The organism is Roseibium sp. ROS1 (assembly GCF_054658215.1).
Genome location: NZ_BAAGIG010000005.1, coordinates 1 through 226,127 on the forward strand (window position 1 = coordinate 1; position 226,127 = coordinate 226,127).

Below are 226,127 nucleotides of genomic sequence, written 5' to 3' on the forward strand. Positions count from 1 at the left end.
CTCGAAGACACCGCCGCGGGTATGGACGTAACCTTCGTCTTCCGCACCCGGCCATTCAACGATGGGCAGGAAGTTCAACGAGAGATCGCCGCCGATCGTCGGAGCATCGTTGCTACCGGTAACCGTGACCTTGAATTCGGCCTTGTCGCCACCGACAACCTGATAAACGAAGGTATCGACACCCTCCTGGCCATCGGCGAGGCGGTTCGCTTCTTCGGAATAGACGTAGCTGGCTTCGCCCGTTTCGACGTTCAGCAACAAGGTGCCGTATTTGCCCTCGACCTCCAGCATGCCATCTGAATCAGCGACGGCATCAACGTTGACAATCGAGCCGCCAGCCGTTTTGAAAGCCAGCTGGGTGATGACCTGGCCGCCGGTTTCGCCGATTTCGTCGTCGTTGCCGAGAACGTTGAATGTCGCTGCAACTTCCGCTTCGTCGTCGCCGGTGGTTTCGGTGACGTCGATCGCATCGTTATGAGCGACGAGTGCGCCATCCGTGACACTGAAGAGATGGATGTCACCGACTTCACTGCCTTCGCCGAACTGAACCAGTTCGATGTTGTAAAGGGTGGTCGTGCCGGTGCCGTTGGTGATGCTGACGGAACCGTCTTCGTTGGTCTTGATGTCGTAATCTTCAGCCTTGCCTGCAAACTGGGCAACGTCCTTGGAGCCGCCACGGCCGTCAATGATATCGCTGCCGCCGTTGCCGAAGAAGATGTTGTTCAGGCCGTTGCCGAGCATGACATCGTCATTGACCGTGCCGATGGCATTTTCGATGGACGACAGCAGATCGATATCGCCGCCCTTGCTCACGGCGATACCGCTGCGAAGGTCGATGAAGATGCCGTTTTCTGTGCTGTTCAGGTAAGAATAATCAATTGTATCAACGTCGTCGCTGCCGAGCAGGATGTCGATGCTGCCGTAACCGACAAGCATGTCGTTTCCGCTTCTGGCAAGCACGAGATCAAGACCAGATGTTCCTTCGAGCGGTACATCGGCACCGGTCGTCCCATTCACGAAATTGATGCTGGAGACGTCCGGGGTCGGATCGCTGCCGTCTTCTTCGATGTAAGTACCGACAACGTCAACGTCGCTGATCGTGGAAGTGCTGTTCTTGATGTCCGCCAGAGTGGCGCGGATGGAGTCGAAAAATTCCGACAGATTGATGTTATTAGGCATTAATCCATTCCTGACTAGCTCCACCGGCTGCCCGAGAGGGACAACCGGTGATTAAAGAATGGGTGTAAAAATCACCCTTGCTGAAATGCACGAGCAGACTTGGCAGACTGTTTCAATTTGAGCCATTCCCCAAATGGGGGCTGCGTTAACCAAGAAGTTTGTTAACCTTGCCTTCAGACGAAGCCGCAGAAAATACGCAGCGTAAACAACACTTCGGAGAAAGCTTTAGAGTTTCAATGCGTTGAGGGGTGTTAAAATGACGTATGGTCAACATTTGCACCCTAATTAACCATTTGTTAATTTTTTTGGCACGCGAGAAAAATAATTCCTCACGGAATACGTTATTGCCTCCCCTTAGAGTTGTGTATACGATTGCATAGTTTTTGTCGTGCCATTCTTCATATTTTTTTACTGTCAGAATGTTGTGTTTTAGCAATGTCCGAGCAACTTGAGAAGCTTATCGCAGAGTTATATGAGAGCGTAGAAACGGAGAGGTTGTTTTCAGAAACTCTTTCAAAAATAGTTACTTACCTTGGTGCGGCTCAATCTCATTTATGTCTTCTTGGGAAGGATAACTCTTCGATTGGACTTAATTTCACCGCCAATATGGATCCGAGTTTTCTCGATGAATATCACCAGCACTATGTCAACATCGATTACCGCTTAAAACTCATAACGAAATCACCTGTGGGGGCTGTCATGACGGACGATCAGTTCAATACACAAGAAGGTTTACGCTCCAGTCCGATCCATCACGATCTGTTTCCGCGATACGATGTGAACAGGATCATGGGCAGTAACATCACCGTTGACGGTCGCCTTGGCTGGTTCGGTGTTACAAGCATGCGCAAAGACGGGACCTTCTCCAAAGAGGTAATGGAGGATTTTTCGAGGCTCGTTGTCCATGCCAGGAAGGCGCTTCAACTTCGGCAGCTGCGCATGGAAACCGGTGAACGGGAACTCGTTCACAGGTCGTCCAACGATGCGCAAACCCATGGCGTCATCATGCTTGCCAATGGCGAGACCGAATACGTCAACCAAATCGCGCAGGATATCCTCGACCTGGGTTTCGTGAGAATACAAAATGGCAGGCTGGTCTGCCGCAATCCAAGAGAACAAAAGAAGCTGGACGCGGTTCACCGGCGCGTTCGAAACGGGGAAGCGCCACTGGTGCGTCTTCTCGATAGCAAAACCAACACGACCTACGCCGTACAGGTGTTCAACCCGCTCCCCCGGTTCGTTGACGGACGACTGGAACCGGCACGCTGGGTGACCTACAAGATCGTGGTGCTCAATCCGCAGGACATTCTCTCTCCGCGTACGCTCGACCGTATCAGCCAGTTTTTTGGACTGAGTGGAAGCGAGAGCGCCGCCATTGCCGCTGTCATAGCGCTGCAGCCGCTGTCAGAATACTCCCGAGTCAAGGGTGTCCAGCAGGATACAGTTCGAAAACAGCTGAAGTCTGCGATGACAAAGATGGCAGTCAACTCACAAAAACAGCTGTTCCAGGTCTACGAGCGGTTCAAGGTCTTCGAATGACAGCCCGGGCTTCCAGGGCACAGGTGAAGATCAACCCTCCACCTGCTCCATGGCAGTGCACTCTCGTACAAGCAAAAGAGCATTGCCGTCAGAGTAGTGCAGGCTTGGATGCGGTACGATGGCGCGACGATCCATCTCGCGAAAGCCCAGTGACGCATAGAGACGAAGTGCCGGCACATTCCTGTCGAAGCATATGAGCGAAACTCGCGTGAGACCTTGCGCGGCTGCAAGACGGTCGGCGAGGATCATCAGCTTTCGCGCGTACCCGCGACGGCGAAATTCCGGACGGACAGCCACGCCGGAAACATACAACGAGCCTGGATCTTCCAACTCGGAGTAGGGCTTGAGCACTGGATCGGTCTCGGGTATCTCGTCACTCTGCATCTTGAAGGCATGCAGCATGGCCGCCCCCTGGCCGCCAATCTCAACCATGTGGCAATTCTGATAGGAAAACGCCGTGTTTTCCCGCGAATACCGCGATGCCCCAACCTCCAGGAGGTCCGCGCCGGGAGCCCCGACGCGAGACCAGATGTAAGAAGCAAGTCCATCTGAGGACATCAGGAAAAGCGAGGCGATATCATATGCGTCTGCCTTCGTGGCCGGACGGATCTGTTCGCTCCGTGTTTCGCCTTTCGATTGGACCGACATTTTCACTTCACTTCTCCCGCGTTGACCTCATTGCACATGCCATCCCCCTTCGCCTCATCGAGCATGACAGCTGGAGCGGGCCTCAGGTGATGCAGCGCCCGGGTGTCACCGTTACGGATCACATGGCGCACGCTGTCACGGTTCAATCCGATGTCGCGCAGTTCATGGTCCGACATTCTCTCCAGTGTCTGGATCAGGATGCGGTTTTTCCTGGCTCTGCGCCAACGTTCCAGAATCCCGATCGCGTTCCTGCGACAGGCAATCCTGCCAACCATGGTCGAAACGGTCATTCTGATACTCCCCGTTACTTACGCCCTGAGGGGCTGGTGGAGGCAGGTCTGCCCGATTGCGTCGACATGCCGGTGGTCGGTACCACAGCAGCCACCGAAGACCCGCAGGTTCGGCAGGACCGCCAGGAGGTTGGCATAGTCCCTGCCAAGTTCCTGCGGATTGCCGTCATCCAGCTCTTCAGCTTCATCCAGCTCGGCGTGGCTCAACCGCGAAGCATTCGCGCGCAGACCCCGAATTCGCCTGGTCCAGTCCGCTCCTTCGTCCAGAACATGCCGGAAGTGATCCGGGTGGGCGCAATTGATCATGTAGTAGGCGGGCGGGCAGTCGGCATCGAGCTCGGCGATCGCGTCCTTCAGGGGCTGGCCTGTCGGCAGGTGCCCATCGGTCTCAACGGTGAAGGCAAGAGCCAACGGCACGTCCCGTTTCGCACAGGCCCGCGCTATGCCCATGGCTTCGCCGGCATGGGTCATGGTGATCGCGCTGATCATATCGACCCCTGCCGCATCCAGTGTGGCGACCTGAATAGCGTGATAGTCCTCGGACTCGGCAGAGGACATCATGGTTTCGGGTGCGTAGCCATCTCCCCGAGGACCCACATTGCCGCTGATGACAAAAGGATGTTCACCTTCGAACTCGGCACGCAGTTCGAAAAGCATTGCAACCGCGTCCTGGTTTGCATGTTTCAATTCTTCGGCCGAATAGCCAAGACGGTCACCCCAGTCACGGCTGGCGCGCCATGTCGCGCTGTCGAGAATGAAGCCCGAGCCCTGCGCATTCGCAATATGGGCGTAGCGTTCGTAGTAACGGCGAAGGGCAGCGCGGCCTTCTGTTTCTTTCAAGGCATGAAAGGAAGCAAACAGTGGCAGGTCGATGCCATCATGAAAAATCAGAGTTGTTTCGAGGCCACCATCGGTGAGCAGGCAGGCGTCACCAATCTGCGGCAGTTTATTACGGTACTTGTAAAGTTCCATCTTCGGTATTCTCTTGGCTCAAATGATTTGCGTACTGCGTTGCGTTTTTCCTTCCGCCGCAGAGCAACATTTATTTTGTTGATTTCAGTAATTTTGCCGCGCGATGCTTGGCTACCCAATCAAACGACGACCTGACCTTAGATAGCTGGCCAAGGAACTTTCACGTATGACGGCCGTCACACCGAATGAGGTGGACGTTCATCTTCGAGAAACTGACCATTTGCGAAGGGGAATTGCCGCGAGGGGACAATGGCCAAGAGAAGGCATTGAACCGATCAACGCATCTAACGCGTGACTTTCGGGGTATCGGCCAAAGACACAAGCATCCGGCAAGGGGTGCTGGCCGAAACTTGCGGAGCCTCGTTTAGAGCCGGCGCGGTCCCAAGAGACCAAGCCGGCTTGACCTTGTCCGCAGTCAGGCGGGTTTGACTGACTGCGGCGTTGATTATCGAACCGAACGGAGCCCGTTAGAGGGCCCGGTTCATGACAGGGCAGTCCGGCCGGACAAATGCGGCGTCGTGCGCAGCTCAATATCAAGCTCCGAGGCAAGGTCGAAGAAACGCCGGCGCACGCCCGAAGCGTAGGGGTTCAGCCCCTCGATCGCATCGAAAAGCTCCGGCGGATCGTGGCGAACCATTTCGATAGCCTCGTTGAGAAGGTCGAAGCTTCGGGTGGTGGTCATCCGGGGAAGCGGCCCCATCTTCACCAGCACCTTGGCAATCAAGTGGGTAAGGCCCTGGGACAGCGCGGCATCGCGATCATGCGCATCCGGTGTTGTTTCGAACACATCCAGCCCAAGAGCCACCTTGAGAAAGGCGACAACACGTTTGTAGCTTCGGCCTTTCAGAGGGCACAGCGCGATTTTCAGGCCCTGCAATCCGTTGCGAGCGCTTTGCGGCCCGAAAAGCGGATGGGTCGCAAGGATTTCGACATGTGGTGGCAGCAACTCCAGCATCAGACGAGCGGGCTCGACCTTTACCGAACCGACATCCAGCACCAGCGTATTCGGCCTCAGGTGCGGCGCGATCGCACGCAGTGTTTCTTCCATGCAAGCCACCGGAACTGCGACCACCACGATCCGGCAGGCGGCGACCTCGGCAAGGTCCGCACTGCCATCATAACGCGGATCATGGATCAGCAGTTCGACATGAGAAGAAAGATGCTCGGCGATCAATCGCCCGAACGCCCCGTAACCGATAAGGCCCAGGGTGAGAGAGCGATGTGGTTTACATATTGCAGCTTGGAAAACAGTCATGACTTAACCCGGTGAATTGGCTGCAAGGCCAAGAGCTGTATACCGAGTCACAACCGCTGGCGATGCAGCGGTAAACAGACAGCAAAGTCCCTCCGCTAACTTGGCGGATAATAATAGTTCGCAGTGTTGTGCAGGACGTTGCTCATGCTCTTGAGCTAGCAAGCCCGGTGGGACAAGTCAATGCGGCGCGATCATCTCAAAATGGCAACTTGTGTTGACCGTAAAGGTAAGTGGCCGATAACACGGCAATTCAAACGACCGTTTCCAGCGCGCCACCCAATGCAGCCGGCCCAGCGAAGATGAATTCAGCGACCCTTAGTCGAAGTAGTTTACCCAACCGATAACCTTGCCGCTGCCGTCCTTGATTTCGTCATTGAAACGTATGCCATGGAGGGATCCAACGTTTGGCGACACGGATCGAGGAAACCTGTTCTCAACGACATTTTTCACCTGGGCGCCAAACGAATGCCAGGCCAAGTCACCAAAATTTTTCGGTTTTGCCATCTTGGCACCACTCGCCCCACCTACGACCGATTGCATAAGCTCGTACGTTTGTTTGGCTTCTTCAGCCAGAGCCCTTTTCGCAGCACTGCGCGCCAGCGAGAGGCACACGCCGTTCTTTAATGTTTTTTCGAAAATGATGACGTTCAGGCCGAAATTCATCAACGCAATACCTTTAACGCCGGCGTCGTTCCCCAGGTATGTGATCCAATTGACCTCAAGCTTGTGGTCTTGCCTGATCGTATTGTAATCGAGCGGCTGTTCGGTCCAGTAGTGGATCGAACCGTTTTCGGACACATTGTGGAATTTACAGTGGCTCCTCGGATCATTTGTTTTCCAGACGATAAAAAGCCGTGCCCGGTCACCATCCATCTTGTTACTGACAAAAGCCGCCACCTCACGTTTGTGTTTCGGTGGTCGTGACGCCCAGGCCTTGATGTCGGAACTGATGAAACCGATGCCATCGATGTTCGATTTTTCGTAAGGTCGCCACGAAGTCCTGTCGGAATTGTCACCGGATTTCGGGGCGACGGGACCATATTCCCTAGCAAACAGGTCATAATAGCTCAGCCATTCCTTTGACAGTTCATCGTAGTTGTTCATGCCTTTTCTGATCCCCGAACCGCGCAACTCGGGATGGTGCCAGTAGAAAACCAGGTCAGCGAGATTGGAAGGATCTTTGATCCCTTTTGAAATCGCTTGTGAGATGGTGGCAATTATCGCACTGGGAAAGTCGAATAGATTCATTGTCTTTCCTGTTCAATTATCTCTTTATTTATACCATTTAGAACTTTTCTATACTTGCATTTATGAAAATGTAGATATTTTATACTTATTCATATGAAGCATAGTTGAGCTAATAGTTCTTACGACGGCCCACGCGCTGCGTTGTAGCCATCGATCAGCGCCTTCCTCAGTCCCACGCCTTCATTTGCCGGGCGGGAGTTCGCGATTGCTGCCGCGACAAAGCCATTCGGAAAGACAACCACCTCAGCAGTCGCCTGTCCGCCCCAACGGCTTCCGTTGTGGGATACGGCCCGTCCATCGTTGGTTCCTGGACGGCTTGCAAAAACGAGCCGGTCATCATCTGCGGAAAACATCAGCTCGTGATTGTCGTTGACGACTTCGCGCGTCGAAACGATGCGATGAACGACCTTCGAGAGGGCTCTCGTTGACAGAAACCAGCCTCCGATAGCACACGGCTTGCCGACTTCGGTGCGATCCGTACCGGCCTCATCCATCGGTCCGTCGTAATAGAGGGCGCCTCGCGCCGGATCGGAGAACGTATTGCAGCCGCCCGTCACACCAACCGGCTCGAACAGGGTCTTTTCAACGATATCCCGGTACCGATTGTACGCATGAACCTGAAGATAACTGTCATATGTTATCTCGCCGGGGGCAAACCCGTCCTCGATCTGCGCCCATTTTGCCGGCACAAGGGAAGCGGCACTGACATTCCAGAGCGCAAAGGACGTGTTCGCGTAACAACGTTTCGTCACGGGTTCAGGCACGCAGGCACTCGCGCCTGTTGCGATGTTCTGCGCTCTGACGATGTAGGTTTCAGCGCCAAGCTGATAGCGTTCCTGCAACGTGAACGCATGATCCCAGATTGTTTTTCCGGACTTGGCGAACCCAGCGCGATGCTGCAGGAGATTCCGAAGCGTAACGGGTTGCAGGGAGGTGTCTAGCTCGCCCTGCCAGCGTCTGGGAAGGTAATCCTGAAACCGGTCGTCTAGCGAAACGCTTTGGAGTGTCTCGGCTCGGTTAATAACCGTTGCCGCCGTCAGAACTTTCGAGACAGAGCCAATCGCGGCCTCGGTGCGGCCGTTGAAGCGCTGCTCGCCACCACTCTCGCAAGGCGTGCGGGCGTAGCCGTGGTTGACCTGGGCAATAATGCGACCGTTTTCGCCGCGCAACGTGACCGCGTACCCCATGTACCGGTCTCCAATCGCTTGAGCGACCAACGCTGCGAACGTTGCGGTATCAAAGTCCGGTTTTTCCTGAACATTGGTAAAAGAGGGTCTCTCCGCCGGAAGATCACAAGCACTTGCGGCAATCGGGAGGCCCATCGCGATAAGGGATACTAAAAAAGGTTTGAACATGACACGAAATCCGTTTCCTGAGACGCGTTAGCTCACGGAAACAGTAAGGCCTATGGCCAAACTGATCATGGGTGGGTGCACCTAATTTTCGTGCGACGAATACTCAATTTCCACGTCGACATCGTCTTCCGCCAGAACGATCCAGGGTTCGCTCTGTGAACGCAAAAGGACCTCCACCCTGTCCTTTGCCTGCAGCTTGGAGAGGATCGACGAAACATGGTTTTCAATGGTTCTGCGAGACCGGCTCAGCGTTTCGGCAATTGCCGCATTGCTGTTTCCCTCGACAAGAAGTCGGAGCACTGTCTGCTCCTTTGCGGTGAGACCGTAGGGGTGGTTGCGCGAACTCTTGTAAGGTCCACGTTGCAGCGGCGGAAGGCCGGATACCCCTTCACGAGAGCGCAACCAGCGACGGGCCGCCATCGCCCCCATGGACCGGAACAATTCATCGGCCTCCTGAAGCCGTTCAGCCTTCCCGGTGGCGGCAAACGACCAGGCTGCCAGATAATCCGAACTTTCCATCCGGAACGCCAATCCGGCTTCTTCGGCCTTCCCTTCGAGAAGCAGGCAAACAGGCTCCGGCAGGCCAGGGGTAGACGTGGACTTCAGCGGCAATTCCGCAGTCCGGGCCCAGAACATCGCTTCGCCCAGCTTTCGCGGGCTAAGAAGCCTGGGATCGAGACTGCAGAGCCATTCCCAGGCCTGCGCTGCGGCCTCTGAAGTCCCAGCCAGCACGGACTGCTCGATTTCTGCGATCTTCAAAACCGTCAGATACTGGGGTTCGCCGATCTTTTCCGCTGAAACGAGAGCCTGCTGCAAAGCCTCTCCGGCGGCTGCATCACCGAGGCGCAGAAGGGAGCGGGCGAGAACGATCTGCGCGGGCATCCGCATGAGCAGGGTCTGGTTTTCCTGTCCCAGAACCCCGCGTGCAATCGTGACTGCCTCGTCAAAACGACCCTGTTCCAGCCGAAGCTGTGCCTTTCGGCCAATCAGGTAATAGGTCCAGGCATCAAGATCGTGAGCGCTGTCAAAACGGATCCCGGCATCGATCAGATCTTCAGCCCGGTCGAGGGCACGCATTTCTATGAGGCATTCGGAGAGATTTGTATAAACCCGCGCGGCCTGCTCATCGAACCCGTTTTCCAGCGAGATCCGCAGGCTCTCACGCAACAGCGTCTCCCCTTCCGGATCTCCTCGGAACAGCATGGCAGAACCGACCGTGTTAAGCGCATGCGTGCAGGTTTCAACGTCTTCGACAGCCTGTGCAAAAGACAAGGCCCGACGCCCCCACGTCACCGCCTCACCCATCTCGTCTTGAAGCATATGATACTGGGCGCGAAGGGCGTATGCCTTCGCCTTCGCCCATTCGGTGGCCGAGGCGTTGTTTTCCAGGACTTCGATTGCTTCCTCGATGTACCTCTTGGCTTCCTCGGCTTCTCCCCTGTACCAGTGGAGCCTGGACAGCCATCTCAGATTTTCTCCGACCCGGTTTTCATTTCCGGCCTTGCGCCAGAGCTCCACCGCCTTGCGGCGGCTGGATATGACGTCTGCGTCGATGCCAAGCGACAGGCCTGCCTCATAGGCCCAACGTTCGCAGATTTCGGCGGCCTGCTGGAGGTCCAGGCTGTCCGCCAGCGGCAAGACATGTTCAAGAAAACGGGCGGCCTCGCGATGGGCTCCGAGACTTGCCGCATTGTCTGCGGCAAGCGGTGCATAACGCAGCAATAGCTGCTCATGTTCGGCTCCTCGGGCGTGATGCACGATCATGTCGAGAGGCTGCACTCCGTCTTCCCGGTTGCAAAGATGATCCAGGAAGCACCTGTGCGCTTCGACCCGCCTTGGATGACTGAGCCGATCGTAGATGGCAATCCGCGCAATCTCGTGACGAAAGGAGAGCTTTCCGCCGCTTTCAATCAGCAGGCCTTTCTCGATAGCCTGCGTCAGGGTGCCGTAGCTGTCGGGCAGTGGCAAAGCCAGGAGAATGCCTGACGGAATTGCACCAGGCCAGCAAGACACATATTCCAGTAGCCGCACGACGTCCTGCGGCAATCCTGCAAGACGCGCATCGACCGCATCCCCGATGGTCTGGGGAACCTTGCTGCCGTCTGCTGACTGAGCCAACAATTCGGTCAGGAAGAAGGGATTACCGCCCGTGATGTCCAGAAGGCGTTCAGGAACCAGGCGGGTTGACCCAACAAGCATCTGCACCGCGTCCAGAGACAAAGGAGCGAGATTTATCTGCTTCTTCCGGGCCGGAACGATTTCGCCCATGGCTGAGCGAAGCGGATGGTAACCCTCCAACTGGTCATCACGATAACTGCAAACCACCAGCAACGGCAGCATCGCGATCCTGCGGCCGATGAACTTCAACCAGTCCAGCGTGCGGTCATCCGCCCAGTGCAGGTCCTCGATGACCAATACCACCGGTTCTCGCAAAGACGACAAATGCTCCACCAGGCCGCCAAAAAGCATGGCTTCCTCATCGCGGGTCTGTGACGATCCGGAAAGACCTGCTGCAATATCTCGTATCGGTCCGAGCGGGCGCGGCGTGATCAAAGGATCGCAAAGACCGATGACCTTCCTGGTTTCGGGCCCGAGGCTGCTCAGGAAATCCGCAATCAGAGACGACTTTCCTATCCCGGCTTCCCCGGCAACGAATACGATCCGTCCACCCGACCTGGAAATGGAAAGGCGAACCTCATCCAATATTTGCAATTGCTCTTCGCGTTCAAGTAGCAACAAACCAACCAAAAAAGACGGTTTCGGACCTGGAAACAAATCTATGGAAGAGTGGACGCTACGGCAATTCTCAATAACTGGTTGTAACGTTCTTTCTTGATTTACCGATCGAAACGCACTCGAAAGGAGCGATTTGCACAGCGCTTCACCAATGCGGCCTTCGCAGGAAAATGTTTTCAATCGGAAGAAGCGAGGTTTGCGACATCCGGCAAATGGTTCAGGCAGCGCGCGTCAAAGCCTTCATCGTCGTGCTGGTAAAACCGGACGGTCAACCGGTCACCTGCCAGACGGCAGGCCTCGTTCAATGCCTGAAGAGTCGCAACCTTGCAGGCGTCCGGATTGCTGAACTGGACCACAAGTCCGTCAGTCCCCTCGACAGCCCGAACGAGGTCGGCCGCAACAAGCACGACGGGGTCGGTTATCCAGCCGCCATCAACCTGGAGCATTCTGAAGCCCTGTGGAATTCTGTCCGGTTTTCGAACAGATTCTGATGGTTGCGATTACTAACCGAAGAGACAGCCAAGTTGTAGCCACCGGCCGTGGTTTTGCGTTTCAGACGTCATCGATCAGAAATCCGACACGAATAGCCCTCCGCATATCCTGCCGATGGCCTTCCCATCGTCACCTGCGCACAAAACGCGCAGCTCGCAACAAGCGTTTTCAGCCTGAAATGCATTCGTATGCAAATTTGCTTGCAATGGATGCTCGGCGGCAGTATTGCAAACGTATGCAGTTGGCAGAGAGACGCGCACCGGCACCGTTGTTCGATCCACGATCGACAAGAGGAATTCCACGGTCACGATGCGCCGCCTCTCATTACCGAGACGCGCTCGCAGCGCTCTACCGGACCGGCTGCCGGGAAACACCGATCACGCTCCCGATCCGGATGTTTCCTGTGATGTTTCAGCTTTCGGCCACGATCTGCGTGGTGTGGCCGGCCTATTGCGCCGCAGGGACCTGAGAGAGACAAATGACGAGACTACCCATCCCGGACACCATCCGTTTTGTGAAATCCCCGGCACGCGATGCGGTTGCCGACAATGCCAGCGTCGAAACACTGGTCGCAGAAGTGCTCAAGCGGGTTGCCGCAGAAGGTGATGCTGCCGTCCGTGACTATTCTGAGAAATTCGACAAGGCGGCGCTCGACCGGTTCGAGGTCACTGCTGAAGAACGTGAGGCAGCAGTCGAGAGGCTGGACCCGCAGACACGCGAAGACACCGAGTTCGCAATCTCCAACGTGCGCATGTTCGCCAGGGCCCAGTTCGGAACCCTGCAGGATCTGGAAGTCGAGATCCGGCCAGGTGTTCACCTCGGGCACCGCAACATTCCGCTCGACCGGGTCGGTTGCTACGTCCCTGGTGGCCGCTACCCGCTCCTGTCCGCGCCGATCATGTCGATCGTCCCGGCGAAGGTGGCCGGTGTCGGCGAAATCATCGCCTGCCTTCCGCCGAACGCCCATGAAGCGATGATTGCGGGCTGCCACCTTTCCGGCGCCGACCGGATTTTCCGGATCGGTGGGGCGCAGGCAATCGCTGCGATGGCACTCGGCACGCAGTCCGTTCCACCTGTCGACAAGATTGTCGGCCCAGGCAACGCCTTCGTCAATGAAGCCAAGCGTCAGGTCTTCGGCCCTGTCGGGATCGACCAGCTCGCCGGTCCATCGGAGATCTTCATACTCGCCGATCACACCGGCGACGCTGAGATGATCGCCACCGATCTTCTGGCACAGGCCGAGCACGACACCAGAACCCGCGTGGGCCTCATCACGACAAACGCGGACCTTGCGGAAGCGGTCCTGAGAGAAGTGGACGTTCAGCTGAAGAGCCTGTCGACGGCGGCCACCGCCGGCCAGGCCTGGAAAGACTACGGCGAGATTTCCGTCTGCCCGGACGAGGCAACAATGATCGCCTATTCAGACATCGTCGCCGCCGAACACCTGCAGGTGCACACCGAGGATGCCAAGACCTTCGCCAGGAGGCTGAAGCACTACGGTTCGCTCTTCATCGGCCCCAACGCCAGCGTCGTCTATTCCGACAAGTGCTGCGGCACCAACCACACGCTGCCGACCATGGGCGCTGGACGTTACACCGGCGGGCTTTGGGTAGGGTCGTACATCAAGACCGTAACCCATCAGTGGATGGACGAGGACGGCATCCGCGAGGTCGCGCCGCCGGCAGTCCGCCAGTCCGCCTCGGAAGGGCTTGAAGGCCACCGCCGCGCGGCGCAGCTGCGCCTCGACCGACTTCAGGGATAATCCAGCGATACCGGCTCGGCCCCGATCGCGGGCCGGGCCGAATGGTTGCTGGATTGTTCGAGCTGGTAAGCGAGCCGGCAGAGCAACGCTTCCTGCCCGAACCCGCCGACAAGCTGGCAGCCGAGCGGCAAGCCGTTCGCGCCGAACCCGCAGAGAAGCGAAATCGCCGGATGCCCTGACATGTTGAACGGCATGGTGCGCATTGCCGTCCAGACCGCGCCGTCGGCAAAGGCGGTGAACTTCGGTGCGGTGCCGAGCGTGGTCGGCATGAGAAGTGCGCTGTGCTGTGCCAGCAATACGTCGACCTCCTGCCTGAAACGATGCGCAACACCACGGGCATGCACGACGTCCTGTGCGTCCAGAACAGCTCCTGTCAGAAGGTTCCGGCGCGCGTCCTTACCATAGGCATCGAACCGGTTGCGCAGACCCACCAAATGGTTCTGAAGAGCCTCCGCCTGCAGGATGACAGTGGCCGCATCCTCGAGCCTTTGATAGGGCGGCAGCGTCACCAGCTCTATTCTGGCACCGAGCAAGGAAAGGAGCGCGGCGGTGTCGTCCATGGCTCGGACAAGGTCAGGATCCGCCGCAGGATCATCAACGAACCAGTCGCGGGCGTAGGCGATGCGAAGTCCCGTGAGCTCCTGTCCGATGTCAGCTGCAGCACGGCTCGCAGGGGCGAGCGCCTCCAGAATGACGGCAGCGTCTTCGACGCAGGCGGCGAGGGGACCAATGACATCGAGGCTCTGCGACAACGGAAAACACCCGGATGCTGAAACCAGGCCCGTGGTCGGCTTCAACCCAACCACACCGCAATAGGCCGCAGGTGCACGGATCGACCCGCCGGTGTCCGTCCCGAGCGCAACGCGCATAAGCCCGGCCGAAACGGCCGCGGCGGAGCCCGACGAGGAGCCGCCGGTGATCGCGCTGGTGTCCCAGGGATTGCAGGCCGGCGGGTTGGGCTGGTCGAAGGCGGGGCCAGTCAGCGCATATTCATAGGTTGCGAGCTTGGCCAGCGGCACCATGCCGGCCTGCCTGAGCGCCGCGACGCTGGCAGCATCAATGTGCCCGGCCTGACCGGGAGCGTGCGGATGGGCATGCGACCCGCAGCGTGTCGGCTGGCCATGCACATCAATGATGTCCTTCACGCCGAAGCAGAGCCCGGCCAACGGCGGCCGGTCGTCCGGCAGAACATTGTCCCAGCGAGACGCCTCGGCAACAGCATCCGGCGACAGATGCACAACTGAACGAATGGCACCGTCCCGCCGTTCGATGCGGGCAACCAGAGCCGACGCGATCTCGCGCGCCGACACCTGGCCGGTCACGATCAACTCCTGTTGACGGCGCAAGGGGCTGTCCAGAACATCATCCATCGTCGCGGTCATCCTTCAGGGCACGTGCCTGTTCGGCCAGGCGCTGCGCCTGTGCAACGGACGCTTTCAGATCCGCCTCGGGAACAGCCAGCCCCAGATCCGCGAGGCGCTTCTTGTATTCGGCCAGGGTCATCGGCCGCTCTCCTGTCGTCGTCTTCCGGTCGTTCCGGTGCGGCAAGCGCACGTCCTCCGGGAGTGATTTTCAACCATGATAATTTCATTTTGCATAGGTATGCAGATTTTTATTGATCGGACTGAACATGTTTGGCAATATCAAAATGCAAGCGTATGCAAAATTCTGCAAGATGCGCGAAACAGCTTCGCTAAAAGGTACGATGAAATGGGAACGCAGGAAGTCTCCACCCCAAAGGCAAAGGACGTGAAATCCGCTCCACGCGTGAACGACGCGCCGCACAACGGCAATGTCATGCAAGTCGAGCGCGCCGATTTCACCGACCTGGTCCCGGAGGGGCGCGCCCCGGTTCAGGGCATGGAGGGTTTCGATCCCTGTTATTCCGATATCGTCGACTATATTGTCCGCTGCACGCACAAGATCTGGGATGAGCGCGACGTAGGCCTCATCTATTCGCACTACACGCATAATATCGTCCTCTACCTGCCGATGGGCACGATCTACAATCGTGAGGACGTGGTGCGCGACACCATCCAGAGGCTCGTCTCCCTGCCCGAACGCCGCGGCATGGCAACCCATGTCATCTGGAACGGCGACGACAAGGACGGCTATTACACTTCTCACCTGGTAACCGGCTCTGGGCGCTATACGCAGAACGGCCATTACGGTCCGGCCAACGGCCGCTCCTTCGTGTCCCGCACGGTCGCCGACTGCATGATCCATCGCAACAAGATCTACCGCGAATGGGTGGTTTCCGACCAGATGGCGGTCGTTCGCCAACTCGGCCTCGACGTTGACGCTTATGCGGGCAAGATCGCTGAAACGAAACTGAGCCAGGGCCTCACGCAGCTCGACATCGGCGAGGTCGGCCTCCTTCAGGGTCAGTATCCGCCGGCGGAAAAGGCCGACCTGGACATCGCCAACACAGATCTGGAACGCGAAACGCTTCAGTTCCTGCATGACATCTTCAATCGCAAGATGTTCGGCCGCATCCGCGAAGTCTATGCACCGACCGCCATGTACCATGGGCCGCTGATGAAAGAGCTCTACGGCACCGCATCGGTCTCTCATCAGACGCTCGGCCTCGTGGGCAGCATGCCGGATGCGGTCTACGCTCCGCAGCACATCTGTTCCACGCCCTGCGTCGAAGGCGGCACGAAAGTCGCCGTTCGCTGGATACTCGAGGGTCATCACCTCGGCTACGGCATTCTGGAAAGCCTTGGAGCGCCCACCGGCAAGCATCTGCGTCTGATGGGCATGTCGCACTATCACTACAAGGACGGCAAGATCGTCGACGAATGGACGGTCTATGACGAACTGTCCCTGCTGGTTCAGATCAAGCTGGCGCAGCTTGCTGACAAGGCTTCCGCGGTGGAGGCCGCCGAAGCCTGAAAGAACGTCAAGAACAAAGAGAAATAGCCCGGGGCAATCGGGCATTCTTCCAATGGAGAATGAGATGAGCAAATTGAAGCTAGCCGTGAGTGCGCTTGCACTCGTTCTCGGGGCCGGCACGGCACACGCCGGGTGCGGCATCGAGGGTGGCAACGTCAAGATCCTTGCAAACGACTTCGATGCCCTCGGAACCGTTATCAAGGAAGCGGAAGCCTGCGCGGGAGACGGCGTCACCGTGGAAGCCAACATGACGACCGAGCACAAGGCACTTCAGGTGCCCGCGCTCACGGTCAACCCGGCGCAGTACACGGTCGCGATGGTTGCCAACAATTCCATCGTTCCGCTCATGAACGACGACCTCATCCGTCCGCTGGACGAGCTGGTCGAGAAATACGGCCAGCAGCTTCAGCCGACGCAGCTCATCAAGGTCGACGGAAAGGTCATGGCAATCGCCTTCATGGCCAACGGCCAGAACCTCTACATTCGCGGCGACATCCTGAAGGAAGCCGGCCTCGAACAGCCGACGTCGCTTGAAGAGGTCATCGAGGCTGCCAAGGTGATCCGGGAGAAGGGCATTCTGGAATACCCGCTGGCGGCGGCAGACCAGGCCGGATGGTATCTCGGCAACGAGTTCGTCAACACCTACCTGGGCCTTGGCGGCACCTTCTTCGAACCAGGAAGCGCAGAGCCGGCCATAAGCGGCGAGGAGGGTCTGAAGACCCTGGCGCTGATGAAGGAACTTTCCGAATACATGGAACCCGAGTTCCTGACCTTCACGTCCGATGAAATCAAGGCGATGTACCTTTCAGGTGAAGTCGCGATCATCAACCAGTGGGCCTCCATGGTGAACGGTCACATCGACCCCAACGGCCCGGCACCGGAAATCGGGGAAGCCACCATTCTCGCGCCCGCACCGACCGTCGGTGGCGGCACCACGCCGGCCGCTGCGCTCTGGTGGGACGGCTTCACCATCGCCAAGAACATCTCCGACGAAGATGCAGCAGCCTCCTTCCAGGCGATGATGCACGGTATCCGGCCGCAGGTTGCCCAGGACAATCCGTCCGCAGCTGCCTGGCTGATTGCGGATTTCTCTCCTCCCGCCTCGGCAAAAGCGATCCTTGAAAACGCGAAGCTCGGGGCGAAAGCCTACCCGATGTCACCCTACATGGGGCTTCTGCATACAGCACTCGGTGCAGAACTCTCCGATTTCCTTCAGAGGCGCGAAAGTGCCGAACAGGCGTTGAACGACGTGGAAGCAGCCTACCGCGCCGCAGCCAAGGAAGCCGGCTTCCTCAACTGATACTGCCCTTTGCCACACCCCTGTCATGTCGATGACAGGGGTGTATCCTTTTCGGGGGAGACTTTATGCGCCACCGTGATTTTGCAGCGTTCATATGGCCATCGGCACTCGCCATGCTCTTGTTCATTGCGTTGCCGATCGTGTCCGTTTTCGTGCAGTCCATGTTCGTCGAGCATGAACAGGTTCTCGTGACCGTGGAAAACTGCGGCCCGTTCGGCTGCACCGACGAAACCAAGGTCGACACAGAGGCAACCCGGGTCCTGCGCGAAGAAGAGCCACTTGGACGCTTCAACGCCTTTGGCACCTATCTCAATCGGTCCCACCTGGCCGTTGAAGAGATCGCCGAGATACTTGAAAGCGGCAACGGTTTTGTCGATGTCGTTACCAGGATCTACAATCTGCCCTTTTACAAGGCGCTGTCCTTCACCCTGGTCTACACTTTCCTGGTGACACCGCTTGCCATGATTGCCGGCTTTGCCGTCGCTCTCGGCGTCAACAGTGTGCCCAGGCTGTTTCGCGGGCCGATCATCTTCCTTTCGCTGCTGCCCTACATCGTGACGCCTCTTCTGGGCTCCCTCATCCTGTTCTGGATGATCAACTCCGACGGCATCATCGGGGCGACACTACAGTGGCTGTTCAACGATCCGGAACTGTCGCTGAAGGCCAGCCCCGTGCTGTCGTGGCTCACGCTCATCACCTACGGAACGTGGCATATGGCGCCCTTCGCCTTCGTGGTCTTCTATGCCGGTCTGCAGACCCTGCCGATGGACACGCTGGAATCTGCCATGATCGACGGTGCCAACCGCTGGGAACGCATCCGATACGTGGTGATGCCTCACCTGACGCCGCTGGCGACCTTCGTCGGTCTTGTTCTGCTGATGGATAATTTCCGCGTGTTCGAACCGATCATCGGCTTCTCGTCGGAGGCCAACGCAACCTCGCTCTCCTGGCTGATCTACAACGACCTGACAGGACAGGTGAACCAGCTTTTCGGATCGGCCGCAGCCACCTCGATCCTGACCATGATCGGCGTGATCATCCTGCTCAGCCCGGTGCTCGTGCGGACCTGGCGCGACTTCAAGAGAAAGGCCCGGTGATGACCAGATCCATCGGCTATTCCCGCCCGCTCGCCATCTTTACCGGGGTCATCCTGGTTGTGTGGCTGATCGTTGCGGCCTTCCCCTTCATCTGGACCGTGTGGGGCTCGTTCAAGGTCCAGGCTGACTTCTTCAGCCGGGTCTCCTTCTGGAACGCCATCACGGGGCCTGCGACCGTGCGCCAGACAGGCGAGGCGCTGACACTCGACGGCTATCGTGGCGCCTGGATCGAGCGAGAGTTCTACCACTCCGTCTGGAACACCACGATCGTCACCATCTGCGTGACCTCCATCTCGCTCTTGTTCGGAACACTCGGCGGCTATGCGCTTTCCCGCTCGAGCCGCAACTACACCTTCTGGATCCTGATCGCCGCGCTGGTCTTCCGGGCCATGCCGCACATCACGCTGGTTTCCGGCTTCCTGCTGCCGTTCTTCCAGCTCAACATCTGGGGCTATCTGCCGACAGCGATCATCGTCCTCGTGGCCATCAACCAGCCCTTCACGATCTGGATGCTGCACAGCTTCTTCAAGTCGATCCCGAAAGATCTGGATGAAAGCGCCATGGTTGACGGTTGCACCCGCTTCCAGGCGTTCCGGCTGGCGATCATGCCGGTGATGTGGCCGGGCGTGATCACCACAGGCCTGTTCAGTTTCCTTCTGGCCTACAACGATTTCTCGGTGACCGCACTGCTGCTGTCCCAGGAAAACCAGACCATGGTTCCGAAGATCAATTCGTTCCTTGGAACCATCCAGACCGAAGGCACCATCATGTATGCGGTTGCCGCAACCGTGAGCGCCACCGTACCGCTTTTCATCCTCGTGATGTTCTTCCAACGCCAGATTGTCAGCGGGCTGACCGCAGGCGCCGTCAAGGGATAGTCCATGGCCGAGATCCAACTGAAAAATGTCACCAAGCGCTGGGGCAATGTCTACGGCGTCAACAACTTCAACCTGCATATCGCCGACCGCGAATTCCTGGTTCTGCTGGGGCCGTCCGGCTGCGGCAAGTCCACCACCATGCGCATGATCGCCGGTCTGGAAGACATCTCCGAAGGCGAGATCATCATCGGCGACCGGGTCGTGAACACTCTGGAACCCAAGGATCGCGACATCGCCATGGTGTTCCAGAGCTATGGCCTTTATCCCAACCTGACGGTCTACGAGAACATCCGCTTCCCGCTGAAGGTTCGCAAGGTGCCAAAGGACCAGCATGATGCCCGGGTAATGAAGGCAGCGGAAATGGTCGATCTGACCGACCTGCTCGACCGACGACCCGCGGAGCTATCCGGTGGCCAGAGGCAGCGCGTCGCTCTGGCACGTGCAATCGTCCGCGAGCCGACGGTGTTTCTCATGGACGAACCCCTGTCCAACCTGGACGCGAAGCTGCGCGTGTCGACCCGCGCCGAAATCAAGAACCTCCAGCACCGGCTGAAGACGACCACGATCTACGTTACCCACGACCAGATCGAGGCGATGACCCTTGCCGACCGGGTGGTGGTGATGAGCGGTGGCGTCATTCAGCAGGTAGCGACACCGACGGAGATCTATGACAACCCGGCCAACACTTTCGTGGCTTCCTTCATCGGCTCTCCGGCGATGAACCTGGTCAAGGGAGAGATTACCGCCGGCGTATTTACGGCTCAGAACATCCGCTTGGAAGGTCTGCGCGGTGACATCTCCGGGCCGGTGACCCTGGGTTTTCGGGCCGAGGATGTGACCCTTGTGGATGGGGAAGGCGAGCTGTCGTCGACCGTTTTCGCCCTGGAGCTTCTCGGCGACGCCTCCATGGTGGCCGTCGAGGCGGGTGGGGAACTGGTCAACCTGAAGGCCGCCAAGGATTTCCGCTCCGAAATCGGCGCACCGATCAGCGCACGGATCCCGATCGAATGCTGTCATCTGTTTGATGCACAGGACGGCCGGCGGCTCACCGTGAAGGGGTGACAAGTTCGCGAAGCACGAGTACTCAGAACATGATAAAATCACGGAGGCCCGCTTGAACAGCAAACCGGTTACATCTGTAGACGTTGCGCGCAAGGCCGGCGTGAGCCAGTCCGCAGTCTCCAGATATTTTACCCCGGGCGCCTCCGTTTCCAAGAAGATGGCCGAGAAGATCCGCATCGCCGCGGACGAACTCGATTACCGGCCAAATGTTCTGGCAAGGGCGATGATCACCGGGAAAAGCCGGATCATCGGCCTGATCGTCTACTACTTCGAGAACCAGTTCTATCCCGAAGCGGTTGAAAAGCTTTCGATCGCGCTTCAGGAAAACGGCTACCATGTCCTCCTGTTCATGGCATCGAACACCATCAATGATGTCGAGCCCGTCATCCAGGAAATCATGGGTTACAGGGTCGACGGCATCATCATGGTGTCCGTGTCCGTTTCCTCGACGCTGGCGGAGCGGTGCCGGGACCTCGACATCCCGGTGCTTCTGTTCAACCGCGATCAGCCAAAGGACAATCTGCGCGCGGTGACCAGCGACAATCGCCTTGGCGGCGAGCTGGCGGCAAAAGCGCTTCTGCGCGGACAGCCGAAACGCGTTGCCCTGCTTGCCGGCTTCTCCGGAGCCTCGACGCAGATTGATCGCGAAGCCGGGTTCATGGCCGTGCTGCAGGAAGCAGGTGTCGAACTGCACTCCCGAGCGGACGGAAACTATCACTATACGGATGCCGCCGATGCAGCCCGCCAGCTTTTCGACGTGCCCGATCAGCCCGATGCTGTCTTTGTCGCCGACGACCACATGGCGCTCGCAGCCCTGGACGTAATCCGCTTCGAGTTCAAACTGAAAGTTCCCGAGGACGTGGCCGTGGTCGGATTCGACGACATCCCGCAAGCCGCCTGGCCTTCGTTCAATCTCACCACGATCCGGCAACCCATCAACCAGATGGTCTCGGCGGCAGTCGCCATGCTGGTCGACGCGATAGAGGAGGGGAATACGGACGTCCGCAAGGTCCGCATTCCGCCGGTCGAGGTCATCCGCGGCACGACCCGAAGCTAGTATTCCCGAACAGAACGCTTACCAGCTGCGCCGTTGTGCGGCCGACGCCGGCTCGCCAAGGCTTTCGCGTGTCGCTTGTCGGAAGACTCCGCTTGCAAGCGTTTTCACAAATTTTTGCAAAAATTATTTTTATCTGCATAAAATCGCGAATTTTTCGATCAATTTCCAAGAGTTTAGCACGTATTTTGGGACGTTTTTCCGCAATTGAAATTTTGGGAACGTTTGCAAAACTTCTTGCAGACCGCCTCAATCCGGCGTAGGAACCGGGGCAAGGGCCGGGTCGCAGGCATACGGAGGTGCCGCGATCGTGTTCCGGGGAGGAGCTGGTGGGACCGCATTTTGCAAGCGTTCCCAAATGCCGGTTCTCCCGTTTTCAATTTCGCTTCTCGGGAGGGAACAGAATGAAAGTCGCCGTTTGGGCTGCAACAGCCGCACTTGCATTTGTCACACAGGCAGCAGCCGATACGACCATCCGGATCGGCCATGCCACGCCAGAGGTCTCGCCTGTCCACCAGGCTCTGAGCTACTTCGAGGAAGAACTCGAAAAGCGCTCCAATGGCACCATCCAGGTAGAGATCTTTCCGGGCGGCCAGCTCGGCAGCGTCAAGGAAATGACCGACCTGGTCCAGTCCGGCAACATCACAATGACCACGGGTGCGTCGGTTCATCTGAGCTCGACTGTCGATCAGTTGGCCGTGCTCGACCAGTTCCTTCTCTTCAAGGACGAAGAGACCGCGCGCAGCCTTCTGGACGGCGACGCCGGCAAGACCATCTCTGCAGCCATGGAAGACCGTGGGCTCAAGAACATGGGCTTCATGGAACTCGGGTTCCGCAGCTTCACCAACTCCCGTGCACCGCTCGACAGCTACGAAGCCTTCGAAGGCCTGCGCATGCGCTCGGCAGACAACCCGATCGCCATCAAGGCCTGGCGGTCGGTTGGCGCCGTTCCGGTTCCGCTGGCGTGGGGAGAGATCTATTCCTCATTGCAGCAGGGTCTGATCGATGGCCAGGAAAGCGCCCTGAGTTCAATGATCATCGAGCGTTTCTTCGAGGTGCAGAAATACGTTTCCCTCACCGGTCACATCTATTGGCCGGAACTCTGGATGGCCAATCTTGACTGGTACAACGGCCTGGACGAAGCCGACCGCACGCTCATCGACGAAGTTGCAGTGGAAACCGTCAAGAAGCAGCGCGAGCTGACCGCGGCCGCCAATGCCGAAACCCTGGCCAAACTCAAGGAAGCCGGGCTCGAAGTGAACGAGCTGCCGGAGGCCGACAAGAAGCGCCTCGGCGAAACAATGAACGCCGCCATCGAAGGCGACATTCGCGCCAAGGTCGGCGACTCCTTCTACGACACCTTCATGCAGGCCGTCGCGCAGTAAGCGAACCAAGGGGAGGAGAAGGCAAAATGCGGTTTCTCGAAAAATGGTTCGAGCCGGCGGTGATCGTCTCGATGCTGGGCATGATCATCATTCTGGTCTTCGCGGACGTGATTGCGCGGCTTGCCTTCTCCACCTCGATAGCTGTGGCGAACGAACTCGCCCGGTTTTCCTTCGTCTACATGATCTACTTCGGCGTGAGTTACGCAATCCGCGAGCGCCGGCACATGCGTGTCACGGTTCTGATCGATGTCATGCCGAAGGCGCTGCGCCACTGGATGTTCGTGCTCTCCGAGGTGATCTTCCTGATCTATTCCGTCGTCGTCTGCTGGCTCGGTGTCGTGATCACGCAGCAATCCATCGACCGCGGCAAGATCCTGAGCTCCACCGAGTGGCCTCAAGCCGTGCTTTACGCGGCGATCATCTTTTCCGGCGCCCTGAGCAGCCTGCGTCTTTTGCAATCCATCAAGGCTGCCGTCGTTGATGGCGACACGCGCCTCGGCCCCCAGACGGATATCTGAGCCATGACGACAGCCATTCTCTTCGGTAGTTTCCTGCTGCTGTTGCTCATCGGCGTACCGATCGGCATTGCGCTCGGCGCGGCGAGCATGCTCGCAATCCTCTATATTCCGTTCCTCAGCCTCGACATGTATGCCCTCGGGCTGGTCTCGGCCATCGACAGCTTCACGCTCATCGCGGTGGTGCTGTTCACCCTGGCCGGCAGCCTGATGGCCGAGGGAGGCATTTCCAAACGCCTGATCGCCGTTGCGGACCATGCCTTCGGCGGCATGCCAGGCGATCTGGGCACCGTGACGATCATGTCCTGCCTGTTCTTTGCGGCCATCTCCGGAACAGGATCCGCGACGGTGGCGGCCATCGGCCTCGCCATGATCCCGGCTCTGGTCGATCGCGGCTACGACCGGGCCTATGCAGGCGCCATGGTGGCCTCCGCAGGCGGGCTTGGCGTCATGATCCCGCCGTCGGTGGTGATGATCGTCTATGCGGTCTCCTCCGGTGTTTCGGTGACGGCTCTCTTCATGGCCGGCATCGTTCCGGGCTTCGTGATCGCGCTGACCCTGATCGGCTACAACGTGATACAGCGTCGCTCCGGAAACCAGGGTGCGGGCAACCCGATACCGCCAACCCGCACCGGCAGTCTCTGGGCCGCCCTTTGGGACGCGAAGCTCGCCCTCGCCATGCCGCCTGTTGTTCTCGGCAGCATCTATTCCGGCATGGTGACACCGACCGAAAGTTCAGCCGTCGCCGTCGTCTATGCCCTGATCGTGAGCTGCTTCGTCTATCGGGAGCTTCCGCTGTCCGCCGTTCCGAAGATGATGCTGGAAGCAGCGTTGCTGGTCTCCGCCGTGCTCGTCATCATCGGTGCGTCCTACGCCTTCGGCCGCATCATCGCCCTGGAGCGTATCCCGTCCGATCTCGCCCAGCTCGTGCTGTCGCTGACCCAGAGCAAGGTGGTGGTGATGCTGGCCGCGATCGTCCTGCTTCTGATCGTCGGCACCTTCCTGGAAACACTGGCGGCAATCGTCATCCTGACACCTGTCCTTCTGCCGATCATGCTGAAACTCGGCGTGGATCCGGTTCACTTCGGCATCGTCATGGTCGTGGCGCTTGCCATCGGCTTTGTGACACCGCCGCTCGGAGCAAACCTGTTCATGGCCGCCGCTGTCGGCAAGATCCGGTTCGAGGACATCGCCCGCAGGATCTTTCCCTGGGTGGTGACGATGATCTTCGCGCTCCTGCTGATCGCTTTCATTCCCGTCCTGTCCCTTGGACTGCCAGAACTGTTCCTGGGCTACGGGCGCTAAACCTTCGGCGGTCAACCCGCTGAACCACACAACAGCGGCATTTCGGCCGCATTCGAAAGATGACGACGGACGATGCGGTTTCGCCGCGCAGAAAGTCGCCCGGAAAACTGAGGAACCTGAAATGACTGTCGAGTATCTGAAGAAAGGGAAGCCGGAAGCGGACCGTGTCGAGGACGACGCCAAGGTGCGCGCCGTTGTCGAGGCAACCCTGAAGGATATCGAGGAACGCGGCGATGCTGCCGTGCGCGACCTCAGCGAGAAATTCGACAAGTATTCCCCGGCATCCTACCGCTTGTCGCAAGAGGAGATCGACGGCCTGATCGCCCAGCTGACCGAGCAGGAACTGTCCGATATCAAATTCGCCCAGGCGCAAGTGGTCAATTTCGCAAAGGCCCAACGCGACAGCATGCTGGATATCGAGGTCGAGACGCTGCCAGGCGTCATTCTCGGCCACCGCAACCTGCCGGTTCAGTCCGTCGGCTGCTACGTGCCGGGCGGCAAGTTTCCGATGGTGGCCTCCGCACATATGTCCGTCGCAACAGCGAAGGTCGCCGGTGTTCCGCGCATCGTTGCCTGCACTCCGCCGTTCGACGGCAAACCAAATCCCGCCGTGATCGCGGCCATGCACCTTGGCGGCGCGGACGAAATCTACGTGCTGGGCGGCATTCAGGCCGTCGGCGCGATGGCCATCGGCACGGAAACCATCGAGCCGGTGCACATGCTGGTTGGTCCGGGCAACGCCTTTGTTGCGGAAGCCAAGCGTCAGCTCTTCGGCCGCGTCGGCATCGATCTTTTTGCCGGACCGACGGAAACCATGGTGATCGCCGATGAAAGCGCCGCAGACGCGGAACTCTGCGCGACGGATCTGCTCGGCCAGGCCGAACACGGCTACAACAGCCCCTGCGTGCTGCTGACCAACAGCCGCAGGCTGGCGGAAGAAACCATGGCCGAAGTCGAACGGCTTCTCGCCATTCTGCCGACAGCGGGCACCGCCCGCGTGAGCTGGGAAGAATACGGCGAGGTGATCGTCTGCGACACCTACGAGGAAATGCTGAAGGTCGCCGACGACATTGCTTCCGAGCATGTTCAGGTCATGACCGACCGCGACGACTGGTTCCTGGAAAACATGACCTGTTATGGCGCGTTGTTCCTCGGCCCTCGGACAAATGTCTCCAACGGTGACAAGGTCATCGGCACCAACCACACGCTGCCGACCAAGAAGGCCGGCCGCTACACCGGCGGACTTTGGGTCGGCAAGTTCCTGAAAACCCACAGCTATCAGAAGGTCATGACCGACGAAGCAGCGGCCAGTATCGGTGCTTATGGCTCGCGCCTGTGCATGCTGGAAGGCTTCGTCGGCCACGCCGAGCAGTGCAACGTCCGCGTTCGCCGCTATGGCGGTGTCAACGTCCCCTATGGTGAGGCTGCACCGGTTCTGGAGAAGGCCGAATGAGCCTTCCGCGCACCCCGTCCTTTCGTCTTGATGGCCGGCGCGCCCTCGTAACAGGTGCGTCCTCCGGCATCGGCAAGGCGTGCGCTGTCGCGCTTGCGGAAGCCGGGGCGGCAGTAACGCTGGCAGCCCGGCGGGCCGCGCCGCTTCAGGACCTTCAGGCAGAAATGCAGGCCGAAGGCATGCAGGCGGACGTATTGGTCCTCGACATGGCAGATCATGAAGCGCTTGAAAAAGCCCTCGCCGACCTGCCGGCCTTTGACGTTGTCGTGAACTCCGCCGGCATGGCGCGCCATGGTCCTGCGCTGGAAACCCGGCCCGAAGACTTCGATGCAGTCATCGACCTGAATTTCCGGGCAGCCTATTTTCTCGCAGCCGTGGCCGCAGGCCGGCTGATAGCCGAAGGCAAGCCGGGTTCGATCATCAACATTTCGTCCCAGATGGGCCACGTCGGCGGCATCGACCGCGCCGTCTATTCAGCTTCCAAGCACGCAATCGAAGGCATGACCAAATCGATGGCGATCGAGTGGGGCCCGAAGGGGATCCGCATCAATTCCATCTGCCCGACCTTCATTCGCACCCCGCTGACCGAGAAGACCTTCGAGAACCCCGAACGGCGCAAGTGGATTGAGGAGAAGATCAAGCTTGGCAGGGTAGGCGAAGTCGAGGATATCATGGGCGCGGTCGTCTACCTCGCCTCGGACGCATCCTCCCTGGTGACCGGAACGGCATTGCTGGTCGATGGAGGTTGGACGGCGGACTGATGAGCAAGGAAAAGGTCACACTCAGCGAAGTCGCAAAGCTGGCAGGGGTTTCCCAGTCGGCAGTCAGCCGTGCATTCACGCCGGGCTCCAGCGTCTCGCAGAAGACCCGCGACCGCATCGAGGCGGCAGCCGAGGAACTCGGATACCGACCGAACCCGATCGCGCGGGCGATGATTACCGGCAGAAGTCGCATTATCGGCCTCGTCGTGGCCTACCTTGAAAACCAGTTCTATCCGCTCGCAATCGAGCGTCTCAGCCGGGCCTTGCAGGCCAGGGGCTATCACATCCTGATCTTTCTGGCGGAGAACCAGGAGGACGATGTCACCCGCGTGGTCGACGAATTGCTCGATTACCGCGTCGACGGCATCATCACGGCCTCTGTTGCAATTACCAACGACCTGACCACACGCTGCGAGGACGCCGGCATCCCGATCGTCATGTTCAATCGCGGTCAGGACGACAACCGCCTGTCTTCGGTAACCTCCGACAACCTTGCAGGCGGCCGGACCGTCGCCAACTTCCTGGTCGCCTGCGGACATGAACGGATCGCCCATATCGCCGGTTGGCAGGGATCTTCGACCGGGCGCGACCGCGCACGCGGCTTCACTGAGGCGCTTGCCGAACACGGCCGCGAGCCCTGCGCCGTGCTCGACGGCAAATACAGTACCGATGTGGCGCGCCAGCTTGCGCGCGAGCTCTTCGGTTCAGCGGACAGACCGGACGCGGTATTCGTCGGCAACGACCATATGGCACTTCCCGTGATGGACGTTCTGCGTTTCGAACTGGGGCTTTCCGTACCGGGCGACGTCGCTGTGGTCGGCTACGATGATGTGCCCGTCGCAGGCTGGCCGACCTATGACCTGACGACAGTTCGCCAGTCGGTGAACCGGATGGTCGAGGCAACAGTCGAGACATTGCTTGGCCGCGTCGAGGGACACACAGAGCCCACACGCATCCTGATCCCGGGCGATTTGATCCAGCGCGGCTCCACGCGCAAGCTGGACCCGTTCGGCACATGAGGACACCCCTTCAGGCCGAGGAACGGCATCACACCTATCTGCAGAGCTTGAGATCACGGCGGCTGAACAACCACCCGCCGAACCGGCTGCTGGCCGCCCTACACTGACCAGATTTCTCAAGGATATTCGACATGAGTTCGATCAACGATCGCATCGTTCGCTACGGTGAACTGAAGCCGTGCAAGACTGCCTTCATCGACGCCCATACGCCTGGCTCGAACCAGAAGGAAAACTTCACCATCATCGGCGGCGGGGTTTCGGAAAGTCCCGACCAGCACGTCCACATCACCGACAAGGTCGGCTTCAATATCGGTGCCGCGGGACAGCCGCCGCATTGCCGCAACTCGCTTCACAACCACACCACGGCCGAAGTCTTCTTCGTGCTGAAGGGACGCTGGCGTTTCTTCTGGGGCCGCTATGGCACGGCCGGTGAATTCGTTGCCGAGGAAGGCGACATCTTCAACATTCCGACCGGGATTTTTCGCGGGTTCGAGAACATCGGCACCGACTACGGAATGATCATGGCGATCCTTGGCGGCGATGATGCCGGCGGCGGCGTGACCTGGGCACCTCAGGTGATCGAGGACGCGCGGGAACACGGTCTCATCCTTGGGGAGAACGGGGTCCTCTACGACAGCAAGAAGGGCCAGACCCTGCCGCACAACGTGTCGCCGATGCCGCTTCTGACCGACGAAGAGCTGAAGGCTTTCCCGGAAACGCCGGTGGAGGACGTGGTCCGCGACTATGTTGCCCGCTACTGGGACCTGATGGCGCTGGCAGCGAAAAAGCCGGCCAAGGTGATCGGCGAGAACGCTCTCCTGAAAGACAAGCCCGGTTTCGAGGTCGAGTTCCTGACGCGCGGCTCACTCTCCAGCGACACCATTACACCGGAGAAGCCGACAGTGCTGATGCCGATGCGTGGCCACTGGGCGCTAAGCTGGAGCGGCGGTCAAACCGTGCTCAATCCGGGCGACACCGCCCTGATGCTCGCCGGAGAGGCTTACTCGCTTGAGCCGTCGATGACCGGTGAGGCATCGCTCTACCGGGTTGTCGCCACAGATGATCCCGCTGGCCTGACCTGGACCGGGAACTGACACCTGGCAGCCGGCGAGGCTCTCCGGTCTCGCCGGCTGCCTTCTTGAAAAGGAAGTGGCCATGACGCGTCTCCCGCTCGTCCTGATCCCCGGCATGATGTGCGACGCCCAGCTCTACGGGCCGCAGATCGCTGCCTTTTCCAGGTCGCGTGCACTGCATCTTGCTCCGATCTGCAACGAGGACAATGTCGAGGCCCTGGCAGCGGCGATCCTTTCCGGCGCACCGCAACGCTTTGCGCTCGCGGGCCTTTCCATGGGCGGGATCGTCGCCATGGAGGTCGTGAGGCAGGCGCCCGAACGTGTGGAGCGTCTGGCACTTCTCGACACCAATCCACGTGCCGAACTGGACACGGTGAAGGAAAAGCGGGCGCCGCAAATGGCGGCCGTCCGCGCAGGCCGGCTCTCGGACGTCATGCGCCTCGAGGTCATTCCAAATTTCGCACATGACAGGTCGACCGCTGCCGACCTCGAGAGCCTTGCGCTTGACATGGCCGAAAGCCTCGGACCCGAGGTCTTCCTGCGCCAGTCGAAAGCGCTGATTGACCGCCCGTCACAGACCGAAACGCTGCGCGCCTACAAAGGCAAGGCTCTGGTTCTGACCGGCGAGAGCGACAGGCTTTGCCCCCTTGATCGGCATACACAGATGGCCGAACTGCTTCAGAACTCGGTTCTGGAAATCATCGAACAAGCCGGTCACCTGACGACACTGGAACAGCCGGCGGCAACGAATGCCGCACTCGCACGATGGCTTGAGGACTAGGATTAGAATGGATCAGGAACTTCTGGAACTGCTGAAACGCGTGGATACGCCGACGGTCTGCAACGCCATCGAGGTTGTCGAAGGCAAGCGCGGCTTCAACGGCTTCACACGAGGCACCATGCTGTGCAGCGCACCGGAGGGTGGCGCCATGGTGGGCTATGCCTCAACGGCCAAGATCGCCGCACTCGAACCACCAACAGAGCCTGCGGACGTCATCCGCGCCCGCCGCATGGAATACTACCGGCGCATGGCCGAGGCTCCCAAACCCTCGATAGCCGTCATCGAGGACGTGGATTTCCCGCATAGCATCGGGGCCTACTGGGGCGAGGTGAATACTTCGATCCACAAGGCCTTCGGCATGTCCGGTGCCCTCACCAACGGGGTCATGCGCGACCTCGGCGATATGGCAGAAGGATTTCCGGTGGTCGCGGGTTCCATCGGCCCCAGCCACGGGTTCGTGCATGTTCGCGAGTTGGGCACGCCTGTCAGCATCTTTGGGCTGACTGTCCAGGACGGTGACCTGGTCCACGCCGACCGCCATGGCGCCGTGGTCATTCCAGCGGAGGTCATACCGGGTCTTAAAGAAGGTATTGCCAAGCTCTTTGCCTCGGAAAAGATCGTTCTGGAAGCCACAGCAAAAGGACCGATGGACTTTGCCGCCTTCGAGAAGGTCTGGCAGGCTTTCGAAGCTGCCCGCGTCTAAGGACACGGGCACAGCAAAGAGGACACGAAACAGGCTAATTGCTTTAGCTTGAAGTTCATTCTTTGCCTGTTGCCCGGTGGCCCCGGACTGGCTCAGACCGCGCTCGTATTAGCCGTCGAGATCGCGTTCGGACAGAATGCGATCGACCGGTCCAACGCCATCATCAAGGCATGGCCTGATCGTCAGAAACGTTCAGTTGCCGCTGATCGGCTGTAGCTGAAACCGCACGACACTTTCCAGAAACGGCAGTGGCTCATTGCTCAGCCGGAAATAGATCTCTTCGCGTGGCTGCCTTGCCAAGTTCCCGTGCCATATTGACGAAAGCCCGGAAGGCAGCCGAAGGGTTTTTACGCCCGGGATAATAGAGGCACAGCGGCGACGTTGGCGGGGTCCAATCCTGCAGGACCCGTTCAAGTCGCCCGGCAGCGATGTCGTCGCGCACGTTGGCTTCCATGAAAAAACCGATCCCGATCCCGTCGAGAACGGCCATTCGTGCAAGCGAAGCTTCATCAAGTGTAATCGGACCCTCCACGTCGATCAGGAGGGCATTGCCATCCTTCTCGAAATGCCAGCGATAAAGCGCACCGTTTGGCAGTCGGACACGGATGCATTGGTGAGCCAGAAGATCGGGTGGTGCGGCCGGCCTCCCATGTTCTTCAAGGTAGGCGGGGGTGGCGACCACGGCAAAGCTGCGAGGCGCCCCCAGCGACACAGCGATCATGTCACTTGGCACCAGGTCGGCGGTTCGGATTCCCAAATCGAACCCTTCGGCGACGATATCGACGATCCGGCCTTCGGTGACGAGATCGATGTGAACCTGTGGGTAGCGCTGCAGGAACGCCAGAACTAGTGGCGCAAACACTTCCCGGGCAGCTGTTGCGAAAGCATTGATGCGCAATGTCCCCGAAGGCGTGTCCTGTTGCGAGCGCACTGCAGCCATTGCGTCCTGGATGTCACGCAGTGCGGGGGACACCTGTTCGACGAAGGTCCGACCGGCATCCGTCAACGAAACACTTCGCGTGGTGCGATTGAACAGGCGAACGCCGAGTTGCCGTTCTATCTTGCCAATAAGGTTGCTGAGCGCCGTCGTCGACAGCCCGAGTTCGAGCGCCGCCGCACGGAAAGACCCTCGATTGGCGATGGCCAGAACCGCTTCAAGTTCTCCCAGGATCTGACGTGACATTGTTCCGAATTTCGTGATGTTACATCCAGCTTTATCCCAATTATCGCGATTAAGGTCCAGCCATATATTTCGACCATCGACGCCGGAACACACCGCTGATCCGGCTGGACCATCACCAGAAACGGAGATGTCAGATGGATATCCGGTTACCAGGACCGATTGCTGCCTATTTCGAAGCTGACGGAAACAGGAATGCCGATGCCGTCGCTGAATGTTTCAGCGAAGTCGCGGTCGTCAAGGACGAGAAAAACGTGCATGCAGGACGCACCGCGATCCGCCGATGGAAGGCGGAAGCTTCAACAAAGTACTCCTACACGGTCGAGCCTTTCGCAATCGAGGTGGAAGGAGATCGCAAGGTGGTGACGGGTCACGTTGTCGGGAACTTTCCCGGCAGCCCGGTCGACCTGAGGTATTTTTTCCGCCTGACGGGCGAGAAGATTGCCGAACTGGAGATCCTGCCGTGAGCAAGTTCCTCAGTCTTGAAGGCAAACGGGCGCTTGTCACGTCCGGAACGCGAGGCGCAGGAGCTGCGACGGTCAGACTATTCCGGGAACTCGGAGCCGAAGTGCTGACAAGCGCCCGGACCAGACCGGACCCGCTTGAAGATGGCGTCCAGTTCGTCGCGGCAGACCTGACCACGACCGAAGGCTGCAATGACCTTGTCGCCGCTGTCCGGGAAAGGCTGGGAGGCGTGGACATCATTGTTCATATGCTCGGCGGTTCCTCTGCTCCAGGAGGCGGGTATGTCGCCCTGACGGACGCCGAGTGGCATAACGAGCTCTACCTCAATCTCTTTCCTGCCGTTCGTCTGGACCGGCAACTCGTGCCGGACATGGTTGAACGGGGAAGTGGTGTTGTCATCCACGTTTCGTCGATCCAGAGGGAGCTGCCGCTGCCTGAATCGACAACCGCCTATGCGGCGGCGAAGGCAGCGCTGTCCACCTACAGCAAGGCCCTGTCGAAAGAAGTCTCGCCAAGGGGTGTGCGTGTGCTGCGTGTATCGCCCGGGTGGATTGAGACGGAAGCGTCGGTGCGCCTTGCCGACCGTCTCGCCAAGCAGGCCGGCACCGATTACGAGGGCGGCAAGAAGATGATCATGGATGCGCTTGGCGGAATACCGATCGGTCGCCCGACAAAACCGGAAGAGGTCGCGAACCTGATTGCGTTCGTGGCGTCCGACCGCGCAGCCACGATCACCGGCACCGAATACGTCATTGACGGGGGCACCATACCGACAACGTAGACATGACGAACGCGCGGATCAGGCGGGAGTGCCCCACCCGCCGATCTGAGAATAGATCGTGTCGCGAAGATTTCGGATGTTCTTGTTGAGACTCGCGAGGTCTTCGGGGCTTTGCATCGAAGCCGTCAGCAGAGCCTCGCCAAGGCATCCTGCCCTGGACTGAAGCGCACGGCCCTTGTCGGTCAAGGCCACGACAACCTGTCGCTCGTTGTTTGGATTTCGGGTTCTTTGCAGCAGTCCCGCCGTTTCAAGACGCTTGAGAAGCGGCGTGAGTGTACTGGATTCCAACGCCAGGGTCTCGGCGATTGCCCCGACTGTCTTCTGGTCGTCGCGCCAGAGAACATTGAGAACGAGATACTGCGGATAGGTCACCCCGAGCTCGTCAAGAAGGGGTTTGTAGACGCGCTGAATGGCAATCCCTGCCGAATAGATCGCGTAGCAGAGTTGATCGTCCAAAGGCGGTGGACTGTTCTTCCGGTCATTCGTCATGCGCTGCTCCTTTGCCCCCGTATATCAAACCACATCACGAGAAACAATATCGCGATAACATTTCTCTTGACGTGAAAATTCGATCACTATAATAACTCTTATCGCGATAACTATTATCGCTATCTATTTGGAAAAGAGCTATGAAGACCAAGACGAAAATGTTTGTTCTGGCGGCTGCCGCCGCTGCCGTCATCGGACTGAAGTCCGCGAATGCGTCAGACACCATTCCGGCGGATCAGACTGTCAGGAATGTTGTGCTTGTTCACGGCGCTTTTGCGGATGGCTCCGGCTGGCGCGGCGTCTATGACGAACTGACAACGCGTGGATACCGGGTCACCATCGTCCAGAACCCGCTGACATCTCTGGAAGACGATGTTGCGGCCACCAAACGCGCATTGGACCGGCAGAACGGCCCGGCCATTCTTGTCGGGCATTCCTGGGGCGGCACGGTCATTACCGAAGCGGGGATCGACCAGAAGGTTGCCGGGTTGGTCTATGTCTCGGCGCTTTCACCGGATGCCGGCGAAACGACAGCTCAACAATATGATGGATTTCCAGCGGCTTCCGAGTTCGTCATCGACACTTCGGAAGACGATTTCGCCTATGTCGACCGGGAAAAATTCAAATCCGGCTTTGCCCATGACGTCAGCGACGCGGACGCCGCCTTCATGCGGGATTCTCAGGTTCCCCTCAACTTGGCAGCGTTTGGCACGAAGCTGAAGAATGCCGCGTGGCGCTCGAAGCCGAGTTGGGCGGTGATTGCAACCGAAGACAAGGCATTCGACCAGGCCATGCTGATCCACATGGCGGAACGTATCGGCGCAAAGATCACGAAGGTCTCTGCCAGCCACGCTCTCTTCATGACCCAGCCGAAGGTCGTCGCCGACACGATCGACGAAGCCGCACAAACGGTCTCGAGCCAGCATTGAACAACACAAGCATCGATAGAGGTCGATCACATGGACAAGACCATGCAGCTCGAAAAGACAAATGCCGAATTCGATTTCATCGTATGCGGTGCAGGTTCCAGCGGGTCGGTTGTCGCAGCCAGATTGGCCGAAGACGGCAATGCCAGGGTTCTGCTCCTTGAGGCTGGAGGCGACGATCTCGCCGAAAGTGTCATGGAACCGGCTCAATGGCCGTTGAACCTTGGCAGTGACCGTGACTGGGGCTTCGTTGGTGAACCAACACCTGGGCTCGCCGGCCGCCGGCTTCCCTTAAGCATGGGCAAGGGGCTTGGTGGTGGTTCAAGCATCAATGTCATGGTGTGGGCCCGGGGCCACAAGGAAGACTGGAACCATTTCGCCACAGAATCCGGCGACGAAGCCTGGGGATACCAGTCAGTGCTGGGATATTACCGCCGTATTGAAGACTGGCGCGGAACACCGGATCCTTTGCGAAGGGGATCCGGCGGCCCCGTCCACGTCGCGCAACCTGACAGTCCAAAGCCGGTTGCCAGGGCGCTTCTCGACGCTGCGGAGCTGATTGGTGTTCCCGTCTTTGACACGCCCAACGGCGAGATGATGGAAAGCGCTGGCGGTGCATCGATCGCGGAACTGAGGATCCGCAACGGCAAGCGGGAGTCGGTTTTCCGGTCCTACACCCACAAGATGATGGCGCAACCAAACCTGACTGTGTTGACCAATGCGTTGGTCACGCGGCTCCTATTTGAGGGAAAGAAGGTGATTGGCGTCGAAGCTTTGGTCGATGGCGAAGTTCGGCAGTTCCGCGCACGATATGAAACAGTGCTGTCACTCGGCGCTGTTCACACACCCAAGGTTCTGATGCAGTCCGGTATCGGTCCGGAGGATGAACTGCGGGTTCACGGGATCCCCGTTGTCCAGCATCTCCCCGGCGTTGGCCGCAATCATCAGGATCACATCGCGTTTGGGTGTACCTGGGCGTACCGCAAACCTCAGGAGGTCGGCGGAGGCGGCTGTGAAGCGACCCTCTACTGGAAGAGCAATTCCGGTCTTCAGCAACCCAATATTCTTCAGTGCCAGCTTGAGTTTGCCGTGCCCAGCCCTGTTGAAACGGACCTGGAAACGCCTGAGCACGGCTGGACGATGTTTGCCGGGCTTGCACAGCCGAAAAGCCGGGGACGGCTGCGTCTATCCGGGCCGGATGCCCGCGACCCTATGCTGATCGAACCCAACTCCTTGAGTGAGCCGGAAGATCTGACCGCTGCATTGGCGGCAGTGGAACTATGCCGTGAGGCGGGAAACAGTGAAGCGTTCACACCGCTGGTCAAAACCGAGACAGCACCGCGGTCTCGAAACAAGTCAGGCATGATCGACTTCATCCGGAAATCCGCTGTCACCTACTGGCATCAATCCTGTACGGCCAAGATGGGGCGGGACAGCATGTCGGTGGTTGATAATCAGCTCAAGGTGTATGGCATTGAGGGACTGCGGCTCGCCGACGCCTCGATCATGCCGCGCATCACGACCGGCAATACGATGGCTCCATGTGTTGTCATCGGAGAGCGGGCGGCGGATATGATCCGGCTCCAGCACGGGTTGTCTGATGCGCCCGACACCGACCATTGACACGTCCAAGGGACGTTTAATCTCTGATTGAAACATGGTCTGGACGCGGCGGCTGCCTCCACCGCGTCCACCTTTGTTGATCACACAGCCAAACCGAGCCGATCTTCATCTCGGGCAGGGCATGAAGGGACAGGTGTTTCCGAATGTGGATGCAGAAATCCGAACGGAAGAGACCAAACAGGCTTTCAGACGTTTGCTCACAACGGAAACCCCGCCCGCTGACATAGGCAGGGGCGGGGACAAGGCCGGGGACAGGGCCGGGGGACGACGGTGTTGAAATATGCCTGTTTCGCTATCGCAACCGACGAAGCCCGCTGCAAGGATGTCAGGCAGCCACCAGCTGCAAGTCGTCAACCACCTCATTGGCTGCCTTCTTGGCTGCGGCGATGGCCTCTTCCTGGAAAGAGGCACCGAAGGCAAGTTTCTCGGCGCGAATGAAAGTGACGTCCGTGATGCCGATGAAGCCAAGCAAGGTGCGCAGGTGAGGTTCCTGGGCATCCATCAGCTGCGCCGGTCCTTCGCTGTAGAGGCCGCCTCGTGTCAAGACGACGATAGCACGCTTGCCTTTCAGGAGGCCTTCAGGACCTGCGTCGCTATAGGAAAAGGTTACTCCGGCGCGCAGCACGTAGTCGAACCAGGCTTTCAGCGTGGACGGAATGCCGAAGTTGTACATGGGCGCACCGATGACCAGCAGGTCGGCTGCTTTCAACTCGGCAATGAGTTCGTCGGAGAGGGCCTGCGCGTTTGCCTGCACTTCGTTTTCAGCTTCGGGAACACGCAAGGCAATCGTGGAATCCTGCGTCAGGTGCGGCACGGGATTGCTTCCCAGATCGCGGGCAATGACCTTGCTTTTGCCGTTCTTGAGACGCAACTGGTTTACGATGTGGGTGGTTAGCTGGTTGGATACGGAGGCATCGCCCAGAACACTGCTTGTCAGTACGAGAACTTTAGACATTGATTGTACGTCCTGCTTTTCATGAAAGAAATTCAGTCGTCAACTTGGTTCCCGGATGCCTTTTCCGGAACCGTCATTTTCCGCACCAGATTGTTGCTCTGAGAGGAACGCATGATTGATCTGGACGATATGCGATGCTTCATCGAAGTCGTGGAATGCGGCAGCCTGAGCGCGGCTGCGACGCGGCTCGGCATCTCGAAATCCATCGTCAGCCGCAGAATTGCACGGATTGAAGACCTGCTCGGCACCCGTCTTCTGGATCGGACGACCCGCGGCATTGCCCCCACGGAGGCTGGCCAGGAATTCAAATCCAGAAGCGAGGATCTTCTGGCCAACTATGAAGACACGCTCGAAGCCATCTCCGAGCACTCGAACGAAATCGTCGGAGAATTGCGACTGTCGGTCCCTCTTGCCTTCGGGACAAGACATCTTGGCCCGATCCTCGGATCTCTGGCCTGTCGTCACCCGCGATTGAAAGTGGATGCCTCGTTTTCTGACCGTGTTGTCGATCTGATCGGCGAGCGGTTCGATGCTGCGATCCGAATTGGGAAGTTACGCGATTCCAGCTACGTCGCTCGCAAGATCGCACCGATCAACTCGATCGTCGTTGCCAGCCCGACCTATCTGAAGCAAAACGGTACACCCCAAACGCCCGAAGACCTGACCGCCCACGAATGCCTCATTTACACAGCCGCGCTTTCACCGGACTGGATCTTCCACAGTGGCAACGGGAACATCTCGGTACGCCCCTCGGGACGTCTGCGCACTGACAACGGAGACATAACCGTAGCCTGGGCGGTTGCGGGGCTTGGAATTGCTCACGCGCCCCTGTTTCTCGTCAACGATGCGGTTGAGCGTGGTGACCTTGTTCCCCTGCTGCTTGACTATCCGACACCTGAAGTCGGCCTTTTCGTACTCCGCCCCCCTGGCGCGAATACACCCCGGAAGGTCAGGGTCCTGATCGACGCGCTCGTCGAAACCTTTTCCGGCAAGCTGGAATGGAAAGGCTGGACCAGTCCGTCCGAATGAAACGACATGGGCAAGAGCCCCTCAAAAGGCAAAGTTGAATTGGCAGCGGCGGCATTGCCGGGAAGGGTCTGCCGCCGCGGCTTTTGTTATTGCGGCGGACGTGACGCCTGAAGTTCAAGAAGCTTGTTCGCGCAACTCGGCGACATGTTTGCCGCATTGGCCTGAAGGCACTGCAGAAGCCTGCCGCCGCCCGGCTGTATGCCGGAGCACAAGCTGCGCACATCGGCTTCGCAGGCGGTCCTGATTTCCCGCATCTGCTGACGGGTCAGCTCCTGGGCATGAGCCCCGGAGACGCCCAGAAGCAAAAGAGCCGAAATCAAAAATCTCATGAAAATCATCCTATGTCTCGAGGGGGACGACGGGCGCGTGGAACATTGGCGGCCACGCGCCCGTCTTTGCCGATGCGGCGGGAGCACCGGCAATTCTGTCGTATTGAGATGCGGGTTATCTGAGGGTAAGGCGAGGAAACCGGGAGGCCTCAAGCTGTTCTTCCGTTAGCGCTGCGCGCAGGTTCTCGACTGCGGTTTTCAACGCTGCACCCTTTTCGCCATAGACGGAAAGGACGTCCGCCAGAGCTTCAATCCGGCCGAAGGCTTCCGGACCTGCCGGATCTTCGTCAGGCGCTCCTGCAAGGGCGCGCACCGTGCCGGCATCCGGGACCAGAGCGAGCATTGCCGCGGTATAGGCTCGCCATTCGTCCTGTTGGTCGGCCCGGATGCCGATTGCCGTTTCCTGCGAACTCAACGCGCCGGCCAGCCTGAACCTGGCGGCTTTCCCGGTATAGAAATGCCGAAGATGATCGAGGCGCTCCGCAACGTCGTAGATGTCGGGAACGCCCCCGAAGACGATAGGCAATTCGGGTGGATAGGCAGGGCCTTTGATGGCGAAGGGATTGTCCTGCGACACCGCGGCAAAAGGCATGACGGCGGCAAGCGTGACGCCGGCCACAAGCGACAAGGGGATCAGCTTCTTCACGGTACTCTCCAATTCGTTGTCGATGGAGAGATCCTGCAAATTCTGCATATCCGCCGGTTTTCCGGCTGATGGGAAATTGTAGCTTTTTGTTTCCCGCCCGGTTGTCAGCCTGACTTGAAGAGGGGCAGTGTCACCTTCACCCGGCCACCCCGTGGGGTGTTTTCCAGACTGATGGCCCCGTCATGGGCTTCGGTCAGCGACCGGGCTACCGAAAGACCGAGGCCTGCACCGCCAGTTCCCCGGGACCTTGATGGTTCCGCGCGCACAAAGGGCTCGAGCAACAGCGATCTGGCTTCTTCCGAAAAGCCGGGGCCATCATCATCAATCAGGATCGTTATCCGCTCTTTGTCCATGTCGAAGGTTGCCCGCGCGCAGGTGCCATATTTGATGGCGTTGTCGACCACGTTCAAAATGATGCGCCTGAGCGCGACACGATCGCCGACGATCCATGCCTGCTTCCGCGCGAAATCCTCGCTCGCTTCGGCAGGCAGTCCTGCTTCCCTGAACTCGGCAAACTCCGCGCTGACAAGCTCGCAGAGATCAAGCAACTCCTCGTCGAGCACGCCGACGCCGGCCCGGGAAATCAGAAGGGCATTGTCGAGCAGGGAAATCATGTCCGTGATATCGGATGTTGCCCGCTCCCGCTCCGAGGCGTCCGGCAGATTTTCCAGACGCAATCTGAGGCGGGTGGCGAAGCTGCGCACGTCGTGCTGGAGCCCGCCGATCAGCGCCATTCGCGAGCGGGTCATGGTGTGAAGCCGCTTTTGCAGCCTGTCGAATGCCCGGACGAGGGCTGTAATTTCCGGCGTACCTGCTCGGGTGTCCGGCAAGGGAACAGGTTCGGTAGACGGATCGATGCGGTCCACCGCCGCCGCCAGCCTTGCAAGCGGCCGGATCTCACGGTGGAACAGAAGCAGCGCAATAAACGCGAACACCGTACCGAGCAGACCCGCCCCCAGGCCGACAGGCAAGCCCAGAGGCGTGACCGGGAACGGCAGATGAACCCCGATTGCCAGAGCCTTGCCGTCTCCCGCTGTGATCCAGAACTTGAGCGGGCGCATGGGGCCGAAACGCCAGCGGCTGCCGTCCAGTCCGTTCAGCTTGCGAGACTGTGCGGCAAGCAGGCGCTCTCCCAGAATTGCCCTGTAGGGTTCAAGCACACCACTGTCACGCAGTTGGCTGTCGGTGTCGGGAACCTCGGAAACGGCTACCAGTTGAACATCAAGCCCCGGCGAGCGGACAGCTTTCAGAACCGTGTCCTGCTGCCCGGTAGGAGTATCAGCAAAAAGCTCTGCAATCGCAGCAAGCTGCGCAGGTTCGGGGTTGGATGTTGCGCGCGAAAGACTGCCTTCGCGATAGGCGACGCCCAGCACCAGCAGCCACAAGACCAGAAGCAGGCTTGCGCCGATGGCAACAAGTCTTGCGACCAGGCCGAAGCGCATCTCACGCCACCTGCCGGACCGAGGCCGTCAGAAGATAGCCGCCATTGCGAACGGTGTTTATCAAGCTGCTGCCGGGGCTGTAGCTTTCCAGTTTCTTGCGGATGCGTGAAACCAGGATATCGACTGTACGGTCGAAAGGACCGGCACTGCGACCACGGGTCCAGTCCAGGATCTGATCGCGGGAGAGAACCCTGCGCGGGCGGAGAACAAAACACGACAGAAGATCGAATTCGGCACTGGTGACGGACACCAGATCTCCATCGTCGGTCTCGACCTGGCGCGCGTCCAGATCGACAATGAACCGGTCAAAGGCAAACCGTCTCGACATGGGCTGCGAGGGGTTGGAGGCAGCTCTGCGCAACATCGCCCTGACCCGTGCCAGCAGCTCTCGCGGGCCAAAGGGCTTGACGACATAGTCATCGGCGCCGAGTTCCAGCCCGACCACACGGTCGGTTTCATCCCCTTTTGCCGTCAGCATGAGAATGGGCGTATTGCCCTGCGCACGCAGCCTGCGGCAGATGGACAGTCCATCTTCGCCCGGCAACATGAGGTCGAGAATGAAAAGGTCCGGCTGGACGCGTTCAAGCGCCGAATCCATGTCCCGGCCGTCCTGTGCAGACACGACTTCGAAGCCTTCCCGGCTCAGAAACTCACCCACAAGACGGCGGATTTCATGATCGTCGTCGACGATCAATATTGTCTTTGCATCCGGTTCCATGAGTTCAATTGCACATGACGACCCTGCGAAATCAAACGAAAACAGGGAGCGATTACAAAATCATACAAACCGGAAATCTAACGAAATGCCTTGGCTGCCAGAGCGCCGCACGGTGCAGAACCACCGCGGCCACGGCATTTGTCTTCCTGTACGCGCCAGCAGGACCAACGCCGGCCGAACGGTCATGTTTTACAAATTGAAACATAACGCAACGCGCCGGAAAGACCCGGTGCAAGCGACGGGCCGAGGGTCTCCAGAGGCCGCTGCCAAGGCGGCGACGCATATGGAGAACACCATGATGAAACGACTATACCTCGCGCTGGCGATCCTGATCGGCGCACCATCGCTTGCGGCGGCGGCAACGGTTGCCGTCTCCACCGGAAACGTGAACCTGAGAGCTGGCCCGTCGACCGGCTATCCCGTCGTCACTGTTGTTCCGGCCGGAACACGGATCACGACTTACGGCTGCGTTTCCGGCTATTCCTGGTGCGACGTGAGCTTCGGCGCGTATCGCGGCTGGGTGTCGGCCAGCTACATTCAGGTCGTTTACCGCGGCAACCCGGTCATCGTCACGCCAGTGGTCGCACCCGCAGTCGGCCTCACCGTCGTTGCCTATAACCGCGCTTATTGGGACACCTACTACGCCGCGTATCCCTGGTATGGCCGCTGGGGTCATTATTACCGCCCGGCTTATCCGGTCGCGCCGGCGGCACGCGTTACTGCGCATGACAGGGCGGTTACCTGCACAGGAGACAGCTGCACGGCCACGCGGACGACGACGGGTATCTACGGCGGTTCGGCCAGCCAGTCCCGCACCTGTGCCAATGGTGAATGCAATGCCACCCGAAACGTGGTCGGCCCTTACGGCGGCACCGCGTCGCGCACTCGCAATTGCAGCACCAACAGTCAGTCCTGCACCGTCAGCCGGACAGGACCTGCCGGTGGAACAAGAACGCGGGTTTTCCAGCGTTGAAACGATTACCGGTCTGCGGACGGTTCGCTCATTGCGAACCGTCGTCCGGCACCCTACAGCGCCAGCTTGACCTTGCCGCCCTTCACAGACCGCGAGCAGCAGGACATCATGCGCCGGTTTTCCGCGCGTTCGGTGCGCGTCAGTACCACGTCGCGATGATCGATTTCTCCCTCAAGAACTTCAACCTCGCAACTGCCGCACAATCCTTCCCGGCAATCGCAGGCAATGTCGATACCTGACGCAAGCAGTGCGTCGAGCAACGTTACATCTGCTGCGACTTCAAGCGTCAGGCCGGAATCTTTCAGTTCAACCTGGAAGGCGTTTTCCTTCGATGGATCGAGAGCGGTCTCCTGCGCGGAAAAATGCTCGAAATGCAAAGTTCCGGCCGGGTGACTTGCAGTGAGGTCTTCCAGCTGGGAAATCATCCGCTGCGGACCGCAAGCATAGATCTGCCCGCCGTCGCGCAAGCCGGCGACAATGGCAGCCAGGTCCGCGCGTGCGCCTTCGTCCCCGGCATAGATCGCAAGCCTTCCGGGGTGGTCTGCTTGCAACCGGTCCAGAAAGGCCATGCTTTCGCGGGATCGTCCGCAATAGTGGATCGTGTAGTCCCGCCCCAAGGCTTTCAGCCGGTCTGCCATCGCGAGGATTGGGGTGATGCCGATCCCTCCGGCAACCAGGACGTATGAGCTGGCCTGTTCGTCGAGCCGAAAGAGGTTGCTGGGTCCGCGAAGGCGCAGTTCAAGCCCCTCTGCGGCGACCTCGTGAATTCGGCGGGAACCACCCCGTCCATCTTCTTCAAGGAGCACGGCGATATCGTAGTCCCTGCCGTCGGCTCTGCCGCACAGAGAATATTTGCGATCGAAGCCCTCAAGGCACACTTCGATATGTGCCCCGGCACTCCAGCCCGGCAGGGACCGGCCCTTGGCGTCCTCGATCGTCAGCCCGAGGATGCCGTCTGCTTCCCTGCGGACATTCTTAACGCGGATCTTGCGCGCGATATCACGGCGCGCCGGCGCTCCGACCGGGAAATGATGGTTCCCGTTTGCAATCGACGGCGTGGCCCGCTCGGGGTTCTTCACCGGATCCCACTCGACCCAGACATGATCCGGACCTCTGAAGGAGGTATTGGCGAGGTAAGTGAATTCCTGTTCGGCCAGTTGCAGGTGTGGCAGCCGGCGCGTCATTTCTTCCAGGAAGATCCGCATTTCCATACGGGCAATGTTCTTGCCCATGCACTGGTGGCTGCCGTAGCCGAACGTGAGGTGATCGACGGCGTTGTCGCGGTAGATGTCGAACTTGTCGCCATCTTCGAAATGCCGCTCATCCTGGTTGCCAGACGCCTGAACGATAAGCAGCTTCGCCCCTTCCGGGATCTCGACGCCGCCGATGCTGGTCGCCGCCATGGCCTGCCGCCGCCACGCAACAATGGAGCCTGAATAGCGCAAGCATTCTTCCACCGCGTTGGGGATCAGGCTCGGATCCTCGCAGATGTCCTGCCAGGCCTGCCTGTGGGTGAGCAGCGTCTTGAACATTCCTGCCGAGGCAAGCGACGTCGTTTCGTGGGCGGCAACGATGATCGCCATCATCATCGAATGTACGTAGCTGTCCGGCACGACATCCGGCATTTCCGCGTTCTTGCGGATCGTCTCATGCATCCAGCCGGTTCCGTCCGGCTCCTTGCGCATCTTTTCGATGATCTTGCCCGCGTAGTTCCAGAACTGCCCGACGTCATGCGCAATGGCGACCTGTTGCTCGTCGGTGGGCTTGCCCCAGGTATTGACCGAGTGGGCGACCGAGAAGTTCTTGAGGACCGCGATGTCGTCTTCCGGAACACCCAGAAAATGCAGGGCGACATTCAGCGGCACTTCGTAAAGCATGGCATCGACCAGATCGACCCGGCCGCTGTCGATGAAGGCGTCGATCTTTTCGCGCGTCAGCCGGCGTACCATCTCTTGCCGGGCTTCCAGATTATCCGGAAGAAAGTGGTCCATCAGGGCGCGCCGCCGTTCCATGTGTACGGGCTCGTCCTCGTTCACCATGGTCCGGTTCATTGCATAGCCGTAGCCCTTCAGTACCTCCATTGCTTCCGGCGTTGCCGGTGTGATTTTTTCCAGGGCGTTCCGGGGCGAGAAGAGGATGTTGTCACGAAAGACCGCCTTGATGTCATCGTAGCGACTGACCACCCAATAGCCGAGCTTGGGACTGTAGAAGACGGGCAACTGCTCCCGTGACCAGCGCAGTGCTTCTGCGGGGTCCGCCTGATAGGGTCCGGCGAACGCATCGAATTCGGCAGCCTTTTTGGAAAACGGACACTGGGCTTCGGCAGCGGCCGGGTTGTCCGGTCTGCCCCTTGAAGACTTACCGCCCGCCATCGCGTCTGCAGGGCTCGCAGTGCGTTCCATTTTCTCCTCCTCCCAGAAAAGTAGTCGGACCGCATCCCCCTTTGAAAAGGTACGTCTGCGGTCTGTGTCGGCTCCGATGCCAGAGGCTTGCCGGCAGAGGCCAGACCAAATCTGATCCTACATCTGGTTTGGCAGCAAGAGCACTAGTCCCGGCAGTGTCAGCAAGATGATCAGACGAATGATATCGACCATCCAGAACGGCGTAACACCCTTGAAGATCGTGGCCGTCGGCACGTCGCCGACGACCGCCCGCAACACGAAGACATTCAGGCCGACGGGAGGTGTGATCAGGCTGATTTCGGTTACCACCACGACGATGATACCAAACCAGATCGGATCATAGCCAAGCCCTGTGACGACCGGAAAGAAAATCGGCACGGTCAACAGCAGCATCGACAGGCTTTCGAACACGCAGCCGAGCGCAATATAGATCAGCAGGATCAGCCCCATGACCATCCAGGGCGGGAGATTGTAGGCGGTCACCATGTCGCTAAGTGCGGTCGGCAGGCCTGCGATATTGACGAAGTTGGAGAAGATCCAGGCACCGATCAGAACTGCAAACAGGCTGGCTGCGGTCATCGCCGTTTCACGCAGGGCTTCCAGGGCATCTGCGAGCGACAGGCGTCTGCGGGCGAGCGCAATCAGAAAAGCCCCCATGGCGCCCATGCCGGCGGCTTCCGTCGGCGAGAAGCTCAGGTTGATCGGCGGCACATCGAAAACACCATAGAGCCCGCCGATCACCAGAAAGAACAACAACAGGACAGCCCAGACATCCTTCAGGGCGGACAGTCTTCCGCTGAGGTTGATGCGTTCACCTGCCGGACCGGCTTCCGGATCGCGCCAGACCGTGAACTGGACAGCAACCAGATAGAGTACGACACCCAGAAGGCCGGGAATGATGCCGGCGACAAAAAGCTTGCCGATCGAGGTTTCGGTCAGCAGACCGTAAATGACAAGGATCACCGAAGGCGGTATGAGGATGCCGAGCGTCCCGCCGGCGGCAATCGAAGCCGTCGACAGTTTGTCGGCATAGCCGAACCGACGCATTTCCGGCATGGCCACCTTCGACATGGTCGCGGCGGTTGCAAGGGACGATCCGGATATGGCGGCAAACCCACCACAGGCAACGATGGTTGCCATCGCGAGGCCACCGCGAAAATGGCCGAGGAACGCGTTGGAGGCGGCATAGAGTTCCCGGCTGATCCCCGCCTTATTGACGAACAACCCCATGAGGATGAACAGCGGAACGACCGAAAGGCCGTAATCCTGACTGGTATCGATGATCAGACGGGCCGTCATGGAAATCGAGGCGCGGTAGCCCGATTCAATCATGAAGCCGATCATTCCGACAAAGCCCATGGCGAAGGCGATGGGCACTCGCAGCAGGACCAGTACGAGAACCGCTGCAAATCCGAGAAGTCCTTCAAGCATGCCGGGGGCTCATCAATTTCGGTGCGAAAATATGGCCGAGCCCGCGAACAATGAGGACTGCGGCGGTAATTGCCGTGACGATGGAAATGAACCATCCGACATAGTGCAGGGGCAGGCGCAGATATTCCATGACGTCGCCATAGGAACGGCTTCGTTCGGCCAGATCAAATACGCGCATGGCCGGCAGGACCAGTATCAGGCCGCAAAAGAGATCTGTGAATGCATTACGCCAGCGGGTCAGTCCGGCGCGCTTGAACATGCCGTCCGTCAGGTCGACGCAGATGTGGCCATCCTTTGCGGAAACGACCGGCAGAACGGAGAAAACCATGATTGCCATGAGCAGGCGCGTCATGTCGGCGGCAACTTCGATCGGCGCATTGAACACCGATCGGAGCACCACGTCGCAGAACGTCATGACCATGAGGACGAACAAGGCAAACGAGGCAAGCAGCGCCGGCAGACTGGCCGCAAACTTGAGTAGACGGGACACGTCCAGATCCTTCAGCTGCGGGCGGTCCGGACGAACCGGACCGCCCGGACTCGTTTAGTTTCCGGCCATTTCCTGCTTGACCATTTCGTAGGCGGCTTTCGCGTCCACCCCGGCTTCCTGCAGTTCCGCCAGAACCTTGTCCGTGACTTCCTTGCTGATTTCCTCGAACTTGGCGATGTCATCGTCGCTCGCAGGCGTGATCTTCGTGCCTTCTGCGTTTTTGGTCGCTTCATAGGCAATCGTGTCGGACTCGTCCCAGGATGCACCTGCCATCCGGCTCGCGGGCTCACCAAACACTTGCTCGTCCAGGGCCTTCTGGACATCTTCCGGCAGGCTGTCGAATTTTTCCTGGCTCATGATCACGGCAAAGGAGCCGCGATAGAGACCGCCCGGCATGTCATAAAGATACTTGGCCACTTCGTTCAGCTTGAAGCCGACACGCTCGCCGACATTCATCGCAACGGCGTCGGCCGCACCGGATTCCAGTGTTTCATAAACCTTCGGAGCCGGAACGTTGATGCCGATCAGGCCGAGCGCGGACCCCACATCGCCGGCAACACCGCCGCCGATGCGCGTCTTCAGGCCGTTCATGTCGGCAAGACTGCTGACTTCCTTGCTGGAATGGATCTGACCGGGGCCATGGGTGTTGAGCGAAATGACCTTGACGCCGCGATGCTCATTGAGGTCGGCAAGGTATTTTTCATAAACGCGCCAATAGGCGACGGATGCGTCTTCTGCGTTGCCTTCATAACCCGGCAGTTCAATCAGCTTCGTCCCGACGAAACGGCCCGGTTGATACCCGTGGAAGATGATAGCCATGTCTGCGGCACCATCGAGAACCAGATCCATCTGGGCTGGCGGCGGGGCGAGGCCAAAGACCAGCTCACCCGAGACTTCGCCGCCCGTAGCTTCTTCCATCATGGTGATCAGATTGGCAAAAATGCCGGTATTCACGCTATGGGTTGGCGGCAGCCAGCTGGAAATCTTGAGAACGGTTTCCGCCGAAAGCGCCGAAACGCTGAGGCTCAGTGAAACTGCGGCAGCGCCAACAATCTTGAATAGCGACTTCATCTTCCTCTCCCTTGAATGATGCGTCTGTCTGGCTGGGCTCCTCCGCAGGCCCGAGACCGTTTTTGAATACTTCCATTGATGAGCATGCCTTGTCAATAAATATGAAACTGCATGTATTTTTTGCAATCGACAATAGAAAACACCGTCGCTCCGCAATCATTTTCCCGGCGGATCAACGCGTCACGAAACTCCGAATATTCTTCTTGATTTCAGATGTTTATCCAAATTTCTCAACGCACAGCCCGCGTTACGCAGGCAAGGAGTTTACATCCTGGCGAACAATCCACGTGTTGAAGCCCCTCTGCGATATGTGCAAAATCAAATAAATAAAATTGGGCCACCTTTCCATGGTGAGCCAGCCAGTGGCAGGGAGAAACGCATCTTGGACGTTCCATTCAAAACCACCCGCATGCTCAACTTCGGTGATTGCGACATCTCCGGCACAGCCTATTTTCCATCCTATCTGAACATCCTCAACGGTGTGAACGAGGAATTCTGGCTGAAGCTCGGCTATCCATGGCACAAGATTATCTGGGAGGAACGTTGGGGCACTCCGACTGTCCATCTTTCCAGCGACTTCTCAAGCCCTTCCTTTTTCGGGGAAGAGCTGGAGTTCGAAGTAACCGTGAAGCGGGTCGGCCGGTCGTCGGTCACCATGCATCACGAGATCAGCTGCAAGGGCGAAAAACGCTGGTCGAGCACCCAGGTGCTGGCCGCCAGCGATCTCGACAAGCATTGCTCCATCCCCTGGCCGGATGACGTGAAGGCAGCCCTGCTGGCCTGCATGCCGCAAGATCAAGAAGACAGCTGACGGCTCAGAACAAATCGCGTTGGTTTCTAGTCAAACGCGTCTCCCACTAGATCGTCAGCGTTCCGACGCTCGCACCGCCGCAGACATAAAGCGTCTGTCCGGTCACGAAGCTGTTTTCCGGATCGCAGAAGAACAGGAAGGCATTGGTAACGTCCCGGACGTTGCCAATGCGCCCGACCGGGATGCGTTTTGCGAGGGCTTCCTGTTGCGGGCTGTCCTTTTCGACGATACCCCAGAAGTTGTCGGTCAGGATCGGGCCGGGGGCGACCACGTTGACGGTGATGCCATGTGGGGCAAGCTCCAGGGCCCAGGTGCGCGCCATACCGATCATCCCGGCCTTGCTGGCACTGTATGCGGTTCGGGTCGGTGCGCCGAGCGCCGCCCGTGAGGCGTTGAACATGACACGGCCGAACTGGCGCGCCTTCATGTTTGGCAAGGCCGCCTGCAGGAGTGTTAATGCCGATCCCAGGTGCAACTGCGCAAGGCCGGTGATGTCTTCGGGCTTGGCATCCTCGACAAGGTTGGGCCAGATGAGCCCTGCATTATGGATCAGATGAGTGACGTCGAACTCCGCCGCGATTGTGCCGGCGGCAGCGGCCACGGCTTGTGCATCGAGAAGGTCGGCTTCCACCGAGTGCAGGTTCGGGTGAGACTTTTCCGCGGCGGTTCGTGCCACCGACACCACCGTGTAACCCTGACCGAGAAGCCTTTCGACCAGATCGGCACCAATCCCCTTGTTGCCGCCGGTAACGACTGCCGTAAATTCACTCATTCTGTCACCATCGCCAGAACCCGAAGCGGGCTGCCGGTTCCATTCTTGATTTTCAGGGGAGCCGCAATCAGCACGGCACCTGTCGCGGGCAGCTGATCGAGATTGGCCAGGCATTGCAGGCCGTATTTTCCCGCGCCATGCAGAAAGTAGTGAGCGGGGTAGGGCGGCACGTAGTGCGCCCCCTGGCCTGCATCCGTTCCGACGGTCTCGGTACCGAAGCCGCGGATGTTCCGCTCCTCGATCAGAAACCGGATCGCCTCCGGCGTCGGCCCGGGCGAATGCGGTCCGTCGGCGCGCATGTTCAGATAGTCGGCGCCCTTGCGCTTCGACCAGTCGGTGCGCATCAGCACCCAGGCATCTTCCGGGATGCGGCCATGGTCGCTTTCCCAGTTTGCGATCACCTCGGGCGTCAGTTCGAAGTCGTCGTTCTCCGACGTACCTTTTGAGCAATCGATTACCACCACAGGACCGACAAAAGCCTCTGCCGGGATCTCGTCAACCGAGCCATTCGGCACGTCTTTTCCTGAAATCCAGTGCGAGGGCGCATCGAAATGGGTGCCGGTGTGTTCGCTCATGGAAATGTTGTGCCATTTCCATGCCGGACCACGGTGATCGTAGGCGCTGATTTCCTCCATCCGGAAACGCGCGCACTGACCGAACTCGGGCGGAAGCACAATCACGGGAAAGTCCGGATCGAGCGTGTGGGTCAGATCCACAATCCTGACGGCTCCGGTGGCAAGGCCGGAGACCAGCTGGTTCAGACCGCTCATGCGCCTTCTCCCCCTTGCGTGAGTTCACGTTCCAGGACTTTCGGGTCCCGCCGCCAGCGTTCGCGTATCTCCATGGCAACGTCACCGCACCACACGTCTTCAAGCCCCTGCTGCAGCCCCGTGACTACAGACCTTGCCAGAGCCTTTGCATTGACCTTGGGAGGCGGCACCGGCTGGGTCCAGTCGTCTTCGTCCGGTCCGGTGAAGACAGTCATCACACGCAGCCCGGATGCACGGAATTCTCCGCGCAGGGACTGCGACAGCGAATAGGCAGCAGCGTTGGAGGCAGAAAAGCAGCCGAAGTCCGGTGTGTTGGACAGGGCGAAGACTGACAGGATATTCACCCAGGCAACCGCCGAGTTGACGCCATCATTGGTGCGAGCGCACATGCCCGGTCCGAAGGCCTGCGCAAGACGCATCAGACCAAGATAATTGGTCTCCATTTCCTCACGCGCGAAGGCAGTATCGCCTCTTGCCAGAACACCGCCCGGCCGCAGAAACCGGGCATTGTTGACCAGAATATCCGTCTTGCCGCCAATTTCCCCGGCAAGCCGCTCTACCGAAGCGGTGTCTGTGACGTCAAGCGGCAGCATGCTGACCTTTTCAAGCCCGGACAAGAGATCGCGGTTGGCGTGCGGACGCCAGCTTTCGGCCTCGCCGACAAAGATGGTCGAAGCCCCTGCCTCCAGCAGCGACGTCACCAGAGCCGGCGTATTCGGGTTTCGCAGGTCCGTGATCAGGATGCGCCTGTGTTTCGGGTCGGCTGAAAGGGCACGCATTTGCGGATCGTCTTCCATATTGCTTGTCCTGTCCTTGGGCACTGCCAGCAAAACGCCCTGGCCCGACGCGTCCAGGCGGTTCAACAGTGTAACTTCTCCGCCGCGCTCGCAGTCGCCATGCACATGGCACAGGACCACGGGACCGGCATCCAGTTGCACCGAGCCCATGCGCCAGGGTGTTCTCTCCCGGAAGTAGAGATTGATCGACGTGCGGATCCGGGTCTCTGCCAGCAGTGTGCCCGCCGGCGAGATGTCCTGCCATTCCAGCCCGGCTGACAGGCAGCTTCCGCAAACATCCCGGGGCGGATATTGCACCGTGCCGCAGTCGTCACAGACCTGAAGAGCGAAACGGCCCTCCGCCGCAGCCGCGGTCAGGCCGAGAGCCGCGCGGGATCGAGCCTCCGGGGGACGTAGCGGAGACTGCGTGCGCTTTTGCGGATCTTTCTTGAGGGGAGGGGAAAGCGGTGTGCTCATGCCGGGCTCCCTGTTTTCACAATGGCCGCACTCGTGCAGACGCCGCGGTCGTAATTGATCATGCCGAAGCCTGAAACCATCGCGGTCGTCGCATCTGCCACCTGCGTGCCTCCGGCGGTACCCAGCACCTGGCGCAGTGCTTCCACGAGGCCGATGAAACCACCCGCAGCCCCGGCCTGACCGGCAGACAGTTGTCCGCCGGAGGTGTTGTGCGGAAAATCTCCGGAAATTGTCAGGTCGCGGTTCCTGACGAAATCGGGGGCGCCGCCCTTGTCGCAGAAACCGAGATCCTCGATCTGCATCATCGAAATGACGGGATAATCGTCATAGGTCTGCAGGAGATCGATGTCGTCCGGCGAGCACTCCGCCATGGCGTAGAGTTCTTCGACATCGAGCGTCCAGCCGCCACGCAGTTGCACGGGATCCTCGGCATGGGCGTTGTGGCGCTCGATTGTTCCCCCGATCACGGCATAGGGCAGGTTCCGCCGCTCTGCCTCTTCAATGGACATGACGAGAAAACACTCGGACCCGGCGCAAGGCATGACACAGTCGAACAGGGCAATCGGATCTGCGATCGGGCGGGCGTCGAGATATTGCTCAAGCGTCAGCGGCTTCTTCATCAGCGCGTTCGGATTGCGCAGTGCATTGGCACGCTGCGCAACGCAGATCCTGCCGAAATCCTCGCGTGTCGCGCCATATTCCTGCATGTACCGGTCGGTCAGAAGCGCGAAATTGGCATTCGCCCCCCCAAATCCGTAAGGGTAGGAGGCATCCTGGGCAAAGCGGGAAAAGCTCGACAGCAGATTTCTGAAGCTGTCGATGTGGTTGGTGTCGCCGGCAACACAGGCCACGATGTCCGCGTCGCCCGCCTGGACTGCACGTGCGGCCCTCCGCAGGGCAACCACACCACTGGCACCACCCATCGGAATATTGTCCAGCCACCTGGGGCACAGGCCCAGATGCTGCGTCAGCCCGACAGCGGTATCCGGAAACAGGGTGAAGCTTGCAACCGAAAACCCGTCAATATCCGCAGGCCTCAAACCAGCGGCCTGAAGGGATCCGCGCAACGCGCTTGCGATCCACCAATGGGCCGTTTCGATGGAGTAACGCTGGTAGGGAATTGAAACCGGTGCAGTGACCGCAACGCCCTCATAGCTCTGTCGTTTCCCCATCAACTGGCCTGCCGCTTTTTCATGTGACCGGTGACGATTGTATCGGGATCGTCCAGAAGCTGCAGGGCCAATTCCTTCAAGGTGGCCCGCTGGATCTTCTGGGTCGGCGTCAACGGCAGCTTGTCGACAAAGGCGATGTAGCCCGGCGCCTTGTAATAGGCCATCTGCTCCAGGCACCAGCGTGTGATCGCCTCGGCCTTGTCTCGGCTCGGGTTCTTCACTTTCAGGCAGGCAAACACCTCGTCGCCGCGCACCGGGTCGGGCACAGGGGCAATACCGGCCGCCTCGATGTCGGGATGGCGCATCAGGATCGATTCCACCTCCACGGCGGCGATGTTCTCGCCCGACCGCCGGATGACGTTTTTCTTGCGGTCGACAAAAAACAGGTTGCCGTCTTTGCCCTGGCGAACGATGTCGCCAGTATGGAACCAGCCGTCTTTCCAAGCCTCATCCGTCGCGGCAGCGTCCTTGTAGTATTCCGAGAAGAAGCCGTAGCGCGGATCCGGTCCCGCGTGGCGCACCAGCAATTCACCCTGAACCGCCTCCTTGCCACTGTCGTCGACAAGCCGGCATTCGACGCCCGTGCTTGGCTTGCCGATGCTTGCCTGGGCCACCAACCGGTCTTTATCCGAGGCGGCAATCACCGCCCCGGCACCGGTTTCCGTCATCGCCCAGGCTTCGACCAAAGGAAAGCCGAAACGGTCCTCGAAGGCTATCTGCAGCTTCGGGTCGACACCTGCGCCAAAGCCGAAGCGAACCTGATGCGCACGCTCTTCGGGGGAAGGGTCAAACCCCATCAGCATGGACGGCATCACCCCAAGGTAATGCAGACAGGTTGCCCGGGACGCGGCAACATCCTGCCACCACGCACGCGGGTGGAAGCGATCCAGAACGGTAAGACACCCGCCAACCATGACCATCGCCATAAAGGAATAGGCCATTGCGTTCATATGGAAGACGGGCAGGGGCGTGATCATGCGCTCGCCGTCTTCCGTCAACGTTGCCAATCCGCCGACACCGGCATACCAGCGGCCCGCAAGCAGGAAATAGGTATTGGGAAGGACGCAGCCCTTCGGTTTGCCGGTCGTGCCCGAGGTGTAGAGGATAGCCGCCTCGCGGGCTTCGCCTTCCAGCGGCCGGGCGGTGACCGCCTGGTCGCGCGGCCCGGGGACCGGGTCGCCGGGGGCAATCACGGCCGCCTTTATGCCGGCAGCGGCAACGGCGGCCTCAAGTTCCTTGTGGCGGTCTTCGATCGATATGATCAACGCCGGTTCGGAGTGGCCGATGAGATATTCAAGCTCCGCAGCTCTCAGGTCCGGATTGACCGGCACAACGGAGCCGCCGATCCGGTTTACCGCGAGCCAATGCAGGAAGAACGTGGGCCGGTTTTCCAGAAGCAGGGCAACACGCATGCCTGCACCATAGCCAGCCTGCATCAAGTCCCGCGCAAGTGCGTCGACTTCCTGGCGCGCGGCGCCATATGTCAACTCGCCGGGCGGTATGCCGTAGATGTCTGCAGTGCCGGGCAGAACGTTCAGAAACGGCCGGTCCGGATATTTCTCCGCCGTTGCAGCGAAGGCCTCATAAACTGATTCAACTGTCATGGCTGTCATGGCAGCAACTGAATATTGCCGAAGGCGGCGTCGCAATTGAGGATGTCGACCCGCTTGTTGGCGATCCTGATCTCGCCATCGACCACTTTCAGTTCGTGCGTTGCCGTCAGCGCCAGCAGGAACTGCTCGTCCAGGCGCGTTTCGACATAATGCATGGATGTGTTGGTGACGATCCTATCCCCGTCCATCTTGTCGATGAAGGGCCGCTGGATGACATGGTGACAACGGCTCTTGGGCTTCTGGCTGAAGGTTCTGGCCCCGTTCAGCCGCTCCACGCGCAAGCGCAGCATGAACATGTCCTCGTAGAGCAGGGACGTCACCAGATGTGGATCGGTCTGCTTGTAGTCGAGCGGCATCCAGTAGTGGCCGTCTTCCAGCCACAACGACAGCCATTCACTGTAGCGGCCCTCGTCCAGCATTCTTGCTTCGTCATAGATGAAGTCGATGACCTCTTCCCTGGAAACCGCCATCACGCATTCTCCATCGTAGCTGTCATGAATTTCACCCAGGCATCGAACTGGTTGCGCATCTGCCGTTCCGTGGTGCCGTTTTCCACGGCCTCCTCGCTAAAGTCTTCCTCTTCCGTTCTGAGGCGCTGAACGTTGACCCATTCCATGCCGTTGGACATGAGGCCTTCCTGCGCGCGCTCGTACATTTCCAGATCGTCGTGGCCGACCATCGATGTCGGAGCGTTGATCATCCGGTTGTACATGGCGGTGCGCGCCAGAAGTTCGTCCGGCGCCCCGACCAGACGGTAGATGTAGCTTTCGACCAGTGTCTTGTCGGGCCCCAGCGGAATGAAATTGCGCAGCTGCTGGATCGGGCCCTTGATCATGATATTCGGGAAATAGACGGTGTTATGCCGATTCTCGCCGAGAATTTCCTTCGCGCGCTCCTCGCCGTGGGTTTCGCTCAAGGCCTCGAAATAGCCAGGTATCGCGGAATAGTCGGAATGGATCGAGTGATGCACACCCGTATGCCCGTGCCCGTTCGGCCAGGTACGAATGCCCATGTTCTCGAAGAACTCGTAAGGCGACATGAAGGGCGCGATGATCTCCATCGCGGGCGGACGCGGTTCCGGGTTGCCCATCTCCTTCCAGATGTTCACTGCCGTTCCGGCGGAGCTTTCGTGAGCGACCATCGGGTGGCAGGTATCGGTCTGGTTTTCGACCAGCATCTTCCAATTGCACTTGTGCATGTAGCGCAGTGGCGGACCGGCGATCTCAAGCCGTCCTTCCGGCGAGCGGTCGACCATGTTGTCGATGGAACTCAGGCTGTCGCCGAAATAATCCTCGAAGCTGATGCCCTCGGCAGCCAGGCGGGCAAAGACGAAACCGCGATAGTTCCGCACCGCTCCGACAGCCGTCATGCCCTTGGCATTCTCGGTGTTTTCGAAGCCGGTGTTCTCGTACCCCTTCTTCAGCGGGATCGCGAGCAGGCAGCCGTCCGTCTTGAACGACCAGGCGTGATAGGGGCACCGGAAGAACTTGCCCGTGTTGCCTTCCCGGTCGATCGCGATCTTGGTGCCCTTGTGCGGGCAGCGATTGTAAAGAACGTGAATTTCGCCATCGGAGTGACGCACCTGGATGACAGGCTGGTCGCCGATCTGCGTGGTGAAATAGTCACCCTTGTTCGGGGTCTGGCTGTCATGACCGACAAACACCCAGGTGTTTGCGAACAGATGCCGCATTTCCAGCTTGTAGATTTCCGGGCTCGTGTAGACGTCCCGATGCACCTGCGGCCCCGTGAACAGAGCGGCGATTTGGCTGGCCGTTTGCATGCTGGCTCCTCCCTGGAATGCGAAACCCTAAAGATCGAGGACAAGTCGCGCGGATTTCGCGCGGCTGACACAAATCTGCATGACCTTTCCCGATGCCTTTTCGGCATCCGACAGCACGACGTCGCGGTGATCGGGCGTACCGCTGATCACATCCGTCTGGCAGATGCCGCAGTCGCCGCGCTGACAGTCATACATGACATCGAGGCCGGCATCTTCCAGTGCCTGGATGATGGTCTGGTCCGGGGCGACGGTCACAACCTGTCCCGTGCTGTGTACCTCCACCTCGAATGCCGCATCGCCGGACTGCGCCTGGGGGGAGGTGAAGAGTTCAACATGAACGGCCTCTTCCGCCAGTCCGGCTGCGATCGCGGCAGCGCGTGCGGCATCGATCATTCCCTTCGGGCCGCAGATATAAAGATGCGTTCCGGAGGGCTGGGCTTTCATCAGTGCGGCCAGATCGAGCGGGTCCGTGTCGTCAAGGTAAAAACGGGCGCTGTCACCGAAGGCGTTCTTCAGCTTGTCGGCAAAACCCATCCGCACAGCCGAACGGGCAGAATAATGCAGCTCGAAAGACCGGTCCTGCGATTTCAGCCGGGTCGCCATCGAAATGAGCGGCGTGATGCCGATGCCGCCGGCCAGAAGCAGGACGTGCGGAACATCTTCGGCAAGCGGGAAGTCGTTCTTCGGTTCGCTGACGGAGATTGTTTGGCCTGCGCTCAGGGCATGCATGGCCTTTGAGCCCCCCTGGCCGCTCTCTTCCCGCTGAACCGCGACCGTATAGAGGTCATCAGTCTCCGGCCAGTCGATCAGGGAGTACTCCCGTTCGCCCAGAGGGCCGAGATCGAATTTGACATGCGCACCGGGCTCATAGCCCGGCAATGACCCGCCGGCTTCCGCCCGAAACCTGAAAACACGAATCTGATCGGTTTCCGGTTCTACACCTTCAAGAACAAGTTTCACCGCAATGCCTCCTCCTGTAAAAAATATGAAATTTCATATAAAATGAGTCAAGCCTCTTTTTTTCCCGATCTGTCCGGGATAAATGACACTTTGAAAACAGGTGCATAGTTGGAGGGGGTGTTGACCCTGACGCCGGAAAAATTCGTTTCTTCTTACCTGCTGTATCTGCTGGCAGCATCAAGCGAAGCGGCAAGCCACCAGTTTCACCTCCGCGTGCGCGAATTGGGCCTGCGCGTTCCGGAATGGCGGGTTCTTGCCTGCCTTTTCGATCAGGACGGACTGATGATCACGCAGTTGGCGAAATACTCCCTTCTGGAGCAATCCAGAATGACGCGTATCGTCGATCAGATGGAAAAGCGTGGTCTGGTCGTGCGCAAGAGCGACAAGGGCGACGGCCGCCGCGTCCGCGTTCACCTGACTGACGCCGGGCAGAAGCTGAGCTCCGAAGTGGTCGAAGAGGCAAGGGAACACGAAAGAACCCTGCTGTCTGCCTTGAACCAATCGGATGCGGACCGGATCAAGCCGTCCCTGGAACGGCTGCTGGCTTCCCTCAACAGCTGGAACAGCGCCAACGAATAGGCGTCTGGCGCTGGTTGTTCTTGTTGTGACGAACGACGACAAAGCACATCAGGATCGCTGGCAGTCTCGCGGCGCGTCTTCTTCAGCCCCGCCAGCGCCTTGACGCTAATGGCTGCTCAAGCCGTCTTGCCCGGCTGTCATTCTCCCCATTACCCACTTAACCCACCGCAATCGCCTGGCTCTGCGTGCACTGCAGTTCCGGTTGCCGTTTGCTGCTGCGGCACACCAGACCGTTTTATTCTTGAGTTGATGGCCGGCTGAACGCTCGGCCCGAACGACAGATGCCGCGCTTCCGGTTCAATTCCCGACGAACCCTGCACACACCCGGACAATCCCCTGAATGGATCGGCACACCCAGCTCGCTGCAGCTTCTTTACTGTTGGCTCATTACCTGCAGGGCCTGCGATGGCGCCTTCCAGTCATGCACCGGGAAGAACAGAACCCTTGCTTCTAAAAATCATATGTGAATATAGTATTCACATAAGAAGTTGGGAGGAGCCATGGAAACGTCATTCGCACCGACGGTCGGGATCGACAGCACGCTGCCGAAGGATATGCCGGCGGCACATGCGGCCATCCCGGTCTGGAATTCGGAAAACTGGTTTTACGAAGACTGGCAGCCGGGGCATTGCATACGCTCCCTGCGTCGGACGATCGCCGAAGGCGAAAGCCACCTCTTCAACACGCTGGTCGTCGACATTCACCCTTATGTGCAGGACCAGATGTTCGCAGAAACGGAAGGGGTCTTCGGCAAGAGACTGGTTGCCGGAGCGTTCATCTTCTCCGCAGGCCTCGGCCTTGTCGCCACGAACTGCGTCAACGCGTTTTCCTATGGCTACGACAAGCTGCGCTTCATCAAGCCGGTCTTCATTGGCGACACGATCTATACGGTCCGGACAAACCTCGACAAGAAGCCGAAATACGAAGAGATGGGCCTCATTCGGGCGTCCTACGAAGTCTTCAAGGGGGCAGGGGAACTCGTCCTCTACTGCGAGCATCTGCAAACCGTGAAATACCGCAATCCGGCCGCCCATGCGGACCGGACAGAACCTGAAAACCGGGCCTGAACCGACATGAACTCCACTTCAGAACTACCGCTCGCCGGGATCACCGTGCTCGACATGAGCCAGTTTCTCTCCGGTCCCTATGCCACCCTGCGCCTGCAGGATCTTGGCGCGCGCGTTATCAAGATCGAACGGCCGGGCTCCGGAGACTTGTCGCGCAGCCTCTATCTGAGCGACACGGAAATCGGCGGGGATTCGACCATCTTTCACGCCATCAACCGCGGCAAGGAAAGCCTCGCCGTCGACTTGAAGAAGCCGGAGGACATAGACCGTCTCAAGCGCCTGATCGCCAAGGCCGACGTGCTGGTCCAGAATTTCCGGCCCGGCGTGATCGAACGGCTGGGCCTCGACTACGAGACCGTACGGACAATCAATCCGGGTCTGGTCTACGGCTCGATCAGCGGTTACGGGGAAGACGGCCCATGGGTTGCCCGCCCAGGGCAGGATCTGCTTGCCCAGGCACGTTCGGGCCTCATGTGGCTCAGCGGCAACGACGGTGACGGCCCGGTACCGATGGGACTTGCCGTCGGCGACATGTTCGCAGGGGCTGCCCTGGCACAGGGCCTTCTTGCTGGCCTCGTCCGGCGCGGTGTTACCGGCAAGGGCAGCCATGTCCAGACCAGCCTTCTCGAAGCTCTGGTCGACTTCCAGTTCGAGGTTCTGACCACCTATCTCAACGACGGAAGGCGCATGCCGAAACGGTCCGGTTTCCGCAACGCACATGCCTATCTCTCCGCGCCTTACGGCGTGTATGAGGCAAAGGACGGGTACATTGCGGTTGCCATGACGCCGATCCCGAAACTGCGTGACCTGATGGAGCTGGAAGCTCTCGAGCCTTATTGCGGCGATCCGGCGGTCTGGTTTTCCGAACGCGAGACGATCAAGAAGCTGATCGCAGGCGCGATTGCCGAACGAACGGTCGACGACTGGATGTCCGTTTTCGAACCCGCCGACATCTGGTGTGCGCCGGTGCTCGACTGGGACAGCCTACTGGAAAGCGAAGGGTTCAACGGACTGGACCTGCTGCAGCGCGTCGAGCGTGAAGACAATGTCTCGATCCTGACAACCCGCTCCCCGTTGAGAGTGAACGGCGCCCGTCCGAAAATCGCCCGGGCTGCACCGCGCGTCGGCGAACACACGGCCGCGATCGAGAAGGAGTTCGGCCTATGAGCGCCGCTCGCCTGAAAGGCATGACCTGGAGCCACCCGCGCGGCTACGAGCCCATGGTTGCCTGCTCGAAGCTCTGGGAAGAGCAGACGGGTGTCGGGATCGACTGGGACAAACGCTCGCTTCAGGACTTCGAATCCTACCCGGTCGAAGATCTCGCGCGCCAATATGATCTGATCGTCATCGACCATCCGCACGTTGGTGAAATCACCACGCAGAACTGTCTTGCTCCACTCGACAAACAAGGGGATCCGCAAAACCGGCAGGCCGTCGCCAATGGCAGTGTCGGCGGTTCTTATGAAAGCTATTTCTGGGAGGGCCACCAGTGGGCCTATCCGATCGACGCCGCAGCGCAGATCCAGGCCTATCGGGCAGACCTCATCGGCGCGGCACCCACACGCTTCGATGAAGTCCTTGAACTGGCGGAAGCGGGCAAGGTGCTGATCCCGATGCGCCCGCCCCATTCGCTGATGACCTTCTTCACCCTGTCGGCAAACCTTGGAACACCCTGCACGACGACAGGACCGGGCGAGCTTATTTCGGTTGAGAACGGCGCAACGGTCTATGAGCTGATCTCGCGCCTGATGCGACACGTTCCTGACCGGTGCTATGGCATGGACCCGATCGCGGTCTTTGAGGAGATGTGCAAGACGGACAGCCCGATTGCCTGTGTTCCCCTGATCTACGGGTACGTCAACTACGGTATCGAAGGCTTCAGGCCGAAACGCCTGTCCTTTGCCGATATCCCTGCTGCCGGTGACAACGGCCCGACGGGCTCCGCACTTGGTGGCACCGGCATTGCCGTTTCCGCATTTTCGAACCATGTCTCGAACGCTGCAGACTTCGCTCTCTGGATTGCAAGTGGCCCAGTGCAGCGCGGGCCTTTTGCAGCTGCCGGTGGCCAGCCTGGTCATGCGGACGGCTGGTCTGACGAGACCGTCAATGATGTGACAAACGACTTTTACCGCAACACCCGCCGGACCCTGGACAACGCCTGGGTCCGTCCGCGCCACAAGGGCTACATGGCATTTCAGGCAGCAGCTTCAGAACGGCTGAACCTGGGCCTGCAAGGTGGTGAGACAGCGCAATCCGTCATCGGCGACATCAATGCGCTTTTCGCCGGGAGTTTTGAGTAAGCCCTTCCAAGACAATGCGTCTGCGGACAACCATCCAAACGCGCCTCCAATCACATTGGGGGCGCGGTTCAGTTGATCAAAGCTGCCAGATACGTTTTGCGTTTCCAGACAGCAGCTTTGTACGTTCATCCTCGCTGACGCCTTCCAGCAGAGCGTGGGTCGCAGCAACCCATGCCAGCAAGCCGCCACCAAGCGTGCAGACCGGCCAGTCACTGCCCCAGACAACACGGTCCCAGCCGAATGCCTGAATGGTGTGCTCCGCCCAGGGGCGCAGGGTCTCGGCAATCCAGCTTTCAGGATCGGCATAGGCTACGATCCCGGAGATCTTGGCGCAGACATTGGGGCGTTTTGCGAGTTCCGTAACCCGCTCCTGCCAGGGCTGGCGTTCGTCGGCGGCGATATCCGGTACACCGCAATGGTCCAGTATGAAGGTGACGTCGGGAGCCAGATCGACAAGCTCCATTGCCCGCTCAAGCTGGCGGGGCAGGACGCAGAGGTCGAAGGTGAAGCGCGTGCCGCCAAGGCGCTTCAGGTTTTCCCGGAATAAAGGCTGATCGGACAACTCGTCCGGCATGACGTGCAACACACGCCGGAAACCCTTCACAAGCTCATTTGCCTGCTGCCGCTCCAGATAGGCAGCAAAGCTTTCCTCCTCGGGACGGCAAGACGCAATTGCCCCCTTGATGAGGCTGTCCGGCCGGTTTGCCAGAGTGCCGACATATCCTGTCTCAGCTTCGATGAGGGGTTCAGCGACATCGACCTCCATGTGAAGCGTGGTCGAAATGCCTGCGCGCCGCGCATCACGGGCATAGGTCTCATATGTCCAGTCCCGATTGAGCGGTTCGACACCCGCCAGCCACGGATAGTCCAGAGCCGACCGGTCTATGACATGAAGATGGGTGTCGACGATCATGCTGCTCCTCCTCGCAAATAGCCGGACAATCCTTCCACAGGAAAATAGATTATTCAAATAAGAATTTATTCGGCCGATTTGCCGTCCGTTCCGGTCAGTTCCGACAACTGTCGCGCGGTCCTGGTCAGAAGTTCCAACGTCCCGGTGATGTCGGGGGCCTGCGGGGTGTTCACCAGCGTGATGAAAGGAACAGTCAGCGCCGCGATGGCCCGTCCGTCCGGGCTGAGGATCGGAGCGGACAGGTTGTAGACACCGGCAGTCTGGAGGCTCGGCATCATTTCGTAGCCGCGTTCCGAAATCTGGTCGAGCCGGTCGAAGAACTCCTTCTCGACGGTCGGATGTTCGGTGCTGCGGGAATATTCGTTGATCATCATCAGGCGTTCCTCTTGCGGCCTGAAGGCCAGAAGAACGTGACCGGATCCGGTGTCGTAGAGCGAAATATTCGAGCCGACGCGGATTGAGATCCCCCAGTAGCTCGGTGCCTCCTGCTGCGCGACGACGACGACCGATCCACGGTCGAAGACGGAGAGCTGGTTTGCCTGGAGCGTCTTTTCCGCAAGGTCGCGCATGAAGGGCGTTGCAAAGGAAACGAGACGGCGGACCGGCGCATGGGACTGCGCCAGACCGAAGAGCTTGAGCGTCAGCGAGTAGCGGTCACCGTCGATCCTTGTGACGTAACCCCGACGCACCAACCGGTCCAGCATGCGGTAGAATTCGTTGGGGCTGCGGCCGAGATGCTTGGCGATCTCTGCCTGGGTCAATCCGCCGTCAATGCCTGCAAGAAGTTCAAGAATATCGAGCCCCTTGTCGAGGGCGGGCGCCCGGTATCGATCCTCTTCCTGTTCCATACTTTTCTCCATGAAGTGCAATATTCATATACGCACACCCTTCTCGAAAAACAAACAAGAATGCGCCGGAGCAGCTTGACCATAAATGAAGAGCATGTTTGTATATAAATGAACCACTCATTAGTGAGTTGTTTGGGCGGGCACCCGCCTTCTTTGAAAGTCTCGGGAGGAGGCTCATGAAAAATCTATTGGCCGGCGCGTCCGCCGGCGTTATCGCTCTTTTTGCCGTTGGCTCTGCGCTCGCGCAGGATCTGCCGGGCAAGTTTGACGGGGTCACGATCGATGCCAAGCTGATCGGTGGCCAGCAGTACGAAAAGCTCTATGCGCGCATCGGCGAATGGGAGGCGGCGACGGGGGCCAAGGTCAACGTCATCTCCAAGAAGAACCACTTCGACCTCGACAAGGAGATCAAGTCGGACATCGCCGTGGGTGCGTTGAACTGGTGTGTGGGTTCGAACCACTCATCCTTCGCGCCGCAGTATCCGGGCATCTACACCGACCTTGCAGCACTGCTGCCGAAGGAAGAAATCGACGCCTTCGTCGATGCCAACATCTCCGCCTCGACGCTTGACGGCAAGCTGGTGATGCTGCCGCGCGCCCAGTTCGATGTTTCCGCGCTCTACTACCAGAAGAGCCTTTATGCGGACGAAGACAACAAGGCGAAGTTCAAGGAAAAATACGGCTATGACCTGACGCCGCCGGACACCTGGCAGCAGGTGACCGATCAGGCCGAGTTCTTCGCCAATCCGCCGGACTTCTACGGCACGCAATTTGCCGGCAAGGAAGAGGCCATCAACGGCCGTTTCTATGAAATGCTGCGCGCGGAAGGCGGCGAATACCTGGATGCCGATGGCAAGCCTGCGTTCAATTCGGAAGCCGGTGTACGTGCGCTCAACTGGTTCGTGGATCTCTACAAAGCGAAAGCCGTTCCCGCCGGTACAACCAACTACCTGTGGGACGACCTGGGCCAGGGATTTGCCTCCGGCACGGTTGCCATCAACCTGGACTGGCCGGGCTGGGCCGGCTTCTTCAACGACCCGGGTGCTTCCAAGGTGGCCGGAGATGTTGGTGTCGTTGCACCGCCCAAGGGCTCCTCGGGTGCCCGGACCGGATGGTCGGGACATCACGGGTTCTCCGTCACCGAAAACTGCGAGAACAAGGAAGCCGCAGCTTCCCTCGTCTGGTTCCTGACCAACGAGGACAGCCAGAAGCAGGAAGCAGCTGGCGGACCGTTGCCGACGCGCGACGCCGTCTGGGACTGGGTGATCGCGGAAGCCTCCGACGACCCGTTCCGCAAGGAAGTTCTGCAGGCCTTCCAGGAAGCCGCCAAAGGCGCTTACCCGGTTCCTCAGTCTCCGTCCTGGATCGAGATCTCCAACGCGGTCTACCCGCAGCTGCAGGCTGCCATTCTCGGCGACAAGACGCCCCAGCAGGCACTTGACGATGCAGCGGCCGAGGCCACCGAAATCCTGCAGGATGCCGGAGAGCTCTAAGCTCGCTCAAGGACAGGCGCGGCCCTGCCGCGCCTGATCCCGCCGGGTTTCCCGCGCACGACATTCGCGGGTCGGCTAGCTCCTTTCGTAAAACGATATGAGGATAGAATGAGAGGCTGGAAGCCCGCGCCGCATGTGCTTCTGCTGCTGCCGGCGTTTATCGTCCTGGCGGCAGTGGTGGTCGTGCCACTCCTGTTGTCACTGTATTCAAGTTTCACGCCGTTCCGCCTGACCCGGCCGGACACGATCTATACGTTCATCGGCTTCCGCAACTACGTGCGGCTTCTGACGGACATGGATTTCTGGGTCGCCTTCGGCCGCACGGTGCTGCTGCTGACCTTCGCGCTCAACCTGGAAATGCTGCTCGGCCTGGGCCTGGCGCTGCTTGTTGAAAAGGCCACCCGCGGACAGCGGATCCTGCGCACCATCATGATGTTTCCCATGATGTTCTCGCCGGTTCTGGTCGGCTTCCAGTTCAAGTTCATGTTCAACGACAACATCGGCGTCGTGAACAACGCCCTGCAATCGCTCGGGCTCACGGATATCGCCATTCCCTGGCTGATCGACGGACAGCTTGCCTTCATTTCCATCCTGATTGCGGAAATCTGGTCGTCCACCGCGGTCTTCGCGATCTTCATTCTGGCGGGCCTGATGGCCATGCCGCGCGAGCCGCTGGAAGCGGCCAAGGTGGACGGTTGCACCTCGTGGCAGAGCTTCCGCTATGTGACCTGGCCGTTCATCATGCCCTTTGCCTATATCGCCATGACCATCCGCTCGCTCGACATCGCGCGCGCCTATGACATCGTCAAGATCATGACCGATGGCGGCCCTGCCGGGCGTACCGAGATCCTCTGGACGATGATTGCCCGCACCGCCTATTCCGACGCGCGCATGGGGCTGGCCAATGCCATGGCCTACATCGCCATTCTTCTTTCAATCCTGTTCACGGCGCTGTTCTTCCGGCAACTCGCGAAGGCCCGCCAGCAGATCGGCGCGGAGTGGTGATCATGGACGAGAATACCGCACATCGCCTCAAGGGCCGTTTCCTGAAGGCCGGCCACCTTATCGGACTGTTCCTCGCCATGACGATCATCTGTCTGCCGGGGGTCTGGATCGTTCTTTCCTCGCTCCGCCCGACAGTCGAGATCATGGCCAAACCGCCGGTCTGGATCCCGCGCGAGCTGTCGTTCGATGCCTATGTGGCAATGTTCTCCGGCGTTGGCCAAGGCGGCATTCCGGTGCTGGAGTATTTCCGCAATTCACTGATCATCTCGGTCACCTCGACCGTGATCGCCCTGGCGGTCGGCATGGCCGGTGGTTACGCGTTTGCGCGCTACCGCTTCCGCGGCAAGTCGGCCATTTTCCTCGGCTTCATGCTCACGCGGACCGTGCCAGGGATCGCGCTGTCACTGCCGCTGTTCTTCGTCTATGCCAAGATCGGCATCATCGACACCCACTTCGGACTGATCCTTGCCTATGTGGCACTCAACGTGCCCTTCACGGTCTGGCTGATCGATGGTTTCTTCCGCCAGGTCCCCCGGGATCTTGCGGAAGCGGCCCAGATCGACGGCTGCACCCGGTGGCAAGCCTTCTGGCAGGTTGAATTTCCGTTGGCGCGTTCAGGCATCGCCTCCGCCGGTATCTTCGCCTTCCTGATTTCCTGGAACGAATTCGCGCTGGCATCCCAGCTCACCCGGTCGACCAATTCCAAGACGCTACCGGTCGGTCTGCTGGATTACACCGCCGAATTCACCATCGACTGGCGGGGCATGTGCGCGCTGGCCGTGGTCATGATCATTCCGGCACTCACCCTGACATTCATCGTACAAAAACACCTCGTCTCCGGCCTCACCTCCGGCGCAGTGAAGGGATAGACATGGCTACCGTCTCTTTGAAAAACCTGGTCAAGAAATACGGGCAACTGGAGGTGGTTCATTCCATCAACCTTGAGGTCAAGGACCGGGAGTTCATCGCGCTGGTCGGCCCGTCCGGCTGTGGCAAGTCGACCTCGCTCCGCATGATCGCCGGGCTGGAGGACATCTCGGGTGGCGAAATCCACATCGGCGACCGGGTGGTCAATGACCTGCCGCCGCGCCAACGCAACATCTCCATGGTCTTCCAGTCCTATGCGCTCTACCCGCATATGACGGTTGCAGAGAACATGGGATTTTCGCTCAAGATCGCCGGAAAATCTCAGGCAGAGATCGATGCGGCGGTCGCGGAAGCGGCGCGCACGCTCAGCCTCGAGGCCCTTCTGGAACGACGGCCGTCCCAACTTTCCGGCGGCCAGCGCCAGCGTGTTGCCATGGGCCGCGCCATCGTGCGCAATCCGGATGTGTTCCTGTTCGACGAACCGCTTTCCAACCTTGATGCCAAGCTGCGCATGCAGATGCGCACGGAGATCAAGAAACTGCATTCCAAGGTCCAGTCGACGGTCATCTACGTGACCCACGACCAGGTGGAAGCCATGACCCTGTCCGACCGTATCGTGATCATGCGCGACGGCCATATCGAACAGGTCGGCACGCCGGAGGAAGTCTTCCAGCGCCCAAGGACCCGCTTTGTCGCCGGGTTCATCGGTTCGCCGACCATGAACCTGCGCGAAGCGGTCATCGACGATGGCAAGCTCGCCTTCGCAAATGGCGCCAGCCTGCCGCTGCCGATGCAATTCCGGAACGCGGTCAGCGTTGGCCAGAAGGTCGTGTTCGGCCTGAGACCGGACGATTTGTATCCGGCAGGACATGGCCTGCATTCCGGCGAAGCCCATGACGTGCACACGACGCAGGTGCCAGTCTCGATCACCGAACCGCTCGGCAACGAGACCCTGGTCTTTGCGGAGTTCGCTGGTGAGGACTGGATTGCGCGCATGCTCAACCCGAAGGCGCTGCACACCGGTGACAAGATCGATCTCAGTTTCGACCTCAGCCAGGCACATCTCTTCGATGCCGCCACCGAACAGACCTTGAGGAGCTGAACGCATGGCACGGATTGAAAAAGTCGAACTGCGCATGGTCGACCTGGTTCCGAAGGTCAAGCGAACCGATGCGATCCAGAGTTTCGTCAGCCAGGAAACACCGATCGTCACAATCACTGATGCGGACGGTGCGACGGGCACAGGCTACAGCTATACGATCGGCACCGGTGGATCGTCGGTCATGCGGCTTCTTGCGGACCATCTCGCCCCGGTTCTGATCGGCCGTGACGCAGACATGATCGAGGGCATCTGGCACGAACTGGAGTTCTTCACCCACGCCACCACGATCGGCGCCATTTCCTCCATTGCGCTTGCCGCCATCGACACGGCCCTCTGGGACCTGCGTGCGCGCAAGATGGGGCTGCCGCTCTGGAAGCTGGCGGGTGGAGCCAAGGACCGTTGCCCGCTGTATACGACCGAAGGCGGCTGGCTGCACATCGAAACCGAAGCCCTGGTCGAGGATGCTCTTGCGGCCAAGGCAAAGGGCTTTACCGGATCGAAGGTCAAGATCGGCCGCCCGCATGTCTCCGAGGACTACGAGCGGCTTGCCGCCGTGCGTGCCGCCGTCGGTGACGGCTATGAGATCATGACCGACTGCAATCAGGGCTTCACCGTTGATGAAGCCATCCGGCGCGCCGACCGCCTGCGGGACCTGGACCTTGCCTGGTTCGAGGAACCGCTACCCGCCGACGACATCGGTGGCCATGTGCGCCTGTCGCAGAGAACTTCGACGCCGGTCGCTGTCGGCGAGTCGCTCTATTCGATCCGGCATTTCCGGGAATACATGCAGGCCGGAGCATGCTCTGTGGTGCAGGTCGATGCCGGACGGATCGGCGGCATCACCCCCTGGCTGAAGGTTGCCCATGCTGCGGAAGCCTTCGACATGCCGATCTGTCCGCACTTCCTGATGGAGCTGCACGTCAGCCTGACCTGTGCCGTGCAGAACGGCAAATACGTCGAGTACATTCCGCAGCTCGACGAACTGACCAATAGCCGTATGACAATTGAAAACGGTCATGCGCTCGCACCCGTGGAACCGGGCATCGGCATTGATTGGGACTGGGACGCGGTGCGCGGAAAGAGCATTCCCGAGTTCACCAGCACAATCACCCGGCAGGAGGCGTAGGTCATGCAGCGCATGGGCATGGTGATCGGTCTCGAGCCGGGGAAAGTTGCCGAATACAAGCGGTTGCACGCTGCGGTCTGGCCGGAGATCCTCGACATGATCTCCAAATGCAACATCCGGAATTATTCCATCTTCCTGAAGGAGCCGGAAAATCTGCTCTTCGGCTACTGGGAATATCACGGCACGGACTTTGAGGCCGATGCCGCGAAGATGGCCGCCGATCCGAAAACGCAGGAATGGTGGGGTGTCTGCATGCCCTGCCAGAAGCCGCTAGACACCCGAAAGGACGGCGAGTGGTGGGCGATGATGGAAGAGGTCTTCCATCATGACTGAAGCTTTCGATCCGGCCAGCCTTTCCCAGGATTGGCCAAGGCCCGCCAATCCACGCCCCATCGTGACTTTCGGCGCAGGCTCCATCGTCGGTGATGCCCATTTCCCCGCTTACAGGAAAGCCGGCTTTCCGATTGCGGGGCTTTATGACCCGGATGCCGGCAAAGCGCAGGCTCTGGCGGATCAATGGGGCATCAAGGCCTTTGCCAGCGCGGAGGAAGCAGCCAGTGTGCCGGGTGCGGTCTTCGACCTTGCCACTCCGCCACAGGTGCATGCCGATGTCCTCGGCCTGCTACCGGAAGGGGCCCCGGTGCTGATCCAGAAGCCCATGGGCAGCGACCTGAACCAGGCAACGGATATTCTCAGGATCTGCCGCGAGCGCAAACTGATCGCCGCCGTCAACTTCCAGCTCCGCTTCGCACCGATGATGCTCGCCCTCAAGGACGCCATCGCCAAGGGCTGGCTTGGAGAAGTTGTCGATTTCGATACCTGGCTGGCTCTCGCCACGCCCTGGGAGCTCTGGGCCTTCTTGAAAGGACTGCCCCGGATCGAGATCACCATGCATTCGATCCATTATCTCGACCTGATCCGGCAGGTGCTTGGGGACCCGAAAGGCGTGCACGCGAAATCGCTCGGCCATCCGTCCCATGAAATGGCCCAGACCCGCACCAGCGCCATCCTCGACTACGGCGACAAGGTGCGTTGTGCGCTCTCCATCAATCACGATCACAAGTTCGGCCGCCGGCACCAGGCTTGCGAGTTCCGAGTGTGTGGCACGGAAGGCGCTGCCTATCTGCAGCTCGGTGTCAATCTCGACTATCCACACGGCGAACCGGACATCCTGGAGATCCGCCCCAAGGGTGGAGACGAGTGGATCCCCGTCCCCCTGAAAGGGGCCTGGTTCCCGGACGCTTTCGTCGGCCGCATGGCAAATCTCCAGCGCTTTGCGTCCGGCGAGGACGCCGAGCTGGTGAGTTCGGTCGAAGACGCCTGGAACACGATGGCTCTGGTGGAAGCGGCCTATGCCTCCTCCACGTCCCCTGCAACTCCACTCGCACAAAGACCATAAGTCATGGAACAAACGACCTATTTCGAAGAGTATGAGCTCGGCCATGAGCGCATCACCTATGGCCGCACGATTACCGAAACCGACTTCGTGGTCCACGCAGGCCATACCGGAGACTTCTTTCCGCATCACATGGACGCGGAGTTCATGAAGACCCAGCCCTTCGGCCAGCGGATTGCCCACGGCACCATGGTGTTCGCCATCGGCGTCGGCCTGACCGCCAGCATCATCAACCCTGTTGCCTTCTCCTATGGCTACGACCGGATGCGCTTCGTGAAGCCGGTTTTCATCGGAGACACCATCCGTTCGCGCGTGACCATCGTTGCCAAGGACGATGACCCGAAACGCCCGGCATTCGGCCGCGTGGTCGAACGGACGGAAGTTCTCAATCAAAGCGACGAAGTGGTTCTCGTCGCCGATCACATCCACATCGTTGAACGAAAGAACAAGCCCGCCTGAGGGGCAGATGGAGCCGACATGACAGACTGGGTGAAGGACAAGACCGTTCTGGTGACAGCCGCGGGACAGGGGATCGGACGCGCGACGGCGCTCGCCTTTGCCGCCAGGGGCGCGAAGGTTGTGGCAACGGACATCAACGAAACGGCCCTTTCCGAACTCGAAGGATCAGCAGGGATCGAAACCCGTCGCCTCGACGTTTTGAAGGATATGGACGTACAGACCGTCGTTGCCGAAACCGGCCCGGTGGACGTCCTCTTCAACGGGGCGGGTTTCGTTCATGCAGGCTCGATCCTTGACATGAAAGACGAGGACTTCGACTTTGCGGTCGACCTCAACGTGCGCTCAATGATCCGGACCATTCGGGCTGTGCTGCCGGCAATGCTGGAACGGGGAGGCGGCGCCATCATCAACATGGCATCCGTCGCAAGTTCCATGAAAGGCGTGCCGAACCGCTTCGTCTACACTACCACGAAAGCGGCCGTGATCGGCCTGACCAAGGCGGTTGCCGCCGATTTTGTGGCGCAGAACATCCGTTGCAACGCGATCTGCCCGGGCACGGTGGAAAGCCCTTCGCTGCAGGACCGTTTGCGCGCCCAGGGCGACTATGAAGCCGCCCGGGCCGCCTTCATCGCGCGCCAGCCGATCGGCAGGATCGGTACGCCGGAAGAGATCGCTGATCTCGCGGTTCATCTTGCCAACGCGACCTATACCACCGGGCAGGCCTATGCCATCGACGGCGGCTGGACCATCTGACATTTCATTGAGGACGTGAACCCGTGACGACAATCACCGGTCTGAAGACGTACGATCTCCGCTTTCCGACGTCCGAAACCCTGGACGGTTCGGACGCCATGAACCCCGATCCGGACTATTCCGCGGCCTATGTCGTCCTTCAAACCGACGACGACGGCCTTGAAGGCCATGGCCTGACCTTCACCATCGGGCGCGGGAATGACATCTGCGTTGCCGCAATCGAGGCAATGCGCCACCTGGTGACAGGGCTTGATCTTGCCTGGATCTCCGAAAACCCCGGCCGCTTCTGGCGTCACGTGACCTCGGACAGCCAGTTGCGCTGGATCGGACCGGACAAGGGCGCCATGCATCTCGCCACCGGCGCCGTCGTCAATGCCGTCTGGGACCTCTTGGCCAAACAGGCCGGCAAACCGGTCTGGCGTCTTGTCGCGGACATGAGCCCGGAAGAGATCGTTTCCATCATTGATTTCCGCTACCTGACCGATGCGATCACGCCGGAAGAGGCACTTGCCATCCTGAAAGCGGCGGAACCGGGCAAGGCGGAACGGATCGCGCAGCTCGAAGCACATGGCTATCCCTGTTATACCACTTCGGCGGGCTGGCTCGGCTATCCCGACGACAAGCTGCGCCGGCTGTGCCGGGAAGCGGTCGAGGCTGGGTATACCCACGTAAAACTCAAGGTCGGGCGCGATCTCGCCGATGACATCCGCCGGCTGAGGATCGCCCGGGAGGAGCTCGGGCCCGAACGGTTCCTCATGATCGATGCCAACCAGGTGTGGGACGTCGGACAGGCCATCGACTGGGTACAGCAACTCGCGTTTGCCAAACCCTACTTCATCGAAGAACCAACCAGCCCGGATGACATCGCCGGCCATCGTGCGATCCGCGAAGCGGTGGCGCCGGTGAAGGTGGCAACCGGTGAAATGTGCCAGAACCGGATCGTCTTCAAGCAGATGATCGCAGGCGGTGCCATCGACATCGTTCAGATCGACGCCTGCCGGATGGGCGGTCTCAACGAGGTTCTCAGCGTTCTGCTGATGGCAGCCAAATTCGGCACTCCCGTCTGGCCGCATGCCGGCGGCGTCGGTCTTTGCGAGTATGTGCAGCATCTGTCGATGATCGACTTCGTTGCGGTTTCCGGAACCAGGGAAGGACGCGTGATCGAATATGTCGATCATCTCCACGAACATTTCGTCGATCCCTGCACCATCCGAAATGCCGCCTATATGCCGCCGCAGATGCCGGGTTTTTCCGTGGAGATGAAACCGGCCTCGATCGAACATCACATCTTTCGAGACGGTGGCGCAGACGCCGCCTGATGTCACAAGCCACACATCAAAACCAAGGATAACCCCATGAAACTTCTCCGCATTGGAGACGCCGGACGGGAAAAGCCCGCCATTCTGGACAGTGATAACCGGCCGCGGGATCTCTCCGCTCTCGTTTCCGACATTGCCGGCGACACGCTGACGCCGGACGGGCTGGCGAAAATCGCATCCGTCGATCCGGCCACCCTGCCGTTGCTCGAGGAAGGCCGTATCGGTCCCTGCGTGGGTCATGTCGGCAAGTTCATCTGCATCGGCCTCAACTATTCCGACCATGCCGCCGAAACCGGCGCGGAAGTGCCCAAGGAACCGGTGATCTTCCTGAAGGCGACAAGCGCGATCTGCGGCCCCAATGACGACGTGAAGATCCCGCGCGGATCGGTCAAGACCGACTGGGAAGTCGAACTTGGTGTCGTGATCGGCAAGGGTGGCAGCTACATCGAGGAAGCAGAAGCCCTTGACCACGTCGCGGGATATTGCGTCATCAACGATGTTTCCGAACGCGAATTCCAGATCGAACGCGGCGGCACCTGGGACAAGGGCAAGGGCTGCGACACCTTCGGCCCGACAGGGCCCTGGCTGGTGACCCGGGACGAGGTTTCCGATCCGCAGAACCTGAAGATGTGGCTGGAAGTCGACGGCAAGCGCTATCAGGACGGGTCGACGGAGACCATGGTCTTCGGTGTCGCCCACCTGGTCAGCTATGTCAGCCGGTTCATGAGCCTGCAGCCGGGCGACATCATTTCCACCGGCACGCCTCCGGGCGTCGGCATGGGACAGAAACCGCCAATTTATCTGAAGGGCGGAGAGGTGATCGAGCTGGGCATTGAAGGACTTGGCGTCCAGCGGCAAAACGTGGGCAAGGCTTAACGTAGCTTTTGCCGTGATGGCGACACTCTCCAACAAAGGGTGTCGCCTGACAGTCCAGACGCCCGCATCTGATAAGGAAATCATGATGCAAAACGATACCTACCGCCGGCACGTCATCCTGTCCGGATGTTCGGGTGGCGGAAAGTCAACGCTTTTGGCGGAACTGGAACGACGGGGTTTCGAGACCGTGCCGGAACCCGGCAGGAGGATCGTCGCCGAAGAGCAGCAAGCTGAGGGGAGGGCGCTTCCCTGGGTCAATCTCGAAGCCTTCGCCAGAAGAGCGATCGACATGTCATTCCGTGACAGGGAGCGATTGAACAGCTCTGAAGGATGGGTCTTCTTCGACCGGGGGCTGATCGACGCAGCAGTTGCCCTGGAATTCGCGACCGGCGTAGCCGTGTCAGACACCCTCGGCAAAACGAACCGATTTCATTTTCAGGTCTTTCTGACACCGCCCTGGCCGGAGATTTACGCCATAGACGCCGACCGCCAGCACGGCCTGGATGAAGCTGTCGGAGAATACCAGCGATTGCTCGATGCCTACGGTCAACTTGGCTACGAGAAAATCATCTTGCCGAAGACGGATGTCGGGAAGCGTGCGGATTTCGTCCTGGATCGTCTCTCCGGTCACTAGAGACGCAGCACTAGATCGACATCACCACTCTGGTGCGTACTGCGTATCTATTCTTCGCTCGGCTGCTCTCTCTTGCCGGCCAGGATCTCGCGCTTGCCGACGTGGTTGGGCGCGCCGACAAGGCCTTCGTTTTCCATTCTCTCGACCAGGGTAGCCGCGCGGTTGTACCCGATGCCGAGACGGCGCTGGATATACGAGGTTGAGCAGCGCTTGTCGCGCAGGACGATCTTCACCGCCTTGTCGTAGAGATCATCACCGTCTTCGGACGCGATGGCACCCTTGTCGAAGACAGCTTCCTCTTCTTCCAGCTCTTCCTCTTCTTCCGCGGTCACGGTTTCAAGGTACGCGGGCCGGCCCTGGCTTTTCAGGTGGGCGACGACCTGTTCGACTTCCTCGTCCGAGACGAAGGCGCCATGGACACGGTTGATGCGGCCACCACCCGACATATGCAGCATGTCGCCCATGCCGAGCAGCTGTTCCGCACCCTGCTCGCCAAGAATCGTGCGGCTGTCGATCTTCGAGGTGACCTGGAAGGAAATCCGGGTCGGGAAGTTTGCCTTGATCGTGCCGGTGATCACGTCGACCGAGGGACGCTGTGTCGCCATGATGAGATGAATGCCTGCGGCGCGGGCCATCTGCGCCAGACGCTGGATAGCGCCTTCGATCTCCTTGCCGGCGACCATCATCAGATCCGCCATCTCGTCAACGATGATGACGATGTACGGCATCGGAGCGAGGTCCATTTCCTGCTGCTCGTAGACCGGTTCCCCCGTATCGCGGTCGAACCCGGTTTGCACGGACACGATAACCGGTTCACCCTTCTGACTTGCAGCGGCGGCACGCTGGTTGAAACCGTTGATGTTGCGCACGCCAAGCCGTGCCATCTTCCTGTAGCGATCCTCCATTTCGCGCACGGCCCATTTGAGAGCTGTCACGGCCTTTTTCGGATCGGTGACGACAGGCGTCAGCAGGTGCGGAATGTCGTCGTAGATGGACAGTTCCAGCATCTTCGGATCTACCATGATCAAGCGGCACTCTTCCGGCTTCAGGCGGTAGAGCAGCGACAGGATCATCGTGTTGATGGCAACCGACTTGCCCGAGCCGGTCGTTCCGGCGACCAGCAGATGCGGCATCTTCGCAAGATCGGCAACAACCGGCTCCCCGCCAATCGTCTTGCCGAGGCTAAGCGCAAGCTTGCAGCTGGTCGCGCGGAAGTTGGTCGAATCGATCAATTCGCGGAAATAGACGGTTTCACGCTCCGTATTCGGCAGCTCGATCCCGATGACGTTCCGGCCGGGCACGACCGCAACACGGGCGGAGATGGCCGACATGGAACGGGCAATGTCATCGGCGAGGTTGACGATGCGTGAGGACTTGATGCCCGGGGCCGGTTCGAACTCGTAAAGGGTAACCACAGGCCCGGGGCGCACGTGGATGATCTCGCCGCGCACCTTGAAGTCTTCCAGAACGCTTTCCAGAAGCCCCGCATTCCGTTCCAGTTGCTCCTGCGTCATCTGGAAGCCCGGACCATCCTGCGGCAGTTGCAGCAGTTCGCCAGACGGAAACTCGTAGCTGCCGAACAGCGACTTTTGACCCGATCCCGCTCCGATCGGCGGCAGAGCCTGCGTGCTGGAGGACAAGGACCGGGGTGTGGGGCTTGGCATCGAAATCGACACTCGTGACCGACCGGCAGCGTCCTGATTGCTTTCCGGGTTTTGCTGTGCTGCCGGCCTTTGGCCGGTCGGCTGCGGAGACGGGTTTGCTGGCCTTTCGGCAATCGGTCTGGAAGAGGAAGGCGTAGGCGTGGGGGATGCAGAACCGTTGCATTCCACGACCTTGTACAGCGACACGATTCCCTCCGGTGGCCGCGCCACCTGTCCCGCGACAGGCACCTCCTCGTAAGCCGTCCTCACGGCTCGTACCGGCTCCACGACCCTCTGCGCAGGCACTTCTGCAGCCGGCTGAGGAGTGATGGTGTCGTCGGACATGAATTCAAAGAAGGCGTGATCGGACAGGAAACCAAGGTGCGCCGTGGAAGAATGCGCGTCATTGGCAGGCGCCTGCACATTCACAGGCCCACCATCGGCGGGCTGACCAATCACCTGTGCAACTGGCATGGTTGCGGGCATAACAGGGGAGGGGTTTGGCGTGACCAGAGGTTGCTGCGCAACGGGCTCTACCTCGACCGGGGATACAGTTTCACTGGCGCTGACTTCGCTCGCGTTTTCTACCGGTGCAGATCGCTGCTTTGAACCGCGGTCTGGCGTCCGGGTGAAGCGAACGTTGGGTGCAAGGTAGAAATAGCTCTGGCAGGATTCGTCCGAAGGGGTTTCCACCCCCCGGTTTCCATCTCCTGTCTGCTGCTGCGGATTGCCTGCAACATGTGGCAACCGGCGCGTCTCAGGCACCCGTTCACCATCTGTGGCGGCGGGTTGCCCGAGCGGGTTTTCGCCCTGCGCTTTCCGACTGGAATCATCGGCTGAAGCTGGCTGGCCGGCATCGTTCGAATTCGAAAGTGAGAAATTCTTCCGGGAAATACGCATGGACAAAGAAGACTAGTGTTTCGGGTTGAACGCCTTTGAGAGAGATGTAGGAAATTTAGGTTAACAGTCTCTATCCAAACCCTGTCATTCTCCACCTTTGAGCCACCTCCGATCGACCGTCAGACATGCAAAATTCGGCGAAAATGCGCTGAAAACAACACCTTGATACCAATTCACCGATGTCGCGTTTATGTGATGAGCCCTTTTGTCGGGCTCACCCTCCTAGCTGATGCAAAAACGGAAGCTGGCCGCGATGATCTTGCGGTCCATGTCGCTCAGATCGATCGCCCCGCGCACCTCGCCACCGGACGACATTCCAAGAAACAGGCTGAACTCGATCCGCTCGCTAACCGACAGCAGTTCAACAACCTTGTCGTTGATTTCGACCTCGACGCTGCTGTCACCGACGACCCGAAGGAATTCCTTGGTGGCTGTCGCCTTGATGCCACGTCCTTCTGAAAACATGTTGATGCTTGTTGTCGGCAGGTCATCAGGGTTCAGAATACCGCCATCGGTCGTGATCAGGACGTAGGGCTTGTTTTTGCGGCAATAGCTGGAAAACTGGCTCGCGAGATCATAAAGGCGCGTGGCGCTCTTGCGCTTGCTTGCTGCCACCAGACCCTGCTTGTAGGGCTCCAGAAAGAACGCCCCGAACCCTTCCGGCGTGACAAGGGCAAATTCCTCAAGCTGCGCCGCGTCGGGAACGAACATGTCGTCCGGCTTCGCACCCGTGCCGAGAACGAAGATGCGAGCATCGATTCCCATTTCCAGAAGGTAACGTACAATCCTGCTGGACAGTTCCTGCGCGGACATCAGTGCCTGGTCCACCTGGCTGGACGGCACCTGCCCAGCTCTCTCTCCGGACAGGTAGAATTGGTGAAAGCCCAGACGGTTTCCGTCCGGAATACGTCTGACTTCACCTCCCAGGAACGCGTAGGAACAGGCGCTCATGCAGTAGCCGCCGTCCACCGTGTCCCCGAATGTGCCCTCGGACTTCCAGATGCCGATTTCCGTTTCCATTCCCCCGGCACGGATCAGTTCTCCCAGTTCCAGTCCGGCAATCAGACTGCCGCCGGGGCTGTGCAGCAGAACCTTGTTGCCGTCGGAATGCTCATTCTTCAGGTAGCTGGAAAAGAGTGCGGGCGTTTCCGCGGTAATCTGCCCTTCGGCTCGCACATAACAGGACGCCGCGTTGTTGCCCTTGCAGACATTTTCGAACGTCATGCTTTCTGCCCGGGCAGCGCCTGGAGACAATGCTATACAGGCAACAACCGCGAACGCCGCCACCCGCCAATCACGTGCGGCAAAAATCCGTCCCAAAGACTTTTTCATTTCGTTTCCCTGAACCGGTAAGACCTGAACGTCGGTCAAACGAGAAAACAACAAAGCCATTAAAGAGAGCCTGAAAAATCAGGACAAGAGAACGATCGCTCTGGTCCCAGTCTTATCAAGCCCGATGTCTTTATTGCGTTCTGAACCGGCATCAGGGGAAAACGGAATTGCGTATTTCACCAACCCCTATTTGGGGAAGGCGGAAGGGTATTGGCAGCAGCCCGAGGCAGGTGTCATGGGCTGCTGCCGTTTGTCTGAAATCTTACTTCGGCATCATTCCGCCGATGGCATACATGCCGTCGTCGCCTTTCACCAGCATCAGGATCACGCTGTCACCCGGGGTGAGATCATCCGACATCTGTGCGCCTTCCAGAAGTGGCAGATCCATCGTCATGGCTGGCCAGCCGATTTCCGGAATCGGATCGTGGCTGACATTTGCTGTCCCGTCGCCGATGGAGTTGACGACGGCATTGGCGTGGACCGCGCCGTCCATCTGTTCGGCGGTCATGGGCATGTTGGAATGATCCATGCCGCTATGCGACGACTGGGCAAGGACAGCCGGGGTGGCCGCCATGGACAGGAATGCTGCGAGGATGAGGGTCTTCATTTCAGTTGCCTTTCTTGGGGTTTGTTTGTGAGTTGCAAAATCATTCGGCCGGCTGCACCGCACCTTTGATGTCCGGGGCGGCTATGCTCAGCTCACGGTTGACCCGTGAGAGAGCAAGCCGCTTCCAGATCGTGAAAATGGCGGGAATGACGAAGAGGGTCAGAAGGGTGGCGGTTGCCATGCCACCGACCATGGGGGCTGCGATCCGCTGCATGATTTCCGAGCCCGTGCCGTCGCCGTACATGATCGGGATCAGCCCGGCAAAGATCGTCGCAACGGTCATCACCTTTGGCCGCACGCGCAAAAGCGCACCTTCGAAAACCACTTCCTCTACGTCGACAACCGTCAGGGAGCGGGCCTCGGCGGCCGCAAGCTTCTTGCGTTTTTCCCAGGCCAGGTTGAGGTAGAGCAGCATCACGATGGCTGTCTCGACCGCAACGCCGGCAAGGGCGATGAAGCCGACGATCACCGCGACCGACATGTCGAAATCCAGGTACCAGAGGAACCACACACCTCCGGCCAGTGCCACGGGAAGCGCGGCAAGGATGATGCCGACTTCAATGACCCGGTTGAACGCCATGAACAGCATGAGCGTGATGATCAGCAAGGTCGCCGGAGCCACCAGCTTCAGGCGTTCCTGCATGCGTTCGATGTACTCATACTGGCCCGACCAGGCGATCGAATAGCCGGGAGGCAGTTGCACCTTCTCCGCAACCGTCCTGCGCGCTTCATCAACGTAGCCGCCCAGATCCCGGCCGGTGATGTCGATGAAGACGAACCCGGTGCGCCGGGCGTTTTCAGACCGGATCATGCCCGGTCCGTCAACAACGCTGACCTTTGCCAGGGCACCGAGCGGAATATGGGCGCCGGACGGCGTGACCACCGGAAGTTCCCGCAAGCGCTCGGGGCTGTTGCGCCAGTCCTGCGGATAGCGGAGGTTGATGGGAAAGCGCTCCAGGCCTTCGACGGACTCCGATACCTGCATGCCGCCAATCGCGGTCTGCACGACGTCCTGGATGTCCCGCACGCTCATCATGAAGCGGGCAGCCGCCTCCCGGTCGACGTCGATCTCGATGAAGCGTCCCCCGACGGGCCGCTCGGCGTAGGCCGATGCCGTGCCGTCAATTCCTGCGACCGCGTTTTCGACTTCAATGCCGATCTTTTCGATGACGCCAAGATCGGCCCCGGTGATCTTGACCCCGACAGGGGTCTTGATGCCGGTTGCCAGCATGTCGATGCGGTTCTTGATCGGCTGGATCCACACGTTGGTGACGCCCGGTATCTGGACGGCCTGATCCAGCTCATCCCGGATCCAGTCCATCGTCATGCCCTCCCGCCACTCGGCGCGCGGCTTCAGCTGGATGGTCGTCTCGATCATCGTCAGCGGGGCAGGGTCTGTCGCCGTATCGGCACGGCCCAGCTTGCCGTGGACCGTCTTTACTTCCGGTACGGTGGCGATGAGACGGTCGGACTGCTGAAGAACCTCACGCGCCTTGCCGATGGAAACGCCGGGATAAAGCGTCGGCATGTAAAGGAAGTCACCTTCGTTGAGGGCTGGCATGAATTCCGTGCCGATCCTCTGAAGGGGCCACCACATGGAGGCGACCAGGACACCCGCCAGAATGGTCGTTGCCCAGGGCCAGGCAACGGCTGCATCCAGAAAAGGGCGGTAAAGCCAGATCACGATCCGGTTGAGCGGGTTCTTGTTCTCCGCAAGAATTCGCCCGCGGACAAAGTACCCCATCAGCACCGGAACCAGCGTGATGGAGAGTATGGCCGCGGCCGCCATGGCGTAGGTCTTGGTAAAGGCCAACGGCTTGAAGAGCCTGCCTTCCTGGCTTTCCAGAACGAACACCGGCAGGAAGCTGACGGTGATGATCGCCAGGGAGAAGAAGAGGGCAGGGCCCACTTCCGAGGCACATTCCCCCACGATCCGCCAGCGGTTCTCCGCTGTCAGTTTTTCATGTTCCAGCCGACGGTGCATCGCCTCGATCATGACGATCGCCGCATCCACCATCGCGCCGATGGCGATGGCGATGCCGCCAAGCGACATGATGTTCGCATTCACGCCCTGCAGCTTCATGATGATGAAGGCAGCCGCGATGCCGAGAGGCAGGGAAAACAGGATGACGAGCGAGGAACGCAAGTGCAGGAGGAAGGCTGCGCAGACCAGAACGACAACGATGAATTCTTCGGTCAGCTTTGTCTGAAGATTGTCGATCGCACGTTCGATAACGCCGGAGCGGTCGTAGGTTGTGACGATCTCCACTCCTTCGGGCAGGCTGCTGCGCAGTTCGCCGATCCGTGCTTCGACTGCCTTGATGGCTGCCAGTGCATTGCCGCCCCAGCGCAGGATCACAACCCCGCCGACTGCATCGCCTTCGCCGCCGAATTCACCGACACCACGGCGCATTTCCGGCCCGAGGCGAATGTCGGCAACATCTCCGAGGGTCAGCGGCGCACCGCGGTCGTTGACCATCAACGGTGCCTTGGCAAGATCGGCAAGCTCATCGACGTAACCGGTCGAGCGCACCATGAATTCGGCTTCGCCCATCTCGATCACGCTGCCGCCGGTTTCCCGGTTCGCGGCCTGAATGGCGCCTCGGATCTGCGACAGCGTTATGTCGTAGGCCCTGAGTTTGTTGGGGTCCACGACCACCTGGTATTGCTTCACCATGCCGCCGATCGTGGCGACCTCCGACACGCCGTCGACGGTCTGAAGTTCGTATTTCAGGAACCAGTCCTGAAGGGCACGCAGTTGGGCAAGGTCATGGTTGCCGGTGCGGTCTATCAGGGCGTACTGGTAAATCCAGCCGACACCCGTCGCATCCGGGCCAAGCTGTGGTGAAACATCTTCAGGCAGGTTGGCAGCGATCTGACCGAGGTATTCCAGAACACGGGTTCTGGCCCAGTAAAGATCGGTGCCGTCTTCGAAAACGATGTAGACGTAGCTATCGCCAAAGAAAGAAAAACCGCGCACATCACTGGCACCTGGCACGGCAAGCATTGCCGTGGCGATGGGGAATGTGACCTGGTCCTCCACCACCTGAGGCGCCTGGCCGGCGTAGGGCGTGCGCACGATGACCTGAACGTCCGAAAGATCCGGGATTGCATCGACGGGCGTTTCGCGGATTGCCCAGATACCGGCGACGGCGATCATGGCGGCGATTGCCAGCATGATCACGCGGTTGGCGATGGAGGCACGAATGATTGCGGCAATCATCACAAGCCCTCCTCACGCCGGACGCCGACCAATGTCATCGAGAAGTCCGGATTGCGCTGGAGCAAGAGTGTTACCTCCTGATCCAGTGGCAAATCACCAACGGCAACGGCCTGATCAACGGCAAAATCCATGGTCATGCCCGGCATGCCGATCTCTGCCATCGGTCCGTGAGTGATGTTGGCCGTGCCTGCATCCCGATCAAGGGCGTTGATGGTGCCGCGGACTTCCATCGGCGGGGTGATCGGCTCTGCCTTTGCCAGGACCATTGTCATTCCGTCCGGCCTTGAAAAGGTGAGCGTGGTTTCCGTGCCGACTGGCAGGGCATCCAGGTCCAGGGTCTCGTCCACCGCGAATGCCATGGTCATGCCAGGCATGCCGATTTCGGCAATGGGGCCATGGGTGATTGTAGCCTTCGCGTTTTCGATATCGATCGAGTTGATCGTTCCCGACACCACGATGGGTGCGGTTTCGGCTTGCGCGTCGTCGGCAACTTCCTCGGCCTGCTTTGCCGACGGATCCTCGGCAACGCCCGGCTGCCTTACTGCCACGATCGAGAAGAGACCGCCGTCGCCCTTGGCGAGGTCGAATTCGACCGGAACATTCACCGGAACCGACTGCGGATCGAAGCCCGAGACATCCAGGTCCATTTGCATGGCGGGCCAGCCGAGATCCGGGATCGGACCATGTTCCATCGTCAGTTTGCCGTCGCTTGTAACAGCAAGAACGGTTCCCGACCCCGTGGCTGCAATGCCGTCGTCTGACCCGAGCTCAATCAACCCCAGCAGGCCATCAGCGCCGCGCGCTGCCTTGAAGGAAACCTGCTGGCCCTCGCTCAACCGGTCGAGAGGGATGGACGCCGCAACAGGAAAACGTGTTGTCATCGCGGGCCAGTCGAGACTTTCCAGACTGTCGTGGCGGATGGTTGCAAGCCGGGCTTCGCGGTCGAGCGCGACCAGTTCACCGGTTCCGCGCGCAGGAACTTCGTTCGTCGGCGCCATGCGCATCAAGCCCGCATTGAGCGCGCTTTCGCTGTCGATCAGGAACTGGGCCGAAGCAACAACCTCCTCACCGGGCTCAAGCCCCTGAACAACCTCCGTGCGCCCGTTTTCTCCAAAATTGTCACGCAATCCGGTGGTTATCAGCCTTGGCTTGAAAGTGCCTTCGCCGATCTTGATGACAACACGCTCCGCTGTTCCCGTCCGGATGACGGCTTCGGAGGGAATGGTGACGGCAGTGCGGGTCTCGTTTGGAAACAGCCTGACGTTGCCGAACATGTTCGGCCGCAACAGACCTTCGGCGTTGTCGAACAGGAGCCTGACAGGCAGGGTTCGTGTTTTGGGATCGAGTTCCGGGTAAATGTAATCGATCTGGCCTTCGAATGTCCGTCCCGGCAGATGTTCGAAGCGGGCGACCGCACGCATGTCTTCCGTCAAACGCGCGATATCGCGCTCGAAGACATCCACAATCAGCCAAACCTTGTCGAGATCCGTGATGGACATGGCCTGAGCGCCGGGCTGCAGGAACATGCCGTCGGCGGCCGCGAGGGCAATAACGACCCCGTCGCGCGGCGCGACCACCTTGATCCTGCGGGCGACCTTACCGTCTGCCTCGATCTCGGCAATCTGCTCCTCTGAAGCCCCATGGCTGCGCAGCTTGTTGCGGGCAGCCTCCAGGGACAGACCGTTGCCGTTCGAAAGCGAACGCAGGAAATCGAAGCTGGCAATGCCGAATTCGGGCGAAAACAGCTCGAACAGCACTTCGCCCTTTTTCACCCGGTCGCCAACGGCGCGAATGTTCAGCGTCTCGATCCAGCCGTCCACCCGGGTGTGAACATGACTGGTCAGATGTTCGTCGTATCCGACGAAGCCGACGGTTTCGATTTGCCGGGAAATTTCACCGACACGGGCCAAAGCGGTACGTACGCCGATGGCATTGACCTCGGCCGCCGACAGGTTGACTTCAGCCGGATCAGCGGAAGGTTCCTGTCCGGCATAAACCGGTATCAGATCCATTCCCATCGGCGACTTGCCGGGCCCGGGCTGGCGGAAGTTCGGGTCCATGGGGGCGACCCAATAGAGAATTTCTGGTCCCCCCGACGCATTGCCGTCGCCCGGGTTCAGATAAAGGCGCTCAAGAAACACCCCGCCTGCCACACCTGCGGCAAGGGCGATGATGCTGAGCGCGGTATAACGTCCACGCATAGTAACCTCTGAGTTGCCAGCGGCTGTTTGCCGAAGGCATGTCCATCACTTCTGGCTCCGCGAAAATCTGCGGAGGAACGATGTTTTCAGAGGAGGCGGGGAGGTCGTTCGGGAAGTGTGGTGTCCGAGACGTGAAGGGCATCAGGCGGCAACTGCGTGAAGGCGAGGGCCTGGGCAAAACCCAGTGCCATTTCCTGGCTATCGCGAACAGTATCGGCAGCGCATAACGCACCGCCGCAGCACAGGTCGAATTTCACCTGTCCGTCGTCCGGCATTTCATCGCCCATCATTGCCGAGGCATGACCCATCATCGTTTCACACGGCATGCCGGCGTTGGCCGCAACATGTTCTCCAGGAGCCATCATCGCCTGGTGAGCCGGTGCAAACCCAGCAAACAGCAGGGCAATCGCGAACAGGATCGTCGCGGCCAGTCTGCTGATGTGATGCACGGGTCGGGTCATGTTGCGCGATATAATCCAGTCCAGCACAAATACAAGTGCCTGATAGGTGCTGTTGAGCAAGCCTTCGAAGGGCGGTTAATAAACTTCCGGTTCTGCGATAGTTCATCCGATCACGGGACAACCTGAGACCTAAATACGCCTGGCGGGGCCGAAGCAGAAGCGAATATGAGCGCCGACCCTTCAATTTTTCGTTTGCGACAGGGAGATTAAAGCAGATCTGAACAGGGTCGCGTCTATTCAAGCAATTGGATACCGGCGAAAAGGATAATGAGAATTCCGGCAGTCGCATCGAGCGCTCGGGAAACCACGCTGAGGGTCGCGCCGTTCCTGAGAGCGACATCGAGAAACAGGCGTTGGCCGAAAACCGCCAATCCTGCAACCATACAAAGCGTGAAGGCGATGCCGACAAGCATCGATGCCGCGAACATCAGACCCGCCCCCGGTTCGCCTTGCGACAGGGCTGCCACCACGACAAACAATGTCAAAGGACACGGTACGAGACCGGCTGTAAGGGCCACCCAGAAGCCTTCGGCTCGCTTCCTGCCCGGCCTTGAGCGGATTGCCCGGACAAAGAGCCATGCGCCGATACCGATCAGTGTGAGGCGGCTGATCAACTCGAGGGCCGGGGCCCGGCCGCCACCAACAAAGGATCTTTCCACAAGCTGGGATGCAAAGAAGGCGATCAGAACGGCTGTGAGCACATGTGTTGCCGCCAGAAGTGTCGAGACCGAAAATGCACGGGCGAAGCTGCTTCTGGCTCCGGCGACATAGCTAGCCAGGATCGTCTTTCCGTGCCCGGGCGTCAAAGCGTGAATGGCGCCGAACAGCACCCCTGTCCCGATCATGCTCGCAAGAAGCCAGAAATCCCCCGACTGGCTGAATTCCAGCAACGATGCCCGCACACCGCCATAGATCCAGCGTTGCCAGGAGATGAGAAGATCCATCATGGCTGGCGATCCGGCCAGGTGTGGTGAAGGCTGTCGATCACGAACGCATGTGCGTGTCGTTTTCCATGCGCTTTGGCAAGATGCGGGTGGTTTGCCGGCAGGTCGGGGTGCGCATGGTCGAGAATACTATGATCGTCTGCAGGCCAGGACTTGCCGGCCACAACCCAGCCAAGCACAGCCATTCCGGCGAGAACGACCATTGTCACAGACATCGAGGAATTTGCTCCAAGCCAGCCGGCAAGCGGATAGGCAATCAGCCAGCAACCGTGCGAAAGAGCAAATTGTGCCGCAAAAACCAATGGACGGTCCTGGGGATGGGCGGAATTTTTGAGAAGCCGTCCAGAGGGCACGAGCACCGCTGACATGCCCGCCCCCATGGCAAACCAGACCAGCAGCAGCGTTGGCCAAACGAAAGGCACCGGCAGGACCACCAACAGGCCGGCAAATATCAGCAACGAAACGGGAAGCAGTGCCCCGCCGGCGAGCATGACGAACCGTTCGGAAAGGCTTGCAAGAAGCTTTGGCAACGTCAACGCGACAACCATGGAGCCTCCGCCATAGGCCGCCATCGACAAGGCCAGGTCGGTGTCGTTGAGACCGAGGTACGATTTCACGATGACGACACCGTTGACGATCACCATGGCTCCCGAGGCGGCAACCGCGAGATTGAGCGCCAGCAATCCTCTCAAGCGTGGTGTCTTCAGATAGATCTGCAGGCCCTTGACGGTTCTTCGGAACGCGGGCTCTTCCGCGTCGGCCTGCGGCGAGACGAGCCGAATGGTCAGGATCAACCCGGCAGAGAACAGGAAGCCGGCAACGGTACCACCGAACAACCAGTGGAAGCCGACAAGGCCAACCAGTACGGCTGCAATCATCGGGCTGAGAAGGTTTTCAAGATCATACGCCATGCGCGATAGCGACAAGGCATTCGTGTAGTCCTTTTCATCCGGAAGGATATCGGGAATGCTGGCCTGGAAGGCAGGGGTGAAGGCCGCGGACGCGGTTTGCAACAGGGCGATCAGAACGTAGATCTGCCAAATCTCGTCAACGAAGGGCAGGGCCACCGCGGTCAGAGCCCGGACCATATCCAACGTGACGAGAAACATCCGACGCGGAAACCGGCTCGCATAAGCGGCAGCAATCGGGCTGATGCCGACGTAGACAATCATCTTGATCGCAAGGGCTGTTCCCAGAACGGCGCCAGCCTCATCGCCTGCAAGATCGAAGGCCAACAGCGCCAGGCCAACCGTCATCAGACCTGTGCCGAACAACGCGATGACCTGCGCGAAAAAAAGATGGCGGTAGGTTTGATTGGCAAGTACCGAAATCACTTAACTCTCCAGCGGTCCAGCTTCACCGCGCCTTGCGATCGAACCTGTGCCGCAACCGCAATGCTTCATAGCCGTATGGCGAAAACGCATGGCCTTCAAGACGATGGGGCTCCGCCTTGCGCATTGATGAGGTCATGCCTTTCACGAATTTCCTGCGGCCACTGTGCCTTGATCCAGGACAGGACGGCGATGATTTCGGTATCTGTCAGGACTCCTTCGAACGCCGGCATGTTCGAATTGAAATTCTCAAGGCCAACCGCCTTCGCGGTGCCAAGCTTCGTGATACGGAACAGCAGGTCGTCCTGATGATGCCAGGTGTGCCCGGTTTCGTCGTGCGGCGGGGCCTTCAGGGAACCGTCCGGATTGGCGTCCATCCAGTCGCGCTCTCCTTTCAGGTCGTCTCCGTGGCAAGCTGCACAATTCTGCGCGTAAATGTCTGCTCCCAAACGCACAAGCTTGAGGTCGCCCGGCTTCAGCCGGACGACACCTTCGTCAACATCGGGGGGTGCCAGGAGGAAAATGGCACTGGCGACGACAATCACCACTGCCGCAGAAAGTGCGCCGAGCAAGATGCGGCTTCTCATGGTTTCTCTCCTTCACACGGTCAGCCGTCCCTCTCCAGGAGAAAGGTTGCTATTGCTTCCCTGTCCTCTTCGGACAGGAAAGCAGTGCCGTCGCGCACGACCTCGCCCATGGAACCGCCAAAGACATCCCCATCGGGCATGATCCCGGTTTTCAGCGCATACTGCAGAGAACTTATCGTCCAGCCCTGCCTCTTCAGCGCGGCACTCGTGATGGGTGGAGACTTGCCGCCGTCAGGCAGTTCGCTGGCGCCATGCAGAGCCAATTCCGCCTGACGTGCACCAGCGGCATTTCTAGGGGTGTGGCAAGCGCCGCAATGAGCCGGTCCCTCAACAATGAACTTGCCCCTGTTCCAGAGATCAGAGCGCGCAGGATCCGGGTCGAATGTCTCCGGCACGTAAAACAGTCCGCGCCAGAGTTTCAGACCCATTCTGAGATTGAATGGCGGCAACATGTCATGTGGTGTAGATTTTTCACCAACAGGGGGAACCGTCTTGAAGGCTGCCCACAGGTCCGCGATATCCTGGTCGCTAAAGGAACCGTAAAACGGATAGGGAAACGACGGATAGTAGGGCTCTCCTTCCGGCGAGATACCCTGTCGCACCGCCGCTGCAAAATCCTGCAAGTTCCAGTTTCCGATGCCGTGATCCGGATCCGTCGTCAGGTTGGGCGAATAGAACGTGCCGAAGTCTGTCGGCAGCCTGACACCGCCAGCCAGAGGTTTCCCGCCACCTTCCGTATTGGTATGGCAGGCGATACATCCCGACATCCTGGCAAGATAGGCGCCGCGGCCCGGATCGCCGGCAAGGACTTCGATCCGTTCGGGCTTGTCGACAGGCCAGAGGTAAAGCACGGCGAACGCCGCTCCCGCCAACGCGGGAGCAACGATCGCAAAAACGAGCCAGAGGCGCATCGATCAGTTTTTCTCGACCCTGAATTTTGAGTGACAGGCCGAACAGGTCTGCGCGACCATGTTGAAAAGCCCGTCCGCAGGCATCTGGGCCAACATTTCGGGATCGGCCATGTGACCGGCGTTCCCCATCATGCCACCCGACCCCATCATTCCTCCGGAGCCCATCATACCACCCTGGGACATCATGGAATTTCCACCCATCATGGTGTCTTGCCCCATCATGCCCGACTGACCCGTCATACCTGCACCGCCCTTGCCGTGTGCCAGGCCGTTTTCGGCCGCTGCGCCAAGTCCTGCTGCAAAAACGTCCAGCTGTTTTGCGAGCTCAGAGAATTCTTCCCAGTCGGTCCAGATTTCCGGTTTCGCCTCCGATGGGCCTTCGATGCTGTGTTCCGGGAACAGCTTGGTCAGGGCCTCGCCGGAATGGGACTGGATAACCGCAGCGCCCTCACGCACTGCGTCCGCATCATAGTCCTTTTCTCCACGCATGATGGCAGTCAGCGACTTCATCACGTCGCCCATCTCATCCATCGCGTCCATGCGTTCCTTGACGATTCCGGACGCCCCACCATGTGCAAAGGCGCCAGCAACGCCTGCAAGCAACAGCGCGCCAGTCACTGATATAACCGTAAGTTTCATTGATCTTGTCCTGTATCCAGATTGCGTGGCGGATATTCCGCCTCAAGCGATTTCAAACGGATAAAGGAGCCGGTCGCGGGGGAGGCGGATCAATCTTCCACACCCGGGACACATTGGACACCGCGGTGTCACGGACGCTGTCTTCGATGAGGTCAGGGATGCTCAGATGCTCGTCATCCGTCAACGCCAGCAAATAGGCCCCACAATGCACGGTTTCATGATCTGCCACATTGTGATCGGAATGGTTTGAAGCATGATCGTGGGGAATATCGCCGCCGGAGGCGGCAGCGGTTTCATGTGAGTGTTCGTGGGCAGTTCCGGCAAGCGAATGACTGAACGATCCTCCGGCAGCAACGAAAGCCGCCACGAGGAGCATTTTAAAAGTCGTCCAAAAGCAAGACTGCAACCGCATCAGCAATGACCTACTGGATCCTGTTTGCCAGCAACGAACCCGAACCTGTGTCACAATCCGGTGAACCTGCGCCCCGGTCAACCCTTCTCTGGCCGGCATATTGCCGATCCGCACCGTTAAAGCTTGATCGAGGCCGTCTTGTGGGCACTCAGGCCGATGTCCTCAAAGCAGCGTATGATCCTGGTCGGTCGCCCGGACTGGCGCGAAGGTTCTCCAATGTTCATGTCACCCCCTCCTATTCAGCAGGCGCGGCTTCGGCACTTGGCGTGAAAGCGACCCTGGACCTTGCTTCATCCATCACTGGCGCGATCCGGCGGAGTCGCAAGGCATTGGTGAGGACGAACACCGACGACAACGCCATGGCGCCTGCTGCAAGAACGGGTGACAGCAACAGGCCAAAGGCTGGATAAAGCGCTCCGGCGGCCACCGGGATCAGGGCCGTGTTGTAGGCAAATGCCCAGAACAGGTTTTCCTTGATGTTGCGCATGGTGCGGCGCGACACTTCGTAAGCGTTCACGACGCCTCTCAGATCGCCCGACATCAGCACGACATCGGCGGATTCAATCGCCACATCGGTACCTGTGCCGATCGCGATACCGACATCGGCATGGGCGAGGGCAGGGGCATCGTTGATGCCATCTCCAACGAAGGCAATACGGCCCTCGTCGCCCTTGAGTTCGGTCAGGGCGTCAACCTTGCCGTCGGGCAGAACACCCGCGATGACGATGTCGATCCCGGTTTCCGCGGCAATTGCCTCGGCGGTTTCCCGTTTGTCGCCGGTGATCATCGCGACCTTCAACCCCAGCTCATGAAGCGCTGCAATTGCGGCACGGCTCGATGGTTTGACCGGGTCGGCAACTCCGACAACAGCAGCAATTCTGCCGTCAATGGCTGCATAGAGAGCTGTGCGCCCACGGGTCGCCAGCCTGACCTCCTCGTCCACCAGCGCATCGGTCGCAATACCTTCGCGCTTCATCAGCCGGTCAGCGCCGACGAGCACTCGTTGACCGAGCACAATAGCGGAAACACCATGACCGGTGATGGAGTTGAACTCACTGACCGCGAACCTTTCCACGCTCTCCTTGCCCGCTGCCCGCACGATGGCCTCGGCAACAGGATGCTCAGAGCGAGCCTCAACTGCGGCAATGCGAGACAGGACGAAAGAGCGTTCAAAACCGTCCGCCAGGACGAGGTCGGTCAGTTCCGGCCGGCCCTCAGTTACGGTGCCCGTCTTGTCCAGCGCAACAATGTCGACGTCGGCAAGCTGCTGCAGAGCGTCCCCCTTGCGGAACAGGACACCCATCTCGGCTGCCCTGCCGGTGCCCACCATGATCGATGTCGGCGTTGCAAGGCCCATGGCACACGGACACGCGATGATGAGCACCGACACACCGGCCACAAGGGCCAGCGTCAATGCCGGGTCCGGACCGAATGTCAGCCACACCAGGACCGTAGCCACGGCAACGGCCATGACGGCGGGAACGAACCACAGCGTAATGCGGTCCACCAGCCCCTGGATCGGCAGCTTGGCGCCCTGGGCTTCCTCGACCATGCGGATGATCTGCGAAAGGGTCGTATCGGCACCGACACGCGTTGCCTTGAACTGAAGTCCTCCCGTGCCATTAACCGTGCCCCCAGTCACCGCGTTGCCAGCCGATTTCGCGACAGGAACGGGCTCGCCGGTGATCATGCTTTCATCGACGTGGGAGAACCCTTCGACGACTTCACCGTCAACCGCGAGACGCTCTCCAGGGCGCACCACGACGATGTCGCCAATGGCCAGCGTTTCGATAGGCACTTCCACCATCTCTTCGTCCCGCAGCACCCGGGCAGACTTGACCTGAAGGCCGAGGAGGCTCTGGATGGCCGCGCCGGTGCGCCCCTTTGCCCTGGCCTCCAGGAAACGGCCCAGCAGGATCAGAACGACAATCACGGCGGCTGCCTCGAAATAAACGGCGCGAACCTCGGCGGGCACCAGATCCGGCAGGAAGGTGGCAACCACCGAATAGAGATAGGCGGCTCCGGTTCCCACGGCCACCAGGCTGTTCATGTCGGGCGCCCCTTTCAAGAGCGCCGGAAACCCCTTCAGATAGAAAGATCGGCCCGGACCGAAAAGCACCACGCTCGTCAGCACGAACTGCAGGATCCAGCTCATTTGCTGACCAATGGTCACCGCGATCAGGTGGTGAAAAGCGGGGATCAAATGCCCGCCCATTTCGATCAGGAACACGGGCAAGGCAAAGGCTGCGGCGATCGCCATCTTGCGCGCCAGCTCACGGGCTTCTTCCGCCTTGCGTTCACTGCGATCCTGAGACGTTCCTGCGTCTGCCAGACTTGCGGGATAGCCGGCATCCGTGCTGGCCTTCACCAGCTCCTGAACGGTTGTGGCACCTTCTGCAAAGACGATCGTTGCCGTTTCGGCCGCAAGATTGACTCTGGCACTGAGGACCCCGGGCACCGCCAGCAACGCCTTGTCGACACGTCCGACACAAGAGGCACAGGACATGGACTGAATAGTCAGCGTGACCGTCTGCGTTCGCGCCGGATAGCCGAGGTCATCCAGTTTGGCGACCGCTGCGGTGATCTTGTCAGGGGTGGCCGTAAACTGTGCGCTTTCAGTTGCCAGGTTCACACCGACATCTTCAAGCCCTTCGACAGCCGCAAGGCCTCGCTCGACGCGTCCGACACACGATGCGCATGACATTCCCTGAACCGACAAGGAGAATTTGTGTTGCCCAGACATGGGTCCAACTCCGGCATGGATTGTTCGATTTTCCTCAAATGAGGCTTCCAGTCACTGGAGGGTCAAGGATCGTTCAAGATATTTTTCAAACTTTTTTCTTCTTGACCTTCCAGCCGCTGGAACCGGGAAAAACAGAAAATCGATCAACTACGGAGCCAATCATGAAGTTCAGCGTTCCAGATATGAGCTGCGGTCACTGCAAGGCAACCATCGGCAAGTCCATTGAGCAGGCGGACGGATCTGCCCATGTCGAATTCGACTTGGCGAACAGGACCGTGACCGTGACGAGCACCCGGTCCGCACAGGAAATCGCAGGCGTTCTCAAGGAAGCCGGCTACAGCTCCGAACTGTTGCAGCAAACCCCGTAAGAATTTTATCCCTCTTCTCCGGGGACATTGCCTGATGTTTTCATCCATTGTTCGGCTGGGCGGCCCCGGCGACGTAGGTCGCCGGGTGGTCAACCTCTTGAACGAACACACGGATTGCAGGATTTATCTGATCTCAAGGAAAGGCGGCACAGATACCGACCGGGTCCGGCACCTGAAGATGGACCTCGGTGCAAACGAGGCAGAGGACAGGCTCCCGAAAGAAGCCGCGGTCGTGAACCTCACGGAAACGACCTCTCCCGCTCTTGCTGCTGCGGTTGTCCGGAGAGGGGGACTTTTCCTCGATACGTCCCCGTCTCCCGAATATGTTTCGGCTCTTGAACCCAAATCACGACCTGGGTCAGTGATGGGGCGATTGGCCGGACGCCAGTGCGAGATGGTGTTCCTGATGATGCGCGCCCAGTGTCATCACGCCGATAAACCCGAGCCCCGAGAGCTTCTGCAGGTTTGAGGGCTTGCTGACGTAAACCGACAGAATTGCCCCGCCGGGCACTTCTGCCACTTCATAGCGGAAACCATGGGTTCCGTTCATGGTGGCGGCATGGGCCGTCAACATCCGCCTGATCGAGTTGGTGACATCGCCGTCTCCCGTCACGGTGAACCGGTAACCATCCTCGACCGGCAAGGTTTTTACATCTGCCCGCAAGGTGACATTGTCCATGTCGGCAAGATGGTTCCGCAGTGCTTCGATATCGACCCTGGACCAGTCTGTTTCAGGATCTGCTTCAAGGATCGCCACGATTTCCTGAATTGCTGCGAAAGCGGACTGCCCCGGTTCACGCGGAACCGCCTTAGCGGACGATGGTTTGGTGCCATGTGCCGCATGCTGCGCGGCTGAATGGCCATGATGCTGCGTTGTCTGGGGCTGGTTCTCGGTCTCGGCCAGAACCGGAGCGCTGCACACAATGGCGACGATCAGGGCAAGAATGTACCGGCTCATGGTTTCTCCTTTGCTTTGCGTCCCATCTTGCCTGAGGAACTAAAATCAGAACATGATAGCTATCATGTCGATGGATATTCCCGCCTTCTTTGAAACGTCTGGAACCTTTGAGCGCCGGGTGCCGGCGGGAGCGTATCTGTTCCATCAGAACAGCAAGGTGGAGAACCTGTTTCTGGTGACCGCTGGTGAAATTCAGCTTGTCCGCCACCAGACAGGGGGAGCCGCACTCGTTCTACAACGCGCTTTTCCAGGTGCAGTCGTGGCTGAAGCCTCTGCTTTTGCCGCAACTTATCACTGCGACGCGATCGTCCGATCAGATGCCACCGTACGTGGGATCTCGAGGCAGCGCTTCCTCGACATGTTTCGTTCTGACCCGAAACTGGCAGAAGCCTGGGCGGCACGGCTTGCCCGCGAGGTACAGACAACTCGCCTGAGGAGCGAAATTCTGGCCCTCAGAACAGCTACGGAACGTCTGGATGCCTGGCTCGCCTGGCACGGCACATTGCCGCCGAAAGGTGAATGGCACCAGATTGCCCGACAGATTGCTGTCAGTCCGGAAGCCCTCTACCGCGAAGTCGCGCGACGCCGAAGGGCCAAGAACCTATCGTTCGAATGAAAGCCCAATTGATTTGACGGAAAAAGCGCAGATCGCGGGAGCCGATGTCGTCATGCCTTGCTCCTTTTGTGATTGCGCAGACCGGCTTCCGGATCACTTTTGGATCATCAAATCGTCCTGAAATTAATGTGTTCAAGCACCATTCTTTTGAGCTGATCCCGTTTCGAGGTGTCCGCGTACTGGGATGGCTGGCGCAATGCCAGCTTCAGAACGTGACAAGGAGGATCTGATGAAATTCGCCAAGTATCTTGCAATCGGCATCGTAGCTTCCGTGGTGTCTCTTCCGGCGAAAGCCGCCGATATTGTCGACACTGCTGTCGGCGCAGGCTCGTTCGGCACGCTCGTTGCCGCCGTTCAGGCCGCAGGCCTTGTTGAAACCCTGAAAGGGGACGGTCCCTTTACCGTTTTTGCGCCCACCGACGAAGCCTTTGCCGCATTGCCCGCCGGTACCGTTGACGACCTTCTGAAACCCGAAAACAAGGACAAGCTTGTCGCCATCCTGACTTACCATGTGGTTCCAGGCAAAGTTCTCTCGACAGATCTTTCGGATGGAATGGCGGCGAAGACCGTGGAAGGCAGTGAAATCTCGGTAGACCTCGACAACGGCGTGATGATCAACGACGCCAATGTCGTGACAGCAGACGTGGCAGCCGACAACGGCGTCATTCACGTGATCGACAAGGTCATCATGCCGCCGATGTAAACCGGTCGCGGAACGCAGGGTTTGCAGGTGCACAACCAAGCTCCGGCAAACCCTGCTTCCGAAAGCCAAACAATCTCGAACAGCGACAACTTACTTCGAACCGCTGTTGCGGGCCGCAAGGCTTATCCAGGCCTGTCCGAGAACCAGCGGCAGAAAACTCATCGCGCCAGCGACCAGAAGCCCCGTCAGTCCTGGCCATGGCAATGCCAGAAGCGCTGACAGATCCCTATTCAGCAGTGCCATTGCGACAAGTGAGAGGCACAACGAGATAGCACCCCAGACATAACCATTGCGAAGGACATCGCTTTTCCAGAACGGGCCTGTTGCGGCACGCATGTTGAAGACGTTCCAGAGCTGTGACAGTGCCAGCGTCAGAAAGGTAACCGTGATGGCTCTTTCCGTTTCCAGACCAAGCAGAAACAAAGCGATGACAAATGCAGCAAGCGTCGAAAACGTAATCGCGCAACCAAGATAGCCGATCAACATCCAGCGGGCCCCGTCGACGATAGGCTCAACGGGGTCCCGCGGTGGGCGCTGCATTACCCCGTCTTCCCCCTTACCGAGCCCCAGGGCAAAGGCGGGGAAGACATCGGTCACCAGGTTGAGGAACAGGATCTGAAGTGGCAGGAGCGGGACAGGCAGGCCGACACCAACCGCAATGCCCACAATCAACACCTCGCTGACGTTGCAGGACATCAGATAAACGACGAACTTGCGGATATTCGCGAAAATGATCCTGCCCTGGCGCATTGCGGCGATGATCGTCGCGAAGTCGTCGTCCTTCAGGACAATGTCGGACGCTTCACGGGCAACCTGTGTGCCGCGCTTGCCCATGGCAATTCCGATATCCGCTTTCTTGAGAGCAGGAGCGTCGTTGACGCCGTCGCCCGTCATGGCGACCACATGTCCGCCATCCTGAAAGAGTGAAACCAGGTTCAGCTTGGTGTCGGGTGCCACCCTTGCAAAGACATCGGTCGCCATGAGCTGTTCGCGCTGCTCTGCCGTCGCCTGTGCCATGTCGATCCCGTTTAATTCATGGCCGGACAGCACTTTCAGGCCGGACGTTCCGATACCTGCGTCCTGTGCGATCTTCGCCGCGGTCTCGGCATGGTCACCGGTCATCATCACAACCCGGACACCCGCCTGCTGACTGGCCCTGATCGCTCCTGGAACGTCTTCCCGTATCGGATCAAGAAAACAGACCAGTGCGACCAGTGTCAGACCTTCATAGGGATCTTCGGAAGGTGTTGCTGCCGTTTTGAAGGCAAGGGCGAGGAGACGCTGGCCGCATCGGGCGGCCTCTTCCTGACGGCCGCGCCACGCGGCACGGTCCGCATCCGTAAAGGCGCGGGTGCCTTCGGTTCCTAGAACCCCGGATGCCGCGTTCAGGACGGCTTCCGGAGCGCCCTTGACGGCATAAAGAAAGTGCCCGTCACCATGATGGACCGTCGCCATCATCTTGCGCTGCGGAGTGAAGGCATACTGTTCTGCCGGCTTCATTGTCTGCAGCAGGCGAGATCTTGCAAGACCCGCGACAGAAGCAGTGGCCAGCAACGATATCTCCATCGGATCACCGATCCGCACTTCATTCGGACCATCTGAATATTCCGCCGAATTGCACAGCGCACCAATCCTGAGAGCAGCGGCAAGGCCCTCCGTGGAGGCCGGTTCGATGTCCTGGCCTTCTGAACAAAAGCGAATGCCGTTGCCTTCATGCAGAATGTCGATATCCGCGCTGTCGAGAAGATAACGGACGGCCGTCATCCGGTTTTCCGTCAAGGTTCCGGTCTTGTCGGTCAGGATCAGTGTCGTCGCCCCCAACGTCTCTACAGCCGAAAGTTCGGTGACGAGCGCGTTGCGGGCCGCCATGCGCCACATGCCTCTGGCCAGGCACAACGTCGCCACGATTGGCAGACCTTCCGGAATGGCGGCAACCGCAAGCGCAATTCCGGTTTTAAGCATCTCTGACAGAGGATGACCCCAGAGAATGCCTGCCGTGATCGTGAGCGTGGCAAGCGCCAGCGTCAGCCAGACCAACTTCTGCCCCAGCCTGTCCAGTCTCCTTTCGAGGGGAGAGATTTCGGCGTCGGCCTGCTGCGCAAGGGCGCTGATCCGGCCAAGTTCCGTCGACATGCCGGTGGCAACAACGATGCCTTCGCCAAGCCCCTGGGTGACCGCCGTTCCGCTGAAAGCCATGTTGAAGCGTTCGGCAAGCACCGTCTCTTCGGCCATCCTGGAAGTCTGCTTTTCAACCGGGACGCTCTCCCCGGTCAGCAGGGACTCATCGCAATGAAGATCGGAAGCAGCCGTGAGCCGAAGGTCAGCCGTGACGACGTCTCCTGCCTCAAGGATCACGATGTCTCCAGGGACCAGCGCCGTTGCCTCGATCTCAAGCACCTTGCCGTCTCGGCGCACACGGGAGTGCGTCGTGGTGATCCGCAACAGGGCTTCCATCGACCGGGCCGCGCGCAACTCGGTGAAGAACCCGATGGCACCGTTCAGAACCAGGACGATGGATATCGCGATCGCGTCCGCGAAATCGCCCAGAAGCAGAGACATGAAAACGGCGGCTGCAAGAAGCCAGACGATGATGCTCGCAAATTGATGGGCAAGGATTGCGAATGCACTCTTGGTTTTCAGCTCGCGAAACCTGTTGGTGCCGTAACGCCGTCGACGCCTGACAACTTCATCCTCCCCGAGCCCCGCCATGGGGTGAACCGAAAGCTCCTGAGCAACCACTTCAGGGTCGATTGCGAAGGGAGCGTCGATGCTGGTTTGGTGCAAACGGTTCAGGGCTGATGGATCCGTCGAGGCAGCGGCAACTTGGCCGTTCAGGATAAGATGAGAATGCTGAATACACTTGTATCACGGACGAATTCTCGCGGGTGGAACGCGGTACGCCAAGTCGGGACCAATGCTTAGTCCACCCGGAACACCCTGCCGACTGGCTACGTAGTCACCACCAGTTTGCCTCTCAATCGTTTTCCCGGACAATGCAGATGAAGCTCTGTACGGCGCGCGCCCACGCAGGCGAACAGGGGAGGGAGCCGGTACGATGACCTACAAGACCATACTCGCAATAACGGAACTCGATGTCTCCACGGAAACCGTTGGCAAGGCTGTCACGGTAGCGAGGGCTTTTGATGCTCATCTCACAGTTTTGCCGATCGGTGAAGTCCCGCAACTGCCGTTCTACGGATCTGGCGGGCACGGATACATCGAAATCTGGGCAAAGGAATTCGACCAGCGAAAGATCGAGCTGACATCCCTTGCATCCCGAATAGAAGCACAGCTTGCAAGGGAAGATATCTCGTTCGACGTCCGGCCAAGCCTGTCTTCTACCGCTCGCCAGGACAATCTTGTTGCCCGCCATGCCATCTATTGTGATCTGGCTGTTGTCCTGCGCTCCGTGGAGCAAGAGCTCAATTCCGTCGAAAAGAATGCGATCGATGGAGCGCTGTTCGATTCCGGCCGGCCCGTGCTTTATGTTCCCAATTCCTTCAAGGCCGACCGCATTGGCACAAAAGTGGCCATCGCCTGGAATTCACGGCGGGAAGCTGCCCGTGCCGTATCCGAGTCGCTGCCGTTTCTGAAGTCAGCCGAGGAAATCACGCTGCTGCTGGTTGACCCGGTCGTCGGCGACAATGATCACGGGGAAGACCCTGGCAGCGATATCGCAACGGTCCTTGCCCGCCACGGACTCGGCATTTCCGTTCAAAGCGTAGCGTCCGCCGACAGGCCCGTGTCCGAAGCCTTGCTGGACAGTGTACGCGAACTGGGAGCCGACCTTCTGGTAATGGGTGCCTACGGACATTCACGCCTGCGGGAGAACATTCTGGGAGGCACAACACGGGAAATGCTGGAGCAAACCGTCATCCCCCTGTTGCTGTCGCGCTGAACGACGCAGCTTCCGGCCCCTGGATTTGTCAGGGGCCAGAGGCCCGCGAAAGGCTCAATGCTGACCTTTACCGCGCACGCCGTTACGTTCGCCACGAATACACCGTTGGATTTTCGGCTTGTTCCTCGCTGAGTTCTGCACTCTGCTCCTTAGCTCTGATCCATGTATTCATCCTCGTCATCAATGTGACGATTGGCAAAATCGAACCAGTTCATGCCGTTTTGCCGTTGGGTCATTACCGGTTGTGCGCCGGGGAAGCTGGGGCTGGGCGTAATGGGGGGAGGCATGCCGATCGGATCTACCTCGTCCGTTTTCGAATCCAGTGGGTCCGCAATGCGCCAGAACATTTGGTCATCGACGGAGCTGTGGGTGTTGTCGATCTGGTAGCGTTTGAGCAGCGAGTTCGTGTCGTTCAAGGTCAGGTCTACCTGGAATCCCGAGGGGCAAAGCCCGCGGGTGTGCGACAGAGAACCATTGTAATAAAGATGCACGGTCATCTTCACCAGACTGTCGTGCGCTTCTTGCTGCTGCGCGATCTCATGAACCTCGACTTCCATTCGCCGCCATTCGCCGTTCCGTTGGAATTGCGACCATTGCGGACAGATATTGGCTGGGACATCGGGGCCACCCAACTCCAGAGCAATGATGTGTCCCTTGTCCATGTCGACCTTGCCGCTATTGCGTGGGCTGATCAGTTTGGCCTTCTTGGGAATGCGCTTGGTCGCGCCAATCCGAAAGCCCGAAAACGGTTCCGGCGCCGATTTACGGCCCGACGTGGTGTCAAGAGGATAGACATATCCATAGACCGAGGTCTGCCGCTCGTACTGATGATGGGTTCCAGGGGCAATGATTTCAGTTAATACAGTCACCTCACCATATTCGTCGGGACGTTTTTCTTTTCGATCGTACAAAGTGTTGAAGGTGTAGACAGGCATCCGGCAGACCCTTTGATAGCTGATTAAGTGAATGGTTGTGAAAATATGTCAATAAACGCGAATGTTGCAGACAGAGAAGATCCGTTCAAGTAACGGATGGAGTTTGATCGTTTTTAGAAGGATTGAACATCCTGTCTGCATTCTCTGGAACGCAGGTTACTCCGGGCCAGGACACCGACGGCGGAAAGGTCCAGCGTACCGCCATCACGAACGGCGCTTGGAGCTTTGCCGCTGAACATGGCTTCAAGAGCCACAGTCGGTGTCATTTCCAGATAAATCGTCGATCAGTGTCGTCCAGGGATCATCACAATTCGGCAAAGTGACACTTTCGCCTGGCACCAGCGTTCAATCTTGCGGCGCTCATCCAGGATCAAATGACTGTATTTTGATCCCAGGACACAATCATCTTGAGTGATAACCCATTGGCTTCAAAGAGAAGTCGCACGTGGGGATAGCGTGCACCCGCCTGGAAGCGATGTCGAAGCTGAATAGGCGTGTGACATGCGCAGCCCGATAGAAATGCGACAGTCAGACTTTGCCTCTCGCTGAAGCGGTCAGCCCCCGATCCGACCGGCTGGGCCGGGTTGCAAGGGAGGTGAGGGGGCGGGTGGTCGCAACGTTAAGACGGTAGCCCGTATAAGGTCCTGCTATCCTTTGAGGCTAGGTGAGTGCTTTAGCGTTGTATTATTCGAATGTAGATTACTGGCTGTTTGTCGCGAACGAGAGCGATACCTTCATGTCCATGAAGCGGGCCAATTACACGGCTTCGACACAGCCATAAACTGTCGCCATCACGCAGTTCTTCATAAATCGGAGCAAGTCCCCTCATAAGCGTTGTCAAATCACGAATAGGCTCCACAAGATGTTGCGGCAGCGCTCCAAAATGTCGCATTAGCCAATTCGAAAATTGTTGCAGCGTAACTTCTTTGACTAACTCAATATCTGGAGGATCACGTTTTACTGCACTTGGTGAAAACATATCAATCATAGCACCGAGCCTCACTGCTATCGGTATAGAAGACACGCAATAAAAATCTACTTTTAAACGAACGATCAATCACATGCAGCGATTCTCGCCAATGCCTTCTGCCTCTTAGCATTGACCTCGGGATCATTCGTGAAATCCGTCCGTCGACCAGGTTTGCGACCGCGCTTCTGGTAGCCGTTGCTCACCCTGCCATCCGGGATGCCGAACATATGATCCTTTTGCCCTTGGCGGCTCGGACCATGCTGCCTCCGCCGTTGTTGCTCGCGCCCGTCCTGCATCTCAGCCACAATCGAAAGAATATCGTCCAGACGTTTGTTCTCGACCACTGGGCTTCTATGAACTGAGCGCAATGTATCAAAGGCTCGATAGGGAAGAATTGTGCCTTCATGCATGATCTCCAGCCGGCCATCGGGATAGTCGCAGACGATCACCTTCTGGCGGGGCAGGGTCTTGGCGTAGTCCGTCGGATCCAGAATGAAAATCACCTTCTCATAGCGTAGCGTCAGAGCCTGTGACACCGTGCGGACTTCTTTCCGGCACATGGCCCCATCCAGATTCTCATGATCGGCCAGTGGTCGATGCATGTCCTTCGGATTGCGCGGTTCCCTGCCAAAACGACCGTTGAAATCCGCGATGAATTCCGGGGCGAATGCGTTGGCCTCTTCAAGCGTGCAGATACCGCGCAAACGCAATTCCTTCACCAGCCGGTCCTGAAGAGTTCTGTTGGCGCGCTCGACCCGGCCTTTGGCTTGCGGGGTGTTGGCGCCGATGATGTCGATGTTGAGCTCGTAAAGAGCGCGGCCAAATTGCGTTAGCCCGCTGGTCCGGTCCATCTCGGACGCATGTGTGGTCCGGAAAACCCCGTGTTTGTCGCTGTAGAATGCAAGCGGCTTTCCCCATTGTTCCAGATAGGCCTTAGTTGCCAGGAGGTAGTCGAAGGTGTTCTCGGATAACGCAAAACGCAGATGTAGCAGCTTGCCGGTCGCGTCGTCGATGTAGACAAGCAAGGCACATTTGGGGCCGCGGTTCTCGAGCCACCAGTGATGCGAACCATCGATCTGGACGAGTTCACCGAGGCAATCGCGCCGGCCGCGCGGCTGAAAGATCCGCTGCTTGCGTTCGCGCCGCGATGTCCAAATACCAGCTTCCGTCATCCATTGGCGCAAGGTCTCTTTGCCGACGGCAATCTGATGAAGCTCAAGCAGCTTCTCACGGGCCAGGGTTGGACCGAAGTCGTGATAACGCTCGCGCACCAGGTCGAGGACGGCATTGCGAAACTCGTCGCTGTGACGGCGGTTGCTGGGACGGCCACGCTTGCCGGAAACAAGACCAGCGGCACCGTCACGCTCGTAAGCCTGCAAGAGCCGATGGACCTGGCTCCGGCTGAGGCTCAGAAGCCTGGCAGCGTCAACGACACTCAATCTTCGATCGCGGATCTTCTGGATGGCTTCCAGCCGGTTCAGTTCATGTTGCGACATGGTGATCAAAGACATTGCAGCTCCGTCAGCGCTTAGGCGTGCGGAAGCCAGTCTTCCTTCCAACGTTGATATTGACCAGCGTCAGACGGACGGGAAGTGTCGCATCTCTAACTGGCCCAAGTGTCGCATTACTAAATGGCTGCTATAAGCGAGAATCGCGTAATTTGGATTATGGAATATTTTTAGCGCGGGCGACATTTCGGAATGCGGCCCGCGCTTTTCTGGTCGTGATGTCAGTTTGCAGGCGTAACGTTTCTATCCGCTTCGGAATCAATCAGCTCCTCAGGAGCTTTCTCGACCGGCGCATTGTTCAGATCCTGAGCGGTTGCCGGCCTGGTTTCATTCACGCTTTCATCAGCTGGAACAGGCCGATTTGCAGCTTCCTCGAAGGGCTCCAGCGCATCCAGCTTTTCTGCGGTCGTTTCAACCACCAGCACCTCGCTATCGTTGCGATCTTCGAACTTCACAAGGCCGTACTCGATCGCGACGTTTTTCTCGCCCAGGCCAAGAAAGCCTCCGACTCCGATCACGATTGCCTGAATCTGACCGTCAGGACCCACAGTGAAGTCGTTGACGTCGCCAATTGCTTCAGACTCTTCGCTCGTACCATTGTAGACCGTTCGGCCAAGGAGGTCCGTGGCCAGATGTCCTTCTGCCTTTTTCACCATTAGAACGGGCTCAGGGGTGGCAGGAGTTGTTGGCACGGTAGTTGTAGGTACTTCAGTCGAGCTTTGCGCATACGCACCGCCGACCATGAACAGTCCGATTGCGGACGCAGTGACTAGTTCACGTAGCATTGTAACTCTCCCAGATTGAAGTCGCCGGTATCTGATGGGGATGGGGCGACGATATGGGAGTAACGCTCCGGAAATCACCGAGTTCCGGCGCATTTCAAGATTGAAACAGAATGTGAATGTACTGCTCTCATTTGCAGCCATAAATTGAAACTGAGATCGGGAGTACTGAGCTTCCCAAGAACGCGTAGCTGTACCTGCAGGGCATTCTCTGTGAGCCGATCTTCAGTTTTCGAAGATTCTTCAGCGCCGTGAACGTCTTTGAAGACCAACGCAATTCCGGTGGAAAAGGTGCTCGTTAACTTGCCGACAGGCCTGGGTTTGCAGAACAATCAAATGCCTCGAGCCGGATCCACAAAAGATAGCCACGTTGCAAGTCCGCGAGACGCGGTTTTTATCAACCCGGCGGTTATGAAATCAGTGTATTTCCACAGCAAAAGTGGAACTCATTCCATACGTATTTCCATGTTCTCATGATCAGCGGAAGTGATTTCAATCAATCAACTCTGACACTTAGAGATATATATTTCAAAACCTAGGTAACTTTCGCAAGGTATCATTGGGCAATGTTGCATTAACCTTTTCGGAATCAAGTTCACTCAGTTTCATCCCGTCAGACCGACAGCAAGCGACCTCAAGCTCTCGATAATAGAACATGCGCACACCGAGTTACCTACTGGCAGTTTCCGTAATCAAGGGCATAATCACGGGCACTGCGGCAGCGGACTCCGCAACAGTCACGCCTGTTCACGATGAGAATATCAAACCTTACGTCTGGTCTTTTTCAAAGCCATCTGAAAGTTCCTACAACATGACGGTAGGCGCTCAGCTTCCTGTTCCGGGCCGGCCTGCATTCGGATCGGATATCAAGATGCCAGCAGCATTGCCCAGGCATGTGCTCAATGCGCCACGCAGCTACGTACCGAGTGGAACGCTATGGACACGACTGCGTTTCGAAGACGACTACAAATTGGCAGGAATGGACGAAACGGACCTGACCTTGCGCTTTGACCCAGACAGCGACCTTGCATCGACCAGATTCACTGCAGGAAAGAAAATCAAACTCACAAGGCACGCCAACCTGATCTTGCGAGATTCCTATTCTTTCCGGACGCCCGGTTTCGAGACGAATGATATTGACTGGAATACCACCAAGAGCGTGGAAGTGTCTCTGGGCCGGACCGCGACAGTCCTGGCAGCGGAATTCAACAACTCAAAAGACGACGCCGTGTGGCACTCGAGCGTTTCGTTGCAACAACCCTTGACCAAAGCCTTCACACTTCGGGCAAGCATCAGGGAAATACAGACACAAAACCCCAGTTCGGTATTCAAGGCTCGGTATTCCCGCACCTGGTAACTGTGCCCTTTGCCACACCGGGGATTTATTCCAATTCCAGGTGCTCCGCTATCAGTTGCCCGAGCCAGGTTTCACTCAGGACATCATCGCCGCCTTTCAGAAAAGCGCGCGCCTCCACCGGGTCACGCCCGTCGATCTTGACATCGAACGTCAAGCGCCAACGATCCGTACCGACGACAGGTTGAACGAAAAGATTTATCGGCTCGCCCTTGGAAAGCTCCACAACGGCCTCAACCTCGTCCTTCTTCTTCATCCCGTTCAAGGAATTGCCCTGGAATTCGACCACGACTTTCATCTGGTCCTTCGGTCGAGGTTGTCCGGGAATTCCTCCCTGGCCGATACGGGTTGCGAAAACCTGAGCACCTGACTGAGGCAGCGGATGCTGATCACGCCATGTCATCTGGTAGGAAAACGTACGTTCGTCGCCCGCTTTCGGCAGTTCGTCCGGTAAAAAATAAGCGACTATGTTGTCATAGATCTCGTCGTCCGTCGGGATCTCCACCAGTTGAACCACGCCCTTTCCAAACGGTTCGCCAGGTTCGATCCAGACGGACGGCCGACGATCATAAAACACTCCGTCATCCTGAAAGTTCTCAAACTCCCGGTCTCGTTGTGCGAGGCCAAATCCTCTCACATTGTCCGCCCGAAATGTGGACGTGCGAACTTCGGACGGGTTGTTGAGGGGGCGCCATATCATCTCTCCCGACTGGCTAATCATCGCAAGACCATCGGTATCGTGTACTTCCGGGCGCCAATCCCGGCCTTTCAGGCGATTGGACTCAGAGTACCAGTACATGCTTGTGAGTGGCGCTACTCCCAGTCTTTCCACGGACTTTCGGAAGAATAGGTGGCTTGTCACATCCATGACCTGCCCACTGCCCTCCTCATTTTTCATGTGCATTCGATAGGCGCCGGCGACAGATGGGCTATCAAGAAGTGCATAGACAACCAAACCGTCATCTGTCGATGCGGATGGTTCGAACCAGAATTCCGTAAATCTGGGAAATTCCTCCGGCATCGAAAGTCCGGTGTTAAGGGCAAGTCCGCGCGCCGACTGCCCATACTGGCGAGACTGGCCATCTGTCCTGAAATAGGATGCGCCCAGGAAGGAAACCCAGTCGGTTTTCAAATCCTCCCGCATGACGCGGAACCCGGCAAATCCGAGATTTTCGGGCAACTTTCGCGCCGGACTGTCATGCGGCATGTCGAAGTAGTCAGGTGAATAGAGAATTTCTCGGGAAAAGCCATCAGCGACTTCGTTCAGCTTGACCGGTTGCTTGAAGAAGCGGCCCAGGTGAAAAAACTGAATTGGGACGCCTGGTACCAGCTCCAGGGTGGCCGACTTGCGAAAGCTGATCTTCCAATGCGCGTCGTAGTCAATTTCCTCCAGAAGATCTTCAGATCGCACTTTTTGCGCTTCATACGGTCTTGTCCCGAGTTCCCGAGCCTTCGCGATCACCGTCGCAAAACTGAATTCTTCAGGGTCGCCCCGGTGGTTCTTAAGGTCACTGGATTTCGCATAAGCGCTTTGGACAAATGCCATGAAAAAAAGTGCAATGAAAACAGATCTGCTCATGAAGTTTCCAGTCGGTCTTGCTTCGTTGTCGTTGAAAGACGAACGAACGGACAAATTAGTTCATGGTGCAAAACACCGGGCTTCCAGGTTGGGAACAGGATCGCAGGAATGAGGCGTCGTTTTGACAAAAGTCGGCCATGCGTAAGGCAAGTTTATGAAGGCTCGAAACCAGCGCCACCGACGTGCCCTGTTGCGATTATCCGTGTATGTGCAGGATCAGCACTCCCGGGAAGACCGCAAAGTTTCAAGATCCCTTCATTTTGGCGCCCCCTGCCCGGAAGCAGTACTCGCACCAGAGGATCCCGCTCCCCGCCGCGCCCGATCAGCGCGCAGCGAGGCCGAACAGGGATTTTGCCAGCGCAAGTTTGCCTTCGGTCGCCCGTTCACAACATGCCCGGAAGTAACCGCCGGGCGAGCTGATTTTTTCCGGATCCCGCAAGGCCTTTTCGGCCACCATTGCCAGAATTGCCGCCGCAACATGCCGCCCCAGCCTTCCGCAGGCTTCGGTAAAGCCTTTTTCACTTAATCCGATACCGATCCGCAGCACGTCGGTTGCGGCAATGAGGTCCGGCCAGCTTTTGAGAGATAGCCCAAAATCGCCCTGGATCGACGTACATGCGCTTTCCAGCAAAGAGATCGAAACAGCGTCCAGGGTTTCCGATCGGACAAAATCCGCCTTACCGGAGCCTTTCTGCAGTGTATATCCTCTGTTGGAGCCCCCACCTCGCTCCGCTTGCTCCCTTTTAGGAGCTATTTCGGCGCCGTAGGCGACGTCAGTCTTGTTTTTGATTTCATCTGCGTGAGCAGATGTCCGGTTATTTGAACAAGAGTCTGGTGAGTTTGTATTAAATATAGGGGTGACATTGATGTCATCTTCGCATGACGAATCCCCATATTTATGTGCTGTTGACTGTGTATTGGAGGCCTCCTTCAGAGCTTCCATCACCAGGTCGTAAAGGTCCAGCAACGCCTGAGCTTTTGCCTGAACATCAGTCTCCGCGTCCAGAATGCCTGCCATCTGATCCAGAAAGTCTGTCAGGTCGACGTCTTTCGTTGCATCGACGATGTCGACAATCGCCCTGGAGATCCTCATGACCGTCCGTTTGGCTTCCCGGACCGCATTGAGATGAGCCTGCCATTCGTCGGCCAGGCGCTTGATTTCTCGGTATCGCACTCTTGCCGGCGTGAAATCGAGACCATAGGCAAAGGTAATGTCGCCACTGTCGTTGCGGTGCACCCACCTGCGGCCGGTAGAACTGTCCCTGTAGGCGAGAATACGGGCCTCGACCAGCTGCTTGATGGCGCGAATGACCGTTCGTTCACTCTTGCCGACATATGAGGCAAGCTTCTCGTTGGAGATGGCAACGACAGGCCTGTTGTCCCCTTTCCAGTCGTCCGGCTTTGACAGGCCAAGCAGGATGTCCAGGACATGGTAGGCAGTCGACGTGAGACCGATCGGCTGGGCCGCACGTTTCAAGGCAATAGCGACTTCGGATTTTCCAATATCGGGAATGTCGTTCGACATTGCCAGACGCTGGGACGCAAGTATCCCCGGCGTCACCTTCCGGAAGGAAGAGACGTTCGAAACAGCAGGCATGACAACCTCCGTTCACCGACACGAGCCAACGTGCGGCGTTATGCGTTTCAGGAGGTTCAACTTCGGGAAATCGGCAGAAATCCACCGTTCACACAAGATGGATCTTGCGCGTGATTCGGAATTCGCCTAAAACAGGGAAGTGTTGAGGTTCCTGTTTGGACGTTCCAAGTTGAACCGTGATTAAAGAGACTGAACGGTTGCCGCCGTTTCGGTCTCTTTTCATTTGGTCTCTATTTCTCTCGCACCGTCTCCTTCCTCACGGGGCCTGGCCGAAATCCGGCCTCTTGCCGATATGGCCCGGGACGACACCTGAACACCTGCCCCGGATCATTGTGCGCCCGGCATGCCCTTTCGAAGTATGCCGCGACCATCCTCAGCCTTTCGTACGTCCCGTTTCCTGCCGTTGCCGCAGAAAATCGCGATAGACGTCCGGAAGGTTCTCCTCCAGCCAGTGACTGAATTCAGCTTCGGATTTCGGTATCGAGAACACGGTTGCCGCCGATGTTCTCTTCAGTTTTGCCAGTACCGTTCCGTTCGATGTGATTTCTGCTGCAGACTGTGTTGCCGGTGCAGCCTTCTTTGGTTTGCCTCTTGCGGCCTGCGTTACCATGGACATTCTGTCCTGCGCAGCAGCCAGCCTGAAATCCTCACCGTCTATGACGGATCGAACGCGCTGTTCGGCGGCAGGGTCTTCAAACAGCTTTGCCAGTTCCATCCATGCCGGCCGGCCGACATTCCTGGCACGGCCAATCGCGCGAATGATGTCGTGCGGGATGCTGTCGGCGATCTTCCGCATATTGGAAATGACCGTTTGAACCTGGCCGAGCACCGGCTGCATCTCGCGCTGCTTGAGCCCTGCTTCGCGCAGCTGCACAGCCCACAGGACCATCTCTGCGAAGGTCAGGTTTTCGCGGACGCCGTTTTCAAGCGACTGTTCCTTGATCAGCTCGGCATCGCTCAGCTTGCGAACGTACGCCTTGACCTTGAACGTCTCCGGTTTGCCGGCTTCCGCCATCAATGTCTGAATGGCAAACAACCTGCGGTGTCCATAGGCCAGCTGATAGCGGTCCCGTTCCGTGGGGTGCGGCCGCACCAGAACAGGGATCCTCTGCCCCTCATCCTGGATCGAAAGCTTGAGTTCCTCGAGAGCCTCCTGCGCTTCGAGGTCTGTTTCGAAGCGATCGGAAAACGGGCTTGGGTCGATTTTCGACGGATCAAGGGCAACGATGCTGTCCTCGCGCATATGCGACAAGGCGCGCCCCATGGAATTCACGACGGGTGCGGTTACCTTCTGGCCCGCAACCGGTTTGGGCGGCTCCTTCTTGTCGGCAGCTGCAGCCGCCGCGTCGGACATCATTTTGACGATCGACTTTTTCATCGTCAAACCTCCCTGCCCCATACACTCTTGATCAGATCGAGAATTTCGGCGTTGACGCGGTCTGCGCTTTCCAGCGCCCGCTTCAGGGTTTCCCGGCCGACTTCACCGGATTCGATCTCGTAGAGACTTTTCTTGGCAACGCCGGCAGATGCGATGGCGGTCGATTCAATCGCCTCGGCCACAAGGACGTCGGTCCCGAACAAGTCCCGCATGGTGCCGGACATGATCTTCTGCGGCCCGTCGTTGGGGTTGACCCTGGTCAGCAGAAACTTGGTGAAGTCATGTTCGAAAACCGCACCGCCTTCGGACAACGTATGGGTCACATCCGAAATCATCTTCAGGAACTGGGAGCAAGACGAGACGTCGAGCATGGCCGGGTGTACGGTGATGATCAGGCCCGTTGCCGCGTAGAGAGCCGCCATCGTCGTGTAGCCGAGCGAAGGTGGCGTATCGAGGACAACGACGTCATAGTGCTCTTCAACCGACTGGATCACGGCATCGAGGCGCTGGAAGAACAGGCCAAGCTCGTCGGTCGTCCTTTCGGCAAGCGCCGTCGGCGTATCGTATTCGAAATCCATCAGGCGCAGGTTGCCGCAGGCAAGGTGAATGCCCGGGAAGTAGGTCTCGCGTATGACCTCGGAGAACGGCACGCGGTAATTGTCATAGCGCAAAGCGTCGTAGGTCGTGTCGGTCCGTTCGTCATCGTCTTCGCCGGACCGAAGATCACGATCCGGCTGAATGCCGAAGGTCGTGGTCATGGAGGCCTGGGGATCCAGGTCGACACACAGCACCCGGTAGCCCTGGATAGCCAGGTAATGGGCCAGATGAACGGACGTGGTCGTCTTAGAGCTGCCACCCTTGAAGTTCGCAGCAGCAACGACCTGCAGTTTCTCTCCCGGTCGGCGATGAGGCACGAGGCGATGCGCATCGTCAGGCCTGAGTTCCGCGAGGAATGCCCTCAGTTCCCAAACCTGATCGACTGTATAGATCCGGCGGTTGTTTTCGGCGCGATGCGGCTGCGGGCCCTTGCCTTCCAGCGTCAGGGTGCGAAGCGTGCTTTCCGGCACGCCCAGCAGACGAACCAGATCCGTCGTGGAAAACGTCCGGCCGAAAACCTTGCGGGCTTCCGGCGGGTAGGTCATTTCGCGCATCGTCTGCAAACGGTCAGAAAGCTTCTGCGTGAAACTTTCGATTTTTGCGGTCGTATCGCGTCCACCGGAAAATTGTTCGGTAACGGCCATTAATGCCCTCTGACGGTTTCGTGCCCGATATGAGCGGTAACTCCGTCATGGATGCAGGATTCCAGCAGATGGTGCAAGGAAATTTAAGTTAACGAAACCCTAACCCGGCCTGGTTGAACCGGCATTCCAGATGCCTCTACGAAACTTTCCGACCCGACGGGTGTGCCAATCTTTGCCAGTTCCAGAGCATCATTCTAGCTGATTCTATTTTTTCCTTATTTATTTCAAATACTTAAATTCCCATCGAATCCTGCCGCGAGGTCTCCGGTGATGGACCGGCCACATTTTAAGAACACTGGCTGAGTTTAAACCCACGCAAAATCTTCCTTGAAACTTTTCCGGGTGTTTTGCCGGTTAAAGGCAGATTTTCTGATGTTTCAACAGAATCGGTACGGTCAGAACAGGCGATCAGAGCTCGCACAGGACTGGCGCAAGGTTCACCACAGAACTGGCAATCCGGCAAAATGAGAGCAGCTCACCAGAGGCTGCTCCTACTTTTTCAACTCCCCATAGAGCCCAAGCAGAGCTCCAGGAAGCCTGGAAAGGTCCGCGAGCTTTCTGACATTCTTGCCGCCAAAAATTCTGCCGGAATAATCGTTGCGGTTGTCGCCGAGCGAGAAACAGAAAACATCGATGCCGGCCATCGCCAATTCGCGCAAGGCGAAACGGGCGTCTTCCAGGAGATAATCCGGATCATCGACGTCAATATCGGACGGCTCGCCGTCAGTCACCACCAGCAATACTTTTCGATATGCCGTCCTTTCGGCAAGCTCACGCCCACCGTGACGCATAACCGGGCCCAGCCGGGTCGAGAAAGCACTTTCCAGACCGGCCAAGCGTTCATACACGCCTTGGTCGACCGGTTGGCCGAAGTCCTTGATCCGCGCATATCGGACCGTCTCCCGAGTGTCCGAGCAGAACCCTGCTAGTGCGCAATTGTCGCCGGTCGTCTCCATCGCCCCGGCCATTATTGCGGCAGACAGGCGTTCAAGATCGAGAATGCTGGCGCCCCCCTCGCCTGCCGGCTCGCCGGTGGAGTGTGACTGGTCGATCAGCAACAGGATGTCCAGGTCCCGTCCCTTGCAACTCTTCCGGCCGAAGATCCTCGGATCGGGTATCTCCCGGTTGCGGCGACTTGCCTGGGCATCGATGCATGCATCCAGGTCGAGAAAGTCACCGGTTTCCAGCCGGCGCTCCCGCTGGAACGCATTCACATTGGCACCGGAGATCAGAGAGATGAGAGAACTCTGTATCCTGGTTTCTTGCGCGAGGCTCCGCAACAGACCGGTTGCCGCCTTTCGCGGTGCCTCAGTGACATGAACAGTGCACCAGTCCGGGCGCATGCGGCGACTGACATGATCGTATTCGGGATAGGTGATCAGCCGGGTTACCGCGTCCTCATCTCGAAGCCTTAGCTTTTCCGCTGCCGCGGCCTCTTCCTCGCGCTTTTCGTCCTCTTCGGGCTCCTGCCGCTCGGCCTCGTCGCGTTCTTGTTGCTCCAGGCGCACACCTTCCGTTTCAACCGCAACATCCATCTCGATCAGGTCCGGCTCCTCGTCGAAGGTCCAGATACCGAGGTTGTCGTCCCGGTAGGCCGGCTGCACCACATAGGTGCGGGCGTCGAACTGCAGCCGCATCTGCCCCAGATCGTTGGCAAGCAGTCCGCCAATTCTTCGGCAGAAGGTCTGGTCGTTGGGGGTCGCCGCAAAGGCTTCCTCGAACAGGCGTTTTCCTTTCTCCACCCAACCGTTCGCATCGCTGTAATCCGGATCTATCAGCATGCGCGACAACCGAGCCATCAAGGTTGTCGCCAGGTCTGCGGAGCGTGCATCGATGGTGTGGAAGCTGCTCCAGAGAGACCTCAGTCCCGGCATCTTTTGCAGAGCGAGCCGTTCGACCCGCGCATCTTCAAGCAAGGAGATAACGGCGACTTGCAAGGGTTTCAGGGACTTTCGCTCAAACACCTGCCGGGTGAAGGCAATGTGAGCGCCGACATGGGCAAGAGCCGCATGATAAAGCTTCAGGCTGTCCGCGCGGTCGAAACCCGGAAACCCCGACGGCAGACGAATGCCATCCCGCCCGAACCCGGCCCTGCGACGCAATTGCTCCGGAGCTGTGGCCGGGGTTTCGACAATGGGCGGAAGCTGCCCCCACAAGGCGGCATGAAACGTATTCAACCGAAGCTCTTCGTCGTCAAATCGCAAGTCTGACGACTGCCGGTCAAGAAAGTGCCGCGCTTCCGGGTCTTCGCCAGCGAGAAACAACCGCGCCTTTTCACGGTTCGTCAGTCTGAGTGCCAACCCCATGCCGACGAATGTCCTGTAGCCGGACAAGCCGATTTCTGCCAGGGATCTGTCAGACGTCTCAAGCAGTGCTTCAACGGCTTCTGGCAAGTCGCGTCCGGTCCGTTCCAAAAGAGCGCACCACTCCGAAAAAGCAGTGAACGTCTTCAAGTACTGCGCTGCGCGAGCCGCTGTATGCGGCACCCTTGCCGATGCGCGCCGGCCGGAACGAATGGCAATCCAGGAAACCAGGCGTCCGAGATCGGCTGCGGCTTCTTCCGAAACCGCCTCCGCAACCATCGGGCCACAAGTACGATAGGCTTGCGTTACGGTTTCGCCGTAACCGGCCTGGGCAATCCGAGACAGGGCTTTAGTCCAGACGGCAGACAATTGCCGTTCATATTCGCGCGTCTCAACGGTGTTGGTCTTCGCCGTGGCAGTCTCGGTCATCGTCGCCGCCATGTCTTACAGGCAGGCAGAAACAGCGGAGGACATCGCAGCGCGGATCTCCGGCTCATCTACGAGCGGCAGCACGATGGCAATCTGACAGGCCTCTTCCAGCGGCACGCCTTGCGCTGTCAGCTGACCGGCTGCAATCAACATGCGCGTCGATGCACCTTCGCGCAGTCCGTGACCCTTGAGGTTCCGGGATCTTTCCGCAACCCGGACAAGAACCCTTGCTGTTTCAGGCTCGACACCGGCTTCGCGCGCCACGATTTCCGCTTCGATTGCCGCATCAGGATAGTCGAAGGAAATCGCGCAGAACCGCTGCCGGGTGGATTCCTTCAGATCTTTAAGCACACTCTGATAGCCGGGGTTGTAGGAGATCACGAGCTGGAAGTCCGGATGCGCCTGGACCAGTTCATTCTTCTTTTCCAGCGGCAAATGGCGGCGATGGTCAGTCAGGGAATGGATGACGACCGTCGTGTCCTGCCGCGCTTCCACCACTTCGTCGAGATAACAGATCGCACCGTGTCGGACGGCCGCCGTCAGCGGTCCGTCGTGCCAGACGGTACCGTCGGCATCCAGCAGAAACCGTCCGACCAGATCCGACGCGGTCATGTCCTCATGACAGGACACCGTGACGAGAGGACGCTTCAGCCGCCAGGCCATGTGCTCGACAAACCGCGTTTTGCCGCATCCCGTCGGCCCCTTCAGAAGGATCGGCAACCGTGCGGCATAGGCGGCTTCATAATGGCCGACCTCCTGTGCAAAGGGGCGATAAAAGGGTTCGCTGACAATGCGATAGGCGTCAATCGGGTCCTCAACCGGACCAGCTATCGGTGCATTCATTCCTGGACTTCCTGTTGAAGACGCTGCAGCGGGGGAAATCGCTGCAGCGCCAGGAGGATGCGGCGCTGCGAACCGCATCGCTCGGGAGGATCGCCGGATCAGCGCGTGCCGCCAGGTTGCTGGCCTGCGGCAAGAGCTGATCGATTTCGAACCGGGCGAGAGACTTCCCGCCCGGATTGGACCTGAGCCCTAGCGGTGGGTGCTTGCGCCGTTCGGGATGCCTTCCATCGGACATTCCTCGGTGCCGACCGTCGTGCGGGTCATGGCCTCGACCATCTCCCGCGTTCCTTCCGGATCGTTCACCCAGTTGGCGTAGAAATTATAGGGGCAGGCTGCCTGGCCCTTGTCGCCATCACCGGAGTTGATCGTGCCGGTGTAGCCACGGTGCAGCAGTTTGAAGAGGTGGTTCTGCGACTGCATGTTCTTGCGGGCATCGCGGATCCCCGACACCGACATCTGGGCATATTGAATGCCGTTTTCTTCGGTGCCGCATTCCCCCAGCGTCCGGCCGTCGAAACCGATCAGGGCCGAATGGCCGAAATAGGAATAGACGCCATCGAAGCCGGCGGCGTTTGCAACCGCCACATAGCAGTTGTTCGCCCAGGCCATGGATTTGGAAATCTGGATCTGCTGCTCCTTGGCCGGATACATGTAGCCCTGGCAGCGGATGATGAGTTCCGCCCCGCGCATGGCGCAGTCACGCCAGATTTCCGGATAGTTGCCGTCGTCACAGATGATCAGGCTGATCTTCATCCCCTTCGGGCCTTCCGAGACGTAGGTGCAATCGCCCGGATACCAGCCTTCGATCGGCACCCAGGGCATGATCTTGCGGTATTTCTGGACGATCTCGCCCTTGTTGTTCATCAGGATGAGCGTGTTGTAAGGCGCCTTGTTTGGGTGATCCTCGTGTCGCTCGCCTGTCAGGGAGAACACGCCCCAGACGTTCGCCTTCTTGCAGGCTTCTGCGAAGATGGCCGTTTCCTCTCCAGGCACCTGGGAAGCGGTTTCGTACATCTCCTTGGGGTCATACATGATCCCGTGGGTGGAATATTCCGGGAAGATCACCAGGTCCATGCCCGGAAGGCCGACCTTCATTCCCGCGATCATGTCCGCGATGTTGCGGGCATTGGCCAGCACTTCCTCGCGGGTATGCAGACGCGGCATCTTGTAGTTGACCACCGCCACGCCGACGGTGTCGTTGCTGCTGGAAATATCACCGTGATACATCAATTCCTCCTTCTAGGAACAGGTTGCCGCGCCTCAGACCACGAGGTGTTCGTGGACAAGGTCGTCGGACAGTTGGGCAATGCCGGAAGTGACCGCGACGGTGCCGCGGTCGAGGATCGCGAACCGGTTCGAGGCCCGGCGTGCGAAAGTGAGGTTCTGCTCCACCAGAACGATGGTGAGGCCCCTGGTTCGGTTCAGGTCGATCAGGACATCCTCGATCTGCTCGACGATGTTGGGCTGGATGCCTTCCGTCGGCTCATCGAGAAGAAGCACCTTGGGCTGGGAAAGAAGCGCCCGACCGATTGCAAGCTGCTGCTGCTGACCTCCGGAAAGGTTGCCGCCCCGCCTGTTCAGGAACTCCTTCAGGATCGGAAACAGCTCCAGCACCCAGTCGGCGATCTCACCCTGGCCCGACTGGGCGGCGAAGGTGCCGATCATCAGGTTCTCGCGCACGGTGAAGGCCGGCAGGATGCCGCGGCCTTGCGGGACATAGCCGATGCCGGCGAGCGCTCTTGCGTGCGTCGGCAGGCTGTTCAATTCCATTCCGTCCAGTTTGACCGAACCGGACGTGCGGCTCATCAACCCGAGGACACTGCGAAGAAGCGTCGTCTTGCCCACGCCGTTGCGGCCGAGAACGGAGAAAAAATCACCCTCGTCAATGTCCATGGAAACGGACTGGAGCGCACGGCTTCGGCCGTAGAAACCATCGAGACCGTTCAGCTCAAGCATGGCCGGCCTCCTTCGTTCCAAGGTATGCTTCCTTCACCCGCGGGTCGCTGGAGACTTCCTCCAGCGAACCTTCGGCAAGCAGCTTGCCCTGGTGCATGACCGAAATGGTTTCAGCGATGTCGCGCACGAATCCCATGTCGTGCTCGACGACAATCAGCGTGTGCTCGCCCCGTAGCCTGTTGAACAGCTCGGCCGTCTTGCCGGTTTCCTGCGCGGTCATGCCTGCTGTCGGCTCGTCCATCAGGATGAGTGTCGGGTTCTGGGCCAGGATCAACGCGATCTCCAGCCATTGCGTCTGACCGTGAGACAGATGTCCGGCAGCAAGATCGAGATCGTCCTGAAGGCCGACCAGAACCGCAAGACGTTCGATTTCCTCGTCGTCGTGACTTGCACCGAAACGCACGAGGTTGGCCAGTACGCCGGTGTTTCGTGATTGACCGATATTCAGGTTTTCCCGAACGGTCAGTTCGCGGAAGACACTCGGCACCTGGAACTTGCGCCCGATACCGACGCGGGCGATCTGATATTCCTTCAGGGTATGGATCGCCTCGCCCTTGAAGCGGATCTCGCCGGAGGTCACACGGGTCTTGCCGCAGATCAGGTCGAGCGCCGTGGTCTTGCCAGCACCGTTCGGTCCGATCAGGCACCGCAGTTCGCCGCTGTTCACATCCAGCGACAGTCCTGAGATCGCCTGGAAACCGCCGAAGGACACACTGACGTCCCGAAGGCTGAGGTGGTCGGTTGCTGTCTTCATGACGCCGCCTCCGTGGTTTTCATGACATTGCTCGCGGATTTTCTGGCGCTGCCGGCAAAAAAGGGCAGCCGGTCGACGGCCATCGAGACGGCACCTGCAATGCCTTTCGGCAGAAACAGGACAGCGAGGACGAACAGCCCCCCCATGATCAGCATCCAGCTTTCCAGGAAGACTTCGGATTCCGACAGGGCACCCTGGACGCCCGTCACGATCAGGGCTCCGATGGCAGCCCCCAGAAGGCTCTGCCGGCCGCCCACGGCGACCCAGATCACCACGGAAAGACTAAGCGGCACGCTAAGGAATGTCGGCGAGGCGAATTCCATCACGATCGTGTAGAGCATGCCTGCCAGACCGGCGATGCCGGCCGACAGCGAGAAGACGAAGATCTGATAGAGCGCGACGTCGTAGCCGAAGAAGCGGACCCGGTTTTCCTGATCGCGGATCGCTTGCAGGATCATGCCGGTCTTGCTGCGGGTAACCGCGAGCGACAGGAGCAGCACGGCACACAGGCACAGCGCGACCAGGTAATAGGTTGTCGCGGAATAGGCGTCGAAGAAGAAACCGGCCACCTCGAACTGGGCGAGATCCGTGATGCCGTTGAAGCCGCCGGTGTAGCGCTGCTGATCGATGATCAGGAGATTGACCACCACCAGAACGGCCAGCGTGATGATAGACGCATAGACACCGGTGATGCGCCCGCGAAACATGAACCAGCCGAGCAGCGCAGCAAAGGCGGCAGGGATCAGGAGGCCCGCCAGAATGGCGAAGGTCATGGAGTGAAACGGCGCCCAGAACCAGGGCAGTTCGGTGACATTGTTCCAGACCATGAAGTCCGGAAGCCCTTCGCTGCCGGTATGTACCGGCACGGTGCGAAGCTTGAGGCCCATGGCCATGGCATAGGACCCCAGGCCAAAGGTGGCTGCCTGGCCGAGATTGAGAATTCCGGCGTAGCCCCAGGAGAGGCTGAGCGAGACTGCCAGGATGGCGAAGACCAGGTAGCGGGAATATTTGTTCAGGAGAAACGCATCGTCCAGCACGGACGGCACGAGCAAGATGGCTGCACAGAACGCCAGATAGAGCACCAGCCGTGCTGTTGATTTTCCAGTCAGGTTCATTGAATTGCGATCCTTTTTCCGGCCGTGATCACGAGCGCACACGGGTCGAGAACAGGCCTTCGGGCCGAAAGCGGATGAGGATGACGATCGCCAGCAGGACCAGCGCCTTGGCCAGGGTGTCGTTGCTGTGGAAGGCCAGGAAACCCGAAAGTTCACCCAGGATCCCGGAGCTTGCGACAGTGCCGAGCAGGCTCTGGGCACCACCAAGGACAACCACCATGAAGGCGTCGACAACGTAGGTCGTCCCCATTTCCGGAGAGACGCTCTTCAGCGGCGACACGAGCGCACCGGCGAGACCGGCGATGCCGGCGCCATAGGCGAAGGTCGACCGGTAGATGCGGGCGGAATTGATGCCGAAGCTGGAGGCGATCTCCCGGTTCTGGGTAATCGCGCGCAGTTTCAGCCCGAAGCTGGTGCGCCGGTAGATGACCCAGGTGAGCCCGAAGAGGACAAGCGCAAGACCGAGGATGAACAGCCGGTAGGCGGGCTCGCTCGCGCCAAACAGGGACACGCTGCCATTGAGGAACGCCGGGATCTCGACATAACGCAGCTCACCACCGGCAATCAGCCGGATCGCCTGCTGCGCCATCACGCCAATACCCCAGGTCGCCAGGATGGTGTCGAGCGGCCGGTCGTAGAGATGGCGGATGACCAGGGCTTCCACGGCCCAACCGAACACCGCAAGAATGAAAAAGATCGGGATCAGGCTTTCCAGCAATCCCATGCCAAGCTGGGACTGCAGGAACCAGGCGCAATAGGCGCCCAGCATGACGAATTCGCCATGCGCGAGATTGATGACCCCGGTCACGCCGTAGATGACGGCGAGGCCAAGGGCGACCAGCATCAGGATCGAAGCGATACTGAGACCGGTCAGGAGTTGGGAGACGACAAGTTCCATCTGCAAGCCTTCAAGGTCTGGAAAACATCAGGTCACGGAAAAGCCGGGCGGCGTGACGACACACCGCCCGATTGCGCGCGTCAGCTGCTCTTCAGACCGTCAGCGGTGCAGACCTGGCCGTCGTAGGCCTTGTAGGGAATGGGCTCGAGCCAGTCGGCGGATTGTTGCAGGATCTCGAACTGGCCATCCGACTTGCACTGGCCGATCTTCGGTCTCAGCCAGGTATGAAGGTTCTCGCCCTCGATCTTGACCAGTCCCTGCGGCGCGTTGAACTGCTCGCCCTTGACGGCCTCGCGGATGGTGGTGGGATCGATATCGTCCGGCGACAGTTTCTCGACGGCCTGCTTGAACAGATGCACCTGGAAATAGGACGGCTCGGAGACGAAATGCGTGACCTTGTCGCCGCCCCAGCGGGACTTGTAGGCCTCGACGAATTTCTGGTTTTCCGGTGAATCCCAGACCATGAAATATGGTGCGGAGGTGAAATGCCCCGCGGCAGCGGCACCGCCCATCGCCGCCACTTCGTTTTCCGAGGTGGTCAGGCTGGCCATCGGCATCTTTTCCGGGTCGAGACCGGCCGCATGATACTGCCGGTGCAGGGCGACAACGGAATCACCGACCACCGTCGAGAAGATCACGTCCGGCTTTTCCGCCTTCAGCTTGTTGATGACGGATGAGAATTCCGAATGGCCGAGCGGCACATATTCCTCGTGAACCACTTCGGCTCCAAGTTCGGCCAGCAACTTCTTGCAGTAGTTGTTCTCTTCCTTCGGATAGATGTAATTCGACCCGATCAGGTACCAGCGCTTGCCGAAATTCTTCACCAGCCAGGGCACGAACTCGTCCTGCTGCTGATTGGGAACAGCACCTGTGTAAATGACATTCTTCGAGCACTCGCGCCCCTCGTACAGGGTCGGATACCAATAGAGATTGTCCCGCTTTTCGAACACGGGCAGCACGGCCTTCCGGCTGGCCGAGGTATAGGAGCCGAAGACCGAAACGCATTTGTCCTGGAGGACAAGCTTGCGCGCCTTCTCCGCGAAAGTCGCCGGATCAGAAGCCGGGTCCTCGACCACCGGAACGATCTCCATGCCGTTCACACCGCCGGCGGCGTTGATTTCCTCGATCGCCATGATCGTCGCCTTGTTGAGCGACTCTTCGATAATCGCAGTCGTCCCGGTCAGGGAGAACAGAACCCCCACCTTGATCTGGCCGCCGGCGGCGCGCGCCAGCCCGCTGTTCTTGCTCCAGATATGCGGGAAGGTGCCGAGACCGGCTGCCCCGAAAGCGGCCGACCCGAGAAGAAAATTGCGCCTGTTGGTTTTCACGTTGCTGCTCCATAAACAAAAAAAGCCCCGTCCGCCCTGCCTTGCGGCAGCTCGTTCGGGGCATCGTCGCCTCTGATTTTTGTGAACGCGGCTATGGTGCCGCTGAGGGAAATGTCTGAATTTCAGACAACAAAAAACCCCACGTTCCGCCAAGACGAAAACCGTGGGGCTCTTTTACCCGGATGTACGTGGCGCTGTTGCCACGAATAACTCTGAAAGATTAGCTAAGAAGTTCGTGCGAGTCAATTATCGCATTTGCAACTGCGCCAATAGTTACACGCCGTTCCATCGCCTGTCGGCGCAAATAGTTGTAAGCTTCCTCTTCGCTTACATTCTTGACGCGAACCAACAGAGACTTTGCACGCTCAACAAGGCGCATTGTTCTGAGATTTTCATCAAGTTTATCGATCCGGTTTCTTAGTCGACGCTCGTAAAGAAAGTGCTCGCGCGCCAGAGCGACACAAGTCTGGACCGCGCGCTGGACGACCGGATAGTGCAGCACGCCATGGGCGGCGCAATTATGGATCAGCTTGAGATCCAGATTGCTGACACCCCGATCCACCAACACCAGACCGGCTTCCGGCTCTCCCGGCAACCAGGGGATACGTTTGGGCATGTCCTCGACCAGCGTGCAGAACACAAGATCGCAATCGACAGGCAACTGAGGCGGGATCGGCCAGATATGGCGCACCTCGCAACGCAGGCGCTGCAACTCCCGGATCAGGCGTTCGCCATCCGCATCGGGTTCGACGATTACTACGATCCTGAGGTTCTGATGCGGAGTTGTCGCGGTGGCGTTCTTGCGCATGGCAGCCGCTGCCGACGTTCGTTGCGAAAGCGGACGCTTGGTCTTGGCCGCCGCGGTTGTATCCATTTCCAGTGTCTCCCCGGTTGTCTGCTTGTTTGTCCAGGTTCTTCGGGAGGTTTGTGTCAGCTGTATTCGAGGCATCGGCCGTACCCAATCAAGTAAGGATCCGCCTTCACGCTGGAGGGCGATTCAAAAACGATATCGAACTGGCCGCTGCGGTTCGCGCGGCCGATGCGGGTCCACAGGTCGGCATGGCCCCACACGGGGTTGATGGAAACTTCGCCCTGCGGGGCATCGAATTCCGATCCCATGACCGACTGGCGGATCATCGAGGTGTCCATGGAGTTGGTCTCGGCAAGGGTCTTGGCGAAGACATTCACCTGGAAATAAGACGCCTCCAGACACATGTTGGTCGGCTCGTCCTCGCCGTAGCGCTTCTTGTAACGGTCGATGAAGGTCGCATTGCGGTCGTTACCGACACCCTGGAAATAGGAAGCGGCGGTCAGATGGCCGTCGCCGACATCATATCCCATCGCCCGGATCTCGGCCTCAGTGGTCGTCAGGCTGGCGATCGGCATCACCCTCGGGTCGATGCCGAGATCGGCATAGGCCTGGTAGAGATATGTGGTCGTGTTTCCGACCACCGTGGAGAAGATCACGTCCGGCTGCAGCTGCCGGATTTCGCGCATGATCGGTACGAAGGAATTTCTGTCCGCTCCCAGCCGGACATAACTCTCGCCGACGACACTGCCGCCGTTGTTGCGGATCAGCTCCCGCATGATGCGATTGGATTCGCGCGGATAGATGTAGTCCGACCCCACGAAATAGAACCGCGTTCCGTAGAGCTCCATCAGGATCCGGCACAGCTGGACACTGTTCTGGTTGGGTGTTGCTCCCGTGTAGATCACGTTGGAGGAAAACTCGAAGCCTTCGTAAAGCGTCGGATACCACAACAGGCCGTTCAGTCGCTCAACCACGGGCAGAACGGCCTTGCGGCTGGACGAGGTGTAACAGCCGAATATCGTGCTGCAGCCGTCCTCGACCATAAGCTTCTTTGCAAGAAGCCCGTAGTTGCGTGAGTCCGAACCCGGGTCATAGATAATCGGCTCGATGGGCCGTCCGTTGATCCCGCCGCTATCATTGATTTCATCGATCGCCGTCAACGTCCCGCGCAACTGGGTTTCCTCGATCACCGACATGTAGCCGGATTGCGAGAACAGCACACCGACGCGCCACGGTTCGGAAGTTTTGCATGAACTGGTCAACCCAAACTCTCCCCTTTCAGTCCTGCGCCGGCCGCCAAAGCGGCCGGCCGGACTGGCCTTGCCTGTCAGGCACTACCCGCAAGTATTTCCTTCAGCTTCCCGTCCAGAAACGCCACATCAACCGGGCTGGTGCCCGGCCCACCTGCAAAATGTCCCCATATGGATTCAATCGGAATCAACGTCGCATTCGGCATGTTCGCGACTTCGATTTCGCTGTCTTCCGGCGGGAAGTATAGATCCGTTCGGCCGGGCATCACATATGCCTTCGATTGTATTGCCCCCAGCGCCTTCTTGTAATCGCCATGGTAGATGTCGTTGGCGCTGATATCGCCGTTCTGCCAGGTCCAGAGCATGGCCAGCAGGTTGTTGGCGTCCTTGGGAAGGAAAAATCCTTCCCAGAACGCAACCAGGAAATCCTCCAGCGAGGAATATCCAAGCGTCTTCAGGTCCAGCTCTTCCCGGTAGAAGGATTGCGAGAACCCCCAACCGGCATAGACACGCGCCATCGCCCGAAGCCCTCGTTCCGGCTTTTTCTCGTACCAGCCTTCCAGAAAGGCGGCATCGGCTGTCAGGGCCGCTTTCACCCCTTCCAGGAACACGAAGTTGTGCCGGGAGCATTTGGCGGACCCGCAAAACGGCACGATCCTCTCGACCATGTCGGGATACATCGCGCCCCAGTGGAAGGTCTGCAGGGCTCCCATGGACCAGCCCGTGACCATCTTGATGCGCTCGACACCGAACTTCTGTGTCATGAGCTGGTGCTGTGCGCGGACGTTGTCATAGGCAGTCACTTTCGGAAACCGCGCCGCGTTGTAGGGCTCGGGCGTGTTGGACGGCGATGATGACAAGCCGTTGCCGAACATGTTCGGAATCACGATGAAATACTCATCGGGATCCAGCGCCATGCCCTTGCCGACCAACCATTCGTTGTCGACGTGCTGGCCGGAATACCAGGTCGGGTAAACGATGACGTTGTCCTTGGCCGCGTTGAGCTTGCCGAAGGTCTTGTAGGCGAGCTTGCACTCGCGAAGCGTTGCGCCACTCTGAAAGGTGAAGTCACCCAGTTCGTAAATTTCGTAGTCCGCCATGGAAGGCTATCCTCTGGTTTTTGGTATTGTCCGGCGGCCTGAGCCGCCGGAAATGGGTCAGGCACCAGCCCTTGCGGCCTCTGGCATCCGGTTGAACAGGAGGTAGGCAACCCCACCGGCAAGCCCCGCGGAAATTGCCGTCGAAAACTGCGGCGCATAGAACTCGACGATCACCGCAACGATGGAACCTGCCGCACAGGCAGCGAATGCGGTTGGGCGCCAGTCACGGTCGATCGTGGCGTTGCGGCGCTGCAGATACTGGTCAACCAGAATGATCGCGCCGATCGGCGGAACCAGGATGCCGAGCAGGGAAAGCCACTGAATGAAGAACGCCCAGACGTTGCCAGCGGCAATGACGATGCCGATGACACCCAGGACAACCGCCATCAAGCGCATGCGACTGTTGAGAATACGCGACCAGCCGGTTGCGGCATTGTAAAGGCAATGAGCGCAGACAGAGCCGAGATTGCAGTAGAGAAAGAGGAAGGCAAGGACACTGAGAAAGGTCAGCTGCTTGCCGTTCATGTAGCCGAACATGTTGTCCGTGCCGAAGGGATTGGCATCGGGAACCGCAAGGGCTGCCGTCATGATCCCTCCGACCAGCATGGCGCACATGTTGGCGAACGGAAAGGCGCTGAACGTTGCGATGACGGATGCCTTGGTATCCTTTGCCCAACGGTTGAAGTCCGCAGTCACTGTCCCGGCATCGATGAACAGGGCGATGACCACTGTCAGTCCGACACCCATGGACATGGTGGCCGCACCGTTGTTGCCGGGATAAGCCGCGATTTCCGCCCAGCTTGTCGTCGACAGGCTGTCGGCAACCACCCAGCCGCCAAGCAGCACGAACAAGGGCACCGACACCAGCCCGATCAGGTGAAGCCCGTGTACGCCGACGAAGGTGATGCCGATGTAAAGCAGGCCGGCGATCACGGTCATCGCGACATAGTTCAGCTCGTAGGCCGAGCTGATCAAGGATCCCGTGATGCCGGTTTGCACAGCGTACCAGCCGAGCAGCAAGGTCGACAGCAGGCCGGAGGCAAGCATGTATCCCTTCCGTCCGAAGACCACGCTGGCGAGAAGTGCGAAATTCATGCCCCTGCGCGTGCCCAGAACTCCCAGCAGGCCGACATAGGCAAACATGATCAGGTTGCCCAGGAGCATGGCCCAGACCGCATTTGTGAAGCCCATGCCCAGAACCAGGAGGGACCCGGTCATGGCGCCGGTGATGATCATTGGAAAACCGATCCAGACGGTCGTGACCGAAAAGGTGCTCCTGCGGGCCGACATCGGGACCGGCGTGTGTTCATATTCTTCTCCGAGAACATGATCCACTTCGTCCAAGGCTTCCGCCTCGCCGTGTAACTTGCTCATTTTTACCCCTCATTTTTATTGTTCTGCCGCGCCCCGGCAGTTGTTCGGGGTTTCTCTCGCGGCACATCGCTGAGCGCAAAAGAAAAGGCCTCCCTACAGCTTCGTTTCCGAAGACATAGAGAGGCCTTTTCGCCTGCGAATTTTAAAGTGGCCCCGTTGCCACGTTCCAATCACTTGGAGATTGAAACGTTATCGAGAGGTTTTACTTCTGTCAACAAAATCGGCACACGGTTTCTGCCGAATTTTTGACCAACCACCTAAAAGATTTTTCTTATTAATTTCAATTAATTACGGAACATTCATCGCATAAGCGCCAGTCAGACAAACATCAAAGCACTCTATTCGGGCTGCTGTTTCGCGATGTCAGGGGTTGGAATTTTCTTTCGCCAAGCCCCGACACCGGTTTTCGAAAATGGCGCAACATCGGCCTCTTCAACTTCGTAGTCCGCCTGCAGTGACGCGCTTCTGCGTTTGTCTCGATGCCTATTCCTGGGTCAGATGCTCGAAGAAGGTCGAGCCTGAATAGTCCTTCCGGAAAAGGCCCAGATCACCCAATGCAGGAACCACCTGTTCCAGGAGCAGGCGCACCGCGTCCTGAGATCCGCCTGGAAAGGCGACGAAACCGTCGATGGCACCTGCCGCTGCCCAATCCTTGATTTGTGCGACCGCATCGGAAGGTGTGCCGACGACGAGCCAATGGGCCGAGCCGATAACCTCCGGCCGGCGCAACAGGTCTTCGACGGCCGGTTCGTCCCGCTCGATCATCCGCCGCAGAAGTTGCGAATGGGTGCGGCTGCGCACCGTTTCCGGTGGCGGGGGCAGATCCGTGGCTTTCACCTGTCGTTTTGCCGGCCAGTCGCAAAGATCGAGCCCGGTCATTTCCAGAACTGTTGCCAGGCACCTGTCCCGGCTCACGCGTGCGTTGGTTTCGGCAAAGAGCTCCTCGGCCTCCGCCCTGGTCGGCGCAAGGTAAAGGCTCAACCCCGGCAAAACCCGGATATCGTCGCCCTTTCGTCCGCGCTGCTCGGCCCGTTTGCGCAAATCGGCACGCAAGTCCACGGCTGCAGCCTTGTCCGGTGTCGAGGCGAAGATCGCGTCCGCCACCGAGGAGGCAAAGTCACGGCCTGCGCCCGATGCCCCTGCCTGCACAAGCGGTATCCGCGTCTTGCCGTAGCTCGGCAAGTTGAGCGGACCCTTCACGTTGAAGAACGAACCTTCGTGGTCGACCGGTTTGACGAGATCCGCATCGGCGAACAGCCCGTTTTCCCTGTCGAGCTTGAGAGCTTCATAAGGAAAGCTCTCCCAGAGCAGCCGGACGACTTCGGTAAATTCGGCGGCCCGTGCATAGCGTTCCTCCGGGCTCGGCATTTCGGACAGACCGAAATTCGCGTTGCCGTCCAGCGCGGTGACGATGTTCCAGCCGGCCCGCCCGTTGCTGAGCCAGTTCAGCGACTGGATCTGCCGGGCGACGATATAGGGTGGAAAGAAGGTCGTCGACGCTGTCGACAAGAGCCCGATCCTCGACGTCTCGCGCGCGATCGAGGCCAGCAGCAATGTCGGGTCAAGACTGGCAAACCCGGTGCCGGATGCCAGCAGCCCGGTGTTCAGAAACAGCGAGTCCGGCAGAAACGCAAAGTCCAGTTTGGCCTGCTCCGCGCGCAGTGCGACGTCGAGATAAAAATCACTGCCGTAAAGGCCTTCCACGCCACTGTCCGCACGACGCCACGCGTCGCCGCTGAGCCATGTCGGGGCGAGCGACATGCCGATATGCAATTTCTTTGAGGGGGTCATCAAATCCGCTCTTGATTGGATTGGAAACGAGTTGGAGGGCTGGCTTTGGGTTTGCTGGCTCGTTTCGGATAGTATAAAGACTTCTGCATTGCAGAAGGTCAAGAGGTCGAAATTGCTGGAGACAACACACGTAAGCGCGGCTTACGGACCCTTGAATGTGCTCAGTGATGTCTCCGTCCGGTTCAGCAAAGGCCGGCTTACGGCGATCGTCGGGCCGAACGGGTGCGGCAAGTCCAGCCTGTTGAAAGCCATCATGGGCTTCCTGCCGATCAGCACCGGCGACATTCTGCTGGAAGGCGCACCTCTCCATGGCATAGGCCGGAAAGCTCTTGCCCGCCGGATTGCCTATCTGCCTCAGGATTGCTTCTGCCCGGATTACATGACACTTGGCGAGCTGATCGAGCTTGCCGGCTATTCGCGGTATTCGCTGACGGGCGGTCCGTCGGCGCAGGATCGTGATCTCTTCAAACAGGTTCTGGAGACGGTCGGCCTGAGCGACCGGGCCGGTTTTCCCGTCAACAAACTGTCCGGTGGTCAGCGTCAGCGCGCCTGGATCGCAATGGTTCTGGCACAGGATACCGATGTCATCCTGATGGACGAGCCAGTCAATCATCTGGACATGAATTACCAGTTCGCCGTTCTCGAACTTGTCAGGGAGCTGATCGAAACCCACGGCAAGACGGTGATTGCCGTTCTGCACGACCTGAACCTGACCACCGCTTTCGCCGACGAGGTCGTGCTGATGCAGTCAGGCCGGTGCATTACGGCAGGACCGGTTGCGGACACGGTCACCAGTGACAACATCGAACAGGTCTTCGGCCTCAGGACACAGATCTTTCCACGCGATGGGCGCCTCGTCTGCTTTCCGGAGCGCATTGGGCACGCATCGGTAGCCTGATGGACCGGCGTAGTCTCCACCTTCTGCTCATCCTTGCAATGCTTGCCATCGTGCTGGTGGTGCATTTGTTCTTCGGTTTCCACGCGGCCGATCTGCCGAACCTGATTGCCGCGCTCCAGCGTTTCGAAGCTCAAAGTTACGAAGACGCGGTCCTTCTGTTCCAGCGTTTGCCGCGCACTCTGATTGCCATTTATGCCGGCGGCATTGCAGCGGCCAGCGGCTTCGTCCTGCAGAGCCTGGTGCGCAATCCCCTGGCCTCTCCGGCCACACTGGGCGTCAATTCTGGTGCGGCTCTGTTTCTGGTTGCCAGTGCGCTCCTGTTCGGCGCCAGCGCCGAGCTGCAGGGCATTGCGGCGCTTGCCGGAGCACTTGCCGGTTTTCTCTCCAGCCTTGCAATTGCCCGGCTCGCAGGGCGCCGGAACGACCCGCGCGGATTGTCCCTTATCCTGTCCGGCGCCCTGGTTTCCATGCTGTTCACCGGCATGACCAACGCCTTGCTGTTGTCCGACCCGGCCCGCCGCGCCGATTTTCTGAGTTGGGTAACCGGCAATATCAACCACGTCTATATCGACCGCCTTGCCATGTTCTGGTGGATCGGGGCCCTTTCCGTCGCAATCCTGCTGCTGTTTGCCCGGCCGCTGACCCTGATCCTGCTGGGCGCCGACAAGGCCGCTTCAACCGGGGTCAACGTTCCTCTTGTCTCACGTCTTGCCATCGGAGCAGCCGTGCTCGGGTCCGGCTCCGCGGTTGCAGTGTGCGGTCCGATCGGCTTTGTCGGGCTGGTCGTGCCGCATCTCGTGCGTCCCTTCATGGGCAACAATCTTGTTCACGCCCTGCCGGCCTCCCTGATCGTGGGAGCGATTGTCGGTCTGGCTGCGGACCTCATCGCTCGGGAAGCCTTTTACCCCTACGTCGTGAACACCGGCCTGGTTACGGATCTGATCGGCGGGATCGTATTCATCGTGATCGTCAAACGCTTCTATCTCTCCCCCGGTAGCCGGGAGACCTCATGATCAGAGGCGGTAGAGCAATCGACGGCAAACGGGTTCTGCGTCTGCCCGGCGGACTTCAGATGAGGACCGGCAATCTGCTTGCTGGAGCCTGTCTTGTGGCTGCTGCGCTTGCACTTGCGGCTCTTGCCACCGGCCTCGGGCTGACGGACACCGGGCTAACCGATCTTTTCCGAACGCTTGCCGGTGAAAGTTTGCCGGGTGCGGAGAACTATGCCCTCTGGACGGTCCGCCTGCCTCGGATCCTGCTCGGGTTCATGGTCGGCTGGGCGGTCGCACTTGCCGGGGCAATGCTTCAGTCGGTTGCAAGGAACCCGCTGGCTGACCCGGGACTTTTCGGCTTCAGCCAGGGGGCGATGACGATGATCATGTTGCTGCTGGTCTTCCTGCCTGCAGCTCCCAAGAGCCTTGTGGTTCTTGCTGCGCTCGCCGGTGGGCTGACGGTTGCCGGTCTGCTTTTATGGCTTGTGGGCAGCGAGCGATCCAGCGGTCTTTCCATTGTCCTGATGGGGATAGCAATCGAGACTGTCCTGTCCTCATTCGGATCGCTTCTCATCCTGTATCTGCCGACCGAGACCTCCATCGCCCTTTCCGAGTGGCTGGCCGGCTCGCTGTTTCAGGCCAACTGGACAGTCATCGCCGCCTTTGCGCCGTTGTTCGGTCTCAGCCTCGCGGCAATCTTCGTTCTCGGCCCTGCCATGGCCACATATGACCTGGGTAGCGAAATGGCGATGGCATTGGGCGAACCTGTTGGCCGTTCACGCCCGTTGATCTTGCTCACTGCCGTTGTGCTGAGCTCCGCTGCCGTGACGGCGGTTGGGCCCCTGGTCTTTCTCGGTGTGCTGGCACCTCACATCGCCGGCTTGCTTTCACCGGCCGTCGCCCGGGCGCGGCTTTTCCTGTCCGCCTTGATGGGCGGGATCCTCGTCCTGATCGCCGATGCACTGACACGCGGGCTTGGCGGCTCCCTGCCAATGCCTCTCGGTCTCAGCCTGACGATGGTCGGCGTGCCGCTCTTTATCATCGCGCTGCGTCTGCAGGCGCTACGCAAACTCCAGTCACACTGAAAGGATCTTCATGCGTTTTCTCGTCTCCTGCGCAATCGCAGCCCTACTGGCGACAAGTCCGGTCCTTGCTGCCGAGCGCACTGTCACCGACGACACGGGCCGGAAGGTCACGATCCCGGAGCAGCCCGAACATATCGTCGTCATGCACGAGCCGTTGCTCGGCATCCCGCTGATGGATCTCGGTCTCGATCTTACCGGCAGCTTCGGCCGGGCGGACGACGGCAGCTTCGTTATCGCGGTAGACTTCATCGACACCGTTCTCGGCGAAGGCAAAACGAAACCAAAGGGTTTCGGCCCCGTCGGACAGCTCGATCTTGAAAAACTGAGAGCGCTGGAACCTGATCTGATCGTCGCGAGCGAACTGGATGCCGGCAAAGCCGATCAACTGGCCACTGTCGCGCCGGTCTATCTGCAGAATGTCGGCAGCTCGAAGGTCTACGGTTTTGATGTCGAGGAAGACCTGGCAGCTCTCGTCGGCCGGGAAGATGTCTTTGCCGCCCGCAAGGCGGCCTATGAAAAGCGCGTGGAAGATCTGCGAACCAAACTGCCCTTCGATCCTGCCGGCAGGACCTACCTTCCCGTTTTTCTGACCGACCAGCTCAATGTTGTGGGTGATTCCTCCGGCATGGTTCAGGCACTGGAAGACCTCGGATACAGCCGTCTGGATGTCGGCGCGCCGAGTGGCGCCTCTCCGGCAGGCGGCTCCATGATGCTCATGCCGTTGAGTGCGGAGGAATTCGGCAAGCTCGATCCTGATGTTCTTGTCCTGCTCAACAGCTACATGGCCGGCGGCCGCGACGAGGCCGGAACCCGTGCTTCGCTGAGCAAGATTGTTCCTGGTTGGGATCAATTCATGAAACCGGCCAAAGAAAACCGAATCCTGTTCGTCGACCCCGCCAAGGTGATCACGCCGAGTGTTGCAAGCGCGGAACACATGCTGGACGCGATCGCAGGCTGGAACGAGACGACGCAGTAAAACCGTAGCTGCTCCGTCTATCGGTTTTCTGCATCGAACACGCCCGGGCGGTACACCCAGTGCTTGCCCGGGTGTCTTGCCTTCTCCCGTCCAGAAATCATATCTGGCCCACCTGGATACCCGGACTTAAAAAACATGAGTATTTGATACAAGTTTAATTGCTCCCGCTGGCTGTGCCTGCTAACAAATGCAACTCATATCCGCTTACTCAGTGAGCCCCCGCGTCGTCGGCCCGAATGGCTGCGGACGAGCTCCCAAGGCAAGCAATCAGCACGACACATGAGTATCGGGAGACTGACATGACCGGAGGTTTCGACCGCCTGTTGACAGCAACCGAGTTCGAGCGTTTCGACGCGGAACTCAAATCCCTGGACGGGTCAACCCAGCCTGCCGTCCCGGCTGGCCGTTTGCCGGAAAAAGGCCGGGAGCCGCACACCGTCACGCAGCATCAGGAACGGATCTGGCTGGCGCAACAGCAAGATCCGGACAAGGTGCTGCGACATGCCCAGGTCTACCGGCTCGGTGGCACACCCGATATCGCACGCCTCGCCCGCGCCGTGGACGCATTGGTCAAAGCCCTTCCCGAGCTGGCGATGCGCTATCGCTTCAGTGACGAGGGAGAACTCGTGAAGCCCCCCTCGCACGGGCCGGACGGAACACTTGAAATCATCAAAGCTGAAAACCAGCAGGAAGCCGTTTCACTTGTCCTGTCCGCCCAGAAAGCACATTGGGACAGCGAAGCCGAACCCCCTTTCAAGGTGCTGCTGATCCTCTGCGGTCAAGAGGTGATCCTGGGCCTGCTCATGCACCGCATTCTCGAGGAGGTTTGTTCACCGGAAGATGTCCTGAGAAGTCTTGGGGCAGCCTATGACAGCAAGGTCATTGCTGCACCGGCGCTGCGTCAGGTGAAGCAATTCGCGCCTGAATTTCCCGGCCTTGCGCCGGTCACCTGGTTGCGACGGGGCGAAGGATTGGCCGATACGGCCGTTATCGATTTCAACGGAACACCTGGTCTTCTGCCAACGAGCGACCGGCTCGCGCTGAGGTTCGGAACCTTGCTCGAACCTATCCTCCATCATGACCAGGTTTACTCTTCTTCGGACCACACCACATTGCTGGTACAGGTTGGAGTTCGTTTCGCGCAATTCCTGTGCAAGCTCGGCGGTCACGAACGGATCGAAGCCATTTTCCCGGCACGGCAGACAGGCAGCCTGACTGACCCTTGCGGCGGATTTGCCCGTTCCGACAGCTTTGCTGTTTCGATTGGACGGAATACGGCTCCCGAAGAGGGTGAACGGCAAGTTCTGTCTCGTCTGAATGCGATTTCCAGATCGGCAAAACACGACAACAACGCACTGGCAGCAGACCTTCCAAAGGTCTGGATCCAACGGCTCGCCGATCCGAAAACCATCGTCCCGACAGACACACTCGACTTCGACCGGATACCCCTGCCGACGTATGAAGCGCGCCCCGATTTCGAGCTGGCCGTGGGCTTTGACACAGAAGGCAGGGCAATTCTTGAACTGGTCACGGGACAGTGGATCAGGCGACATGCCGGCAGTTTGGTGCTGGATCTGTTTTCCGGTTATCTCCGGAACCCGGAGGTTCTTTCAATCGCGGTGAGCCAGCAGCTTCTCCAGAGCGAAAGTGCCCGTGTTTCTGACGCTCCTCTCCACGCAGGACAAGGAACCTCCCTCGACTTGACTGCCATTCAGGCGGCCATCCTGCAGGAGTTTCGGGATGCGCTCGCTGTTGCAGATCTCGCACCAGACGACGACTTTTTCGACTTCGGCGGACATTCGCTGGTTGCCACCCGGATCATCGGCCGCCTGCTTCATGATCATGGCATAGAGGTTCGTTTCAACGATCTTTTCGGCAACCCGACAGCAGCAGGTCTTGCCCGGCACGCAACACTGGTCGATGGCGCCGGCGAAAGCGCCGGGAACCACAACGTCGAGATCAGAAACGGGAAGGCGAGCGACGCTGCAACACCTCTTGCTCTGGCGCAGATGTCGCTCTGGAAGATCTATTCCGCGCTTGGATACCGTGAGATTTTCAATTTGCCGTTTGCCCTGGATTTTCTCGACCCCGTGGACGAAATCGTTTTCGAGGCCGCCTTTGGTGACCTGATGAAACGGCATGCTGCCCTCAGGACTCTCTACTTCGAAACGGAGGAAGGTGATGTCTTGCAAAAGGTTGTCCCCGTTGACGAGCTGGCGACCTACAAATGGTTCTGGACCAGCACGGAAAGCACCGGTGCGGACCGCAATGCCGAAGCCATTTATTGCTTCGACCTTGCAAAGGAATTGCCGGTCAGGTTGCGGTTTCTCACCGATCCGGAAACAGGTCGGCAAGTGCTCTCGTTCCTGTTCCACCATCTTGCGCTCGACGAATGGTCCGTCAACCTGATGATGGACGAACTGGTTGAAGCCTACCGCGCACGCAGCCTTGGCGTTGCGCCCGAATGGCCGGACGAACCAGCACCTTTTCACGAGTTTGCCCGCAAGCAGGTGCAGTCGGGTGTCAATGCCCGGCACCTTGCCTTCTGGACGGACATGCTCGGTGATGCACCCAGGGAACTGGTTCTCTTCACCAACGAACCCAAACTCCTCGATGAACCCGCCACTGACGATTGTTCGGTCGCAGGCGGCTGGGTTGAAATGCGGCTGGAGAGCGACGTTTCCGAGGGGCTTTATGCCATTGCCAAGGAAAACAGCGCTTCCCTTTTCAACGTCGTCTATGGCGCGATTTCCGCCGCGCTTCAGGCCCTTGGGGAATTGTCCGATCTGGTGACCGGCACCTCTGCCGCGGGCCGTACGGACCCCGACTATTTCGACACGATCGGCTACTTCACCACTGTCGTCGCCCACCGGGTTCGCTTCGGAAACGATCCGACTGTCGGCACCCTGATCGGCAACATCAAGGACATGATCAACGGATCGATGCCCTTTACCGACATTCCGATCGACCTTGTGGAAGATGCCCTTGGCATGACGCCTGGAATGGACCACCTGTTCGATGTGTTCATTCAGATCCATGCGCAAAACAAGTTGAACGGCAACCTGCCAGCGCCGGATGGCGGTACCATCGCGTTTCGCCAGGTCGACCCGGACAAGCATGAATCCCATCTCGGACTGCAATTTGAAGTGATGGAAGAGGTCATCAACGGCAACCGTGCCATCCGCGTGCTGATGAGCTACCAGGCCAGGCGCTATTCGCCTGCGCAGGTAGACGCAATCCGCGCATCCGTCATGTCAATGTTCACGAAATTCTCGCGTGGAGATGCCTCGAACATGAAAATTTCCCAACTGGCCAGGACCTGACCTTGCCACATCATCGGAAAAACACCTTCGGACTGACGGCCCGAAGGTCCCCGGCCTCAGACACAGCTCCCGAAACCGCTGACTGCCTCCGGTTGGGCTGACTTCCGTTTCACACTGGCGCGAGACGCCGAATTTCTGAAATGAATTTGATAATCGGCGGATCTTCCGTCGATTTTTCTGAATAGTTTTCCGTAAATGCAAAAATATGATTGTAGATGCGGCAGAAAACCTGCAGACCAACTTGACCGGCAACGTCGGTTTAATAGCTGCTCGATATCCACGGACGTCATTCCTGGAGAAACGATCAAACTCCGGAATACTGCGTGGAAGGCCGCATGAATGACCGTAACCTCTAATAATACCGCGGCCGAGCTCCGCCACGGCTCTGAAAATTCGTCGCTGAAAAATTCGACTGCTGATCGCCAGAGCCGGTCCTGGATCGCAGCTCTTGCCAAATTCCGGAACATCAGTGCGCGCCGCAGCAGTTTCGAGATTGCGATCACGGTCCTCCCCTTCATTGCACTGTGGGGAATTACCGCGACACTCGTCTTACACGGCTACTGGTTCGGATTGATCCTGACGGTCCCAGCGGCAGGGTTTCTGGTCCGGCTTTTCATCCTGCAGCATGATTGCGGCCATGGGAACTTGTACGCCCGGCGCAGCATGAACGACTGGATCGGCCGGGTCATCGGGGTACTTACCTTTACCCCTTACGATTACTGGCGCCGAACTCACGCCATCCATCATGCCTCTGCCGGGAACCTCGACCGCCGCGGCGTCGGTGACATCGATACGCTGACCGTGCGCGAATACAGAGCCCTGTCCCGCTGGGGCCGCCTGCGCTATTGGCTCTATCGGCATCCGGTCGTCATGTTCGGCCTGGGACCGGCATGGCTGTTCGTCGCCCAATACCGGCTTCCCTATGGCCTGATGCGCGCCGGAATGCAGCCCTGGGTGTCGACAATTGCCACAAATCTCGGGATCGCGGCACCGTTTGCGCTCATGATCTGGCTGGTCGGCGCAAGCACGTTTTTCCTTGTGCAGGTCCCGATCACTCTGATGGCAGCCAGCGCCGGTGTTTGGCTCTTCTATATCCAGCACCAGTTCGAAGAGACCCATTGGTCTGAAGAAAGTGACTGGGATTTCCAGCATGCTGCACTTGAAGGCAGTTCACACTACGACCTGCCGCCCCTGTTGCGCTGGTTCTCCGGGAATATCGGCATCCACCACGTGCACCACCTGTCTCCCAAAATTCCCTTCTACCGGCTATCTGAAGTCCTCAAGGAACATCCGGAACTGCGCAATGTCAGCCGTCTTACCTTGCGTCAGAGCCTTGGCTGCGTGAAGCTGGTCCTGTGGGATGAAAACGCAAGGCGTCTTGTTTCCTTCCGCGATGAGCGGCTAGCAAGACTGGCCGCCCCGGCCTGACCGGGTTCGAAGCGACAGAGCCTGTCAGGAGCGCCCTGAAAAAGGAACATGAAACAAAGAGGCGTGACGGACACCACGATCGCGCTCTCAATGCCGCCGGACAACCGCAGCATGAGGCAAGTTGTATCCATATGAAATAACCATACGTATAGATACAATTCTCAATAATCTTCACACCAGGACTCGGCAGCATCCATAGACTTGTTTCTGCCAATTTACATTCAGCAGATTGGACCATTCCCGGTCGTTGGCAGAGTTTTCGAATTTCAGCCTAACCGTTACCGCCGGCGGATCGATGTATCTGAAGATATGCGGCGGCTGCTTCAGTCCTGTTTGATACGCCCATCTTCGAAATGATGTGGTGAATGTGAAGTTTGATCGTGTGCTCCGACAGCGAGAGATTTGCAGCAATATGCTTGTTTTGCTGCCCTCGTGCGATCAACTCCAACACTTCCCGCTCTCGGGGTGTCAGCGAATTTACGATGTGCACCCCGGACACGCCGCTGGCGGCAGTCGCCTTGCGCGCCTTTTCCAGCTGCATGCTCCTGTCGATCTCGAGAAGTTCGACAAGATCCGGCGGCATGTAGGAGCCACCATGCAGCATGATCTGGATCGCATAGAGCCAAAGATCCAGCCGGAGGTTCATGGGTATGACGTTATTGATGATACCGGTTTTCAGACATTTTCGAATGTGCAGCCTGGACGTGTACTCACCGTTAAAGGTTAGACACAGGATGGCATTGGGATACGTGTCCTGGAACACTTGCAACAAATCAGCATTCGTGGCGCCAAAGGCTTCATCAACCAGGATCAGAGAAGGCGACATCCCTTCCTGTTCGGCCTTTTCAACCAGCACATCCCAGTCAGTTGAAACCTGCACAACGAGACCCGGCAGCTCCCGAACCAATGAATTTTCCAAGGGTTTCGGAAATTTGTCCCTGGGACCTACAAAAAATAAGTAACGCAAATGCTTGGACATTGAACGTCTCCCGAAGGACCATGACCAGCTCTATTGATTACGTAAAGGAATTTCAGGTCATGACTCGGCTAAAAAGGATCAATGGATTTTAAATTCCAGCCAACATTTTAGGGCAATTAGTCTACACCGGGGAAAAAATCAGTGACATAAATCATTATATCTAATCGCACAGATATCATCGCCGCAACTTCTTCTTTTTATTCTGAATACAAAAGCCTTCACCAAAAGCAACACCCGATACGGATGAAAATATTTAATGCAATTACAGTCGAACTCACCTCAGTTTTATTGTTTTTTCCATGTAGGTTTTGATTATGACCAAACGCTTCTCCAGGCAAATATTTAGCCGGAGAATTCAACTGGCAATATATCTTCAAACCGCCACTTAAACGTTAAAGTCTTACCCGTTTCCGCGTGGCACTTGAAATGCTTGAGAAGCACAACCAGCAAACAAGCAAATCGGTGAAGACTGACCGGCTTTTGCCTGTCGTTCCGCTGGCGACATCCTGGGTGGCGGAGGCGATCTCGTCTTTAGTGGCGCACACTTGAAAACAGGCCCATCACCACTCAAGCAATCGATCACTTCTTGTCTTCAGAGAGCGTGGCCGTGACGATCGCATTTGCATGGCCATGCCCAAGCCCGTGCTCTGTTTTCAGAAAGTCGACAATTTCCATGTGCTTCTTTCCGGCCTGGGCGCGCACGAGAGCTTGCCAATCGCCGATAGGCTTGCCGTATTTCTTTTCGATAGACGGAAAGTACGACGCAGGCCCCTTCACCTTGGCGACCTGATCTTTTTCAGCCACCGCACTCTCCTCTCGTGACGTATGCGACGCCCGAGACCAAGCACCTGACGTCGCCGGGTTGATTTATCTTGCGCGAAAGATAAACTGAATTGTCTCGCACGCAAGATAAAATCGAGAATGAGCAAAAACGATACGGATCACGTTGAACGCCGACGCCGGCAATGGGAGCTGGAGTTGCCACAGGTTGATACACGCGGCATGGCAATCCTTGGCCGCGCGCGGGTGATCACCCATTTGGCCCGGCCGGGCATCGAGGCCATTTTCTCAAGACACGGCCTCGATAGCCGGGAATTCGACGTGCTGTCGACGCTGCTGCGCTCCGGATCACCTTACCAGCTTCGCCCCACGGAACTGTTCAATTCCCTGATGCTCACCTCAGGAGGGCTAACCGGCATTCTGGCACGCCTGGAAAGGGCCGGATTGATCGAAAGGCCAAAGGACCTTGCAGACGGCCGGAGCTCGCCCGTCCGCTTATCCAAGAAGGGGATGGACCTCATCCGGTCCGCTTTCAAGGAAGACATGGCTCACGAAGCCCGATTGATCGACTGCCTCACAGATGAGGAACAGCGCACGCTTTCGGCATTGTTGGGGAAGTTGACGAAGGCTCTGGAAGGATCGGAAGGCGGTCGCAAGAGCTGAAAGGCCGAACAGCCTTACTGCTCTTGCCAAAAAACTATCCGTAATGTCGCAATTCGAATGTCAGAACCGTCCTTGTAACTATGGAACCGTTTTTCATGTTGTACATGCTGCTTTGCTATAATGATGAAGAGGTCACCTCCGCGTGGAGTGACGAGGAAGACGCTGCTGTCATGAAACGGCTGCAGGTCGTCCACGAGAAGTGGGCTGATCAGTATGAGCTGGCTGCCCGCCTCATGCCCACCAAAACTGCCTCTACCCTCCACAAGAAGGAAAATCTCGTTACCGATGGCCCCTATGCGGAGACCAAGGAACAGCTGCTCGGCTTTTATCTGGTTGAGGTTGAGGATCAGCAGCAGGCCCTGGACTTTGCCAGAGACCTTACCGAAGCCAACCCCGGTGGAGCCTATGAACTGAGGCCGGTCAAGAGCTTCCACCCGGGAACCACGACTGACACCGACAATGCAACCGCCTGATCTCACATGGATTGACAGCAAATTGACTGCCTCGCGGCCACGGGTGATGGCCGCACTGCTCCGGTATTTTCGTGATCTGGATCTGGCCGAAGAAGCCTTTCAGGAAGCCTGCCTGCGCGCCTTGAAAATCTGGCCGGACAACGGACCGCCGCGAAACGTGGAAGGATGGCTGATCACCGTCGGCCGCAATCTGACGCTGGACGTGCTGAAACGCGAGGCAAGGACCTCCGGTCTGCCCCCCGAAGACGTTCTGTCGAACGTGGAGGATGCCGAACCGGACCTGGTTGAACGGCTCGATACGGCGGACTACCGTGATGACATCCTGCGCCTTCTGTTTATCTGCTGTCATCCGGATCTGCCGGCTACCCAACAGATCGCGCTTGCATTGCGCATCGTATCCGGCATTCCGGTTGGTGACATCGCCCGGGCATTTCTGGTCGGCGAACACGCGATGCGGCAGCGGATCACCCGTGCAAAGGCGACGATAGCCGACGCTGGCGTGCCGTTCGAGACACCGGATCAGGCAGAGCGGGAAAACCGTCTGGCGGCTGTATCCGCGATGATTTATCTCGTCTTTAGCGAAGGCTACAGCGACCCTGATCCGGCAGGCGAGCGCTCGGGGCTGTGCCACGAGGGTATTCGCCTGGCCAGGCTGCTGCTGCGGATGTTTCCCTCCGACCCGGAACTCATGGGACTGCTTGCACTCATGCTGTTGCAGCATTCCCGTCAAGACACGCGAGTTGACGCAAACGGCCTGTTGGTCCTCCTGGAAGATCAGGACAGATCACGATGGAACCGGCCCATGATAGCCGAAGCCCTCGTCCTCATAGACAAGGCGATGCTCCGCCGCGGACCGGGGCCTTATCAGATACAGGCGGCAATCGCTGCTCTGCATGCGCGTGCCGCGACACCGGAAGACACCGACTGGAAAGAGATCGAACAGCTTTACGCCGCACTCGAGCGTCGCTCGCCATCTCCCGTTGTCACACTCAACCGTGCCGTTGCGGTGTCGAAAACGGAAGGGGCCGAGGCTGCGTTGCAGATGATCGAACCGCTCGCAGTCAAACTTAGCGGATATTTCTATTATCATGGCGCGCGTGGGGCGCTGCTCAAGCAACTGGGGCTGACAAGCGAGGCACGCTGCGCATTTGATCAGGCCATTGCCCTTGCCGGGACTGTTGCGGAAGCCGCTCATATTCGCCAACAGCTCGACCAGATGACGGGCCTTGAAAAAAACTGAACTCATTTGTCGCACGTGCCCTCCTTCATTCGTCCTTGAGCTATCAACAACAGCGCAATGGACGAAATCAGATGTCAGAACAACAGCATGCACTCGAACTGATCCTTGACCTGGATGCTCCGCGAGAAAAACTCTGGCGTTGCTGGACGGAGCCGAAACTGCTTGAAAAGTGGTTCTGTCCCAAGCCCTGGTATGTCACCGATGCCCGTATCGATCTGCGTCCTGGCGGCGAGTTTTCCTGTCGCATGCATGGTCCAAATGGCGAGGAATTCCCAAATACCGGTGTCTTTCTGGAAGTCGTTCCAAACGAACGTCTGGTCACCACCGACGCATTCCATCCTGGTTGGAAACCAACCGGCCGCCCCTTCATGGTGGCTGAGGTAACCTTTGAAGATCTGGGGGGGGGCAGGACCCGTTACCACGCTCAGGCTCTTCATTGGACGAAGGAAGCCAGGGAAGAACACGAACGGATGGGGTTTCACGAAGGCTGGGGCAAGGCTGCCAAGCAGCTTGAAGAACTTGCCAAGTCTATCTGATGGAGCGCGAAATGAGTAACGGGACAACCATGCTTTGGGCAGGTCGCATTCTGACGGGCCTTTTCGCCCTGTTCATGTTGGGCGCTTCCATTGCACCGAAGCTGCTCCATCTGCCTGTTGCCGAAGACACGCTGGCCGAACTTGGCTGGCCTGCGGGGTACGCATTTCCGATTGGCTTGATCGAACTGGTCTGCCTTGTTCTTTACCTCATTCCGCGCACCAGCGTGTTAGGAGCAATCTTGATGATGGGCTTGCTCGGCGGTGCCATGGCAACCCAGATCCGGGCCGGGTCACCCCTGTTCAGCCATGTGCTGTTCAGTCTTTATCTGGGCCTGTTCATGTGGGGTGGCCTGTGGTTACGCGCTCCGGACCTGCGCAGGCTGTTCCCGTTACGGAGATGGAGTTGAACTGACACTTCCGATCAATCGAGAAAGACCTGTCCCAGGGTAACTCTTGCCGCTCACTGGCCTTGTCCCCTTCCCGGTGGCCCTTCGTGAAAGGATACTCGTCTGCCCGGACAGTAAGGGCGCTTCGCGTTGGACAGGTCTTTCTCGAGGCCATCGGTCTCTCAGTGTGATAATGCGCATTTATGATGCGCATTGAAAATGCGTAAGCATGCGGCTATTATCCGGGTACCGGATATGAATGGTTTGGAAACACGATGGCACGCGTTCACGCACGCAAGGCGACCAATTTGACAATTGATATGACGCTGGTCGGTTCGGCGAAGGAACTGGGCGTGAATATTTCCCAGGCAGCCGAAGAAGGTATCCGGCGCGCGGTTTCACAAGCCCGTGCGGAACGGTGGAAACTGGAAAACAGGGCAGCCCTGAACAGCTCCAACGACTTTGTCGACGAACACGGCCTGCCGCTTGAAGCGAGACGCCTGTTTTAATGGCCAGAAATCAGCTCTACCGGCTGAAACCGGACAGCGTTCTGGTGCTGGATGTGCAGGCGGACCTTCTGGAAAGCCTCAACACACGCGTCGTCGTGCCGCTTTTGCCCAGGTCTCGCGCACCGGCACCCGCGGCCTACCTGAACCCGATATTCGGCTGGGAGGGCGAGGAATACGTCATGGCGACCCAATTCCTCGCCGCCGTAGCGGTTTCCCAGTTGGGAGACCCGATCGGTAGCCTCGACGAGAACTTTGCGGAAATTACCCGCGCGCTGGACACCCTGTTCCAGGGCTTCTGATTGCAGGTTCAACCTGTTTCAAAAGACGCCTTACCGCTCAAGCCATTTCCACCCGGCTTTCACTTGCTGCATCGAAGTAGATGGCCTGATCGGTGTCATAGCCGATCCAGACGATTTCGCCTCCGGAGGTCATGTCACGCCGCGGGGCGGTCACGATCAACCTGCCGACGTCGCTTTCACAATGCAGGACCAGATTGGCACCGGTCATCTCCGAAAAGACAATCCGTGCGGGGATTGCGGGAACGCCCGGGGACGAGGTGTGTACCTTCATATGCTCCGGCCGCATGCCGACGGTGAGGCCTGTTCTGCCGGACCAGAAGGGCAAGGTTTCTATGGGCAGAAAATTCGTCGGCAGCATTCCGAGGAACCCGGCGACGAAGCGGTTCGCCGGCCGGTCGTAGATTGTGCCGGGCGAGTCGAACTGCAGAAGATCTCCATCTTTCAGGACGGCGATCCGATCCGCCAGGGAAAGGGCTTCACCCTGATCGTGGGTTACGTAAACGACAGTCGCCCCCAGTTGCCTGTGGAGTTCCTTGATTTCCGAGCGCATGGCAACCCGCAGGGCGTTATCCAGATTGGACAGCGGCTCGTCCATCAGGAAGATGGAACTGTTGCGCGCCATGGCCCGGCCCATCGCGACCCGCTGACGCTGGCCGCCGGACAGGGCGCCTGGCTTTCGGTCGAGATAAGGATCAAGCTTCAACGTTCTGGCCACTTCCTCTGCCCGGGCGTTGCGCTCCGATTTGGCAACGCCGCGCAACTCCAGACCAAAGGCGATGTTCTGGCGCACGTTCATATGCGGATAGAGGGCGTAATTCTGGAAGATCATTGCAATGTCCCGATCCTGCGGCGCAACGTCATTGACGCGTTTGCCACCGATGCGGATATCGCCCTGATCGCATTTCTCCAGGCCGGCGATGAGGCGTAGCAGCGTGGATTTTCCGCAACCCGACGGGCCGACGATCACGATGAATTCCCCGGCTTGCATGTCCAGCGAAACGCCATGCAGAACTTCCGGCCCGCCGGGATAGGATTTACGGATATCTGTCAGTTCTATCCCGCTCATGACCGCTCCTCTCCCTGCCAGCGGTTCCGGATCGCGATCGCAAGGCTGGGCCGGTCGGTGGTGAAAACCTTCACACCGAGCCGAAGGGCCTTTTCGATCTGCGCACAGGTATGTGCTGCCCAGCAGCCGAACTGAAGTCCGGCATTCTCGACAGCAGTCATCAACTCTTCATCTGCGCAATCGACATGAACACCGATTTCCGGGATCCCGTGAGCCTTTGCCACTTCGAGCGTGCCTGCGGTTCCCAGTTGCTGAAGAACCGGCGGGCTGACAAGCCATAGTCTTGGCCGCTCTGTTGCCCTGGCCAGCTCGTCCTGTGTTTCGACCAGAAAGGAGGAAAACACCGTACGCTCCAGCATGTCTTCTGCGGCAAGCATTGCGACCACCTTCGGAACGAAGTCGGCATAGGGTCTGCGATCCGGACCAGGCTTGATCTCGCAGCGGAAGCCAACGGAACTGCGCCGGTAAATCGCGCAGAGCTCCTGGAGGGACAGCGGATGGCCTCCCGCACCGTAATCGATCGTTGCCGAGCGAACCTCGGCCTCGCGCAGATCGCAGATCGCGCCGGATCTGTCGGTCGTTCGCTCGAGTGTCGCATCGTGGTGGACCATGATGGCGCCATCGGTCGTCGGGTGAAGGTCGAATTCGACTTCCTCAAGCGCCATCCGCGCAGTGGCTTCGAAGCCTGCCGGTGTGCTGTCGCCAAACTCCAGGGTGCCGCCGCGATGAGATGCAATACGTGTCATTGAAACTTCCATTTACTTGACCGCACCCATGGTGATGCCACGCACCAGGTGCCGTTCGACGAATATGAAACCGAGCAGGACGGGAAGAATTGTGATGGTGGAAGCCGCCATCACCAGCGGCCAATTGACCACGTCTTCGCCCGGATTGACCCGGTAGAGACGCGCAAGACCGATCTGGAGCGTGTAGAGGTCTTCATCACCAACTGCCACCAGCGGCCAGATGTAGCTGTTCCATTCCGTGATGAAGATGAACAGCCCCATGGAGAATATGGCCGGGCGGGCAATCGGCACGATCACCCGCCAGAGCACCTTGAGAGGTGTTGCTCCGTCCATATAGGCCGCTTCATCCAGCGCGATCGGAATGCCGCGAATGTACTGCCGCAAAAAGAAAGCCGCGAAGCCGTTGGAAATCGCCGGAAGAATGAGCCCTGCATAGGTGTCCAGCAACCCCACCTTTGCAAGGGTCAGGTAGTTCGGGATCAGCGAGATATGGCTGGGGATCATCAGGGTTGCCACCACGGCCGCAAACAGCAGGTTGCCGCCAGGAAAACGAAACCTGGCAAAGGCAAATGCGGCCATTGTCGACACCGTCAGGGCAATGAACGTGACCAATCCCGATACGACGATGCTGTTCAGCAGATAGCGGGCAAAATGGTATTGCCCGATGGCCAGCTCGTAATTCTCCAGTGTGAACTCGAACTTGCCAGTGTAATAGGCGTCCACCGTCTGGAACGACATGAAGACCGAATAGAGTGCCGGAGACAGGAACAGGAGGCCGGCAATCAGTGCAAGCCCTGCAAGGATGCGGCTGTCAGGCTTCATAATGCACCCTCCGGCCCAGAACCCGTGCCTTGAAAAGGGCCAATGCCATCAGCAGCACGAAGAGCACAACGGCTAGTGCAGAGCCCTGCCCGATATCGAACAGCGTGAAGCCGACACGGTAGAGCATGTTGACCAGCATGTCGGTGGCCCCCGCCGGACCACCCTTGGTCATGACGTCCACGACGGTGAACACCTGAAAGGCCTCGATCACCGAGACGACAAGCAGGAAATAGGTTGTCGGCATTACCAGCGGAACGGTTACACGGCGGAAGACGCGGCCTTTCCTGCCGCCATCGACGGCGGCGGCGTCATAAAGTTCCTGCGGGATTGCCTGAAGCCCGGCGATGTAGATGACGATATCGTAGCCGAGCTGCTTCCAGGTGTTGACGATGATCAGCACCCAGAGCGCGAGCTGCGGGTCCTGAAGCCAGGGAACCTTGCCGAAGCCGAGAGTTTGCAGGAAGGCATTGATCATGCCGTAGTCCGTCGCAAACAGCCAGGAAAACACCACCGCGATGGAAACGGTGGACGTAACAGACGGCAAGAACAGCGCGCCGCGCAGAATACGGGACGGCAGAGCCTCCCGGACCAGGTAACTTGCAACCACAAGCGCAAGGCAAAGCCGGATCGGAACGGAAATGACGGCAAAGATCGCAGTCACCTTGAGCGAATTCCAGAACTCGTGGGACGAGAACAGCAGCCGGTAGTTTTCGAAACCGACAAGGGGCATCGTCGGCGACAGGAAATCCCATTCCCGGAAGCTGAGATTGAGACTGGCTGCAATCGGAATGTAGGTGAACACCGCGATGAAGGAGATCAGCGGCAGCACCAGAATATAGGGTGTCAGGCGGGACAGCATCGGAAAGGGCTCCGGAGACACCGGGCTACTTCTGGAAGCCCGGTGCTGATGTCGAAAGAAAATCGGGCGATCAGTTGGTGCGCTCGGCTTCCTTTCGGGTGCGGTCTGCGAAATCCTTCAAGGTTTCCGTGACATCACGCTGACCAAGGGCCATGGCCTGCCACATGTCGTATTCGGTTGCACGCATCCAGGTGACCACCGGCGGGCGCGGACGGCCACGGGCGAAGTCCAGCTGGTCGATTGCAACCGTGATGCCGGGCTTGTCCTGGACGGCGGCGGCGGCCAGCGGCTGTTTGGCGGTATTCTTGTTGATCGGCATGTAGCCGGTGCCGGAGAACCAGGTGGCGTTGGACTCAGGTGAGGCGGCAAAGCTGATGAACTTGTAGGCGGCGTCCTGTGTTTCCTTGTCGGCTGACGACAGAATGCCGATACCGGCCCCACCGATCGGCACGGCGCACACCTTGTTGCAAGGCATCGGACGAACGGCAAGGTTATCGCCGAGCGCCTTCTTGGAGCGGCCGTAGTTGCCGGTTGAATTCAACATGATGCCGACCTTGCCGGCCAGGAAGGCATCCCTGCCGTTGTTTTCCTTGGTCACGCCGTCGGCAGAGGCAACCTTGTGCTCATGCACCAGCGAGGCCATCCATTCATAGGCTTCGATCGTGTTCGGGCTGTCGATCAGGATCTCGCCGGTCTTGCTGTCGATCAGGTCACTGTCGTTATCCATGATGAGACCCCAGCGTGCGAACTGGCCCGGTGCGGCAATGCCCGTGATGCCTTCGTCGCCCAGCTTCTCGGTAATCTGTTTGGATACCGCCAGAAGATCGTCGTAGGTCTTGAGCGCCGGTTCTTCGGCAAAGCCGGCCCGCTCGAAGATCTCCTTGTTGTAGTAGAGCACCGGCGTGGAGGAGTTGAACGGCACGATGTAGTTCTTGCCTTCAAAGACGCCGACTTCGCGGGCGAAATCGAACAGGTCGTCCTTTAGCGGGTCGTTGTCGACCTTTTCGGTCAGATCCAACAGCACGCCGCGGTCAGCGAAGAGACCATACCGGGTGACTTCCATGATCACCGCGTCCGGCGCCCGGCGCGCCGGGATGGCAGCCTGGAGCTTGGCGACGATATCATTGTAGTTGCCAATGAACTGGGCATCGATCTTGATATCAGGGTTGGCAGCCTGAAAGTTCTCGATGATCTCGCCAAGCGCTTCGCCGCCGCTCCCATCGAAGCTGTGCCAGAATTCAACCGTGACGTCCGCCTGCGCGGCACCGACGCTGCCAGAAAGGCCGATCAGGCCCGCCAACAGCACTTTCTTCAAATTCTTCAACATGGAGTCATCCTTGTCAGAGTGAACTATTTCCGTTTGCGCACGAGACTTTGCCGCCGTTTCCAACGGCGGTCTTTTTTGGTTTGTTCAGCGATTTCCGTGTCCGGCCCCGCTTCCGGGAAGGGGCAGGTTTGCTGGCGAACTCATCTGCGCCAGCGTGGCGGCAGTGATTGACGAAATGCCTTGAATTCCTCCAGCGACCGGATCGATCTACCTCCATCGATACCGGCCAGATCGAGAATGACCGCGTTGGCAATGGTCATCGGCACGACCAGCGACTGGGATTCGCCCGCCTCACCGCGCGAGGCGCAGATTTGATGATCGGGCGCGGGGTCGAAACGGGCTGCGAGCAGGTCCGTCAGCGCCAACCTTGTCGCGCCGCGCATGGACGCAATCCCGTTTGCATCGCTGATTTGCTGTGAAGGGCGGCGGAAGGCGAGCAGCCAGACGACATCGTCCGGTGAAAGCCTGTTCAGCATCTCGGCAAAGTGATGGGTGCGGTCGCCAAGGTCGGCGGCATCATAGCCGGAGCGCTGCAAGCGCAGGGCAATCAGCGAGGACAGGCTCGCGGCATGACCGCGACCAAAAATGAAGATCTTGCGGGCATCGCGCAGGGCTTCGGAGAAGGCGCGGATATCGCTGTCGGGGACGGCAGTACGCAAGGCCTCGAGGGCGGCAATTTCACTGTCGAGCACGGACGACAGCACTTGCCCTTCTTCCGCCCGCACCAGCCGGGCCGCCATGCGGGCGGCAGGGTTCTCGAAGTCGTTGCCTTCCTCAACCAGATTTGCCTGCAGGTAGGCTCGAAATTCCGGATAACCTTCAAAGCCGAGCCGCTTGGCCAGACGCACCGCTGCGGCGGGATGCACGCCCGCGCGAAGGGACACTTCCTTGCCGTTTTCGATGGCGGCTCGGATCGGGTCCTTGACCAGCACATCGAGTAGACGGGTATCGGACCCCGTCAGCCGGGAGGCGTTGCGGGTGATGAGATCGGACAGGAAACCGGAGGATGGCACAGGTTTTGACATGCCATCGTTCTAGTTTTGCAATTTGAATTGCAGGCTACAGTTCGATGAAATTTTTATTACAAACCGCGGAGCCGATACAGGCGCTGGCATGGGCGACAGCACCAACGGGCAGCCGTCCAGCCAACTCAGGTCTTTCGTTGCAGTTTGAACCGCGAGACGAATTCAGCAGCAAGGGACGCGTCTCCCGACACCTCGACCACGCCTTTGGCGATCAGATCCGCAAGCGGAACTGAGCCATAAACGGCTGAAGCCATCCGGTTGCCGTTACCGGAAAGCACAAAGGGCGCGTCAGGACGGGAAACCGCCTTGGTGTGAACCCTGCCGGAGATCAGCTGCATCTCGAATGCCTCGCCCTTGAAATCGAATCCGGCAAGTGCGTCTCTTTGCGCCGCAGCCTCCGGAACGACGTTGACACCCATGGATATCATCAAGGCAGACGGGCTGATGAAACGCGTCGGATCGTGACCGGGCACCAGCAACGCCCACCGGCACAGCGATTCCAGCACGGGCAGCAGAGCCTGGCCCGCCTCCGTCAGGGAATACACCCCCAGTCGCTCGTCGTGTTCGATCACATCGACCTCTACGAGCTGTGCAAGACGGCCGGTCAGAACACTCGCGGTTATGCCCGGCAACCCGGCGCGGATCATCTGAAAGCGTTTTGCGGAAAACATAAGCTCGCGCACAACGAGCAGAGCCCACCTGTCGCCTATTAGGTTCAGGGCGTGGGCGGCCAGGCACCCCTCGTCATAACGAAGGCGCGTTGTTGTTTTTGTCTCTTTGGTCATTTTTTCATACTGACAGTTGTTTTTTCATACTAACGCTGTCACGATAATGCTGCAACCGGGATGTTCCCATCATCCCGACAAAAAGGAGGAAATGATCGCCATGTCCTATTTCACAGGTGCGGTAGCGGCTGTTCCGGCCGCAAACAAGCAGAAATATGCCGACCACATCGCCGCTGCCTGGCCTCTGTTCAAATCCTATGGCGCCACCCGCATGGTCGAAACCTGGGGTGTTGATGTTCCGAAGGGCAAGGTTACGGACTTCTACGGCGCCGTCGACGCCAAGGAAGACGAGGCAATCGTGTTTTCCTGGATCGAATGGCCGGACAAGGCTGCTGCCGATGCGTCCTGGGAAAAGATGCAGAACGACCCTGCCATGAAGGAAATTCCAGAAATGCCGTTCGATGGCAGCCGGATGATCTTCGGCGGATTTGCCCCTGTCTACGAGGCAGGCAGACACAGCGATGCTGGCTATTATCAGGGGTTTCTGCTGGCGGTGCCCGAAACGAACAAGAAGGCCTACACCGAGATGGCGGACGAGGGCTGGAAGATGTTCGAGAAATTCGGCGCTCTCGGGATGATCGAAAACTGGGGCACGGATGTACCGCGCGGCCAGAAGACCGATTTCTACCGGGCCTCCAAGGTGGAAGACACCGAAGTGCCTGTCTTAGGCTGGGTTGCCTGGCCGGACCGCGCCACATGTGATGCCGCTGCCAAAGAAATGGAAGCGGGGATGGTCGACATGGACATGTCCGCAATGCCTTTCGACGGAATGCGGATGATGTGGGCCGGCTTCGATCCGCTCTTCGACTCGGAGAAAGCCGCATGACCCTTACCCTCTACACCTTCGACTGGCTGCCGGAGTTTCCACGAGGGTTCGTGCGGGATCTACGGGTCCGCTGGGGCCTGGAGGAGATTGGTCGCAGCTACCAGGTTGCGACCGTGCCCGCACACCCCAAGAGCGCCGAACACCGCAAGCTGCAGCCATTTACGCAAGTGCCCGTAATCCAGGACGGTGAGCAGACGCTTTTCGAAAGCGGAGCGATCCTTGTCTACCTTTGCGAAGGCACCCCGTTGCTGCCGGACGACCGGAAAGCGGAAATCTGGCAGTGGCTGTTCGCCGCGCTGAACACGGTTGAATTGTCGGTGATGCACTGGATCAGCATGATCCTGGCCGAGCGGGTCCCGGAATTCTTTGGCCCTCCTCCGGCAGCCGACGTCACGGCTCACGCCAAGGCAGACATGGATACCAAGCTGACTGCGCTGCAGCAGGCTCTGGGCGACAAGGAGTGGCTCGCCGGTGACTTCTCCGTCGCCGACATCGCGATGGTGGAAGTGCTGCGCGTGGTCGCGGCCGAAGAGGCCCTTGATGCCCATCCGGATCTTGCAGCCTATGTCGAACGGGCAACATCCCGCCCCGCTTTCAAGAAGGCCATGGCAGATCACATGCAGCATTGGCAGACGGCGGACGCCGAACAAGCGAAACGCAGCACGGGCTGACGCGGGCTTTTCCGCAAACAATGTCATGTCGCCTCTGGATCTTTGAGTACAGCCATCCGGGGCGACGGTATAACTCCAGGACTGGAAACAATGTCGATTGCAAAGAACACGATTTGCCTCTGGTACGAAAAAGACGCCGAGGCCGCGGCACGATTTTACGCTGAAACCTTTCCGGACAGCGCCCTGAAAGCCGTCAACCACGCCCCCGGCGACTATCCTTCCGGGAAAGAGGGCGACGTTCTGACCGTGGAATTTACCGTGCTGGGCATTCCTTGTCTCGGCCTGAACGGCGGCCCCACATTCAAGCACAGCGAAGCGTTCTCTTTCCAGGTTTCGACCGAGGATCAGGAAGAAACCGACCGTTACTGGAACGCCATTGTCGACAATGGCGGCGAGGAAAGCGCCTGCGGATGGTGCAGGGACAAATGGGGCATTTCCTGGCAGATCACCCCGCGCACGCTGATGGAAGCCCTGGCTGCCGGCGGCGGCGAAGCAAAGCGCGCCTTTGGCGCAATGATGGAGATGAAGAAAATCGACGTAGCTGCCATCGATGCGGCCCGCCGGGGCGACTGACCACCACCAAACCGGCCCCCCCACCCAAGGAACTCCCGGTTTTAGCTGGAGCCGCCGGCAGTCGGCTTAGCAAGCGTCATCTTTATTCCAGCTTCCTTGAGCATGATCTCGGAAACCTCAAAACTGTGATCAAGCTTGCCGTCATGCGATGGTCTGGGCGGGCATTCCACACAGGACAGCCCGCTTTGAATGATAGCCCTCGCGCAATCCGCACAGGGAAACCGGTTGACGTAGAGGGTGCAACCGGCAAGCGCTACACCGGCGCGGGCTGCGTTGTAGATCGCATTGCGTTCGGCGTGTTCCACCCAGAAGAACTTTTCACCGCTCGGGCGGTCGAGACGGGTTTCATCCATTCCGGAGACCCCGCGCGGCAGGCCGTTGTAACCTGTCGCGCGGATTTCCTGACCAGGTCCGACAATGACTGCACCCACCTTGAAGTCGCGATCTTCAGACCATTGTGCGATGTGATCGCACAGCCCGAGAAACCGGTTGCGCCATTTGCCGGATTTGCTGTCCAATGTGCTTCTCCTAGCCTGCAAACAGGTAGCTGGTCTTGACCGTGGTGAAGAATTCCGCCGCGTAGCGGCCCTGTTCACGTGGCCCAAAAGACGATCCCCTGGTGCCGCCGAAGGGAACGTGAAAATCAACACCGGCGGTCGGCAGGTTGACCATCACCATACCGACCCTGGCACGCCGCTTGAAGTCGCGGGCATGTTTCAGGCTTGTGGTGCAGATACCGGCTGACAGACCGAATTCGGTGTCGTTTGCAACTGTAATGGCTTCCTCGAAGTCGGCCACCTTGATGACGGATCCGCAGGGACCGAAAATCTCTTCCCGGTTGATGCGCATGGAATTGGTCGTCTCGAGAAACAGTGCCGGGGCCTGAAAATAGCCGGGCACGGCAAGTTCGAGCCGCTCGCCGCCAATCACCTTTGCTCCTTCCTTGCGGGCGAGGTCCACATAGGCAAGGTTCGAAGAGAGCTGCTTTTCGTCGACCACCGGTCCAATCTGGGTAGCGGGATCGAGCGCATCCCCAACCTTCAAGGCCAGCATCGCTGTTTGCAGCTTCTCAACGAAAGCGTCGTGAATGCCCGCCTGCACGATCATGCGCGAGGACGCGGTGCAGCGTTGGCCGGTGGAAAAGAATGTCCCGTTCAGGCATGCGGAAACGGCGACATCCAGATCGGCGTCATCCAGCACCACCATCGGGTTCTTGCCACCCATTTCAAGCTGGCACTTGCGTTTAAGCCGTCCGCACACTTCGGCAATATGGCTTCCCGTGGCAACGGACCCGGTGAAGGAAACCGCATCGACATCCGGATGTGTAACGATGGCCTCGCCAACAACAGAACCGCGCCCCATGACCAGGTTGAAGACACCGGACGGACAGCCGCATTCATCCAGCAGCGTTGCGATCACATGAGCGCAGCCCGGCGTCAGGTCCGCCGGTTTCAATACGACGCAATTGCCATAGGCCAGCGCAGGTGCTGCCTTCCAGGCGGGAATGGCGATGGGAAAGTTCCACGGAGTGATCAGGCCGATCACACCGACCGGCTCACGCGTAACCTCAACGTCGATATCGGGCCGCACGGAGGCCTGCATATCGCCGGTCACGCGCAGCGCTTCACCGGCAAAGAACTTGAAAACCTGGGCGGCGCGCATGGTTTCACCGATGCCTTCCGCCAGCGTCTTGCCTTCCTCGCGCGACAGCAGGCGGCCATATTCTTCGGCCCGTTCCGCCAACTTTCGCCCAACTGCTTCCAGCAGATCATGGCGGGTCTGCGGCGTTGCCGCTGCCCAGCCTGGCGCGGCATTGCGCGCTGCCGCGACGGCGGCGTCGACATCGTCAACGTCTCCCTGGGCATAAAGGCCGACGACATCATCGGTGTTCGAAGGATTGCGGTTTTCGGAATAGGTGTTGGAAGGCAGCCATTTGCCGCCGATCAGATTATCGTGCTTTGTCATTGGAATTCCGGTTTCAAAGGGTTTCGGCAATGCGGTCGAGAGACCCGCATGCGGCATCGTCCAGTTGTTGAAAGGGAGGAAGAACACGGTTCCAGGCACTTTCAGCAGCGCGCCGGCCGACAAGATATTTGACCGCAGGCACCAGCGGGTGGGCAGCAATGTCCGCCCGTATGCTGGCGACCCGGCCAGCCAATGCCTCGTCTGCCGGGTCCTGCAGGAGCCGCGCACAAAGGGGCGCGCTGATGTTCACGGTGGCGGAAATACAGCCTGCGAACCCGGCTCCGGGGCCCTCCGCGAGCGCCGTTTCCGAACTTGGAAACACCTTCAGCTCAGGCAGTCGCCGGACAAGCTCCCGGCAATAGTCGAGATCGCCTGAGGAATCCTTGATGCCCGTGAACCGTTTCGGATGGGCTTTTGCCAGACGCTCGACGACATCCGCGGGTATCTTCAAGCCCGTCATCTGCGGGAAATTATAGAAATAGATCTCGATCGGCGTCGCGCCGAGTGCCCGGTCCAGCGCTTCATACCAGGCAACCAGCCCCTCTTCGGTGACAGGCTTGTAGTAGAACGGCGGCAGGACCAGCGCGACGCCATAGCCCATGCCGGCAGCTGCACGCGTGAGGTCCAGCGTGTCCTCAAGGGACGTGAGACCCGTGCCGACCATAAGCCGGCGTGTGTCAAAGGCCTCGGCCGCCCAGGCCATCACTTGCTTGCGATGGGCCAGACCGAGAGAATTCGCCTCACCGGTCGTACCCAGGATGTTCAGGGCATCGCACCCGTTGGCCAGCGCCCAGGCGCAATGTTCCAGAAAGGTATCTTTCACCGGTGCGCCATGCGCATCGAGCGGTGTCGGTACCGCCGCAACTATCCCCTTCATGTCGTCTGTTCCTCAAAATCGTGTTTGAAAAAATCCCGCACCGCAGGGTGGTCCCGAAAAGGCGTATCGCCCCTGGTCCAGCCACCCGGCGAAACCAGTCCTCCGTCCGGTGCCTGGAACACATCCTTGTTGATCTCGATGAACGCCCGGTCCGCACCGGTCACCTCGTCGTCGTAGCGGATCGCGTCGACCGGGCAGATGCTCTCGCACATGCCGCATTCGATGCATTCTTCGGGGTGGATGTAGAACATCCGCTCGCCTTCATAGATGCAGTCGACCGGACAGGACGTGGTGCAGATCCCGTCCTTCACATCAATGCATTCGCTCTTGATGATCAGCGCCATCTTGATCTCTCAACTCATTTGCCTTGCCAGACCGGCGCGCGCTTTTCCCGGAACGCCCGAACCCCTTCGAGGGAATCCTCTGACGTTAGGGCGGCGATCAGTTCGGGAGACCGCACGGCCTGTGCCTGGTCGGGCGGCATTTCACCGGTTTCGCGTACTGTGGCCTTGATCGCCTGCACGCAAAGCGGCGCACTTGCCAGAATGTCGGCAATCCAGCGGTCCACTTCCGCATCGAGTTCGTCCTGCGGCACGACGGCATTGACGAGCCCGTAGCGCTCCATCTCCACCGCGCTTGCCATCCGGCCGGTCATCATCAGTCCGACAGCGATATTGCGTGGGACAAGACGTTGAAGCAGCGTCATCCCGCCTGCCAGCGGAAGGTTGCCCACCTTTGCTTCGGGCAGGCCGAACCTGGCCGTATCGCTGGCAATCACGATGTCGCAGCCGAGAACCATTTCCATGCCGCCGCCGAGCGCAAGACCGTTGACGCGGGCAATCACCGGCACCTTCAAGGAGCGCCTCAGGGCGATGCCGCCGAACCCAAGCGGGTTTGCGGACGCCCAATATTCAAGCCCACTCAGTCCGTTGCTGTCCTTCAGGTCCGCACCGGCGGAAAAGGCGCGTTCACCCGAACCGGTCAACACCACGCAGCGCACGGTCGGATCGGCTTCGATCTTCCGCCAGATGGTTTCCAGCTCGTCCGAAGTTGCCCTGTCGACCGCGTTCATGCGCTCCGGGCGGTCTATGACAACCCGGGCGACATGGTTTTCGAGGGTGAAAAGGACACTCATTCCGCCGCCCCTGCCACTTGTTGCAGGCCGAACTCCGCAATGACTTCGTCGGTGTGTTCACCCAGGCGCGGCGGCGCGTGCCGCAGTTTCAGGGGTGCTTCACTCAAGTGCACGGGTGACCCCACGACCCTCACGGGGCCAAGGACCGGATGGTCGAAATCCAGCAGCATGCCGTTGATGGCGGTCTGCGGGTCTTCGAGTGCTTCTCCGAGCGCCCGCACGGGTGCGCAAAGCAGGTCCTGCTCTTCCAGCCTGGCGATCCAGTGCGCCGTCGTGTCCGTTGCGAAGACGGCCCGGAACCGGTCCTGCAGATAGGGCTTGTTGGCACGCTGGCTGGCGAGGTCCGGATAGGTGGGTGAAAGGTCCTCGATGCCAAGCGCGGTGCAGATGTCGCGCAACGGATTAGCCTTGAAGGCACCGACCACCACCAGAGCACCGTCAGTGGTGTCGAAGACACCGGTCAAGGGCATTGCGGCCCAGTTCAGCACTTCGCGGTGCTTGGTCCACTGTGCGGCTTCCTGCATCTGCATCGCAATCATGGAATCGTAGAGCGAAACGGAGACCCTCTGGCCGCGACCGGTCTTCGTCCGTGCCAGCAAGGCCGCCAGAATGCCCTGAACCAGGTGCATGCCTGCCGTATAGTCGCACAAGGTGGTGGGATAGATGGACCGCTCGATAGACGGGTCAGCGGTCTTTTCCATGACACCGCTCATCGCCTGGGCCAGAACGTCCTGCCCACCCTTGTGGGCATAGGGGCCCTTCTCGCCAAACCCCGTTCCGGATGCACAGATGATGCGGGGATTGATCGCCTTGAGCGCGTCATAGCCGAAGCCCAGACGGTCCATGACACCGGCGCGGAAATTGTCGACGACCACGTCCGCGTTGCGCACCAGATCGTACACCATCTGCTTGCCCTCATCGGACTTGGTGTCGATCTCGACAGACCGCTTGTTGCGGTTCAGCGACGAGAAGACGGCATTGTTCATGCCCTCTTCCGACCGCACGTCGAAGAAGTGCCGCGACAGGTCGCCTGCACCGGGGCGCTCGATCTTGATGACGTCCGCGCCGAAGTCGGCCAGCATCTGGGTTGCACATGGCCCCAGCATGACCTGGGTGAAGTCCAGAATGCGGACACCGGAGAGTGGGAAAGCTTGGGTATTCACGTTTGTTATCCTTTTTATTCTGCCGCGACGGTGCCTTCGACGAGCGCATTTGCTGATGGGATGTCGCCGGGGTCGGCGCCCTGGGCACGCATGCGTTTCTGGATCGTGGCAACGTCGGCGTCGCGCAGTGCACAGTTCTGTTCCAGAGCGACCGCAACGGCGACGCCGGCGGCTTCGCCCTGCGCCATGCACGGCGGAATTTCCCGCGAAAGCTTCTGGGCTTCGCTCTCAACCGAGTAGTGGCGACCGGCAACGATCATGTTGTCGATGCCCTTGGGCAGCAGCGCCCTGTAAGGCGTGTAGTAGTCCCTGCCCCGGCAGACGCTGTCGGAGAAATGACGGCGGGAGCGCACGTCATCGCGGGTGACCACATATTCGCCCTGCAACAGACGGGTCTGGCGAATGCCGAGTTGTTCCGCGGCACCCAGCATCTTGGCGTTTTCGAAACCGGGCAGATTGGCGCGCACGAAGGCAAGCAGCTTCATCATGCGCTCGCGGCCTTCGACTTCCGCCGCCAGCATGTGTTCCGGCGACAGGCCATCATACCCCGGCATGTGCGGGCAGTTGCACCAGACGATGCCCGGCAGCGGCGTCTTCAGCCACCACATGCCCCAGGCGCCACCGATCACCCGGCGCACCTGACGGTCCAGGGCCTTGTATTCTTCCGGATTTTCGAACTCGAAGGCTTCTGCCTTGTCCGTGTCGACGTCGCAAAGGCGGAACACAGTCGTGACGATGTACTGTCCGGTCTGGAAAGACGCCCCTGCGGAGGATGCGACATCCAGATCGCCGCTGGCATCGATCACCATCTTCGCCTTGATCGCCTGACGGCCAAGCTTGGTCTGGCAGATCACGCCGGTCACACGGCCGTCTTCCACCATTGCTTCGGAAAACCACGAATGCAGGCGCAAATTGACACCTGCCTCACGCACCAGGTCGAGGCTCACCCGTTTCCAGCAATCGGGGTCGAAGGCAACTGCGTGAATGATCGGCTGAGGCATGCCGGTCTTGTGAAAATCGATGCAGCCCCAACGGGACCACTTCTTCCACATTTCCCAGTTGGTCAGGCAATCTTCCGGCGGCGGAAACACTGCGCCATCCTGAGCCGACATCCGGTCGACGAATTCGTTGACGATGCCCGTCGTGACGATTTCATTGCCCTCGTTGACCATGTCGTCGAGCACCAGAACCATTCCGCCGGAGGCCATGCCGCCAAGGTGGTGGTAACGCTCGAGCAGGGTCACCGAGCAGCCGTTTCTGGCAGCCGATACGGCGGCACTCAGGCCGGCGGGGCCACCGCCGATGACGACCACGTCGCAGTCTGCGACGACCGGAACCTGCTCATTGCGGGTCAAGGAAATCTGCGTTGTGTTGGTGCTCATTTCGGCGCACTCCTCCCGTTGGGCCGCCAAGCGACGGCCCGGTTTCAGTTCAGATTTTCGTTTGGTTCAGATCCGCTTCACCACCGCACGATCATGCGTTCGGCAATGGAAACAGCGGCAAACATCAACACCGACAGGCCCGACGACAGGAAGACTGTCGCGTAGAGCAAGGCGGAGCGGAAATTGAACGTTGCATCGATGATCAACGCACCCAGCCCGACATCCGCCCCAACCCATTCCCCGACGATGGCGCCGATGACACAGGTGGTGGCCGCGATCTTCAGTGCCGAAAACAGGAACGGCAGCGAAGACGGCAGACGGATCTTCCAGAACACTTCCGACTTGGAGGCGGACAGGATCCGTGCCAGTTCCAACGCCTGAGGGCTGACGGACTGCAGGCCGCGTACCATGTTGACCAGTGTCGGGAAGAAACAGATCAGGGCAGCGATGACGACCTTTGCGGTCAATCCGGCTCCGAAGATCAGAACCAGGATCGGGGCAATGGCCAGGATCGGAATGGTGTTGATGAACACCGCGATCGGGAAGAACGCCCGCTCCACCATGCGGCTGTGCACGAAGGCGATCGCGATCAGCACTGCAGCCACATTGCCAACGACAAAGCCGAGCACGCTTTCGAACAGTGTCGGCCAGAAGTTCCGCATCAACTGCGGAAATTCGGTTACCAGCGTTGTTGCGACTTCGCTCGGAGCCGGGGCGATGTAGCTCGGCACCCCAAAGGCCCGGACGCCGATTTCCCAGGTGGCAATCAGGCCGACCGCAGTCAGCACCGGGGTCGCGACAGCAGTCAGCCGTGCCCTGCGCGCCATGGCCTTTTCGGCAGCGTCATCATCCACCGGCATGCCCATCGTTTCGTCGACGGCAGTCATCAGCACGCCTCCAGAAGTTTGCGCAAATGCGCGGAGTATCGGGTGAATTCCGCCGTATCCCGCAACTCGGTGGTGCGCGGATATGGCAGATCGATATCGACGATCTCGTGCAGGCGGCCCGGATGTGCCTTGAGCATCAGCACCTTCTGCCCCAGAAAAACCGCTTCCGGGATCGAGTGAGTTACGAACAGGATCGTCACGCCGGTTTCCTCCCAGACCTTCAGAAGCTGAAGGTTCAGGTGGTCGCGGGTCATCTCATCGAGCGCACCAAAGGGCTCGTCCATCAGCAACAGCTTCGGTTTGCAGACCAGTGCACGGGCAATCGCCACACGCTGGCGCATGCCTCCGGAAAGCTCGTGAGGCAGTGCGTGTTCGCGGCCCTTGAGCCCGACGAGCTCAAGCAGTTCCATCGGCGACTTGTCGCTGACGGGGATCTGGATCCCGCGGCTCTGCCCCATCTCCAGGGGCAGCTGGACGTTCTCCAATGCCGTGCGCCAGGGCAGCAGTGTCGCGTCCTGAAACACGAAGGCGAATTCCCGTGCCAGACGGGCAGCCTCGGTCGTCTTGCCGAAGATCGACACGTCGCCGGACGCGGGCGGGATGAGATCAGACACCAGCCGGAGCAAGGTTGACTTGCCACAACCCGACGGACCAAGGATGGAATAAAAGGCTCCCGCCTCGATCTCCAGGCTGATGTCCTGGATCGCGGTGAACTGACCGAACTTGACCCAGGCATTGCGCAGGCTGGCTGCTGGCACCAACGTGCCTGCGTCCAGATTTTCCAATACCGCTTCCATGGCCTTAACCGACCTTCGGGCGGCTGTCTGCGGTGCTCTCCAGGACCGACAGTGTCATCACATCGTCGACGGCGGGCGCCCCGTTCGCGAATTGCTCGAGATTTTCGTAAGTCTCGATCTGGGCCTGCCAGTTTTCGCGGGTCATGGTGCCCCAGCCGTTTTCGGCGGTCTTTTCGTTGAAGGAATATCCGACCACCAGCGGCACCGCCTTCAGTTCGCTTTCCCTATCCAGGTTCGGCAGGCGCTCGACCAGATAGTTGACGGCTTCTTCCTGGTTCTCACGAACCCAGCCCCAGCCGCGCGAGATGGCGCGGATCATGGCCTGCACCTTGTCGCCATGCTCGTTCAGCACCGTGTCCGTGGTGTAGAAGGGGTTGGCATAAAGCTGGATGCCGGCATCCCACAGGGACATGTCGACACGCTGGTCCCCTAGGATCGAAAGCGCGTTGACGTTTGTCTTCCAGCCGGTAATCGCATCGACCTGCCCCGTCAGCAGCGGCGCCATGTCACTGCCGATGACCTTCAGTTCAACCTGATCCTCGGATATGCCGTTCTTGGCCAGAAGCGCGCGGAACAGGATCCGTCCGGTCGCCTGGGTGCCGATGGTCTTGCCGATCATGTCCTGCGGTGTCTTGATCGGGTTCTTCTTGAGCGAGAAATACGTGTAGGGATGCTGCTGGTAACCGGCGGCAATACATTTCACCGGAATGCCCGCCGAGCGCGCCAGCATGAGAGAGGGGCTGGAAGACACCTGGCCGAGATTGGACCGCCCGGAAGCGACGGACGCCACACCATCGACATTCGGCCCCCCCGGCACGATTTCGAATTCAAGACCTTCTTCCGCAAAATAGCCCAGCTTGTCGGCCGCGATTTCTCCCAGGTTGCCGTTACCGGCCAGCCAGCCGAGCTGCATGGAAACCTTGAAGGTGTCCTGAGCAAAGCCTGGGACGATATTCACAAGTGTTCCGGCGCCTGCCAGACCAGCGCCCGCGGCCATGGTCTTGAGCATCGAGCGGCGGTTCAATCCATTCGAGAATAGGTATGACATACTGTTGGTCCCCCTCATTTGAGATTGGGCGGTTTGTGGCCGACTGTTCCCCTTGCCGACTTCACAGTGAACTCTAACGGGAAGATGCACGGTGCAAAAAGTGCAAAAACATGCTAACGGTGATGCATAAAATGCACCGCACTTTGTGATGCACTGTTTGCCACTCTGTCCGGGGGGACATCGTGCATTCGAATTTTCTGCGTTATTTCGACGAAGTCGCCCGTCAGGGCTCCATCCGCAAGGCATCTGCGGTTTTGAACGTGTCTTCCACCACGGTGAACCGGAAGATCATCAGCACCGAGAACGAGATGGGCGTTCGCCTGTTCGAGCGCACCCCTGAAGGCGTGACGCTGACCGATGCGGGGGCCATCGTCCTGGAACACTGCCGCAAGACGCTGCAGGACTATGAACGCACCCGCACCATGCTGGACGATATCCGCGACCTTCGGTCCGGGCACCTCAACATTGCCGCCATCGATTCCGTAACCTACGGCCTGTTGCCCCGTATCCTGCTCGACTTCAACCGGATCTATCCGCAGGTCACCTATTCGATCACCACCGCGCAGCCGGACGAGATCATCACCGCTGTTGCGGGCGGGATTGCCGATATCGGCATTACCTTCACCTTCGATCTGCATCCAAACGTTCGGGTAATCTCCGACAAGACCGCGCCGATCGGCATCATCATGCGATCCGACCATCCCTTCGCAGGCCGAACTAACCTTGCCATAGAGGAACTCACCGGCCAGAAAATGGTGCGCACCGTGGATGCGCGCGGCCGCAATTCCATCATCGACCAGGCAATCTCGGGCATGTCCTCCGCCCTCTCGACCAACTGCTTTACCGACACCTTGCATGTGGCAAAACAGATGATCCTGGCCGGCCGAGGCCTCGGCCTTTACACCAAGATCGGTTTCATTGACGAAATCGACCAGGGCATTCTCCGCTTCGTGCCGCTGATGCATGACATCCTGTCCAACCTGCGCATTGGCGTCGTCATGTCCGCCTCTTCCGGCATCTCGCCACCCGAACGGTTGCTCGGCAACGAAATCAAGCGCGCCCTCACCCAGCTGCGGCTGGATTCCTGAGTTTGCAAGAACACTGCCTCTCGGCTGAAGACCGATTGTCTGCGAACTGCACCCTGTCTGCCGGATGGTTCATATCGACCTTGAGAACCGGCGCAGTGAAACAGCAATTGTAATTATCGAAAAAAGCGATACAAATAGCTGTTCCAGATTTACAGCCGGGAACAACCCATGCGCGCAAATTTTCTGATCGTCGATCCCGTCAAGGACAAGATCGCCATGAAGGCGATCGCTTCCCAGCCTCGCCTGCACCTGTTGCAGGAGCTGGTACGGACGCCCGGGATGAACATCAACGCGCTTTCGGAAGCTTCCGGCATGCCGCAATCCTCGGTCTCCACCCACATCCAGGTCCTGGAAGAAGCAGGCCTGGTGCGAACGGAAGTGCAGCGGGCGAAGAAGGGCAGCCAGAAGACGACCTTCGCCATCTACGATGAGATCATACTGGCCTTCCGCTCGTCGGAAGAACGCATCGAGCCGAACCAGATCGAAGTTTCGATGCCTCTCGGCCTTTACACCAACAGCCTCGTCACTGCTCCTTGCGGCATCTGCTCGACAGAAGGGATCATCGGCCTTCTCGATGTGCCGGAAACCTTCATGGATCCGGAGCGGATGAAAACGGCTTTGTTGTGGTTTACCAGTGGCTTCGTCGAATACCAGTTCCCCAACAATGCCAAGCTGACGGGCAAGCAGATCGACGGTCTGGACGTGGTGATGGAGGTAAGTTCCGAGGTGCCCGGCACCATGAGCAACTGGCCCTCCGACATCGTCCTGTCGATCAACGGCAAGGAGATCGGCGTCTGGACATCCCCGGGTGATTTCGGCGACAAGCGCGGGGCCTACACACCCGACTGGTGGAAGCTTTCCGGCTCGCAATACGGCATGCTGAAGACCTGGAGCGTGGGCAGGAACGGCACCTTCGTGGACGGTCACAAGATCTCCGATATCAAGACAGAAGACCTCCAGCTCGACGAACACCGGTCGGTTCGGTTGAAGATCGAAGTAAAGGCCGAAGGACGGCATCCGGGCGGAATCAATGTCTTCGGCCGCGGTTTCGGCAATTACGATCAGGACATTATTTTGCGGCTGCACACCCGCAATTGACCGAAACTGCACTTGAAAAGACGTGTGGACATGCACTTCTGGTTGCACTGCAGCAACATTGTCCAGTTGACAATTTTCGACAAGCTCGCATTCTTATCAGAAATAAAGATTCATATCGATTTATTCGATATATATTTCTGGGAGAATGCGAATGAAGGCACGCGTCACCGTGCATCGGGATTTCCGGATCAGTTCCATCGATGAGCGGCTTTATTCCGCATTCATTGAACACATGGGACGGGCGATCTATTCCGGCATCTATGAACCTGACCACCCGCAGGCCGACGCCAACGGCTTTCGCAAGGACGTGCTGAAATTCGTACAGGACCTCAGGATCCCGGCCATTCGTTACCCGGGCGGCAACTTCGTTTCCGCCTACAACTGGGAAGACGGCATCGGCCCGAAGGACAAGCGCCCCGTCCGCCTCGATCTTGCCTGGCGCAGCAAGGAAACCAACCAGGTCGGCATCGACGATTTCGCGATCTGGGCGGAACAGGCCGGCATCGAGATGATGCTGGCCGTCAACCTGGGTTCGCGTGGTCTGGAAGAGGCGCGCAACTTCCTGGAATATGTGAATTTTCCCGGTGGCACCCAATGGTCCGACCTGCGCCGTTCCAATGGCCGCGAGGATCCTTACGGGGTCAAGATGTGGTGCCTCGGCAACGAAATGGACGGCCCCTGGCAGATCGGCCACAAGGTCGCCACGGAATACGGCCGGCTGGCCAACGAGACGGCCAAGGCGTTCAAAGGCTTCGACCCGACGATCGAGGCGGTCGTCTGCGGCAGTTCAAACGACCGCATGCCCACCTATCCCGAATGGGAACGCGAAGTCCTGGAAGAGTGCTACGAGAACGTCGACTACATCTCGCTTCACAAGTATTTCGGCAACAAGAGCAAGGACACGCTCAACTACTTCGGCAAGATCGAGGAAACCGGCCGCTACATCCAGACCATTGGCGGTGTCATCGATTACGTGAAGTCCAAGAAGCGTGCGAAGAACGACGTCCACATCTGCTTCGACGAGTGGAATGTGTGGTACCACATCCGCGAGGACGACAGCCGCCGCATCAAGGAATGGGACTGGCCGGAAGCACCACCGCTGCTTGAGGAGAACTACAACTTCGAGGACGCCCTCTTCGTCGCCGGCCTGCTCAACGAGTTCATCCGCCGCTCCGACCGTGTGCGTATTGCCTGCATTGCCCAGCTGGTCAACGTAATCGCCCCGATCCGGGCGGAAAAAGGCGGACCCGCCTGGCGTCAGACCATCTATTACCCCTATCAGTTCGCGTCTCTTTACGGCCGCGGTGATGCGCTGAACGTTGCCGTGGATGCACCGACATACGACTGCTCCGTTGCCGACGACGTGTGCTACCTCGACATTGCCGGGGTACACGACAAGGCAGCAGGAACGCTGACGCTTTTCGTCCTGAACCGGCATCTGACCGAAACGGCCGATCTCGACGTGTCCTTGACGGGTTTCGGCTCGCCGTCCCTGGCCGAACATCTGTCCATGGAAGGCTACGGCCTCAATGACACCAACGGTCCGGACAAGCCGGACAACGTGGTTCCCGGCAAGGGGACAGGTGTTGGCGTGGAGGATGGTCAGCTCAAGGGCAAGCTTGCGCCGCTTTCCTATCATGTCCTGCGGTTGAGCGTCGGCTGAGGGGATCCATGCAATGGGGGTTCAGCTTCGCAACATACGCAAGGTCTTCGGCCCGGTCGGGGTGATCCATGATGTCAGCATGGACATTCCGACGGGTGAATTCGCGGTCTTTGTCGGTCCCTCCGGCTGCGGAAAATCGACATTGCTGAGGATGATCGCAGGCCTTGAGGACACAAGCGGCGGCAAGATCTCGATCGAAGGCACCGATGTGACCTGGCAGGAACCGGCCAAACGCGGCGTTGCCATGGTCTTCCAGTCCTATGCGCTTTATCCGCATCTTTCCGTCTTCGAGAACATGGCCTTTTCCATGCGTCTGAAGCGGGCGCCGAAACAGGACGTGCACGACAAGGTGATGGAAGCGGCCCGCATCCTCCAGCTTGAGGAACAGTTGCAGAAGAAACCGTCTCAACTGTCCGGAGGCCAGCGTCAGCGGGTTGCGATCGGACGGGCGATCGTGCGCCAGCCCAAGGTGTTTTTGTTTGATGAGCCTCTGTCGAACCTGGATGCGGAATTGCGCGTCCAGATGCGGCTGGAACTTGCCCGGCTGCACAAGCAGATCGGCGCGACGATGATCTACGTCACTCACGATCAGGTGGAGGCCATGACGCTGGCGGACCGGATCTTCGTCCTGAAACAGGGTGTCGTGCAACAGGCCGGAAAACCACTCGATCTCTACGACGACCCCGACAACAAGTTCGTCGCAGGTTTCATCGGATCGCCGGCCATGAACTTTCTGCCGGCAACAGTGCTCGGCCGGGAAGACGATTGCCTGCGCATCGCCATCAACGGAACGGACGCAGTCCTGCTGGCGAAAGTTTCCGGCGATCTTCCGGCCGACAGCCGGATCACCGTCGGACTGCGGCCGGAACACCTGACCAGCGCGGACACGGGCATTCCCGTGACCGTGGAAATGGCGGAGGACCTGGGAGGTGTCTCCTACCTGCACACGCATATGCCGGACGGCCGCGAGATCGTCGTTGAATGGCGCGGCAGCCGCCATGCCGGGGGCGGTGAGGCAATCAAGCTCACCTGCACGCCGGAACAGGTTCTGGTCTTCAACGAGCAGGACCAGCGTATTCGGTAGACCTTCTGTCTGCCTGGTACCTTTGAACCGGCCTTGATGGGAAATGCCGGTTTTTCATACGGGAGGAAGAGTCGATGAAATACCTTAAGACACTTCTGGCAGCGGGGGCGATGAGCCTTGCCAGCCTGCCGGCATTTGCCCAGCAGGACATCACCTGGTGGGACTTTCTGAGCGGTGGGGACGGCGTTCGCATGAAAGCGTTGATCGCACGCTTCAACGAAGAGCATCCGGACATCAAGATCAACGGAACCACTCTGGAATGGGGCGTGCCCTTCTACACCAAGGTGCGCACTTCCGTTGCCGTTGGCCAGGGCCCGGACGTGATGACCTATCACCTGTCGCGCATGCCGCTCGGGCTTGAGGAAAATGTGCTGGACGTGATCAGTGATGACGATCTTGCCGCCGCCGGTCTCAGCAAGGATGACTTTTTCCCGGCAGCCATTGCCGCCGCGAGCGATGCGGACGGCAAGCTCCACGCAGTGCCGTTCGATATCCACGCCATCGTGCTCTACGTAAACAAGACCTATTTCGAAGGATCCCGCTTCCTCGATGACCAGGGCAATCTGACCGGCATTGAAAGCCTCGCCGATTTCGAGGAAGCGCTTGCGCTTGCCAAGGAAAACGGCTCCGAAGCGCCCGTCTCCTACGCAACGGGTGACGATGGCGGCACCTACCGGGTCTTCTTCACCCTCCTCAAGCAGCAAGGCGGCGAGCTGATCACCGATGGCGAGGTTCTGGCAGGCGACAATCTGGACAAGGCCGCCAATGCCATCGAGATCATGACCAACTGGCACAAGCAGGGCTGGCAGCCGGAGCAGGCCGAATACGAAGCCTCCGTTGCGTTGTTCACGTCCGGCAAGGCCGCTTTTCACATGAACGGCGTTTGGGAAGTGCCGACCATGGTCGACATGGCGGAAAAGGGAACGCTCGGGTTCGACTGGGGTGCGGTACAAATTCCGACGCTGCTTGGAACCACGGCCACCTGGGCGGATTCCCACGCCTTCGCCATTCCTCAGGGAACGGAAATGAGTCCGGAAAAACGCGCGGCGGTGATGACCGCAATCGGCTGGATGGAGAAGAACTCGATCTCCTGGGCCGGGGCAGGACATATTCCAGCCTACAAGCCTGTCGCGACCAGCGATGAATTCGGGGAAATGGAACCGAACGCCACCTATTCGTCACTCGCCGAAACCGCGGCCTACGACCCAAGGTCGCCGATCGCAGGGGTGGCCTCGCCTGTCTATGATGCAGCCATCAACATCATCTCGCCCGCCATGCATGGCTATCTGGAGCCTGCACAGGCAGCACAGCAGATGAAAGACGAGCTTCAGTCGAAGCTTCAATAGACGAAGGCTTTGCCCGGGACGCCTGCCGCACGCACACCATATGCGGCAGGCGTCTCCTGCGGCGAGAAAAGGACGATTACTCAAGTGGCCATGATTACCAACCGGCGCAGGGAAGTGGCGGTCGCCATGACGCTCATCGCGCCCTTTGTCCTGACCTTCGTGCTGGTCTTTCTCTATCCGACGATCCGGATGATCGAGCTGAGCTTCACCAACGCGCCCCTGATCGGTCCGGGGGAATGGGTCGGCCTTGCCAATTTCAAACGGCTGCTTACCGACAACCTCTTCTATACATCTCTGAAGAACAACGGTTATTTCGTTCTCCTGACCGTCGTTCCAACGACCGCACTGGCCCTTGCCATTGCAATGATGATCACGCGCATCAAGGGTCCGCTTCAGGCGTTGATCCTCGCGCTTTTCTTTCTTCCCTACATTCTGCCCGTGTCGGTGGTGACGCAAATCTGGGCCTGGATGCTGGACTTCCAGTTTGGCGTGCTGCAGCCGGTGTTCGCGTTCTTTACCGGCAAACCGGTGCCGGTCTTCAAGAACCCCTATTGGGTCATGCCGACAGTCGCCACGGTGACCATCTGGTGGACCAACGGTTTCAACGTGCTTCTGTTCATCGCGGGCCTTCGAAACATCTCCAGCGATTATTATGAAGCAGCGGCTCTGGACGGGGCAACACGCTGGCAACTGTTCACCAAGGTCACCTGGCCCCTGCTCTGGCCGGTAACCGCTCTTGTCCTGACCCTTCAGCTGATCCTGCAGCTCAAGATTTTCGACCAGATCTACCTGTTGTCGTCCGGTGGGCCGTTCAATTCGTCCTACGTTCTGCTTCTGATGGTCTACCGGGAAGCCTTCCAGTTGAACCACGGCGGCTATGCCTCTGCCATCGCCCTTGTTCTGTTTGTGCTGATCGTGGTCGTGTCGGTGCTGCAGTTTCAGTTGCTGCGCGCGGGAGGGAACAAGCAATGAAGACCCGCAAACTGGAAAACTGGGTTCTGGGCATCGGCAGCCTCTTGGCGGCGGCCATCTGGATCTTCCCACTCTACTGGGCGTTCATTACCTCGATCCGCACCGAGGAAAGGGTCGTCAGCGAAGGTGCAGGTGTCATTCCCGACGAGTTCAACCTGGCCTCCTATATCGACGTTCTGTTCGATACCAAGCTGCTCAACTGGTACTGGAACTCCATCGGCACATCCGTGATCATCACGCTGGTTGTCATTGTCTCCGGAATGATGTGCGCCTATGCCATCTCCCAGATGCGCTTTCCCGGCCGGAGGCTGCTTTACGGCGTGGTGCTCGCCAGTTTCATGGTGCCCTCGCAGGCGCTTGTGGTGACGCAGTTCATCCTGATGAACGACATGGGCCTGATAAACACCTGGGCCGGCATCATCCTGCCGCAGCTCATCGTTCCGGTGGTGATCATCGTCTACAAGCAGTTCTTTGACGCCGTGCCGAAGGAAATGCGCGAGGCCGTCGTCCTGGATGGCGGCGGTGACTATACGCTGCTGTTCAGGATCTACCTGCCGCTCAACTGGGGCATCACGACCGCTCTGGCAATCATCACCTTCATCATGGCGTGGAACCAGTTTCTCTGGCCCTTCCTCGTCATCACAACGGAGAACCAGATGACGATCCCGGTCGGGATCACCCAGGTGAACGATGCCTTTGGCGTCTATTACGCCCGTCTGATGTCCGTCGCGCTTCTGGGTGCCATGCCCGTCGCCGTTGCCTATCTGATCTTCCAGAAGAAGGTGACGGAAGCCGTCATGATCTCCTCGGGCGTGAAAGGCTGAAGCCTGCCCTTTCGAGAGCATTTCCTCTTCCGGTTTTCTGTAACTCCTCAGCCCCGCGAACAATGTCGCGGGGCAATCGGTCTTCTGCTGGCACTTGGATGCAGGCGCCGCAGTTCATATGTCTACGTCAACAAGATCAGCATGACGAAGACAGTTGAGCACTCACACCGTGTGTGTTTGGCAGACGGATGAGGAGTTCAGAATGACAGTTGGAGCCGGTCTCCCGATAGTCCTGGCGGGACCGATCCTGCGCCATATAACGGCGAACAACGTTAGCGTCTGGCTCGCCACATCCCGACATTGCGATGTTCGATTTGAGTTTTTCCCCGAAGCACAGCCGGACCTCAACCAGACCTATGAAACCGGCGATCAGGACTGGCAGGTTCTGAAGGCGGGAGAGAGCCTCTATTATCATCTCGTCGATATCGAACTGGGCACTTCGCTCCCCATCGATGTCCTGATTTCCTATCGCCTGAGCGTCAAGCCGACTGGTGAAGCAGGGACAGCTTGGCAGGATCACACGGTGTGGGCGCCCGATCTCTGCTATCCGGGACGTGACTTGCCCTGTTTCAAGGTGCCGGACCGTATCACCTCCCTGTTTCACGGGTCCTGCCGCAAGCCGCATGCGCAAACCCCTGATGGCCTTGCCGGAGCCGACGTGGTCCTGAGGCAGGCCCTTGGCCCTGAGGGCGAAACGACAGCCGGCAGTCCCGCCTTGCCATCGCTGCTCGTGATGAGCGGTGACCAGGTTTATGCCGACGACGTTGCGGGACCGATGCTCCAGGCGATCAGCCTGCTTGTCGAAAAACTGGGCCTGCCGGACGAACCGCTGGATGGCGTTGAGCCTGGCCTGCCGGCGTCGGGCAACGAACTGCGGAATGTCGGTAATCTGCTCTATCACCGCGATACGCTTTTGCCCCGGGTCTACAAGAACAAAACCGTGTTCGACGTCCTGTTCGGTGGCACTCAAAAACCGGTTTTCACAACCCAGCACGCCCGCAACCACCTCGTCACACTTGGCGAAATGCTGGCCATGTATCTGCTGGTCTGGTCGCCGGCGTCCTGGCAAGGCATGCCGGAGCTGAAAGCGCCGGAAGGCCTGGAGGCCAAGGACGCGGAGATGTACGCCGAAGAGACGGTAACGCTAAAGGATTTCCGGGCTGATCTGCCTGCCTGCAGACGGGTCATGGCGCATCTTCCGACGGCGATGATTTTTGATGATCACGACATCACCGACGACTGGAACCTGTCGCTTGCGTGGGAGCAGGCCGCTTACAGCCATCCCTTGTCGCGCCGGGTTATCGGCAATGCCTTGGTCGCCTATGCTCTTAACCAGGCCTGGGGAAACCGGGCACGCACCATCGGTCCGGACATTCTTCCGCCCGTGCAAGCCGCGCTTGCCGATCCCGGTTCCGACGCGCATGAGACCGCGATCACCACGCTGCTTGAATACGAGGAGTGGGACTATCAGTGGCAGACGTCCCCGCCGTTGATCGTTCTGGACACGCGCACGCGGCGCTGGCGGTCAGAACGCAACGCGCATAATCCCTCTGGTCTTCTGGACTGGGAAGCAGCCACCGACCTTCAGACCCACCTGAAAGGCAAGGACGCCGTTCTGCTTGTGTCCGCTGCCCCGATCTTCGGCGTCAAGCTGATCGAAACGGTGCAGAAGATGTTCACGCTGGCCGGCAAGCCGCTGACTGTCGACGCGGAATACTGGATGGCGCATTCGGGAACCGCCAGTGCGATCCTGAATGTGTTCGGTCACCGCGGCACCCCCCAGCACTTTGTCATCCTCTCCGGCGATGTGCACTACTCGTTCGTCTATGACGTTGAACTGCGCCAGACCGCACCGAGCCTGTCCGGCGCCACCGACAACGGTTCGAAGATCTGGCAGATCTGCAGCAGCGGGATAAAGAACAAATGGCCGGACAAGCTGATCAAGATTCTGGATCGCGGCAACCGATGGGCTTTTTCACCCCGTTCGCCGCTGAACTGGTTCACCAAGCGCCGTGGTATGCGTGTCATCCCGCGCAAGCCCGTCGGAACGCCACATGGCCGCCGGATCCTGAACGCGTCGGGGATCGGCCTTGTGCAGCTGGACGAGACGGGCGCGCCCGTCGACATTCACCAGGTTCTGCCGGACGGTTCGCTGGTGTCGTTTGAACGCCGTGAAGCCGAAGCCCGGGACGACTGACCGTTCCGGCGGACGGTTCTGCTTCAGCGCGTTACCGCCATCAAGGCGCTTCCACCGATCATGAACCCGCCCCCGGCATAGCCCATGCGGCGCCGGGCGAGGCGTGTCTGAAAAAGTTTGCGCGCACGCGCGGCGATCAACGCATAGCCCGCCAGAAGCACCATGACGACAATGCTTGAGGTCAGTGTCAGCACAACGAGTTGAACCGTCATGTCCGCGGCCGGGTCGATGAACTGGGCGAGGAAGGCCATGTAAAAGACGATCGCCTTGGGGTTGAAGATAGCCGTCAGGGTACCTGCCCAGAAACTGCCCCACGCAGACACTGTGCGTACGCCCGGTTCAAGGGAAACGCTGTCGCGACGTGCCTCCCTGATCTGGCTGTAACCCAGCCAGGCGAGATAGACGACGCCTGTCCATTTCACGATCTGGAACAGCACCGTGGACGCGGCCAGAATAGCGCCGACACCTGCGAAGGAAAGGCCTGTCAGAACGATACTTCCGACAACGTCGCCGAGAATGCACATCACTGCAGCGGTTTTGCCGCGCATCAAGGTTTGCCCGACAACCAGCATGACACTTGGTCCCGGAATGATGGTCAGAACGACACAAGCGAGAGTGTAGGCAAGCCAGGTTTCCAGAGACACGTTCAACTCTCCCTTGGGGTCAGGCAGCGGCGGGTTGCGGCAAGAGGCAGTGAGGCGAGGAGCGCGGCACATCCGATGAGGAGTATGCCGGCCAGATCTGCCCTGTCTGGCATATCCGCGAAGAAGACGACACCCCAAACCACCGCGAAAACGAGATAACCATTGTCGAAAAGCCCGATCAGAGGTGCCGGTGCCAACTGATAGGCAAATGCCACGGCCACCGTGATGAGGGCAAGCAGCAGACCCAGCAGGATCAGAAGTCCCCACGCAGCAGTTGAAAGAGCTGGCCAGGCGCTCAGCAGGAACCCTGCCCCGGCAGGGACGGAAAAGAGATGAAGCCCCAGCACGTAGGCACCGCCCGCCAAGGCTAGCACCAGGTTCAGGTTGAACGCCATTGCCAGCGGAGCCTCCTTCCGGCACCTGGCCGACGTGACGACCGCCGCTAGCGCATAAAAGAAGCCTGCCAGGAAGGGCAAGACCACTGCCGGAGACATGTCATCAATTCCCGGCCGCAGGAGCATGACAACACCCGCCATCCCGAGAACAATTGCAACCGTGCCTTTTGCACCGACGGGCCTTCCCTGAAAGACAGATGTCAGAATGGCCATCCACAGGGGCGCGGTGTAATAGCAGGCTGCCGCAAGTGACAGCGGCATCAGCGGCAATGCGGCGTAGTAACAGCCCCACATCAGTGCAAGGCATACGCTGCGCGTCCAGACCCAGACGTTTGCCGCAAGAAGGGGCTGCGATGGGCGCCCTGTGTACGCGAATGCCAGCCCAAGCAGAATGGCTGCGACGAATGAGCGGACCAGAAGCAACTGCCCAAGCGCGATACTGCCGCTGTTCAGTTTGACCAAGGCGTCGGACAAGGACAGCAACAGCACTGCTCCGGTAATCGAAATGATCCCGGCAAGGAGCGATCCAGCTTGTTGTTTCGGCAGAAATAAAGATATCATTTCAGCATGGAAGCATGTCCACTATCTTTGGAAAAATGAGAAATTTCGAGAAATACATGATTGAAACGCATGCATAAGGATGACCTCTCACTGGCCCGCCTGAAACCGTTCGAGGCTGCTGCCCGATATGAAAGTTTCACACGCGCGGCCGATGAACTCGGCCTGACCCAGACGGCCATCAGCCGGCAAATTGGTCAGCTTGAAGAGGAACTGGGTGTCCGCCTGTTCGAGCGGCGCAACCGCGCGGTGTTCCTGACCGAGGAAGGAAAACGCTTGGGCCAGGTTGTCGGTGAAGCACTCAGGGCAATCCGCACGGAAGTTGCCGCCATCCGCGGGACAGGCGATCCAGATACCATCGTCCTGCGATGCCAGCTATGCGAAGCTTTCTACTGGCTGATGCCGCGTCTCTCGGGTTTCCACGCGGCACATCCTGAAATCCAGCTTCAACTGGTCAGCGCATTGGAACCCCTGACGGAGGCGCGCGAACCATTTGACGTCGCCCTTCAGACCACCGGGCGGGCGGCCGGAGCCGCTCGGTTGGTGTTCACGGCATCCGACGAGATCTTCCCGGTCTGCGCTCCGGCGCTCTTGAAGGACGTGTCGTTGCCGCTGACACCGCAAGAGGTCTCCACCTTGCCGCTCCTGTCGCACCGGGTGGTGCCACAGGACTGGTTTGACTGGCCGGACTGGTTCGAAGCTGTCGGCGTTTCGCGACCCGCCCACAAGAAGGTCATCTATTTCGACAGCTACCCGCTTGTCCTTCAGGCCGCCGTTGCCGGTCAGGGCGTTGCCCTCGGCTGGAAGCGCACGGTGGACGGCCTTATCGACGAAGGCAAGTTGCGCTCCATCTGTGATGTTGCCCTGAGGAGACCAAGCGAAATCTCGGTTTACCGAGGCACCAAACAGTCGCGGCACAGTGCCGTCGACCAGTTGATCGCCTGGCTCCGCTTAGAGCTGGCGTAACTCGGCGATACCCTGCGGGAACCCGAGTTTATCCAGGTCAAGAACGCATCCTGGTCAGTTATAGCTCTGCGCCATCGCTTCCAGCGGCAGCGGGCGAATGCGGCTGGCGTGGCCGGCTGTTCCGAAAGCCTCGAAACGGTCGCGGCACACTTGCGCCATCAACTCCATGGCCGGCTTAAGGTATTTGCGTGGATCGAATTCGGACGGATCGTTCGTCAGGGCCTTGCGTACGGCTGCCGTCATTGCCATGCGGTTGTCGGTGTCGATGTTCACCTTGCGCACACCGCTCTTGATGCCGCGCTGGATTTCCTCGACCGGAACGCCCCAGGTCGGGCGAATATCGCCACCGTAGGAATTGATGATTTCCTGGAGATCTTCCGGCACCGAAGACGATCCGTGCATGACGAGGTGCGTGTTCGGCAGACGGGCGTGAATGGCCTCGATCACATTCATTGCCAGAACGCTGCCGTCCGGCTTGCGCGTGAACTTGTAGGCGCCGTGGCTGGTGCCCATGGCAACGGCAAGCGCATCGACGCCCGTGTCGGCAACGAAGCGTTCAGCTTCTGCCGGGTCGGTCAGCAGCTGGTCTTCGCTCAGCTTTTCGGTTGCGCCATGCCCGTCTTCCTGATCGCCCATGCCGGTTTCGAGTGACCCGAGCACGCCAAGTTCGCCTTCCACCGACACGCCGGCCGCATGAGCCATGTCCACGACCTGCCGGGTGATGCCCGCGTTATAGGCGTAGTTGGCAGGCGTCTTGCCATCCGCTTCCAGCGACCCGTCCATCATCACGGAGGTGAAGCCATGCTGGATAGCCGTCACGCAGGTTGCCAGGTTGTTGCCGTGGTCCAGATGCATGCAAACGGGAATATCGGGACAGGTTTCGGCGAAACCATCAATCAGGCGGGCCAGCACCCTGTCGCCGGCGTAGGCCCGTGCGCCCCTGCTTGCCTGCAGGATGACCGGCGCATCGCAATCGGCCGCGGCGCGCATGACAGCCATGCCCTGTTCCATGTTGGAAATGTTGAACGCAGGCACAGCGTAGCCGTTGTCAGCTGCGTGATCCAGCAGCTGACGCAAAGTGATGCGGGCCATCAAAAGCTCCTTAGGTGTTGTCCGTGCAATAGGTAATGAACATGTCGACGTTTTCGGGTGACCCGAAAATCAACGGAATGTTCTGGTGCAGGCTCTCGGGCATCAGGTCGAGGATAGGCGTTTGCCCGTCCGTCGCCTTGCCGCCGCCCTGCTCGATCAGAAACGCGATCGGCACCGCTTCATAGACCAGACGCAAGCGCCCGTTCTCATAGCCGGGCCGCCGGTCGCCGGGGTAAAAGAACAAACCGCCCTGAAGCAGGATCCGGTGAAACTCGCCAACCGCCGAGGCAAGCCAGCGCATGTTGTAGTTTTCGCCAAGACGCCCCTCCTTGCCTTTCAGAACGTCATCTGAAAAGCGCCGGACCGCATCCGGCCAATGACGGGCATTGGAGGCGTTGAAGGCAAGTGTTCTTGATTTAGCGGGCACCTGATGGTTCTCCCGCAACATGCGGAACACGCCCGCAGCGCGGTCGAAGACAGCAAGGTGAAGGCCGTTGCCCAGGCTGAACCCCAGGTCTGTGGAATGGCCAAACGAAACATATCCCGCCGCAATGACGGATCTGCCCGTGCACAGAAAACCCTGGTCCGATGCCGGCAGGATCGAGAACAGGGTCCCGAGCGGAGCGCCTGTTCCAATACTGCCGGACCCGTCGATGGGGTCGATGGCAACGTCGAGCGTGCCTTCCGGGTTGAGAAGAATGATCTCTTCGGCTTCTTCCGAAAGCAGCTGGCGGACACCTGCTGCCCGCAGCACCTCGACCATGTGAAGATGGGCACCGACATCGAGTGCCTTCTGCTTGTCGCCACTTTCATTGGTGCCGACGACTTCGCCGGGGTCCCCCGGCAACCGGCCCGCGGCAAGCCTGTCTGCCAGGACGCCGGTCGCATCCGCAATGGCCTGAAGAACGGCGGCGGTATCGCTCGCCCCATGCTGTCTTGCCAGATACGCCTGCAGCGTTTCGGCATTCACGTCCGTATCGTTCGGAAGTCTCAGCATGGTCTCATCATTCCTCAGGTCAGCAATTTCGATCAGACCGCATGATACTTCGAATCGACGGCATTGATCGCGTCAACATTGCTAGCAGAACGGCCGTTGACGTCGAATGTTTCCTTCAGAAAGGCGTCGGCGATGGATTTGGCGAGTTCGGGGCCAACCACACGCGCGCCCATGGTGATGATCTGGGCATTGTTGGAAAGGGCTGCCCGCTCGGCGGAATAGGTGTCGTGGGTCAGTGCGGCGCGAATGCCCGGCACCTTGTTGGCGGCAATGCACACTCCGATACCGGTTCCGCACACCAGGATCGCCCGGTCGTAGGCACCGGAGATCACCTGGCTGGCAACACGCTCGGACAGATTGGCATAAAACGCATCCGGCCCTTCGGGCGTTCTGGAGATCTCCTCGACCTCGAAACGATCCTTCAGGTAGTCCGCCAGCAGTTTCGCAAGGCCCTCGCCTGCACTGTCGCCCGCAATTGCAAGTTTCATGTCAAACCTCTCCGAGTTTCGACGAGCACCTGGCGAGAATGTCGAGGTAACCCTCGACTTCCCAGGCTGATCGTCCGATGAACAGCCCGTCCACATGAGGACAGGAAATGAGCTCTTCGCAGTTTCCGGGATTGACCGACCCGCCATAGAGGCAGGGGATACGCCGGTTGAGAACGTCCTCGGCAACGGCAATAATCTCCGCCTGGCGGGCGTCGGCATAGTCCGACGTTGCCGGCACACCATTGACGCCGATTGCCCAGACCGGTTCATAGGCAAGCAGGATCTCGGCCTGTTTCTGCCCATTGGACAGATTGCCAAGAGCCGCGCGAACCTGCGCCTCAAGCACCGCCTGTGCCTGTCCGGCCTCTTTTTCCGCCAGCGTTTCACCGATGCAGATCAACGGAACGAGCCCGTGACGCACGGCCGCTTCGGTCTTCAGGCCGACGGTCTCATCGGTTTCACCGAAAAAACTGCGCCGTTCGGAATGCCCAAGTTCGACAATGTCGAGACCGCAATCGGTCAGCATGAGCGGCGAGACTTCTCCCGTCCACGCCCCTGCATCTTCCCAGTGCATGTTCTGCGCGCCGACCTTCACCGATGTGCCTGCGAGCATCGCCTTCACTTCGCGCACCGCGGTGAAGGGAGGGATGACAAACCGCTGGATCCGGGGATCACGATCCGCGTCGGACGTGACAAGCCCGTCCGCAAACCGTCTGGCATCTGCCAGCAGCTTGTTCATTTTCCAGCTCGTACCGACCCATTTTCCGGTGAGGGCAGCCATTCGCTCAGTCCTTTGCGATCATCAGCTTGAGCCCCGCAGCCTCGATTTCCTTCGCCGCATCTCCGGCCGGCTGGTCATCCGTGATGATCCAGTCGAACCGATCCAGATCGGCAAGGGTATGAAGTGCGGTGCGTCCGAAACGCGTGTGATTGACGAGCAGGCAGCGCCGAGACGCAGCACCCATCATCTTTTGCTTGGAACGAACGACGTTGTCGTCCATGTGAAAGGCCTTTAGGTCCGCTACGGCCGGGGTCGACACGAAAGCGATATCCGCGCGCAACTGCGACAGCGCCGCTTCGGTAACGACGCCGAAAAAGCCGTTGAACTTGGCCGAATAGACGCCGCCGAGGCCCAAAAGGGTGATGCCGGGCTCATCCCGCAAACCATCGAGAATGGCGGCGTTGTTGGTGATGACCGTCAGCGGCCGCTTTTCCGGCAGCATTGAGCCGAGCACTGCGGCCATCGAACCGTCGTTGATAATCACGGTCATGCCGGGTTCGATCAGCTCCAGAGCAGCACGGGCCATCCGCTCCTTCGCGGCCGCGTCCTGGCGGGCCCGGATGCGGAAGTCGCTTTCGAACTGCGTTCCTGAATCCGCAGTGGCACCGCCGCGCACCTTTCGCAGCACGCCGGCCTGTTCGAGCTCGTCCAGATCCCGGTGAATTGTCATTTTCGAGACGGCAAATCGCTCCGCAAGGTCGTCGAGATCGACTTCCCTGTGTTCCACGAGCAGATCCATGATCGCCTGTCTTCGTTCTTCGCGTTTCACGCAAATCCTCCTCGTCCGGCGTTCACCGGATGCTTGATATCTAACATCACAAAATCACAAAATCAAAGTTATTTTGTGATTTTGTGATTTATTTTTGTGACATCCTCCGCTACGCCTATGCCGTAAGCGCAGAGGAGGACCTCATGACTACAGACACATTTCTATCGTCGAAAGCAGCCCTGGACCCGGAAAATTTCAAACTCGCCAACTGTATTCGGGCGTTGTCCATAGATGCCGTCGAGGCAGCCGCTTCCGGACATCCGGGCGCGCCCATGGGTCTCGCGGATGCAGCGACCGTGCTGTTCCGCAAACACCTGAAGTTTGACGCGAAAACACCGGACTGGCCGGACAGGGACCGTTTTGTGCTGTCAAACGGTCATGCCTCCATGCTCCTCTACAGCCTGCTGCACCTGTGCGGCTATGAAGACATGACGATCGAGGAGATTCGAAATTTCCGGCAGTGGGGCTCGATAACCGCAGGTCATCCCGAGCATGGTCACGCCAAAGGCGTCGAAACCACCACCGGCCCTCTTGGCCAGGGGATTGCGACCGCCGTCGGCATGGCCTTGGCCGAACGGCGTCTTGCAGATGAGTTCGGTGATGATCTCGTAAATCACAATACTTATGTGATCGTCGGTGACGGCTGCCTTCAGGAAGGCATTGGTCAGGAAGCGATCAGCCTTGCCGGTCATCTGGGCCTTGGCAAACTGATCGTACTCTACGACGACAATTCCATCACCATTGACGGCCCAACCAGCGTTTCCTTTTCCGAGGATGTTCCGGCCCGCTTCGCTGCCTGTGGCTGGCATGTGCAAACGTGCGACGGACATGACGGTTCTGCAGTCGACGCCGCACTGACCGCAGCCAAGGCAGCCACCGACAAACCCTCGATGATCGCCCTGAAAACGGTGATCGGCTTTGGCTCCCCCAACAAGGCAGGCACCGCCGGCGTACATGGCGCGGCGCTTGGCAAGGACGAAGCGGACGCGACCAAGAAGGCTCTCGGATGGACGGCCCCTGCTTTCACCATTCCGGATGAACTCGCTGAAAGCTGGAAGAAGATCGGGACACGTGGCCAGGACAGCCGAAAGGCCTGGGAAGGCCGGCTGGCAGCTGCGCCTGAAGACAAGCGCCGCGAATTCGAAAGACGCGTGAGCGGCACGTTGCCGGCAGGCTATGAGGCAGCAGTCTCCAGTGCGCGCGACAGCCTCTTTTCAGAGCCCAGGTCCGCTGCCACCCGCAAGGCAAGCCAGATGGCCCTGGAAGCCCTTGCCCCGGCCTTGCCGGAAATGATCGGGGGATCAGCCGATCTGACCGGATCGAACCTGACCCGTGTTCCTGCCGTCAACAGCCAGTTTTCGCGCGAAGCGTCCGGCCGTTATATCGGTTACGGAGTTCGTGAATTTGCCATGGCGGCAGCCATGAACGGCCTCGCGCTGCATGGCGGCTTTCTGCCCTACGGCGGCACTTTCCTTGTCTTTTCCGACTATGCAAGGAACGCCATTCGCCTCTCGGCCCTGATGGGGTTGCGCTCCATCTATGTCATGACACATGATTCCATCGGTCTTGGCGAAGACGGCCCAACCCATCAGCCGGTCGAACATCTCCTCTCGCTGAGGGCAATCCCCAACCTGACGGTGTTCCGACCGGCAGACACGGTTGAAACGCTGGAAGCCTGGGACTGTGCCATTCGCTCCATGAATGCACCGAGCCTTCTGGCCCTTTCCCGTCAGGCTGTCCCGCAACTGCGCCTGGAGCGGACAGAGGAAAACCTGACGGCACGCGGTGCCTATGTCATCCGCCAGTTCGGAGAGGGCCGCGACATCACGCTGATCGCGACCGGAACCGAAGTTGCACTGGCGGTCGAGGCAGCGGAAGGCCTGGCAGCCGATGGACTGGCCGTTGCGGTCGTATCGATGCCGTCGTGGGAACTGTTCGACGCCCAGCCGGACGCCTACCGCGCCGACGTTCTCGGCACCGCCCCGCGTATTGCCATCGAGGCCGCGGGAAAACTTGGCTGGGCCCGTTATGTCGGCAGTGAAGACAATGTCATCGGCCTGAGTGGTTTCGGAGCTTCTGCGCCGGCCGAACGCCTCTACGAGGAATTCGGCATCACGAAAGAAGGGATTGCCCGCATGGCGAAGTCTCTGGTCGGCTGATCAAGCCGTCTGCGCATCCTGACCGGTCACGCTCCGGTCAGGGCATGCGCGGTGGTCTCGTCGGTGATGAGGCCACGCAGGCGTCCGCTGCGCAAGATAGCGCGAATGGCCTCGATCTTTTCAGGGCCACCTGCAATCGCGATGATCTGACTGTCGGCCCGTTCATCCAGCGTGGCCGCAAGCGTGCGGGCGGTCAGGGTCGTTTCCAGTGTCCGTCCACTGGCATCGAAGAAATGGCCGAGCATTTCGCCGACACCGCCACCGGCCTTGATTTCCTGGATTTCACTGAGTTCGATCATGCCGGACGAGACCAGCTGCGCCTGTGGCTCGACGGTGCCAATCCCGACGAGCTTGATATCGGCTGCGTTCGCCATGTCGAACACGTCCTGAACCCCGCGCTGCGCGAGCAGCACCTCCCGGTCTTCCGACGAATTGGCAAAGAAGGGCACCGGCATGACAAAGGCGCTCGCCGCCGTCTTTTCGGCAAGGCGATGCATGACGTCATATGGATTGGCGGAAAAGTTGCGGGTCAATCCGCCTAGCAGGGAAACGAACTGGACACCGCCTGCATCCATGCGGCTCATCAGACGAACAGCGTTGGAAAGCGTCCTGCCATGGCCAAGGCCAATGACTTTGTGCTCCTTGCGCTCGATTTCCCGGCGGATGAAATCCGCACCGGCCTGGCCCAGAGCCCGCAGCGGCATGCCGGGCTCGCCCAGATCCGGTGCGACGTCACAGAATTCGAGGCCAAAACGGTCGCAGAGGCTGTCCTCCAACTCGACGCATTCGATGATCGCACCATCAATGGAGACCTTCACCACCCCTTCGGCAGCCGCCTTTGCGATCAGCCGGTGCGCCTTGACCGAGGCAACCCCGAGCCGCTTTGCCACGGCCGCCTGTGTCAGTCCACCGGCGTAATGCAGCCAGGCAGCCCGCGTCGCGAGCGATTCCTCCGGGTCGATATCCCTCACCTTGCGTACCTTCCCAATAATTCGCAATGCCGCTTGCCGCCGCCAACCGAACCGCGACGGTCACCTGATTTCAATAGCTTAGATATCGGGGCCTTGCTACCGCAAGCCCGTTGGCAAATAGCCGAAGACGCGATCAGCTAGATGTTGAGATCCTGCTGGCCCGTATCGATATGAGGTGCCCAGAAGGCAACACTCTCGGCGATCTGCGGAATGACCTGCCGGTCATTTGGCTCGCGCTCCTTGAAGCTGAGTTCCAGGCAGATCTCATTGTCCTCGGCGCCGCCTTTCGCCAAAGCTTCCAGGAGCGGTCCGGGATGGATCTGGCCGCGGGCGTTGAATTCCGCCGTAAAGGGCCGATGGCCGCTCTTGTCCAGAAGGCTCTGCTTGATGTGAATGATCGGCGACACCCGGGGAACGGCTTCGGCCCAGGCAAAGGGGTTGAAATCGTCCGGATTTGAGCTGGTCACGTCACCGTGGTCGATATCGGCCATCATCCACATCGGAATGGCCATCGGCGTGGCCGAAATTCGCTCCTGAAGGGCAAGGCAGGTCGCTATGGTCTCACCGAATTCCCGGCCAATGCTCATCGGCTCCCAGAAAACATATTCCAGACCCGCCCCCTTCGCGTGTTCGGCAACCTCCGCCCAGCAATCCATGGCGATCCTGATCAGGTCGTCCCGCCGGACCGGATCGTCGTAATCCTTGTAGGTGAAAATCGCGAACTGGGTGCCGACGGAAACGCCTCCGAGATCGCCGATGATGTCGGCGAAGGTCTTGAACCAGTCCACATAATAACGCCGCACATCGGCATCTGGATGACCGAAATGATTGAGACGGCCGTAGGGGCCCGTCATACCGCTGGTCACCCGCACACCTGTCCTGGCAAGTGACGCCGACATTTCGCGCGTCAACCGCCGGATAAGGGGCGCCGGCCAGCTGGGGTTGATGAACTCGTGCGTCAACTGCAGGTCGCGGATCTTCAGGTCGCGTGCAACCGTCTCGATCAGATCCGCGGGATCCGCGTAGCGATTGACCAGCGGGTTTGTGTTGAGCGAAAGCGTCAGGGGCATGAAGTGTCCAGTCGTCGGGGAAATGGCAGGCGTCCGAGCCGGATATCAGGCGGCGCGTGCGGCGTATTCGGCGTTGAACCAGCTCGAGAAGGCCGCTTTTTCATCCGCGCTCAGGTGCAAGCCGTGTTTGGTCCGCCGGGTCAGGATGTCATCGGCGGTCTGCGCCCATTCCTCGTTGACGAGATGGCGCACCTCGGCCTCATAGAGTTGCGCGCCGAAGTGTCTGCCAAGCCCGTCCAGTGCGGTGGCCGAGCCGACTATCCGGCTGGTTCTTGCCCCGTAGCAGCGCCCGTAGTGTTTCAAAAGGGCGCGCGGCATCCACGGATAGGCCTCCCGCATCGTTTCCGAAAAGCTTTCGAAATCCGCATTCGGAATTTCGCCGCCAGGCAACGTGGCGGTTTCCGTCCAGTCGCCGCCCATCTGCGGGAAGATCCGGTCAAGCTTGTGCATCGCGCGCTCTGCAAGCTCGCGGAAGGTCGTGATCTTGCCGCCGAAGACATTCAGAAGCGGGACATTTTCCGTCATGTCGAGATCGAACACATAGTCGCGCGTTACGGCGGACGGATTGCCCTTGCCGTCGTCGAACAATGGACGCACACCTGAGAAGGAGGTCAGGACATCCGACCGGCGCAGCTTTGCCTTGAAGTACCTGTTCACGGCCTTGATCAGATATTCGATCTCGAATTCCTCGGCCTGCACGTCCTCGGCCCGGCCTTCATATGCGATATCCGTGGTCCCGATCAGAGCCTTGTCGCCCTCATAGGGGTTGATGAAGATCACCCGTTTGTCGTCGTTCTGGACCAGATAGGCCTGTTGCCCCTGCCAGAACTTCGGCACAACGATATGGCTTCCCTTGACCAGCCGCACGTTCCGGCTGGAATTCGATCCGGCTACGTTCAAGATGACATCGGATACCCAGGGACCTGCCGCGTTGACGATGCATCTGGCCCGAACTGTTGACGTTTCGCCGGTTTCGCTGTTGCGCAATGTTGCCAGCCAGACGCCGTTGTCGCGGCGTGCGCTGGCAACAGCCGTACGCGTGAGAACCCGAGCCCCTTTCTCGAAGGCATCCAATGCGTTGATGACAACAAGGCGGGCATCGTCGACCCAGCAGTCGGAATATTCGAAACCGCGCTTGTAACTGTCGAGGATCGGCGCGCCTTCCGGATCCCTGAGCAGATCGAGCGTCCGGGTGCCCGGCAGCTTCTTGCGGCCTCCCAGGTGATCGTAGAGAAACAAGCCGAGACGCACGAGCCAGGCCGGGCGGTCCGCCGGGCTGTGTGGCAGCACGAAGCGCATGGGCCAGATGATATGGCTGGCGGAATTCATGAGCACTTCCCGCTCTATCAGAGCTTCGCGCACCAGCCGGAATTCATAATATTCCAGATACCGCAGACCACCGTGAACCAGTTTGCCCGACCGGGATGACGTTCCTTGCGCAAGGTCGTCCTTTTCGCAGAGCCAGACGGACAGTCCCCGGCCGGCAGCGTCGCGCGCAATGCCGGCGCCATTGATGCCGCCACCAATCACCAAAAGATCGATCGTCTGCGTTTCGCTCGTCATTTCATGCTCCTGTGGTGACACTGCTGGCAGGTTCCGTCTCGTCGCGGCTTTCGGTGCGCAGTTTCGCAAGCAGGTCCCATGTGCGTGCAAGATCCCTGCGAAGACCTGCAAAGACCGGGAAAATAGTCTCGTAGGACCGGACCAGGCCGGGATCGGGTGCTTCCGCCTGTCCAAGCAAGGGCGTGACCCACTCGCTGATGCAGCTGCGCATGTCCGGATAAACCCCGGTGGCAACCGCCGCGATCATTGCGGCACCCGCCGCTCCGGCCTCGTCCCGCGTCGAGACGCGAACCGGTGCGTTCACCGCAGCTGCCAGTATCTGACGTAGTGCCGGGGAGCGTGCCGCGCCTCCGGTCAACCGAAGTTCGGAAGGAAGTGCGCCCATTGCGGCGTAGCAATCACGGGCGGCCATACCGAGACCTTCCGCCACCGCACGCACCAGATCCGCGTAGCCATTTGCGGCGGAAAGCCCAGTAAATCCGGCGCGGGCGTTGGCATTGACGAAGGGGCCACGTTCGCCAGCTTCAGAGATGTAGGGGTGATAGAGGATGGCGCCCGGCTTGCCGGCGGCAAGCCAGCCCTCGATGTGGGACACCAGATCGTGGTGAGAGACATCCTGTCCCATGCCGCGCATCACGTCCGCGGCAATGTTGAGAACCCAGTCGAGATTGAGCGTGGCCGCCATGTTGGTCTGCACCTGGGTGACGATGCCCGGCACCGGCAACGCAATCACATAACCTGTGCCTTCAGCATTGAGGTGCACTTCTTCGGCTGGCTTGGCATGCATGTGCACACCGGTGGAGCCAATCGTCGAACAGGCGGCATCCGCTTCGCCCGTGTAGACACCGGCGCCAAGTGCCGTCATCACCATGTCGACGTAGCCGAGCGAAACCGGTGTCCCTGCCCGAAGGCCTGTCGCCTGCGCGGCCGCATCGCTCAAGCCGTGGGTCGTTTCCGTTCCCTCGACGATCTCCGGCAGCAGATGCCGCCGGTGCCTGAGGCCGAGTGCTTCGATAGCCACATCATTATATTGCCGGGTCCGGAAGTTGCCGAAGGTGAAACTAGCCTCGGACGGGTCCGTTGCCCGGACACCCGTGAGGTTCAGGTAGAGCCAGTCCTTGCAATGAAGCGCGACTTCCGCGCGGTCCAGGCTTGCCGGGTCAAACCGGTCCATGTGCGCAAGCTGGGCGCCTTGCTGACAGGTATTCAACCCTGTTCCCGTTGCCTCGAACCGGGCCCGGTTCAGCGCATTTCCTTCCAGCCGGCTGACAGTAGGTGCGGCACGGGCATCAAGCCAAAGCCAGGCATCACCGACCGGAACATTGTCCCGCCCCACCAGCCAGGTTCCGTCTCCCTGCGCGGTCACGCCGATCGCGACAGTGCGCCCGCTCAGGCCATCGACCAGATTACCAAGCTGTTTCAGGGCTGTGACACAGTCCTGCCAGGTTCGGCTCATGCACTGGGTCGCGGCACCTCCCGCGCCGGTGTCATAGGCATTCGTGACCGAAGCCACCGCAATCTGGGTGCCTGAAAGGTCGAACGCCACCGCTTTCACCACGGACGTGCCGGAGTCGATTCCGATAAGAATGTCGCCCTTATGCATGATGGCGTCCACCGCCCAAGCCATGCTCAAGAGCCGCTATTTCGGCTTGCATTTCATTCCTCCCAGAAAGCTTCAACTGACCGGACTCTCGCAGATCCCGACTGTTTGCACAGCCCTGCATGCGCCGTTCGGGACGAAGCTTCTGCAGTCTATATATAACACTATTATCTCATATGCATGTATTTTTTTACTGACAAAGTAATTTATTTCATCTAGGATGATTGTCATTGGGAGGCAAGCAGTAGGCATTTCTCCCAGTGCGAGGGCGGGAGCAACGTTCGCAGGAACGGGACCCTCAAACGAAAAAGCCGCGCAAGCGCGGACTGGGAGGAGAACAATGGTTTTCACGTTAGAAATGGCGGCCACCCGGAAGCGCATCGCGGACCAATGCCGCACGCAGCACCGGGCATTTGCGCATTCAGTTGCGCATAGCCGCTAAGGACGTGCTGAACGGGCGCGGTTAACGGGCGTCCGACACATCCAGCTCCTGACACGAGAAGAACATGCCGGCCGCAAGCCTTGTCGCGGCCGAACAAGAATCGCATGCCGGAGGAAGATATGGCCAAGGTCGAAACAGCAGTCGGCGGCTCATCATTCGTGAAGCCCAGCTATGGAAAGTGGATCGCGGTCGCGATCGCCGCTGTAGTGGCCGGCGCCATAGTCCTGGACACCAAGGTCGTGCGTGTCGGCTCCGAGAGCGACATTCGGCAACAGGCTTTTTCACCTGACGTCTACGGCGTGGACACTTTTCCGCGTATTCGCGACTTCGTTGCGCAGAAGGCCGTCGAAGCTAGCGAGATTGGCGCCCTGGCGCTTTCCGACAAAGCAAAGCTGGCCGAAACCTACGGCACGGCTTCGTCTACCGGCTCGATCATTCCGGTGAAGTTCGAAGGTGTCGTCGGCGAAGGAAAGTCGGGACTTTACAACGTCACGATTGACGGTGTGCCATCGGAAATCCGGGTTCGCGTCCAGACGGGTCCTGCCATCAACGGCACGGATCTTCGCGATGTCCCGGGGGATATCGCCTTCGGCGATTTCAAGAACCAGATCGAGTATCAGAACGCCGCTTCCGCCATCAACCGGGCAATGAAGCAGGTGGTGCTTGAAGGCCTCGACACGAGCGCCCTCACCGGCAAGACCATTCAGGTCACCGGCGCGTTCCGCCTGATCAATCCCAAGAACTGGCTGGTAACACCGACGGAGGTCACCGTTCGATGAACGCGATCCATCCCGTTGCCGCAGTTGAAGACGAAGTCGTGCTCGCCGCGCGTAATGTCGCCAAGTCCTACGGTGCGATCCAGGCTCTGAAGGGTGTCAACTTCGACATTCATCGTGGCCAGGTCACCACCCTTTTCGGTGAAAACGGCGCCGGCAAGTCGACCTTGATGCGCATCCTGTCCGGCATCACGACGCCGACGACGGGTGAAATCATCCTGGATGGCGCACCGATCACCTTTGCCTCGGCTACCGAAGCCCGGGACAGAGGCATCTCCATCATCCACCAGGAGCTGAGCCTGGCGCCGAACCTTTCCGTGCGGGACAACATCTTCATGGGCCGTGAAATTCGCGGACCGATGGGGGTCGACTTCGCGGAGGAAGAACGCCAGACGCGAGCGCTGATGGTGGAGCTGGAAGAGGATATCGACCCGCTGACACCGGTTGAGGATCTGCGCCTCGGCCAGCAGCAAATCGTCGAAATTGCCCGTGCGCTTTCATATGACAGCCGCATCCTGATCATGGACGAGCCAACCTCTGCCCTGTCCGCCTCGGAAGTGGAAGTGCTGTTCAAGGTCATTCGCGACCTGACGAGCCGCGGCGTTTCCATCGTCTATATTTCCCATCACCTGGAAGAAGCGCTCCAGATCACCGATCACGCGGTTGTTCTGCGGGACGGCGTGATGACCGCCTATGCACCACGCAGCGACATCGACCTGGAATGGATCGTCCGCAACATGGTGGGCGAGAACTATGATCTCGGCTCACCACCGACCGGTTACGAATTTGGCGAAACCGCCCTTTCCATTCGCAATCTGACCGTCGCCGACCCGTCAGGCGCGGATTACAACGTGGTCGACGACCTGTCGCTTGACGTGAAAGCCGGCGAGATCGTCTGCATCTACGGATTGATGGGCGCCGGACGCACCGAACTTCTGGAAACCGTGGCCGGGCGGTTGAGGCAGGAGACGGGAGACATCCTCCTGAACGGCGGCAATGTCTCGCCCCTCTCGATCGGCCAGAGAATTGCCAACGGTCTCGCGCTTGTTCCCGAGGATCGGCAGAAGGACGGCCTCGTCCAGACAATGACGGTTGGCCAGAACCTGTCGCTTGCCTCCATCATGGATTTCACGCGCGGCATCTTCACGTCCAGAAAGCTGGAATCCGATCTCATCGAAACCAGCATCCGCAAGGTCACCGTCAAGACCTCCGGACCGGACGCGGCGATTGGCTCGCTGTCTGGCGGCAACCAGCAGAAGGTCGTGATCGGCAAGATCCTGGCCACCGAGCCGAAGGTGATCATGCTCGACGAGCCAAGCCGCGGCATCGATATCGGCGCCAAGGCGGAAGTGTTCCGGCTCCTGGCCGAACGTGCCCGCGAAGGTCTGGCCGTCATCTACTCGACCTCGGAAGTCGGCGAATGCCTGTCCATCGCCCACCGCATCATCGTCATGCACCGGGGCCGGATCTCGGCGGAATTCGATTCAACCATCAGCAAGGAAAAGATCATGGCCGCCTCCGGCGAAGCCGTGGTCGCCTGACGGAGATCAGATCATGAGCGTTACGAGCGCCAACACGCAACCGGTCGCCAAGAACCGCCAGTCCCGCGAGCACAATATAGGACGGCTCCTTCTCGAAGGCCGCGCTTTCTTCGCCCTTATCGCGATCATTGCCGTTTTCTCGTTCCTGTCGCCGCATTATTTCACGGTCGGGAACTTCCTGATCATGTCCTCGCATGTGGCGATCTACGGCATTCTGGCCATCGGCATGCTGCTGGTGATCCTGAACGGCGGCATCGACCTTTCGGTCGGCTCCATTCTGGCCCTGTCCGGTGTCATTGCCGGCTTCCAGATGCAGGGCATCGTTCTGAATGCCTTCGGCGTCATCGTCTATCCGCCGGTCTGGGCGGTGGTCGTCATTACTTGTGTCGTCGGGGCGCTGGTTGGCGCGGTCAACGGGATCCTGATCGCCTGGTTCCGCGTTCCGGCTTTCGTGGCAACGCTCGGCGTCATGTATGTCGCCCGCGGCATCGCCCTGTTGATGACCAACGGCCTCACCTACAACAACCTGTCCGGCGATCCTTCGCTTGGAAACACCGGTTTCGACTGGCTTGGTTTCAACCGTCTGTTCGGCGTACCGATCAGTGTTCTGGTGCTGGCGGCACTTGCGATCGTTGCCGGCCTGATGCTCAGCCGTTCTGCCTTCGGTCGCTGGCTCTACGCTTCCGGCGGCAATGCCCACGCGGCCGATCTTTCCGGCGTTCCCGTCAAGAAGGTGCAGGTGTCGGTCTATACGCTCTCCGGCATTCTTGCCGCCATCGCAGGTCTAGTTCTCTCGTCCCAGCTGACATCCGCTGGCCCGACCGCGGGAACGACCTACGAGCTGACCGCAATTGCTGCTGTGGTGATCGGCGGAGCAGCCCTGACCGGTGGCCGAGGCACCGTCCGAGGCACCATGCTGGGTGCCTTCGTCATCGGCTTCCTGTCCGACGGCCTCGTGATCATCGGCGTCTCGTCCTACTGGCAGACCGTCTTCACCGGTGCCGTGATCGTGCTCGCCGTCCTTATGAACTCCATCCAATACGGCAGCGCGCGGAAGAAATAGCCACTGCCTCGAACAGATTTCGCCGCTCCCGGAGGACTTAGGGAGCGGGAATACCCGCCAATTGGCGACCCCCATTCACGCTAAGGGAGGAATACTCGATGTTGAAATTTACCAGACGGACCCTGCTTGCTGCTGCCGCCGTCCTGCCGATGATTGCAAGCCCGGCTCTTGCCGACGGCCTGATCTCGATCATCGTCAACGACCCGGCCAACCCCTACTGGTACACCGAAGGCCATGTGGCAAAGGCGACTGCGGAAGAGCTCGGTTACGAGGCACAGGTCAGCGCCCATAAGGGTGACACCAACACCGAAAGCACCCTGATCGACACCGCGATCACCAACCAGTCCAAGGCAATCATTCTCGACCCGGCCAATGCAGACGGTTCTGTCGGCGCGGTGAAGAAGGCCGTGGCCGCCGGCATTCCGGTGCTCCTCATCAACGCTGAAATCAACCAGGAAGGCCTTGCCCAGGCACAGCTCGTTTCCAACAACGCCCAGGGCGCTGCAATCGGTGCGCAGCAGTGGGTGGAAGCCGTTGGTGAAGAGGGCAAATACGTCGAGCTTTTCGGTGCGCCGTCCGACAACAACGCAGCAACCCGTTCCAACGGTTTCGAAACCGTGCTGACCCAGTACCCGGATCTGGAAAAGGCAGCACAGGAAGTCGCCAACTGGGACCGTACCCAGGGCTATCAGAAGATGCAGTCCATGCTTCAGGCCAATCCGGACATCATCGGCGTCATTTCCGGCAACGATGAAATGGCTCTCGGTGCAATCGCCGCCTTGAAGGAAGCCGGCAAGCTTGACCAGGTGAAGGTCGGCGGCTTTGACGGTTCGCCGGACGCTGTTGCTGCCATCCGTGCTGGCGAACTTCAGTACACCGTGCTGCAGCCGGTTGCAGTCTTCTCCGCTGAAGCAATCCGCCAGGCCGACAAGTACATCAAGACCGGCTCCACCGGCGCGGAAAGCGAAAAGCAGCTCTTCGATTGCGTGCTGATCACGGCCGACAACGTCGACAAGGTCACGGCAGCCTTCACCCTGACCCAATAATACCTCCCCACCTGACGGAGGCATCGCAAGGTGCCTCCGCTTTTTCCGGGCAACCGGACCGCAACGCTGCCACTTTGCCAAACTCGGACTTTGACGTTAAGTGAAGCTGATCGAGCAGCAGCAGAAGCGACACAGCGTGGCATCGGACAACACCAGTTCCCCCGGAAACCGGCCCCACCTTCCCACCGACAGCCGACAGGCGCGCCAGATCGCGCGCAGGCGTTTGATCGCCGACTACGTCAACAGCCGCCAGAGTGCGCGCATCGACGAGATTTCGAAACGCTTCGGCATCAGCCTGATGACGGTCCATCGCGATATCGACACGCTGGTCGAGGACGGGCTTGTCTCGAAGTCCCGCGGTGTGATCACCTCCAGAACCAGTGCTGCTGGTTTACCTGAACCGGCTGATACCGCGGCAACTGACGCCGGCGACTATCAGGCGATCGCAGCGGCCGCTGCGGATCTGATCCAGCCCGGTCAGACCGTTTTTCTCGCAGGTTCCCCGATTCTCAGGCACGCAGCCAGGCATCTCGCCAGCAAGGTGCCGCTCACCATCGTGACCAACTCCCTCGATCTGATGAACGATTTCCGCGAGCTTCCCGATATTTCTCTCATCGGGCTCGGTGGGACGTTCAAATCCTGGTCGGGCTGTTTCCACGGTCCGCAAACGATACGGGAAATCAACGACATCGATGCGGATGCGGCGATTGTCTCTGCGGATGCGATCTTCGAGGAAAAGACCTTCTACGAGACAGAAGAAGACCTGGCCGTTCGGAATGCGATGCAGGAAAAGGCCAAGCGGATCATCCTGGTTGCCAGCCATGGGATGTTCGACAAGAAAGCCTTTTACGGTGGCAACGATCTTCGTGACTACGACGCGGTTGTCGTGAATTCCGCCGTTCCCCCGCTGCTTGTCGACCGAATGCTGTCCAGAAAAATCGACGTCCGGCTTGCCTGAGATCCTCTCGACAATTCTTGTCTCCAGACAATCGTAACATTGTCGTCTTTTGTTGCAACGAAATGACAAATGTTACTTAATGTTGTCAAAAGTCAGATTCACTAATCGGCGGATTGGACTATCGGCCGAAATCGTGCAATTCAGATCGGCAACAAAGGGGGGAGCGGTCATGACAATGGAACCGTCTCGAGAGGTCAATCGCCGCGTACCTGCGGAGTTTGACGATGTCGTCGTCTGGGCAGCCTGGCTCTATTACGAAGAATCGCTCAACCAGAGCGACATTGCCGGCATCATCGGTGTCTCGCGCGCAACCATCGTGAACTATCTTCAGGAAGCACGAGAGCGGGGTGTCGTTCGCATCGCCATGGATGCGGGCGTCATGGCACGTTCCGATCTCTCACGGGAGATATGCGAACGCTTTGGCCTCAGCGAAACGCTGGTGGTGCAGCATCAACCCGGCGCGGATGCCCAGACACGGCTATTGACCCTTGGTGCAGCCGGTGCGCGCCAGCTGGAGCGGATGATCGACCCCGGTGAGATCCTCTGTGTTTCCTGGGGCAAGACTGTTCTTGCGGTTGCCGACGCGTTGAAACCCATGAGCGACGTCGACGGGGTCACGGTGGTTCAGGTGACAGGAGCCGCTACCAGCAAGCGCGACTTTTCCGCCGAACTCTGCACCGCAATCATGGCCCGTAAGCTTGGTGCGATCAGCATGAACCTGAATGCACCGGCTGTTCTGTCCAGCGCAGACCTGTGCCAGGCGCTGCGACGTGAACCTGCCCTCGAACGCCAGTTCGACATGATCCGGCACGCCCGTACGATCGTTTTCGGGCTCGGTGGCCTTGGTCCGGAAAGCACCATCCGCTTTGCCGACATCGCGACGGACGAGGAAATCGACGCCTACGGTGAAGACGGCGCGAAAGCCGTTCTGATCTGCCGGTTCCTCGATGAGGAGGGCAATCAGATCACCCGGGAATTCGACAAGCGCATGATGGGGATCGAACTCGACGAACTGCGCGCCATTCCACGCCGGCTTTGCGTGGCAGGCGGATTGTCAAAGCTCGAGGCAATCCGCGCAACGCTGAAGGGTGGTTATGCAACCCATTTTGTCACCGACCTGGAAACGGCGCGGGCCCTCCTCAAGGGCTGAGGCCCGCGCGTTCTGTCTGTCAGGCAAGAACCTTCGCCGAATTCATGAAGTTGACGGTGTCCTCGAAGCTCTTGATGCCCGCGTCAGACCCGAGCCCCGTCGCCACAAGCGCCGCCGAGGCCTGCGCAAAGTTCAGCGCAGTCTTCAGATCCATCTTGTGGTGAAGGGCCGTGATGAACCCGGCGTCGAAGGCGTCGCCGCAGCCGGTCGTATCCACGACGGAAATCTCGAACGCAGGCTGGCGGACAAACTCGCCCTTGTGATCCATGAAGCAGACGCCGTCACCGCCAAGCGTGAAGACACACTGCTTGACGCCGCGATCCAGGAAAAAACGTCCTGCTTCCTGGATGTCGCCTGCACCGGAAATCAGACGGGCTTCTTCGATCGACGGCATGAAATAATCGACATGCGGAAGCAGCGGTAGGAGCAGGTCGATTGTGTTTTCGTTGGCTCCCAGCAAATCGAAGGTGACCGTGCGGCCACGTTTCTTGGCTTCCGCCAGAAGTCTCGCGCTCGGCTCGCCGTCCAGTTTGGCCAGCAGTCCGGTTCCACCCAGGTGAATGATTGACGGCGCCAGCACGGCATCAAGCATGTCTGCTGGGACATCGAAATGATCGGACGCGCCGCGCTGGTGCAGGGCCGGACGGTCACCGTTGCGGCGCACGTTCAGGATGGTTGCCGACGTCGGTACGCCCTCGAGCCGCTGCATCAGGCTGGTGTCGACCTTGAACCGGTTGAGCGTCGACAGCACGAAGTCAGCCTTTTCATCGTCGCCGACGGCTCCGACGGCCAGACAGTTCAGTCCGAGTTTCGCCAGATCGATCACCGTACCGCCCGCGGTACCGGCAACGGTCAACCGAATTTCGTCGACGAACTCGACGTTTCCGCCCTCGGGGATCGCATCGACCGGGCGACCGAGAACGTCAAGAATGTAAAGGCCTATGACAGCAGCATCGTGGCTCATTTTTCCTCCCGGGAAAGTATGTTTCAGGCGCGGTTGCGCAATGCGAAGATCGTGCCCGCCAGCAGGATGAAGGCGCCGATGATGGCGAGTTGAAGCGTGCTGGGGATACCGATGAAGACAAGAACGTTGCTGACCAGCGTGATCAGGACAACGCCGAGCAGTGTGCCGACCACGGTTCCCGAACCACCGGTGATCTTGGCGCCGCCGAGCACCACTGCCGCGATGATTTCCAGTTCCATGCCTGCAAGGTCGAACGGGTTGGCAAGCCGGTTCGAAGCGACATGCACGATACCAGCGACACCAGCCAGAAGGCCGGCCCAGCCGAAGACGAACAACCTGACATAGAACAGATTGAACCCGAGGCGCTCGGCAATGCCCGGATTGCCGCCAGCTGCAAAGATCGCCCGTCCCATGAGCGTTCTTTCGAGGATGAACCAGGTCGCAAAAGCCGCGGCCACCAGCACCAGCACTGTTGCCGGCAGGGTCGAGATCACACCATTGGTGCCATGCCACGTGATCAGCGAGGCTTTCCCGAAGCCATCCATTGCGGCCGGAATATTCATGAACAGGGCCGTTCCGATGAACGTCAGCAGGAAACTGCGAATGAAGTACTGGGTGCCGATGGTAACGATCAGCGAAGGCGTGCGCAGCGCATGGACCAGAAGCCCGTTGACCACGCCGAAAGCAGCTCCTCCGGCGGCGGCCAGCGGCAAGATCACCCAGATCGGCATGCCCGGAAACACATTCGTGACCAGCATGGTCAGCGCGTACATGACGAAGGCTGCGATCGCGGTAAACGATACATCGATCCCGCCGGCGGCAAGAACGGCAAGCACGCCCATTGCAAAGATGCCGCGGACCACCGAGGCCCGCAGAATGTCGAAGAGATTGTTGACCGCCAGAAAATCCGGATTGGCAATCGCAACGCCGATCACCGTCAGGATGACGAGTGCAAGCGTGAACAGCTCCGGTCTGCGGCCCATCAGATCCCAGATGCGCTTGAACACGCCGGGTCCGCTGTTGGTAAGGGTCATGTCGGTCACTGTGCGGCTTCCTCGTCCATGTTCGCCGGCGCTTCCGTCGCCGGGCCTGCAGCCATTGTCTGGTAGATCCCGTCTTCATCGACCTCTTCGGCCGCATAATCGGCGACGATCCCGCCCTGTCGCATGACGAGAATGCGGTCGCAGTTCTGCAGCAGCTCGGGAAGGTCATCGGAAATGATCACGACAGCCATGCCGTCGTCCGCCAGACGCTGAATGATGCGGAAGATCGTGTCCTTCGAGCCAACATCGACGCCGACAGTCGGGCCGTGCAGCACCAGGAGGCGTGGTTCGATGGTGAGCCAGCGTCCGATCAGAACCCGTTGCTGGTTACCGCCTGAAAGCGACTGCACCGGCACCGTCACATCGGGCGCGACCACCTGAAGATCAGTGATCTGGTCTTCAGAGAGCTTGCGCGCCTTGCGCTGACTGATCATTCCGAAGAAATTGCGCAGCCTGTTCAGCACCGGCAACGTGACGTTGTCCTGAATGGATTTTTCCAGAAAGAGGCCTTCGGTCAGGCGGTCTTCGGGAACATAGCCGACGCCTTCCCTGATGGCCTCGGCCGGTGAGCGCAGGGCAACCGACCGGCCGTCCAGACGGATCGTGCCGCGTTCTGCCGGGACGACACCGGAAAGCGCGAGAGCCAGCTCGTTGCGGCCGGAATCCAGAAGGCCGGTCACACCCAGAATTTCACCCTTGCGCACCGTGAACGACAGGTTCTTGAAGGCACGTCCCTGGCTCAGTCCTTCGACCTGAAGCAGCGTGTCGCCGATTTTCGGCTCGGTCCGATACCGGGCCTCGGAAATCTCGCGACCGGTCATCAGATGACCGATTTCGGCCTTGTTGGTGGTGGTCACGTCGCGCTCGGCAACCTTCTGACCGTCACGCATGATGATGGCGTGTCCACCAAGAGACTTCACCTCGTCGAGCTTGTGCGTCACGAACAGGACCGTCACGCCCTTGTCCAAAAGCTTCCGGACCACGGAAAGCAGGTAGTTCACTTCCTGCCGGGTGAGTGAAGTGGTTGGCTCATCCATGATGACGAGCCGTGCCTCTGCGGCAATGGCGCGGGCAATCGCGACCAGCTGCCGGGTTGCAAGAGGAAGCGTGTCAATTCTTCGCGTCAGGAAGGCACGGTCCGTCGGCAGATGAACCTGCTCAAGAGCCTTGGCCGCAGTTTCGTAAAGCGCGCCCAGCTTCAGCCTCCGGGCGAGACTGCCGTCTGCTTCCACGAGCTGACCTGTGAGGGCGACATTTTCGGCAACCGACAGATTGGGGAGCAGGGAAAGGTCCTGATAGACGGTCTCGATGCCCGCACGCAGGGCACCGATGGCACCGAGATCGCCTGCGACCTCGCCTTCGGTCTGCACGCCATCGATGAAGATCTGTCCCGATGTCGCCGGTTGGGCGCCAGAGATGATCTTGATCAACGTGGACTTGCCGCAGCCGTTTTCACCCATGAGATGGTAGATCTGTCCGGCATGAAGCGTGACGCTGACATCCTTCAGCGCCTGCACGCCGCCGAACGACTTGCGCACATTGCGGATCTCGAGAAAAGGCGCCGTGCCTGTCTTTTGAGACTGAGCGGGCTGGGGCTGCATGGTGACGTCCTGTGAATTCGATAGGTTCGGGGACGCGGTGTTCCCGCGCCCCCTGTTTTGCAGTCGTGTGTCAGAGGATCAGAACGGGTATTCGCCGTAGTTTTCCTTGCCGACATCAACCCAGGCCTGACCCTGAATGATGATGCCCTTGCCCGGACCCTGGCTCACCTTGACCGAGTTATAGCCCTGCACGCCGAGGTCGGCGCCATCGGTGATTTCTTCGCCATTGAGGATCTTTTCCGAAACGACGTTCATCACGTAGCCGGCATCCTTCGGATCCCAGAAGTAGATCCGGTCGACAGCGCCGGTCTCCAGGTAAGGTCCGGTGTCCTTGGGCAGACCCAGGCCGAAGACGCAGGTCTGATCGGACCGGCCAGCTTCCTCGATCGCACGGCCAATGCCGATGACGTCAATTGCGGAGGAACCCTGGAAACCCTTGATGTCCGGATAGGCGCGCAGGATTTCCTTGGCCTTCTCATACGCCTTGTTGGCGTCGTTGAAGGATTCGTTTTTCGCAGCAACCAGTTCCATGCCCGGATACTTTGCTTCCGCGTTGGCCGCACCGGCATCAACCCACTGGTTGTGCGTCAGGCTGCCGAGTGAGCCGACGAAGGTCGTCCACTTGCCTTCACCGCCCATGCATTCGGCCAGACCTTCGTTGATCTTGGTGCCGAACGCGGCGTTGTCGAAAGCTTCGATGTCGGCATCCGCGTTGACGATGCTGTCACCTTCATGGGCGATGACCTTGATGCCACGGCCCTGTGCACGGCGCAGCACGCCTTCCAGTGCGGACGGATCCATCGGCACTACCGCGATCGCGGATACGCCCTTGGCAACCAGATCCTCGATGATGCGTGCCTGCTGAGCGGCATCGGCCTGTGCCGGGCCGATCTGGGTGGCGTCGATAGCCTCCTTGTCCGCATTGAAGGCATCGACGCCTTCGTTCATGCGGATGAACCAGTTTTCGCCGGTAACCTTCACGACCGTCGTGATGGTCTGCTCGTCAGCAGCCAAAGCCGGGCCGGCAAGTATAGTGCTCAGGACGAGCGCGCTTCCAGCCAGTTTCTTGACTGATTTCATAGTCTTTCCTCCACGGTTTTTTAAAAGGGCTGTTCATTCTTGCGCCGCCCGGGATGCCCTCAGGCCCGCGGCGCATCCGTTCATTGCCTTGATGGCAACCAGATGCTGAAGTTCACGCGAGCCGAGGCCAGCAGGGCGAGCAGAAGGACACCCCAGGCAAGGTCGCGGAAGAAGTTCGAGATTCCGAGAAAGTTGAACAGGCTCGACAGGATCTGCAGCGCCGTTGCCGCAAGAAGAACGCATAGCACCTTGCCGTATCCGCCTTCCGGCTTCACACCACCCAAAACCGCAATCAGGATCGCGATGAGGACATAGGAGCTGCCGTAATCCCATTTGACGGACAGATTGCGTGAAGCGATGACGACACCCGCGATAGAGGCCAGAATTCCGCAGATCGTATAGGTGATCACGATCATGCGGCGGGCCGGGATACCGCCATAGTGAGCGGCCTTGGCATTCGACCCAAGCAGCATCAGCTTCACGCCGAAGGGCGTATAGCGCAGGACATAGGCAATCAGCCCGGCCACCACGACAAACAGCGTGAAGCACAGGGGAACGCCGAGAACGGGCAGGTTTCCAAAGCTGTCGAGCGGCGGAATATATCCGAGGCTGAGTGCCGATCCGTTGGTCAGCCAGACGGCGACACCGGTGAACAGCAGCTGGGTGCCGAGTGTCGCGATCAGCGGCGTCAGACCGGCAAAGGCGATGACTATACCATTTAGAAGACCACCGACGAGACCGACCGCAATTGCAACGCCGGCGAACGTCCAGGAGAACAGCAGCGGATCGTCACCCGGCACGATAAGTGCACGAACGACCAGAAACGAAACGATGCCGGAAAGATTGGCCAGGGCGATACCGGAAAGATCGATGCCGCCGTTCCCGGAGATCATGGCCAGGGTCACGCCAAGTGCCAGGAGGCCGAGCTCCGGTACCTGGGCAGCCATGATCTGCAGGTTATAGCTGTCGATAAAATTGGCACCTGCAAGCAGGGCACCGGTGACCAGCACGATCACATTGATCAGCGCCAAAAACACCGTCTGTCGGTCAGCTCTAGGCAACAATCTTTCCTCCCAGGGGCCGGAGCGTTTGCACTCCGGATCGTTAATTGTATTTAGACAAGGGTATCTGACAAATGTCAATCACTCTGATTCAAGGTTTGACAATTCACCTTTAACCCATTGTCTTTTCGTCACTTTCCACCCTTCTGCTCACCGAGTTCCGTCAGTGCAGGAGTGTGGCAGGGATGGTCGAGAAGGGTGATAAGCTCGTCGTCCAGCTTCATCAGCGAGAGCGACACTCCCTTCATGTCGAGCGAGGTGAAATACGGTCCGACGAAGGTGCGGTGAACGCCGATACCATGCGCCTTCAGACGCTGGCGAACACGGCGTGCCAGAATGTAGAGTTCCATCGTCTGGGTGCCGCCGAGCGAGTTGATGAGCAGCGCCACGCGATCGCCGCGCACCGGTGCCATCTCGCTCAGAATGCGGTCCAGAAGCAGATCCGCGGCATCATCCGCCTTGACGATCTTCTGCCGCATCACACCGGGTTCACCGTGGATGCCGACCCCGATCTCCATCTCGTCCGGACCGACCTCGTAGCTCGGCTGCCGGGTATCGGGCAGCCTTACCGGCTCCAGGGCCAGGCCCATCGTGTAGGTACAGTCGGCCGCGCGCCGCGCAACGATTTCGCAGGCCTCGAGCGAGGCATTGAGATCTGCCGCAGCCCCCGCGATCTTGAAAACGAAGACGTTGCCGGCAACACCCCGGCGCGACCCGCGGGTATCCGGTGGTGACGAGGCGATGTCGTCTGTCGTCACAACCTGACGAACACGAATTCCCTCCGCTGCTGCCATTTCGGCAGCCATGTCGAAGTTCATGACGTCACCGGAGAAGTTTCCGTAGATATAAAGAAGCCCGGCATCGCCATGAACTGCACGGCTCGCAGCCAGAATCGGATCAGGCGGCGGCGCGGCAAAGATGTTGCCCATGACGGCAGCATCAGCGCAGCCCTGGCCGACATAACCCCAGAACCCGGGGTCATGGCCCGAACCGCCCCCAATGACGATGCCGACCTTGCCGGACCTCGGCCCGTTCCGCGCCATCACGGCACGATGGGTCCCCGGCACCTTGGCAAGCAAGGGTTCATGCGCCAGCAAAAGACCGTCAATACTCTCGTCGACAATGTCCCGTGCTTCGTTGATCAGTTTCTTGTCGCCACCGTGATGGATGCGCGGTGCAGCCCCGTCGACAACAGGGGCCGGGACTTGCGAACGCCGTTTCGGCTCCTGCCAGCCATCCGCCGTGAGCACACCCCTTGCACTGGCGGCATCGGTGATCAGCACATTGACGTATCCGCCGCGCAGCGCAGCAAGGATCGCCGAAACCTTTTCAATACCGCCGGCAACGGCAATGCGCTGCGGGATTGCCCGCAACGCTGCAAGATCAAGGCCAATCGTCCGATCGTTGACCGGACCGATGACCGGTTCCCCGCGTGCCGAGATGAAGCGCCCGCTGACGCTGCCGACCGCGTCCTGATAATGCGCTTGCTGGTCGACCCCGTCGAGAAAGCCGCTTGTGTGAATTGTGCTTTCCGGGCGCATCGACGAAATGCCCATCACGATGCGATTGGCTTCCGAAAGAACAACCATCTGCTCCGACAGGACGGTTTCGGCCAGCAGCCGTTCGCGCATTTCCGGTGAGGATACAATGGCAGGTGCCGACAAGGGCACCCAACGAGCCCCGAGCGCTTCGGCAAGGCGGGCAGCGCAGGCCTCCGGGGTCCAGGGTATACGCGCCGTCGTGCTGCCGGACGCCTGAACGACGCGAATGTCGGCAAGGCCCGGATGGTGCAATTCCTCGGCAAGGGACAGAACAGACCGGCCCCAGGCCACTGCAATCGTATCGCCGGCGCGCACCAGCCTCTTGAGCACCTGCGCACCTGCAGCCCCAAGCCGTTCGAACAGCGAGCGATCACCGCCTTCGCTGGGGATGACCAGGCAATCCTGCAGGTTGAAGCGGTCCTTCATGGCCTTTGCGATCATGACCGAACGGAAACGATCCGGTTCGATCTCGATATTGACCAGCCCACGCGTGCGCGCATCGGCCAGATAGGTATTTACCGACGCCCGGGAGAGCCCCATGAGGTTGGCGATGTCCGCCTGGGTCATGCCGTCTTCGTAATAGAGCCAGGCAGCCCACAGCAGCGGATCGTCGCCGAACCGCATCGGCATTTCACTCAGGACGGCCTTGTCGGGTTTCCCGCCGGAACGCTTCACCATCAGCTTGCCTCCCCTTGCAGGAGGTTCGCGAGACCCTCGCGCAATGCGGCAATGATGATGACTGCGGAGGCGGCTCCCGGGTCGACATGCCCGAGCGATCTTTCACCCAGTCTTGCGGCCCGGCCGACGGAGGCAACCATGGCGCGCGTGGCTTCTCGCCCTTCGCTCGCGGCCTCCAGCGCGGCATCGAGGCAAGCAACCGGGCCTACCCCGTTCTCTTGTGCTTCTGTTACGGCACGCGCAGCCGGCCCCCAGGCGTCCAGCATGGTCTTGTCGCCAGGGGTCGCCTTGCCCCGTTGTGCAATCCCGTCGCAGAAGCAGACAACCATCTCCGGGAGACGGTCCACCGGAATATCCTGCTGCGCATCAAAGGCCTGCCCAGCCCGAAGAAAGGCACTGGCATAGAGCGGTCCGGTCGTTGCACCGACGGCATTCAGGAAAGAGCGTCCTGCAATCGGCAACAGGGCACCGGCCTTCACGTCCTGGTTTGCAGCCTCAACGCACGCGGTAACGACCGCGGCAAATCCGCGTGCCATGGTGTTCCCATGGTCGGCATCACCGATGGCGCCATCCAGGGCACCAAGTTCGGCACTTGCTTCGTCGATCCGCATCGAGACGATGCGGAGCAATTCGGTCATTTGCGTTGCGTTGAGGTTTGTCATGGTTCGTCTGCTGCTCCGTTTAGCCCAGCCTCTTTTCAAGTGAGTCGGCCAGTGCCACCAGGATAAGGCAGCAGGATGTCGCGCCTGCGTCCAGCACACCGCGCGATCGTTCGCCCAGACGGCTGGCACGTCCGATCTTCGCGACCAGATCGATCGTGCTGTCACGTCCCTGTTCTGCGGCCTTGCGCATGGCGGCAAGGGCAGCAACGAACCCTTGCGATTTCGCACCGTCAAAGGCTTCGACCGCCGGAACAAGCGTGTCGATCAGTGTCTTGTCGCCGACCTTTGCCGAGCCGGTCCGGCGAACGCCATCAAGCGCGGCATTGAGAACGGCCGAGAACCCGTCGGCATCGATGGCGGGGCGCCCCTGAACGGTCGTTGCCATTTCCTGGAACATGAAGCCGTACAATGGCCCCATGGATCCGCCGATCTCGCTCATCAGGACATCGGACAGAACGCTCATCGCCTCATCAAGTGAAAGGGACTTGCCGGAAATACGCTCCGCGGCACGACCAAACCCCTTGGCCATGTTGATCCCGTGATCACCGTCCCCGATCAGACCGTCGATTTCGGAAAGATAGGCCTTGTTCGCGACGATCACCTCGGCAACTTCCGCCACGATCTCCTGAGATCCCGCAACAGGCACAGAAGGTCCTTCTATGGTGACATCCTTTGCGACGGTGGACCGCGCTTCTTTTCGGCTTCCCCGTGACCTGTGGGTCGGAGCGCCTTCGGTAACTTCCGGTGCTTCGACCTGCCCGGTCGACATGCCCGGTGCCTCGGCGGCCATGTCCAGCAGCTCTTTCAGCTCACTGTCGAGCGCCATGACCGTCAAGGTCGCACCGATCATTTCCAGGGAGGTGAAGTAGTTGCCGACAAACGCCTTGTGCACACGAATGCCCTGCGCCTGGAGACGTGTCTCGATGCGGTTGTAGAGGACATAAAGCTCGTTCACGGGCGTGGCACCGAGACCCGAAACAAGCACGGCGACTTCCGCTCCGTCCTCAAGTCCGTGATCATCGAGAACGATCTTCAGCATGTCGTCGGCCACGGCATCGGCAGAAGCGAGCTTTTCGACACGAACACCGGGTTCGCCGTGGTGACCTATGCCGACTTCCATCGTACCGGCTTCGATCGAAAAATTGGGATGACCCACAGCGGGCAAGGTGCAGGGCCCGAGACCCACACCAACGGACCGGCAGGCATCGATTGCCTTTTGCGCGGCCGCCTGCACTTCCGTCAATGACCCGCCGAGCGCAGCCTTCGCTCCGCCGATCTTCCACATGAAGATTTCTCCGGCGACACCCCGGCGCTTTTCCCGCTCGGCAAGCGGCGCAGAGCAGACGTCGTCGTTGGCAACCACCGTAACGACCTCGATGCCGTCGGGAGCCACCATTTCCTTGGCCATTTTCACGTTCATGTTGTCGCCGGCATAATTGCCGTAGAGGACGGCAACACCCTTGCCGCCATCGGCGGCGCGGATCGCATCGGCAAAGCTCTTGGCGGTCGGTGAGGAGAACAGCTCGCCAACAGCGGTGGCGTCGACAAGGTTCCGGCCGGTATAGCCGATAAAGGCCGGCTCGTGACCCGATCCACCACCAGTGACGATACCCACACGACCTGGCCGCGGCGCTGTGGTGGACACGACAACACGGTCGTTTTCCGGATCCAGCCGGACAAGGTCGCTATGCGCCCTCACGAAGCCGGCAACGGTCTCGTCCACGAGGTTGTCTGGGTCGTTGATAAATCTCTGCATTCTCTTTCCGCTTGAAAAAACGTCACAGAAGGGCTCAGCCCCGGAAGCCATGCGCGAGACACCTTTGAACAAAGGTCCGCGCTCGGCCAACCAAAGTTTCCGAGACAAGAGTGACGCTGATTAGCTCCTCCCTGAGCCGCCCTGAACGTGCAGGTCCGGTCTTGATGGGCTCTATGCTTCATCCGTATTTTGTCATTTGTCAAGCAAGAGTCGAATAATATCAAAAATCGACATTCTCCGTGTCGAAACGCTGTCGGCCAGCGACGCTACAGCATTGCAGCCGCAATCCCGGCCAGAGCCGGAACCGCGTTCTTACTACCTAAAGTTTCGGTATTTGCACTTGTTTGGAGAACGAATTTCGATGCCGTCAACTTGACCTGGCTCCGTCCAAATCGACAGAACGGCGGGTAGTGACCCACGGATCTAAGGAGCTGACCTAAATGAGCATTCAGACATGCCTTTTGGCTGCTCCTATCGACGCAGGGAAGCGAAGGCCTTGCAGATGCCCACAGCATCGATCGCCCTTCGCCACTCCTCGAACGCCCGACGGCACAAATTGGCACTTTCTAGTTATGAGGGTAAAATTCACCCGGATGCGGAAGGTCGAAAATCCGCCTTGGACGGACCACTTCTTCCAAGGGTCCGGCTAACGAAGAAGGTCAGTCCGATCAGTCCCGTCATCAGCGCCAGCCAGAAAAGGGAGCGTTCAGCGTGGCTGCCGATCTGGCTGAGCTGATAGGCGATCGTGGCACCGGAATAGGCGACAAACGTTGTCCAGGCAGCAGCAAAGACGGCCCAACCGGCACCGATCTCCCGAGCAATCGCAGAAAGGGTCGCAACGCAGGGGATGTAGAGCAATACGGCCAGCATGTAGGCAAATGCAGCGCTCTGGCTGCCGAAATACCTGGACATTTCGGCAAAGACGGCTGGCTGGACGTTCTGTTCGCCTGCGGCGGCTTCGAAACTGGATATGTCACCGACATCCAGTCCAAGTGGATCAAGCAGGGCATCCGCCAGGCCGAGCAGGGATTCGCCCAGGGCAAGCACCGTGGCTTGTGCGGTTTCCATCGGATTGGGAACCACTTCAGCTGTCGTTTCGCCGGACGCGTAGAGAGCCTGCAGGGTTCCCACGACGGTTTCCTTTGCGAACATGCCGGTGAAAAGACCGACCGCTGCCGGCCAGTTGTCGGCACTGACGCCCATGGGTTCAAGAACGGGCGTAACCTGCCGGGCTGTGAGCGCCAGTATGGAGGTGCCATTGTCCTCATTGCCGAAGCTGCCATCGGGGCCGACGGAATTCAGAAACGACAGAAGCGCAACCACGATCACGATGGTTTTTCCTGCCTCGGCAACAAATTGCCGGATCCGGGCCCAGCAGAGCCGCAGGACCCTGGAAAACGGCGGCATCTGGTAGATCGGCAGCTCGATTGCCAGAGGCCTGGGTCGCTGCAAGGTCAGCCGGGGAGCCAGCATCCAGCCGGTGAATAGCGCTGCCGCGATGCCGATCAGATAAAGTGCGAAAACGACATTCTGGCCCCCAACCGGGAAGAAAGCAGCGGCGAACAGCGCATAGACCGGAAGGCGTGCCCCGCAGGACATGAAGGGCGCCATCATCGAGGTCAAAATGCGCTCGGCGCGCGTGTCGAGTGTCCGCGTCGCCAGCACCGCCGGAATTGTGCATCCGAAACCGAGCACGAGCGGCAGGAAGGCGCGGCCCGACAGTCCCAGACGACGCATCACACGGTCCGCGACCACGGCTGCGCGGGTCATGTATCCGCTTTCCTCCAGAAAGATCTGGCACAGGAACAGGAACCCGACCACCGGCACGAAGGTCCCGACCGTCTGAATGCCGGTACCGATCGCGCCGACGGCGATGTCGAGGACCGTGCCGGACAGCCCGAGCTGATGGAATACGAGCGCTGGCGTATCGACAAAGGCAGCCTGACCGAGGCCATCGAACAGATCGATGAAAACGCCGGACACATTGATCGTCAGGAAGAACAGGAGATACATCACGCCAAGAAACAGCACCGGGCCGAACCATGGCGAAAGAGCGATCCGGTCGAACCTGTCGGACAGAAATCTGCGACCTGCAGGGGGCGGCATATCTATGCGGCGCGCCAGAAGGGTTGCCTGTGCAAGGGGCGCGTCCGCCAGATACTGGTCGAGCGGCACGCCTTCCACAGGTCCGGTCTCCTCGATTAACCGGTCACGGATTTCAAGAAGGTCTTGTCTCGCGCGTTTTTCCGTCAACCAGTCCCGTTCCATCAACCGGCGCGATGCGGCAACGGTGTTGGCGTTTTCATATTCGGGCCTGCCGTCCAGTACCTGTTGCAACGCCTCCAAGGCGTCGCAGACCTTGCCGGGCAAGGATGTCTGCTGAGGAGAGGAAACGCGCTGCCGATCTTGCAGGCAACGTGCAAGCTGGTCATGGAGCTGATCGAGCCCTGAAAGGGTTCTGCCGGAAACGGCAACCACTGGAACATTCAATTGTTCGCTCAGAACCCGAGCAGCTGCGTCCACGGCAGACGACGTCCAGCAGTCGGCCTTCGTCAGAACCGCCACAACGGGCACGCCGTTTCCACGGGCCTGCAGCAACATGGACAATCCGCGATGCGGCGCGGACAGATCCACCGCAACAATCAGGGCATCATGCGCCACGTTGACGAGCGCGTCTCTGGCAACCCTTTCATCTATCCGTTCCGCCTGGGGAGCGGACAGGCTCGAGATTCCCGGCAGGTCAACGAATTCAACGGTCAGACCCTTGATGACAGCCGTTCCGCTCTTTCGATCGACGGTCACGCCGGGCCAGTTGCCGATCGTTTGCCGGGCGCCGGTGAGCATGTTGAACAGCGTGGACTTGCCCGAATTGGCAGGGCCGAGCAGGAAAACCCGGTACTGGGCCGGCGCACAGGGCAGAAGATCCCGCCGAACGCAACCGGGTGCGGCACAACTGGAACAGCCCATCAGACGTCCCTCCCCCGGAAAACGTGTTCTTGTCCCTGTTCCTTCTGGCGATTGCTGTCGCAACCGCAGCCGCAGTCACAAGGAGAGAGATGGACCGACAAGGCCAGATCCGCGCCGATGGCGGCGCGAATGTCGCCACAGGCCACGATGCGCGGCCGCAAACCGTTGCCGCGAAGAAGATTGATGACCGTGTCGGGTGCAAGCCCGGCCGCAAGAAGTTCCATGCGCGAGTGGCGTGTCTCACCGAGGCAGACAACGTGATATGCCTTGCCCGGCACAGCATGCGCAAGCGTCAGAACATCCGCGCCACTGGCCGTCGGCGGCGGCATTATTTGTCCACTCTCGGTTTGAAGGATTGGTTCAGACATTGGCGAAGCCCTTCTTGTTCCGAATAAGGGCGTAGCACCGGGAGAACCCGACCCAATTGACCATAGTCAAGTCTGACAGGGGGCTCGGTCGCGGCGAAAGATCACAGATCGACCGGCAAAGGGCTGCCGGAGATCTAATTTCAGGCTGGTTCACCAGTCCATCGCCGCAGGTTGTCTCCCGGATCGATCCCCGCCGTTGCGAGCGTGCGGGCAGCAATCTGCCGGGTCATTTCCTCTATCGTTGAAAGGCCCAGATAAAACGGAGGCACCGGCGGTGCGACGATCGCACCCATGCGGGTGACCTTGAGCATTGCCTCCAGGTGCCCTTCGTGGAGCGGGGCTTCACGAGCCAGCAGGACAAGCTGCCTGCGTTCCTTCAGAGTGACATCTGCAGCGCGCGCCAGCAGTCCCTCCCCCGTGCCGTAGGCGATGGCAGCGAGGCTGCGCATGGAACAGGGCGCGACGATCATGGCATCCATCTGAAAGGAGCCGCTGGATATGGGTGCGGCGACATCCGAAGCGGCATATTCCTGCGTCGCGAGATCGTGGATTTCCCGGCGGGCCGCATCGCCCAACTCAAGCTGTATCGTCCGTTCCGCCGCAGCGCTCACCGTGGTGAAGGTGTCGAGCCTGAGTGCCTTGCACAACCGCAGAATTTCAAGTGCAATTGCCGCACCTGACGCCCCGGAAATGCCGATTACAAGTCGTTTACGCCGGCTCATGGGTGCACCTCGGCCGCAGGTGTTAGGCACAGCTGCTCGAAGAGGCTGTCAGCACGCGTTTCCATCTCCGCCGGCATGGTCAGTTTCTCCGCAAACCTCCGTACCGTCTCTGCGCCAGTCTTGATCGTCGCATCAATGCCGAGCTTGCCTCCCAGTCCCTCGCGCGGACTGGCAAAGTCCAGTTGATCGACCGATGTTCCGGTCAGGACGAGCAGGTCGCGCTCCGGGTCGGACCGTGTCGCGACAGCCCACATGACATCGTCCCAGTTCCGGATGTCGATGTCCTGATCGACAACGATCACGTATTTGGTCATCGAGAACTGTGGCAAGAGTGACCAGAAGCCCATCATCGCCCTCCGTGCCTGACCGGGATAGGTCTTGGCGATCTGAAGGATCGCCACTCTGTAGGAGCAGGTCGCAGGAGGTAGATGGACATCGATAATTTCCGGAATTGCCTGTTGCAGCAGCGGGCGGAAGAGACCCGTCATGGCCTCGCCGATAACAGAGGGCTCGTCGGGTGCCCTGCCTGTGAAGGTCGACAGATAGACGCAGTCCCGGCGCATCTTCATGGCCTTCAGCCGGAACACAGGATAATCGGCGGCTTCGTTGTAGTAACCGGTGTGATCGCCAAAAGGTCCTTCCAGCGCCGTCTCTCCCGGCTGGACCTCTCCCTCCAGGACAATCTCGGAACTCGCCGGGACATGAAGATCGATCGTATCGCAGGGAGCAAGCTTTGATGGCGTGCCGTTGAAGACGCCGGCCAGCGCCAGTTCACTCACGTTTGCCGGAGCCGGGATAACAGACGCCAGCAAGGTTGCCGGATCACAGCCGATTACCACGGCAACAGGCATTGCCTCGCCTGACTGCTGCCACTGGCGGTAATGCTGGGCACCGCCGCGAAACGGCAGCCAGCGCAGGATTGCCCTGTCCTTGTCCAGCACCTGGATCCGGTAGATGCCGAGATTATAATTCCTGGGATCGTCCTTGCCGGGACGACGGGTGACGACCATTCCCCAGGTGATCAGCGGTCCCGCATCGCCCGGCCAGCAGGTCTGGACCGGAAGCTGCGAAAGATCCGGCTCAACCCGCTGAAGATCCTTGGGAACGCCAGTCATCTTCGGCCTTGAATTCAGCCCTGCCTTTGCCATCGGGATCAGGGTTCCAGCCTCCCGCCAGGAAGCGGGCGGCTGCGGACTGCGCAAGCTGGCCAGAAACTGTCCGAGGTCGGGCAGGTTTTCGGGGTGAAGACCCAGTCCGTTCGCAACGCGCTTCGAGGTGCCGAAGAGATTGATCAGAAGGGGTGCGGCAAAACCGCCCCGGTCTGCCCGGACTGGATTGGAAACGAGGACCGCGGGACCGGCACTCCCGATCACCTTCTGATGCAACGCGGTCGCTTCAAGATGAACATCCACGGGGGTGCTCAGGGTCTTCAAATCGTCTTGACGACCCAGAAAATCCAGGAATTTCCGCAAGTTGGGAAAGGGAGGCAGGTCGCGACCGGTCTTTTGCATCGTGATTCCAGCAAGACATGCGCGTGTGGCAACACGCTGCTCAGAGTGTCCGGCGATATCGGCAGAACGACCGATGCCCGCCTTGATAATTGTCAAGTTGGCAAGGGGCGATGCCGGTCTAGGCTCCGCTCACAGAAAGTGAGATCCGGATGCAAACACACCTCTCTTCGGAAAGCCTGCCACCACTCGTTTCCTCCCTTGTTTCGCCCCTGCCGAAACCTCCAATGGAAGCGCTGTTGTCGACCCTCACGAAACGCCTCGTCGCACGCCGGCCGGATCTGATCCGCAGGCTCGGCGACGTTGTCCAGGTGCCGATCGCGATCGTTCCGGACGATTTGCCCCACGCCTTTCTTCTGTCACTGGACCCGGACAACTCCAGGGTCCGGATCTGTGACAAGAGCCGGATTGGCGATGCCAGGGCGATCGTGCGCGCTCCCTTTCTGGTGCTGCTGGGGCTGCTGGACGGCACCTATGATGGCGACGCCCTGTTCTTCAGCCGTGATCTTCGTATCGAAGGCAGGACAGAACACGTGTTGGCCCTGCGCAACACGCTGGAAGAGGCAGATCTCACCCCGGGCGAATTCTTCGGCCTGAGCGGACAATCGGCCGACTGGGTCAACACCATCAGCGACAAGCTGCTGGGCCAGGTTCGTGCCTTTGCGCAAAAATCCGCCCAAGCTGACTGTTCCCGGCAGAAACTCTCATGAAATCGCCTGAAGCAAAGCCGTTGGAACTGGTTTGCCCGGCAGGAACCCCTGCCGCGTTACGCGCAGCAGCGGAAGCCGGTGCCGACGCGATCTATTGCGGCCTTGCAAACGAGACCAACGCGCGCAACTTTCCCGGGCTGAACTTCTCGCCGGAAGAGCTGGCGGAGGGCGTTGCCTTTGCCCACCGCAAGGGGTCCAGGGTGCTGGTCGCGATCAACACGTTTGCCCGGGCCGGAGATGTCGGTCTGTGGCGAGAGGCTGTCGATACGGCTGCGCAATGCAGGGCCGACGCCGTCATTGCCGCAGATCTTGCCGTTCTCGATCATGCGGCAAGCAACCATCCTGAACTGAGGCTTCATCTGTCCGTGCAGGCGGCCGCCAACACGCCCGAGGCGATCCGGTTCTATACGGACACTTTCGGGGTGAAGCGCGTCGTCCTGCCCAGGGTGCTGTCGGTGCCTGAAATCGCAAGTCTGAACAAGGAAATCGACGTTGAAACCGAGGTCTTCGTTTTCGGCGGGCTCTGCGTGATGACGGAGGGCAGATGCTCGCTTTCCTCCTACGCCACGGGCAAGTCGCCGAACCTGACCGGCGTGTGTTCGCCGCCGGAACATGTCGACTACACCGAAGACGCCGACGGCAAACTTCAGGCCCGGCTCGGCGGGTTCACAATCGACAGTTTCGAGCAAGGCCAGGCAGCCGGTTATCCGACGCTCTGCAAGGGCCAGTTCACCGCGGAAGGCAAGACCGGCTACCTGTTCGAGGACCCGGTTTCCCTCAATGCCTTCGAGCTTCTCGGAGACCTTTCCAAGGCGGGTGTCACAGCGCTGAAAATCGAAGGTCGCCAACGCGGCAAGGCCTATATCGCGGGCGTCGTCGGCGCGTTTCGAAAGGCTGTCGACAGTCTTTCAGACGGCGGCGACCCCGGCCCGGCCATCGGCGCCTTGAAAGCCTTTTCGGAAGGCGGCCGTCAGACCGCAGGCTCCTACAAGAAAACATGGCGATAAAAGATGCCGGACCATCCGAAAATTGAACTTGCGCTCGGGCCCTGTTTCTTCAACTGGTCTGCAGAGCGGCTTGTCGACTTCTACCGCGGCATTGCCGAGGAAGCGGACATCGACCGCGTGTATCTGGGTGAAGTCGTGTGCGGCAAGCGCATGCCGTTCACAGATGCACTCTGGCCGGACATCATGGAGATGCTGACCAAGGCCGGTAAACAGGTGGTCCTGTCAGGGCTTGCGCAACCCGTCAACAAGCGGGAACGGGAGATCCTGCGCCAGCAGGCCGGTTATGACATGCCGATAGAGATCAACGATCTGTCGATGGTCCCGGGCCGCGCTGGCCAGGAATTCACGGCAGGCCCGTTTCTGAATGTCTACAACGAAGCCAGCCTCAGACTGCTTGCCGACAGAGGAGCCACGGCCTGGTGTCCTCCGGTCGAACTGCCTCTTGTTTCGATCCAGAAAATCGCCGCGCTCGTGCCGGAGGTGGACATTGAACTCTTTGCGTTCGGCAGGCTTCCACTCGCACTCTCATCCCGTTGTTACCATGCAAGGGCACATGGGCTGCGCAAGGATGCCTGTCAGTTTGTCTGTGATCGCGACCCGGACGGAATGAACATCGCCACACTGGACGATCGCAGGTTCCTGGCGGCAAACGGAATTCAGACCCTGTCGGATGCCGTTCATGTTGCGGGCGTAACCAGCGGACAATTGCAGGCAACGGGTATCCGCCGGCTACGCCTGTCTCCTCATTCGCTGGACATGGTGAAGGTCGCCGGCACATTCAGGCGTTTTCTGGATGGCGAGCTGACATGTGAAGACTTGAATGCAGAGCTCGCAGGCCAAGACCTGCCCGGCCCTGTCTGCAACGCCTATCTCGCAGGAGATGCAGGATGGAAGACAGCGACACTCCCGGCCTGAGACCGGGCACCGAAGCGCGAAGCGAACCATTTCCGGATGTCATCGAGCAGATCCACCGTGAACTGCAACGCTTGGACATGCCCTGTACGTGCAAGGAACAACTGGACCGGACGATCGTCGCCATAGAAACCTGGAGAACCCTCAAGCTGCAGAGGGACCTGACCGGCAATATCGAGACCGAGTATGCCCAGATGGCGTCCGGCATATCCTTTCTGAGCGACCTGGCGCTCCTCAGCCGCAAGCCGCTGTCACCGCAGGAGATGCTCGATCATGCCGAAAGCCTCAAGTTTCTGGCGGATATGGCGGATCGGTGTGCCCGGCGGCTGACGGAATTGGCCAGAATTTCCGGCAAGACCTGACGACCGCTGCCTTACGGCATCAGCGTTGCCACGGGATCGACACCTGCAAACAAGGGGTGCGCGACAGCCAGGACAATGTAGAGCACAACCCCTGCCGTTGCCCTGAAAAGGATTGCTTGCCAGTTGACCGGAGCCACGCTGGACGAACGCTTCATGTCGGCAAGCAGGCAATTCCAGGTATTGCCCATTTCCCTTTGTTTGCGCCGATCGATCAGTTTCATGCCCGCCAGAGAGAAAACCGCAAACGTTCCGAACAGGATGACGTGTGCCAGATCTCCGTTCGGAACAACATGCGCTACCGACCACAGAAACGCAGCCACCAGGATCGGGTGACGGGTCAGGCCGACGATGCCTGGACGCTCGGGATCGAACCGGTTGTTGTGCCGCCCGCCGAAGGAGAACGGGTTTGGTGCGCCGATCCCGAAGGCGAGGATCAGACAGACGGGCAGCATCATCAATACGGGTACATAGGTCTGCCAGGTCTCCCAAGGCCAAAGCGCAACGTATGGCGCATCACGGGCTGCCACAATCAACCACCACAGGATCACCAGCGAAAGCAGCGAATAGCAGAGTGAAAACCCGCGCGGTGAGAGGAAGGCGACCAGAAGGGGACGAATCGGCGGCCTGACCAGAACCATGTGGGAGGCGAAGAAGACCAGGAAGGCCGCGATAAAATTGAGCCAGTTGAGGCTGGGCATGGCAGGGGCGCTCTCTAAAGGAACACGTTTCCGGAACCTTGCAGCTCCGTCGATATACCTGACTCTTATAGTCATGAATCCAATCCGACTTGACGATGGTCAAGACACTTGCAGACCCGTCTTGGGATCATGAGCCAAGGGCACTTCGGCCTGTTTCATCTTCAGCTGCATTTGCCGGTCTGCCGGCAGAAACACCCTGAAAGGCAAGCTCATGATGGCAACTCATCGTTTTGGGGCATTGGGCAGCCCTACCCGGATTCCGACAGTGTTGACCGCCGGGTTCAGGTTCTTTTTCCTCTCCGCAGGCATTTTTTCGGTATTTGCCATGCTCGCCTGGACAGTCTGGCTCGGTGTGCACGCCGCCGGAGGCACTTTTATCTCCACACCCATGGCCATGGCACCACACCTCTGGCACGCGCATGAAATGGTTTTCGGCTATACGGCTGCCGTTATTGCGGGGTTCTTCGTGACCGCGGTGCCCAACTGGACCGGAACGAAGGAAGCCGGTTCGCTGTTTGTCATTGCCAGTGGCACGGTCTGGCTTGCCGGACGGTTTGCGATCTGGTTTTCCAACAGCATCGACCCGGTGATCGTTGCCGCGGTAGACCTTGCCTTTGTCCCGGTCCTCTCCACCGCCGTACTCGGGCGCCTTGCTCGCAAATCCCAGGCCCGGAACATGGTGTTCCTGGCCCTGCTGACGGCTCTCCTCACCGGCAATCTGATGATGCATCTGGAGTGGGTCGGCTGGACCGACGACACCGCCCAGGCCGGCGTTCGGATGGGAATATTCACCAGTACGGCCATGATCGCGATTATCGGTGGCCGGGTCGTGCCGGCGTTCACGCGCAACGCCCTGCTTCGGGCGGGCTATCAAGGGTCCCTGCCCGTGTCACGTCTCTGGCTGGACCGGGCAGGTATCCTGCTTGTGCTGCTGACAGCTCTCGCATTCCTGCCGTTTGTGCCTGAGGTGTTGCGTGGTGGGCTTTGCCTGGCGGCCGGGCTGGTCACGCTATTACGTCTTGCCGGTTGGCAAGGCTGGGCGGCGCGAAGGGAACCGATCCTCTGGATCCTGCATGCCGCCTATCTACTGCTTGGGTCCGGGTATCTGGTTTACGGTGTGACTTTACTGACCGGCGAATACTCCGAAACGGCTGCCCTGCATTTGCTTGCTGCCGGAGCAATCGGCAGCATGACACTTGCAATGATGACGCGCGCCTCGCTCGGTCACGCGGGTTTGCCGTTGAAGGTGTCGAGGCCGATCGTGCTCGCCTATGTGCTTCTGATCGCCGCCGCGCTGGTGCGAAGTTTCGGGCTCGGCGCCCTCGGCTACTTCGAAACCATGCTGCTGTCGGGCAGTTTGTGGATCGTGGCCTTCGCTTTGTATGTCGGGGTCTATTTCCCGATCCTGACGACGCCTCGAATACGAAAATAACAATATTTATCAAGGCGCTCGCCACAGGTGAGCGCCTTTTTTTCATCTCCTGAAAAATCAATTTCGACACGCTTGACTATCGTCAAGAAGTTACAGGCCATGAAGGCCGACAACTAGCCCCAAGAGAAAACACACGACTTCTTGGAGCGCGTCTCGTGGGTCATCCCCGTCACATTTTTCTGTTCGCCTTTTTGAGCATCGCTGTTGCCCTGGGTCTGGTGGGAAACACACCGGCCAAGGCAGATGAAGCGCTGGTCCAGCATTACCTCGACAAGGTAGCGCCGGGCGAACTCGTGCCGGGGGCCGAAACTTTCGGCCCGCTGAAGAACGATGTTCCGGTCGTGCCTGCCCTGAAAGGCAAAGACACGCTCGGCTGGGTTTACCTGACTTCGGATTTCGTCTCCACAACGGGCTATTCCGGCAAACCGATCCACACTCTTGTCGGGGTCGACAAGGACGCCGTCATCACGGGTGTCCGACTGGTCAAACACTCCGAACCGATTGTCCTGATCGGAATTCCGGACAAGAAAATCCGTGTGGTCACGGAAGGATATGCAGGTCTCGACCTGAAGGCGGAAGCCGCCAGTGGTGGCTCGGCACACGATCTCGACATCATTTCCGGCGCGACCGTGACCATCATGGTCATCGACGATTCCATCATCCGTTCGGGCCTGAAGGTTGCACGGACCCTGGGTCTGGGTGGTCTTGCTTCCGAAGTTGCGGAGAGTGGCCCGCAAAGGGAAGTCGATACCGGCAAGAAAGACATCAGTGACTGGATGACGTTGACCGGTGATGGCTCGGTACGGCGCCTGTCTCTCGATGTTGCGCAGATCAACGAATCCTTTGTGAGCCAGGGCGACAAACGTGCGGTCGATAGGCCTGAAAAAGGCCCGGAAACCGACACTTTCATCGACCTCTATCTCGCTCTTGCAGATGTACCTTCAATCGGCCTGTCGCTGTTGGGCGAAGCGGAATATGCCAACCTGATGGCACGGCTGAACGACGGCGACCACGCCATTCTTGTGGCCGGCCGGGGACGCTATTCCTTCAAGGGGTCGGGCTATGTGCGGGGCGGGATCTTCGACCGGATCCAGCTCATCCAGGACGATATCTCGGTTCGTTTCCATGACCGCCAGCACAACCGCGTCGGCACGATCGCCGCGGAAGGCGCCCCGGCCTTTTCCGAAATGGACCTCTTCATCATTCCGGCAGACTCAGGTTTCGATCCTGCCAAGGAATTCCGGCTGCAGCTGCTCGTGCAGCGCCCGGTCGGGCCGATCGAAAAGGTGTTCCTGACGTTCGACCTCGGCTACCGACTGCCGGCTACCTACCTGCGACCGGAAACATCTGTTGCTTCAGCCGTTCAACCCGCAGCAATCAGCAGCGCGGCCGAGGACGAGAAAGCCGCGGTGCAGCAGCTCTGGAAGAGGATCTGGAACGACCGCAAGGTGGACGTCATCATTCTTGGCGCGGCGGTCGCGGTGCTGACGCTGGTGTTCTTCTTCCAGATGCAGGTGACCCGCAACGAGCGTTTCACCTTCTGGTTCCGCATCGGCTTCCTCACCTTCACGCTGGTCTGGCTCGGCTGGATGGAAAACGCCCAGCTGTCGGTGGTCAACGTGCTGGCCTTCTTCTCCGCCCTCACGAGCGACTTCAGCTGGGACGCCTTCCTGATGGATCCGCTGGTGTTCTTGCTGTGGTTCTCCGTGGCTGCCGCCCTTCTGTTCTGGGGACGCGGCGCCTATTGCGGCTGGCTGTGCCCCTTCGGCGCCCTGCAAGAACTGACCAACCGTATCGCCAAGCTGTGCCGTATCCCGCAGATCGAAGTGCCGTGGGGTCTGCATGAGCGCCTGTGGCCGGTGAAATACATCATCTTCCTGGGGCTGTTCGGACTGTCGCTCTATTCACTCGATGTGGCGGAACACTATGCCGAGGTCGAACCCTTCAAGACGGCCATCATCCTCAAGTTCCAGCGCGCCTGGCCCTTCGTCCTGTTCGCGGTGGCCCTGCTGGCAGCCGGCCTGTTCATCGAGCGGTTCTACTGCCGGTATCTGTGCCCGCTCGGCGCGGCGCTCGCAATCCCGGCACGGCTGCGGATGTTCGACTGGCTGAAGCGGTACCGCGAGTGCGGCAACCCCTGCAATCGCTGCGCCAAGGAATGCATGGTCCAGGCCATTCATCCGGAAGGCCACATCAATCCCAACGAGTGCCTGAACTGCCTGCACTGCCAGGTTCTGTATCAGCACGACCAGAAATGTCCCGTTTGCATCAAGAAGCTCGCGAAAAGACGGCGGTTCGAGGTGCAGACCGGTCTCGTCAAGCCGGACACAAAAGCCAAGGCGGAAACGCCGGTGCCGGCCAAATAACCTTCAAAAGGCAACCTAAGGAGATCAGCCATGAAGGACACTCAAGAACAGAGCGGCGTATCCCGCCGGGATCTGTTGGGCGGATCAGCCAAAACCGCCATCGTCGCCGGTATGGGCGCAGTCGCCCTCAGCGGTGCAGACCTTGCATATGCGCAGGGAGACGGACAGAAGTTCGAACTCGCACCGGGTGAACTCGACGAATATTACGGCTTCTGGTCGTCCGGCCAAAGCGGCGAGTTGCGCATTCTCGGTTTCCCGTCCATGCGCGAACTGATGCGTGTTCCGGTGTTCAACCGTTGCTCGGCAACCGGCTGGGGCCAGACCAATGAGTCCCTCAAGATCCTGACGGAAGGTCTGCTGCCGGAAACCAAGGCGTATCTCGCGGCACAGGGCAAGGTCACCTATGACAACGGCGACCTGCACCATCCGCATATGTCCTTCACCGACGGCACCTATGACGGTCGTTACATCTTCGCCAACGACAAGGCGAACACGCGCGTGGCCCGCATCGATTGCACCACGATGAAGTGCGACAAGATCATCGAGATCCCGAACGCACACGACATCCACGGCATGCGGCCGCAGAAATATCCGCGCACGGGCTATGTCTTTGCCAATGGCGAGCATGAAGCCCCGCTGGTCAACGACGGCAAGATCCTGGACGATCCGTCCCAGTATTCCTGCCTGTTCACCGCCATCGACGGTGACGAGATGAAGGTCGCCTGGCAGGTGATCGTATCGGGCAACCTCGACAACTGCGACGCCGACTACCAGGGCAAATACGCCTTTTCGACCAGCTACAACTCGGAAATGGGCATGAACCTTGCCGAAATGACCGAGAGCGAACTGGATCATTGCGTCGTCTTCAACATCAAGGCGATCGAGGATGCCGTCGCTGCGGGCAACTACCGGGAACTCAACGGTGTGCCGATCGTCGACGGCCGGAAAGAAGCCAATTCCCAGTTCACCCGCTATATCCCGGTTCCGAACAGCCCGCACGGCTGCAACGCGGCACCGGACAAGAAGCACATCGTCATCAACGGCAAGCTGTCACCCACCTGCACGGTGATCGACGTGACCAAGGTCGACGCGCTCTTCTCTGACAATGCTGATCCACGCTCGGCCGTTGTCGCCGAGCCGCAGCTTGGCCTTGGCCCGCTCCATACGGCTTTCGACGGCAAGGGCAATGCGTTCACCACCCTGTTCCTCGACAGCCAGATCGTGAAATGGAACGTCGACAAAGCCATCCGCGCCTATGCGGGCGAAGAAGTCGATCCGATCATCTCGAAGGTCGATGTGCATTATCAGCCGGGCCACAACTCCACATCCATGGGTGAAACCGCGGAAGCGGACGGCAAATGGCTGATCTCGATGAACAAGTTCTCCAAGGACCGGTTCCTGAATGTCGGTCCGCTGAAACCGGAGAACGAACAGCTCATCGACATTTCCACCGACGACATGAAAGTCGTTCACGACGGGCCGACGTTCGCCGAGCCGCATGACAGCATCATCGTACATGCGTCGAAGCTGAATCCGGCAACTGTCTGGGATCGCAACCATCCCTGGTTTGACGATGCCAAGAAACAGGCGGCCGCCGACGGCGTCGATCTGGAATACGCCGCGGACGTCATCCGCGACGGCAACAAGGTGCGTGTCTACATGCACTCGGTCGCACCGACATTCAGCCTCGAGAAGTTCACGGTAAAGCAGGGCGACGAAGTGACCATCTACGTCACCAACATCGATGATATCGATGACCTGACCCATGGCTTCTGCCTGTCCAACTATGGCATCGCCATGGAAGTTGGTCCGCAGGCGACCGCATCGGTCACCTTTGTTGCCGAACGCCCGGGCGTCCATTGGTACTATTGCCAGTGGTTCTGCCATGCGCTGCACATGGAAATGCGCGGCCGGATGTTCGTGGAACCGAGGAACGCCTGAGCCATGCACCGCGCCTTTTTCAAATCACTGGCACTTTCCACCGCTGCTGTGGCGAGCCTGACCGTCTGCGGTCCGCTACAGGCGGAAGAATGGCAGGTACCAGCCGAAAAGGGCGCCTTGCAGCAGGTTCTTCAACAAGCGCAGGCCGGGGACATTCTCCGGCTTGCACCCGGCAAGCATCAGGGGCCTGTGGTTCTCGACAAACCCTTGACGCTAAGTGGAGCGGGCAAGGCTGGTATTGCCGGAAACGGCACCGGCAGCGTCGTCACCATCAACGCACCGGACAGTGTCGTGGAAGGGCTGGAACTGACCGGCTCCGGCCTCTCGCAGGAAACGCTGGATGCAGGCGTCAAGCTGTCCAAGACCGCGCATCGCGCCATCGTGCGTGACAACCGGATCCTCGACAACCTGACAGGTGTCGATGTTCATGGTGCGCGCAACGCAACTGTGTCCAACAATCTCATCGAAGGCCGTCAGGACCTGCGCAAGAACGAGCGCGGCAACGGTATCTACGTCTGGAACGCGCCTGATCTTCTGGCGGAATACAACACGATCCGGTACGGCCGCGACGGCATCTTCGTCAACACCAGTCCCAAGGACACCTTCCGCAACAACCGGTTCGAAGACCTGCGTTTTGCCGTTCACTACATGCACGGCAACAATGGTGTCATCGAGAACAACGTTTCCGAAGGCAACGACATCGGCTACGCGCTGATGTTTTCCGACCGGCTGAAGGTACGCAACAACGTCTCGATCGGCGACCGCAATCACGGCCTCATGCTCAACTATGCCAATCACGCCGAGATTTCCGGCAACCAGGTTGAAGGCGGCGGCGAGAAGTGCCTGTTCATGTACAACGCCAACAAGAACACGGTGACAGACAACAGCTTCGAAGGCTGCCCCATCGGTGTTCACTTCACCGCGGGTTCTGCAAATAACGCCTTCAAGGGCAATGCCTTCATCGCCAACAAGACCCAGGTGAAATACGTCGGCAGCCGCCAGCTTGACTGGAGCACGGACGGGCGCGGCAACTACTGGAGCGACCACCCGGCCTTCGACATGAACGGCGACGGCATTGCCGACACCGCCTACCGGCCCAACGACATGGTCGACCAGGTCCTCTGGACCCAACCTTCCGCCAAGCTTCTGGTCGGCAGTCCGGCTGTTCAGCTGCTGCGGTGGACCCAATCTCAATTTCCGGCGCTACTGCCAGGCGGCATCGTCGATAACGCCCCACTGATGCATCCGCCGGTGCGGGCGACACCGAATTCGGGAGTTCAAGGATGACCGAAACGTCCCTTTCTGCACCGACCCTCCGCGTGGACGGCGTCTGCAAGACCTTTTCCGGGCACAAGGCCGTCGATGACGTGTCTTTTTCGCTGAACGCAGGTGAACGGGTTGCCATGCTCGGGCACAACGGCGCAGGCAAGACCACACTGTTCAAGATCGTGCTCGGGTTTCTGAAGCGCGACCATGGAGACGTCGCTGTCATGGGAGCTGCCCCCGGCAGTCACGATGCCCGTGTCGGCACGGCCTATCTACCGGAATCGGTCGCCTTTCCCGCCTCGCTCACCGGCAAGGAAGTGCTGACCTTCTACGCGAGACTGAAAGGCGAAAACCCTGCCAGGGCCTTGCCGCTGCTCGAAAGGGTCGGCCTGGCGGAGGCTGCAAAACGGCGGGTCGGCACCTATTCCAAGGGCATGCGTCAACGCCTTGGTCTCGCCCAGGCTCTTGTCGGGAGACCTCGGTTGATCCTGCTCGACGAACCGACGACAGGCCTTGATCCTATCTCCCGGCTGACGGTCTATGAACTGATCGGTGAAATCGCCGGTCAGGGAACGACGGTGCTGCTGTCGTCTCACGCCCTCACCGAACTGGAGGCCCGGACAGACCGGATCCTGATCCTGTCGAAAGGCCGGCTCGTTGCCGACGACATCCTGAGCCGCCTGCGTGCCCAGGCAGGGTTGCCGATCAGGCTGAAGGTCTGGACCAGGCCCGAAGATCTTGCCCATGTCTCCGAAAGCCTCGGCGGCGGGCAGATGAACGGACGTTCGGTCGAATTCAACTGCAACGCGGACGACAAGGTCAAAGCCCTTTCGGCAATCAGCGCGCTCGGCAACCTGGTTGAGGATGTCGATGTGCACGCGCCGAGCCTCGACGACGTTTACCGGTATTTTTCCAGCTCCGCTGGCAAGGAGGCCTGAACCATGTTCTCCAGAATCCTCACCGTAGCTGGACAAGAAATCCGAATTGGTATCCGCAACAGGTGGATCCTGCTTGCAGCGATGATCCTCGCCGTGTTCTCGCTGGCGCTCGCCCTGCTCGGCTCGGCACCAGCCGGAACGCTCGGCGTCGACCGCCTGACCATTACCGTTGCCTCTCTGGCCAGTCTGTCGGTCTATCTCGTGCCGCTCATCGCGCTGTTGCTCGCATTCGACGCCATCTGCGGCGAGATCGAACGCGGTACTTTGCTGATGACGCTGTCCTGCCCGATCTCCCGTGTCGAATTCCTGATCGGCAAGGCCGTCGGCCACACGCTGGTTCTGGCATTCGCACTGGTTGTCGGCTACGGCCTGACCGCCGGGTTGCTTGTGGCAGCGGGTTTCGGCTCCCCCTCGGGCCTTGCGGATTTTGCGCGTCTGATCGCAACCTCGATCCTGCTCGGCGTCTGCTTTCTCGCCACGGGCTACGTTCTGAGTTCACTGACACGCCAGTCGCGCACTGCGGCGGCGGCTTCAGTTGCCGTTTGGCTGATGCTGGTCGTCCTGTATGACCTTGCGCTGCTTGGCGCGCTGGTCGCAAACCCAAGCGGTGTCTTTGCGTCCGACGTTTTCCCCTACGCCATCCTGCTCAATCCGGCCGACGCCTTCCGCCTGTTCAACCTGGCCGCCCTCGGCGCAAGCGATCTGGTGGGCGGCATGGCCGGGGTGGCAGACACGCTGCCTTTCGATCCCTTGCTTGCCCTTGGCTCCCTGGCCGCATTTGCCGGCCTGACCATGGCTGGCTCCGCTCTTCTGATAAAAAGGATTGCGCCATGAAACGCGCGCTCATTTCCATCTTCATGCTCGGGGTCCTGGCTGCCTGCCAGGAAGAGGTTCAGATTGCCAGACCCGAAGCCGTGCAACTGACACCGGAAGCGGCTGGTCACTACTGCCAGATGACCGTTCTGGAACATGACGGCCCCAAGGCCCAGATCCATCTGGCAGGAAATCCCAATCCGCTCTGGTTCACACAGGTGCGCGATGCGGTTGCCTTCCTGCGCTCTCCCGAAGAGCCGAAGGATATTGCTGCCGTTTATGTCAACGACATGGAGCGGGCAGAAAGCTGGACCCAGCCGGGCACCGACAACTGGATCGATCTGGATGGGGCCTGGTTCGTCATCGGCAGCAACGTGGCAGGCGGCATGGGCGCCCCGGAAGCAATTCCCTTTGGTACGCAGGCCGGAGCAGATGCCTTCGCACGGGACAACGAGGGCCGCGTCGTCCGCGCTGAAGACATCCCGACCGAGTACGTTCTGGGAGCCGTCGATGTGTCCGCTGCCACCTCGGTCCCCATGGCTGCAGAACACGGGGCTGCGCAATGACACATGCAACCATCAATCACCCCCCCATGAACCGCAGGCGTTTCCTGCGGATCTGCGCCGCCGGTGTTACTGGTCTTGCTTTGCCGACGGGTGCCGCAATGGCAGGTGCACAGGCCCAATTGTACCGCTGGCGCGGCATTGCGCTCGGGGCTGGGGCCGAGATCGATATCCTGCATGAAAGTGCAAGCGAAGCGAAACGCCTGTTCACCAGGGTGGAAGCGGAAATCCGCAGGCTGGAAGCGATCTTCAGTCTCTACCATCCGGACAGCGAGCTGGTCCGGTTGAATGCCAACGGACGGCTTTCGGCACCTTCTCTGGAAATGGTCGATCTGCTCGGCCTGTGCGACAGGCTTCATGCCGCGACTGAAGGAGCCTTCGACCCGACCATTCAATCTTTGTGGGCCTATTACGCCAGGCAGGCGTCCGGCGACACCGGCGAGGATCTTGCGGCTGCCCGAAGTCGCACAGGCTTCGGACACGTCGTTTATGGCCCGGGCGAGATCCGCTTTGCGCAAAAAGGGATGTCCATGTCCTTCAACGGCATTGCCCAAGGCTACATAACGGACAGGGTGACGGCCCTGCTAGCCGCGAAGGGATGCACGAACATGGTGGTCGATCTCGGTGAGATCGTCACCAGAGGCGGGCCGGATGAAGAACCTGCTCTTGACGAAGGCGCTCACCGTGGCTGGCCGGTGACCTTGCAGCCAGTGGCCGAACGCGCAGAGGCGGCTACCAGGATCAGATTGATGGACGCTGCCGTTGCCAGTTCCGCACGCCTCGGAACGACCTTCGATCAGGCCGGCCGGCGCTCCCACATCATCGATCCGCGAACCGGCCTGCCGGTTGCGGGTGCGGTAGATGGCGCCAGCGTCATTGCTCCGGCCGCAGCTCTCGCCGATGGCCTGTCCACGGCTGCATTGGTGCTTGAAGAGAACCGCCTTGGCAGAGCCCTTACCGACTTTCCGGCAACCAGCGCCTTCGTTGTGCGCCGCGATGGTTCGACAGGGTGGCTGACGGCTTGAGGAGGGCGTCTATCAGCGGTTTACGGCGCGCAGGGCGATCGAGGTAACGATCGCCCAGAAGCCCGTTCTGAAGATCAACGCCACGAGAGTGCGCGTTTCATGAGGCCCGCCCTGGGACACATACACAAGGAATGCACATAAGACGATCGCGGTCCCGATCAGAATCGCGATGGCCATCCAGCGAGCCCACCCTCTGGCGAACCAGAGGCCGATGCCGGTCGTTACATATGCAAAGCCCGCCAGGAAATTGAACCACAGGACAAACGAGACGACGTTGCCAGCCAGTCTGGATAGCTGATCGCCACCAAAGAGAACCGTTCCACCGCTCACGACTGTCATGACACCGAAAACAGCGGCGGCGGCACCAGCCATGCGCAGGCCAGTTCCTCGACGCATGTCCCTTTGTATCAACATGGTCCGTTTCCCGTTTACGAGGGTATCAATCTGCCGGTGGCAGTTTTCCATCTGCTTCGTCCATCAGTCGCCGCACCCACTTTGCTGCAAGCCATGTGGCCGGGATGCCGAGTGGCAAGCTGATCCAGATCGACACGATAGGCGACAGGGCCGGCAAGCCGATGGCCTGCCCCATCAGGCTGAGCATGAAGAGATTGATGGCAACGGCAGCGGCCGTGAACGGATAAAGCACGATCGCAAGTTTGCGCACCGGCCAGCCGGTTTCGATCCGGGTCACGCCGCCAGTTCCTTCCGATTGGCGCTCTCCAGCGCGCAGGCAATGAGTTTGGGTACGAAAGGCGCCTCGATCAGCGGAGCAAGGCGCAGTCCCTCGAACCCGGCCTTGTCGAGAGCTTCCGGAATGTCCTGGGTCACGTGGTGCCCGTTTCCGGCGAACAGGGGTAACAAGACCGTTCTCATGCCGCAACTTGTAGCCGTTTGTTCCAGTAAGGGTGCTTCTTCCAGGAAGCCCAGCCGAATCGGTCTTTCCGGCAACCATTCGGCAAGACCAGCGGCAAAGCGGACGGTGCTTTGCGCGGTCGACCGGCAGGTTGCCGACCCATGGGCCGCGAGCAGCAGTTCGTAGCCGGACGCGTTCCAGTGGGTTCTTTCTGCCGTCATTTCCAGAAAATGCGCCGTCAACCGTGGCAACTCGGGATGAATACCGAGGGCAGGCAGCTGCCGGGCGCCCGTCCCTTTCAGCCTGCCTGTCAGAGCGGTCTGCGTAAACCAGCCTTCGGCCATGAAAACCGGAAAAACAAGCGGTTCAGGCCCGGCAAGGCCCAGAGTCCGTTCAAGAGCGCCAGGCGCGGCCAGCGTGGCCGAGCGAATGGACCAGCCGGGCAGGAATTCGCGGACTTGCTGCGCAAGTCCGCGCAAATACGCTTCACCTGCCTGCGGGTGCGACGGCTGGCCGTGCGAGACGAGGATCGCCTCAATGGCTCGTTCCTTCCGAAAAGGTGATCTTGTTCCAGACATTGTACTTCCCCGAAGGTTTGCGCATGGGCAGGCGCCGGATCTCTTCCAGCGTACTGGCGTCGTAGACAATCACCGCACCGTCGTCCTCCCAGACGGAGACAAGGGCATAACGGCCATCTTTCGTGAATTCGACATGGGCAACCGTCGCGCCTTCGACGGGCTTCAAGGTCTTGACGATTTCCAGGCTTTCCTTGTCGATCACATGAATTTCGTCCTTGTTCGGACCGAAGAAGACATCGGCCCAGAAATAGGGCGTGTTCTCATGACTGCGCAGGAAGAAGCCGGGACCGTCGGTCTTGATTGTCGCAATCGGCTTCCAGGTTTCGGTGTCGATGACCGACAGCTTGCCTTCTTTCAGATGCGGGGTCGCCATGACCCTGCGGCCATCCCGCTCCCAGCTGATACCGGACCCGAGATGCGGCATGCCTTCCAGCGGCAGTTCAGCGATTTCACGTCCGACATTCAGGTTGACCACGACACCGCGCGCACCGTCGCGCGACGCTCCGACGAGATGCCGGTAATCGTCATCGAAAAAGAAATCGTCAAGCGGTTCCGCCGTCAGGATCCGGCGGCGGGCGAAGAGACCGACGGACGAAGGCAAAGCTTCGACCATGCCTTTTTCCCGGCTGTGCACGAAGCCTTCGTAGACCGGGTCGGCTTCCGGATCGGTCGCTACTTCCCAGATTTCCGGAGCATCCTTCAAGGCAAGGATGAAGCTCTTGCGGTTGGGAGCCTGATAGACCGCCGAAACGCGACTGGCCGTACCGTCCTTGGCCGTCACATCCATCACGGTTGCGACCGAAAGGTCCTCGGTCGACAGGATCGTCAGCGTCATCGGCAGATAGTTGGCAACCGCCAGCCACTTGCCGTCATGGCTCATGGCAATGTTGCGGCTGTTGAGCCCTGCCCGCACCCGGCCGACTTCCTGAAGCGCGTAGAGATCGTATTTCTGGACCCAGCCGTCGCGCGACATGATGAAGACATAGCGCCCGTCCGGCGAGAATTTCGGCCCGCCATGGACCGCAAACGGCGTTGCGAACCTGTCGAGTGTCTCGAAGGTATCGCCGTCAAGAACACTCACGTGATGATCACCAGTTTCGACGACAAGGGTGATGTTCATCGGATCGGACTGCCAGACCGGTTTTTCGACCGGCTGATAGTCCTCGTTGATCACCTGGCTGGCGGCAATATCCGTTTCGGTCCAGTCCGGAACCTCGCTCAGCGGTTCTTTCAAAAAGGCGGCAAGGGCCTCGATCTGATCGGCACCTAGAATATCGGCGAATGCCGGCATCTGCGTCGCCTTGCGGCCGTCGCGAATGACAGCGTCCAGATCCGGTCCGCGCATGCGGCCGAGGGTCTCCGGGATCAGTGCCGGTCCGACACCACCAAGACGGCCTGCTCCATGGCAATCCTGGCAGTTGTCTGCATAGTCCTGCGCGGGGCCTGCAACCGAAAGCGAGGTCATCAGAAGGAGTGCGCTAAGCGAAGCGGTGAGCCGGATCATGGCGTTTTCCTCGGAACGGGGTCACGGCCAGGCGCTCGCCGCCAGGGCCGGCAAGCCCGATTTCGTCGTCATTGAGATAACAGGCAGGGTCTTCGGCCCAGGGGTCGCCAGTCAGTTGCAGTGCGCGGATACGGGTATTGCCGCCGCACACGTCCTTGAAGGCACAGGTACCGCAGCGCCCCTTGAGCGGTCTTGGCCTTGTTCTGAGCCGGGCCAGCATGGGGTCTTCACCGGTCCAGAGTTCGGAAAACGGAACGGATTTCACGCTGCCAATGGTGTAGTCGGACCAGTAGGTATCCGGATGCACGTTGCCGAGGGTGTCGATGTTGGCGACACCGAGACCGGAGGAATTGCCTCCCCAGGCCGCAAGATGACCGCGCACATGGGCTGCCGTTTCCGGACCAAAGATCCGCTTTACCCAATCCAGAAAGTAAACCGCGTCGGCATCATTGTTGCCGGTTACGATATCGAGTGGCCGGCCACCGCTGACACCTTGCCATGCGCGGTCCATCAGAATGTCCATTGCCCATCTGGAGCGCTTGTGCGCGGCATCTTCGCCGCGGTGCTTGTCGCCCCTGCCGGCATAGACGAGATGGGACAGATAGAACTTGTCGACACCTTCATCGTCGCACAGACGCAGAAGATCCGGCAGGCTTTCGTGGTTGCCCTCGGTCAGGGTGAAGCGCAGCCCGACCTTGATGCCGCGTGACTTGCATTCGCGAACGCCCCGCAGGGCAGACTGGAAAGCTCCCTCGACGCCACGAAACCAGTCGTTTGTCGCCCCGATCCCGTCAATGGAAATGCCCACATAATCGAAACCGATCTCGGCCACCTTGTCGGCAGTCTCGCCATGCAGCCTGGTGCCGTTGGTCGACAGGGCCAGCATGCGCACAAGGCTTCTGGCGCGCCCCGCGATCTCGAACAGATCCTTCCTGTCGAGCGGCTCACCTCCGGACAGGATCAGGGCGGGAATGCCGAGGAGTCCAAGATCCTCCAGGGTTGCCATGGCCTGGTCGTGGCTCAACTCGCCCGGAAAATCGACGTCTGCCGACACGGTGTAGCAATGCCGGCATTTCAGGTTACAGCGTCGGGTCAGGTTCCAGATCACCACCGGTTTGACTGCACCGGTGCCGCGGCGTGTCCTGACAGGTGTCGGCTCTACGATCTGGTGCATGTATTCCGAGAGGCGGAACATCGTTCAGCCCTCCTTGCCGCGAAGGCGCATGCCGGTCTTTTTCAGGATGCGCGTTGAAAACAGGATGTCGCCGGCACGGCAGGCCTTGCCCAGCAGACTGGAAATCTCCGCCCGCTTTGCAATAACTTCCTCGCGGGTTTCTCCATGAACCATGGCAAAGAGGTTGTAAGGCCAGTCGGGCAGCGCCCGCGGACGGCGGTAACAATGCGTAACGAACGGCAGGGCGCCGACCTTTTCACCGAGACTGTCAACCACTGCGTCATCGACATCCCAGACGGTCATTCCGTTGGCTGTCATGCCGAGCCGGTAATGATTTGGGGCGGCCCCGATACGCCGGATGACACCTTGCGCCTTCAGCTGCTTCAGGCGGTCGATCAGCTCCGCTTCGCTCAGTCCCAGGCTTTCCGCAACCACGGCAAAGGGTCTGGTGACCAGAGGCAATCCGGCCTGTGTGGCTTCGACGATCGTTCGGTCCTGTGGGGTCAAGGTCATGCGTTCACCCGAAAGCCTATGAAAAACTCGCGTTCCTTCGGAAACAGCAGCACCGGCAAGCCTGTGTCGCGTTCGATTGCTTCGGCAGTTGCCGAAATTGCGGCCTGACTTTCCGTTGCCAGGACGAACCACATGTTGAGCTTGTGGTCCCGTTCATAGTTATGGGCGACTTCGGGGTAAGCATTGACTTTGGTTAAGACGTCTTCGAAACGCTCTGGCGGTACCGCGATGGCGCAAAGGCAAAAGGCACCGCCAAGGGCTTCCGCATCGAAGAAGGGTCCGAACCGTGTCAGTAGGCCGTCGTCGCGCAAGGTCCGGATGTGCCCCGCAACCTCTTCTTCACTCAGGCTCAGTTCCTGCGCCAATTCCTGAAAGGGATGCGGAACCAGCGGCAGATCGTCCTGCAGACGATTGATCAAGGTCCGCTCAAGAGGAGACAGTTTCCGGGTCATGCCGCAACTCCCTGACGAGAGATCAGCGCCCCGGTCTGCTTGAAGCAACGGGTGGAAAAGAGAACGTCGTGTCTGACGCCCCCCACTTCCGGCAAGCGCGATGCCTGAATGAGAACATCCAGTGCCTGCGACCGGCTCCGGCCGTGAATCATGCAGTAAAGCCGATAGGGCCACACGCCTGCCACGGGCCTGCGTTCGTAACACAGGGTCACCCCCGGATGCGCAGCAAGCGCCGGGCCCGCCGAGGCGATCCTTTCCGGTTCGATATCCCAGACAACCATGGCGTTCGCGCGCCAACCAAGGGCGCGATGACGTACAATCACGCCGAAGCGGGAAATGATACCGGCGTCAAGCAACCTTCCAATCTGTTCCAGAACGTCCTCTTCCGTTCGGCCGAGGTGTTCTGCGATACGCAGGTAGGGACGCTGTATGATCGGTAGTCCTGTGGTCAGAGCCTGCAGGAGGTCATCGTCTCCCTCCTGCAGTCGCTCCAACCGGACCGGCCGGGGCACTGGTGGCCGGCCCAGGCCGCCGTTCAAGCTGAAGCCTAGGTCTATATTGAACGGACGGATGATCGGGAGATCCAGTACGGCAAGCTGAGTCTGGTCTCGAATGGTGTCCAGAACCCCGTTGACATGCTCCCGGTCCGGGCCTGTGGCAACGAACCAGAGGTTCCGGTAATTCTCCCGTAGGTAGGAATGATTTATGCCCGGCTGAGCACCGACGATCCCGGCAACGGCCTCGATGCGATCGTGTGGCACCGACATGGCCGCCAATGTGCTTGCCGAAACCGTGTTGGGTGCACAGGTGGCACCAACACGCGTGATCCGGCCGGTCGCAGCCATATCCTGCAGCCGCCCGATAACGTCACCTTCGGAGCAGTTCGTTCCCGCTGCAATGATCTCGAAAGGTCTCGGCACCAACGGGAAGTCCCGTTGCCAGTTGTCGAGCAGGGTCAGGTCAATGGGATCGATGAGGCTTGTCATGGCTCACAACCCCGTCCTGTGTGCCCGGACTGTAAAGAAGATGCCGGATGGGCTTTCGGCGTCGATTTCGCCTGTCTTCTCGAAGGTCCGGGTGTTGTAAATCATGACCTTGCCGGCATCGCGCACGGAAACCCAGACCTCGTTACCGCGTGGCGTGAATTCCATGTGCAGTACGGCAGGGCCGGGTTTGAATTCGTGAACGACCTGCTTTGTGACCGTATCGATCACCTGGATGGTGTCATTGAGCGGATGTGCGAAGTTTACCCAGACCTGGCGGCCATCGGGTCTCGCCATGGCAAAGACCGGTTGACCATGGGTACTGGTGCGTCCGGTTTCGGCGAGCGTTTCACCATCGACCCACAGAACCTCGTGGTGCCCGACGGCAGGCAGGACAAACTCCTGGCCCGCGCGTGCCCAACCTTCCAGATGGGGCATCTTGTAGACCGGTAGCTCCGCTTCCCCGCGGCCATATCCGGGCAAAACGCGAATTGGTTCGGGATTTTCCTGCCACAGGTCGAGCGCGGTCAATCCGTCTTCGCCAAACAGGCCTGTGATGTAGAGACGGCCGTCACCGGTGATCAGAGCATCATAGGGGTTGGTGCCCATGCCGGTAATCCTGGTGATCTTCGGTTCCTCCGAATTGAGGTCCGCGATCCAGGTTTCGCCTGCATCCCACAAAGTGAAGACAAAGCGTTTGCCGGGCGCATCGACAAGACCGATTGTCTTCGACCCGGTCGGAATATCTGCAACCATCTCCAGCGTCTGAGCGTCGAAGATACGCACACCGCCAGGCTCATAGTTGGAAACCGCGACCAGTGAGCCGTCGTCCGAGATGGCCCCGCCGATGGCGTTTCCGGATTGAATCACCCGCTTGGCTATCCGTTTCTCGACAAGATCGACCTTGGAAAGGCCG

General features: G+C 59.3%; 211 protein-coding genes and 1 pseudogene (1 of these 212 running past the window's edge). 91 read left to right on the forward strand and 121 right to left on the reverse strand.

Features of this window, described 5'->3' with window-relative positions; genetic code table 11:
• On the reverse strand, window positions 1-1,179 hold a 1,179-nt coding region (locus ACYQ6M_RS26160), incomplete at its 3' end, for a VCBS domain-containing protein (protein WP_460076466.1).
• Window positions 1,180-1,614: 435 nt separating this feature from the next.
• Here ACYQ6M_RS26160 and ACYQ6M_RS26165 point away from each other — a divergent pair.
• Complete coding sequence (locus tag ACYQ6M_RS26165; protein WP_229005965.1) at window positions 1,615-2,718, forward strand: helix-turn-helix transcriptional regulator; 1,104 nt, start codon at window positions 1,615-1,617, stop codon at window positions 2,716-2,718.
• A 30-nt stretch (window positions 2,719-2,748) separates the two neighbouring features.
• Here ACYQ6M_RS26165 and ACYQ6M_RS26170 read toward each other — a convergent pair whose 3' ends face one another.
• The 8 genes from ACYQ6M_RS26170 to ACYQ6M_RS26205 form a co-directional block, all read right to left on the reverse strand.
• Window positions 2,749-3,366 carry a GNAT family N-acetyltransferase gene (locus ACYQ6M_RS26170; protein ID WP_460076970.1) on the reverse strand — a complete coding sequence of 206 codons (618 nt, stop codon included), beginning with the start codon at window positions 3,364-3,366 and terminating at the stop codon, window positions 2,749-2,751.
• A 2-nt stretch (window positions 3,367-3,368) separates the two neighbouring features.
• Entirely contained in the window at window positions 3,369-3,656 is a 288-nt protein-coding gene (locus ACYQ6M_RS26175) for a DUF1127 domain-containing protein (protein WP_460076468.1), read from the reverse strand.
• An 18-nt stretch (window positions 3,657-3,674) separates the two neighbouring features.
• Window positions 3,675-4,628, reverse strand: a complete 954-nt coding sequence (locus ACYQ6M_RS26180) for a homocysteine S-methyltransferase family protein (protein ID WP_460076470.1) — start codon at window positions 4,626-4,628, stop codon at window positions 3,675-3,677.
• A gap of 481 nt (window positions 4,629-5,109) precedes the next feature.
• Complete coding sequence (locus ACYQ6M_RS26185; RefSeq protein ID WP_460076473.1) at window positions 5,110-5,883, reverse strand: prephenate dehydrogenase/arogenate dehydrogenase family protein; 774 nt, start codon at window positions 5,881-5,883, stop codon at window positions 5,110-5,112.
• A gap of 315 nt (window positions 5,884-6,198) precedes the next feature.
• Window positions 6,199-7,131, reverse strand: a complete 933-nt coding sequence (locus ACYQ6M_RS26190) for a hypothetical protein (RefSeq protein ID WP_077293839.1) — start codon at window positions 7,129-7,131, stop codon at window positions 6,199-6,201.
• Window positions 7,132-7,250: 119 nt separating this feature from the next.
• Window positions 7,251-8,318, reverse strand: coding sequence for a serine hydrolase domain-containing protein (locus tag ACYQ6M_RS26195; RefSeq protein ID WP_460076475.1), 1,068 nt, complete (start codon window positions 8,316-8,318; stop codon window positions 7,251-7,253).
• Between the two features lie 249 nt (window positions 8,319-8,567).
• A complete protein-coding gene (locus ACYQ6M_RS26200) occupies window positions 8,568-11,402 on the reverse strand; it encodes an ATP-binding protein (protein WP_460076478.1) in 2,835 nt (944 codons plus the stop codon).
• Complete coding sequence (locus ACYQ6M_RS26205; RefSeq protein ID WP_460076479.1) at window positions 11,399-11,668, reverse strand: hypothetical protein; 270 nt, start codon at window positions 11,666-11,668, stop codon at window positions 11,399-11,401. The genes ACYQ6M_RS26200 and ACYQ6M_RS26205 overlap by 4 nt, the downstream gene beginning before the upstream one ends.
• 524 nt (window positions 11,669-12,192) lie before the next feature.
• On the opposite strand from ACYQ6M_RS26205, the gene hisD (ACYQ6M_RS26210) reads away from it, so the two are divergent.
• Window positions 12,193-13,476 (forward strand): histidinol dehydrogenase, encoded by a 1,284-nt coding sequence (hisD, locus tag ACYQ6M_RS26210; RefSeq protein ID WP_460076481.1) that lies wholly within the window; start codon window positions 12,193-12,195, stop codon window positions 13,474-13,476.
• On the opposite strand, the gene ACYQ6M_RS26215 is transcribed toward hisD (ACYQ6M_RS26210), so the two are convergent.
• Both ACYQ6M_RS26215 and ACYQ6M_RS26220 read right to left on the reverse strand, forming a co-directional pair.
• Window positions 13,467-14,846 (reverse strand): amidase, encoded by a 1,380-nt coding sequence (locus tag ACYQ6M_RS26215; protein WP_460076484.1) that lies wholly within the window; start codon window positions 14,844-14,846, stop codon window positions 13,467-13,469. The two genes, hisD (ACYQ6M_RS26210) and ACYQ6M_RS26215, sit on opposite strands and share 10 nt — an antisense overlap.
• Window positions 14,839-14,979, reverse strand: coding sequence for a hypothetical protein (locus ACYQ6M_RS26220; protein WP_168693734.1), 141 nt, complete (start codon window positions 14,977-14,979; stop codon window positions 14,839-14,841). The genes ACYQ6M_RS26215 and ACYQ6M_RS26220 overlap by 8 nt, the downstream gene beginning before the upstream one ends.
• Window positions 14,980-15,186: 207 nt before the next feature.
• Here ACYQ6M_RS26220 and ACYQ6M_RS26225 point away from each other — a divergent pair, with 207 nt between their 5' ends.
• From ACYQ6M_RS26225 to ACYQ6M_RS26300, 16 genes are all read left to right on the forward strand, one after another.
• A complete protein-coding gene (locus ACYQ6M_RS26225; RefSeq protein WP_168687584.1) occupies window positions 15,187-16,371 on the forward strand; it encodes a nuclear transport factor 2 family protein in 1,185 nt (394 codons plus the stop codon).
• A gap of 64 nt (window positions 16,372-16,435) precedes the next feature.
• Window positions 16,436-17,671 (forward strand): ABC transporter substrate-binding protein, encoded by a 1,236-nt coding sequence (locus ACYQ6M_RS26230; protein WP_460076486.1) that lies wholly within the window; start codon window positions 16,436-16,438, stop codon window positions 17,669-17,671.
• 65 nt (window positions 17,672-17,736) lie between these two features.
• Complete coding sequence (locus tag ACYQ6M_RS26235; protein ID WP_289809354.1) at window positions 17,737-18,768, forward strand: carbohydrate ABC transporter permease; 1,032 nt, start codon at window positions 17,737-17,739, stop codon at window positions 18,766-18,768.
• Window positions 18,768-19,646, forward strand: a complete 879-nt coding sequence (locus ACYQ6M_RS26240; RefSeq protein ID WP_023001274.1) for a carbohydrate ABC transporter permease — start codon at window positions 18,768-18,770, stop codon at window positions 19,644-19,646. Before ACYQ6M_RS26235 ends, ACYQ6M_RS26240 begins: the two co-directional genes overlap by 1 nt.
• 3 nt (window positions 19,647-19,649) lie before the next feature.
• Window positions 19,650-20,708 (forward strand): ABC transporter ATP-binding protein, encoded by a 1,059-nt coding sequence (locus tag ACYQ6M_RS26245; protein ID WP_460076489.1) that lies wholly within the window; start codon window positions 19,650-19,652, stop codon window positions 20,706-20,708.
• 52 nt (window positions 20,709-20,760) lie between these two features.
• Window positions 20,761-21,765 (forward strand): LacI family DNA-binding transcriptional regulator, encoded by a 1,005-nt coding sequence (locus ACYQ6M_RS26250; protein WP_031269437.1) that lies wholly within the window; start codon window positions 20,761-20,763, stop codon window positions 21,763-21,765.
• Between the two features lie 401 nt (window positions 21,766-22,166).
• Window positions 22,167-23,147, forward strand: coding sequence for a TRAP transporter substrate-binding protein (locus tag ACYQ6M_RS26255; protein ID WP_023001278.1), 981 nt, complete (start codon window positions 22,167-22,169; stop codon window positions 23,145-23,147).
• 26 nt (window positions 23,148-23,173) lie between these two features.
• A complete protein-coding gene (locus ACYQ6M_RS26260) occupies window positions 23,174-23,665 on the forward strand; it encodes a TRAP transporter small permease (protein ID WP_023001279.1) in 492 nt (163 codons plus the stop codon).
• A 3-nt stretch (window positions 23,666-23,668) separates the two neighbouring features.
• Window positions 23,669-24,967, forward strand: coding sequence for a TRAP transporter large permease (locus tag ACYQ6M_RS26265; protein WP_289809356.1), 1,299 nt, complete (start codon window positions 23,669-23,671; stop codon window positions 24,965-24,967).
• A gap of 121 nt (window positions 24,968-25,088) precedes the next feature.
• Window positions 25,089-26,420 (forward strand): histidinol dehydrogenase, encoded by a 1,332-nt coding sequence (gene hisD, locus ACYQ6M_RS26270; RefSeq protein ID WP_023001281.1) that lies wholly within the window; start codon window positions 25,089-25,091, stop codon window positions 26,418-26,420.
• Window positions 26,417-27,181: an SDR family NAD(P)-dependent oxidoreductase gene (locus ACYQ6M_RS26275; protein ID WP_460076494.1), complete on the forward strand. Its 765-nt coding sequence runs from the start codon at window positions 26,417-26,419 to the stop codon at window positions 27,179-27,181. The genes hisD (ACYQ6M_RS26270) and ACYQ6M_RS26275 overlap by 4 nt, the downstream gene beginning before the upstream one ends.
• Entirely contained in the window at window positions 27,181-28,200 is a 1,020-nt protein-coding gene (locus tag ACYQ6M_RS26280) for a LacI family DNA-binding transcriptional regulator (protein ID WP_031269438.1), read from the forward strand. The genes ACYQ6M_RS26275 and ACYQ6M_RS26280 overlap by 1 nt, the downstream gene beginning before the upstream one ends.
• A gap of 131 nt (window positions 28,201-28,331) precedes the next feature.
• The gene (locus tag ACYQ6M_RS26285) at window positions 28,332-29,294 is read left to right on the forward strand and encodes a cupin domain-containing protein (protein ID WP_152507948.1); all 963 of its coding nucleotides are present in this window, start codon (window positions 28,332-28,334) and stop codon (window positions 29,292-29,294) included.
• Window positions 29,295-29,355: 61 nt separating this feature from the next.
• Window positions 29,356-30,054 carry an alpha/beta fold hydrolase gene (locus ACYQ6M_RS26290; protein ID WP_460076497.1) on the forward strand — a complete coding sequence of 233 codons (699 nt, stop codon included), beginning with the start codon at window positions 29,356-29,358 and terminating at the stop codon, window positions 30,052-30,054.
• 7 nt (window positions 30,055-30,061) lie between these two features.
• The gene (locus ACYQ6M_RS26295) at window positions 30,062-30,757 is read left to right on the forward strand and encodes an RraA family protein (protein ID WP_460076499.1); all 696 of its coding nucleotides are present in this window, start codon (window positions 30,062-30,064) and stop codon (window positions 30,755-30,757) included.
• 48 nt (window positions 30,758-30,805) lie between these two features.
• On the forward strand, window positions 30,806-30,973 hold the full coding sequence (locus ACYQ6M_RS26300) for a hypothetical protein (protein ID WP_168687593.1): 168 nt from the start codon (window positions 30,806-30,808) through the stop codon (window positions 30,971-30,973).
• Window positions 30,974-31,010: 37 nt separating this feature from the next.
• On the opposite strand, the gene ACYQ6M_RS26305 is transcribed toward ACYQ6M_RS26300, so the two are convergent.
• Window positions 31,011-31,940: a LysR family transcriptional regulator gene (locus ACYQ6M_RS26305; protein ID WP_460076502.1), complete on the reverse strand. Its 930-nt coding sequence runs from the start codon at window positions 31,938-31,940 to the stop codon at window positions 31,011-31,013.
• A gap of 134 nt (window positions 31,941-32,074) precedes the next feature.
• On the opposite strand from ACYQ6M_RS26305, the gene ACYQ6M_RS26310 reads away from it, so the two are divergent.
• Together ACYQ6M_RS26310 and ACYQ6M_RS26315 are read left to right on the forward strand one after the other, a co-directional pair.
• Complete coding sequence (locus ACYQ6M_RS26310; RefSeq protein ID WP_460076504.1) at window positions 32,075-32,404, forward strand: nuclear transport factor 2 family protein; 330 nt, start codon at window positions 32,075-32,077, stop codon at window positions 32,402-32,404.
• Window positions 32,401-33,183: an SDR family oxidoreductase gene (locus tag ACYQ6M_RS26315; protein ID WP_168687596.1), complete on the forward strand. Its 783-nt coding sequence runs from the start codon at window positions 32,401-32,403 to the stop codon at window positions 33,181-33,183. The genes ACYQ6M_RS26310 and ACYQ6M_RS26315 overlap by 4 nt, the downstream gene beginning before the upstream one ends.
• An 18-nt stretch (window positions 33,184-33,201) precedes the next feature.
• On the opposite strand, the gene ACYQ6M_RS26320 is transcribed toward ACYQ6M_RS26315, so the two are convergent.
• Window positions 33,202-33,672 (reverse strand): MarR family winged helix-turn-helix transcriptional regulator, encoded by a 471-nt coding sequence (locus ACYQ6M_RS26320; protein ID WP_075283490.1) that lies wholly within the window; start codon window positions 33,670-33,672, stop codon window positions 33,202-33,204.
• A 140-nt stretch (window positions 33,673-33,812) separates the two neighbouring features.
• On the opposite strand from ACYQ6M_RS26320, the gene ACYQ6M_RS26325 reads away from it, so the two are divergent.
• Together ACYQ6M_RS26325 and ACYQ6M_RS26330 are read left to right on the forward strand one after the other, a co-directional pair.
• On the forward strand, window positions 33,813-34,601 hold the full coding sequence (locus ACYQ6M_RS26325) for an alpha/beta fold hydrolase (RefSeq protein ID WP_460076507.1): 789 nt from the start codon (window positions 33,813-33,815) through the stop codon (window positions 34,599-34,601).
• A 30-nt stretch (window positions 34,602-34,631) separates the two neighbouring features.
• On the forward strand, window positions 34,632-36,221 hold the full coding sequence (locus ACYQ6M_RS26330; protein ID WP_460076510.1) for a GMC family oxidoreductase: 1,590 nt from the start codon (window positions 34,632-34,634) through the stop codon (window positions 36,219-36,221).
• Between the two features lie 325 nt (window positions 36,222-36,546).
• Here the strand turns inward: ACYQ6M_RS26330 and ACYQ6M_RS26335 are convergent, their stop codons facing one another.
• Window positions 36,547-37,176: an FMN-dependent NADH-azoreductase gene (locus ACYQ6M_RS26335; RefSeq protein WP_206909952.1), complete on the reverse strand. Its 630-nt coding sequence runs from the start codon at window positions 37,174-37,176 to the stop codon at window positions 36,547-36,549.
• A gap of 111 nt (window positions 37,177-37,287) precedes the next feature.
• On the opposite strand from ACYQ6M_RS26335, the gene ACYQ6M_RS26340 reads away from it, so the two are divergent.
• A complete protein-coding gene (locus ACYQ6M_RS26340) occupies window positions 37,288-38,205 on the forward strand; it encodes a LysR family transcriptional regulator (RefSeq protein WP_083660739.1) in 918 nt (305 codons plus the stop codon).
• An 86-nt stretch (window positions 38,206-38,291) separates the two neighbouring features.
• Here ACYQ6M_RS26340 and ACYQ6M_RS26345 read toward each other — a convergent pair whose 3' ends face one another.
• The 4 genes from ACYQ6M_RS26345 to ACYQ6M_RS26360 form a co-directional block, all read right to left on the reverse strand.
• Window positions 38,292-38,534, reverse strand: coding sequence for a cysteine rich repeat-containing protein (locus tag ACYQ6M_RS26345; protein ID WP_168687600.1), 243 nt, complete (start codon window positions 38,532-38,534; stop codon window positions 38,292-38,294).
• A 115-nt stretch (window positions 38,535-38,649) separates the two neighbouring features.
• The gene (locus ACYQ6M_RS26350) at window positions 38,650-39,228 is read right to left on the reverse strand and encodes a hypothetical protein (RefSeq protein WP_460076512.1); all 579 of its coding nucleotides are present in this window, start codon (window positions 39,226-39,228) and stop codon (window positions 38,650-38,652) included.
• A 56-nt stretch (window positions 39,229-39,284) separates the two neighbouring features.
• A complete protein-coding gene (locus ACYQ6M_RS26355) occupies window positions 39,285-40,622 on the reverse strand; it encodes a HAMP domain-containing sensor histidine kinase (RefSeq protein WP_023001300.1) in 1,338 nt (445 codons plus the stop codon).
• Between the two features lies 1 nt (window position 40,623).
• Window positions 40,624-41,340, reverse strand: a complete 717-nt coding sequence (locus ACYQ6M_RS26360; protein WP_023001301.1) for a response regulator — start codon at window positions 41,338-41,340, stop codon at window positions 40,624-40,626.
• A 295-nt stretch (window positions 41,341-41,635) separates the two neighbouring features.
• On the opposite strand from ACYQ6M_RS26360, the gene ACYQ6M_RS26365 reads away from it, so the two are divergent.
• On the forward strand, window positions 41,636-42,313 hold the full coding sequence (locus ACYQ6M_RS26365; protein WP_031269444.1) for an SH3 domain-containing protein: 678 nt from the start codon (window positions 41,636-41,638) through the stop codon (window positions 42,311-42,313).
• A 53-nt stretch (window positions 42,314-42,366) separates the two neighbouring features.
• On the opposite strand, the gene ACYQ6M_RS26370 is transcribed toward ACYQ6M_RS26365, so the two are convergent.
• The 4 genes from ACYQ6M_RS26370 to ACYQ6M_RS26385 all read right to left on the reverse strand — a co-directional run bounded on the left by ACYQ6M_RS26370 (window position 42,367) and on the right by ACYQ6M_RS26385 (window position 47,707).
• Window positions 42,367-44,715: a cytochrome P450 gene (locus ACYQ6M_RS26370; protein ID WP_460076514.1), complete on the reverse strand. Its 2,349-nt coding sequence runs from the start codon at window positions 44,713-44,715 to the stop codon at window positions 42,367-42,369.
• A gap of 117 nt (window positions 44,716-44,832) precedes the next feature.
• Complete coding sequence (locus ACYQ6M_RS26375; protein ID WP_023001304.1) at window positions 44,833-46,146, reverse strand: TRAP transporter large permease; 1,314 nt, start codon at window positions 46,144-46,146, stop codon at window positions 44,833-44,835.
• A complete protein-coding gene (locus tag ACYQ6M_RS26380) occupies window positions 46,139-46,636 on the reverse strand; it encodes a TRAP transporter small permease (RefSeq protein ID WP_460076518.1) in 498 nt (165 codons plus the stop codon). The genes ACYQ6M_RS26375 and ACYQ6M_RS26380 overlap by 8 nt, the downstream gene beginning before the upstream one ends.
• Before the next feature lie 54 nt (window positions 46,637-46,690).
• Entirely contained in the window at window positions 46,691-47,707 is a 1,017-nt protein-coding gene (locus tag ACYQ6M_RS26385; RefSeq protein ID WP_152507936.1) for a TRAP transporter substrate-binding protein, read from the reverse strand.
• 382 nt (window positions 47,708-48,089) lie between these two features.
• Here ACYQ6M_RS26385 and ACYQ6M_RS26390 point away from each other — a divergent pair, with 382 nt between their 5' ends.
• Window positions 48,090-48,518 (forward strand): acyl-CoA thioesterase, encoded by a 429-nt coding sequence (locus ACYQ6M_RS26390; protein ID WP_031269446.1) that lies wholly within the window; start codon window positions 48,090-48,092, stop codon window positions 48,516-48,518.
• Between the two features lie 46 nt (window positions 48,519-48,564).
• Here the strand turns inward: ACYQ6M_RS26390 and ACYQ6M_RS26395 are convergent, their stop codons facing one another.
• From ACYQ6M_RS26395 to ACYQ6M_RS26430, 8 genes are read right to left on the reverse strand one after another with little or no spacing between them, the layout of a single operon-like run.
• Window positions 48,565-49,290, reverse strand: a complete 726-nt coding sequence (locus ACYQ6M_RS26395; RefSeq protein WP_460076520.1) for an SDR family NAD(P)-dependent oxidoreductase — start codon at window positions 49,288-49,290, stop codon at window positions 48,565-48,567.
• Window positions 49,287-50,060 carry a cyclase family protein gene (locus ACYQ6M_RS26400; protein WP_460076523.1) on the reverse strand — a complete coding sequence of 258 codons (774 nt, stop codon included), beginning with the start codon at window positions 50,058-50,060 and terminating at the stop codon, window positions 49,287-49,289. The genes ACYQ6M_RS26395 and ACYQ6M_RS26400 overlap by 4 nt, the downstream gene beginning before the upstream one ends.
• Window positions 50,057-51,313: an SDR family NAD(P)-dependent oxidoreductase gene (locus ACYQ6M_RS26405; protein WP_460076525.1), complete on the reverse strand. Its 1,257-nt coding sequence runs from the start codon at window positions 51,311-51,313 to the stop codon at window positions 50,057-50,059. Before ACYQ6M_RS26405 ends, ACYQ6M_RS26400 begins: the two co-directional genes overlap by 4 nt.
• On the reverse strand, window positions 51,310-52,485 hold the full coding sequence (locus tag ACYQ6M_RS26410) for a thiolase family protein (protein WP_460076527.1): 1,176 nt from the start codon (window positions 52,483-52,485) through the stop codon (window positions 51,310-51,312). The genes ACYQ6M_RS26405 and ACYQ6M_RS26410 overlap by 4 nt, the downstream gene beginning before the upstream one ends.
• On the reverse strand, window positions 52,485-54,098 hold the full coding sequence (locus ACYQ6M_RS26415; protein WP_460076529.1) for an AMP-binding protein: 1,614 nt from the start codon (window positions 54,096-54,098) through the stop codon (window positions 52,485-52,487). The genes ACYQ6M_RS26410 and ACYQ6M_RS26415 overlap by 1 nt, the downstream gene beginning before the upstream one ends.
• A complete protein-coding gene (locus ACYQ6M_RS26420) occupies window positions 54,095-54,568 on the reverse strand; it encodes an aromatic-ring-hydroxylating dioxygenase subunit beta (RefSeq protein ID WP_023001313.1) in 474 nt (157 codons plus the stop codon). Before ACYQ6M_RS26420 ends, ACYQ6M_RS26415 begins: the two co-directional genes overlap by 4 nt.
• Window positions 54,568-55,878 carry an aromatic ring-hydroxylating dioxygenase subunit alpha gene (locus ACYQ6M_RS26425; RefSeq protein WP_460076532.1) on the reverse strand — a complete coding sequence of 437 codons (1,311 nt, stop codon included), beginning with the start codon at window positions 55,876-55,878 and terminating at the stop codon, window positions 54,568-54,570. Before ACYQ6M_RS26425 ends, ACYQ6M_RS26420 begins: the two co-directional genes overlap by 1 nt.
• A 27-nt stretch (window positions 55,879-55,905) precedes the next feature.
• On the reverse strand, window positions 55,906-56,838 hold the full coding sequence (locus tag ACYQ6M_RS26430; protein WP_460076534.1) for a PDR/VanB family oxidoreductase: 933 nt from the start codon (window positions 56,836-56,838) through the stop codon (window positions 55,906-55,908).
• Between the two features lie 117 nt (window positions 56,839-56,955).
• Between ACYQ6M_RS26430 and ACYQ6M_RS26435 the strand changes: the two genes are divergently transcribed.
• The 4 genes from ACYQ6M_RS26435 (at window position 56,956) to ACYQ6M_RS26450 (ending at window position 60,784) form a co-directional block, all read left to right on the forward strand.
• Window positions 56,956-57,417: a MarR family winged helix-turn-helix transcriptional regulator gene (locus tag ACYQ6M_RS26435; RefSeq protein WP_439896020.1), complete on the forward strand. Its 462-nt coding sequence runs from the start codon at window positions 56,956-56,958 to the stop codon at window positions 57,415-57,417.
• 500 nt (window positions 57,418-57,917) lie between these two features.
• The gene (locus ACYQ6M_RS26440) at window positions 57,918-58,484 is read left to right on the forward strand and encodes a MaoC family dehydratase (protein ID WP_055661068.1); all 567 of its coding nucleotides are present in this window, start codon (window positions 57,918-57,920) and stop codon (window positions 58,482-58,484) included.
• 6 nt (window positions 58,485-58,490) lie between these two features.
• A complete protein-coding gene (locus ACYQ6M_RS26445; protein ID WP_229005934.1) occupies window positions 58,491-59,651 on the forward strand; it encodes a CaiB/BaiF CoA transferase family protein in 1,161 nt (386 codons plus the stop codon).
• Window positions 59,648-60,784, forward strand: coding sequence for a type 2 periplasmic-binding domain-containing protein (locus ACYQ6M_RS26450; protein ID WP_460076539.1), 1,137 nt, complete (start codon window positions 59,648-59,650; stop codon window positions 60,782-60,784). Before ACYQ6M_RS26445 ends, ACYQ6M_RS26450 begins: the two co-directional genes overlap by 4 nt.
• A 76-nt stretch (window positions 60,785-60,860) precedes the next feature.
• On the opposite strand, the gene ACYQ6M_RS26455 is transcribed toward ACYQ6M_RS26450, so the two are convergent.
• Window positions 60,861-61,697 (reverse strand): amidohydrolase family protein, encoded by an 837-nt coding sequence (locus tag ACYQ6M_RS26455; RefSeq protein ID WP_023001320.1) that lies wholly within the window; start codon window positions 61,695-61,697, stop codon window positions 60,861-60,863.
• Between the two features lie 65 nt (window positions 61,698-61,762).
• Entirely contained in the window at window positions 61,763-62,545 is a 783-nt protein-coding gene (locus ACYQ6M_RS26460; protein WP_023001321.1) for an IclR family transcriptional regulator, read from the reverse strand.
• Window positions 62,546-62,721: 176 nt separating this feature from the next.
• Here ACYQ6M_RS26460 and ACYQ6M_RS26465 point away from each other — a divergent pair, with 176 nt between their 5' ends.
• The 12 genes from ACYQ6M_RS26465 to ACYQ6M_RS26520 all read left to right on the forward strand — a co-directional run bounded on the left by ACYQ6M_RS26465 (window position 62,722) and on the right by ACYQ6M_RS26520 (window position 73,575).
• Entirely contained in the window at window positions 62,722-64,038 is a 1,317-nt protein-coding gene (locus tag ACYQ6M_RS26465) for an ABC transporter substrate-binding protein (RefSeq protein WP_023001322.1), read from the forward strand.
• A 108-nt stretch (window positions 64,039-64,146) separates the two neighbouring features.
• Entirely contained in the window at window positions 64,147-65,043 is an 897-nt protein-coding gene (locus tag ACYQ6M_RS26470) for a carbohydrate ABC transporter permease (RefSeq protein ID WP_023001323.1), read from the forward strand.
• Window positions 65,044-65,045: 2 nt separating this feature from the next.
• Entirely contained in the window at window positions 65,046-65,912 is an 867-nt protein-coding gene (locus tag ACYQ6M_RS26475) for a carbohydrate ABC transporter permease (RefSeq protein WP_031269448.1), read from the forward strand.
• A gap of 2 nt (window positions 65,913-65,914) precedes the next feature.
• Window positions 65,915-67,012, forward strand: a complete 1,098-nt coding sequence (locus ACYQ6M_RS26480; RefSeq protein ID WP_023001325.1) for an ABC transporter ATP-binding protein — start codon at window positions 65,915-65,917, stop codon at window positions 67,010-67,012.
• Between the two features lie 4 nt (window positions 67,013-67,016).
• Window positions 67,017-68,138: a mandelate racemase/muconate lactonizing enzyme family protein gene (locus ACYQ6M_RS26485; RefSeq protein WP_023001326.1), complete on the forward strand. Its 1,122-nt coding sequence runs from the start codon at window positions 67,017-67,019 to the stop codon at window positions 68,136-68,138.
• Window positions 68,139-68,141: 3 nt separating this feature from the next.
• A complete protein-coding gene (locus tag ACYQ6M_RS26490) occupies window positions 68,142-68,471 on the forward strand; it encodes an L-rhamnose mutarotase (RefSeq protein ID WP_460076543.1) in 330 nt (109 codons plus the stop codon).
• Complete coding sequence (locus ACYQ6M_RS26495; protein ID WP_460076545.1) at window positions 68,464-69,537, forward strand: Gfo/Idh/MocA family protein; 1,074 nt, start codon at window positions 68,464-68,466, stop codon at window positions 69,535-69,537. The genes ACYQ6M_RS26490 and ACYQ6M_RS26495 overlap by 8 nt, the downstream gene beginning before the upstream one ends.
• Window positions 69,538-69,540: 3 nt before the next feature.
• Window positions 69,541-69,993, forward strand: coding sequence for a MaoC/PaaZ C-terminal domain-containing protein (locus ACYQ6M_RS26500; RefSeq protein ID WP_023001329.1), 453 nt, complete (start codon window positions 69,541-69,543; stop codon window positions 69,991-69,993).
• 18 nt (window positions 69,994-70,011) lie between these two features.
• Entirely contained in the window at window positions 70,012-70,746 is a 735-nt protein-coding gene (locus ACYQ6M_RS26505) for an SDR family oxidoreductase (RefSeq protein ID WP_023001330.1), read from the forward strand.
• Window positions 70,747-70,769: 23 nt separating this feature from the next.
• A complete protein-coding gene (locus ACYQ6M_RS26510; RefSeq protein WP_460076547.1) occupies window positions 70,770-72,065 on the forward strand; it encodes an L-fuconate dehydratase in 1,296 nt (431 codons plus the stop codon).
• A 36-nt stretch (window positions 72,066-72,101) separates the two neighbouring features.
• The gene (locus tag ACYQ6M_RS26515) at window positions 72,102-72,941 is read left to right on the forward strand and encodes a fumarylacetoacetate hydrolase family protein (protein ID WP_075284566.1); all 840 of its coding nucleotides are present in this window, start codon (window positions 72,102-72,104) and stop codon (window positions 72,939-72,941) included.
• An 85-nt stretch (window positions 72,942-73,026) separates the two neighbouring features.
• A complete protein-coding gene (locus ACYQ6M_RS26520) occupies window positions 73,027-73,575 on the forward strand; it encodes an AAA family ATPase (RefSeq protein ID WP_460076549.1) in 549 nt (182 codons plus the stop codon).
• Window positions 73,576-73,622: 47 nt separating this feature from the next.
• On the opposite strand, the gene ACYQ6M_RS26525 is transcribed toward ACYQ6M_RS26520, so the two are convergent.
• The 13 genes from ACYQ6M_RS26525 to ACYQ6M_RS26585 form a co-directional block, all read right to left on the reverse strand.
• Entirely contained in the window at window positions 73,623-76,118 is a 2,496-nt protein-coding gene (locus tag ACYQ6M_RS26525; RefSeq protein WP_460076552.1) for a DNA translocase FtsK, read from the reverse strand.
• Window positions 76,119-76,340: 222 nt separating this feature from the next.
• Complete coding sequence (locus ACYQ6M_RS26530; RefSeq protein WP_460076554.1) at window positions 76,341-77,342, reverse strand: COG3904 family protein; 1,002 nt, start codon at window positions 77,340-77,342, stop codon at window positions 76,341-76,343.
• A 370-nt stretch (window positions 77,343-77,712) separates the two neighbouring features.
• Window positions 77,713-78,057 (reverse strand): copper-binding protein, encoded by a 345-nt coding sequence (locus ACYQ6M_RS26535; RefSeq protein ID WP_168693698.1) that lies wholly within the window; start codon window positions 78,055-78,057, stop codon window positions 77,713-77,715.
• A gap of 40 nt (window positions 78,058-78,097) precedes the next feature.
• Entirely contained in the window at window positions 78,098-81,280 is a 3,183-nt protein-coding gene (locus ACYQ6M_RS26540; protein ID WP_460076556.1) for an efflux RND transporter permease subunit, read from the reverse strand.
• The gene (locus tag ACYQ6M_RS26545; RefSeq protein ID WP_460076559.1) at window positions 81,280-83,481 is read right to left on the reverse strand and encodes an efflux RND transporter periplasmic adaptor subunit; all 2,202 of its coding nucleotides are present in this window, start codon (window positions 83,479-83,481) and stop codon (window positions 81,280-81,282) included. The genes ACYQ6M_RS26540 and ACYQ6M_RS26545 overlap by 1 nt, the downstream gene beginning before the upstream one ends.
• An 86-nt stretch (window positions 83,482-83,567) precedes the next feature.
• A complete protein-coding gene (locus ACYQ6M_RS26550) occupies window positions 83,568-83,942 on the reverse strand; it encodes a hypothetical protein (protein ID WP_145903877.1) in 375 nt (124 codons plus the stop codon).
• 233 nt (window positions 83,943-84,175) lie between these two features.
• The gene (locus ACYQ6M_RS26555) at window positions 84,176-84,889 is read right to left on the reverse strand and encodes a HoxN/HupN/NixA family nickel/cobalt transporter (protein ID WP_460076562.1); all 714 of its coding nucleotides are present in this window, start codon (window positions 84,887-84,889) and stop codon (window positions 84,176-84,178) included.
• Window positions 84,886-86,220, reverse strand: coding sequence for an MFS transporter (locus ACYQ6M_RS26560; protein ID WP_460076564.1), 1,335 nt, complete (start codon window positions 86,218-86,220; stop codon window positions 84,886-84,888). The genes ACYQ6M_RS26555 and ACYQ6M_RS26560 overlap by 4 nt, the downstream gene beginning before the upstream one ends.
• Window positions 86,221-86,315: 95 nt before the next feature.
• Window positions 86,316-86,804, reverse strand: a complete 489-nt coding sequence (locus ACYQ6M_RS26565; protein ID WP_460076567.1) for a c-type cytochrome — start codon at window positions 86,802-86,804, stop codon at window positions 86,316-86,318.
• Window positions 86,805-86,824: 20 nt separating this feature from the next.
• On the reverse strand, window positions 86,825-87,715 hold the full coding sequence (locus tag ACYQ6M_RS26570) for a c-type cytochrome (RefSeq protein WP_460076569.1): 891 nt from the start codon (window positions 87,713-87,715) through the stop codon (window positions 86,825-86,827).
• Window positions 87,716-87,718: 3 nt separating this feature from the next.
• Complete coding sequence (locus tag ACYQ6M_RS26575; RefSeq protein ID WP_055661046.1) at window positions 87,719-88,354, reverse strand: c-type cytochrome; 636 nt, start codon at window positions 88,352-88,354, stop codon at window positions 87,719-87,721.
• A 52-nt stretch (window positions 88,355-88,406) separates the two neighbouring features.
• Window positions 88,407-88,865, reverse strand: coding sequence for a hypothetical protein (locus ACYQ6M_RS26580; protein WP_460076571.1), 459 nt, complete (start codon window positions 88,863-88,865; stop codon window positions 88,407-88,409).
• Window positions 88,866-89,001: 136 nt separating this feature from the next.
• Entirely contained in the window at window positions 89,002-91,509 is a 2,508-nt protein-coding gene (locus ACYQ6M_RS26585; protein WP_460076573.1) for a heavy metal translocating P-type ATPase, read from the reverse strand.
• Between the two features lie 161 nt (window positions 91,510-91,670).
• Here ACYQ6M_RS26585 and ACYQ6M_RS26590 point away from each other — a divergent pair, with 161 nt between their 5' ends.
• A complete protein-coding gene (locus ACYQ6M_RS26590) occupies window positions 91,671-91,877 on the forward strand; it encodes a heavy-metal-associated domain-containing protein (RefSeq protein WP_289809418.1) in 207 nt (68 codons plus the stop codon).
• A gap of 358 nt (window positions 91,878-92,235) precedes the next feature.
• Here ACYQ6M_RS26590 and ACYQ6M_RS26595 read toward each other — a convergent pair whose 3' ends face one another.
• Entirely contained in the window at window positions 92,236-92,835 is a 600-nt protein-coding gene (locus ACYQ6M_RS26595) for a hypothetical protein (RefSeq protein ID WP_460076575.1), read from the reverse strand.
• A gap of 52 nt (window positions 92,836-92,887) precedes the next feature.
• Between ACYQ6M_RS26595 and ACYQ6M_RS26600 the strand changes: the two genes are divergently transcribed.
• Both ACYQ6M_RS26600 and ACYQ6M_RS26605 read left to right on the forward strand, forming a co-directional pair.
• Entirely contained in the window at window positions 92,888-93,451 is a 564-nt protein-coding gene (locus ACYQ6M_RS26600; RefSeq protein ID WP_460076577.1) for a Crp/Fnr family transcriptional regulator, read from the forward strand.
• A 229-nt stretch (window positions 93,452-93,680) separates the two neighbouring features.
• Complete coding sequence (locus ACYQ6M_RS26605; RefSeq protein ID WP_297839697.1) at window positions 93,681-94,154, forward strand: fasciclin domain-containing protein; 474 nt, start codon at window positions 93,681-93,683, stop codon at window positions 94,152-94,154.
• Between the two features lie 90 nt (window positions 94,155-94,244).
• Here the strand turns inward: ACYQ6M_RS26605 and ACYQ6M_RS26610 are convergent, their stop codons facing one another.
• On the reverse strand, window positions 94,245-96,938 hold the full coding sequence (locus ACYQ6M_RS26610; protein ID WP_460076580.1) for a cation-translocating P-type ATPase: 2,694 nt from the start codon (window positions 96,936-96,938) through the stop codon (window positions 94,245-94,247).
• Window positions 96,939-97,209: 271 nt separating this feature from the next.
• Here ACYQ6M_RS26610 and ACYQ6M_RS26615 point away from each other — a divergent pair, with 271 nt between their 5' ends.
• Window positions 97,210-98,052: a universal stress protein gene (locus ACYQ6M_RS26615; RefSeq protein WP_460076582.1), complete on the forward strand. Its 843-nt coding sequence runs from the start codon at window positions 97,210-97,212 to the stop codon at window positions 98,050-98,052.
• Window positions 98,053-98,201: 149 nt separating this feature from the next.
• On the opposite strand, the gene ACYQ6M_RS26620 is transcribed toward ACYQ6M_RS26615, so the two are convergent.
• The 5 genes and pseudogenes from ACYQ6M_RS26620 to ACYQ6M_RS26640 all read right to left on the reverse strand — a co-directional run bounded on the left by ACYQ6M_RS26620 (window position 98,202) and on the right by ACYQ6M_RS26640 (window position 102,208).
• Complete coding sequence (locus ACYQ6M_RS26620; RefSeq protein ID WP_460076584.1) at window positions 98,202-98,987, reverse strand: DNA/RNA non-specific endonuclease; 786 nt, start codon at window positions 98,985-98,987, stop codon at window positions 98,202-98,204.
• A 287-nt stretch (window positions 98,988-99,274) separates the two neighbouring features.
• Window positions 99,275-99,382 (reverse strand): annotated as a pseudogene (locus ACYQ6M_RS26625) (helix-turn-helix domain-containing protein); the annotation flags it as partial.
• Window positions 99,383-99,660: 278 nt separating this feature from the next.
• The gene (locus tag ACYQ6M_RS26630; protein WP_152506522.1) at window positions 99,661-99,975 is read right to left on the reverse strand and encodes a hypothetical protein; all 315 of its coding nucleotides are present in this window, start codon (window positions 99,973-99,975) and stop codon (window positions 99,661-99,663) included.
• A 65-nt stretch (window positions 99,976-100,040) separates the two neighbouring features.
• A complete protein-coding gene (locus ACYQ6M_RS26635) occupies window positions 100,041-101,468 on the reverse strand; it encodes an ISNCY family transposase (protein ID WP_460076586.1) in 1,428 nt (475 codons plus the stop codon).
• Between the two features lie 218 nt (window positions 101,469-101,686).
• Window positions 101,687-102,208, reverse strand: a complete 522-nt coding sequence (locus ACYQ6M_RS26640) for a PRC-barrel domain-containing protein (RefSeq protein WP_460076588.1) — start codon at window positions 102,206-102,208, stop codon at window positions 101,687-101,689.
• Window positions 102,209-102,902: 694 nt separating this feature from the next.
• Between ACYQ6M_RS26640 and ACYQ6M_RS26645 the strand changes: the two genes are divergently transcribed.
• The gene (locus ACYQ6M_RS26645) at window positions 102,903-103,604 is read left to right on the forward strand and encodes a hypothetical protein (RefSeq protein WP_460076591.1); all 702 of its coding nucleotides are present in this window, start codon (window positions 102,903-102,905) and stop codon (window positions 103,602-103,604) included.
• 25 nt (window positions 103,605-103,629) lie between these two features.
• On the opposite strand, the gene ACYQ6M_RS26650 is transcribed toward ACYQ6M_RS26645, so the two are convergent.
• From ACYQ6M_RS26650 to ACYQ6M_RS26675, 6 genes are all read right to left on the reverse strand, one after another.
• On the reverse strand, window positions 103,630-105,180 hold the full coding sequence (locus ACYQ6M_RS26650; RefSeq protein WP_460076593.1) for an OpgD/OpgG family glucan biosynthesis protein: 1,551 nt from the start codon (window positions 105,178-105,180) through the stop codon (window positions 103,630-103,632).
• Window positions 105,181-105,502: 322 nt separating this feature from the next.
• Window positions 105,503-106,777, reverse strand: coding sequence for a plasmid replication protein RepC (repC, locus tag ACYQ6M_RS26655; RefSeq protein WP_460076595.1), 1,275 nt, complete (start codon window positions 106,775-106,777; stop codon window positions 105,503-105,505).
• A gap of 373 nt (window positions 106,778-107,150) precedes the next feature.
• Window positions 107,151-108,155, reverse strand: coding sequence for a plasmid partitioning protein RepB (gene repB, locus ACYQ6M_RS26660; protein WP_460076598.1), 1,005 nt, complete (start codon window positions 108,153-108,155; stop codon window positions 107,151-107,153).
• Window positions 108,156-108,157: 2 nt separating this feature from the next.
• Entirely contained in the window at window positions 108,158-109,396 is a 1,239-nt protein-coding gene (gene repA, locus ACYQ6M_RS26665; protein ID WP_023001362.1) for a plasmid partitioning protein RepA, read from the reverse strand.
• Between the two features lie 491 nt (window positions 109,397-109,887).
• A complete protein-coding gene (locus ACYQ6M_RS26670) occupies window positions 109,888-112,128 on the reverse strand; it encodes a VWA domain-containing protein (protein WP_460076601.1) in 2,241 nt (746 codons plus the stop codon).
• 15 nt (window positions 112,129-112,143) lie between these two features.
• A complete protein-coding gene (locus ACYQ6M_RS26675; protein WP_055661031.1) occupies window positions 112,144-112,971 on the reverse strand; it encodes a CbbQ/NirQ/NorQ/GpvN family protein in 828 nt (275 codons plus the stop codon).
• On the opposite strand from ACYQ6M_RS26675, the gene ACYQ6M_RS26680 reads away from it, so the two are divergent.
• Window positions 112,962-113,111: a hypothetical protein gene (locus ACYQ6M_RS26680; protein WP_206910519.1), complete on the forward strand. Its 150-nt coding sequence runs from the start codon at window positions 112,962-112,964 to the stop codon at window positions 113,109-113,111. The genes ACYQ6M_RS26675 and ACYQ6M_RS26680 overlap by 10 nt on opposite strands.
• 49 nt (window positions 113,112-113,160) lie before the next feature.
• Here the strand turns inward: ACYQ6M_RS26680 and ACYQ6M_RS26685 are convergent, their stop codons facing one another.
• The 11 genes from ACYQ6M_RS26685 to ACYQ6M_RS26735 form a co-directional block, all read right to left on the reverse strand.
• The gene (locus tag ACYQ6M_RS26685; RefSeq protein WP_023001365.1) at window positions 113,161-114,198 is read right to left on the reverse strand and encodes an aliphatic amidase; all 1,038 of its coding nucleotides are present in this window, start codon (window positions 114,196-114,198) and stop codon (window positions 113,161-113,163) included.
• Window positions 114,199-114,231: 33 nt separating this feature from the next.
• A complete protein-coding gene (urtE, locus tag ACYQ6M_RS26690; RefSeq protein ID WP_023001366.1) occupies window positions 114,232-114,927 on the reverse strand; it encodes an urea ABC transporter ATP-binding subunit UrtE in 696 nt (231 codons plus the stop codon).
• On the reverse strand, window positions 114,920-115,681 hold the full coding sequence (urtD, locus tag ACYQ6M_RS26695; RefSeq protein ID WP_075283434.1) for an urea ABC transporter ATP-binding protein UrtD: 762 nt from the start codon (window positions 115,679-115,681) through the stop codon (window positions 114,920-114,922). Before urtD ends, urtE begins: the two co-directional genes overlap by 8 nt.
• Entirely contained in the window at window positions 115,678-116,796 is a 1,119-nt protein-coding gene (urtC, locus tag ACYQ6M_RS26700; protein WP_023001368.1) for an urea ABC transporter permease subunit UrtC, read from the reverse strand. The genes urtD and urtC overlap by 4 nt, the downstream gene beginning before the upstream one ends.
• 28 nt (window positions 116,797-116,824) lie before the next feature.
• Window positions 116,825-117,694 (reverse strand): urea ABC transporter permease subunit UrtB, encoded by an 870-nt coding sequence (urtB, locus tag ACYQ6M_RS26705; protein ID WP_460076607.1) that lies wholly within the window; start codon window positions 117,692-117,694, stop codon window positions 116,825-116,827.
• 80 nt (window positions 117,695-117,774) lie between these two features.
• Window positions 117,775-119,022, reverse strand: coding sequence for a transporter substrate-binding domain-containing protein (locus ACYQ6M_RS26710; RefSeq protein ID WP_023001370.1), 1,248 nt, complete (start codon window positions 119,020-119,022; stop codon window positions 117,775-117,777).
• A 220-nt stretch (window positions 119,023-119,242) separates the two neighbouring features.
• Window positions 119,243-119,896 carry an ANTAR domain-containing response regulator gene (locus ACYQ6M_RS26715; RefSeq protein ID WP_168687642.1) on the reverse strand — a complete coding sequence of 218 codons (654 nt, stop codon included), beginning with the start codon at window positions 119,894-119,896 and terminating at the stop codon, window positions 119,243-119,245.
• 56 nt (window positions 119,897-119,952) lie between these two features.
• A complete protein-coding gene (locus ACYQ6M_RS26720) occupies window positions 119,953-121,095 on the reverse strand; it encodes a transporter substrate-binding domain-containing protein (RefSeq protein WP_055661029.1) in 1,143 nt (380 codons plus the stop codon).
• A 65-nt stretch (window positions 121,096-121,160) separates the two neighbouring features.
• Complete coding sequence (locus tag ACYQ6M_RS26725; protein ID WP_023001373.1) at window positions 121,161-122,183, reverse strand: alpha/beta fold hydrolase; 1,023 nt, start codon at window positions 122,181-122,183, stop codon at window positions 121,161-121,163.
• A 57-nt stretch (window positions 122,184-122,240) separates the two neighbouring features.
• Window positions 122,241-123,557, reverse strand: coding sequence for a purine-cytosine permease family protein (locus tag ACYQ6M_RS26730; protein ID WP_460076612.1), 1,317 nt, complete (start codon window positions 123,555-123,557; stop codon window positions 122,241-122,243).
• A 483-nt stretch (window positions 123,558-124,040) separates the two neighbouring features.
• Window positions 124,041-125,348, reverse strand: a complete 1,308-nt coding sequence (locus ACYQ6M_RS26735; RefSeq protein WP_460076614.1) for an NtaA/DmoA family FMN-dependent monooxygenase — start codon at window positions 125,346-125,348, stop codon at window positions 124,041-124,043.
• 112 nt (window positions 125,349-125,460) lie between these two features.
• Between ACYQ6M_RS26735 and ACYQ6M_RS26740 the strand changes: the two genes are divergently transcribed.
• The 6 genes from ACYQ6M_RS26740 to ACYQ6M_RS26765 all read left to right on the forward strand — a co-directional run bounded on the left by ACYQ6M_RS26740 (window position 125,461) and on the right by ACYQ6M_RS26765 (window position 134,050).
• Window positions 125,461-126,246 (forward strand): ABC transporter ATP-binding protein, encoded by a 786-nt coding sequence (locus ACYQ6M_RS26740; RefSeq protein WP_460076616.1) that lies wholly within the window; start codon window positions 125,461-125,463, stop codon window positions 126,244-126,246.
• Window positions 126,246-127,259, forward strand: a complete 1,014-nt coding sequence (locus ACYQ6M_RS26745; RefSeq protein WP_460076619.1) for a FecCD family ABC transporter permease — start codon at window positions 126,246-126,248, stop codon at window positions 127,257-127,259. The genes ACYQ6M_RS26740 and ACYQ6M_RS26745 overlap by 1 nt, the downstream gene beginning before the upstream one ends.
• On the forward strand, window positions 127,256-128,323 hold the full coding sequence (locus ACYQ6M_RS26750) for a FecCD family ABC transporter permease (protein WP_460076621.1): 1,068 nt from the start codon (window positions 127,256-127,258) through the stop codon (window positions 128,321-128,323). Before ACYQ6M_RS26745 ends, ACYQ6M_RS26750 begins: the two co-directional genes overlap by 4 nt.
• A gap of 10 nt (window positions 128,324-128,333) precedes the next feature.
• The gene (locus ACYQ6M_RS26755; protein WP_228873218.1) at window positions 128,334-129,299 is read left to right on the forward strand and encodes an ABC transporter substrate-binding protein; all 966 of its coding nucleotides are present in this window, start codon (window positions 128,334-128,336) and stop codon (window positions 129,297-129,299) included.
• 299 nt (window positions 129,300-129,598) lie between these two features.
• Complete coding sequence (locus ACYQ6M_RS26760) at window positions 129,599-132,622, forward strand: condensation domain-containing protein (protein WP_460076624.1); 3,024 nt, start codon at window positions 129,599-129,601, stop codon at window positions 132,620-132,622.
• A gap of 339 nt (window positions 132,623-132,961) precedes the next feature.
• Window positions 132,962-134,050, forward strand: coding sequence for a fatty acid desaturase (locus ACYQ6M_RS26765; protein ID WP_460076627.1), 1,089 nt, complete (start codon window positions 132,962-132,964; stop codon window positions 134,048-134,050).
• Window positions 134,051-134,321: 271 nt separating this feature from the next.
• Here the strand turns inward: ACYQ6M_RS26765 and ACYQ6M_RS26770 are convergent, their stop codons facing one another.
• A complete protein-coding gene (locus ACYQ6M_RS26770) occupies window positions 134,322-135,029 on the reverse strand; it encodes a response regulator transcription factor (RefSeq protein ID WP_460076630.1) in 708 nt (235 codons plus the stop codon).
• Window positions 135,030-135,608: 579 nt separating this feature from the next.
• A complete protein-coding gene (locus ACYQ6M_RS26775; protein WP_460076632.1) occupies window positions 135,609-135,833 on the reverse strand; it encodes a DUF4287 domain-containing protein in 225 nt (74 codons plus the stop codon).
• Between the two features lie 117 nt (window positions 135,834-135,950).
• Between ACYQ6M_RS26775 and ACYQ6M_RS26780 the strand changes: the two genes are divergently transcribed.
• The 7 genes from ACYQ6M_RS26780 (at window position 135,951) to ACYQ6M_RS26810 (ending at window position 139,915) form a co-directional block, all read left to right on the forward strand.
• Window positions 135,951-136,472, forward strand: coding sequence for a MarR family winged helix-turn-helix transcriptional regulator (locus ACYQ6M_RS26780; protein ID WP_460076635.1), 522 nt, complete (start codon window positions 135,951-135,953; stop codon window positions 136,470-136,472).
• Window positions 136,473-136,567: 95 nt separating this feature from the next.
• Window positions 136,568-136,945, forward strand: coding sequence for a YciI family protein (locus tag ACYQ6M_RS26785; protein WP_077294637.1), 378 nt, complete (start codon window positions 136,568-136,570; stop codon window positions 136,943-136,945).
• Entirely contained in the window at window positions 136,932-138,185 is a 1,254-nt protein-coding gene (locus tag ACYQ6M_RS26790) for an RNA polymerase sigma factor (protein WP_460076637.1), read from the forward strand. The genes ACYQ6M_RS26785 and ACYQ6M_RS26790 overlap by 14 nt, the downstream gene beginning before the upstream one ends.
• 71 nt (window positions 138,186-138,256) lie before the next feature.
• The gene (locus ACYQ6M_RS26795; RefSeq protein ID WP_297837010.1) at window positions 138,257-138,721 is read left to right on the forward strand and encodes an SRPBCC family protein; all 465 of its coding nucleotides are present in this window, start codon (window positions 138,257-138,259) and stop codon (window positions 138,719-138,721) included.
• 11 nt (window positions 138,722-138,732) lie between these two features.
• Complete coding sequence (locus ACYQ6M_RS26800) at window positions 138,733-139,128, forward strand: DoxX family protein (RefSeq protein WP_035907806.1); 396 nt, start codon at window positions 138,733-138,735, stop codon at window positions 139,126-139,128.
• A gap of 254 nt (window positions 139,129-139,382) precedes the next feature.
• Window positions 139,383-139,616: a type II toxin-antitoxin system CcdA family antitoxin gene (locus tag ACYQ6M_RS26805; RefSeq protein WP_152507871.1), complete on the forward strand. Its 234-nt coding sequence runs from the start codon at window positions 139,383-139,385 to the stop codon at window positions 139,614-139,616.
• Window positions 139,616-139,915 carry a CcdB family protein gene (locus tag ACYQ6M_RS26810; RefSeq protein WP_023001390.1) on the forward strand — a complete coding sequence of 100 codons (300 nt, stop codon included), beginning with the start codon at window positions 139,616-139,618 and terminating at the stop codon, window positions 139,913-139,915. The genes ACYQ6M_RS26805 and ACYQ6M_RS26810 overlap by 1 nt, the downstream gene beginning before the upstream one ends.
• A gap of 37 nt (window positions 139,916-139,952) precedes the next feature.
• On the opposite strand, the gene ACYQ6M_RS26815 is transcribed toward ACYQ6M_RS26810, so the two are convergent.
• The 7 genes from ACYQ6M_RS26815 to ACYQ6M_RS26845 all read right to left on the reverse strand — a co-directional run bounded on the left by ACYQ6M_RS26815 (window position 139,953) and on the right by ACYQ6M_RS26845 (window position 146,545).
• Complete coding sequence (locus ACYQ6M_RS26815; RefSeq protein ID WP_460076641.1) at window positions 139,953-140,981, reverse strand: ABC transporter ATP-binding protein; 1,029 nt, start codon at window positions 140,979-140,981, stop codon at window positions 139,953-139,955.
• Entirely contained in the window at window positions 140,978-141,727 is a 750-nt protein-coding gene (locus tag ACYQ6M_RS26820; protein ID WP_460076643.1) for a glycerophosphodiester phosphodiesterase family protein, read from the reverse strand. The genes ACYQ6M_RS26815 and ACYQ6M_RS26820 overlap by 4 nt, the downstream gene beginning before the upstream one ends.
• 12 nt (window positions 141,728-141,739) lie before the next feature.
• Complete coding sequence (locus tag ACYQ6M_RS26825) at window positions 141,740-142,549, reverse strand: carbohydrate ABC transporter permease (RefSeq protein ID WP_023001393.1); 810 nt, start codon at window positions 142,547-142,549, stop codon at window positions 141,740-141,742.
• Window positions 142,539-143,408 carry a carbohydrate ABC transporter permease gene (locus tag ACYQ6M_RS26830; RefSeq protein WP_023001394.1) on the reverse strand — a complete coding sequence of 290 codons (870 nt, stop codon included), beginning with the start codon at window positions 143,406-143,408 and terminating at the stop codon, window positions 142,539-142,541. Before ACYQ6M_RS26830 ends, ACYQ6M_RS26825 begins: the two co-directional genes overlap by 11 nt.
• A gap of 70 nt (window positions 143,409-143,478) precedes the next feature.
• On the reverse strand, window positions 143,479-144,735 hold the full coding sequence (locus tag ACYQ6M_RS26835) for an ABC transporter substrate-binding protein (protein ID WP_168693659.1): 1,257 nt from the start codon (window positions 144,733-144,735) through the stop codon (window positions 143,479-143,481).
• Window positions 144,736-144,875: 140 nt separating this feature from the next.
• On the reverse strand, window positions 144,876-145,760 hold the full coding sequence (locus ACYQ6M_RS26840) for a MurR/RpiR family transcriptional regulator (RefSeq protein ID WP_023001396.1): 885 nt from the start codon (window positions 145,758-145,760) through the stop codon (window positions 144,876-144,878).
• 125 nt (window positions 145,761-145,885) lie between these two features.
• A complete protein-coding gene (locus ACYQ6M_RS26845; protein ID WP_031269503.1) occupies window positions 145,886-146,545 on the reverse strand; it encodes a winged helix-turn-helix transcriptional regulator in 660 nt (219 codons plus the stop codon).
• A gap of 100 nt (window positions 146,546-146,645) precedes the next feature.
• Between ACYQ6M_RS26845 and ACYQ6M_RS26850 the strand changes: the two genes are divergently transcribed.
• The 3 genes from ACYQ6M_RS26850 to ACYQ6M_RS26860 all read left to right on the forward strand — a co-directional run bounded on the left by ACYQ6M_RS26850 (window position 146,646) and on the right by ACYQ6M_RS26860 (window position 148,615).
• A complete protein-coding gene (locus ACYQ6M_RS26850; protein WP_460076646.1) occupies window positions 146,646-147,371 on the forward strand; it encodes a DUF1428 domain-containing protein in 726 nt (241 codons plus the stop codon).
• A complete protein-coding gene (locus ACYQ6M_RS26855) occupies window positions 147,368-148,042 on the forward strand; it encodes a glutathione S-transferase family protein (RefSeq protein WP_460076648.1) in 675 nt (224 codons plus the stop codon). The genes ACYQ6M_RS26850 and ACYQ6M_RS26855 overlap by 4 nt, the downstream gene beginning before the upstream one ends.
• A 96-nt stretch (window positions 148,043-148,138) precedes the next feature.
• The gene (locus tag ACYQ6M_RS26860) at window positions 148,139-148,615 is read left to right on the forward strand and encodes a VOC family protein (protein ID WP_152508003.1); all 477 of its coding nucleotides are present in this window, start codon (window positions 148,139-148,141) and stop codon (window positions 148,613-148,615) included.
• 41 nt (window positions 148,616-148,656) lie between these two features.
• Here the strand turns inward: ACYQ6M_RS26860 and ACYQ6M_RS26865 are convergent, their stop codons facing one another.
• The 10 genes from ACYQ6M_RS26865 to ACYQ6M_RS26910 all read right to left on the reverse strand — a co-directional run bounded on the left by ACYQ6M_RS26865 (window position 148,657) and on the right by ACYQ6M_RS26910 (window position 157,869).
• Window positions 148,657-149,133 carry a deoxycytidylate deaminase gene (locus ACYQ6M_RS26865; protein WP_460076650.1) on the reverse strand — a complete coding sequence of 159 codons (477 nt, stop codon included), beginning with the start codon at window positions 149,131-149,133 and terminating at the stop codon, window positions 148,657-148,659.
• A 10-nt stretch (window positions 149,134-149,143) separates the two neighbouring features.
• Window positions 149,144-150,580: an aldehyde dehydrogenase family protein gene (locus ACYQ6M_RS26870; RefSeq protein WP_460076653.1), complete on the reverse strand. Its 1,437-nt coding sequence runs from the start codon at window positions 150,578-150,580 to the stop codon at window positions 149,144-149,146.
• A gap of 13 nt (window positions 150,581-150,593) precedes the next feature.
• A complete protein-coding gene (locus tag ACYQ6M_RS26875; RefSeq protein ID WP_460076655.1) occupies window positions 150,594-151,457 on the reverse strand; it encodes a dihydrodipicolinate synthase family protein in 864 nt (287 codons plus the stop codon).
• A complete protein-coding gene (locus ACYQ6M_RS26880; RefSeq protein ID WP_460076657.1) occupies window positions 151,454-151,801 on the reverse strand; it encodes a 4Fe-4S dicluster domain-containing protein in 348 nt (115 codons plus the stop codon). The genes ACYQ6M_RS26875 and ACYQ6M_RS26880 overlap by 4 nt, the downstream gene beginning before the upstream one ends.
• A 14-nt stretch (window positions 151,802-151,815) precedes the next feature.
• Window positions 151,816-152,592, reverse strand: coding sequence for an enoyl-CoA hydratase-related protein (locus ACYQ6M_RS26885; protein ID WP_055660974.1), 777 nt, complete (start codon window positions 152,590-152,592; stop codon window positions 151,816-151,818).
• The gene (locus tag ACYQ6M_RS26890; protein WP_168687667.1) at window positions 152,589-153,755 is read right to left on the reverse strand and encodes a CaiB/BaiF CoA transferase family protein; all 1,167 of its coding nucleotides are present in this window, start codon (window positions 153,753-153,755) and stop codon (window positions 152,589-152,591) included. Before ACYQ6M_RS26890 ends, ACYQ6M_RS26885 begins: the two co-directional genes overlap by 4 nt.
• A 14-nt stretch (window positions 153,756-153,769) precedes the next feature.
• Complete coding sequence (locus tag ACYQ6M_RS26895; RefSeq protein WP_460076660.1) at window positions 153,770-155,137, reverse strand: FAD-dependent oxidoreductase; 1,368 nt, start codon at window positions 155,135-155,137, stop codon at window positions 153,770-153,772.
• Between the two features lie 77 nt (window positions 155,138-155,214).
• Window positions 155,215-156,024, reverse strand: coding sequence for an ABC transporter permease (locus ACYQ6M_RS26900; RefSeq protein WP_023001409.1), 810 nt, complete (start codon window positions 156,022-156,024; stop codon window positions 155,215-155,217).
• Window positions 156,024-156,821: an ABC transporter ATP-binding protein gene (locus ACYQ6M_RS26905; protein ID WP_055660967.1), complete on the reverse strand. Its 798-nt coding sequence runs from the start codon at window positions 156,819-156,821 to the stop codon at window positions 156,024-156,026. The genes ACYQ6M_RS26900 and ACYQ6M_RS26905 overlap by 1 nt, the downstream gene beginning before the upstream one ends.
• Window positions 156,822-156,825: 4 nt before the next feature.
• Window positions 156,826-157,869 carry an ABC transporter substrate-binding protein gene (locus ACYQ6M_RS26910; protein WP_031269507.1) on the reverse strand — a complete coding sequence of 348 codons (1,044 nt, stop codon included), beginning with the start codon at window positions 157,867-157,869 and terminating at the stop codon, window positions 156,826-156,828.
• A 182-nt stretch (window positions 157,870-158,051) separates the two neighbouring features.
• On the opposite strand from ACYQ6M_RS26910, the gene ACYQ6M_RS26915 reads away from it, so the two are divergent.
• The 8 genes from ACYQ6M_RS26915 (at window position 158,052) to ACYQ6M_RS26950 (ending at window position 168,141) form a co-directional block, all read left to right on the forward strand.
• Entirely contained in the window at window positions 158,052-158,957 is a 906-nt protein-coding gene (locus ACYQ6M_RS26915; protein WP_023001412.1) for a LysR family transcriptional regulator, read from the forward strand.
• A 168-nt stretch (window positions 158,958-159,125) separates the two neighbouring features.
• Window positions 159,126-160,055: an ArsR/SmtB family transcription factor gene (locus tag ACYQ6M_RS26920; protein WP_023001413.1), complete on the forward strand. Its 930-nt coding sequence runs from the start codon at window positions 159,126-159,128 to the stop codon at window positions 160,053-160,055.
• 151 nt (window positions 160,056-160,206) lie between these two features.
• Window positions 160,207-161,718 (forward strand): arabinosylfuranosidase ArfA, encoded by a 1,512-nt coding sequence (arfA, locus tag ACYQ6M_RS26925; protein ID WP_460076663.1) that lies wholly within the window; start codon window positions 160,207-160,209, stop codon window positions 161,716-161,718.
• 13 nt (window positions 161,719-161,731) lie between these two features.
• Window positions 161,732-162,802: an ABC transporter ATP-binding protein gene (locus tag ACYQ6M_RS26930; RefSeq protein ID WP_289809462.1), complete on the forward strand. Its 1,071-nt coding sequence runs from the start codon at window positions 161,732-161,734 to the stop codon at window positions 162,800-162,802.
• Window positions 162,803-162,876: 74 nt separating this feature from the next.
• A complete protein-coding gene (locus ACYQ6M_RS26935) occupies window positions 162,877-164,148 on the forward strand; it encodes an extracellular solute-binding protein (protein ID WP_077294300.1) in 1,272 nt (423 codons plus the stop codon).
• A gap of 90 nt (window positions 164,149-164,238) precedes the next feature.
• Window positions 164,239-165,120: a carbohydrate ABC transporter permease gene (locus ACYQ6M_RS26940; protein WP_460076972.1), complete on the forward strand. Its 882-nt coding sequence runs from the start codon at window positions 164,239-164,241 to the stop codon at window positions 165,118-165,120.
• Window positions 165,117-165,944 (forward strand): carbohydrate ABC transporter permease, encoded by an 828-nt coding sequence (locus ACYQ6M_RS26945; RefSeq protein WP_152512292.1) that lies wholly within the window; start codon window positions 165,117-165,119, stop codon window positions 165,942-165,944. Before ACYQ6M_RS26940 ends, ACYQ6M_RS26945 begins: the two co-directional genes overlap by 4 nt.
• A gap of 202 nt (window positions 165,945-166,146) precedes the next feature.
• Window positions 166,147-168,141 carry an alkaline phosphatase D family protein gene (locus ACYQ6M_RS26950; RefSeq protein ID WP_460076667.1) on the forward strand — a complete coding sequence of 665 codons (1,995 nt, stop codon included), beginning with the start codon at window positions 166,147-166,149 and terminating at the stop codon, window positions 168,139-168,141.
• 23 nt (window positions 168,142-168,164) lie between these two features.
• Here the strand turns inward: ACYQ6M_RS26950 and ACYQ6M_RS26955 are convergent, their stop codons facing one another.
• Together ACYQ6M_RS26955 and ACYQ6M_RS26960 are read right to left on the reverse strand one after the other, a co-directional pair.
• Window positions 168,165-168,785 carry a LysE family translocator gene (locus tag ACYQ6M_RS26955; protein ID WP_460076669.1) on the reverse strand — a complete coding sequence of 207 codons (621 nt, stop codon included), beginning with the start codon at window positions 168,783-168,785 and terminating at the stop codon, window positions 168,165-168,167.
• Between the two features lie 2 nt (window positions 168,786-168,787).
• Window positions 168,788-169,741: a DMT family transporter gene (locus ACYQ6M_RS26960; protein ID WP_460076671.1), complete on the reverse strand. Its 954-nt coding sequence runs from the start codon at window positions 169,739-169,741 to the stop codon at window positions 168,788-168,790.
• 69 nt (window positions 169,742-169,810) lie between these two features.
• Here ACYQ6M_RS26960 and ACYQ6M_RS26965 point away from each other — a divergent pair, with 69 nt between their 5' ends.
• On the forward strand, window positions 169,811-170,704 hold the full coding sequence (locus ACYQ6M_RS26965) for a LysR substrate-binding domain-containing protein (RefSeq protein ID WP_460076673.1): 894 nt from the start codon (window positions 169,811-169,813) through the stop codon (window positions 170,702-170,704).
• A 54-nt stretch (window positions 170,705-170,758) separates the two neighbouring features.
• On the opposite strand, the gene fba is transcribed toward ACYQ6M_RS26965, so the two are convergent.
• Genes fba through ACYQ6M_RS26990 form a run of 5 tightly spaced genes read right to left on the reverse strand, consistent with a single transcriptional unit; the run spans window position 170,759 to window position 174,831 of the window.
• Window positions 170,759-171,796, reverse strand: coding sequence for a class II fructose-bisphosphate aldolase (fba, locus tag ACYQ6M_RS26970; protein ID WP_460076675.1), 1,038 nt, complete (start codon window positions 171,794-171,796; stop codon window positions 170,759-170,761).
• 10 nt (window positions 171,797-171,806) lie between these two features.
• Window positions 171,807-172,793, reverse strand: a complete 987-nt coding sequence (locus ACYQ6M_RS26975; protein ID WP_152507847.1) for a class 1 fructose-bisphosphatase — start codon at window positions 172,791-172,793, stop codon at window positions 171,807-171,809.
• 32 nt (window positions 172,794-172,825) lie between these two features.
• Window positions 172,826-173,281, reverse strand: a complete 456-nt coding sequence (gene derI, locus ACYQ6M_RS26980) for a D-erythrulose-4-phosphate isomerase (RefSeq protein WP_077294282.1) — start codon at window positions 173,279-173,281, stop codon at window positions 172,826-172,828.
• Between the two features lies 1 nt (window position 173,282).
• Window positions 173,283-174,062 carry a triose-phosphate isomerase gene (locus tag ACYQ6M_RS26985; protein ID WP_460076678.1) on the reverse strand — a complete coding sequence of 260 codons (780 nt, stop codon included), beginning with the start codon at window positions 174,060-174,062 and terminating at the stop codon, window positions 173,283-173,285.
• Between the two features lie 4 nt (window positions 174,063-174,066).
• On the reverse strand, window positions 174,067-174,831 hold the full coding sequence (locus tag ACYQ6M_RS26990) for a DeoR/GlpR family DNA-binding transcription regulator (RefSeq protein ID WP_460076679.1): 765 nt from the start codon (window positions 174,829-174,831) through the stop codon (window positions 174,067-174,069).
• Between the two features lie 143 nt (window positions 174,832-174,974).
• Between ACYQ6M_RS26990 and tkt the strand changes: the two genes are divergently transcribed.
• Window positions 174,975-176,990: a transketolase gene (tkt, locus tag ACYQ6M_RS26995; protein ID WP_460076681.1), complete on the forward strand. Its 2,016-nt coding sequence runs from the start codon at window positions 174,975-174,977 to the stop codon at window positions 176,988-176,990.
• Window positions 176,991-177,016: 26 nt separating this feature from the next.
• Here the strand turns inward: tkt and ACYQ6M_RS27000 are convergent, their stop codons facing one another.
• The 4 genes from ACYQ6M_RS27000 to ACYQ6M_RS27015 form a co-directional block, all read right to left on the reverse strand.
• The gene (locus tag ACYQ6M_RS27000; protein WP_055661105.1) at window positions 177,017-177,952 is read right to left on the reverse strand and encodes a sugar-binding transcriptional regulator; all 936 of its coding nucleotides are present in this window, start codon (window positions 177,950-177,952) and stop codon (window positions 177,017-177,019) included.
• A gap of 146 nt (window positions 177,953-178,098) precedes the next feature.
• Complete coding sequence (locus ACYQ6M_RS27005) at window positions 178,099-179,031, reverse strand: TIM barrel protein (protein ID WP_460076683.1); 933 nt, start codon at window positions 179,029-179,031, stop codon at window positions 178,099-178,101.
• Between the two features lie 45 nt (window positions 179,032-179,076).
• On the reverse strand, window positions 179,077-180,594 hold the full coding sequence (locus ACYQ6M_RS27010) for a glycerol-3-phosphate dehydrogenase (protein ID WP_460076685.1): 1,518 nt from the start codon (window positions 180,592-180,594) through the stop codon (window positions 179,077-179,079).
• Window position 180,595: 1 nt separating this feature from the next.
• Entirely contained in the window at window positions 180,596-182,200 is a 1,605-nt protein-coding gene (locus ACYQ6M_RS27015; protein ID WP_460076974.1) for an FGGY family carbohydrate kinase, read from the reverse strand.
• 540 nt (window positions 182,201-182,740) lie between these two features.
• Here ACYQ6M_RS27015 and ACYQ6M_RS27020 point away from each other — a divergent pair.
• From ACYQ6M_RS27020 to ACYQ6M_RS27045, 6 genes are all read left to right on the forward strand, one after another.
• Complete coding sequence (locus ACYQ6M_RS27020) at window positions 182,741-183,415, forward strand: DUF2291 family protein (RefSeq protein WP_296598009.1); 675 nt, start codon at window positions 182,741-182,743, stop codon at window positions 183,413-183,415.
• Window positions 183,412-184,953 carry a sugar ABC transporter ATP-binding protein gene (locus ACYQ6M_RS27025; RefSeq protein WP_460076687.1) on the forward strand — a complete coding sequence of 514 codons (1,542 nt, stop codon included), beginning with the start codon at window positions 183,412-183,414 and terminating at the stop codon, window positions 184,951-184,953. The genes ACYQ6M_RS27020 and ACYQ6M_RS27025 overlap by 4 nt, the downstream gene beginning before the upstream one ends.
• Before the next feature lie 13 nt (window positions 184,954-184,966).
• A complete protein-coding gene (locus tag ACYQ6M_RS27030) occupies window positions 184,967-186,016 on the forward strand; it encodes an ABC transporter permease (protein ID WP_460076688.1) in 1,050 nt (349 codons plus the stop codon).
• A 98-nt stretch (window positions 186,017-186,114) separates the two neighbouring features.
• Window positions 186,115-187,062, forward strand: a complete 948-nt coding sequence (locus ACYQ6M_RS27035; protein WP_460076690.1) for a substrate-binding domain-containing protein — start codon at window positions 186,115-186,117, stop codon at window positions 187,060-187,062.
• Window positions 187,063-187,162: 100 nt separating this feature from the next.
• A complete protein-coding gene (locus ACYQ6M_RS27040) occupies window positions 187,163-188,020 on the forward strand; it encodes a DeoR/GlpR family DNA-binding transcription regulator (protein WP_460076692.1) in 858 nt (285 codons plus the stop codon).
• 169 nt (window positions 188,021-188,189) lie between these two features.
• Window positions 188,190-189,170, forward strand: a complete 981-nt coding sequence (locus ACYQ6M_RS27045) for a sugar-binding transcriptional regulator (protein ID WP_460076694.1) — start codon at window positions 188,190-188,192, stop codon at window positions 189,168-189,170.
• Window positions 189,171-189,189: 19 nt separating this feature from the next.
• On the opposite strand, the gene ACYQ6M_RS27050 is transcribed toward ACYQ6M_RS27045, so the two are convergent.
• The 12 genes from ACYQ6M_RS27050 to ACYQ6M_RS27105 all read right to left on the reverse strand — a co-directional run bounded on the left by ACYQ6M_RS27050 (window position 189,190) and on the right by ACYQ6M_RS27105 (window position 205,124).
• Window positions 189,190-190,134 (reverse strand): carbohydrate kinase family protein, encoded by a 945-nt coding sequence (locus tag ACYQ6M_RS27050; RefSeq protein ID WP_460076696.1) that lies wholly within the window; start codon window positions 190,132-190,134, stop codon window positions 189,190-189,192.
• 23 nt (window positions 190,135-190,157) lie between these two features.
• Window positions 190,158-191,168 (reverse strand): ABC transporter permease, encoded by a 1,011-nt coding sequence (locus tag ACYQ6M_RS27055; protein WP_031269518.1) that lies wholly within the window; start codon window positions 191,166-191,168, stop codon window positions 190,158-190,160.
• Between the two features lie 5 nt (window positions 191,169-191,173).
• Window positions 191,174-192,778 (reverse strand): sugar ABC transporter ATP-binding protein, encoded by a 1,605-nt coding sequence (locus ACYQ6M_RS27060; RefSeq protein WP_075281778.1) that lies wholly within the window; start codon window positions 192,776-192,778, stop codon window positions 191,174-191,176.
• 78 nt (window positions 192,779-192,856) lie between these two features.
• Window positions 192,857-193,858, reverse strand: a complete 1,002-nt coding sequence (locus tag ACYQ6M_RS27065) for a substrate-binding domain-containing protein (protein WP_023001443.1) — start codon at window positions 193,856-193,858, stop codon at window positions 192,857-192,859.
• Between the two features lie 80 nt (window positions 193,859-193,938).
• Window positions 193,939-194,919: an ABC transporter permease gene (locus ACYQ6M_RS27070; protein ID WP_460076699.1), complete on the reverse strand. Its 981-nt coding sequence runs from the start codon at window positions 194,917-194,919 to the stop codon at window positions 193,939-193,941.
• Between the two features lie 131 nt (window positions 194,920-195,050).
• The gene (locus tag ACYQ6M_RS27075) at window positions 195,051-197,138 is read right to left on the reverse strand and encodes a bifunctional sugar-binding transcriptional regulator/dihydroxyacetone kinase subunit DhaK (RefSeq protein ID WP_460076702.1); all 2,088 of its coding nucleotides are present in this window, start codon (window positions 197,136-197,138) and stop codon (window positions 195,051-195,053) included.
• Window positions 197,138-197,800, reverse strand: a complete 663-nt coding sequence (gene dhaL / locus ACYQ6M_RS27080) for a dihydroxyacetone kinase subunit DhaL (protein WP_460076704.1) — start codon at window positions 197,798-197,800, stop codon at window positions 197,138-197,140. The genes ACYQ6M_RS27075 and dhaL (ACYQ6M_RS27080) overlap by 1 nt, the downstream gene beginning before the upstream one ends.
• 19 nt (window positions 197,801-197,819) lie before the next feature.
• Window positions 197,820-199,556, reverse strand: a complete 1,737-nt coding sequence (gene dhaL, locus ACYQ6M_RS27085) for a dihydroxyacetone kinase subunit DhaL (protein WP_460076705.1) — start codon at window positions 199,554-199,556, stop codon at window positions 197,820-197,822.
• A 585-nt stretch (window positions 199,557-200,141) separates the two neighbouring features.
• Complete coding sequence (gene feoB / locus ACYQ6M_RS27090) at window positions 200,142-202,523, reverse strand: ferrous iron transport protein B (protein WP_460076706.1); 2,382 nt, start codon at window positions 202,521-202,523, stop codon at window positions 200,142-200,144.
• Complete coding sequence (locus tag ACYQ6M_RS27095; RefSeq protein ID WP_460076707.1) at window positions 202,523-202,852, reverse strand: FeoA domain-containing protein; 330 nt, start codon at window positions 202,850-202,852, stop codon at window positions 202,523-202,525. Before ACYQ6M_RS27095 ends, feoB begins: the two co-directional genes overlap by 1 nt.
• A 179-nt stretch (window positions 202,853-203,031) precedes the next feature.
• Window positions 203,032-203,613, reverse strand: coding sequence for a UbiX family flavin prenyltransferase (locus tag ACYQ6M_RS27100; RefSeq protein WP_460076709.1), 582 nt, complete (start codon window positions 203,611-203,613; stop codon window positions 203,032-203,034).
• Window positions 203,610-205,124 carry a UbiD family decarboxylase gene (locus tag ACYQ6M_RS27105; RefSeq protein WP_460076712.1) on the reverse strand — a complete coding sequence of 505 codons (1,515 nt, stop codon included), beginning with the start codon at window positions 205,122-205,124 and terminating at the stop codon, window positions 203,610-203,612. The genes ACYQ6M_RS27100 and ACYQ6M_RS27105 overlap by 4 nt, the downstream gene beginning before the upstream one ends.
• A 149-nt stretch (window positions 205,125-205,273) precedes the next feature.
• Here ACYQ6M_RS27105 and ubiT point away from each other — a divergent pair, with 149 nt between their 5' ends.
• From ubiT to ACYQ6M_RS27125, 4 genes are read left to right on the forward strand one after another with little or no spacing between them, the layout of a single operon-like run.
• A complete protein-coding gene (gene ubiT / locus ACYQ6M_RS27110) occupies window positions 205,274-205,831 on the forward strand; it encodes a ubiquinone anaerobic biosynthesis accessory factor UbiT (RefSeq protein ID WP_460076714.1) in 558 nt (185 codons plus the stop codon).
• Entirely contained in the window at window positions 205,828-206,838 is a 1,011-nt protein-coding gene (gene ubiU, locus ACYQ6M_RS27115; RefSeq protein WP_297836891.1) for a ubiquinone anaerobic biosynthesis protein UbiU, read from the forward strand. Before ubiT ends, ubiU begins: the two co-directional genes overlap by 4 nt.
• 3 nt (window positions 206,839-206,841) lie before the next feature.
• Window positions 206,842-207,753, forward strand: coding sequence for a ubiquinone anaerobic biosynthesis protein UbiV (gene ubiV / locus ACYQ6M_RS27120; protein WP_460076717.1), 912 nt, complete (start codon window positions 206,842-206,844; stop codon window positions 207,751-207,753).
• Window positions 207,726-208,112 carry a hypothetical protein gene (locus tag ACYQ6M_RS27125; RefSeq protein WP_370201116.1) on the forward strand — a complete coding sequence of 129 codons (387 nt, stop codon included), beginning with the start codon at window positions 207,726-207,728 and terminating at the stop codon, window positions 208,110-208,112. The genes ubiV and ACYQ6M_RS27125 overlap by 28 nt, the downstream gene beginning before the upstream one ends.
• Before the next feature lie 11 nt (window positions 208,113-208,123).
• On the opposite strand, the gene ACYQ6M_RS27130 is transcribed toward ACYQ6M_RS27125, so the two are convergent.
• Window positions 208,124-208,810 carry an NnrU family protein gene (locus ACYQ6M_RS27130; protein WP_460076720.1) on the reverse strand — a complete coding sequence of 229 codons (687 nt, stop codon included), beginning with the start codon at window positions 208,808-208,810 and terminating at the stop codon, window positions 208,124-208,126.
• A gap of 214 nt (window positions 208,811-209,024) precedes the next feature.
• Here ACYQ6M_RS27130 and ACYQ6M_RS27135 point away from each other — a divergent pair, with 214 nt between their 5' ends.
• From ACYQ6M_RS27135 to ACYQ6M_RS27170, 8 genes are all read left to right on the forward strand, one after another.
• The gene (locus ACYQ6M_RS27135; RefSeq protein ID WP_460076976.1) at window positions 209,025-210,242 is read left to right on the forward strand and encodes an NnrS family protein; all 1,218 of its coding nucleotides are present in this window, start codon (window positions 209,025-209,027) and stop codon (window positions 210,240-210,242) included.
• Between the two features lie 155 nt (window positions 210,243-210,397).
• Window positions 210,398-212,608 carry a 4Fe-4S binding protein gene (locus tag ACYQ6M_RS27140; protein ID WP_460076722.1) on the forward strand — a complete coding sequence of 737 codons (2,211 nt, stop codon included), beginning with the start codon at window positions 210,398-210,400 and terminating at the stop codon, window positions 212,606-212,608.
• Window positions 212,609-212,638: 30 nt separating this feature from the next.
• Window positions 212,639-214,549 (forward strand): TAT-dependent nitrous-oxide reductase, encoded by a 1,911-nt coding sequence (gene nosZ, locus ACYQ6M_RS27145; protein ID WP_460076724.1) that lies wholly within the window; start codon window positions 212,639-212,641, stop codon window positions 214,547-214,549.
• A 3-nt stretch (window positions 214,550-214,552) separates the two neighbouring features.
• Window positions 214,553-215,836: a nitrous oxide reductase family maturation protein NosD gene (locus ACYQ6M_RS27150; RefSeq protein ID WP_460076726.1), complete on the forward strand. Its 1,284-nt coding sequence runs from the start codon at window positions 214,553-214,555 to the stop codon at window positions 215,834-215,836.
• Entirely contained in the window at window positions 215,833-216,753 is a 921-nt protein-coding gene (locus ACYQ6M_RS27155; protein WP_460076728.1) for an ABC transporter ATP-binding protein, read from the forward strand. Before ACYQ6M_RS27150 ends, ACYQ6M_RS27155 begins: the two co-directional genes overlap by 4 nt.
• A 3-nt stretch (window positions 216,754-216,756) precedes the next feature.
• On the forward strand, window positions 216,757-217,587 hold the full coding sequence (locus ACYQ6M_RS27160) for an ABC transporter permease (protein ID WP_460076730.1): 831 nt from the start codon (window positions 216,757-216,759) through the stop codon (window positions 217,585-217,587).
• Complete coding sequence (locus ACYQ6M_RS27165; RefSeq protein WP_289809495.1) at window positions 217,584-218,132, forward strand: nitrous oxide reductase accessory protein NosL; 549 nt, start codon at window positions 217,584-217,586, stop codon at window positions 218,130-218,132. The genes ACYQ6M_RS27160 and ACYQ6M_RS27165 overlap by 4 nt, the downstream gene beginning before the upstream one ends.
• Complete coding sequence (locus ACYQ6M_RS27170; protein ID WP_460076732.1) at window positions 218,129-219,154, forward strand: FAD:protein FMN transferase; 1,026 nt, start codon at window positions 218,129-218,131, stop codon at window positions 219,152-219,154. The genes ACYQ6M_RS27165 and ACYQ6M_RS27170 overlap by 4 nt, the downstream gene beginning before the upstream one ends.
• Before the next feature lie 12 nt (window positions 219,155-219,166).
• On the opposite strand, the gene ACYQ6M_RS27175 is transcribed toward ACYQ6M_RS27170, so the two are convergent.
• The 9 genes in view from ACYQ6M_RS27175 to ACYQ6M_RS27215 are tightly spaced (at most 25 nt apart) and all read right to left on the reverse strand, a layout consistent with a single transcriptional unit that may run on beyond the window.
• Window positions 219,167-219,568, reverse strand: coding sequence for a hypothetical protein (locus tag ACYQ6M_RS27175; protein WP_460076734.1), 402 nt, complete (start codon window positions 219,566-219,568; stop codon window positions 219,167-219,169).
• 25 nt (window positions 219,569-219,593) lie between these two features.
• The gene (locus ACYQ6M_RS27180) at window positions 219,594-219,845 is read right to left on the reverse strand and encodes a hypothetical protein (RefSeq protein WP_023001466.1); all 252 of its coding nucleotides are present in this window, start codon (window positions 219,843-219,845) and stop codon (window positions 219,594-219,596) included.
• Window positions 219,842-220,585: a CbiX/SirB N-terminal domain-containing protein gene (locus ACYQ6M_RS27185; RefSeq protein ID WP_460076736.1), complete on the reverse strand. Its 744-nt coding sequence runs from the start codon at window positions 220,583-220,585 to the stop codon at window positions 219,842-219,844. The genes ACYQ6M_RS27180 and ACYQ6M_RS27185 overlap by 4 nt, the downstream gene beginning before the upstream one ends.
• Window positions 220,542-222,089 (reverse strand): cytochrome D1 domain-containing protein, encoded by a 1,548-nt coding sequence (locus ACYQ6M_RS27190; protein ID WP_460076738.1) that lies wholly within the window; start codon window positions 222,087-222,089, stop codon window positions 220,542-220,544. Before ACYQ6M_RS27190 ends, ACYQ6M_RS27185 begins: the two co-directional genes overlap by 44 nt.
• Window positions 222,064-223,284: a heme d1 biosynthesis radical SAM protein NirJ gene (gene nirJ / locus ACYQ6M_RS27195; RefSeq protein ID WP_460076740.1), complete on the reverse strand. Its 1,221-nt coding sequence runs from the start codon at window positions 223,282-223,284 to the stop codon at window positions 222,064-222,066. Before nirJ ends, ACYQ6M_RS27190 begins: the two co-directional genes overlap by 26 nt.
• A 3-nt stretch (window positions 223,285-223,287) precedes the next feature.
• Complete coding sequence (gene ahbB, locus ACYQ6M_RS27200) at window positions 223,288-223,776, reverse strand: siroheme decarboxylase subunit beta (protein WP_023001470.1); 489 nt, start codon at window positions 223,774-223,776, stop codon at window positions 223,288-223,290.
• Window positions 223,773-224,228 carry an Lrp/AsnC family transcriptional regulator gene (locus ACYQ6M_RS27205; RefSeq protein ID WP_370198358.1) on the reverse strand — a complete coding sequence of 152 codons (456 nt, stop codon included), beginning with the start codon at window positions 224,226-224,228 and terminating at the stop codon, window positions 223,773-223,775. Before ACYQ6M_RS27205 ends, ahbB (ACYQ6M_RS27200) begins: the two co-directional genes overlap by 4 nt.
• Window positions 224,225-225,214 (reverse strand): siroheme decarboxylase subunit beta, encoded by a 990-nt coding sequence (gene ahbB / locus ACYQ6M_RS27210; RefSeq protein WP_460076743.1) that lies wholly within the window; start codon window positions 225,212-225,214, stop codon window positions 224,225-224,227. Before ahbB (ACYQ6M_RS27210) ends, ACYQ6M_RS27205 begins: the two co-directional genes overlap by 4 nt.
• A gap of 3 nt (window positions 225,215-225,217) precedes the next feature.
• Window positions 225,218-226,127, reverse strand: partial view of a cytochrome D1 domain-containing protein gene (locus tag ACYQ6M_RS27215; RefSeq protein WP_460076745.1) — the 3' portion only. Its footprint extends 239 nt past the window's final position; only the last 910 of its 1,149 coding nucleotides appear in the window; its start codon lies beyond the right edge, outside the window; it ends in the stop codon at window positions 225,218-225,220.

What these genes read in the sequence shown, in the direction of transcription:
- ACYQ6M_RS26320 (WP_075283490.1), bottom strand. Translation starts at nt 33,672, where the DNA reads ATGACGAATGACCGGAAGAACAGTCCACCGCCTTTGGACGATCAACTC.
- ACYQ6M_RS27150 (WP_460076726.1), top strand. Translation starts at nt 214,553, where the DNA reads ATGCACCGCGCCTTTTTCAAATCACTGGCACTTTCCACCGCTGCTGTG.
- ACYQ6M_RS27035 (WP_460076690.1), top strand. Translation starts at nt 186,115, where the DNA reads ATGTTGAAATTTACCAGACGGACCCTGCTTGCTGCTGCCGCCGTCCTG.
- ACYQ6M_RS26845 (WP_031269503.1), bottom strand. Translation starts at nt 146,545, where the DNA reads ATGACCAAAGAGACAAAAACAACAACGCGCCTTCGTTATGACGAGGGG.
- ACYQ6M_RS26770 (WP_460076630.1), bottom strand. Translation starts at nt 135,029, where the DNA reads ATGTCCAAGCATTTGCGTTACTTATTTTTTGTAGGTCCCAGGGACAAA.
- ACYQ6M_RS26570 (WP_460076569.1), bottom strand. Translation starts at nt 87,715, where the DNA reads ATGCGCCTCTGGCTCGTTTTTGCGATCGTTGCTCCCGCGTTGGCGGGA.
- ACYQ6M_RS26605 (WP_297839697.1), top strand. Translation starts at nt 93,681, where the DNA reads ATGAAATTCGCCAAGTATCTTGCAATCGGCATCGTAGCTTCCGTGGTG.
- ACYQ6M_RS27165 (WP_289809495.1), top strand. Translation starts at nt 217,584, where the DNA reads ATGAAACGCGCGCTCATTTCCATCTTCATGCTCGGGGTCCTGGCTGCC.
- ACYQ6M_RS26940 (WP_460076972.1), top strand. Translation starts at nt 164,239, where the DNA reads ATGATTACCAACCGGCGCAGGGAAGTGGCGGTCGCCATGACGCTCATC.
- urtB (WP_460076607.1), bottom strand. Translation starts at nt 117,694, where the DNA reads ATGGAACTTGTCGTCTCCCAACTCCTGACCGGTCTCAGTATCGCTTCG.
- nosZ (WP_460076724.1), top strand. Translation starts at nt 212,639, where the DNA reads ATGAAGGACACTCAAGAACAGAGCGGCGTATCCCGCCGGGATCTGTTG.
- ACYQ6M_RS26470 (WP_023001323.1), top strand. Translation starts at nt 64,147, where the DNA reads ATGAGAGGCTGGAAGCCCGCGCCGCATGTGCTTCTGCTGCTGCCGGCG.
- ACYQ6M_RS26535 (WP_168693698.1), bottom strand. Translation starts at nt 78,057, where the DNA reads ATGAAGACCCTCATCCTCGCAGCATTCCTGTCCATGGCGGCCACCCCG.
- nirJ (WP_460076740.1), bottom strand. Translation starts at nt 223,284, where the DNA reads ATGTTCCGCCTCTCGGAATACATGCACCAGATCGTAGAGCCGACACCT.
- ACYQ6M_RS26730 (WP_460076612.1), bottom strand. Translation starts at nt 123,557, where the DNA reads ATGAGCAAGTTACACGGCGAGGCGGAAGCCTTGGACGAAGTGGATCAT.
- ACYQ6M_RS26895 (WP_460076660.1), bottom strand. Translation starts at nt 155,137, where the DNA reads ATGAGCACCAACACAACGCAGATTTCCTTGACCCGCAATGAGCAGGTT.
- ACYQ6M_RS26930 (WP_289809462.1), top strand. Translation starts at nt 161,732, where the DNA reads ATGGGGGTTCAGCTTCGCAACATACGCAAGGTCTTCGGCCCGGTCGGG.
- ACYQ6M_RS26425 (WP_460076532.1), bottom strand. Translation starts at nt 55,878, where the DNA reads ATGCAAACGGCCAGCCAAATCGCCGCTCTGTTCACGGGGCCGCAGGTG.
- ACYQ6M_RS26240 (WP_023001274.1), top strand. Translation starts at nt 18,768, where the DNA reads ATGACCAGATCCATCGGCTATTCCCGCCCGCTCGCCATCTTTACCGGG.
- feoB (WP_460076706.1), bottom strand. Translation starts at nt 202,523, where the DNA reads ATGGGCTGTTCCAGTTGTGCCGCACCCGGTTGCGTTCGGCGGGATCTT.
- derI (WP_077294282.1), bottom strand. Translation starts at nt 173,281, where the DNA reads ATGAAACTTGCAATTGCGGGCGACAGTGCAGGCGAGGGCCTTGCGAAA.
- ACYQ6M_RS26530 (WP_460076554.1), bottom strand. Translation starts at nt 77,342, where the DNA reads ATGACGTTCGAAAATGTCTGCAAGGGCAACAACGCGGCGTCCTGTTAT.
- ACYQ6M_RS26520 (WP_460076549.1), top strand. Translation starts at nt 73,027, where the DNA reads ATGCAAAACGATACCTACCGCCGGCACGTCATCCTGTCCGGATGTTCG.
- ACYQ6M_RS26490 (WP_460076543.1), top strand. Translation starts at nt 68,142, where the DNA reads ATGCAGCGCATGGGCATGGTGATCGGTCTCGAGCCGGGGAAAGTTGCC.
- ACYQ6M_RS26255 (WP_023001278.1), top strand. Translation starts at nt 22,167, where the DNA reads ATGAAAGTCGCCGTTTGGGCTGCAACAGCCGCACTTGCATTTGTCACA.
- ACYQ6M_RS26640 (WP_460076588.1), bottom strand. Translation starts at nt 102,208, where the DNA reads ATGGTCGGCGGTGCGTATGCGCAAAGCTCGACTGAAGTACCTACAACT.
- ACYQ6M_RS26815 (WP_460076641.1), bottom strand. Translation starts at nt 140,981, where the DNA reads ATGAGCGGGATAGAACTGACAGATATCCGTAAATCCTATCCCGGCGGG.
- ACYQ6M_RS26755 (WP_228873218.1), top strand. Translation starts at nt 128,334, where the DNA reads ATGCGTTTTCTCGTCTCCTGCGCAATCGCAGCCCTACTGGCGACAAGT.
- ACYQ6M_RS26375 (WP_023001304.1), bottom strand. Translation starts at nt 46,146, where the DNA reads ATGCTTGAAGGACTTCTCGGATTTGCAGCGGTTCTCGTACTGGTCCTG.
- ACYQ6M_RS26945 (WP_152512292.1), top strand. Translation starts at nt 165,117, where the DNA reads ATGAAGACCCGCAAACTGGAAAACTGGGTTCTGGGCATCGGCAGCCTC.
- ACYQ6M_RS27020 (WP_296598009.1), top strand. Translation starts at nt 182,741, where the DNA reads ATGCCGGAGGAAGATATGGCCAAGGTCGAAACAGCAGTCGGCGGCTCA.
- ACYQ6M_RS27185 (WP_460076736.1), bottom strand. Translation starts at nt 220,585, where the DNA reads ATGTCTGGAACAAGATCACCTTTTCGGAAGGAACGAGCCATTGAGGCG.
- ACYQ6M_RS26220 (WP_168693734.1), bottom strand. Translation starts at nt 14,979, where the DNA reads ATGACCCTGGCCGAATACAAGAAGCGCCTCGCGGATCTGGGGCTGGCT.
- ACYQ6M_RS26205 (WP_460076479.1), bottom strand. Translation starts at nt 11,668, where the DNA reads ATGCTCCAGGTTGATGGCGGCTGGATAACCGACCCCGTCGTGCTTGTT.
- ACYQ6M_RS26515 (WP_075284566.1), top strand. Translation starts at nt 72,102, where the DNA reads ATGAAACTTCTCCGCATTGGAGACGCCGGACGGGAAAAGCCCGCCATT.
- ACYQ6M_RS26635 (WP_460076586.1), bottom strand. Translation starts at nt 101,468, where the DNA reads ATGTCTTTGATCACCATGTCGCAACATGAACTGAACCGGCTGGAAGCC.
- ACYQ6M_RS27205 (WP_370198358.1), bottom strand. Translation starts at nt 224,228, where the DNA reads ATGACCCGGAAACTGTCTCCTCTTGAGCGGACCTTGATCAATCGTCTG.
- ACYQ6M_RS26215 (WP_460076484.1), bottom strand. Translation starts at nt 14,846, where the DNA reads ATGGATGATGTTCTGGACAGCCCCTTGCGCCGTCAACAGGAGTTGATC.
- ACYQ6M_RS26480 (WP_023001325.1), top strand. Translation starts at nt 65,915, where the DNA reads ATGGCTACCGTCTCTTTGAAAAACCTGGTCAAGAAATACGGGCAACTG.
- ACYQ6M_RS26855 (WP_460076648.1), top strand. Translation starts at nt 147,368, where the DNA reads ATGACCCTTACCCTCTACACCTTCGACTGGCTGCCGGAGTTTCCACGA.
- ACYQ6M_RS26810 (WP_023001390.1), top strand. Translation starts at nt 139,616, where the DNA reads ATGGCCAGAAATCAGCTCTACCGGCTGAAACCGGACAGCGTTCTGGTG.
- ACYQ6M_RS26165 (WP_229005965.1), top strand. Translation starts at nt 1,615, where the DNA reads ATGTCCGAGCAACTTGAGAAGCTTATCGCAGAGTTATATGAGAGCGTA.
- ACYQ6M_RS27155 (WP_460076728.1), top strand. Translation starts at nt 215,833, where the DNA reads ATGACCGAAACGTCCCTTTCTGCACCGACCCTCCGCGTGGACGGCGTC.
- ACYQ6M_RS26715 (WP_168687642.1), bottom strand. Translation starts at nt 119,896, where the DNA reads ATGGATACAACCGCGGCGGCCAAGACCAAGCGTCCGCTTTCGCAACGA.
- ACYQ6M_RS26910 (WP_031269507.1), bottom strand. Translation starts at nt 157,869, where the DNA reads ATGTCATACCTATTCTCGAATGGATTGAACCGCCGCTCGATGCTCAAG.
- ACYQ6M_RS26195 (WP_460076475.1), bottom strand. Translation starts at nt 8,318, where the DNA reads ATGGGGTACGCGGTCACGTTGCGCGGCGAAAACGGTCGCATTATTGCC.
- ACYQ6M_RS27025 (WP_460076687.1), top strand. Translation starts at nt 183,412, where the DNA reads ATGAACGCGATCCATCCCGTTGCCGCAGTTGAAGACGAAGTCGTGCTC.
- ACYQ6M_RS26790 (WP_460076637.1), top strand. Translation starts at nt 136,932, where the DNA reads ATGCAACCGCCTGATCTCACATGGATTGACAGCAAATTGACTGCCTCG.
- ACYQ6M_RS26725 (WP_023001373.1), bottom strand. Translation starts at nt 122,183, where the DNA reads ATGGCGGACTACGAAATTTACGAACTGGGTGACTTCACCTTTCAGAGT.
- ACYQ6M_RS26600 (WP_460076577.1), top strand. Translation starts at nt 92,888, where the DNA reads ATGATAGCTATCATGTCGATGGATATTCCCGCCTTCTTTGAAACGTCT.
- ACYQ6M_RS26365 (WP_031269444.1), top strand. Translation starts at nt 41,636, where the DNA reads ATGATGAAACGACTATACCTCGCGCTGGCGATCCTGATCGGCGCACCA.
- ACYQ6M_RS26825 (WP_023001393.1), bottom strand. Translation starts at nt 142,549, where the DNA reads ATGAAGCCTGACAGCCGCATCCTTGCAGGGCTTGCACTGATTGCCGGC.
- ACYQ6M_RS27065 (WP_023001443.1), bottom strand. Translation starts at nt 193,858, where the DNA reads ATGAAATCAGTCAAGAAACTGGCTGGAAGCGCGCTCGTCCTGAGCACT.
- ACYQ6M_RS26495 (WP_460076545.1), top strand. Translation starts at nt 68,464, where the DNA reads ATGACTGAAGCTTTCGATCCGGCCAGCCTTTCCCAGGATTGGCCAAGG.
- ACYQ6M_RS26330 (WP_460076510.1), top strand. Translation starts at nt 34,632, where the DNA reads ATGGACAAGACCATGCAGCTCGAAAAGACAAATGCCGAATTCGATTTC.
- ACYQ6M_RS27075 (WP_460076702.1), bottom strand. Translation starts at nt 197,138, where the DNA reads ATGGTGAAGCGTTCCGGCGGGAAACCCGACAAGGCCGTCCTGAGTGAA.
- ACYQ6M_RS26295 (WP_460076499.1), top strand. Translation starts at nt 30,062, where the DNA reads ATGGATCAGGAACTTCTGGAACTGCTGAAACGCGTGGATACGCCGACG.
- ACYQ6M_RS26905 (WP_055660967.1), bottom strand. Translation starts at nt 156,821, where the DNA reads ATGGAAGCGGTATTGGAAAATCTGGACGCAGGCACGTTGGTGCCAGCA.
- ACYQ6M_RS26880 (WP_460076657.1), bottom strand. Translation starts at nt 151,801, where the DNA reads ATGGCGCTGATCATCAAGAGCGAATGCATTGATGTGAAGGACGGGATC.
- hisD (WP_023001281.1), top strand. Translation starts at nt 25,089, where the DNA reads ATGACTGTCGAGTATCTGAAGAAAGGGAAGCCGGAAGCGGACCGTGTC.
- ACYQ6M_RS26670 (WP_460076601.1), bottom strand. Translation starts at nt 112,128, where the DNA reads ATGACCGAGACTGCCACGGCGAAGACCAACACCGTTGAGACGCGCGAA.
- ACYQ6M_RS26630 (WP_152506522.1), bottom strand. Translation starts at nt 99,975, where the DNA reads ATGATTGATATGTTTTCACCAAGTGCAGTAAAACGTGATCCTCCAGAT.
- urtE (WP_023001366.1), bottom strand. Translation starts at nt 114,927, where the DNA reads ATGCTTGAGCTGAACGGTCTCGATGGTTTCTACGGCCGAAGCCGTGCG.
- ACYQ6M_RS26555 (WP_460076562.1), bottom strand. Translation starts at nt 84,889, where the DNA reads ATGATGGATCTTCTCATCTCCTGGCAACGCTGGATCTATGGCGGTGTG.
- ACYQ6M_RS26620 (WP_460076584.1), bottom strand. Translation starts at nt 98,987, where the DNA reads ATGCCTGTCTACACCTTCAACACTTTGTACGATCGAAAAGAAAAACGT.
- ACYQ6M_RS27190 (WP_460076738.1), bottom strand. Translation starts at nt 222,089, where the DNA reads ATGATCCGGCTCACCGCTTCGCTTAGCGCACTCCTTCTGATGACCTCG.
- ubiU (WP_297836891.1), top strand. Translation starts at nt 205,828, where the DNA reads ATGAAATCGCCTGAAGCAAAGCCGTTGGAACTGGTTTGCCCGGCAGGA.
- ACYQ6M_RS26835 (WP_168693659.1), bottom strand. Translation starts at nt 144,735, where the DNA reads ATGTTGAAGAATTTGAAGAAAGTGCTGTTGGCGGGCCTGATCGGCCTT.
- ACYQ6M_RS26685 (WP_023001365.1), bottom strand. Translation starts at nt 114,198, where the DNA reads ATGTATCACGGTGATATTTCCAGCAGCAACGACACCGTCGGCGTGGCG.
- ACYQ6M_RS26650 (WP_460076593.1), bottom strand. Translation starts at nt 105,180, where the DNA reads ATGAGCAGATCTGTTTTCATTGCACTTTTTTTCATGGCATTTGTCCAA.
- ACYQ6M_RS27100 (WP_460076709.1), bottom strand. Translation starts at nt 203,613, where the DNA reads ATGAGCCGGCGTAAACGACTTGTAATCGGCATTTCCGGGGCGTCAGGT.
- ACYQ6M_RS26900 (WP_023001409.1), bottom strand. Translation starts at nt 156,024, where the DNA reads ATGACTGCCGTCGACGAAACGATGGGCATGCCGGTGGATGATGACGCT.
- ACYQ6M_RS26460 (WP_023001321.1), bottom strand. Translation starts at nt 62,545, where the DNA reads ATGGAACAGGAAGAGGATCGATACCGGGCGCCCGCCCTCGACAAGGGG.
- ACYQ6M_RS26935 (WP_077294300.1), top strand. Translation starts at nt 162,877, where the DNA reads ATGAAATACCTTAAGACACTTCTGGCAGCGGGGGCGATGAGCCTTGCC.
- ACYQ6M_RS26440 (WP_055661068.1), top strand. Translation starts at nt 57,918, where the DNA reads ATGGAAACGTCATTCGCACCGACGGTCGGGATCGACAGCACGCTGCCG.
- ACYQ6M_RS26800 (WP_035907806.1), top strand. Translation starts at nt 138,733, where the DNA reads ATGAGTAACGGGACAACCATGCTTTGGGCAGGTCGCATTCTGACGGGC.
- ACYQ6M_RS26450 (WP_460076539.1), top strand. Translation starts at nt 59,648, where the DNA reads ATGAGCGCCGCTCGCCTGAAAGGCATGACCTGGAGCCACCCGCGCGGC.
- ACYQ6M_RS27030 (WP_460076688.1), top strand. Translation starts at nt 184,967, where the DNA reads ATGAGCGTTACGAGCGCCAACACGCAACCGGTCGCCAAGAACCGCCAG.
- ACYQ6M_RS26780 (WP_460076635.1), top strand. Translation starts at nt 135,951, where the DNA reads ATGAGCAAAAACGATACGGATCACGTTGAACGCCGACGCCGGCAATGG.
- ACYQ6M_RS26795 (WP_297837010.1), top strand. Translation starts at nt 138,257, where the DNA reads ATGTCAGAACAACAGCATGCACTCGAACTGATCCTTGACCTGGATGCT.
- ACYQ6M_RS26965 (WP_460076673.1), top strand. Translation starts at nt 169,811, where the DNA reads ATGCATAAGGATGACCTCTCACTGGCCCGCCTGAAACCGTTCGAGGCT.
- ACYQ6M_RS26595 (WP_460076575.1), bottom strand. Translation starts at nt 92,835, where the DNA reads ATGAGCCGGTACATTCTTGCCCTGATCGTCGCCATTGTGTGCAGCGCT.
- ACYQ6M_RS26420 (WP_023001313.1), bottom strand. Translation starts at nt 54,568, where the DNA reads ATGGCGGTTTCCAGGGAAGAGGTCATCGACTTCATCTATGACGAAGCA.
- ACYQ6M_RS26405 (WP_460076525.1), bottom strand. Translation starts at nt 51,313, where the DNA reads ATGAGCACACCGCTTTCCCCTCCCCTCAAGAAAGATCCGCAAAAGCGC.
- ubiV (WP_460076717.1), top strand. Translation starts at nt 206,842, where the DNA reads ATGCCGGACCATCCGAAAATTGAACTTGCGCTCGGGCCCTGTTTCTTC.
- ACYQ6M_RS26540 (WP_460076556.1), bottom strand. Translation starts at nt 81,280, where the DNA reads ATGATTGCCGCAATCATTCGTGCCTCCATCGCCAACCGCGTGATCATG.
- ACYQ6M_RS26545 (WP_460076559.1), bottom strand. Translation starts at nt 83,481, where the DNA reads ATGCGTGGACGTTATACCGCGCTCAGCATCATCGCCCTTGCCGCAGGT.
- ACYQ6M_RS26385 (WP_152507936.1), bottom strand. Translation starts at nt 47,707, where the DNA reads ATGAAGTCGCTATTCAAGATTGTTGGCGCTGCCGCAGTTTCACTGAGC.
- ACYQ6M_RS26645 (WP_460076591.1), top strand. Translation starts at nt 102,903, where the DNA reads ATGCGCACACCGAGTTACCTACTGGCAGTTTCCGTAATCAAGGGCATA.
- fba (WP_460076675.1), bottom strand. Translation starts at nt 171,796, where the DNA reads ATGGCCCGCATCACTTTGCGTCAGCTGCTGGATCACGCAGCTGACAAC.
- ACYQ6M_RS26585 (WP_460076573.1), bottom strand. Translation starts at nt 91,509, where the DNA reads ATGTCTGGGCAACACAAATTCTCCTTGTCGGTTCAGGGAATGTCATGC.
- ACYQ6M_RS27125 (WP_370201116.1), top strand. Translation starts at nt 207,726, where the DNA reads ATGGAAGACAGCGACACTCCCGGCCTGAGACCGGGCACCGAAGCGCGA.
- ACYQ6M_RS26395 (WP_460076520.1), bottom strand. Translation starts at nt 49,290, where the DNA reads ATGAGTGAATTTACGGCAGTCGTTACCGGCGGCAACAAGGGGATTGGT.
- ACYQ6M_RS27175 (WP_460076734.1), bottom strand. Translation starts at nt 219,568, where the DNA reads ATGTTGATACAAAGGGACATGCGTCGAGGAACTGGCCTGCGCATGGCT.
- ACYQ6M_RS26290 (WP_460076497.1), top strand. Translation starts at nt 29,356, where the DNA reads ATGACGCGTCTCCCGCTCGTCCTGATCCCCGGCATGATGTGCGACGCC.
- ACYQ6M_RS26445 (WP_229005934.1), top strand. Translation starts at nt 58,491, where the DNA reads ATGAACTCCACTTCAGAACTACCGCTCGCCGGGATCACCGTGCTCGAC.
- ACYQ6M_RS26840 (WP_023001396.1), bottom strand. Translation starts at nt 145,760, where the DNA reads ATGTCAAAACCTGTGCCATCCTCCGGTTTCCTGTCCGATCTCATCACC.
- ACYQ6M_RS26615 (WP_460076582.1), top strand. Translation starts at nt 97,210, where the DNA reads ATGACCTACAAGACCATACTCGCAATAACGGAACTCGATGTCTCCACG.
- repC (WP_460076595.1), bottom strand. Translation starts at nt 106,777, where the DNA reads ATGCCTGCTGTTTCGAACGTCTCTTCCTTCCGGAAGGTGACGCCGGGG.
- hisD (WP_460076481.1), top strand. Translation starts at nt 12,193, where the DNA reads ATGACGAGACTACCCATCCCGGACACCATCCGTTTTGTGAAATCCCCG.
- ACYQ6M_RS26985 (WP_460076678.1), bottom strand. Translation starts at nt 174,062, where the DNA reads ATGGCTGCCCTCACCGGAAAATGGGTCGGTACGAGCTGGAAAATGAAC.
- ahbB (WP_023001470.1), bottom strand. Translation starts at nt 223,776, where the DNA reads ATGACCTTGACCCCACAGGACCGAACGATCGTCGAAGCCACACAGGCC.
- ACYQ6M_RS26675 (WP_055661031.1), bottom strand. Translation starts at nt 112,971, where the DNA reads ATGAATGCACCGATAGCTGGTCCGGTTGAGGACCCGATTGACGCCTAT.
- ACYQ6M_RS26960 (WP_460076671.1), bottom strand. Translation starts at nt 169,741, where the DNA reads ATGATATCTTTATTTCTGCCGAAACAACAAGCTGGATCGCTCCTTGCC.
- ACYQ6M_RS26870 (WP_460076653.1), bottom strand. Translation starts at nt 150,580, where the DNA reads ATGACAAAGCACGATAATCTGATCGGCGGCAAATGGCTGCCTTCCAAC.
- ACYQ6M_RS26360 (WP_023001301.1), bottom strand. Translation starts at nt 41,340, where the DNA reads ATGGAACCGGATGCAAAGACAATATTGATCGTCGACGACGATCATGAA.
- ACYQ6M_RS27170 (WP_460076732.1), top strand. Translation starts at nt 218,129, where the DNA reads ATGACACATGCAACCATCAATCACCCCCCCATGAACCGCAGGCGTTTC.
- ACYQ6M_RS26950 (WP_460076667.1), top strand. Translation starts at nt 166,147, where the DNA reads ATGACAGTTGGAGCCGGTCTCCCGATAGTCCTGGCGGGACCGATCCTG.
- ACYQ6M_RS26235 (WP_289809354.1), top strand. Translation starts at nt 17,737, where the DNA reads ATGCGCCACCGTGATTTTGCAGCGTTCATATGGCCATCGGCACTCGCC.
- ACYQ6M_RS26260 (WP_023001279.1), top strand. Translation starts at nt 23,174, where the DNA reads ATGCGGTTTCTCGAAAAATGGTTCGAGCCGGCGGTGATCGTCTCGATG.
- ACYQ6M_RS26275 (WP_460076494.1), top strand. Translation starts at nt 26,417, where the DNA reads ATGAGCCTTCCGCGCACCCCGTCCTTTCGTCTTGATGGCCGGCGCGCC.
- ACYQ6M_RS26350 (WP_460076512.1), bottom strand. Translation starts at nt 39,228, where the DNA reads ATGCAGAATTTGCAGGATCTCTCCATCGACAACGAATTGGAGAGTACC.
- ACYQ6M_RS26305 (WP_460076502.1), bottom strand. Translation starts at nt 31,940, where the DNA reads ATGTCACGTCAGATCCTGGGAGAACTTGAAGCGGTTCTGGCCATCGCC.
- ACYQ6M_RS26505 (WP_023001330.1), top strand. Translation starts at nt 70,012, where the DNA reads ATGACAGACTGGGTGAAGGACAAGACCGTTCTGGTGACAGCCGCGGGA.
- ACYQ6M_RS26765 (WP_460076627.1), top strand. Translation starts at nt 132,962, where the DNA reads ATGACCGTAACCTCTAATAATACCGCGGCCGAGCTCCGCCACGGCTCT.
- ACYQ6M_RS27105 (WP_460076712.1), bottom strand. Translation starts at nt 205,124, where the DNA reads ATGCAAAAGACCGGTCGCGACCTGCCTCCCTTTCCCAACTTGCGGAAA.
- dhaL (WP_460076704.1), bottom strand. Translation starts at nt 197,800, where the DNA reads ATGACAAACCTCAACGCAACGCAAATGACCGAATTGCTCCGCATCGTC.
- ACYQ6M_RS26475 (WP_031269448.1), top strand. Translation starts at nt 65,046, where the DNA reads ATGGACGAGAATACCGCACATCGCCTCAAGGGCCGTTTCCTGAAGGCC.
- ACYQ6M_RS26185 (WP_460076473.1), bottom strand. Translation starts at nt 5,883, where the DNA reads ATGACTGTTTTCCAAGCTGCAATATGTAAACCACATCGCTCTCTCACC.
- ahbB (WP_460076743.1), bottom strand. Translation starts at nt 225,214, where the DNA reads ATGACAAGCCTCATCGATCCCATTGACCTGACCCTGCTCGACAACTGG.
- ACYQ6M_RS27005 (WP_460076683.1), bottom strand. Translation starts at nt 179,031, where the DNA reads ATGCCCCTGACGCTTTCGCTCAACACAAACCCGCTGGTCAATCGCTAC.
- ACYQ6M_RS26190 (WP_077293839.1), bottom strand. Translation starts at nt 7,131, where the DNA reads ATGAATCTATTCGACTTTCCCAGTGCGATAATTGCCACCATCTCACAA.
- ACYQ6M_RS26225 (WP_168687584.1), top strand. Translation starts at nt 15,187, where the DNA reads ATGGGAACGCAGGAAGTCTCCACCCCAAAGGCAAAGGACGTGAAATCC.
- ACYQ6M_RS26735 (WP_460076614.1), bottom strand. Translation starts at nt 125,348, where the DNA reads ATGACCCCCTCAAAGAAATTGCATATCGGCATGTCGCTCGCCCCGACA.
- ACYQ6M_RS27010 (WP_460076685.1), bottom strand. Translation starts at nt 180,594, where the DNA reads ATGACGAGCGAAACGCAGACGATCGATCTTTTGGTGATTGGTGGCGGC.
- ACYQ6M_RS27160 (WP_460076730.1), top strand. Translation starts at nt 216,757, where the DNA reads ATGTTCTCCAGAATCCTCACCGTAGCTGGACAAGAAATCCGAATTGGT.
- ACYQ6M_RS26285 (WP_152507948.1), top strand. Translation starts at nt 28,332, where the DNA reads ATGAGTTCGATCAACGATCGCATCGTTCGCTACGGTGAACTGAAGCCG.
- ACYQ6M_RS26975 (WP_152507847.1), bottom strand. Translation starts at nt 172,793, where the DNA reads ATGCTGAGACTTCCGAACGATACGGACGTGAATGCCGAAACGCTGCAG.
- ACYQ6M_RS27130 (WP_460076720.1), bottom strand. Translation starts at nt 208,810, where the DNA reads ATGCCCAGCCTCAACTGGCTCAATTTTATCGCGGCCTTCCTGGTCTTC.
- ACYQ6M_RS26500 (WP_023001329.1), top strand. Translation starts at nt 69,541, where the DNA reads ATGGAACAAACGACCTATTTCGAAGAGTATGAGCTCGGCCATGAGCGC.
- ACYQ6M_RS26550 (WP_145903877.1), bottom strand. Translation starts at nt 83,942, where the DNA reads ATGACCCGACCCGTGCATCACATCAGCAGACTGGCCGCGACGATCCTG.
- ACYQ6M_RS26310 (WP_460076504.1), top strand. Translation starts at nt 32,075, where the DNA reads ATGGATATCCGGTTACCAGGACCGATTGCTGCCTATTTCGAAGCTGAC.
- ACYQ6M_RS26455 (WP_023001320.1), bottom strand. Translation starts at nt 61,697, where the DNA reads ATGATCGTCGACACCCATCTTCATGTCATAGACCGGTCGGCTCTGGAC.
- ACYQ6M_RS27060 (WP_075281778.1), bottom strand. Translation starts at nt 192,778, where the DNA reads ATGCAGCCCCAGCCCGCTCAGTCTCAAAAGACAGGCACGGCGCCTTTT.
- ACYQ6M_RS26340 (WP_083660739.1), top strand. Translation starts at nt 37,288, where the DNA reads ATGATTGATCTGGACGATATGCGATGCTTCATCGAAGTCGTGGAATGC.
- ACYQ6M_RS26805 (WP_152507871.1), top strand. Translation starts at nt 139,383, where the DNA reads ATGGCACGCGTTCACGCACGCAAGGCGACCAATTTGACAATTGATATG.
- urtC (WP_023001368.1), bottom strand. Translation starts at nt 116,796, where the DNA reads ATGAACCTGACTGGAAAATCAACAGCACGGCTGGTGCTCTATCTGGCG.
- ACYQ6M_RS26745 (WP_460076619.1), top strand. Translation starts at nt 126,246, where the DNA reads ATGGACCGGCGTAGTCTCCACCTTCTGCTCATCCTTGCAATGCTTGCC.
- ACYQ6M_RS26465 (WP_023001322.1), top strand. Translation starts at nt 62,722, where the DNA reads ATGAAAAATCTATTGGCCGGCGCGTCCGCCGGCGTTATCGCTCTTTTT.
- ACYQ6M_RS27055 (WP_031269518.1), bottom strand. Translation starts at nt 191,168, where the DNA reads ATGACCCTTACCAACAGCGGACCCGGCGTGTTCAAGCGCATCTGGGAT.
- ACYQ6M_RS27095 (WP_460076707.1), bottom strand. Translation starts at nt 202,852, where the DNA reads ATGCCGCCGCCGACGGCCAGTGGCGCGGATGTTCTGACGCTTGCGCAT.
- ACYQ6M_RS26565 (WP_460076567.1), bottom strand. Translation starts at nt 86,804, where the DNA reads ATGAGAAGCCGCATCTTGCTCGGCGCACTTTCTGCGGCAGTGGTGATT.
- ACYQ6M_RS27135 (WP_460076976.1), top strand. Translation starts at nt 209,025, where the DNA reads ATGGCAACTCATCGTTTTGGGGCATTGGGCAGCCCTACCCGGATTCCG.
- ACYQ6M_RS26760 (WP_460076624.1), top strand. Translation starts at nt 129,599, where the DNA reads ATGACCGGAGGTTTCGACCGCCTGTTGACAGCAACCGAGTTCGAGCGT.
- ubiT (WP_460076714.1), top strand. Translation starts at nt 205,274, where the DNA reads ATGCAAACACACCTCTCTTCGGAAAGCCTGCCACCACTCGTTTCCTCC.
- ACYQ6M_RS26485 (WP_023001326.1), top strand. Translation starts at nt 67,017, where the DNA reads ATGGCACGGATTGAAAAAGTCGAACTGCGCATGGTCGACCTGGTTCCG.
- ACYQ6M_RS26415 (WP_460076529.1), bottom strand. Translation starts at nt 54,098, where the DNA reads ATGACAGCCATGACAGTTGAATCAGTTTATGAGGCCTTCGCTGCAACG.
- ACYQ6M_RS26750 (WP_460076621.1), top strand. Translation starts at nt 127,256, where the DNA reads ATGATCAGAGGCGGTAGAGCAATCGACGGCAAACGGGTTCTGCGTCTG.
- ACYQ6M_RS26345 (WP_168687600.1), bottom strand. Translation starts at nt 38,534, where the DNA reads ATGAGATTTTTGATTTCGGCTCTTTTGCTTCTGGGCGTCTCCGGGGCT.
- ACYQ6M_RS26355 (WP_023001300.1), bottom strand. Translation starts at nt 40,622, where the DNA reads ATGCGCTTCGGCCTGGTCGCAAGACTTGTTGCCATCGGCGCAAGCCTG.
- ACYQ6M_RS26525 (WP_460076552.1), bottom strand. Translation starts at nt 76,118, where the DNA reads ATGCGTATTTCCCGGAAGAATTTCTCACTTTCGAATTCGAACGATGCC.
- repA (WP_023001362.1), bottom strand. Translation starts at nt 109,396, where the DNA reads ATGGCCGTTACCGAACAATTTTCCGGTGGACGCGATACGACCGCAAAA.
- ACYQ6M_RS26170 (WP_460076970.1), bottom strand. Translation starts at nt 3,366, where the DNA reads ATGTCGGTCCAATCGAAAGGCGAAACACGGAGCGAACAGATCCGTCCG.
- ACYQ6M_RS26830 (WP_023001394.1), bottom strand. Translation starts at nt 143,408, where the DNA reads ATGCTGTCCCGCCTGACACCCTATATTCTGGTGCTGCCGCTGATCTCC.
- ACYQ6M_RS26785 (WP_077294637.1), top strand. Translation starts at nt 136,568, where the DNA reads ATGTTGTACATGCTGCTTTGCTATAATGATGAAGAGGTCACCTCCGCG.
- ACYQ6M_RS26245 (WP_460076489.1), top strand. Translation starts at nt 19,650, where the DNA reads ATGGCCGAGATCCAACTGAAAAATGTCACCAAGCGCTGGGGCAATGTC.
- arfA (WP_460076663.1), top strand. Translation starts at nt 160,207, where the DNA reads ATGAAGGCACGCGTCACCGTGCATCGGGATTTCCGGATCAGTTCCATC.
- dhaL (WP_460076705.1), bottom strand. Translation starts at nt 199,556, where the DNA reads ATGCAGAGATTTATCAACGACCCAGACAACCTCGTGGACGAGACCGTT.
- ACYQ6M_RS26920 (WP_023001413.1), top strand. Translation starts at nt 159,126, where the DNA reads ATGCGCGCAAATTTTCTGATCGTCGATCCCGTCAAGGACAAGATCGCC.
- ACYQ6M_RS26575 (WP_055661046.1), bottom strand. Translation starts at nt 88,354, where the DNA reads ATGAAACTTACGGTTATATCAGTGACTGGCGCGCTGTTGCTTGCAGGC.
- ACYQ6M_RS26885 (WP_055660974.1), bottom strand. Translation starts at nt 152,592, where the DNA reads ATGAGTGTCCTTTTCACCCTCGAAAACCATGTCGCCCGGGTTGTCATA.
- ACYQ6M_RS27045 (WP_460076694.1), top strand. Translation starts at nt 188,190, where the DNA reads ATGACAATGGAACCGTCTCGAGAGGTCAATCGCCGCGTACCTGCGGAG.
- ACYQ6M_RS26265 (WP_289809356.1), top strand. Translation starts at nt 23,669, where the DNA reads ATGACGACAGCCATTCTCTTCGGTAGTTTCCTGCTGCTGTTGCTCATC.
- ACYQ6M_RS26335 (WP_206909952.1), bottom strand. Translation starts at nt 37,176, where the DNA reads ATGTCTAAAGTTCTCGTACTGACAAGCAGTGTTCTGGGCGATGCCTCC.
- ACYQ6M_RS26180 (WP_460076470.1), bottom strand. Translation starts at nt 4,628, where the DNA reads ATGGAACTTTACAAGTACCGTAATAAACTGCCGCAGATTGGTGACGCC.
- ACYQ6M_RS26370 (WP_460076514.1), bottom strand. Translation starts at nt 44,715, where the DNA reads ATGGAACGCACTGCGAGCCCTGCAGACGCGATGGCGGGCGGTAAGTCT.
- ACYQ6M_RS26230 (WP_460076486.1), top strand. Translation starts at nt 16,436, where the DNA reads ATGAGCAAATTGAAGCTAGCCGTGAGTGCGCTTGCACTCGTTCTCGGG.
- ACYQ6M_RS26325 (WP_460076507.1), top strand. Translation starts at nt 33,813, where the DNA reads ATGAAGACCAAGACGAAAATGTTTGTTCTGGCGGCTGCCGCCGCTGCC.
- ACYQ6M_RS26580 (WP_460076571.1), bottom strand. Translation starts at nt 88,865, where the DNA reads ATGCCGGCCAGAGAAGGGTTGACCGGGGCGCAGGTTCACCGGATTGTG.
- repB (WP_460076598.1), bottom strand. Translation starts at nt 108,155, where the DNA reads ATGAAAAAGTCGATCGTCAAAATGATGTCCGACGCGGCGGCTGCAGCT.
- tkt (WP_460076681.1), top strand. Translation starts at nt 174,975, where the DNA reads ATGACTACAGACACATTTCTATCGTCGAAAGCAGCCCTGGACCCGGAA.
- ACYQ6M_RS26280 (WP_031269438.1), top strand. Translation starts at nt 27,181, where the DNA reads ATGAGCAAGGAAAAGGTCACACTCAGCGAAGTCGCAAAGCTGGCAGGG.
- ACYQ6M_RS26850 (WP_460076646.1), top strand. Translation starts at nt 146,646, where the DNA reads ATGTCCTATTTCACAGGTGCGGTAGCGGCTGTTCCGGCCGCAAACAAG.
- ACYQ6M_RS26400 (WP_460076523.1), bottom strand. Translation starts at nt 50,060, where the DNA reads ATGAGCGGTCTGAACCAGCTGGTCTCCGGCCTTGCCACCGGAGCCGTC.
- ACYQ6M_RS27050 (WP_460076696.1), bottom strand. Translation starts at nt 190,134, where the DNA reads ATGAGCCACGATGCTGCTGTCATAGGCCTTTACATTCTTGACGTTCTC.
- ACYQ6M_RS26875 (WP_460076655.1), bottom strand. Translation starts at nt 151,457, where the DNA reads ATGAAGGGGATAGTTGCGGCGGTACCGACACCGCTCGATGCGCATGGC.
- ACYQ6M_RS26175 (WP_460076468.1), bottom strand. Translation starts at nt 3,656, where the DNA reads ATGACCGTTTCGACCATGGTTGGCAGGATTGCCTGTCGCAGGAACGCG.
- ACYQ6M_RS26820 (WP_460076643.1), bottom strand. Translation starts at nt 141,727, where the DNA reads ATGACACGTATTGCATCTCATCGCGGCGGCACCCTGGAGTTTGGCGAC.
- urtD (WP_075283434.1), bottom strand. Translation starts at nt 115,681, where the DNA reads ATGAAGACAGCAACCGACCACCTCAGCCTTCGGGACGTCAGTGTGTCC.
- ACYQ6M_RS26590 (WP_289809418.1), top strand. Translation starts at nt 91,671, where the DNA reads ATGAAGTTCAGCGTTCCAGATATGAGCTGCGGTCACTGCAAGGCAACC.
- ACYQ6M_RS26410 (WP_460076527.1), bottom strand. Translation starts at nt 52,485, where the DNA reads ATGGGGAAACGACAGAGCTATGAGGGCGTTGCGGTCACTGCACCGGTT.